The following is a 227,229-nucleotide window of genomic DNA, read 5'->3' on the forward strand; positions in this document are numbered from 1 at the left end:
GCGCGGTTCCAGGTTCTCATTAATTCAGCGACAATGGCAAACGTATCGGTAGGGATCGCCCCCGCCTGAGCCACGCGCGCGATGGTGGTATCGGTCGCGATTTTGGACCAGTTCCCCGAGGCATCCACAACACAGTAAACCTTATACCCCTCCTGGACAGCGCTAACCGCAGGGAACGCCATGCAGACGCTGGTAAGCGTGCCGGCAATAATCAGGGTCTTTCTGCCCGTCTTTTCCACTTCCTTCACAAACGCCGGATTATCCCAGGTATTAATCTGCCCGGTGCGTGGAACATACACGGCATGGGGTGCATATTTGTGAATTTCCGGGATGAGCGGGCCATTGGGACCGTCAGGAACAGAGGCCGTGGTGATCACCGGGATATTTAAAAGCGTGGCAACTTTGGCTATCGCTGTCACATAATTACGAAGGTCTGGTACAGACACATCACGTACCGTGTTGAATAAGCCACTCTGATGGTCGATGAGTAAAATTACAGCGTCATCAGTATCAATCATACCGTTTGTAGCAGCCATATTTCTTTCCTCATGATTTCTTTTACATTGCCGTCAACTCTCCCGGCTCCGCGATTTTACATGCACATGGTCAGGGTATAATGCATTGATAAATCCTAATGAATAGTAGTCCGATCCGGTCTGAATACCGCATCATTTCAGGACAATTTCTGGCACGGTACGCTGAGCCATCGACGCTGACGGAAAGCCCTCGTGAGGAGAAGAGATCTTTACAATGCCGTTACGCGGCCATTCGTATTCGCTCGGCTGAAGGCAAGCGTTACTCACTACTGGGATCGCCCTTATCCTCCCGCATGGATTCGATAAACTCCCGTTGCTCCTCTGTGAGTTCAAGCTCATTCAGCAAGCGATCTAACTCTTCTTCAGGTGATTCCTTTTGGTTCTTTCTCTTCCCGGTAGCCATACTCACCCTTGAGTTATTAGGATTAATCTCAGGGTATCCAGGGTACAGGAAATGTGCAACTTAGCGTGTTATGCCATGGGTGATTCGTCGTTTAGCAGAAGAAGATTAAAAGCATAGCAAATCACCCTTTACGCATAAAAATTCAGTGTTAGCATGGAGGTGCTTAATTTTTTCCGGAGATAGCTATGCTGGACATAACTCATTTTGGGCTTTTCGCCCTGTCTGTATTTCTCCTTTCCGTTACACCTGGGCCTGATATAGCCTACGTGGTAGGTCAAAGCGTGGTTAATGGAAGACGAGCGGGAATTATCTCTGCCGCTGGAGTAGCATTAGGTAGTTGCACACATGCAATTGCAAGCGCTGTGGGATTAACCGCGTTGATAACAGCATCTCCGATGATGTTCACCATCATTAAGTCTCTCGGTGCGGCTTATCTGATGTATCTCGGTAGTAAGATGATTTGGGGAACGCTGACAAAGCAAACCACTAATCACAACGAAGCTGAAAGCGTTAAGGCAAAAGCGACTCTGACGAGTCTACTTACTAAAGGTTTCATAACTACCTTAACCAACCCGAAGGTACTGTTATTCTTCATCTCCTTTTTCCCTCAATTCGTTGCGCCTGGAAGCGAGCACCAGACAGCTTCTTTTCTACTCCTGGGTATGACCTACGCATTGATCGCTTTTATGACTGATTTAACGTTCGCCGTACTTGCAGGTAGTGCAGCTGGAACCGTTTCGCAAAACAGAAGGTTGCAGAAAATACTGGATAGAATTGTTGGTGTAACATTCATTGGATTAGGGCTCAGGTTGGCGTTTACACGCCGTTAAGAATATGGGGCGTTCAGCCCCTTATTCTTTGGGATAAGAAAATTCAGCAGTGACTAAATGTGACCCTGATTTATCAGATTGGACGTCATACGCGAAGTTATACCGCTCTCCAGGTGTAAACTTAAATCCGAACACAGGAAGACACCCGCCCTTTTGAACATACACGGGCTTATCATCAAAAATCTTGTGAAGAGAGTCGCTATTATCACTGTTGATTTGGATAGCAGTGATCCGTTCCTGTGGCTCCAGTGGTGACACCACACAAACTTGATTATCTTTGATAAATGCCGTTGTAGATTCACGATCTACCATTCGATCACCAGGCCCAGGGCATCCCGTCAAGAGGAATACAACACCCAGCAACATTTTGTTCTTCATGTTTAACACCCTTTCCCTGTTACGATTTTTTGGTAAAGCGAAGGGACATCCTGCAACTTATCTACGCCTCTGTACATCCCCATGCGCCCAGGCCTTTGATAATAAGACCACTTACTAATCCCATAAACCAGCAGTAACCAGTAATCAGCTAAAATAGAGGCTTGCTGCTCAAGAGAGTAATCAGTGAGCTTTTCTTTATCCAGCCTGTAGGTATATTCAGCAGCCCAGCTAAACGCACCCCGCATTCTCACCCATTGCCCGTGTTGGTGTTGCCAGACATGCCCCAATTCATGGATGAAAACATATTTATCTTCAACAAAAACCGAGTTTGCGGAAAAGTCTTCCCTGTACATCTGTTTTCTGTACCACAACTCCCCGTTGGGAGTCATCGCGTAGTTCTGTTTCTGGAGGCCGAACGGTAAATAGCTGTCGCAATGAATCCAGACACGGCTATACACTATCGAATCACCGAACACTCTGCGAGCCATTGCAATCTCGCCTAAGGTCATCCGGCGCAATGTTCCTTCCTCTGCATATGCGCTCATAAACTATCCTCCTTGTATGATTTATCTACATCGTAAAAACATAAGTCGAAATAGTCTATACGCGAACATTAGCCATTTATTAAACACAGTGACGGTGCAAACACTACTCCCCGTTGGTGATACAGCAACAAGCGGAGCCGTTAGGCGACAACATCAGACCGTCAGAGGGATCATACTTTACGTGTACCCTTGCGGGAGCGTGGCTGAAACGTTGATAAAGCCTACATGTCGTTTGTAGTTATGGTTATTACGTGGCTCATATGGCCGCACATCGGTCTTAAATGCGTCTGAGCAGTCTGTCGATGACATAACAATACCAGTGTGGCTTTTTCTTCACGTTTTGCTATCGCGGAGTGAGGATGCAACTGACACCAACGCTGAGTTATCTTGTTTTCTCACCATGTAACTTAGCGTGACAGTTACCAAGGGCGGATCACGATGGCATAACTCATAGGCGGCTAAAACAGATAATTATTTAAGCTGCTGATAGAGAATGATTTTAAGGCGTTCGTACGAGGGGAGAGATCTGGAGCGGGCGAAGGGAATCGAACCCTCGTATAGAGCTTGGGAAGCTCTCGTTCTACCATTGAACTACGCCCGCTTTGAGGTGCGTAAGGCATTATAGACCTTACGCCTCTTCATACAAGCCTTTCCCCCACTAAGTGGCGATTAAATAATCACTTAGCACTTCGGCTTACTGCCCTGCGCCGGAAGATAACGCTGCGGATCGATGGCCGTGGCCTTATAGCGGATCTGGAAGTGCAGCTTCACCGTATCCGTCCCGGTACTGCCCATGGTCGCAATCTTCTGCCCCGCCTTCACGTTCTGCCCATTATTGACCAGCATCGTGTCGTTATGCGCATACGCCGTAATGTAGTCCTCACCATGCTTAATCATGATCAGGTTACCGTATCCACGAAGCTGGTTACCGACATAGACCACCTTCCCGGCCCCTGAAGCGTAAACCGGTGTGCCGCGTGCGGCAGCGATATCAATACCTTTATTGCCACCTTCCGAGAGCGAGTACGGCGCAACCACTTTTCCGCTTGCAGGCCAGATCCAGCAGCGCTGACCGACCGGCGGCCAGGATGATTTAGGCACCTGATAGGATGGCGTGACTTTGGCTGTTTTACGCGTTGAGGACTTTTTCCCTGAGGAGGAACCGCCGTTAACCTTGAGCTTCTGCCCTACCTCAATAGTATACGGTGGAGAGATTTTATTCAGGCGCGCCAGCTCCTTCACGCTGGTTCCCGTGGCGCGTGAGATGCGGTAGAGCGTGTCCCCGCGCTTAACGGTATAGACTGCACCGGAATAACTGCCCATATCCGAAGATTTACTCCCCGAGCATCCTGCTACAAGTAGCGTCAGCGTCAGGCAGAAAACGGCAATGATCGGGTTTCTCGTCAGGCTTCCTGCAAACAAAACAGCTCCTCGGTCAGCGTGAATGGCGCACTATGATAGCAGCCCAAACTGATGCGGGTCATGCCCTTTTCCGCTCTGTGGGCCAAACCGTTCGCATAAGAATGCAGTATAATAATTCCGCTGATGGTGCTGAACCATTAAGCATTTTGGCACTGGAGCATCAATGAGTATTCAAGAACACGTTATTTTGGTAAATGACCAGGGAAAGGTGATTGGCACTCAGGAGAAGTACGCCGCGCACACGTCACACACCCCGCTACACCTGGCCTTCTCTTCATGGCTGTTTAACGCTAATGGAGAATGTCTGATCACCCGGCGCGCATTAAGTAAAAAAGCCTGGCCCGGCGTATGGACCAACTCCGTTTGCGGCCATCCACAGGCCGACGAAGCGACAGAGCAGGCGATTATCCGCCGCTGCCGCTTTGAAGTCGGCGCCGAAATCACAGACATCACCCCCATTGCCCCGGAGTTCCGCTACCGTGAAGCCGACCCGTCAGGGATCGTTGAAAACGAAATCTGCCCGGTCTATGCCGCCCGCGTAACGAATACCCTCGCAATCAATGACGATGAAGTGATGGAGTATCAGTGGGTGGAGCTGGACGCGCTATTCCGCGCGCTGGACGCCACACCGTGGGCATTTAGCCCGTGGATGGTGCAGGAAGCGAACACCGCGCGTGAAAAACTCAGCGCCTTCGCGGCGCAATAAAAAAGCCCCGGCGATAAACGCACGGGGCTTTTTTTACGTCTTAACGGCTTATTTCACCGGACGCATCGCCGGGAACAGGATCACGTCGCGGATGGTGTGGCTGTTGGTGAACAGCATCACCATACGGTCGATACCAATACCCAGGCCAGCCGTCGGCGGCAGACCGTGCTCCAGCGCGGTCACGTAGTCTTCGTCGAAGAACATCGCTTCGTCGTCGCCTGCCGCTTTCGCGTTAACCTGATCCTGGAAGCGCTGCGCCTGATCTTCTGCATCGTTCAGCTCGCTAAAGCCGTTACCGATTTCGCGGCCACCGATGAAGAATTCGAAGCGGTCAGTGATTTCCGGGTTCTCGTCATTACGACGCGCCAGGGGAGACACCTCCGCCGGGTATTCAGTGATGAAGGTCGGCTGAATCAGGTGCGCTTCGGCCACTTCTTCGAAGATCTCGGTCACGATACGGCCCAGACCCCAGCTCTTCTCAACCTTGATACCGATGCTTTCAGCGATCGCTTTCGCAGAGTCGAAGTTATCCAGATCCGCCATGTTGGTTTCCGGACGGTATTTCTTGATCGCTTCGCGCATGGTCAGTTTTTCGAACGGCTTGCCGAAGTCGAACACCTCTTCACCGTAAGGCACCTGGGTGGTGCCCAGAATGTCCTGCGCCAGGGTGCGGAACAGGGATTCGGTCAGCTCGATCAGATCTTTGTAATCCGCATACGCCATATAGAGTTCCATCATGGTGAACTCTGGGTTATGACGTACGGAGATACCTTCGTTACGGAAGTTACGGTTGATCTCAAACACACGGTCGAAACCGCCGACCACCAGACGCTTCAGATACAGTTCCGGCGCGATACGCAGGTACATGTCCAGGTCCAGGGCGTTGTGATGGGTGATGAACGGACGGGCAGAGGCACCGCCTGGGATCACCTGCATCATCGGGGTTTCTACTTCCATAAAGTCGCGGTTAACCATGAACTGGCGAATACCGGCCATGATCTGGGAGCGAATTTTGAAGGTCTTACGGGATTCATCGTTAGAGATGAGATCCAGGTAACGCTGACGATAGCGCGCTTCCTGATCCTGCAAACCGTGGAACTTGTCCGGCAGCGGGCGCAGGGCTTTGGTCAGCAGACGCAGTTCGGTGCAGTGGATAGACAGTTCACCGGTCTTGGTTTTGAACAGTTTACCTTTAGCGCCCAGGATATCGCCGAGGTCCCACTTTTTGAACTGCTCGTTGTAGATGCCTTCCGGCAGGTCGTCACGAGAGACGTACAGCTGAATGCGGCCGCCAACGTCCTGTAAGGTCACGAAGGACGCTTTACCCATGATACGACGGGTCATCATGCGGCCCGCCACGGACACTTCAACGTTCAGCGCTTCCAGCTCTTCGTTCTCTTTACCGTCGAAGTCTGCGTGCAGTTGGTCTGAGGTGTGGTCACGACGAAAATCGTTCGGGAACGGCACGCCCTGCTCGCGCAGCGCTGCCAGCTTCTCGCGGCGGGTTTTCAGTTCGTTGTTAAGATCGACTACCGCGTCAGCGCCCTGTGCTTGTTGTTCAGACATGTTGGTTCCTCATAACCCTGCTTTCAAACTTGCTTCGATAAATTGGTCCAGGCTGCCGTCCAGCACCGCCTGCGTGTTGCGGGTTTCAACCCCGGTACGCAGGTCTTTGATGCGGGAGTCATCAAGGACGTAAGAACGGATCTGGCTGCCCCAGCCGATATCGGACTTGTTGTCTTCCATCGCCTGCTTCTCAGCATTTTTCTTCTGCATCTCCAGCTCATAAAGCTTCGCTTTCATCTGCTTCATGGCCTGGTCTTTGTTCTTATGCTGGGAACGGTCGTTCTGGCACTGTGTTACCAGCCCGGTTGGAATGTGGGTAATACGCACCGCAGATTCCGTACGGTTAACGTGCTGACCACCCGCGCCGGATGCGCGGTAAACGTCGATACGCAGGTCCGCCGGGTTGATGTCGATATCGATATCTTCATCGACTTCCGGGTAGACAAACGCGGAGCTGAAGGAGGTGTGACGACGGCCGCCGGAATCGAACGGGCTCTTACGCACCAGGCGGTGAACGCCGGTCTCGGTACGCAGCCAGCCGTAAGCGTAATCGCCAATAATCTTGATGGTGACGGATTTGATACCCGCCACTTCACCTTCGGACTCTTCGATAATCTCGGTTTTGAAACCGCGCGCTTCCGCCCAGCGCAGGTACATGCGCATCAGCATGCTCGCCCAGTCCTGCGCTTCGGTACCGCCAGAACCTGCCTGAATATCGAGATAGCAGTCAGCGCTATCGTATTCGCCGGAGAACATGCGACGGAATTCCAGCTGCGCCAGCTTCTCTTCCAGCACGTCGAGCTCTGCCACGGCTTCGTTAAAGGTTTCTTCGTCGTCGGCTTCGACAGCCAGCTCCAGCAGCCCAGAAACATCTTCCAGACCCTGCGCCATTTGATCCAGCGTATCTACGATGGCTTCGAGGGAGGAACGCTCTTTACCCAGCGCCTGAGCGCGCTCAGGTTCGTTCCAGACGTCCGGCTGTTCCAGCTCGGCGTTTACTTCTTCGAGACGCTCTTTCTTGGCATCGTAGTCAAAGATACCCCCTAAGAACGTCAGAGCGCTCCGTGAGGTCCTGAATGCGGTTTTTTACCGGATTAATTTCAAACATGGTCTGTTTTCTTTTATGAGCTTGTCAAAATGCGGTGATAAGAGCGGGATTGTACCGAATCCACGCCCTTTTTTATAGAGATTACTGACGCTAAATTGGCCAGATATTGTCGATGATGATCTGAAGGGAGCGGTTACCGCGGAACTCGTTAATATCCAGCTTATAGGCCAGCTCAACCTCGCGCACGCCGTTGTCCGGCCAGATGGAGGTATCAACGTTAAAGGCGATGCCGTCGAGCAGCGGTCCGCCGCCGACCGGTTCCACCATCACTTTGAGATGGCGTTCGCCCACGATGCGCTGTTGCAGCAAACGAAAACGTCCGTCGAAAAGCGGCTCCGGGAACATCTGCCCCCACGGGCCGGCATCGCGCAGCATCTGCGCCACCTCCATGGTCATTTCAGCCGGTGAAAGCTCACCGTCAGAAACCACTTCACCCTGCAACAGAGCCGGATCGATCCACTCGGTGACCAGTTCGCCAAACAGACGCTGGAATTCGTCGAACTTCGCCTCTTCCAGCGACAGGCCTGCCGCCATCGCGTGACCGCCGAACTTAATCATCAGGTTCGGATGCAGCGTATCCAGACGCTCCAGCGCATCGCGCATATGCAGACCCTGAATGGAACGACCGGAGCCTTTCAGCGTGCCGTCCCCGGCGGGGGCGAACGCGATCACCGGGCGGTGGAAACGCTCTTTAATGCGCGACGCCAGAATGCCCACCACGCCCTGGTGCCATTCGGGGTGATACATCGCCAGCCCGCCCGGCAGGGTATCGCCGCTGCGCTCCAGCTTTTCGCACAGGGTCAGCGCTTCGGCCTGCATGCCCTGCTCAATCTCTTTACGGGTCTGGTTGAGTGCGTCCAGCTCACTGGCCAGCACGCGCGCTTCGCCGATGTTGTCGCACAGCAGCAGCGCAACGCCAACCGACATATCATCCAGCCGCCCCGCCGCGTTCAGGCGCGGGCCGAGGGCAAAGCCTAAATCGCTTGCCGCAAGCTTCAGCGGATCGCGGTTGGCAATTTCCAGCAGCGCCTTAATCCCCGGACGGCATTTACCTGCCCGAATGCGGCTTAAGCCCTGCCAGGTGAGAATACGGTTATTGGTATCGAGTGGCACCACGTCCGCCACGGTTCCCAGCGCCACCAGATCGAGATACTCCGCGAGGTTCGGCACGGCAATTCCGCGCGATTCGAACCAGCCCTTATCTCGCAGCAACGTGCGTAACGCCAGCATCAGATAAAACGCCACCCCTACTCCGGCCAGCGATTTCGACGGGAAATCGCAGTCGCGCAGGTTCGGGTTAATGATGGCTTCGGCGGCAGGCAGAGTTTCTCCTGGCAGGTGGTGATCGGTGACCAGTACCGGGATCCCCAGCGCATGGGCATGATCGACCCCCGCATGAGAAGAAATCCCGTTATCCACGGTCATGATCATCTGTGCGCCACGGGCGTGGGCCTGATCGACCACTTCCGGGCTGAGGCCGTAGCCGTCTTCAAACCGGTTCGGCACCAGGTAAGTCACGTTATCGCAGCCCAGCGCACGCAGGCTGAGCACGCTCAGCGCGGTACTGGTTGCGCCGTCGGCATCGAAATCGCCCACCACGACAATCCGCGTGCCTTCCCGGAACGCGTCGTAGAGCATTTCAGTCGCTTTTTCGATGCCACTCAGCGCTTGCCAGGGCAGCATGCCTTTGACGCTGCGCTCAAGATCGCTTGCCGTACGCACGCCACGGCTGGCGTACAGCCGCTTTAACAGCAGCGGAAGCGTGTCTGGTAAATCCGCGGTTTCACCTGCATCGCGGCGGCGCAGTTTTATCGGGGCTTTCACGCGAATTATTTACCACCCATCTGTTTCTGGTGCTCGTCGAGGAACGCCTTCATCTCTTTTGGCCCCTGGTAGCCCGGCACCACGTAGCCGTTACTCAGCACAATGGCTGGCGTACCGCTCACGCCAAACTGTACGCCCAGCGCGTAGTGGTTAGCGATGTCGATATCGCAGGACGCGGGCTTCACGCCTTTGCCGTTCATCGCGTCATCAAAGGCCTTGTTGCGGTCTTTCGCACACCAGATCGCTTTCATATCCTGCTCAGGCTGGCTCTGCACGCCGGCGCGTGGGAAAGCCAGGTAACGCACGGTAATGCCCAGCGCGTTGTAGTCTTTCATCTCTTCATGCAGCTTGTGGCAGTAGCCGCAGGTGATGTCGGTGTAGACGGTAATAACGTGCTTTTCCTGCGCCGCTTTGTAGACAATCATCTCTTTTTCGAGCGCGTTCAGGTTTTTCATCAGCAGCTGGTTAGTGACGTTCACCGGCTGCGCGCCGCTCACGTCGTACATAGGCCCCTGAATGATGTGCTTGCCGTCTTCGGTCACGTACAGCACGCCGCTGTTGGTCAGCACCGTTTTCATGCCAGCCACCGGCGCTGGCTGGATCTCGCTGCTGGCGACGCCGAGTTTCGTCAGAGACTGTTTAATGGCGGCATCGTCCGCATGGGCAAAACCGGAAACCGAAGCTGCCAGCAGTGTGAGCAGCGCTAAAGACTTTTTCATATTTGTTCCTGTAACAATTCGTCGGCACTCACGCGCGAGGGTGGTGCTGTTGGTGTAGCTGCCGCAGGCGTTCCGTCGCGACATGGGTGTATATTTGCGTCGTTGAAAGATCGCTGTGTCCAAGCAACATCTGCACCACGCGTAAATCAGCGCCGTGGTTTAACAGATGCGTCGCGAAGGCGTGACGCAAAACGTGCGGCGACAGCTTCTCACTGTCAATACCCGCCAGTGTGGCGTAATGTTTTATGCGATGCCAGAACGTTTGTCGCGTCATCTGCTGCGCGCGCTGGCTCGGGAACAATACATCTATGGAGACGCCGTTCAGCAGCCACGGACGCCCGTGTTCCAGATACGTCTCCAGCCAGTAGACCGCCTCTTCACCCAGCGGCACCAGCCGTTCTTTGTTCCCTTTACCGATAACGCGCACCACGCCCTGACGCAGGCTGATATCGCTCATCGTCAGGCCCACCAGCTCGGAAACGCGCAAGCCCGTGGCATACAATAGTTCAAGCATGGCTTTATCGCGTAACTCCAGCGGAAGGTCAACTGCGGGCGACTGTAATAATCTCTCAACTTGTGCTTCGCTGAGATCTTTTGGCAGCCGCTGAGGCAGTTTAGGCGATGCCAGCAGTGCGCTGGGGTCATCCGCGCGGATCTTCTCGCGGTACAGGTGCTGGAACAGGCGGCGCATGGCGCTCAGCAGACGTGCAGAGCTGGTGGCTTTGTACCCCCCTTCCATCCGCTCAGCCAGTAACCCTTGCAGGTCATCGCTTTGCGCGCTTTCAAGCGTCAGCCCACGATGTGCCAGCCACTCGACCAGCAGCGTGAGATCCCGACGATAGGCGCTGAGCGTATTTTCAGCGAGGTTTTTCTCCAGCCACAGCGCGTCGAGAAACTGTTCGATGAGTGCGAGATCCTTTTCCACATCAGCCCCTTTGGTTCTGCAATCTGGCCATTATGCCTGAATGCCATCGGTTTCTGGTACACTACGCGTAAAGTCATAGCAAGAATTGAGATAGTTACGCGATGAATATTGGTCTGTTCTATGGTTCCAGCACCTGCTACACCGAAATGGCGGCGGAGAAAATTCGTGACATCATTGGCCCGGAACTGGTGACGCTGCATAACCTGAAAGATGACGCGGTTGCCTTGATGGAGCAGTACGATGTGCTCATTCTGGGTATCCCTACCTGGGACTTTGGTGAGATTCAGGAAGACTGGGAAGCCATCTGGGATCAGCTCGATTCAGTCAATTTTGAAGGCAAAATCATTGCGATGTACGGCATGGGCGACCAGTTGGGCTACGGGGAGTGGTTCCTTGACGCACTCGGCATGCTGCACGACAAACTGGCGCCAAAGGGCGCGACCTTTATCGGCTACTGGCCTACGGAAGGCTATGAGTTCACCAGTCAAAAACCGATTATTGCCGACGGTCAGCTGTTTGTCGGGCTCGCGCTGGATGAAACCAACCAGTACGATCTTAGCGACGAGCGCCTCCAGAGCTGGTGCGAGCAGATTCTGGGTGAGATGGCCGAGCAATTCAGCTGATTTACTCCTGCGTCGGCTGTTGCACGATCAACCGGCGCAGATCTCGCCACTCCGAAGGATCCATACTGTCTGCGGCCAGCCACAGGTGCTGGCGACGGTTATCCTCGACCCGACGCAGCCGTAGCATCATCCCGGTGTTAAGCATCCACGGCGTCCCCATCATCTCCCACTCTTTTCCCTGCCAGCGCAGGCGAGAATCCATCAGCAGCTTAATTTCACCCTGACGGGCGTTGATTCGACGCTGGCTGCGCACGCTGTCAAACACCACAAACGACAGCAATAGCAACCACAGAGGGGTATAGCTAAGCGGCCACGGCACCAATAACACCAGTGCCGCCACCAGCCCGTGGAGCAGTAAGGACATCCACTGTGAGCGCCACGAGACGCGAAGATCAGATTGCCACAGGACCACGTTCCTGATTCCGTGTTTGAATTAATTGCACCATCCGTTGCAACTCGGTGTCGGCGGGCTTGCCGTGATTCATCAGCCAGTTGAATAAATCCGGATCGTCAGACTCAAGCAGACGGACAAACAGGCGCTTATCGTCATCGCTTAAGCTGTCGTACTCATACTCGAAGAAAGGCATGATGGAGATATCAAGTTCACGCATGCCGCGACGGCACGCCCAGTGAATACGGGCCTTGTTGTTAATATCCATGTTCTGTTTCCTGCATTACGTTTGGCACAGTCGGTATCCCGTTTGGTATTCATTATTGCTCTCCGGGAACACCTGCTAGTGTAACGTGTTTTTGACCGTTTCTTTACTGGAATATTGCGAACCTCGAGCAGGCTCCCTGAATAATCCTTATAAAGACAGCGGATTACTCTATTTTGCGTAGCGCCACGCATAACCGCGTAATGGCACGAATGGCCTGCTGAAAGCGCTTGCATTGAATACAGTCTCTTTTACCATTAGGTATTATCAAAGCGTTAAGCAATTCAGGACATCACTATGGCATTTACACCATTTTCTCCTCGCCAGCCCGCCGCCTCTGCGCGTCTGCCGCTGACGCTGATTACTCTTGATGACTGGGCACTGGCGACACTGACTGGTGCGGACAGTGAAAAATACCTGCAAGGCCAGGTCACGGCGGACGTGGCGCAGTTGACTGAGCACCAGCATCTGCTGGCCGCGCATTGCGATCCAAAAGGCAAAATGTGGAGCAACCTGCGTCTGTTCCGCCGTCAGGACGGATTCGCCTTTATTGAGCGCCGCAGCCTGCGTGACGCCCAGCTTAAAGAGCTGAAAAAATACGCGGTCTTTTCTAAAGTCACCATCGCCCCGGACGATGAACACGTTCTGCTGGGGGTCGCGGGTTTCCAGGCGCGTGCAGCGCTGAAAAACCTGTTTGCCGAGCTGCCGGATGCTGAAAAACAGCTGGTCAGCGAGGGAGCGACCTCCATTCTGTGGTTCGAACACCCGGCGGAGCGCTTCCTGCTGGTAACCGACGAAGCAACGGCGGAACGCGTCACTGACGCCCTGCGCGGTGAAGCACAGCTCAACAACAGCCAGCAGTGGCTGGCGCTGAACATCGAAGCGGGCCTGCCGGTGATTGACGCGGCAAACAGCGCGCAGTTTATCCCGCAGGCGACAAACATCCAGGCGCTGGGTGGTATCAGCTTTAAGAAGGGCTGCTACACCGGTCAGGAAATGGTGGCGCGTGCGAAATTCCGCGGCGCGAACAAACGCGCCCTGTGGACACTGGCTGGTCACGCCAGCCGTGTGCCGGAAGCGGGTGAAGATCTTGAGATGAAGATGGGCGAAAACTGGCGCCGTACCGGCACCGTGTTAGCCGCCGTCCAGCTCGATGATGGCCGCCTGCTGGTGCAGGTTGTCATGAATAATGATATGGAGCCCGACAGCGTGTTCCGCGTGCGGGATGATGCAAACACGCTCAGCATTGAGCCGCTACCGTATTCTCTGGAAGATTGATGCTGTATCGCCCGGTGGCGCTGCGCTTACCGGGCCTACGGTGTTGATATTCTCCCTCTCCCTGTGGGAGAGGGTCGGGGTGAGGGCATCAGACCGCACCTTACAAAAAAACTACACCTGCCCTACATACAGATAAATTGCCAGGAAGTGACACACGCTGCCGCCCAGCACAAACCCGTGCCAGATCGCATGGTTATAAGGGATACGCTTGCAGACGTAGAAAATCACGCCCAGCGAGTAGACCACCCCGCCCACCGCCAGAAGCGTCACGCCCCCCACCGCCAGCTTAATGGCTAACTGATACACCACAATCAGCGACAGCCAGCCCATTGTCAGATAGGTAACCAGCGACAACACTTTAAAGCGGTGCGCAATGGTCAGCTTAAACAGGATCCCCAGCAGCGCCAGGCTCCAGATCACAATCATCAGGCCACGCGACAGCGGTGAGTTGAGCCCCACCAGCAAAAACGGCGTGTAGGTACCTGCAATAAGAAGATAGATAGCGCAGTGGTCAAATTTCTTAAGCCATATCTTCGCCCGTTGATGCGGGATCGCGTGATACAGCGTTGAGGCCAGGAAAAGCAGGATCATACTCCCGCCATACAGACTGTAGCTGGTAATGGCCATCGCGCTGGCGTTGGTATCCACTGCCTGTACCAGCAATAACACTAAGCCGACAATCCCAAAAACCAGGCCAATGCCGTGGCTTATACTGTTGGCTACTTCCTCAGCCAGCGAATATCCCTGTGCGATTAATGGTCTGCTCACCATACTTAACTCCGGGAAAACAAAAGATGATTATTCATCGCCAGTCTATGCTAACTGAGAATGATTCCAGTGAACACCTGTTAGCTAAAATAAATCAACATTCAATATTTATCCTTATAAATCAGTACAATGCAAAAGAAATCCACCGCACAGATGTAAATGATTTCATTAACATCTGAGTAATCAAGGAGATAAATCCGTCTCCCGCCCTTCGTCATCATGGTATGCTTCAGGAATAGTGTCCGACAGCGAGTTTAGCCATTGTGAGTATGTTCAGCCATTCCGCCATTGCCAGCCTCAACAATCTGGAAATGATGGTCTACAACTATGTCATTAAGAACCGCGATAAAGTGATGTACATGACCATCCGCGAGCTGGCGGATGCGGCTGGGGTCTCTACTACCACTATCCTGCGCTTCTGCCGCAAGCTCAACTGCGATGGTTACTCGGAATTTCGGGTGCGCTTTAAACTCTATCTGGAGCAGAACGAGCCGCAGCAGGCGAATTTTGGTGCCAGTGAAATCATCAGCTTCTTTAAAAGCGTAAATAACGAAGAGTTTGATGCGCTATTAGATAACGCGGTCGATATTATTTTATCATCTGAACGAATTATTTTTGTCGGTGCGGGCACCTCCGGATCGCTGGCAAAATATGGCGCACGTTTCTTTTCAAATATCGGGAAATTCAGTAACCATATCGACGATCCTTATTTCCCGGTCACTAACGACATGGCTAAAAATGCGCTGGCCATTGTACTCTCCGTCTCCGGCGAAACCGAGGAGATCCTGCGCTTCGCCAGCCAGTTCAGCCTGCACCACTGCAAGGTGCTCTCAGTCACCAGCCACGAACATTCACGTCTCGCAAAGCTGGCGGACTTTAACCTCTCCTGGCACGTACCGCAAACGCGCATTGGCGGCGTTTACGATATCACCACGCAAATTCCCGTCATCTATATTCTGGAATCATTAGGCCGGAAACTGGCGAAGAAATTAACAGAATAAAACATCCTGTTTTTTTGATGTGACAAATTACAATTTCCGCAAAATGTTATATCGTGACATTTAATTCCGCTTTGCTAGACTCGAAATCAATAAGTCCTGAATTGAGAATAGCAAAGATGAAAAAACTCACCTTACCGAAAGATTTTTTATGGGGCGGCGCGGTAGCGGCGCACCAGGTTGAAGGCGGCTGGAACAAAGGCGGCAAAGGGCCAAGCATCTGCGACGTGCTCACCGGCGGCGCACACGGCGTTCCGCGAGAAATCACACAGGAAGTGATTGAAGGCAAATATTACCCCAACCACGAAGCCGTCGACTTCTACGGCCATTACAAAGAAGACATCAGGCTGTTTGCCGAGATGGGCTTCAAATGTTTCCGTACCTCCATCGCCTGGACGCGCATCTTCCCGAAAGGCGACGAAACTCAGCCAAACGAAGAGGGGCTGAAGTTTTACGACGACATGTTCGATGAACTGCTGAAGTACAACATCGAGCCGGTGATCACCCTTTCCCACTTTGAAATGCCGCTGCACCTCGTTCAGGAATATGGCGGATGGACCAACCGTAAAGTGGTCGATTTCTTTGTGCGCTTCTCGGAAGTGGTATTTGAGCGCTACAAAAATAAGGTCAAATACTGGATGACCTTCAACGAAATCAACAACCAGCGCAACTGGCGTGCGCCGCTGTTCGGCTACTGCTGCTCTGGCGTGGTCTATACCGAGCACGACAACCCGGAAGAGACCATGTACCAGGTGCTGCACCACCAGTTCGTGGCCAGCGCGCTGGCGGTGAAAGCCGCACGCCGCATTAACCCGGAAATGAAAGTCGGCTGCATGCTGGCGATGGTGGCGCTCTATCCATACTCCTGCAAGCCAGAAGATGTCATGTTCGCTCAGGAATCCATGCGCGAGCGCTACGTCTTTACCGACGTACAGCTGCGCGGCTATTACCCGTCTTACGTGCTGAACGAGTGGGAGCGCCGTGGCTTCTCCATCAAAATGGAAGCGGGCGACGAGCAGATCCTGCGTGAAGGCACCTGCGATTACTTAGGTTTCAGCTACTACATGACCAACGCGGTCAAAGCGGAAGGCGGTAGCGGTGACGCCATTTCCGGCTTCGAGGGCAGCGTGCCGAACCCACACGTCAAGGCGTCCGACTGGGGCTGGCAGATTGATCCGGTAGGCCTGCGCTATTCGCTGTGTGAACTGTACGAACGTTATCAGAAGCCGCTGTTTATCGTGGAAAATGGTTTCGGCGCCTACGACACCGTGGAAGAGGACGGCAGCATCAACGATGACTATCGCATCGACTACCTGCGCGCCCACGTGGAAGAGATGATGAAGGCGGTGACCTGGGATGGCGTGGATCTGATGGGCTACACGCCGTGGGGCTGCATCGACTGCGTCTCCTTCACCACCGGCCAGTACAGTAAGCGCTACGGCTTTATCTACGTCAACAAGCACGACGACGGTACCGGCGACATGTCCCGCTCCCGTAAGAAGAGCTTTGAGTGGTATAAAACCGTCATTGCCAGCAACGGCGAAACGCTGTAATGGCTCGCCCTCTCTGCAAGCGGAGAGGGCAAACCGCTTATCTTCCAGACACTTCTTTACAGCTTTTGCGTTGCCAAAATATGTTCGCCCGATAATATAGGCGTCCTGAATATTTGAGGCGAACATGATCAAGCGACAACGCAACGCTATCCTGCTTGTAGCCCTGGCCTGCCTGGTGGTGCTGATATGCACCGCCCAGCGGATGGCCGGGATGCACGCGCTTGTCATGAACGTCACCGCCACGAGCCAGTCTGTCCAGCAGGGGCAGGAGAGTACCGACGCACCGGTAACCCCGTGTGAGCTTAGCGCCAAGTCGCTGATGTCGGTCCCGCCTGTTTTATTTGAAGGCGCCCTGATTGCCGTCACCCTGCTGCTGGCGTTGCTGGCAGCCAGTCCACCGCGCCGCGAACGGCAGTGGCCTCCCCGCGTTATCTCCCCGCCCCGGTTAAGGGTGCATCTGCGATTATGCGTCTTCCGTGAATGAGCCTTCGCCTGTTACTTCAGGTTAATTCATCATTTACGGAGAAAATTTATGTTTACTGTATTCAGGCGACTGCTGGTCTGCCTGCTTTGGCTATGGCTGCCCCTCAGCCAGGCTGCCGACAGCGGCTGGCTGCGCGCCGCCGATAATCAGCACGCCAGCGTCAGGCTGCGTGCGCAACCCGAAAGCACTGGCGAAACCCGCCTGCTGCTGGACGTCGCCCTGCAAAAAGGCTGGAAAACCTACTGGCGCTCGCCGGGCGAAGGCGGCGTCGCCCCCGCGATTAAATGGCATCAGCCCGTCGAGGCGATCTGGCGCTGGCCTGTGCCGCAGCGTTTCGACGTCGCGGGCATCACCACGCAGGGCTACCACGGCGATGTCAGCTTTCCCATCACTCTGCGGGGCGACGTCCCGAAGATCCTAAGCGGCGTACTGACGCTCTCCACCTGTAGCAACGTCTGTATTCTTACCGACTACCCGTTTTCGCTGAACATGACCGCATCCGCAGGCGCCGGTTTTGATTACGATTTCAGTCGGGCCATGGGCACCCTTCCGCTCAGCGGCGGGTTGAACTCAACGCTTAACGCCACCTATGCCCCCGGCAAGCTGACCGTAACGGCGCAGCGTGACGCAGGCTGGCAGGCGCCGTCCCTGTTTATCGACGGTATGGATGATGTTGATTTCGGCAAACCGGCCCTCACCGTGCGCGGTGACTCGCTGGTCGCCACCGTGCCCGTGACGGACAGCTGGGGCGAGGCCTCGCCCAACCTCAGCGGCAAAACCCTGTCGCTGGTTCTGGCCGATAGCGGGCAGGCACAGGAGTCCAGCCTGAGCATTCAGCCGGGGAACGCCGCGCCGACGCTCTCGTTAGGCTGGGTGCTGCTGATGGCGCTGGCGGGCGGTCTGATCCTTAACGTCATGCCCTGCGTACTGCCCGTGCTGGCCATGAAGCTAGGCACGCTGATGCAAACCGAACGGCAGGCGCGGAGTCAGGTACGCCGACAGTTTCTTGCGTCGGTAGCCGGGATCGTGATCTCGTTCCTCGCGCTGGCGCTGATGATGACGGTTTTACGCTTAGGCAATCAGGCGCTCGGCTGGGGGATCCAGTTCCAGAATCCGTGGTTTATTGGCGCGATGGCGCTGGTGATGGTGCTTTTCAGCGCCAGCCTGCTGGGGTTGTTTGAAATCCGTCTCCCTTCCGGCGCCAGCACCTTCCTCGCCACGCGCGGCGGCAACGGGCTTGCGGGTCATTTCTGGCAAGGCGCGTTTGCCACGCTGCTGGCGACGCCCTGCACCGCGCCGTTCCTGGGTACGGCGGTCTCGGTCGCGCTGGCGGCGCCGCTTCCCCTGCTGTGGGGGATCTTCCTGGCGATGGGTATCGGCATGAGCCTGCCGTGGCTGCTGGTGGCGGCCTGGCCGGGGCTGGCCCAGCGGTTGCCGCGTCCGGGACGCTGGATGAACGTCGTACGCGTAGTGCTGGGGATGATGATGCTCGGCTCATCGCTGTGGCTGCTGAGCCTGCTGACGGTGCACATTGGCAGCCTGCCCGTCATCACGCTGGGCGTGTTCCTGATCCTTACGCTGCTGCTGGTCACCGCCTGGCGCTACCGCTGGCAAACGGCACTGCGCGCCGGGGTATTAGCTGTAGTGGTGGCCGGGGCGGTCGCGTTTGTATCCGGTTCCGGCGGCGAGGGTTCCCGCCGCGATCGTATTCACTGGCAGCCGCTCAGCGAGCAGGCCATTGCCCGCGCGCTGGAGGAGAACAAACGGGTGTTCGTCGACGTGACCGCCGACTGGTGCGTGACCTGTAAAGCCAATAAATACAACGTGCTGCTGCGCGACGACGTGCAGGATGCGCTCTCCGCCCCGGACGTTGTCGCCCTGCGCGGCGACTGGAGCCGCCCCTCAGATACCATCAGCCAGTTCTTAACCACGCGCGGCAGCGCCGCCGTGCCGTTTAACCAGATCTACGGACCGGGATTACCGCAGGGCCACGTGCTGCCTGCGTTGTTAAGCCGCGAAGCGGTGCTGAGCACCCTGTCCGATGCAAAAGGAAAATAACATGAGAGCCTTCGTTGCCTTACTTCTGCTGTCGTTATCAACGTTCGGTTTCGCCGCACCTTCTGATGACGCTTCCAGCGACCAGCTGGCAAAACTGCTGTTTAACGACCCCAACAGCCCGCGAACCGGCGCGACATCGCCGAAGCTGACCATCGTCTCCTTCACTGACTACAACTGCCCGTATTGCAAGCAGTTCGACCCAATGCTTGAGAAAATCGTGCAGGAAAATCCCGACGTGCAGCTCATCGTCAAACTGCTGCCGTTCAAGGGACAAAGCTCGGTAAATGCCGCGAAAGCGGCACTCTCAACGTGGCAGCAGGCGCCGGATAAATTCTGGGCGCTCCACCAGCGGCTGATGATGAAAAAGGGCTATCACGATGACGCCAGCATCGCCGCCGCGAAGGTAAAGACCGGAACGGACAGCATTAAAAAGGATGATAAAACCATGGACAGCCTAAAGATGAACCTCATCCTGGCGCAGGTGCTGAATATTCAGGGTACCCCGGCGACCATTATCGGCGACCAGATGGTGGCGGGCGCAATTCCGTATGACGACCTGGAGGGGCTGGTCAAAGAACAGCTGGCAAACGCCCGTGGCAAGTAAGCTTCCGCGCCTGCTGCGCGAGCTGGGCGTATGGCTGCTGATTGGCGTAGCCGTGAGCCTGGCGGTGGACTATTTCCGCCAGCCCGCGCTGCCGCAGAATTTCTCCGCGACGGCACTGCACACCCTCGACGGCCAGCCCGTCGATCTTATCGCCATGAGTAAGGAGCGACCGCTGCTGGTCTACGTCTGGGCGACATGGTGCGGCGTCTGCCGCTACACCACGCCGTCGGTGGCGGCGCTTGCCGCGGACGGGGGTAACGTGATGTCGGTTGCGCTGCGCTCGGGCGATAACGCGACGCTCGAAACCTGGATGAGGAAGAAGAAGGCGACGATGCCCACGGTCAACGACGCCAGCGGAGAACTGGCGCGTGAGTGGGACGTTAAGGTTACGCCAACGCTGGTGGTGATCTCTCACGGTGAGGTGAAGTCGATCACCACCGGCTGGACCAGCGGCTGGGGAATGCGCCTGCGGCTGTGGCTGGCGTCGTAGCGTTACTTCCCGCCAGCCAGCTCCAGGAAGCTACCGGTGACATAGGAGGCTTTGTCGCTCAGCAGCCAGACAATGGCCTGGGCGACCTCCTCCGGCTGACCGCCACGCTGCATCGGTAACATCGACTTCACCCGATCCACACGCCCCGGCTCGCCGCCGGAGGCGTGAATATCGGTATAAATCAGGCCTGGCCGCACGCCGTTAACGCGAATGCCCTGCGCCGCCACCTCCAGCGCGAGGCCGGTGGTCAGGGAATCCACCGCCCCTTTTGAGGCGGCATAATCCACATATTCCCCCGGCGCGCCCAGCCGTGATGCCGCCGAGGAGACATTCACAATCGCGCCGCCCTTGCCGCCGTGTTTATGCGACATGCGCTTAACCGCTTCACGGCAGCAGAGAAAATAGCCGGTGACGTTGGTAGCCAGCACGCGGTTAATACGTTCAGCGGAGAGGTTTTCGATGGTGGATTGTTCAAACAAAATCCCGGCGTTGTTCACCAGCGCGGCGAGCGGCTCACCTTCGCGATCGATGCTGTCGAACATCGCCATCACCTGCGCTTCATCGCTGATGTCCGCGCGTACGGCAAAGGCTTTACCGCCCGCGTCCACGATCTGATTAATGACGTCCGTCGCGGCTTTGATGTTGTGATGAAAATTCACCGCAACTGTGTAGCCTTCGCTTGCCAGCTGTAGCGCGGTGGCTTTACCAATACCCCGGCTGGCGCCGGTGACCAGTGCAATTGCCATTCTTTTCTCCCAATAAAAAAGCCGGGTAGCGGCTTCGCCTTACCCGGCCTACGTTACTACAGGAACAACGTTACTGGTATTCGCTCATCGGCACGCAGGAGCAGAACAGGTTACGGTCGCCGTAAACATCATCAAGACGTTTCACGGTTGGCCAGTATTTGTTTGCCACACCTGCCGGGAAGACAGCCAGCTCGCGGGTATAACCGTGGTTCCACTCTGCCACCAGTTCGTTCTGTGTATGCGGCGCGTTCACCAGCGGATTATCTTCCAGCGTCCACTCCCCGCCTTTCACGCGGTCGATTTCGCTGCGGATCGCCAGCATGGCGTCGATAAAGCGATCCAGCTCCACCTTGCTTTCAGATTCGGTCGGCTCAACCATCAGCGTACCCGCTACCGGGAACGACATGGTTGGCGCGTGGAAGCCGTAGTCGATCAGGCGCTTGGCAATATCCAGCTCGCTGATGCCCGTCTCTTCTTTCAGAGGACGAATATCGAGGATGCATTCGTGCGCCACGCGACCGTCGCGGCCGGTATAGAGCACCGGATAGGCGTCCTTCAGACGCGTTGCGATGTAGTTGGCGTTGAGGATCGCCACCTGGCTGGCCTGCTTCAGCCCTTCCGCGCCCATCATGCGGATGTACATCCAGCTGATTGGCAGGATAGAGGCGCTGCCGAACGGTGCCGCGGAGACCGCGCCCTGACGGGTCAGCATGCCTTCAATCTGCACCACGCTGTGGCCCGGCACAAACGGTGCCAGGTGCGCTTTCACGCCGATAGGACCCATCCCCGGGCCGCCACCGCCGTGCGGAATGCAGAACGTTTTATGCAGGTTCAGGTGCGACACATCCGCGCCAATAAAGCCCGGAGAGGTGATGCCCACCTGGGCGTTCATGTTTGCGCCGTCGAGGTAAACCTGGCCGCCGAACTGATGCACCACATCACACACTTCACGGATAGTTTCTTCGTACACGCCGTGGGTGGATGGGTAGGTCACCATGATGCAGGAGAGTTTGTCGCCCGCCTGCTCGGCTTTGGCGCGCAGGTCGGCCAGATCGATGTTGCCGTTTTTGTCGCACGCCACAACCACCACTTCCATTCCTGCCATCTGGGCAGAAGCCGGGTTGGTACCGTGGGCAGAGCTTGGGATCAGGCAGATATCACGGTGGCCTTCATTGCGGCTTTCGTGATAGTGACGGATCGCCAGCAGACCAGCGTATTCACCCTGCGCACCGGAGTTCGGCTGCATGCAGATCGCGTCGTACCCGGTCAGCTTCACCAGCCAGTCGGAGAGCTGGTTGATCATCATGTGATACCCTTCCGCCTGCTCAGCCGGGCAGAACGGGTGTAGCTCAGAGAATTCAGGCCAGGTAATTGGGATCATCTCAGCCGCGGCGTTCAGCTTCATGGTGCAGGAGCCCAGCGGGATCATCGCCTGGTTCAGCGCCAGATCTTTACGTTCCAGAGAGTGCATGTAACGCATCATCTCGGTTTCGCTGTGATAGCGGTTGAACACCGGGTGAGTCAGGATCGCGTCGTCGCGCAGCATGCTTTCCTGAATGGAGCGGCTGTCGAGCGCAACCTCTTTGTCGAGCGTATCAACGTCCAGACCGTGTGCGTCACCCAGCAATACGTTGAACAGGGTCAGGATATCGTCACGGGTGGTGCTTTCGTCCAGCGTAATGCCGACCGCATTGTGAATGTCGCTGCGCAGGTTGATTTGCGCTGCCTCGGCGCGCGCCAGCACGGCCGCTTTGTCTGCCACCTCGACGCACAGGGTATCGAAATAGTGTTCATGACGCAGTCTGAGACCTTTCTGTTGCAGACCGCAGGCCAGGATATCGGCCAGACGGTGGATGCGGCTGGCAATACGTTTCAGGCCAGCCGGACCGTGGAACACCGCGTACAGGCTGGCAATGTTAGCCAGCAGCACCTGCGAGGTACAGATGTTGGAGTTCGCTTTCTCGCGGCGGATATGCTGCTCGCGGGTCTGCATCGCCATGCGCAGCGCGGTGTTACCGGCGGCATCTTTCGATACGCCGATAATACGGCCTGGCATGGAACGTTTAAATTCATCTTTCGCGCCAAAGAACGCCGCGTGCGGGCCGCCGTAGCCCATCGGCACGCCGAAACGCTGAGCTGAGCCGAAGACAATATCCGCGCCCTGTTTGCCTGGCGCCGTCAGCAGCACCAGCGCCATAAAATCAGCGGCGACGCTAACAATAACCTTACGGGATTTCAGCTCGGCGATCAGTGCGCCGTAGTCCTGCACTTCCCCGGTGGTGCCCACCTGCTGCAACAGCACGCCGAAGACGTCCTGGTGATCCAGCACTTTTTCAGCGTCGTCGACAATCACCTCAAAGCCGAAGGTTTCCGCACGGGTGCGCACCACGTCCAGCGTCTGGGGATGCACGTCCGCCGCCACGAAGAAGCGGTTGGCGTTTTTCAGCTTGCTCACGCGCTTCGCCATCGCCATCGCTTCGGCGGCGGCGGTCGCTTCATCCAGCAGCGAGGCAGAGGCGATATCCATACCGGTCAGATCCAGCGTCACCTGCTGGAAGTTCAGCAGCGCTTCCAGACGGCCCTGGGAGACTTCTGGCTGATACGGGGTGTAAGCGGTGTACCAGCCCGGATTTTCCAGCATATTACGCAGGATCACCGGCGGTAACTGCACGTTGGTGTAGCCCATGCCAATGTAAGACTTATAGCGCTTGTTAAGGCCGGCGATGGCCTTCAGCTCCGCCAGCGCGGCGAACTCCGTCGTGGACTCGCCTACCTGCGGCGGCGTAGCAAGCTGGATGTCTTTTGGCACGATCTGGCCGATCAGTGCGTTTAATGAATCCGCGCCAACTGTCTTCAGCATCTCCTGCTGTTGCTGAGCATCCGGCCCAATGTGACGTTCAATGAAAGCGCCACGGTTTTCAAGCTGGCTTAAAGTCTGTGTCATGAGCGATGGTTCCTGAAACGTGCAGTGAATCGTAGTTATCTGTAACGCTGTTGCCCGGTGGCGCTAACGCTTACCGGGCCTACGTTAACCTGTAGGCCGGATAAGCGCAGCGCCATCCGGCACAACGTTATTCGTCTTCCAGTAGTGCTTCGTACGCGGTCGCATCCAGCAGCGCGGCAACCTGCGCTTCGTCGCTGGCTTTGATCTTGAAGATCCAGCCGCCTTCATACGGTTCGCTGTTGACCAGCTCCGGGGAGTCGCTCAGCGCGTCGTTCACGGCAACAATTTCACCGCTCACCGGGGCGTAGATGTCAGAGGCCGCTTTAACGGATTCCGCTACCGCACAGTCGTCGCCTGCGCTCACGGTTGCGCCCACTTCCGGCAGATCAACAAACACCATGTCGCCCAGCAGCTCCTGCGCGTGCTCGGTGATCCCAACGGTGTAAGTGCCGTCCGCCTCTTTGCGCAGCCACTCGTGTTCTTTGCTGTATTTCAGTTCTGCTGGCACATTGCTCATTGAAGTTCTCCTGATAAAAATAGTTAGGCGACCGGCTTACCGGCGCGAACAAAAATCGGTTTGGTCACGTTGACCGGCATTTCGCGGTTGCGGATCTGCACCACCGCCGTTTCGCCAATCCCCGCCGGCACGCGTGCCAGGGCAATACTGTAGCCGAGCGTCGGGGAGAACGTTCCGCTGGTGATCACGCCTTCGCGATGATTGCCATCGGCATCGGTGAAGCGTACAGGCAGCTCGCCGCGCAGAACGCCTTTTTCTTTCATCACCAGGCCTACCAGCTGTTCAGTGCCCTTCTCGCGCTGCATCTCCAGCGCTTCACGACCAATAAAATCACGGTCAGCCGGTTCCCACGCAATGGTCCAGCCCATGTTGGCCGCCAGCGGAGAGACGCCTTCGTCCATCTCCTGACCGTAGAGGTTCATCCCCGCTTCCAGACGCAGCGTATCGCGCGCGCCCAGCCCCGCAGGCTTCACGCCCGCCTCCACCAGCGCACGCCAGAAATTAGCGGCCTTCTCGTTTGGCATGGCAATTTCGTAGCCCGCTTCACCGGTGTAGCCGGTGGTGGCGATAAACAGATCCCCCGCCTGCACGCCGAAGAATGGCTTCATGCCTTCGGTGGCTTTGCGCTGCTCGTCGCTGAACAGAGACGCGGCTTTCGCCTGGGCGTTTGGCCCCTGCACCGCAATCAGCGACAGATCGTCACGAACGGTGATGTCTATGGCGTAAGGTTCAGCGTGTTGGGAAATCCAGGAGAGGTCTTTTTCGCGGGTGGCGGAGTTTACAACGAGGCGGAAGAAATCTTCGGTGAAGTAGTAGACGATGAGGTCGTCAATCACGCCGCCAGAGGCATTGAGCATGCCGGTATAGAGCGCTTTGCCCGGCGTCTTCAGTTTGGCGACGTCATTTGCCAGCAGATAACGCAAAAACTCCCGGGTGCGGCTACCGCGCAGGTCGACAATCGTCATATGAGACACGTCGAACATACCGGCATCGGTGCGCACCGCGTGGTGCTCATCAATCTGCGAGCCGTAGTGCAGCGGCATCATCCAGCCGTGGAAGTCCACCATGCGGGCGCCGCACAACACGTGCTGTTCGTACAAAGGAGTCTGTTGAGCCATCTTTTCCTCGTTGAAAAATTCACCGTGAAACCCGGTGTCGGCCTCGCGATCGGGGGCCGACGCAAACGTTCTCTTTTACCTGAACTTACCACCGAAACCGGCGGTTAACCATAAGGTAAAACGGGTCATCACATTAGCTTATGACCAAAAATCGCTGAAAAGCCTACAGAGTTATTCACTGGGAAAATGCGATTAAACCCGCATAAAATTAACAATGATCTAACAGAATTTAGCAGATGGTGATATTTCATGCGGAAAAACGGGCCGAATTTCCGTAACATAAAAATAGTTAGATTAGATTTTCTAATGCGAAAAATGACGTGAAATTAGATTATTTCAAACGAGGAAATTTCCCCGGCGCAGAGGCCGGGAAAATAAAGTGTGACGGGGATCGAGATTAACGTAACCAGTCGGGAAGATCGTTGAGGCCCATTGCCTGACGAAGAAGCTGCGGTTTTACGCCGGGAAGGGTGTCGGCCAGCTTGAGGCCAATATCGCGCAGCAGTTTTTTCGCCGGATTCGCTCCGGCAAACAGCTCGCGGAAGCCCTGCATACCCGCCAGCATCATCGCCGCACTGTGTTTGCGGCTGCGCTCGTAGCGACGCAGATACAGATGCTGACCAATATCTTTACCTTCCCGATGCAGGCGACGCAGCTCTTCAACCAGCTCAGCCGCGTCCATAAAGCCGAGGTTCACCCCCTGCCCGGCCAGCGGATGAATGGTATGCGCCGCATCCCCCACCAGCGCCAGACGGTGCGCGGCAAACTGACGCGCGTAGCGACCGGTTAACGGAAACGTCTGGCGTTCGCTTTCAAGCATGCACAGGCCCAGACGGTTATCAAACGCCACGCATAGCGCCTGACTGAAGGCATCCGGCGTCGCCTCCTGCATCTGCTGCGCTTTCTCCGGCTCTAAAGACCAGACGATGGAGCAGAGATGCGGATCGGCAAGCGGCAGGAAGGCCAGAATGCCGTCATTATGGAAAATCTGGCGCGCCACGCCGCCGTGCGGCTCTTCGGTGCGGATTGTGGCCACCAACGCGTGATGGCGGTAATCCCAGAAGGTCAGCGGAATATCCGCTTTGTTACGCAGCCAGGAATTGGCGCCGTCGGCACCCACCACCAGACGCGCGGTCAGCATGTCGCCACTTTCAAGAGTGATAAACGCGTCGTTTTCGCCCCACGCCACCTGCTGAAGTTTCGCCGGTGCGATCAGCGTGACGTCGCTGCACTGCTGCGCTTTCTGCCACAGCGCGTGGTGGATCACCGCGTTTTCAACGATGTGTCCAAGGTGGCTGTAGCCCATGCTTTCATCGTCAAACGCGATACGGCCGAAGCTGTCTTTATCCCACACTTCCATGCCATGGTAACAGCTGGCACGCAGCGCCACGATTTCAGACCAGACGCCAAGGTGCGTCAGTAGCTTTTCGCTGGCGGCATTGATCGCCGAGACGCGCAGCTCCGGCGGTGCATCCTGCGCCACAGGCTGCGGCGCTTTTTGCTCAAGCACGGCCACGCGCAGGCCGCTGCCCTGTAAACCACAGGCCAGCGCCAGTCCTACCATTCCGCCGCCCACAATGGCGACATCAACATTTTGCACGGTCAATACTCCTTAACGCGCGACCCAACCCAGGGTCCGCTGCGCCAGCACGTCACGTGCCGGAATGAACAGTTCCATCGCCATCAGCCCAAGGTTGCGACCCGCAACCAGCGGTGCCCAGCGATTGGCAAACAGGTGGACTAAACCGTCGGTGACGCCAATGGTCGCCGCTTTGTCCGCCTGGCGTCGTTTCTGGTAATGGCTCAGCACCGAGTATGCGCCACAATCCTGTTGTTCGCTCCACGTCCGGGCCAGGAGCTCTGCCAGGCTTATCACGTCACGGAGGCCAAGGTTGAAGCCTTGCCCGGCGATGGGGTGCAGCGTCTGCGCGGCGTTGCCGACCAGGGCGACGCGATGGGAGACAGTCTGCGATGCGGTCGTCAGCGCGAGCGGATAGGCCACGCGTTTTCCGGCATGGGTGATGCGCCCAAGCCGCCAGCCGAAGGCTTTTTGCAGCTCGGAACAAAAACGTTCGTCGGACCAGGAGAGAACCTCATCGGCCCGATCCTGCGCATGGCACCATACCAGCGAGCAGCGCCCGTTCGACATCGGCAGCATGGCCAGCGGGCCGTGTTCCGTGAAGCGCTCAAATGCCCTGCCGTTATGCGCGCCAGCCGTAGAGACGTTAGCGATGACCGCCGCCTGCCCATAGGGTTCAGAGCGCCATTCGACGCCGCACTGCGTGGCGATCGCGGAGCGTGAACCATCTGCCGCCACCAGCAGTTGCCCCTCCAGCGTGGTGCCGTTGTCCAGCGTCACGCTGACGGCCTCGTCACGGCGGGTAAAGCTGGCGACGCGCGCCGGACAGTGCAGCGTGACGCCAGGCGCGTCCTGTAACAGACGGAACAGCCGCAGCCCTACATCATGCAGCTCGACAACCTGCCCCAGCGCCTCGATCCGGTAATCGCGGGCATCCAGCGTCACAAACCCGGCATGCCCGCGATCGCTGACGTGAACGGTGCCGATCGCCGTTGCGCAATCCGCTATCGCCTGCCAGATCCCAATACGCGCAAGCTGCTGACAGGTCCCCTGCGCCAGCGCGATAGCGCGGGCGTCGAAACCGGGATGATCGGCAGCCTGCGGCGCGACCGCCTCAACGAGATGCACCGGAAGCTGGCCCTGGGTTAACTGCGAAATAGCCAGCGCCAGAGTAGCGCCGGTCATGCCTCCGCCAACAATGATTACGCTCATCCGCGTGCCGCCGCCATCAGCGCCTCGATGTCGTCGGCTTTTTTCACCACGGTCGCGGTCAGGTTTTCGTTACCGGTTTCCGTGATGACGATGTCATCTTCAATACGAATGCCGATCCCGCGGTACTGTTCCGGCACGTCGGCATCCGGCGCGATGTACAGCCCCGGCTCAACGGTCAGCACCATGCCAGGCTCCAGCACGCGCGAACGTTCCGGACCGTATGCCCCGACGTCATGCACATCCAGCCCCAGCCAGTGGCTCAGGCCGTGCATAAAGTACGGACGATGGGCGTTTTCGGTTATAAGGGTGTCCACATCGCCTTTCAGAATGCCGAGCTTCACCAGCCCGGTAATCATGATGCGTACCACCTCGCCCGTAACCTCCTGAATGGAGGTGCCAGGGCGGAACAGCGTCAGCGCGGTCTCCAGAGACTCAAGCACGATGTCATAGATTTCACGCTGCGCGGTGGTGAATTTACCGTTCACCGGGAAGGTACGGGTGATGTCGCCCGCGTAACCCTGATATTCACAGCCAGCGTCAATCAGCACCAGATCGCCGTCGCGCAGTTCACTTTCGTTTTCGGTGTAGTGCAGAATGCAGCCATTTTCCCCGCCGCCTACGATGGTGTTATAGGACGGGAAGCGCGCGCCGTGACGGTTAAATTCATGGTGAATTTCCCCTTCAAGCTGGTACTCAAACATACCGGGACGGCACTTTTCCATGGCGCGGGTATGCGCCAGGGCGCTGATTTCGCCCGCGCGGCGCATCACGTTCAGCTCTTCTTCAGACTTGAACAGGCGCATCTCATGCACCATCGGTCGCCAGTCCGTCAGGGTGGCGGGTGCAGACAAATTCTGACGTGAGCCTTTACGCAGCTTATCCAGCGCGGTGAAAACAATGTCATCCGCATACGCGTATTCGCCCTGGGCGTGATAGAGCACGTCCAGACCGTTCAGCAGTTGGTAGAGCTGCTGGTTGATTTCGCTGTAGGCCAGCGCGCGGTCCACGCCCAGTTTTTCTGGCGCCGCCTCCTGCCCTAAGCGGCGACCAAACCAGATTTCCGCGGTCAGATCGCGCACGCGGTTAAAAATCACGCTGTGGTTGTGGGTGTCATTGCTTTTAATCAGCACCAGTACCGCTTCCGGCTCGTTAAACCCGGTGAAGTACCAGAAATCACTGCTCTGGCGATAGGGGTATTCGCTGTCGGCGCTGCGCGTCACTTCCGGCGCGGCGAAAATCAGGGCAGCGCTTCCCGGCTGCATTTTTGCCAGCAGCGCCTGACGACGGCGAGAATACTCTTGACTGGAGATAACCATGACACCCTCCTGTGCGTTATTTTTCTTAGTGTAATGTTGGCTTGCGAACTTCCGGCGCGGTCGGCTGCGAGCGCGTAAAATTGTCGTGGCACAGCAGAGACGCCACGCGCACGTACTCGATAATCTCTTCGAGAGACATCTCCAGCTCTTCCTGGTCTTCGTCTTCATCGTAGCCGAGCTGGGCGATGTTGCGCAGATCGTCGATCGCTTCACCCGCTTCGCCGGTCACTTTATCCAGTTTAGGCTGGGTTACGCCCAGGCCAAGAAGATAGTGGTTTACCCAACCCGCGAGCGCATCAGCGCGATCGAAGACGCTGACATCGTCGCCTTCAGGCAGATAAAGCTGAAAAAGAAAGCCATCGTCTTCCAGGGAATCGCTGGTTGCGGCGTGCATTTTACGCAGCGCTTCCGCCAGTTCGTGGCCAAACGCCAGCCCTTCGTTGGTGAGGTCGTGGATCAGCGGCTGCCATGAGCTGTCGCTGTTTCCGCCGCACAGTATGCCGCTGATCAGACCGTGCATTTCGGCAGGGGTCAGACCGACTCCCTGCTGGTTCAGTAACTGGTTTAAATCCTTGTAACCAGGCATTTCGTTCTGTATAGACATACGCATTCGTCATCAAAGGGAGGATATTCATGATATGCTACCACTTTGGACCCTGGTGATACCAGAAAAGGGCTTGTATCTTCACATCAGGGTAGCTATAGTGTCGCCCCTTCGCAGCCCCCGGGGCAGTATGCGAAGGCAGCGCAGTCAATCAGCAGGAAGGTGGCATGTCTGCACAACCCGTCGATCTCCAGATTTTTGGCCGTTCACTGCGAGTGAATTGTCCGCCTGAACAAAGGGATGCCTTGAATCAGGCTGCGGACGATTTGAATCAGCGGTTGCAAGATCTAAAAGAACGCACTAGAGTCACAAATACTGAGCAGCTGGTTTTCATCGCCGCGTTGAACATCAGCTATGAACTGACTCAGGAAAAAGCGAAGACCCGCGATTACGCGGCAAGCATGGAGCAGCGCATTAAAATGCTCCAGCAGACCATAGAACAGGCATTGCTTGATCAAGGTCGCAGTCCCGAAAGACCGGGACCAAAGTTTGAATAACACTTCTCAGTTGACTATGGTAGAGTAACTGTGAAGACAAAATTTCTCTGAGATGTTCGCAAGCGGGCCAGTCCCCTGAGCCGATATTTCATACCACAAGAATGTGGCGCTCCATGGTTGGTGAGCATGCTCGGTTCGTCCGAGAAGCCTTAAGACTATGACGACACATTCACCTTGAACCAAGGGTTCAAGGGTTACAGCCTGCGGCGGCATCTCGGAGATTCCCTCTCTTTTCTTCTACCGACTACCATGACTCAACTCCCTGAAGTTTCTGCTTCACGCCAGGACATCCGTCAGCTTATTCGCCAGCGTCGTCGCGCCCTAAGCGCCGAGCAACAGGCACAGTTTGCTCAGCAGGCCGCCGCCCGCATGATGGCCTATCCCCCTGTGGTGATGGCAAACACCGTCGCCCTGTTTCTCTCGTTTGATGGTGAGCTGGATACCCAACCGCTTATCGACCAGCTCTGGCGCGCCGGGAAAAAAGTTTACCTGCCGGTTCTGCATCCCTTTAGCCCGGGCAATCTGCTGTTTCTGCACTACCATCCGCACAGCGAGCTGGTGGTGAATCGTCTGAAAATCACCGAACCCAAACTCGACGTGCGCGACGTGCTCCCGCTTTCCGGGCTGGATGTGCTGATTACGCCGCTGGTGGCGTTTGACGAGCAGGGCCAGCGATTAGGCATGGGCGGGGGGTTCTACGACAGGACGCTGCAAAACTGGCAGCAGTACGGGTTGCAGCCGGTGGGCTATGCGCATGATTGTCAGGGCGTGGAGGCATTACCTGTAGAGAAATGGGATGTGCCGTTACCAGCGGTGGTGACGCCCAGTAAAACCTGGACCTGGTAGAACAAAGCCGGGTGGCGGCTGCGCCTTACCCGGCCTACATAAATCCTCGAACATTACAGGTCGGGTAAGCGTAAGCGCCACCCGACACACAGACCGCACGACCATTATAGGTCGGGTAAGCGTAAGCGCCACCCGACACACAAACCGCACGACAACTGTAGGTCGGGTAAGGCGCAGCCGCCACCCGACGCCACAGACCGCATCATCAGTACAACAGGCGCGCGCGAATCGTCCCCGGAATGGCCTTCATGCTCTGCAATGCTTTCTCGGCGATGTCTTCATCCGCTTCGATATCAATCACCACATAACCCATCTGCGAGTTAGTTTGCAGATACTGCGCGGCAATGTTAACACCCTGCTCAGCAAAGATCTGGTTGATGGCGGTCAGCACGCCAGGACGGTTTTCGTGGATATGCAGGAGACGACGCCCACCGTGCAGCGGCAGAGACACCTCCGGGAAGTTCACCGCAGAGAGCGTTGAACCGTTGTCGGAATATTTGCTCAGTTTACCCGCCACTTCCAGGCCGATATTCTCCTGCGCTTCCTGAGTAGAACCGCCGATGTGCGGTGTCAGGATCACGTTGTCGAACTCGCACAACGGAGAAGTGAACGGATCGCTGTTGGTGGCCGGTTCCGTCGGGAATACGTCAATCGCCGCACCCGCCAGATGCTTACGCTTCAGCGCATCGCACAGCGCAGGAATGTCAACCACAGTGCCGCGCGCGGCGTTGATCAGCAGAGCGCCCGGCTTCATCAGCGCCAGCTCTTCCGCCCCCATCATGTTTTTGGTGGACGCATTTTCCGGCACGTGCAGGCTGACCACGTCGCTCATGTTCAGCAGGTCTGAAAGATGCTGCACCTGCGTCGCGTTACCCAGCGGCAGCTTGCTTTCGATATCGTAGAAAAACACGTGCATGCCGAGGGATTCCGCCAGAATACCGAGCTGCGTACCGATGTGGCCGTAACCGATAATCCCGAGCTTTTTACCACGCGCTTCGTAGGAGCCCGCAGCCAGCTTATTCCACACGCCGCGGTGCGCTTTGGCGTTAGCTTCCGGAATGCCGCGAAGGAGCAGCAGCAGCTCGCCAATCACCAGCTCCGCCACGGAACGGGTGTTAGAGAACGGCGCGTTAAAGACCGGGATACCACGTTTTGCGGCGGCATTCAGATCAACCTGATTGGTGCCGATGCAGAAACAGCCAATCGCCACCAGCTTTTCCGCCGCAGCAATAACGTCTTCAGTCAGTTGGGTACGGGATCGCAGGCCAATGAAATGGGCATCACGGATGGACGCTTTCAGCTCTTCAGTGTCCAGCGCGCCTTTGTGAAATTCGATGTTGGTGTAGCCTGCTGCGCGAAGGCTATCGAGCGCTTTCTGGTGCACGCCTTCAACCAGCAGGAATTTAATCTTGTCTTTCTCCAGTGATACCTTTGCCATTTACCCGACCCTGTTTTTATCTGAACTGATGTTGTGCTGGATATAAATCCCGTGCAGCCAACATATCAAAAAAAACTATTGCAGCAATATGAACGTTTGCGTCGGCACTCTGAAGAAAAGTCATACAGAGCAAAATGGCAGAGGAAAATGCTGCGGAAAATTACGAACGTGGCAGGATCGGCAAAAGAGGCGGAAAAACGTGACACAAGTCACCGAATTTAGCTTTTCAAAAATTTTTTAGCGGGGGGAGCGCTCCCCCCGTCAGATCATTTTACGATGGTTTTTACACCGTCAGCCGTGCCGATCAGCGCCACGTCCGCGCCACGGTTGGCAAATAACCCTACGGTAACGACGCCTGGAATGCCGTTGATCGCATTTTCCAGCGCAATGGCATCGAGGATCTCAAGGCCGTGAACGTCGAGGATCACGTTGCCGTTGTCGGTCACCACACCCTGACGGTATTCCGGACGACCGCCCAGCTTCACCAGTTGACGAGCCACGGCGCTGCGCGCCATCGGGATCACTTCGACCGGCAGCGGGAAATTCCCCAGAATGTCGACCTGCTTGGAGGCGTCCGCGATGCAGATGAACTTATCCGCAACGGAGGCAATGATCTTCTCGCGCGTCAGCGCCGCGCCGCCGCCTTTGATCATCTGCATATGGCCGTTGATTTCATCCGCGCCATCAACGTAAATGCCCAGACGGTCCACTTCGTTGAGGTCGAAAACGGTGATGCCGAGGCTTTTCAGCTTTTCCGTGGAAGCATCGGAGCTGGAAACCGCGCCCTCGATCTGCCCCTTCATCGTGCCCAGCGCATCGATAAAGTGCGCCGCCGTCGACCCCGTACCAACACCGACAATGGTACCCGGCTGTACGTACTGGAGAGCGGCCCATCCTACTGCTTTTTTCAGTTCATCCTGCGTCATGATCGTTTTGCCTGTGGTGTGAAAACTCAGGGCGCATTATAGAACACGTCGAATGGATTTCGTCTGCCACGAAGGGAAAATTGTGTCATAGTGCAGATTAAGCAAAATTAAGGAGTCAGCCAGAGCAATGAAACGTCCGGACTACAGAACACTACAGGCACTTGATGCAGTTATTCGTGAACGCGGTTTTGAGCGCGCGGCGCAAAAGCTGTGCATCACCCAGTCCGCCGTATCACAGCGTATCAAACAGCTTGAAAACATGTTCGGGCAGCCGCTGCTGGTGCGTACCGTACCGCCGCGTCCGACGGAGCAAGGACAAAAGCTCCTCGCCCTGCTGCGGCAGGTTGAACTGCTGGAAGATGAGTGGCTGGGCGATGAACAGACCGGCTCCACGCCGCTGCTGCTGTCGCTGGCGGTGAACGCCGACAGTCTGGCAACCTGGCTGCTGCCGGCCCTTGCGCCGGTGCTGGCCGACTCCCCTATCCGCCTGAATCTCCAGGTTGAAGACGAGACCCGCACTCAGGAACGCCTGCGCCGTGGCGAAGTGGTTGGTGCGGTCAGTATTCAGCCTCAGGCGTTGCCAAGCTGTCTGGTGGATCAGCTGGGCGCGCTGGATTACCTGTTTGTCGGTTCAAAAGCTTTTGCCGAGCGCTACTTCCCGAACGGTGTGACCCGCGCCGCGCTGCTGAAAGCGCCTGCCGTCGCTTTCGACCATCTGGACGATATGCATCAGGCTTTCCTGCAACAAAACTTCGATCTGCCGCCGGGCAGCGTACCGTGTCATATCGTTAACTCGTCCGAAGCCTTCGTACAGCTCGCGCGTCAGGGAACCACCTGCTGCATGATCCCGCATTTGCAGATTGAGAAAGAGTTGAAAAGCGGTGAGCTGATTGATTTAACCCCGGGGCTGTATCAGCGCCGGATGCTGTACTGGCACCGTTTTGCGCCGGAAAGCCGCATGATGCGCAACGTCACTGACGCGCTGCTGGCGTTTGGGCATAAGGTGTTAAGACAGGATTGAAAAACTAGCCGGGTGGCGGCTTCGCCTTACCCGGCCTACGGGTTACTGAGCGGGCTTTTCAGTCGGCTCCAGCTGGAACACCACATCAACCTGATCGTCGAACTGAATGGTTGGCTGCTCGTAGGTTTCCTGAGCAGAAACCGGCGCGGCGTCCGCCTTCATCATCCGAACCATCGGGCTTGGCTGGTAGTTTGAAACGTGGTAGCGCACGCTGTAAACCGGACCGAGCTTGGTCTTGAAGCCGGATGCCAGCTGCTGCGCCTGATGAATGGCATCATCAATCGCCGCTTTACGCGCTTCGTCTTTATATTTCTCCGGTTGCGCAACGCCCAGCGAGACGGAACGAATTTCGTTCAGCCCAGCCTTCAGCGCACCATCCAGCAATCCGTTGAGCTTATCAAGCTGGCGTACAGTCACTTCCACAGTACGCACGGCGCGATAGCCTTTCAGGATGCTTTTGCCGTTCTGGTAGTCGTAATCCGGTTGGGTACGCAGGTTCGCAGAGCTGATGTCTTTTTTCGCGACACCGTTCTGTTCCAGGAAAGAGAGGTATTGCGCAACACGATCGTCTGCCTGTTTCTTGGCGGAAGCAGCATCTTTCGCCGCCACGTTCACTTCAATTGCCAGGGTTGCAACATCCGGTACCGCATCCACGCTTGCCGTGCCTGAAGTGACAATGTGCGGACCGTTTGGCAGTTCATTCGCCTGCACCGACACCGCACCTAAACTTACTAATGCCGCCAGGGCCATCACCTTAAACTTCACTGTCATTCCTCCATGTTGCGAAGAGTGCCCTGTTAACAGGGCTCATGCCAGCAAGCTTAGCGGGTCTTGTTCAGATGTCCATAAGACAACGCTTAGTTGAACAGTCCCTGTACGTGATGAATCCCCTCTTTCGCCAGCTGGAAGGCAATAAACCACATCACCAGCCCCACCAGCGTGTTAATGATGCGCTGCGCTCTGGCAGTCCGCAGCCGTGGTGCCAGCCATGCCGCCAGGATCGCAAGACCGAAGAACCAGAGGAAGGAGGCGCTGACCGTACCGAGCGCAAACCAGCGTTTGGGCTCAACGTCCAGCTGTCCGCCCAGGCTACCCAGCACCACAAAGGTATCAAGGTAGACGTGCGGGTTAAGCCACGTCACGGCGAGCATGGTGACGATAATCTTCCAGCGCCCCTGCTTCATCACTTCGGCGCTCGCCAGCTCAAGATTGCTGCTCATGGCCGTTTTCAGGGCGCCAAACCCGTACCACAGCAGAAACGCTACGCCGCCCCAGGTAACCAGCGCCAGCAGCCACGGCGACTGCATCAGCAAGGCGCTGCCGCCAAAAATCCCGGCGCAAATCAGTAGCAAATCGCTCACCGCGCACAGCAGGGCAATCATCAGATGATACTGGCGGCGAATGCCCTGGTTCATCACAAACGCATTTTGTGGACCAAGGGGAAGGATCATGGCCGCGCCTAACGCAAGCCCCTGAAAATAATAAGATAACATGACGTAATTCTCGCAGAGTTGTCCTGAAGGCAGACTATACTGCGGGAACGACATTAGAGGAAATTGATAATATTAATTGGGGATTAGCCGGGCTAATATAAGAAAAGCCCGGTGTCGCTGACGCTTACCGGGCCTACGTTAAAGCAAATTATTCGGCTGCTTTCTCGCGTTTGAGATTTACGTCCATCTGCGGATAAGGGAAGCTGATACCGTTGGCATCGAAATCACGCTTGATACGCTCCAGCACGTCCCAGTAAACGTTTTGCAGATCGCCGCTTTTACTCCAGATGCGCACCACAAAATTAATGGATGACGCACCCAGCTCGTTCAGGCGAACGGTCATTTCGCGATCTTTAAGAATGCGGTCATCTGATTCGATGATATCGGTAATCAGCTTTTTCACCAGCTCAGTATCTGAATCATAGCCAACCCCGATAATGAGTTCATTACGGCGAACCGGCTCACGAGAGAAGTTAGTAATGTTGCCATCAATCACTTTCTTGTTTGGCACAATGACGATTTTGCCGTCTGCCGAACGCAGCGTGGTAGAAAAAATCTGCACGTTCAGCACGGTGCCCGCAGTGCCACCGAGATCAACATACTCTCCGGCACGGAAAGGACGGAACGTCACTAACAGTACGCCAGCTGCAAGGTTAGCCAGCGAGCCCTGAAGAGCGAGACCTACGGCCAGACCAGCGGCACCAAGTACAGCAATGACCGAAGCGGTCTGTACACCGACCCGCCCCATTGCCGCAATGAGGGTAAACGCAATAATCCCGTAACGCACCAGCGCAGATAGGAAATCAGCAACGGTTGCATCGATATGACGGGATAGCATTACGCGATTAACGCCCCGGGAAACCGTGCGGGCAACGATCATCCCCACAATAATAATGGCGATTGCCGCCGCAATATTCACAGCGTAACTAATCAGGAGCGCCTGGTTGCGCACCAGCCAGGAGCCAGCGTTATTGATGCTATCTACAACACCGAGATCTTCCATTTATCTTTCCTTATGCTCATAAAAACCACAAAATCTATCCCACACGGAGACAGGCAGGTCAGTAAAGGGTAAACAAAAAGCCATGATATTGCCAAACAGATCACAAAAACAGAGGCATCAGGCTATTGAAAAGGCATAAAAAAAGGCCCGCATATGCGGACCTTCTTGACGCTATGAACAGCTCAAATTACAGAACGTCAACCGCGTTCAGTTCTTTGAATGCCTGCTCCAGACGAGTAATCATAGAAGTCTGGGCAGCGCGCAGCCATACGCGTGGATCGTAGTATTTCTTGTTCGGCTGGTCTTCGCCTTTCGGGTTGCCCAGCTGACCTTGCAGGTAAGCTTCGTTGGTTTTGTAGTATTGCAGGATACCGTCCCAGGTTGCCCATTGGGTGTCGGTATCGATGTTCATTTTCACTACGCCATAGCTTACGGAGTCTTTGATTTCCTGAGCAGAAGAACCGGAACCGCCGTGGAAGACGAAGTTCAGGCTGTTGTGCGGCAGGTTGTGTTTCTTAGACACGTATTCCTGAGAATCACGCAGGATGGTCGGAGTCAGAACCACGTTACCTGGTTTGTATACGCCGTGTACGTTACCGAAGGACGCTGCGATGGTGAAGCGTGGGCTGATTTTGCTCAGCTCGGTGTAAGCGTAATCAACGTCTTCTGGCTGAGTGTACAGAGCAGAAGCGTCCATGTGGCTGTTGTCCACACCGTCTTCTTCACCGCCGGTGCAACCCAGTTCGATTTCCAGGGTCATGCCCATTTTGGACATACGCGCCAGGTACTTAGAGCAGATCTCGATGTTTTCTTCCAGAGACTCTTCGGACAGGTCGATCATGTGAGAAGAGAACAGTGGCTTACCGGTTGCTGCGAAGTGTTTTTCACCTGCGTCCAGCAGACCGTCGATCCATGGCAGCAGTTTTTTCGCGCAGTGGTCAGTGTGCAGGATAACCGGAACACCGTAGTGCTCAGCCATCTGGTGAACGTGATGTGCGCCAGAGATAGCACCCAGGATAGCAGCGCCCTGAGGAACGTCAGTTTTCACGCCTTTACCTGCGATGAACGCAGCGCCGCCGTTAGAGAACTGAACGATAACCGGTGCTTTAACTTTTGCAGCGGTTTCCAGTACGGCGTTGATGGAGTCGGTACCTACGCAGTTAACTGCTGGCAGTGCGAAGTTGTTTTCTTTAGCTACCTGGAACACTTTCTGTACGTCATCACCAGTGATAACGCCAGGTTTTACGAAATCAAAAATTTTAGACATGTTGCTTAGTCCTGTATCTTCGGCCGTTAGAAAAGGTGCGAGCTCTGATAAGCGCGCTGAAAATTGGGCAGGTTTCCCTGCCCCTGAATGGCTTACTTCTTAGCGCGCTCTTCGAGCATTGCTACTGCTGGCAGGACTTTACCTTCCACGAATTCGAGGAATGCGCCGCCACCAGTGGAGATGTAGGAGATCTTGTCAGCGATACCGAACAGATCGATAGCTGCCAGGGTGTCACCACCGCCTGCGATAGAGAACGCTTCGCTGTCTGCGATAGCGTTAGCCACGATCTCAGTCCCTTTGCGGAAGTTCGGGAATTCGAACACGCCGACAGGACCGTTCCACAGGATAGTTTTTGCGTTTTTCAGGATTTCAGCCAGTTTCTGTGCAGAAACGTCGCCCAGGTCCAGAATCTGCTCTTCATCTTTGATGTCGTTAACAGACTTCAGGGTTGCAGTAGCAGTTTCGGAGAACTCGGTAGCTACACGAACGTCAGTTGGAACCGGAATATCACAGGTGCTCAGCAGACGTTTGGCTTCGTCAACCAGATCCGCTTCGTACAGGGATTTACCCACGTTGTGGCCTTGCGCAGCAACGAAGGTATTCGCGATACCACCACCAACGATCAGCTGGTCAGCGATTTTGGACAGGGAATCCAGTACGGTCAGTTTGGTAGAAACTTTAGAACCACCAACGATAGCGACCATTGGACGAGCAGGTTCTTTCAGAGCTTTACCCAGCGCTTCCAGTTCGTCAGCCAGCAGCGGACCTGCACAGGCGACGTCTGCGAATTTACCGATACCGTGGGTAGATGCCTGCGCACGGTGAGCCGTACCGAATGCATCCATCACGAATACGTCGCACAGCGCAGCGTATTTTTTGGACAGGGTCTCGTCGTCTTTCTTTTCGCCTTTGTTGAAGCGAACGTTTTCCAGAACAACCAGCTCACCTTCGGCAACTTCCACGCCGTCCAGGTAATCTTTCACCAGGCGAACCGGGCTGGACAGTTTGTCTTTCAGGTAATTAACAACCGGCAGCAGAGAGAACTCTTCGTTGTACTCGCCTTCAGTTGGACGGCCCAGGTGGGAGGTGACCATCACTTTAGCGCCCTGCTTCAGAGCCAGTTCAATGGTTGGCAGAGATGCACGGATACGCGCGTCGCTGGTCACTTTGCCATCTTTAACCGGTACGTTCAGATCGGCACGGATGAAAACGCGTTTACCTGCCAGATCCAGATCGGTCATCTTAATTACAGACATGGTGAATCCTCTCGTTGATTCTTAAAGTTTTGCAAGCGCAAGGTGCGCTCTACCTGAAACCTTTTGCGGCCATGGCTAACGTGGTGTCGAGCATTCGGTTAGCAAAGCCCCATTCGTTATCACACCAGACCAGCGTCTTGATAAGGTGCGCACCACTGACTCGCGTCTGCGTGCCATCCACGATGGCGCTGTGCGGGTCGTGGTTAAAATCTACTGAGACCAACGGTAATTCCGTATAGTCAACTATACCATGAAATGCACCCTGTGCCGCTTTTTGCAGCAACAGGTTGACTTCACAGGCTTTTACCGGTTTTTTCACCGTCACGCTGAGGTCGATTGCGGTCACGTTAATCGTCGGAACGCGCACGGCAATCGCTTCGAAACGGTCGTTAAACTGCGGGAAAATTCGGGTGATCCCTGCCGCCAGTTTCGTATCCACCGGGATGATTGACTGGCTCGCTGCGCGAGTGCGTCGTAAATCCGGATGGTAGGCGTCGATAACCTGCTGATCGTGCATGGCGGAGTGAATCGTGGTCACGGTGCCAGATTCAATGCCATACGCATCGTCTAACAGTTTGATGACCGGAATAATGCAGTTGGTGGTACAGGAGGCGTTGGAAACAATGCGGTGTTCGGCCTGCAGCTCATGCTGGTTAACGCCAAACACGACGGTCACGTCGAGGTCGTTACTGCCGGGGTGAGAAAACAGGACTTTTTTTGCGCCTGCGGCCAGATGTGCTTCGCCATGTTCACGGTTACCGTACACGCCGGTACAGTCCAGCACCACATCCACACCCAGTTCGCGCCAGGGCAGCCCTTCAATACTGTTCTCATGCAGCACGCGGATGGCATCGTCGCCGACGAACAGCTGTTCCCTTTCCTGGCGAACGTCCCAGGCAAAGCGACCGTGGCTGGTATCATATTTCAACAAATGCGCCATGCCCGCAGCATCCGCCAGTTCATTGATTGCCACCACGGTGATTTCCGCACGACGCCCGGATTCATATAAAGCACGAACCACGTTGCGTCCGATGCGACCGAAGCCATTAATCGCTACGCGTACGGTCATAGATCTCCTGCAAAGCTATCCCTGAGTTTGAGGTGGCTGAAAGAGTAATCCAGCGACGCCCGAAGGGGAATCCTTGCTGTCACAAACTGCGATTGATTGGTCAATTGTCGAACATTTAATCGACTGAAACGCTTCAGCAAGAATAAGCGAATCGGGGAATAAAAGGAATCTCTGTCCAGATGAATAAGCGAGCTATATGACTTGCATCACATTTTCGGTGGAATAATTTACAGAGCAGTTACATGTCTGAGGAATCGTGCATACAAAAAAGCCGGGTGGCGCTAACGCTTACCCGGCCTACATTTTATGCCATTTGTAGGCCCGGTAAGCGTTAGCGCCACCGGGCAAAACGGCAATTACAGCAGTTCTTTCGCCTTAGCGACAACGTTCTCAACGGTGAAGCCGAACTCTTCAAACAGCTGTTCAGCCGGCGCAGACTCACCAAACGTGGTCATACCGACGATAGCGCCGTTCAGGCCCACGTATTTGAACCAGTAGTCAGCGATACCCGCTTCCACTGCCACGCGAGCGGAGACCGCTTTAGGCAGTACGGATTCGCGGTACGCGGCATCCTGCTTGTCGAACGCATCGGTAGACGGCATGGAGACTACGCGCGCTTTCACGCTTTCAGCAGTCAGTTTTTCCCATGCGGCAACGGCCAGTTCAACTTCAGAACCGGTAGCGATGAAGATCAGCTCAGGCTGGCCTGCGCAATCTTTCAGCACGTAACCACCGCGCGCGATGTTTGCCAGCTGCTCTGGGGTACGCTCCTGCTGCGCCAGGTTCTGACGGGAGAGGATCAGTGCGGTCGGGCCATCCTGACGCTCAACGCCGTATTTCCACGCCACCGCAGATTCAACCTGGTCACATGGACGCCATGTGCTCATGTTCGGGGTCACGCGCAGAGAAGCCACCTGCTCTACTGGCTGGTGGGTAGGACCGTCTTCGCCCAGACCGATAGAGTCGTGGGTGTAGACCATCACCTGACGCTGTTTCATCAGCGCAGCCATACGCACGGCGTTACGTGCATATTCCACAAACATCAGGAAGGTAGAGGTGTACGGCAGGAAGCCACCGTGCAGAGCGATACCGTTGGCAATCGCGGTCATCCCGAATTCACGTACACCGTAATGGATGTAGTTACCGGCAGTATCTTCGTTGATTGGCTTAGATCCGGACCACAGGGTCAGGTTTGATGGCGCCAGGTCAGCGGAGCCGCCGAGGAATTCTGGAAGCAGAGGGCCAAACGCTTCGATCGCATTCTGAGATGCTTTACGGCTGGCGATCTTGGCTGGGTTCGCCTGCAACTTCGCGATGAACTCGTTCGCTTTCGCGTCGAAGTCAGACGGCATGTCGCCTTTCATACGACGGGTGAATTCAGCCGCTTCCTGAGGGAAGGCTTTCGCGTATGCCGCGAACTTCTCGTTCCAGGCCGCTTCTTTCGCCTGGCCCACTTCTTTCGCATCCCACTGAGCGTAGATTTCAGACGGGATTTCGAAGGCAGGGTGTTTCCAGCCAAGCGCTTCACGGGTCAGTGCAATTTCCGCGTCGCCCAGCGGTGCGCCGTGGGAGTCGTGAGTGCCCGCTTTGTTCGGAGAACCGAAGCCGATGATGGTTTTGCACATCAGCAGGGACGGTTTGTCGGTCACGGCGCGCGCTTCTTCTACGGCACGTTTAATCGAGTCAGCATCGTGGCCATCAACGCCGCGCACAACGTGCCAGCCGTAGGCTTCGAAACGTGCGGCGGTGTCGTCAGTGAACCAGCCTTCAACATGACCGTCGATGGAGATGCCGTTGTCGTCGTAGAACGCAACCAGTTTACCCAGCTTCAGGGTGCCTGCCAGAGAGCACACTTCGTGAGAAATGCCCTCCATCATGCAGCCGTCGCCCAGGAAGGCGTAGGTGAAGTGGTCAACGATGTCGTGGCCAGGACGGTTAAACTGCGCCGCCAGGGTCTTCTCTGCAATCGCCATCCCTACGGCGTTAGCGATGCCCTGACCCAGCGGACCGGTAGTGGTTTCAACGCCAGCGGTGTAGCCCACTTCCGGGTGACCTGGAGTTTTGGAGTGCAGCTGACGGAAGTTTTTCAGCTCTTCAATTGGCAGATCGTAGCCAGTGAGGTGCAGCAGGCTGTAGATCAGCATAGAGCCGTGGCCGTTAGACAGCACGAAACGGTCGCGGTCTGCCCATGCCGGGTTCTGCGGGTTGTGGTTAAGGAAATCACGCCACAGGACTTCGGCGATGTCAGCCATGCCCATAGGGGCGCCCGGGTGGCCGGATTTGGCTTTCTGTACTGCGTCCATGCTCAGCGCACGAATAGCATTAGCAAGCTCTTTACGTGAGGACATTTTAACTCCAGATCGGACTGTTAAAGGCCATGCCCTTGACGACAGCGCGTTTTGGGCTACGCCGGAAAAAAGTGCCAACAATGTAACCCAAGCCGCAGGGCATGTACATGGACCATTCTTTTGCAGCTTAAGAAATCTCTGGATCATGCTCGCATGTTGCGCAATCTGCTCGCCCGCCTCTGTCGATATTCCTTATACTTAGCCCGACACCGGCTTCGTTGACGGTGCATTTTTCGGAATTAATTCAGATTAACGAGTACGGAAGCAACATCATGAAAATGCGTGCAATCGGGCTGGCTGTGGGAACAACGCTCCTGCTAAGCGGCTGTCAGAATATGGATTCTAACGGCCTGATGACCTCAGGCGCAGAAGCTTTTCAGGCCTACTCATTGAGCGATGCGCAGGTGAAAGCGTTGAGCGACGAGGCCTGTAAGGATATGGATGGAAAAGCTACGCTTGCCCCGGCAAACAGCACCTACACGCAGCGTCTGAACAAGATTGCTTCCGCGCTGGGCGACAACATTAACGGTCAGCCGGTGAACTACAAGGTGTATATGGCGAAAGACGTCAACGCCTTTGCGATGGCGAACGGCTGTATTCGCGTTTACAGCGGCCTGATGGACATGATGACCGACAACGAAGTGGAAGCGGTGATCGGCCATGAAATGGGTCACGTTGCACTGGGTCACGTGAAGAAAGGGATGCAGATTGCGCTGGGCACCAATGCCGTGCGTGCAGCGGCGGCCTCTGCGGGCGGCATCGTCGGCAGCCTGTCCCAGTCGCAGCTGGGCGACGTGGGCGAAAAACTGGTGAACTCGCAGTTCTCCCAGCGTCAGGAGTCGGAAGCGGATGACTACTCTTACGATCTGTTGCGCAAACGCGGCATCAATCCATCGGGTTTAGCTACCAGCTTCGAAAAACTGGCGAAACTGGAGGAGGGCCGTCAAAGCTCCATGTTTGACGATCACCCGGCTTCGGAAGAGCGTGCACAGCATATTCGCGACCGTATGGCGGCAGACGGAATTAAATAATTTCAGAAGGAGGCAGTTTTGCCTCCTTTTTATTTCGCATGAATTGTTAACTTAAAAGCACGTATCGATAACCCCCCTGAAAGCCCCGCCAAATCTACCCTGCCACTCTGAAATGTCTGGTCACATAATTATTGCAAAGGTTACTTTTTCCGGTAATTATCTCTTCCGCAGTTATTCAAATTAATATATCCAGACAGAGACGTTCCCTCCGTGAAAAAAGAATTATCATTAATTGCTTTAAGTTTATTTGCCGCATTACCTGCCGCCGCAAGCCAGCAATCCGACAGCAAGGGTTTTATTGACGACAGCCATCTGGATCTGTTTTTACGCAATGCGTATATCAGCCGCGACTACCATCAGGGCCAGCAGGACAAAGCCGAATGGGGTCAGGGGATCATCGCCACGTTTGCATCCGGCTATACCGAAGGGCTGGTGGGCTTCGGCGTGGACGGTATCGCGCAGTATGGCGTGCGTCTGGACGGTGGCCGCGGCAAGAGCGGCGCGGGCGGCATCGACTTCTTTAAGCAGGAAGACGACGGCCGGGCAAAATCCGATCTGGCAAAGTTTGGCGCAACCGCCAAAATGCGCATCTCCAATACCGTACTGAGCTACGGGAACCAGCGTCCTGAACTGCCAATCATTACATCCGACAGCTCCCGCCTGCTGTTTGAAAGCTACACCGGCACCCTGCTGACCTCGAAAGAGATCGACGGTCTGGAAGTCAACGCCGGTTACTTCACCGACGAGCAGCGTAAAAGCGATGACCGCCACGACAGCGGACTGAAGAGCCTCTCCTTCGGCGGTGCGAGCTATCAGTTTAACGACCAGTTCAGCGGCGCGCTGTACGCCTCTCATAACGAAGAGGTGATGAACAAGCAGTACCTGGGCATGAACTTCAAACAGCCGTTCAGTACCGGGCAGCAGCTGGTGCTCGACTTCAACGGCTATAACTCCCGTCTCGACCAGCATTACGCGGACAGCCTCAACACGGGCCGCAGCAACACCATCTGGAGCCTGGCAGCGAGCTATATCTGGGACATTCACACGTTCAAAGTGGCGTACCAGCAGAGCAGCGGCAGTACCGGCTACAACTACGGCGGCTATCGCGACAAAGGCGGCGTGGGTGACGGCGGTAACACCATCTGGCTGGCGAACTCCTACTGGTCTGATTTCAACGGCGAAGATGAACGTTCCTGGCAGGCATCCTACGGTCTGGACTTTGGCGGCCTTGGTTTACCGGGCCTGAGCTGGACCACCGCCTACGTGCGCGGCGATAACATCAAAACCTCTGAAACCAGCAATGGCAAAGAGCACGAGTGGTTTAACCAGATCCAGTACCAGGTGCAGGATGGCCCGGCGAAAGATCTGAAGCTGAAGCTGCGCTACTCCGTACTGCGCGTCTCCAGCAACGCCAGCGAGTACAACGTGGGCGGGGACGAGATCCGCGCTTACGTGGAATACCCGTTTAACGTGTTCTGATTTACCCCCTCACCCTAACCCTCTCCCAAAGGGAGAGGGAACGCTGTCACCCTCTCCCTTTGGGAGAGGGCTGGGGTGAGGGCTTCAGACCGCACTGCACTGCTAGTAAAGCGTCTTCTGCGGCGGCCCCGCAAACTTAAGGGCGCCAATCTGCCCCATCCGCACTTCCACTACCGACGGCCCCGGCATCGCCAGCGCCTCCGTCATCACCGCATCAAAATCCTCTGCCCGCTCAACGCTCCACGCCTGAAGGCCAATCGCCTGCGCCAGCAGGGTAAAGTCCGGCGTATGCAGCGCGTTATAATACTGACGCCCGCCGAAATACTTATCCTGAATACCGCGCATCACCCCGTAGCCGCCGTCGTTCATGACCAGCAGCGTCACGTTAGCTTTCTCCTGCGCCAGCGTCGCCAGCTCGCCTAAATTCAGACTCAGGCCGCCGTCGCCCACCAGCCCCACCACCTTGCGCTGCGGGTTGGCAATCGCGGTGCCGATGGCCATCGGCAGCCCCATACCAATCGCCCCGGCGAGGGAGTGAATGTTCATCATCGGACCGTTAGCCCTGAACAGGCGGCTACCCCACAGGCTGCCGGACACGGTGATATCGCGCACCAGCAGGCCGTCTGTCGGCAGGGCTTTTGCTATGGCGTCGTTAAGCTTCGCATAGGCGCCGCACTGCTCGCGCAGCCCCTGCTCAGCTTGCCCGACCGCCTGCTGCACCTGCATATCCCACTGGGGACTGCCCCACTCGCGGCCCTGTACTTTTTCAGCCAGCGCGCCAAGCACCGCTGAACAATCGGCTATCAACGTGCTATCCATCAGGTAGTTACGGCTTGCCGCCGCCGGGTCGATATCGATCTGCACCCGCGGGGAAGGCAGCTCAAGCGTCCAGGATCGGGTTTCGTTGCTGCGCAGGCGAGAACCGGCCACCAGCGTAAAATCACACTGCGCAATCAGGGCCTCAACCGACGGCGAGTTGTGGAACGCGCGAAGGCTGGCGCGGTGGCTGTCCGGCAGCACGCCGCGCGCGTGGGTGCTGGAAATCACGGTGATGCCCGCATCCGCCAGCGTTTTCACCGCCTCAGCGCTGCCCAGCGCCCCGCCCCCCAGCCACAGCAGCGGCTGTTTCGCCTGCTTGAGCTGCGCCCACAGCGCGTCAACCATTCCGGTATCCACGGCTGGAACCGATGCCGGTTTAACCGGTTTAGTCACCAGCGACAGCGGAATTTTGGCGCCCTGAATATCAATCGGTATTTCCACCGAGACCGGTCCGCATGGCGCGGTCTGCGCGTCCTGGATAGCTTTATGCAGAATCGCTATCGCCTGATTCGCATTGCTGATGCGGTACGCCCGTTTTGAGCTGGCCTTCAGGAAGGTCAGCTGGTCACGGGTTTCATGGATAAACCCGGTGTCGGCGTCCAGCCAGGCTTTCTCAACCTGCCCGGTTAAATGCAGCAGCGGCGTGCAGGCATTCATGGCTTCCACCAGCGCGCCTACCGCATTACCCGCCCCCGCGCCGGTGCTGGTCAGCGCCACGCCGAGGCCGGAAAAGCGCCCGTGGGCATCGGCCATGGTGACGGAACCGGCTTCACCGCGGGCGGGCACAAAGCGGATATTGCCCCGCTGCCCAACCGCATCCGCGATCGGCAGGTTGTGAATGGAGATGACGCCGTAGATGGCCTCAACCTGATACTGCTCCAGCGTTCTGGCGATGGCGTCGCCGACGGTTATCATTTCGCTCATTGCTCACCCTTTCTCAGTCGCACCAGTGGTTGACGCTGTTACCCGTCGCCAGATAAATGCTCTTTTGTTGCATCCAGGCTTTCAGCCCCTGTATACCCTTCTCGCGGCCCAGACCGCTCTCTTTAAAGCCCCCGAACGGGGTCGAAATCGCAAAGACTTTGTAGGTGTTGATCCACACCGTGCCTGCCTCCAGCTGCTCGCTGAGACGCAGGGCGCGCCCGGTATCGCGCGTCCAGATCCCCGCCGCCAGGCCGTAAACCGAGTCGTTCGCCTCGCGGATAAGCGTGGCTTCATCGCCAAACGGCATCGCCACCAGCACCGGGCCGAAGATCTCTTCCTGACAGGCGCGGGCGCTGTTGCTCAGCCCTTCGATAATCGTGGGCAGGAAAAAGCTGCCGTTTGCCAGAGCGGGATCGGCGGGTATCTCACCGCCGCACAGCACGCGGCCCCCTTCGCGCTTCGCCAGTTCGACGTACTCGATCACGCTCTGGCGATGTTTTTCGCCGATCAGCGGTCCGACATGCACGCCGTCGGTAAACGGGTGTCCGACGCGCAGCCCGCGAGTTAATTCCAGCAGCCTCGCCATCAGCGGGGCGTAAATGCTCTCGTGGATAAACAGCCGCGACCCGGCGATACACGCCTGCCCCGCCGAGCTGAAAATGCCATAGCAGATCCCGCGCGCGGCCTGTTCGATATCAGCATCCTCCAGCACGATGGTCGGCGATTTGCCGCCCAGCTCCAGCGAGGCCGGGATCAGTTTTTCCGCCGCCACGTGCGCCAGATGGCGGCCCGTGGTGGTTCCACCGGTAAAGGAGATTTTGCGCACGCGAGGATGGCGCGCCAGCGCATCGCCAATCACCGAGCCTTTGCCCGGCAGCACGCTCAGCAGCCCGGCAGGCAGCCCGGCCTGTTCAAAAATCCGTGCCAGCTCCAGCGCCATCAGCGGCGTGGCTTCGGCCGGCTTGAGGATCACCGCGTTTCCGGCGGCAATCGCCGGTGCGACCTTCTGCATTTCGCTGGCAATCGGCGAGTTCCACGGCGTGATGGCCGCCACCACGCCAAGGGGCTCATAGCGGCTCAGCGTCAGCAGATCCGGCTGGCGCGGCGTGGGCAGTTCCCCTTCCAGCAGCTCGCAGGCGGCGGCAAAGTAGCGCGCCGTTCCCGCCGCGCTCATCACCAGCCCGCGCGCTTCCGCCAGCGGCTTGCCGTTATCACGGCTCTGCATCTGCGCCAGCGCGTCGACGCGGGATTCAATGAGATCGGCAACCTTATGCAGGATCTTCGCGCGCATATGCGGCAGGCTGTTACGCCAGGCGGGATCGCACCAGGCGCGCTCTCCGGCGTCTACCGCCTCCTCCAGGTCATCCAGACTGGCGGCATTCAGCGTCGCGTTGATCGACCCGTCTGCCGGGAAGTGGCTCTGCATCGGGTTGCCGCCGCCGTGTCGCCACTGGCCGCCGATAAAAATCTTCAGATCGTCCATCGTCACTCCTCAGCTCAGGGCCAGCTCGCGGCAGGCGCGCACCGCGCTCAGTGCCGCCAGGGTGGAGGTTTTAGGATTCGATGCCAGCGGCAGTCCGCTCAGCTCCAGATGAAACTCGCCGAATAATCCTTCGACGTGCAGCGTGTGGGTGTTGCGTTTCGTTGCCGGGTCAACCATCAGCTGCACGCGGGTGTCGTCCATCCCGACGCCGCCGAGCGCCACGGTCGCCGCCACGTTGGCGTTCGCCGGGAACAGGCGCGCCGCCTCGCGGGCGCTGCCTTCAAAAAAAACCTTTGCCTCTGACACCGCATTCAGATCGATAAGCTGCTCAGCATAGCTGCCGCGCCAGCTGGCCGGGCTTTTGCGCGACTGATAGGTAACGCGCTCAAGGCCGCCCTCTTTCGCCGCCGCCAGCCCGTCGATACCGGCCACCGCACCGGAAAGCAGGGTCATTTTTCCGCCCGCAGCGAGCAGACGCTGCTCCAGCGCGCTGTCCGCCAGCGCGCCGGTGGAAATGACGGCCAGATGCCAGCCGCGACGCAGGATCTCTTCCCCGTACTGGGCCACCGCCTGCTGGCTGGCGCATTCCAGCACCAGATCCGGCGTTTGTGCGCACGCCATCGGCGACGTCAGCGCCTCAACCGCATCGCCAAACTGGTCGTGAATGGCGGCATGGTGAGACGCGCGCGCCACGATCCAGCCGATAGCCACGCCGGCGGGCAGGCGCTCAATCACCGCCTGTGCCATGGCGCCAAAACCAATCAACATTACCTTTTTCATGATGTGTCCTTACAGATGGCGGCAGAAGCCGCCGGAAACGTCCAGCGCCGCGCCGGTGGTAAACGAGGCCAGCGGCGAAGCGAGGAACAGCAGCGCCTGCGCGGGCTCCTGCGGCTTGCCGAGGCGCGCCATTGGAATGCCGCGCTTGCGCGCGATATCCGCCGTCCACTCCGGCCAGCTCTGGCTTTTGTCCGCCCGGTTTTCAAAGCGGCGCTGCCACTGGCCGGATTCCACCATGCCGAGCAGAATGGAATTGACGCGAATACCTTTGCCCACCAGCTCTTTCGACAGCGTCAGCGTCATGTTCAGCAGCGCGGCACGAGCGGCAGAGGTGGCGATCATGTGCTCCTCCGGCTGTAGCGCCAGCAGGGAGTTCACACAGGTAACAGAGGCAATGTCGGACTGCTCCAGCAGAGGCTGAAACGCCTGCACCGGGTTAATCACCCCGAACAGTTTGAGTTCGGCTTCGTGCAGCCACGCCTCGCGCGGGGTATCATGGAAGTGCGCCACGTAGCCCTGCCCGGCGTTGTTGATCAGCATATCCGCCGCGCCAAAGCGCGCCTGCACCGCATCCGCAAAGGCCTGAACTTCGTCGGCGTTCAGCACGTCGCAGCGGTAAGCAAAAATCTCCCCGTGAGGAAATTCGTTTTGCAGCGTCGCATGGGCGCTGGCGAGCCGGTCCGGGTCACGGCCGCAGAAGGCGACTTTCGCCCCTTCACCCAGCAGCAGGCGCAGCGTTTCAAAGCCAATGCCGGAAGAACCGCCGGTAACGACCGCTACGCGCCCGTCAATTTGTGCATTCATCGCGCACCTCTTCGTTAATGCGTAAAAGCTGTTGGTTGAAAAACGCGTCGTTATCGAGATAGCTGGCGTGCCCGGCCTGCGGAATGGCGATAAACGGCATGCCGTAGCGCAGCGCCAGACCCTGAACCAGTTCCGGCTGGGTGATGGCATCCTGCTCGCCGCACCAGACTTCAAACGTGCCTGAGTAGCGTTTAAGCCAGCCGTGAATGTCGTCATGTGCCAGCATCCACGCGGCAGCGAGGTAGCCTTCCGGGCGCAGCGCCCGCATGCCCGCCGCGACGGTGGCGATATCTTCCGCGCGCGCGCCGGGGCGCAGCAGCTTCGCGGCGCGGGTCTGGGCGAGGATGTCGCCCCCCAGCGCCATCTGCTGCTCGCGGTTGCGCCATACCTGCTCCCGCTGCTCCGGCGCGGCATTGCCGTACCCCTGCGCGGCGTCGGCCAGCACCAGATGAATGACGCGATCCGGGAACTTTGCCGCAAAGGCGCTGGCCACCAGCGCCCCCAGGGAATGGCCGACCAGCACTGCCTGCCAGACACCGGCGCGATCCAGCATCGCCGCCAGCGCGTCGGCGTAATCCCCCGCGTTCGCCCGCGCTACGGCCAGCATCGGGCTTTCGCCGTAACCGGGCATGTCCCACGCCAGCACGCGAAAACCGTTCAGCGCCATTTGCTTGTGCCAGGAGGCGGCGCCGGAGCTGATCCCGTGCAGCAGCATCAGCGGAATACCGCTTCCCTGTTCACGAAAACCCGTCATCATGCCCCCTTAGTTCCGCTTCACTTTGGAAAGCGGATGGTCGGACGGATAGGTCGGGATTTCCGGCTTGTTGGTCCCCAGCATGACGCACATCAGCGCTTCTTCTTCGCCGTGGTTAAACAGGCCGCGATAGATGCCCGGCGGAACGGAGATCAGGTCACGCTCACGCAGCACGGTTTCTGTGTAGTTGTCGCCGTCCTGGATCATCAGCGTGATCTGCCCCTTGAGCATGAAGAACACCTCTTCCACGTCGTCGTGCAGGTGCAGCGGTCCTTCGCACTTCGACGGCAGCACCATGGTGGAGAAGGTAAAATGGTCCGCCTGCACGGTGTTGGTGTCGTTCGCCACGCCGGTTGCGCCAGTGCCGATGTAGCGCATCTGCGCCCGGCGGTATTTCGGGTCAAAATCGGCCTGGAACTTCAGCGCGTTCCAGTCGTATTTACGTCCTTCGAAGCGCGCGATGCGCGACTCGACCCACTCTTCCATCGTCAGATGGTCAGGTTTGATGCCCGTTTTGTTGGTTACGGTTGAATCAGTCATGACACTCTCCTCAGTAACGTCTCAGCAGCGGCAGTAACAGGACGCAGCCCACCGCCGCCATCACCGCCAGAAAAATCAGCCCGGAATCCATGCTGTGGGTGAAGGCGATAAGCGCACCCATCACCGCCGGCGACAGCGCGCCCGCAAAGTTTCCCAGCCCGTTGAAGATACCGCCCGCCGTGGCGCTCACCCGGGGATGGGTGGCCTTCGCCAGCAGGGCGAAAATGTTGGGCGCGCCGGTGCCCCACATAAAGGTGCTGAAGCTCATCGCCGCGATGACGGCCAGCGGGGTATCAAGGTGCATCACCGCCGCCAGCCCGACGGCCGCCCCCGCCATGGAGATAAAGCATGCCGCCGCGCGCTTATCGACCCTGTCCGAGAGCCACGCGCCAATCACTTCCCCTGCCAGCATGGCGATGAACGGCATCGACGACAGCCAGCCCGCGTGCTCCAGATGAATGCCTTTGCCTTTGATCAGGTAGCCCGGCAGCCAGCCGTTGATGCCCCACAGATAGGTCAGGAAAGCGATGTTAAAGATGCAGATGATCCAGAAGTGCGGGCTGACGAACAGCTCACGCCGCGCCGCGCGCCGCTCGTCCCGGGACGCCTGCGAGGTGCCGGGTTTTGCCTCCAGGCGGATCCCGCGCAGACCAATGCGCACAAAGATAAGCACCGGCACGGTAAGCATGGCCATCACAAAGAAAGTGCTCTGCCAGCCAAAGGTGTTCAGCAGCCAGAGGGAAAGCGGGAAACCAATCGCCGCGCCCACCGGGGTCCCCAGCAGCCACAGCATGGTGGCGCGCGCCTGCAAATGCTGGGGGAAGTTGTGACGTACGATGGCGAAGGCCAGCGGGAACAGCGGTCCTTCCGCCACGCCCAGCAGAATACGCAGGACGATCATCAGCGTGTAGTTATGGGTAAAGCCCATCGCCACCATCAGCACGCACCACACCGCCATCATCCCGGTGAGCAGGCGCAGCGGCGCGATTTTGTCGCCTAAACCGCTTAAAAACACCGATGAGAAGCCATAGCTCAGCAGGAAAGCGCTCATCAAAATGCCGAGACGCGTGGTGTCGAAATCAATGCCCATCGCCTGCTGGAAATGGGTATCCGAAAAGAGCGCCGCGATGCTGATTTTGTCGAAAAACGCCAGCAGCACGCAGGCCAGCAGCGACAGCGGGATGGCCCAGCGCACCGCTTTTTCGGGCGTGCGGGTCCCCTCACCGCTCGCCTCAACCGGTGCGGTGTTAGTCTCTAGTGTGGTCATCTCTCCCCCTACGGGTGCGGGTTAGCTATCGCAGTGACATCAGTGAAAAGGTCGGGTCGGCGAGCGGCACGTCGGACAGATCCCGCCCCGCCGCCATCCAGCGCTTCGCCAGCTTGACGGTACGCGCATCGTCGAACGCCACCAGCTGCGTCAGCCTCCCGTTGTCGTCCAGCGAGAAGTACAGCGCCTCTTCACGCACGACCGTTCTGCTGCCCGGCTGCGGAATGCCGAGGATCTGGATGTTGTGCTGGTATTGATCCGACCATAGCCACGGCGCGTCGTCATAGCCCGGCGCATCGGGGTTGAGCATCGCTTTCGCCGTCGCCACCGCCTGGTTCTGGGCGAAGGCCCAGGACTGGATGCACAGCCCGTAGTGATGGTGCTGGGCGACATCTCCTGCGGCAAAGATGAACGGATCCGACGTGCGTCCCTGGGCATCCACCACGATCCCGCGCCCGGTTTTCAGCCCCGCATCGCGCGCCAGCTCCAGATTGAGATCGACGCCGATCCCGACCACCACCGCATCAAAGGTTTCACGCTGGCCGTCGCAGTGGATAACCGGCAGGCCGTTATCGTCCTCCAGCTCCAGCGCACCGCAGCCGGTACGGATCTCCACCCCCTGCTCGCGGTGGATGGCCTCCAGGCGCTGCGACACCTCGCCGCTCACCGAGCGCATGCAGAGCGCGGGCTGCTGCTCGAACAGGGTGACCGCCACGCCGCTTTTCCGCGCCGAGGCAGCAATCTCCAGTCCGATCCAGCCGCCGCCGACAATCGCCAGGGTTTGGCTTTCCGCCAGCCGACTTTTCAGGCGCTGCGCGTCCTGCCAGTGGCGCAGGGTGTAGACCTGCGGATGGCTGGCCCACGCCTGCGAAGGCAGGCGCGCCCGACCACCGGTAGCGATTAAAAGGATGTTGTAACTAAGATGCTCGCCGTTGCTAAGAACGACTTTTTTCTCATCGCGATCGACAGATTCAGCGCGCAGCGGCCGGTACCAGGCCAGGTTCAGCGCCTGCTGCACCTCGTCGCTAAACAGCCTTGGGAGCGCCGCGTCCGGCTCCAGCAAAGACGCTTTTGACAGCGGCGGGCGCTCGTAGAAATCCCACTCTTCTTCCGCTACCACGCAAATCTCGCCGTCGAAACCCTCATCGCGCAGGGTTTTCGCCGCCCAGCCGCCCGCCTGGCCGCCGCCGATAATGACAATGCGCGACGTCATACCGCCTCCGGCTTTTTCTGCTGACGGCGCGTGTCGTGGTCAATCCCGCCTTCCACCGCCCACTCGGTAAAGGAGACCAGCGAATGCTCCAGCTCACGCGGCTGCCAGTTTTCCGTCAGATAATCATCGTTGGTGTAATACTCAAACGCCCCGCCGGTCGGGCTGTTGACGTACCAGAAGTACGCCGACGACACCGGATGACGGCCCGGCCCGATAAAGGTGCTCCAGTCATGTTTATTCATCGCGATACCGCCGCCGATCACCTCGTGGATGTCGCGCACGGTGAAGGCCACGTGGTTGAGGCCGCGCTTGCGGTTCGGCAGTTGCAGCAGGAACAGGTTGTGATGGCCGCCGCGCACGCCGCAGCGCAGGAACACGGCGCGGTTGATATAGCGGTCCGAGACCTGGAAGCCGAGCACCTCGCGGTAGAATTTCTCCACTGCCGCCAGCTCTTCCACGAAGAACACCACATGCCCCACGTTGATCGGCTGGGCGCGATCGTAAACCGGGCTGGGGGTGTCGATACGGCGGGCATCGCCCCACTGGTTAATCGGCTCGACGTTCAGCTCCACGTCAGTTTGCTGGGTCACCTGCACGCGCAGCGTCATGCCGTTCGGGTCCAGGCACTCCAGCGCGTCGCCCACTTCACGAAAACCTGGCTGTTGCGCCAGCTTCGGGCGCAGCGCGTCCAGATCAGACTGGCTGGCAACCGCCCAGGTCATGCGGCGCAGGGTGTTACCCGCTTCAAACGCGGGCGGCAGGTCGGGGCTGTCGATCGGGTTAAGCTCCACGCGCGCGCCGCTCAGGGTGGTGAAACGCTGGCCGCTGGCATCGCCCGTCAGGCCAAAATCACGCATAAATTTGGCGCAGTGCGTCAGGTCTTCCACACCAAATTCCAGCTTTTCAATTCCGGTTACACTCATCGTTCGTTGCCTCATCTGGCCCAGATTGGGCGTAAAACATGCCCGACGCAGTCAAGCGCCTGACGTTAACTCACTGATTTAACTGGCCTGTGACAAATACCCTAAGAAGCCAGAAATTTTATCCGCCGCGAGGCGAACCTCGTTTTGCAGGCGCTCGCGGTCGCTCTGCGGGATCTCCTCCGACGGCACCAAAATGCTGACCACCGCCGCCACGCGGCCACTTCGGTCATACACCGGGTAGACGATGGAAGAGATGCCGTGGCGGAAGAAGGATTCGCCGATGACATACCCGCGGGCTTTGTCCTGCTGCACCATCTGCCACAGGGCTTCGCGGTCGTGATGCTGCCCCGGCGTGTTGCCCGGCAGACGCTCATGCGGGAACAGCTGTTCGAAATCAGCGCGGGAAATATCGGTCAACAGCATGCGGCCCAGCGAGGTGCAGTGCACCGGCAGACGGGTACCAATACTGACCTGGTTGATGCGCGACCCGGCGGCGCTGACGCGGGCGATGTAGATAATGTCGCGCCCGTCGCGGATCGCCAGATGGCTGCTGCACTGGCTCACGTCGCGCAGTTGCTCGATCACCGGCTGGCCGACCTGCGCCACGTCCAGCGAGGCGATGTACTCAAAGCCCAGGCGCAGCACGTTCATGCCCAGCGAGAAGGTATTGGTGCGCGCGTTGCGCTCCAGAAAGCCCATGAACTCCAGCGTCTGTACCACGCGGTAGGCGGTGGCCTTCGGCATATCCACCAGCCGGTGCAGCTCGGCAAAGGTCAGTTCGCGATGCTGCTCGCCAAAGGCCAACAGCAGCTGTAAACCGCGCTCCAGCCCCGGCACCAGATACTTCACTTCCCGATCGTTTGCCATCATCGCCCTACCTTAATTAAAGACAAAACCGCCGTTGACCGGGATCAGCTGTCCGGTGATAAACCGTGACAGATCGCTTAACAGCCAGACCACGCTGCCGGTGACATCTTCCGGCTGCTGCGCCCCCGTTAACGCGCGTCCGTTTTCGTAAAGCTGATGCCGCTCGGCCGGCACATATTCGGTTGCCTCGACGCGGGTTAATCCCGGGGCGATGGCGTTGATTCGAATTCGCTTTTCGCCAAGCTCGCGCGCCATTGAGCGGGTCATGGCAATCACCGCGCCCTTGCTGGCGACGTAGGCCATCAGGCGCGGCGCGCCCCACAGCGCGGTGTCGGACGCTACGTTCACAATGCCTGCCCCTTCGCGCAGCAGCGGCACGGCGGCGCGCGTCACCAGCCAGGTGCCTTTGACGTTCACGCTCATCACACGGTCCCACAGGTCAGGATCGTAATCGAGCATGTTTTTGCCGCCCACGCCGGTCGCCATCGCCGCGTTGTTCACCAGGCCGTCAATCTGCCCCTGCTCGCCAATGGCGCTGAACACCTGGTCGATAGAGTGCTGATCGGCCAGATCGATAACGTGCGATTCGATCGCATAGCCCTGCTCGCGCAGCCGGTGGGCACTCTCGGCCAGCTCGCCTTTGAGGATGTCGCACATCACCACCGCCGCGCCCTGCTCCGCGCAGGCCTGGGCAAAGTGGTAGCCCAGCCCGCGCGCGGCGCCGGTCACCACGATGCGCTTGCCGCTCAGCAGCCCATTCATCAGGCGGCTCCCTGCTGTGCTTCACGCATCGCCAGCTGCTCTTTGGCGGCCTTTTGCATCATGCGACGCAGGCGGGAAAGGCCGACGTCGTGCTGGTACAGGTACTCATGGTCGCGCGCGTTTGGCGCCAGGCTCTCCAGCACCACGCGGTCCTGCTCCAGCACTTCCCAGTGCAGTTTTTCCAGACGGTTGCGGTACATGAAGCGCCACATATCGCGCTGCCAGCCCTGCACGCGGCGGATGCGCCAGAAGAAGACGCGGCAGTTGTCGTTATCTTCCGGCACCACCATGCCGACGATAAAGAAGTGACCGCCCGGTCCGAAGCGCTTCTTGTACGGAATGGAGAGGCGCATCCAGCAGGTGCCGCTGTTGCCGAGCTCAACCCAGTCGAAATTGACGCCGCTCTGCCCTTTTTTCTCGAAAATAAAGCCGGTTTTGGTCGGCTGGAGCACCATGTCGGCCTTGCGATCCCCTTCCGCCATCGAGTGCGAGGACGAATGCAGATAGGTGCCGTGCATCGGGTCCATCACGTTTTCCAGCGCGTACTGGTAATTGCATTTCCACGCGGCGGTGCAGAGGAAGTTGCTGAAGTTCTCCGTGTCGGCGAGTTCATCCGGGAAGGTCAGTTCGTCCGGCTGCTGGTCAGCGGTGACGCCAAACCACAGGAAGATAGCGCCGTGCGCCTCCTGCACGTTATAGCTGCGCACGCACTGCTGGCCGACCAGCGGACATTTATCCACGGCGGGCACGTCTTTCACTTCGCCGTTGCCCGCCACCTCTACGCCGTGATACCAGCAGGCAATGCGGTCCCCGAGGTTCCAGCCCATCGACAGGCGCGCGCCGCGGTGCGGGCAGCGGTCCTCCAGCGCCTGCACCTGGCCATCTTTATTGCGCCAGACCACAATCTGCTCGCCCAGGCGGGTGATGCCCACCGGCGCAGACTGCACTTCCCAGCTCGCCAGCACCGGATACCAGAGGCCGCGAAGGCCTTTATCCAGATAATGTTGTACGGTCGTCGTCATCGCGTTGCCCTCAGTAGCCGTTAACCTGTAAGAATGCCTGGAAGCTGGCGTCGCTCCACGGCTCGCCCTGCTGGTCGTGCATACGCACCGCGTTCAGCCCGCTTACCAGCTCCGGCAAAGTTTCAACGCCCTGCTCGAAGAGATCTTCCAGCGTCGCAATCAGCTTCACTTCCCAGCTTTCCGGCTCGCGGCTGCGGGTCTGCCAGATCAGGTTGGTGTAATCACCCGGCTTATGAATGGCGCCATTACCGCCCTCTGCCGGCGGGGTAAACTGGCGGCTTTCCGGCAGCGCCGGGTTGTAGTTCAGCGTGTCGCTCATGCCACGGTCTCCTCAACGAAGGTAATCTGAATCTGGTTTTCAAAAACCCGAACCGGGTAACGATTGAGGTTGCGACCACCGGGGCCGTGCAGACACTGGCCGGTTTTGACGTCGAACACCGCCTCGTGCAGCGGGCATTCCACCTTGCCGTCTTCCACGAAGCCCTGACTCAGCAGGGCATAGGCGTGCGGGCATACGTCCTCCAGCGCGTAATATTCACCGTCGATCAGGTAAACGCCGATCTCTTTACCGTCGACGTTGCCGCTAAAAGGGAAATCTTCCTGTACTTGCTCTGCGTCACATACGCCTATCCAGCTCATCACGATCCTCCAGGCTTTTGTTTCATATATGAAACTCTGTTTCTTATTTAATACGGTCAATATAAAAGCGATGAATGTTTCGTCAAGCGACAATGTGACGAATTTGTTAATCGATCGGCAATTAATTAACTAAGTGTGCAAGGGATCACGAAAAAATGCAGCGATATGAAATTTTCATTATTGCAGCGTGAGAAATACGTTTTTTTAATGGTCTCTTATTTTCAATAAAAGATATTGACTTCTTTTCTTTTTACTCTCTAAAAATAAATGAACGTCACCTCTTTCGCGTTTCACCTGTGAAACGAATTTTTAATTTATCTTTAATAAACAAAGAGTTTCACAGGTGAATCATTTTAGCCCCGTGACAATCACATTGATGAAAAATATAAGTTACAAAAAACGTAAGGCGGACATGATGACGGCAAGATGGCAAGGCACGATTGCGCTTTTATTACTCATTATTATTTCCTACGTCGATCGGGTAAATATCTCGGTAATGATTTTAAACCCGGAATTTGCCGAACATTTTCAGTTAAATGAAAACAGAATGTTACAGGGCCTGCTCATGACCTGCTTTCTTCTGGGTTATGGATTTTCCGCTTTATTATTAACGCCGGTTATTGAAAGCAAACTTCATTATCGGCAGGGATTATTAAGCAGCATTGCGATTTGGGCCGCGGTCTGCGCGGCTTCACCTTTGCTCGGCTCGCTGACGGGAATGCTCTTCGCCCGCGTGATTCTGGGGATCGCGGAGGGACCGCTTTTTTCACTGAAAACGCGCTTTATCAGCGATAACTTTAGCGCGCAAGAGATCGGCAAACCCAACGCCGTGACCGCGCTGGGCGTCTCGCTCGGGCTGGCCGTGGGCTTTCCGCTGGTGACCTGGCTGATGTCGCATCTGGGCTGGGCCGGGTCGTTTTATGCGCTGGCGGCAATCAACCTTCTCCTCGGCGGCGGCTTAATCTGGCGTTTTCTGCCCGCGCCGCGCAAGCTCCCGACCGCGAAAAAACCGGGGTTTGTCCACACCTTCACGCTGGCCTGGCAGACGCCGCTGCTGGGCTGGATCATGGTGGTTGAAATCGCCACCCTGAGCTATCTCTGGGGGAGCAGCGCCTGGTTACCCGCGTGGCTGCGTGACGAGCACCACTTCTCGCTGCATGCCACGGGCTGGCTTGCGGCGATCCCCTTCCTGCTCAGTCTGGGGTCAAAGTTTCTGGGTGGCGTGCTGCTCGATAAAATGCGTCCGGAACAGGCACCGGTACTGTTTGTGGTGGGCGGTACGTTGACGGCACTCTCCGTGATCGCACTGATGCTCAGCCATCAGCCCGCATGGCTGGCGCTCTTTATGCTGTCTGCCAACGTGTTCTGGGGGCTTCAGGGAGCGGCTATTCCGGCGGTGATTCAGCATCACGCCGCGCGGGAATCGGTGGGCAGCGCTTACGGCATTATCAATGGGATCGGCAATATCTGCGCGGCGTTTATTCCGCTGCTGATGGGGATGGTGATGAGATCGGTGGGGTCGGTCAGTTCAGGCTTTTCGGTGCTGGTCGTCTCGCAGGTTGTCACCCTGCTTGCCGGGGGAATGTTGCTGCTGCGCATGCGGCGCGCAGCAGCAATCAGCGCGTAAGGCTTATTCGCCTTTTTTCGCCGCCTGGATGTAGAGCATTTCCAGCGCCAGGGTCGCCGCGGCCAGCGCGGTGATCTCGGACTGGTCATAGGCCGGAGCCACTTCCACCACGTCCATCCCGACGATGTTCAGATCCTTCAGGCCGCGCACCAGCTTGATGGCGCGGTCTGATGTCAGGCCGCCGATCACCGGCGTACCGGTACCCGGTGCGAATGCCGGATCCAGGCAGTCAATATCGAAGGTCAGATAGACAGGCATGTCGCCGACGATCTGCTTAACCTGAGCCAGAATATCGTCCACGCCGCGATCGTTCACCTGGCCCGCGTCGAGTACGGTGAAGCCGTTGTCTTTGTCGAACTCGGTGCGGATGCCGATCTGCACGGAGTGGTTCGGATCGATCAGGCCTTCTTTCGGCGCGGTATAGAACATGGTGCCGTGGTCGAATTCACAGCCGTTCGCGTAGGTGTCGGTGTGCGCATCGAAGTGCATCAGCGCCATTTTGCCGAAGTGCTTCGCGTGGGCGCGCAGCAGCGGCAGGGTCACGAAGTGGTCACCGCCGAAGGAGAGCATGCGTTTACCGGCCGCCAGCAGCTTCTCGGCGTGCGCCTGCAATTTTTCGCTCATTTCACGCGCGTCACCGAAGGCGTACACCAGATCGCCGCAGTCCACCACGTTCAGGCGCTCGCGCATGTCGAAGTTCCACGGGAAGCGGTTGTGCTCCCAGGCCAGGTTGGTGGAAACCTGACGGATCGCCGCCGGGCCATGACGTCCACCCGCGCGACCGGACGTTGCCATGTCGAACGGTACGCCGGTGATCACCCAGTCCGCATCGCTGTCGTACGGCTGGAAGTTCATCGGAAGGCGTAAAAAACCAAACGCGTTAGATACCAGAGAGTTATCGTACTGATGACCTAAAGTGCTCATGTCCTGACCTCTTATAAAGTCGATACATTAAAAACAGATGAAAAAAAATCCCCTCCGCGTCGTTAAACCCGACGAGGAAGGGATTGATTCGTAAATCGCATATTGGGGCGAATTATCGCCGTTAATTCATACGGGTTCAAGTGAGTATAGCATTCTGCCGGATGGCGGCTTCGCCTTCTCCGGCGTACATTCGTAGGCCCGGTAAGCGCAGCGCCACCGGGCATCGGCGGCACAGCGGCCTGATGCCCTCACCCCGCCCCTCTCCCACAGGGAGAGGGAGGTTTTCTTACTCGTCTTCCAGATACGTATACCCGTACAGACCCGCTTCAAACTCTTCCAGGAACTGCTGCTGCAAGGCATCGTCCAGACCGGTGTTTTTAACCTGATCGCGGAACTGGGTGAGCAGTTTTTTCGGATCCAGCTGAACGTATTCGAGCATGTCCGCCACGGTGTCCCCTTCGTCGGACAGCTCAACCTCCACGCTGCCGTCAGGGAAGACAAACACGTCAACCGCTTCGGTATCACCGAACAGGTTGTGCATGTTGCCGAGGATCTCCTGATACGCCCCCACCATAAAGAAGCCCAGCATTGGCGGGTTCTCCGGATCGTACTCCGGCATTGGCATCGTCGTTGCGATACCGTCGCCGTCGACGTAGTGGTCAATTGCGCCGTCGGAGTCACAGGTGATGTCCAGCAGCACGGCGCGGCGTTCCGGGGCGTGGTTCAGCCCTTCCAGCGGCAGAACCGGGAACAGCTGGTCGATACCCCAGGCATCCGGCATCGACTGGAACAGGGAGAAGTTGACGTACATTTTGTCCGCCATACGCTCCTGCAACTCGTCGATAATCGGACGGTGCGCGCGGTTGCTCGGGTCGAGCTGTTTCTGCACTTCGTGGCACATATTCAGATAGAGCTGCTCGGCCCACGCGCGCTCTTGCAGGCTGAAGGTGCCTGACGAGTAGCCGACGTGAATATCGTGCAGGTCCATCTGGCTGTCGTGCAGCCATTCGCGCAGGGAACGACGCGTGCCCGGCTCGTGCATCTCCTGCCAGGTTTCCCACATGCTTTGCAGGGAACGTGGGGCATCGTCTGCCGGAGGCGTGGCTTCGGTGATTTCGCTACGCTCAACGCCGATGATGTTAGAGACCAGCACCGTATGGTGCGCGGTGACCGCGCGGCCGGATTCGGTGATCACCGTCGGGTGCGGCAGGCCGTGCTCTTCGCAGGCATCGCCAATCGCCCAGATGATGTTGTTGGCATATTCGTTCAGGCCATAGTTTACCGAGCAGTCAGACTGCGAGCGGGTCCCTTCGTAGTCCACGCCCAGGCCGCCACCCACGTCAAAGCACTGAATGTTTACGCCGAGCTTATGCAGCTCAACGTAGAAACGCGCGGATTCACGCACACCAGTGGCGATGTCGCGAATATTGGCCATCTGCGAGCCGAGGTGGAAGTGCAGCAGCTGAATGCTGTCCAGACGACCGCGCTCGCGCAGAATTTCCACCAGCTGAAGCACCTGGTTCGCCGCGAGGCCAAACTTGGATTTTTCACCGCCGGAAGACTGCCATTTACCGGAACCCTGCGACGCCAGTCGCGCACGCACGCCAAGGCGTGGGATCACGTTCAGACGCTCGGCCTCTTCCAGCACGATCGCGATTTCGGTCATCTTCTCGATCACCAGATAGACCTTGTGGCCCATCTTCTCGCCAATCAGCGCCAGACGAATGTATTCGCGGTCTTTATAGCCGTTACAGACGATCACCGACCGGGTCATGCCCGCGTGCGCCAGAACCGCCATCAGCTCCGCTTTAGAGCCTGCTTCCAGGCCCAGCGGCTCGCCGGAGTGGATCAGGGACTCAATCACGCGACGGTGCTGATTGACCTTGATCGGGTAAACGAGGAAATAGTCGCCGTTATAACCATACGATTCCCGCGCGCGTTTGAACGCGGCGTTAATAGAACGCAGGCGATGTTGCAGGATCTGCGGGAAGCAGAACAGTGCAGGCAAGCGCTGACCCTGCGCTTCACGGGTTTTCACCAGTTTAGCGAGATCCACGCGCGCTTCCGGGACGTCCGGATCCGGGCAGACACTGATGTGGCCCAGCTCGTTAACGTCGTAGTAGTTATTGCCCCACCAGGCAATATTGTAAGTGCGCAGCATCTTGCTGGCTTCCTGGGAGCTCATCGCAACCTCCTGCATAGAACGTAGTACACCCTGTTCGCCTGCTGACGAAGGCGAAAGCGAAGACATGTCGTCAGACATAGCGAACCTCAACTCTTTGTATTAAGTGTAAAACAGTTGACTACTATCGCAGCGTTATACGGCGATAACAACCCATTAACGGCTCCATTTCCCAGCAGAGTATGCTGAAATCCAGACCGTGCGACCGGTTTCTTATTCATATCATTGTAAAACACGTATCCGAACTCTGTATGACAAGGTTCGGCGAAACCACGAGAAAACTCCTGTATTAACAAGAGCGCCCTTGTTCAGTTTTCACAAAGCGTGACCGGCTCTGGAATCCTGAGAAGCACCGAGATGGGTATAACATCGGCAGGTGTTTAGACCAGAAGTGCGGGTGGGAATCAAATGCGCGCCAGAACGGCTGCGCTGAATGAGCGGAAAACGATGGTTCATTATCTCGTATCACCTCCACGGCCGTCTCTGCTGAAACGGACCACAAGCCAAAGCTAAAAGTTCACTGCTTAACCCGGCTGGAAGTGGCGACACGATGTGTTCATCGAGCGCTTATTTTATATGAGCCGCGCGCCGCGTTTTATACCGAGAAGGTCGCTAAAAAGCAAAACAAAAATGCGCAGGTTGCCAGCGTCGTCAGGAAAAATTTCCAGCCGTGTTTTCAACGCAGTGAGAGGTGAGTCAAAAAAAACTGGAAATCGGGTGAAGAAGTGACCTAAAATAGACGTCCAGATGTTAATCCATCCATACCGATTAACACTCAGACTGCCAGTGTCAAAATCCTGTAGGCCTTGGTAGAATTATCTCCTATGGCTATTCCACACAGCAGCTTGAGCTAACCAAATTCCTCTTAGGTGAAATAAAACATGGCAAAACACCTGTTTACGTCCGAGTCCGTATCAGAAGGACATCCTGATAAAATTGCTGACCAAATCTCCGATGCGGTGCTGGATGCGATCCTCGCGCAGGATCCAAAGGCGCGCGTAGCGTGTGAAACCTATGTCAAAACCGGCATGGTTCTGGTTGGCGGTGAGATCACCACCAGCGCATGGGTTGATATCGAAGAGATCACCCGTAACACGGTGCGTGAGATCGGCTATGTACATTCTGATATGGGCTTTGATGCCAACTCCTGCGCCGTACTGAGCGCGATTGGCAAACAGTCTCCGGACATCAACCAGGGCGTTGACCGTGCCGATCCGCTGGAACAGGGCGCGGGTGACCAGGGCCTGATGTTCGGCTACGCAACCAACGAAACCGACGTGCTGATGCCAGCGCCGGTAACCTACGCCCATCGTCTGGTGCAGCGTCAGGCTGAAGTGCGTAAAAACGGCACCCTGCCGTGGCTGCGTCCGGATGCGAAAAGCCAGGTGACCTTCCAGTATGACGACGGGAAAATCGTCGGTATCGATGCAGTGGTTCTTTCCACGCAGCATGCTGAAGAGATTGACCAGAAATCCCTGCAAGAAGCGGTGATGGAAGAGATCATCAAGCCGGTTCTGCCAACTGAATGGCTGAGCTCTGCGACCAAATTCTTCATCAACCCAACCGGACGCTTTGTTATCGGCGGCCCAATGGGTGACTGCGGTCTGACCGGTCGTAAAATCATCGTAGATACCTACGGCGGCATGGCACGTCACGGCGGCGGCGCATTCTCCGGTAAAGATCCGTCTAAAGTTGACCGTTCTGCGGCGTACGCTGCACGTTATGTGGCGAAAAACATCGTTGCTGCCGGTCTGGCTGACCGCTGTGAGATCCAGGTTTCCTACGCCATCGGCGTGGCTGAGCCAACCTCCATCATGGTGGAAACCTTCGGTACAGAGAAAGTGCCATCCGAGCAGCTGACGCTGCTGGTGCGCGAGTTCTTCGACCTGCGTCCTTACGGCCTGATCCAGATGCTGGATCTGCTGCACCCAATCTATAAAGAAACCGCTGCGTACGGTCACTTTGGTCGCGAACATTTCCCATGGGAAAAAACCGACAAAGCCGCCTTGCTGCGTGACGCTGCCGGTCTGAAATAATCGACCGACCGTAGCGTTAAACAGGCCAGCCTTTGCGCTGGCCTTTTTTTATGTCGGGTGGCGGCTGCGCCTTACCCGACCTACGGGTAGTGAGTTTTTGTAGGCCGGGTAAGGCGCAGCCGCCACCCGGCAATGTTTGGAACCGTTTACACCTCACTCTCTATACCCCGCTTTCAGAATATTCTCTTTGCATGATCGCATTTCTTCTGCTGTTACATTCCCTTTCAGTTAAGTCTGAAATTTGTGCAAACGCGATGCACATCAATTAATTTACCTCTATATTTTCAAAGCTTTAATTATTTTTACGGTTACAAGCCAGTGTAACCGATTACACCGTTGTGATTTGACTCACATATTTTTATGAGCCGCTCACCTACTCTTAATATCGTAAAAACTGATAACCCAACTGGAGGGCATAATGCCTGACAATAATAAACAGGGGCGTACGTCCAATAAGGCAATGACGTTCTTCGTCTGCTTCCTCGCCGCTCTGGCAGGATTACTCTTTGGCCTGGATATTGGCGTAATTGCCGGTGCATTACCTTTCATCACCGATGAGTTCCAGATTAGCGCACACACTCAGGAATGGGTGGTTAGCTCCATGATGTTCGGTGCCGCCGTCGGCGCGGTCGGCAGCGGCTGGCTCTCCTTTAAGCTCGGGCGTAAAAAGAGCCTGATGATCGGCGCGATCCTGTTCGTTGCCGGCTCACTGTTCTCTGCCGCTGCGCCTAACGTTGAAGTGCTGATCATCTCCCGCGTGCTGCTCGGTCTGGCAGTGGGCGTGGCGTCTTATACTGCCCCGCTGTACCTGTCTGAAATCGCTCCGGAAAAAATCCGCGGCAGCATGATTTCCATGTATCAGCTGATGATCACCATCGGTATTCTGGGGGCTTATCTCTCGGATACCGCATTCAGCTACAGCGGCGCATGGCGCTGGATGCTGGGCGTAATCATCATTCCTGCCATCCTGCTGCTGATTGGCGTCTTCTTCCTGCCGGACAGTCCACGCTGGTTCGCCGCCAAACGCCGCTTCCATGATGCCGAACGCGTGCTCTTACGCCTGCGTGATACCAGCGCCGAAGCCAAAAACGAGCTGGAAGAGATCCGCGAAAGCCTGAAGGTCAAACAGTCCGGCTGGGCGCTGTTTAAAGAGAACAGCAACTTCCGTCGCGCGGTGTTCCTCGGCGTGCTGTTACAGATCATGCAACAGTTCACCGGGATGAACGTCATCATGTATTACGCGCCGAAAATCTTCGAACTGGCGGGCTACACCAACACCACCGAGCAGATGTGGGGCACCGTGATCGTCGGCCTGACCAACGTGCTGGCGACCTTTATCGCTATCGGTCTGGTGGACCGCTGGGGACGTAAGCCAACACTGACGCTAGGCTTCCTGGTGATGGCCGTCGGGATGGGCGTGCTGGGTACCATGATGCACATGGGCATTCATTCCCCAACGGCACAGTACTTCGCCGTGGCGATGCTGCTGATGTTTATCATTGGGTTTGCGATGAGCGCCGGTCCGCTGATTTGGGTGCTGTGCTCTGAGATCCAGCCGCTGAAAGGGCGTGATTTTGGTATCACCTGTTCTACCGCGACCAACTGGATTGCCAACATGATCGTCGGCGCAACGTTCCTGACCATGCTCAATACCCTGGGTAACGCCAATACCTTCTGGGTCTACGCCGGTCTGAACCTGTTCTTTATCGTTCTCACTATCTGGCTGGTTCCTGAAACCAAACATGTTTCACTGGAACACATTGAACGTAACCTGATGAAAGGTCGTCCTCTGCGCGAAATCGGCGCACACGACTGATCCTCCTGCGGGAGGCGCCTCTTGCGCCTCCCCGCTTCCCGCTTTATGCTCTGCCCCTATGAAAGCTCCCCGTCTCCCCATCGCCATTCAGCAAGCCGTCATGCGCAGCCTGCGGGAAAAACTCGCCCAGGCCAACCTGAAGCTCGGCCGCAATTATCCTGAACCGAAGCTGGTCTATCAGCAGCGTGGCACCGCGGCAGGCACCGCCTGGCTGGAATCGTATGAGATCCGCCTGAATCCGGTGCTGATGATGGAAAACCAGCAGGCGTTTATCGACGAAGTGGTGCCGCACGAGCTGGCGCACCTGCTGGTGTGGAAACACTTTGGCCGCGTCGCGCCGCACGGCAAAGAGTGGAAATGGATGATGGAGGCGGTGCTCGGGGTTCCGGCCCGCCGCACCCATCAGTTCGAGCTGGAATCGGTACGCCGCAATACCTTCCCCTACCGCTGCCAGTGTCAGCAGCACCAGCTTACCGTCCGCCGCCATAACCGCGTGGTGCGCGGCGAGGCGACCTATCGCTGCGTTAAATGCGGCGAACCGCTGGTTGCGGAATAATCACTCGAACTTTCAGGAACTTTCCTGATCTGACTGATTGCATACGGGAACAACATTCGTTACGTTGCGGGCTCGTTTTGACACGGAGTGTAAGATGTCCCGTAATGTTTCTCTCGCGGTCGCTTTTCTGGCGACAGCGCTCTCCGGCCATGCTCTGGCCGACGGTATTCACAGTTTCTCTCAGGCAAAAACCGCGGGCGTAAAGATTAACGCCGACGTACCGGGTGATTTCTACTGCGGCTGTAAAATTAACTGGCAGGGTAAGAAAGGGGTCGTGGATCTTGGATCCTGCGGCTATAAGGTGCGCAAGAACGAGAATCGCGCCAGCCGAATCGAATGGGAACACGTTGTTCCGGCCTGGCAGTTTGGCCACCAGCGCCAGTGCTGGCAGGACGGTGGACGTAAAAATTGCGCAAAAGATCCGGTCTACCGCCAGATGGAAAGCGATATGCACAACCTGCAACCCGCCGTGGGTGAGGTCAATGGCGACCGCGGAAACTTCATGTACAGCCAGTGGAACGGTGGCGAAGGCCAGTACGGTCAGTGCGCCATGAAGGTCGATTTCAAAGAGAAAGTCGCCGAACCGCCTGCCCGCGCGCGCGGCAGCATCGCCCGCACTTATTTCTATATGCGCGACCGCTACGATCTCAATCTTTCCCGCCAGCAAACGCAGCTCTTCAATGCCTGGGACAAGCTCTACCCGGTGACGGACTGGGAATGCCAGCGCGACGAACGTATCGCCAAAGTCCAGGGGAATCACAACCCTTACGTCCAGCGGGCTTGCCAGGCGCAAAAGAGCTAACCTACACTACGGCAATTCGCTTATATCGCATGACACATGGAATTTCTGACTATGCGCATCCCTCGCATCTATCACCCTGAACTGATTACCCCAGGCGGCGAAATCGCCCTGTCTGATGATGCCGCAAACCATGTAGGTCGCGTGCTGCGCATGGGGGCAGGCCAGGCGATTCAGCTCTTTGACGGCTCTAATCAGGTTTTCGACGCTGAAATTACGCGCGCCGATAAAAAAAGCGTGCACGTGAAGGTGCTGCGTGGCGACGTGGACGACCGGGAATCCCCGCTGCACATTCACCTGGGCCAGGTGATGTCGCGTGGGGAAAAGATGGAGTTCACCATTCAGAAATCCATTGAACTGGGTGTAAGCCTCATTACGCCACTTTTTTCTGAGCGCTGCGGCGTTAAACTGGATGCGGAACGTCTGAACAAAAAGATCCAGCAGTGGCAAAAAATTGCCATTGCGGCCTGCGAACAGAGCGGCCGCAACCGTATCCCTGAGATCCGCCCGGCGATGGATCTGGAGGACTGGTGTGCAGAAGAGGAAAGCGGGCTTAAGCTCAATCTTCATCCACGCGCCAGCGCCAGCATCAATACGCTGCCGCTGCCCGTTGAGCGTGTACGCCTGCTGATTGGCCCGGAAGGCGGCCTGTCGGCTGACGAAATTGCCATGACGGCGCGTTACCAGTTTACTGATATTCTGTTGGGACCTCGCGTTCTGCGCACTGAGACAACGGCACTCACCGCCATTACCGCGCTACAGGTGCGATTTGGCGATCTGGGTTGAAGCAAAGCCTGACCCATAACCGGAGAAGAAGATGATTAAGCTCGGCATCGTGATGGACCCCATCGCAAACATTAACATCAAGAAAGACTCCAGCTTCGCTATGCTGCTGGAAGCGCAGCGTCGCGGCTATGAACTCCACTATATGGAGATGAACGATCTTTACCTGATCAACGGTGAAGCCCGCGCACGCACCCGCATCGTTAACGTCGAGCAGAACTACGAAAAATGGTACGAATTCGGCACCGAACAGGATATTGCCCTGGCCGACCTTAACGTGATCCTGATGCGTAAAGATCCGCCGTTCGACACCGAATACATTTACGCTACCTATATCCTTGAGCGTGCCGAAGAGAAAGGCACGCTGATCGTCAACAAGCCGCAGAGCCTGCGCGACTGCAACGAGAAGCTCTATACCGCATGGTTCTCTGACCTGACGCCGGAAACGCTCGTCACCCGCAGCAAAACGCAGCTGAAAGAATTCTGGCAGAAGCACGGCGACATCATCATGAAACCGCTGGACGGCATGGGTGGCGCGTCGATCTTCCGCGTGAAAGAGGGCGATCCGAACATTGGCGTGATTGCCGAAACGCTGACCGAGCTGGGAACCCGCTACTGCATGGCGCAGAACTATCTTCCGGCCATTAAAGACGGCGACAAGCGTGTGCTGGTCGTAGACGGCGAGCCGGTGCCTTACTGCCTGGCGCGTATCCCGCAGGGAGGGGAAACCCGTGGCAACCTGGCGGCTGGCGGCCGTGGCGAACCGCGTCCGTTAAGCGAAAGCGACTGGGAAATTGCCCGCCGCGTCGGCCCTACGCTGAAAGCCAAAGGCCTGATCTTCGTCGGCCTCGATATCATCGGCGATCGTCTGACCGAAGTGAACGTCACCAGCCCGACCTGCATTCGTGAAATTGAAGCGGAATTCCCGATCTCGATCACCGGAATGCTGATGGACGCTATCGAAAAACGTTTACAGAAATAACCTGTGACAGCGCCTGTGTTTATCCCCATACTGGGCGCTGTCGCTTTTTAAACCAGGAAACAGTACCTCTGACAATGAATTTACAGCATCACTTTCTTATTGCCATGCCTGCTCTCCAGGATCCGATTTTCCGCCGCTCCGTGGTCTATATTTGCGAATACAACGAAGACGGCGCGATGGGGATTATCATCAATAAGCCGCTGGAAAACCTCCAGGTGGAAGGCATTCTGGACAAGTTGAAAATCCCTGCTGAAGCGCGGCTGCCGGAAATCCGTCTCGATAAACCGGTGATGCTCGGCGGCCCGCTTGCAGAAGATCGTGGTTTTATCCTGCATACCCCGCCGGTTTTCTCGTCCAGCATTCGTATCTCCGATAACACCGTCGTCACCACCTCTCGCGACGTGCTTGAAACGCTGGGCACTGCCAGTCAGCCTTCTGAGGTGCTGGTTGCGCTCGGCTACGCCTCCTGGGAAAAAGGGCAGCTGGAACAAGAAATTCTGGACAACGCCTGGCTGACAGCCCCTGCGGATATGAATATCCTGTTTAAAACCCCTATCGCCGATCGCTGGCGTGACGCGGCAAAACTGATTGGCATTGATATTCTGACCATGCCTGGCGTTGCGGGGCATGCGTAATGAGCGGCACCCTTCTCGCCTTCGACTTCGGCACCAAAAGCATCGGCGTCGCTGTGGGTCAACGGATCACCGGCACCGCTCGCCCGCTCACGGCGCTGAAAGCTAACGACGGCACGCCGGACTGGAACCTTATTGAGCGCTTGCTCAAAGAGTGGCAGCCGGACGACGTGATTGTCGGCCTGCCGCTGAACATGGACGGCACCGAGCAACCGCTTACCGCCCGCGCGCGCAAGTTCGCGAACAAAATCCATGGCCGCTTTGGCGTCTCCGTTAAGCTGCACGATGAACGTTTGAGCACCGTCGAGGCACGCGCTGGCCTGTTCGAACACGGTGGCTTCCGGGCGCTGAACAAAGGCAGCGTGGATTCAGCTTCAGCCGTCATTATCCTCGAAAGCTATTTCGAACAGGGTTACTGAGCGCCGGGGCTACAGCCGCCCCTGCGCCCGTCGCTCCGCCAGACTCTGCTCAAAGTTCTGCATTCCCGCCTGCTGCCCCGTTTGAATAATGCCCGGCAGTTGCCAGGTTTTGCCTTCGCGGATCAGGTTTGCCGCCGCCGAGGTATTCACCAGTAGCTCATACAGCGCCACGCGCCCGCCCTGGACATCCTGACGTAGCTTCTGCGCCAGGACCGCACGCAGGCTTCCCGCCAGCTGATTACGCACCGGATCTTTCTCCTGCGCCGGAAAGGTGTCGACCAGGCGCTCGATCGCCTGTGCCGCGCCGCACGTGTGCAGCGTGGCTAACACCAGATGGCCGGTTTCCGCCGCCGTCAGCGCCAGGCGTATCGTCTCGCTGTCGCGCAGCTCACCAAGCAGAATCACATCCGGATCTTCACGCAGCGCGCTGCGCAGCGCCTCGGCAAAGGACGGGCTGTGCTGGCCTATCTCCCGCTGCTGGATCAGGCAACGTTCGCTCTGGTACATAAACTCCACCGGATCTTCCAGGGTCAGAATATGCCCGTCCGTCTGGTGATTGAGGAAATCGACCATAGCGGCCAGGGTGGTCGATTTCCCGCTGCCGGTGGCGCCGGTGACCAGAATCAGGCCATTGTCATTGGACAGCAGCTCCGGGATCGCTCGCGGCACACCTAACGCAGAGAGCTGCGGGCACGTCAGCGGCAACAGCCGCAGCGCAATCGAAACGCCGAGCATATGCTTAAACGCACTGCCGCGCAGCCGCTGACGGCCTGCGAGGGTAACGGCAAAATCCACTTGCCCGTTTGCCCACCATGCGCCCTGCTGTTCGTCGTTGAGCCACGCTTTTAATAACGCCTCCACATCCGGGGGCGGAAACGGCGCAGGTTCAAGACGGCCTGACCTGCGCCAGCGCGGTGGCGAATCACTGCACAGGTGTAGATCGGAGACGTTATGCTTTACACTAAGGGCCACAATTTCTTCCACATCCATAGACTACTCCTCGGAAAATGAACGACATTGCGCATAACCTGGCACAGGTCCGGGACAAAATCTCAGCCGCGGCAACGCGTTGCGGCCGTGCTCCAGAAGAAATTACGTTGCTTGCAGTCAGCAAAACCAAGCCTGCGAGCGCCATCGCAGAAGCGATAGCCGCCGGTCATCGTGCCTTTGGTGAAAACTATGTGCAGGAAGGCGTGGATAAAATTCGCGCTTTCCGGGAACGGGGAAATACAGACCTGCAATGGCACTTTATCGGTCCGCTACAGTCGAACAAAAGCCGTCTGGTAGCAGAGCACTTTGACTGGTGCCACACCATCGATCGTCTGCGCATCGCTACCCGTCTGAGCGACCAGCGCCCTATGGAGATGCCAGCGCTTAACGTGCTGATTCAAATCAACATCAGTGATGAAAACAGCAAGTCCGGCATTACGCTGGGCGAACTGGATGCGCTGGCGGCGGACGTGGCGGCGCTGCCGCGCTTAACCCTGCGCGGGCTGATGGCTATCCCGGCGCCAGAGTCAAGTTATGAAAGGCAGTTTGCCGTGGCACAGCAAATGGCTGTAGCATTTGAGGCGCTTAAGGCGCGCTATGACACGGTAGACACGCTTTCTCTGGGCATGTCGGACGATATGGAAGCCGCCATCGCGGCAGGCAGCACCATGGTGCGCATCGGCACGGCAATTTTCGGTGCGCGCGATTACCCCCAATAATAAGGAAACCTGAGGAACGCCATGAAGACGTTGACTTTCCTGCTTTCAACGGTCATTGAACTGTATACGATGGCGCTGCTGTTGCGCGTCTGGATGCAGTGGGCCCGTTGTGATTTTTACAATCCATTCTCACAATTTATCGTGAAAATCACGCAGCCCGTTGTGGGGCCGCTTCGCCGCGTCATTCCGGCAATGGGGCCAATTGACAGTTCATCTCTGCTGATGGCGTTTATTCTGAGCGTTATCAAAGCGATCGTGCTGTTTATGGTCATCACTTTCCAGCCGATTATCTGGATTTCAGCCGTTCTGATCCTGGTTAAAACCGTCGGCTCGCTGATCTTCTGGGTCCTGCTGGTGATGGCGATCATGAGCTGGGTAAGCCGGGGCCGTAGCCCGGTGGAGTACGCGTTGATTCAGCTGACTGAACCGTTGCTGCGTCCGATTCGTAGCCTGCTGCCTGCAATGGGCGGAATCGACTTCTCCCCGATGCTTCTCGTTCTGCTGCTGTACGTGCTGAATATGGGTATCGCGGAACTGTTACAGGCGACGGGTAATATGCTACTGCCGGGGCTGTGGATGGCGTTATGAGTGCAGTTAGCCCCTGCGCCGACGGGCTGGTTTTGCGGCTGTACATTCAGCCGAAAGCCAGCCGCGACAGTATTGTTGGGCTGCATGGCGACGAGCTAAAAGTCGCCATCACTGCCCCGCCGGTTGACGGCCAGGCGAATGCGCATCTGACCAAATATCTGGCTAAACAGTTTCGCGTCGCTAAAAGCCAGGTCATCATTGAGAAAGGTGAACTTGGCCGGCATAAACAGGTAAAAATCCTTAACCCGCAATCTATCCCGACGGAAGTCGCGGCTCTGAAAGAACAGGACTAAACCATGCAGAAAGTTGTTCTCGCCACCGGTAACGCCGGTAAAGTGCGCGAGCTGGCCTCGCTATTAAATGATTTTGGGCTGGACGTGGTGGCCCAGACCGAGCTGGGCGTGGACTCCGCCGAAGAGACCGGCCTGACGTTTATCGAAAACGCCATTCTGAAAGCGCGCCATGCGGCGCAGATCACCGGGCTGCCCGCGATAGCCGATGACTCCGGTCTGGCCGTGGATTTTCTGGGCGGTGCGCCGGGGATTTACTCCGCCCGCTATTCCGGGGTGGACGCCACCGACCAGCAGAATCTGGAAAAGCTGCTTGTGGCCCTGAAAAACGTCCCTGACGAACAGCGTACCGCGCAGTTCCACTGCGTGCTGGTCTACATGCGTCACGCGGAAGATCCCACGCCGATTGTCTGTCACGGCAGCTGGCCGGGCGTGATCACCCGTGAAGCGGCGGGCAACGGCGGCTTTGGTTACGACCCGATTTTCTTTGTCCCGACCGAGGGAAAAACCGCTGCGGAACTCACCCGCGAAGAGAAAAGCGCGATCTCCCACCGTGGACGCGCCCTGAAACTGTTACTGGAAGCACTGCGTAATGGCTAATTTGCCGCCTCTGAGTCTTTATATTCACATCCCATGGTGCGTGCAGAAATGCCCGTACTGCGATTTCAACTCGCACGCGCTGAAGGGCGAAGTGCCGCACGATGATTACGTCGCGCATCTGCTGGCCGATCTGGATGCCGATGTACCGTACGCGCAGGGACGTGAAGTGAAGACCATTTTTATTGGTGGCGGTACACCGAGCCTGCTGTCAGGCCCGGCGATGCAGACGCTGCTGGATGGCGTGCGCGCACGCCTGAACCTGGCAGTGGATGCTGAAATTACGATGGAAGCCAACCCCGGTACCGTTGAGGCCGACCGTTTTGTCGAGTATCAGCGTGCGGGCGTGAACCGTATCTCTATCGGCGTGCAGAGCTTTAGCGAGCCAAAGCTGAAGCGTCTGGGGCGTATCCACGGCCCGGAAGAGGCAAAGCGCGCGGCAAACCTGGCAACGGGGCTTGGGCTGCGCAGCTTTAACCTCGACCTGATGCATGGCCTGCCGGATCAGTCGCTCGAAGAAGCGCTGGACGATTTGCGTCAGGCGATCGAACTGAACCCGCCGCACCTGTCGTGGTATCAGCTCACCATCGAGCCAAACACCCTGTTTGGCTCGCGCCCGCCGGTGCTGCCGGATGACGACGCGCTGTGGGATATCTTCGAGCAGGGCCACCAGCTTTTGACCGCGGCGGGGTATCAGCAATACGAAACGTCGGCGTATGCGAAGCCGGGCTATCAGTGTCAGCACAATCTGAACTACTGGCGTTTTGGTGATTATCTGGGAATTGGCTGCGGCGCACATGGCAAAGTGACCTTCCCGGACGGACGCATTCTGCGTACCGCCAAAACGCGTCACCCGCGCGGGTATATGGAAGGCCGCTACCTGGAGCGTCAGCACGACGTCGAGGCGGCGGATAAACCGTTTGAGTTCTTTATGAACCGCTTCCGTCTGCTGGAAGCCGCACCGCGCGCGGAGTTTGCGCTCTACACCGGGCTGCCGGAGTCGGTGATTCGTCCGCAGATTGACGAGGCGCTGGCGCAGGGGTATCTGACCGAGTGTGATGAGTCCTGGCAGATCACCGAGCACGGCAAGCTGTTCTTAAACTCCCTTCTTGAGCTGTTCCTCGCTGAAAATCCTGAAGGCTGATTCAGGATTTTACATCCCGTTCTGCTGGCTGAGGGAAAGGCTGGCAGAGTGTGGGGATGGAAAAATCAAAACAACTCTGCAAACAAATGACACCCGAAGAATTACGCTTCTGGTATTTGCTCAGAGGTCGTCGTTTCTTCGGGTATAAGTTTCGTCGTCAGATGCCGGTTGGGCCGTATATCGTGGATTTTGCCTGCTTTAAGGCGAAGCTGATTATTGAGCTGGACGGTGGGCAGCATCAGGATGAGGAGAACTATGATTCACGTCGTACCGCGTTTTTGAATACGAACGGATGGGAAGTCGTACGGTTCTGGAATAATGAATTCAGGACTAATGAGGAGCAGGTGCTGATGGCTATTTTGCAACGATTGCAATGCCTGATGCCCTCACCCTAACCCTCTCCCACAGGGAGAGGGAACTGGTTACTCCCTCTCCCTGTGGGAGAGGGCCGGGGTGAGGGGTCCTTCGCGCAGAGGCGTTACTTCAACGTCCCCACCAGCGCCTTCCGGCTGTCTTCCAGCGACACCACGCGTTTACACACGTCTTTGCCGAACTGCTGGAAATCGGCTTCCTGATTCTTCCACTCGTTCTGAATCGAGGTTTGCAGTCCGCCCAGGCTACCCAGTACACCCTGCAACGGATTACCGCCACCCTTCAGCACCGCTTTGGCGCCCATCTCGTTGATGCTGTCCTGGAGAATGCCGCCCATCGCCTGGTTCACCAGCTGCTGACCGTCGGCACGCACCTGATCGATCGCCTTATAGTGGAACGTCAGGCCATCAGAGCGCGTCTCGATAATACGGTTCATCTGCTCTTTCAGCTGTTTATCCAGCTTCGTCAGGCGGGTGCGCATATTGCTGCTCTCCCCCACCTCTTTGGTGATGATTTTATCCAGCGCCACGCGGCTTTTCTCGACGCGGGTCAGCGCGCCATCGTTGATCCAGGGCAGCGCGGTACGCAACTCGGCCTGGTAGTCCATCGCCTGCTCGCGCTGAGCGGCCGTCAGGTTTTGCGGTTTGCCGTTAAAGGTCACGTTGCCATCCGGCGTAATCACCAGATTGCCATTCTCGCCCTTAACCTGCACGGTTTGCGGACTCAGCACCACGTCATCACGCGGGGTGACGCTACATTTATACTCCGCATGGGCGGTGGATCCGATTGCCAGTAATGCAACAGCCAGCAACGTTTTGCGCATCTTTAACACTCCCTCAGACAAAATGGGCCAGCTAATGCTGGCCCCGTTCTTGCTTTATTAGTCCCACCAAACGTCGAAAAGTTCGCTAACGCGGACATCTTCCAGTTTGTGGTCTTCAAGCCATTTGCGTATCAGCGCCTGATGCTCTTCGGTGCATTTCCCCACTTCCTGGGTGCAAATCAGACCTTCCCACGCCAGATAGCCGCTACCGTCGAAGGCCAGCTTGTTTGGCTCGATCACCTCGTTGATGAATGCATCAACGTCCTGATCGATCTGCTCAACGCTGGTGCCTTCCGGGAAACGTCAGGCAACGGAGAAACCCACTTCCTGGAATTCTTCGATGTGCATCTTTTTACGCAGACGACGGCTACGATTCTTTGCCATTATTTCACCCTCTCGAACATTAAGTCCCATACACCGTGACCAAGACGATGGCCACGCTGTTCAAATTTTGTCACCGGACGTGAATCCGGACGCGGTACGTAGTCGTTGCTTTCAGACTGATTTTTATACCCGTCCAGGGACGACATCACTTCCAGCATATGTTCCGCATAAGGTTCCCAGTCGGTCGCCATGTGGAAGACGCCGCCCAGCTTAAGCTTGCTTTTCACCAGCTCGGCAAACGGTGCCTGAACGATACGGCGTTTATTATGACGCGCTTTGTGCCATGGGTCAGGGAAAAAGAGCTGAACCATGTTCAAAGAATTGTCAGGAATCATTTTGTGCAGCACTTCCACCGCGTCGTGACACATGACGCGCAGGTTCTCAACGCCCTCTTCGTGGGCCGTTGCCAGGCACGCGCCGACGCCCGGCGAGTGTACTTCGATACCGAGGAAGTTCTGCTCCGGGCGCGCTTTTGCCATGGTCACCAGCGAGGTGCCCATGCCAAAACCAATCTCCAGCGTCACTGGCGCGTCGCGGCCAAACAGGTCGGTGAAGTCGAGCGGTTGCTCGCTGAACTCAACGCCCATCACCGGCCAGTAGTTGTCCAGCGCGTGTTGCTGCCCTTTTGTCAGGCGCCCCTGACGGCGGACAAAGCTGCGAATACGGCGCAGCGGGCGACCGTTTTCATCAAATTCCGGTGAAATGACGTCGTTTTTCATAAAAGAGTTGTCTGCTTGTGAGAATGTTCGGGAAACGGGCATTATCCAAAGTTAAGGCTTCTATGCAAGCATGGGAAAGATCCGGTTTACAGCAGATTGACGCTGTGCTGCAATCTGCGTCCCTGATTAAGCGAATCGATGACCATGCAAGCCTCTCAATTTTCAGCCCAGGTGCTGGACTGGTACGACAAATACGGGCGTAAAACCCTGCCCTGGCAAATTGAAAAAACGCCTTACAAAGTATGGCTCTCCGAGGTGATGTTGCAACAAACGCAGGTCGCGACGGTCATTCCTTACTTCGAGCGTTTTATGGCGCGCTTCCCGACAATCACCGATCTGGCCAACGCGCCGCTGGACGAGGTACTGCACCTGTGGACAGGCCTCGGCTATTACGCCCGCGCGCGCAACCTGCACAAAGCCGCACAGCAGGTCGCCACCCGCCACAACAGTAAATTCCCGGAAACCTTTGACGAGGTGGCGGATTTGCCCGGCGTCGGGCGTTCAACCGCAGGCGCAATCCTCTCCCTCTCTTTAGGCAAACATTTCCCTATTCTCGACGGCAACGTCAAGCGCGTGCTCGCACGCTGCTACGCCGTAGATGGCTGGCCGGGCAAGAAAGAGGTTGAGAAACGCCTGTGGGAGATCAGTGAAGCGGTCACTCCGGCGAAAGGAGTGGAGCGTTTTAACCAGGCGATGATGGATCTGGGCGCGATGGTCTGCACCCGTTCAAAACCGAAGTGCGAACTCTGCCCGGTAAACAACCTCTGCGTGGCGTATGCGAACCACACCTGGGCGCAGTATCCGGGGAAAAAACCGAAGCAGACGCTGCCTGAACGCACCGGGTACATGCTGCTGATGCAGCATGGCGACGAGGTGTTTCTCGCTCAGCGCCCGCCGAGTGGCCTGTGGGGTGGTCTATACTGCTTCCCACAGTTTGAGGATGAAGCCTCGCTTCGGGCATGGCTTGAACAGCGCGGCATTGCGGCCGATACCCTGACGCAACTCAACGCGTTCCGTCATACCTTCAGCCATTTCCATCTGGATATTGTGCCGATGTGGCTTCCCGTGTCCTCATTCACGTCGTGCATGGATGAAGGCAACGCTCTCTGGTATAACTTAGCGCAACCGCCATCAGTCGGGCTGGCAGCTCCCGTGGAGCGCCTGTTACAGCAATTACGTGTCGGTGCAATGGTTTAGCATCGGCAAGACAAAGAGGAATGAGTATGGCCAGAACCATTTTTTGTACTTTCCTACAGCGCGACGCTGAAGGCCAGGATTTCCAGCTCTACCCGGGCGACCTGGGTAAGCGCATTTACAACGAGATCTCCAAAGAAGCCTGGGGACAGTGGCAGAAGAAGCAGACCATGCTGATCAACGAGAAAAAGCTCAGCATGATGAACCCGGAACACCGCAAACTGCTGGAGCAGGAGATGGTGAACTTCCTGTTCGAGGGTAAAGACGTCCATATCGAAGGCTATACGCCACCGGAAAAATAATACTCTGCGGCTGCTGCCCGGCGGCGCTGCGCTTGCACGGGCCTACGGTTTCGTAGGCTGGGTAAGCGCAGCGCCACCCGGCAACAGCAACCCCAAAGCAAACACAACACGCACTCCCGGAATGATGAAAAAACTTTTAGCGCTAGCCCTTGTTGCGCCGTTGCTTGTGTCTTGTTCTTCCAAAAAAGGCGATGAATACAACGAAGCCTGGGTCAAGGACACCAACGGTTTTGACATTTTGATGGGGCAGTTTGCCCACAACATCGAGAACATATGGGGATTTAACGAAGTTCTTATTGCCGGACCGAAGGACTACGTTAAGTACACCGACGCCTATCAGACCCGTAGCCACATCAACTTCGATGACGGTACGATTACGGTTGAAACCATCGCAGGGACTGAACCTGCGGCGCATTTACGTCAGGCCATCATCAAAACCCTGCTGATGGGCGACGATCCGGGGTCTATAGACCTCTACTCTGATGCCGATGACATCACCATCTCCAAAGAGCCGTTTCTGTATGGCCAGGTCGTTGACCAGACCGGTCAGCCGATCCGCTGGGAAGGCCGCGCCACGAAATTTGCCGACTACCTGCTGCAAACGCGCCTGAAAAGCCGCACCAACGGCCTGAAAGTGATCTACAGCGTCACGATCAACCTAGTGCCGAACCACCTCGACAAGCGTGCGCATAAGTATCTGGGCATGGTGCGTCAGGCGTCGCGTAAGTATGGCGTGGATGAGTCGCTGATCCTGGCGATTATGCAGACCGAGTCCTCGTTCAACCCCTACGCGGTAAGCCGTTCCGACGCGCTGGGGCTGATGCAGGTTGTACAGCACAGCGCCGGTAAAGACGTGTTCCGCGCACAGGGGAAATCCGGCACGCCGAGCCGCAGCTACCTGTTCGATCCGCAAAGCAACATTGATACCGGTACGGCCTACCTGGCGATGCTGAACAATGTCTACCTGGGCGGGATTGATAACCCAACCTCACGCCGCTATGCGGTGATCACCGCCTATAACGGTGGCGCGGGCAGCGTGCTGCGCGTCTTCTCAAATGACAAAGTGCAGGCCGCGAACATCATCAACAGCATGGCGCCGGGGGATGTCTACTCAACCCTCACCACCCGCCACCCGTCTGCGGAATCACGCCGCTATCTGTATAAGGTGAATACGGCGCAGAAGAACTACCGTCGCCGCTAGAAAACTACCCCTCACCCTGCCCTCTCCCAGAGGGAGAGGGTATTCAGGTTCCCTCTCCCTCTGGGAGAGGGTTAGGGTGAGGGGACATCAGACCGCACCCATCTCATCCCACCCATACGAAAATGCTATTTGCATCACAATCCAGACTGCAAATTAATGTGGATTGCATTTTTTTGCGGGAGGTAACAAAACATATCGTTGCCAACTGATAGAATTGCATCAAATAACAACCCTGAATGTTCCCAAAACAACATATCTCCCGCTCACTTGTGAGGAAAGTAACATGAACCTTAAGCTGCAGCTTAAAATCTTGTCGTTTCTGCAGTTCTGCCTGTGGGGTAGCTGGCTGACTACACTCGGCTCCTATATGTTTGTGACGCTCAAGTTCGATGGTGCGTCGATCGGTGCCGTTTACAGCTCGCTGGGTATTGCGGCTGTCTTCATGCCAACGCTGCTCGGTATCGTGGCGGATAAATGGCTAAGCGCGAAATGGCTATATATGCTTTGCCACCTGGTGGGTGCGGGGACGCTGTTTATGGCGGCCGAAGTGACCACGCCGGGGGCGATGTTCATGGTGATTCTGCTTAACTCGCTGGCCTATATGCCAACGCTTGGCCTGATCAACACCATCTCCTACTATCGCCTGAAATCTGCCGGTCTGGATATCGTCACCGACTTCCCGCCAATCCGTATCTGGGGCACCATCGGCTTTATCATGGCGATGTGGGGCGTGAGCTTCGCGGGCTTCGAGCTGAGCCATATGCAGCTCTACATCGGCGCGGCGCTCTCCGTACTGCTGGCGCTGTTCACCCTGACACTGCCCACCATTCCGGTATCTAATCAGCAGAAAAACCAGAGCTGGAGCACCATGCTTGGCCTGGACGCCTTCGCACTGTTTAAAAACAAGCGCATGGCGATCTTCTTTATCTTCTCCATGCTGCTGGGCGCGGAACTGCAAATCACCAACATGTTCGGTAATACCTTCCTGCACAGCTTCGATAACGATCCGCTGTTTGCCGGGAGCTTTATCGTCGAACACGCGTCGGTGATGATGTCCATCTCGCAGATCTCCGAGACGCTGTTCATCCTGACCATCCCGTTCTTCCTGAGCCGCTACGGTATCAAGAACGTCATGCTGATCAGTATCGCCGCCTGGATGTTGCGCTTCGGTCTGTTCGCCTATGGCGACCCAAGCGCGTTCGGCACCGTGCTGCTGGTTCTGTCGATGATTGTTTACGGCTGTGCCTTCGACTTCTTCAACATCTCCGGCTCGGTGTTTGTGGAAAAAGAGGTGAAACCTGAAATCCGCGCCAGTGCGCAGGGCATGTTCCTGATGATGACCAACGGCTTCGGCTGTATTCTGGGTGGCGTGGTGAGCGGCAAAGTGGTTGAGATGTATACCACTAACGGCATCACCAACTGGCAACCAGTGTGGCTGATCTTCGCCGGGTACTCGCTGGTGCTGTTCTTCGCGTTCATCGCGCTGTTCAAGTACAAGCACGTGCGCGAGCCGCACGGTGCGCAGCCGATCGCGCATTGATTGTTGTGCCCGGTGGCGCTGCGCTTACCGGGCCTACAAAACCAGACCGTAGGCCGGGTAAGCGTCAGCGCCACCCGGCTATTTTATTCCAGAAAGCACCCACCCCACCGACAGCAAATCCGCGCTGCCGCCCGGGCTCAGATTGCGTTCAATCAATGCCTTATCCATCTTCAGCAACGCCTCGCAGTCCCAGCCGTTAGCCAGTAATTCCCGCGCGTAGCCCTGAACGTAGCGCAGCCCCTCAATGCCGCCGCGCGAAACGAGATTGCTGTCCTGATTTACCGCCATCAGGCGCAACAGCAGGCCGTGAAGCGACTGACCGTTCCACGCATCCAAAGCCTTACGCACCGTGGCAAAGCCGCTTTCTGCCTCGCCACGCGCGCCGGTTAAACCGTACAGCTGAAACTGCCGCTCCCCCGCCGTTGCCTGCCCGCTGCGCCCGGCCAGCTCCCTCGCCACCAGCCCACGACAGATGTTACTTACCTCACAACAGAGGCTATCCGCAGAGATATTTTTCACACGCCCGGCGGCGAAGCAGAGCAAACCGAGGGCAAAAATCCCGCCCTTGTGGGTATTTACCCCGCCCGTGGCGGCGTACATTGCCTGCTCGCAGGCCATTCCCATTGGGCGAAGAATCCGCAACTGCCGATCGGCAGGTTTGGCCGCATGTGCTTCACCCAGTTCCGCAAACCGGGCAAACCACGGCGTAATCGCCATAATGCTGCGGACAAACAAGGCATGGTCCATATCGCGATGGGAGCCGTTATTGAGCCTGTCCACCAGCCCCGGTTTTGGCGTCAGCTCCAGCTCCTGCCACAGCGCCTCTGCGGCAAGCGCAGGGAGATCAACCGGGCGCGGTTCAGTCGCGAGCAAACCAGTCATCGATCATCTTCTCCACGCGGGAAACCACCTGCTCAGCGGGGTGATTGCGTGAACGGGAACAGGCATGAGCGGGCTCGTCACAGATCAGGCAGCGTCTGAGATTCGCCCCCAGCGACTGACGCCCGACGTGGCCGTGCTGAGGGCAGATCACATCCAGATCCCACAGCCTGCCGAGTGGGTGCGTCTGCTCCAGTTCTGCACAGTGCGCCTTAATTTCCGCCGCCGGATGCGCGATGCACCACAAGGCTTCAGGTCCGGTGGGTAGCCACAGCACCTTACGGTCCAGCACCTGCCAGCGGTTTTCCCACAGCAGCTGGTCGCACATTTGCAGCGCCACGCCCATGGTGTTGCGATAGCGAAGGCTGTCTTTGATTTCCCCAGGCGTAACCAGCGTGAGGGAGATCACCGGTTGTTGATAGTGCGCAAGCATGTCAGCCTGGCGCGCTGCGCGGCGTTCTTTCGCCGCCAGCAGTTCGTCCAGGCTGACACCCGACCGCACGGGTGTCGCAATAGTCACACTTCCTCCTTTACCTGTCGAACGGTGTCGATCACGCTGCCGTCGCGGTAACGGATCACCCCGACGATTTTGTCGGTGAACTCAATCGGTTTCGGTACGCCTGTCAACGAAATCGCTCGCTCATACAGCGCGTTGATATCTACAACCTTCAGCCCTGCTTCCATAAGTCGTTCGCGGATCTCCGGGCGCGCCGGGTTGACCGCAATACCGTGGTCGGTGACCAGCACGTCAATGCTCTCCCCCGGCGTGAGGCGGGTGGTAACGCGCTTCACGACGGTCGGGATGCGGCTTCGCAGCAGCGGCGCGACCACAATGGTCAGGTTGGCTGCCGCCGCCACGTCGCAGTGTCCGCCGGATGCGCCACGCATCACGCCATCGGAGCCGGTGATGACATTGACGTTAAAGTCGACGTCGATTTCCAGGGCGCTGAGGATCACCACGTCGAGCTGGTCGCAGCTTGCCGCCTTGCTGCCGGGGTTGGCGTAGACGTTGGTGGAGATCTCCACGTGGTTCGGGTTGCGCGCCAGCGAGGCCGCTGCCTGGCCGTCAAAGCACTGGGTGTCGAGCAGCTTTTCGATGAGCCCCTTCTCGTGCAGATCCACCAGGCTGCCGGTGATGCCGCCAAGGGCGAAGCGCGCCTTCACGCCGCCGCGCTCCATCTTCTCTTCCATAAAACGGGTGCAGGCGGTGGCCGCTGCACCGGAGCCGGTCTGCATCGAGAAGCCTGGTTTGAAATAGCCAGAGTGTTCAATCACGTCCGCCGCATAGCGGGCGATCATCAGCTCGCGCGGGTTGCTGGTGACGCGCGCCGCGCCGACGCTGATTTTCGCCGGGTCGCCCACGCTCTCCACCTGCACGATGTAGTCCACCTGATCCTGCACCAGGCTGGCGGGCATATTGGGGAATGGCACCAGCGCTTCGGTCAGCAGCACCACCTTACGGGCAAAGTGCGCATCCACCATGGCGTAGCCCAGCGAACCGCAGCACGATTTTCCGTGCGTGCCGTTGGCGTTGCCAAACTCATCGCTGCACGGCACGCCAAGAAATGCCACGTCGATGCTCAGTTCGCCGTCCTGGAGCAGCTTCACGCGCCCGCCGTGGGAGTGAATTTGTACCGGCTCGTCCATTAGCCCGTGGGAGATGGCATCCGCCAGCCTGCCGCGCATGCCGGAGGTGTAAATCCGGGTGATGACGCCACTCTCGATATGCTCGATCAGCGCGTCATTGCAGGTCATCAGCGAGCTGGAAGCCAGGGTCAGATTTTTGAAGCCCATCCGCGCCAGCAGCGCCACGACGGTGTTGATCACCCGGTCGCCTTCGCGAAAGGCATGGTGGAAGGAGATGGTCATCCCGTCCTGCAAGCCGCTGCGCTTAACCGCCTCTTCAATAGAGGCGCAGAGCTTGCGGCTGTGCTTCGCCTCGCTGTCCGCCAGCCACGGCGTCGCGCTGTGGGCGGTATCAAAGGGTTTCAGATCCCGCAGATGGGGGAAATTTACATGGAGAAGTTCTGTCTGATTCATTATGTCATCCTTACCGACGCACGCCAGAGGCCGCCGCGCGCTCCAGCACCACCTGCGCGTGGTTAATAATCGGTGCATCCACCATTTTGCCGTTGAGCGACACCACGCCCAGGCCGTTACGCTCGCCCTCTTCTGCCGCCTCAATCACCCTTTTGGCGTGATCCACCTCTTCCTGAGTCGGGGCGTAGGCGTTGTGCAGCAGGTCTATCTGGCGCGGGTTAATCAGCGATTTGCCGTTGAAGCCCATCTTGCGGATCAGGTCGACCTCGCGCAGGAACCCGGCTTCGTCGTTAACGTCGGACCACACCACGTCGAAGGCGTCGATACCGGCGGCGCGTGCGGCGTGCAGCACGGCGCAGCGGGCGTAGAACAGCTCGGTGCCATCGCCGCGCTCGGTCTGCATGTCCATCACGTAGTCAAAGGCGGCCAGCGCGATGCCGATCAGGCGCGGGGAGCTGCGGGCAATCGCCACGGCGTTGATGACGCCAATGGCCGATTCAATCGCCGCCATCACGCGGGTGGAACCCACTTCGCGCCCGCACGCTTGCTCAATGCGCTCGAGGTGGCCTTCCAGCTCGTAGATGTCATCCGGGGTGTCGGTTTTCGGCAGGCGAATCACGTCCACGCCCGCGCGCACGGCGGCCTCCAGATCCAGCAGGCCAAATGGCGTGTTCAGCGGGTTAATGCGCACCACGGTTTCGATATCCTGATACATCGGGTGCTGCAACGCGTGGAACACCAGCATGCGCGCGGTGTCTTTCTCGCGCAGGGCCACGGCGTCCTCAAGGTCAAACATGATGGAGTCGGGGCGGTAGATAAAGGCGGTAGAGAGCATGGCGGCATTGGCGCCTGGCAGGAACAGCATACTGCGGCGGAGTTTACTCATTTCAGCGCCCCCCAGTTGATGGCCTGTTCATCGGCGGCACGCAGAAGCGCGCTTTGCAGGCGAGCGCGGATCACACAGTCCAGCGCCCCTTTGTCTTCAATAATGATTAATCCCTGGTGCACGTTCATGGCGCGCAATGTGTCGTTGACCACCTGGCGTATCTGCTCGCCAAACTGCTTAATCACTTCACTGTGGATGACAATCTCCAGCTCACCGTGAGCGGGGGCGATTTTCACCATCAGGTCGCTGGACTCCTGCGTTCCGGCCAGCGCCTCCCTTACAATATTCATGATAAATTCCTGATAGTTATGCGACTTCCGCACTCGCACGATAATGTGCTTCGAGGTGCGCGAAGGTGGAGTCCGGGACAATCTCCCGGATCCGGGAAAACTGCTGTGTCTTGAGTAAACGGCGCACTTCCGAGGCCGAAATGGCGTTGCCGGTGGCCTTGATGCGCGGCATCTCCACCACCTCAATATGCGAGGCCAGAAGGTCGTGCAGCGTCTGGTTGTACTGGCGGGTGATGTCGCAGAACGGCTCCGAGCCGATGAAGCGGTGCGTGATGCCCAGCGCCGGGGCGATATAGTCCCGGAAGATCAGCACGTCGATCTCGCTCCACGCCTGCTGCACTTTGCCGGTCTCCTTCAGGAAGTAGGCCGGGAAGGTGGCGCGGGAGATGATGTACTGCGAGCCTTCATGCACCACCACGTTCGGCAGATGCGCCACGCCCGCACGCACCATCTCAATGCGCGCGCTGAACGGGAAGAACGAGGCGTCTTCACGCACCACAAACAGATGCAGGGCATCGCACTGCGTCGCCGCCTGCTCCACCAGATGACGATGGCCGAGGGTGAAGGGATTGGCGTTCATCACGATCGCGCCCGTTTTTTCCCCACACCGGCGCTTCGCGCGCAGGGATCGGCAGTAGCGCGCGATCCCCTGCGGAGTGTTCTCCATTAGCACCGCGTTGTTCCCGCTCTGGGCAATCGGCCAGAAACCGCTGCGGCCAAAGCGCTCCTTATTGCACGGACGGGTGCAGAGGAAGAGGTGAAAATGGCCGCGCTCCAGCGCCGCGTTTTCCACCTCTGCCAGCAGACGCGCGCTGAGGTTTTCCCCACGAAGCTGCTCGTTGACCGCCACGCATTTGATGACGTTGGCAGCCAGCCCGGCGCAACCCACCAGCTGCGCGCCGGACCAGGCTTCGACAAACAGCGTGATGTCGTTGTCCAGGCCAAGGCCGCTGTCTGCCAGCAGGTAGCGGATCTGGCTTAAGCGTTCCGGGTGTTTCGCCACAACGGTGTGTCGAAAATCAATGGGTTGCGATTGCATGCTGCCGCCTTACTCAGTGCGCTGCCGCGAGCCCAACGGCTGGCGCTTCCACGATCACGTTGCTCAGATGACCGATATGCTCGATCTCCACCTCAATGCGATCCCCCTCCTTCATAAACAGCGGCGGGTTGCGCTTTTTACCCACGCCACCAGGCGAGCCGGTGATGATCACGTCGCCCGGGCTGAGACGGGTGAAGGTGCTGATGTACTCGATCAGCTCCGCCACCTTGTGGATCATGCTGCTGGTGTTGTCTTCCTGCACCATGCGGCCGTTCAGCCAGGTGCGGATCGCCAGGCTGTGCGGGTCCGGGATCTCATCCGCCGTCGCCATCCACGGGCCGAACGCCCCGGTCTGGCGCCAGTTTTTCCCGGCGGTGAACCAGGTGTGCTGCCAGTCGCGGGCGGAGCCGTCCATGTAACAGCTGTAGCCCGCCACGTGGCGCAGGGCGTCGTCGCGGCTGATGTTCTCCCCGCCTTTGCCGATGATCACCGCCAGCTCGCCTTCGTAGTCGAACTCGCTGGAGTGGCGCGGCTTCAGCACCGGCTCGTTGTGGCCGGTCTGTGAATCCGGGAAGCGGACAAACAGCGTCGGGGCCGGGTTGTGCTGGTCAAACTCCTTGCGCTTGTCGGCATAGTTCATGCCCACGCAGAGGATTTTTTCCGGCTGGACAATCACCGGTAAGAAGGTGATGGCGTTCAGCGGTACATCCACCGCGTCGTTCAGAAAACGGGTGGCCTGCGCCAGCCCGTTCCCCTGCAACAGCGCTTTAAGGTCGCCATAGCGGTCGCCCAGGCGGCGGCCCAAATCAATCACGCCTTCGGCCTGTACGATGCCGTAGCTGCGTTTTCCCTGGTATAAAAAGCTTGCGAGTTTCATTGTTCTTTCCTGAAAACTTAAACGAGGAAGTTGCCCAGAATCAGCAGTGAGACAGAGACGTTAATCGCGCCGCCGATACGGGTAGCAATCTGGGCGAATGGCATCAGGCTCATGCGGTTGCCTGCGGTCAGGATCGCCACGTCACCGGTGCCACCCTGCCCGCTCTGACAGCAGGAGACGATGGCGACATCAATCGGGTGCATACCAATCTTTTTGCCAACGAAGAATCCGGTCGCCACCAGCGCGGAAACGGTGCTGACAATCACCAGCAGGTTGCTGACGGTGAACGCCGCCACCAGTTCATGCCATGGGGTAATCGCCACGCCGACAGCGAAGAGGATTGGGTAGGTCACGGAGGTCTGGAAGAATTTGTACACCACCTGGGAACCCTCCAGCAGACGCGGAGAGGCGCCGTTGCAGAGCTTCACCAGCACCGCCATAAACAACATGCCCACCGGCGCTGGCAGACCAATCAGCTTGTGACCGAGCATGCCCAGCATGTAGAGCAGCACCGCCAGCAGCGCGCCCGAGGCGATGGTCGTCACGTCCGCTTTGCCGGAGAACGCAGGTTGGGAAACAGTGGCATCAGCGTTGGCGCGATTCGGCATCAGCTGGCCTTCACCGGTCAGGTGCGGGTAGCGTTTCCCGAGCTGGTTGAGGCAACCGGAGATAATGATCGCCGTCAGGCCGCCGAGCATCACCATCGGCAGCACGCGGCCGAGCGCCACGCCCTGATCCATATGCAGCAGGGTGGCATAGCCGATAGAGAGCGGGATCGCCCCTTCCCCGACGCCGCCCGCCATGATCGGCAGAATGATAAAGAAGAAGATCTGGAACGGCTCGAGGCCCAGCGCCAGCCCAACACCCATGCCGACAATCATGCCGACGATTTCACCGCACAGCATCGGGAAGAAGATGCGCAGGAAGCCCTGGATCAGCACGGTGCGGTTCATGCTCATGATGCTGCCGACGATAATGCAGCAGATATAGAGGTAGAGAATGTTGGTGGATTTGTAGAACTTCGTGGTGGACTCAACCACCACGTCCGGCAGCAGGCCATAGTAAACCAGCGCGGAAGGGATAAAGGTGGCGCAAATTGCCGCCGCACCGAGCTTGCCGACAATCGGCAGGCGTTTGCCGAACTCACCGCAGGCAAAGCCGAAGAAGGCCAGCGTGGCCACCATGACCACAATGTCGCTCGGCAGTTTTCCGCCCAGGCAATCAATCGCAATCAGCGCGCCCGCCAGAACGAACAGCGGCAGAGGAATAATGCCGATTTTCCAGGTATCCATAATATGCCACCAGCGCTCTTTGAGCGATGGCCGCTGAATATCAATCGGGTCGTGGGTAACAGAGAATGAATCGTCAGTTGTGCTCATAATAAGCCCCTTAGTTATTTTGTGCGTTCAGCTTAGAGTCACAAAGGCTTACTTTATGTGAGGGATGGCATATTAAAAGCGAAGTTTTAATGGACGCTATGGTTTTAATGGTTTCTTTTATTTAATGTGATTTACGCCTTATTTATTGCCGTGGTTTTTATGGTTTCTTTTCTTAACTGAACAAAGAAATAACATTTATTCATTTAACCTTAAGAGGATGAGACTTTCGGAAAAATCTTTTACAGGCTGCGCTGTGCAAGGGATCACAAGTTTTCGGCAAAGCGGGCATCCTGGCCTTAAAAGATGATATATTCAGCCGACCTGTTGATATCTCGCGTGATAGTTATGAAAGTATCGTTTCAGATCAAGCTGTTTATTTCGCTGGTCGCCTTTTTCTCAGTGCTGTTCGCATTACTGGGCGGATATTATTATGTCGATGTCGGTAGGCAGCTTTATCAGGAAATGAGCGCGCGCGCAAAAATACAGGCCGAAGAAATTGCGCTTATTCCTACCCTGCGAAAAGAAGTCGAACAAAAGGATATCCTGGGTATCCATGACTTTATGCAGAAAATAGCCGCCCGCAGCGACGCCAGTTTTATTGTGATTGGTGACAATAAGGGGCTGCATCTTTTCCACTCCGTGTTTGCCGACCGGGTAGGCAAAACGCTGGTTGGCGGAGATAACGACGAGGTATTACACGGTAAAAGCACCATCACCATCCGCAAGGGCGGGTTAGGCATTTCGCTGCGCAGCAAAGCGCCCATTTTTAATGATGCCGGGCAGGTGGTGGGAATTGTTTCGGTAGGCTATCTCACGAGCTATCTGGACACCATCACCGTCAGCAAGGTGGTTAATATCCTGATTGCCGCCGTGCTGCTGCTTATCGCCCTGTTTATTTTCTCCTGGTTCTTCACCCGCAGCATCAAGAAGCAGATATTCTCTCTGGAGCCGCGCGAAATCGGCCTGCTGGTGCGCCAGCAAAAGGCGATGATGGAATCCATTTATGAAGGGGTGATTGCCATCGACGACGATCTTCGCATTGAGGTGATTAACCAGGCGGCGCGTAAATTATTAGGCTTACGTCAGCCCGCCCGCGAACTGCGGGGTCAACTCATCAGCCAGGTGATCGCGCCCGTCCCGTTCTTCAACGCGCAAACCATGCTTGCGAAAGACACCCACGATGAGATCTGTCGCTTTAACGATCTCACAGTTATTGCCAGCCGGGTGCGGATCATGCTGGAAGATGCGTTGCAGGGCTGGGTGATCACCTTTCGCGATCGCAACGAGATCGACTCGCTCAGCGCCCAGCTCAGCCAGGTGAAGCGCTACGTTGATAACCTGCGCATCATGCGCCATGAACAGCTGAACCGCATGACTACGCTGTCCGGCCTGCTGCATATGGGCCGTTATGACGAAGCGATTCGCTACATACAGGCGCAGTCGGAACACGCTCAGGAGCTGCTGGACTTTATCTCGTCCCGCTTTAGCTCTCCGACGCTGTGTGGTTTGCTGCTTGGAAAGGCCGCCCGCGCGCGTGAAAAAGGCGTTGAGCTGAGTTTCGACCCGGCCTGCCGGGTGGATAAACCGTTCCTGCCGCTGCTCGAATCGGAACTTATCTCGATCATCGGGAACTTGCTGGATAACGCCATTGAAGCGACCCAGCGTGCACCGCTCCCGCATGCCCCGGTGGACGTGCTGATAAAGCTGAACGAGCAGGAACTGATTATTGAAGTCGCCGACCAGGGCGTCGGCATCACACCGGAGATCCGCGACCGGATCTTTGAGCGCGGCATCACCACCAAAACGCGCGGCGATCATGGTATTGGCCTGTATCTGATTGAAAGCTATGTCACACAGGCTGGCGGTGCAATTGAAGTTGCCGATAACACCCCACGCGGTGCCATTTTCTCACTGTTTATTCCCGCCACGGGAACGGCCCGGCACCCCGTACAGGAACTGGAAGATACCGACTATGCAACATGAACTTATCGACGTACTGATTGTTGAAGACGAGAACGAACTGGCGCAACTGCACGCGGAGCTTATCGGTAAACATCCGCGCCTGAGGCTGGTGGGGATTGCCGCGTCGCTGGCCGACGCGCAGGTACAACTGGAGAGCAAACAGCCGAAGCTGATGCTGCTGGATAACTACCTGCCGGACGGCAAAGGCATCACCCTTATCAGCAACCCGATGCTCACCCGCGCCAACTGCTCGGTGATTTTCATCACCGCCGCCAGCGATATGGACACCTGTAGCCAGGCAATTCGTAACGGCGCGTTCGACTACATCCTCAAGCCGGTTTCCTGGAAGCGCCTGAGCCAGTCGCTGGAACGTTTTGTGCAGTTTGCCGAACAGCAGCGCGTCTGGAAGATCGTCGACCAGCAGAACGTCGATTCACTCTATCAATTGCAGGCGAAAAACTATCGCCTGGACAACGGCAGCAAAGGGATAGAGGAGAACACGCTGGCGCGGGTGCAAATGCTGTTTAACAACAAGGCGGCGCACTGTTTTACGGTGGATGAGGTGGTGAGCGAGACGGGCCTGAGTAAAACCACCACCCGGCGCTATCTGGAACACTGCGTGGAGGTGGGTTTTCTGACGGTGGAGATGCTGTACGGGAAGATTGGGCATCCGAGAAGGATGTACCGCCGCGCAGAAGCCTGACGCAGTATTGTAGGCCCGGTAAGCTTGCGCCGCCGGGCACTCGCCGGGTGGCGCTAACGCTTACCCGGCCTACGTTCAGACATTCAATACGTATCCATACAGCCGCTTAATCCCGTCCGCATCTTTCTCGCTGTAAACGCCCTGCAACTCTGGCGAGAAACCCGGCAGCATATTAATGCCCTCTTCCAGCGCCAGGAAATAGCGCTGTACTGCTCCACCCCAGACTTCCCCGGGCACCACACACAGCACGCCCGGCGGGTATGGCAGCGCACCTTCGGCGGCAATGCGTCCTTCGGCGTCACGAATACGCACCAGTTCGACGTTCCCGCGAATGTACTCCTGGTTGGCATCCTGCGGGTTCATCACCACGGCAGGCAGACTCTCCTGACGGAACATCGCCTTCTGTAAATCCTTCACGTTAAAGCTGACGTAGAGATCGTGCATCTCCTGGCACAGCTGACGGATCGTGTAGTCGCGGTAACGCACCGGGTATTTCTGACAGATGGTCGGAAGCACATCCGCGAGCGGTGTGTCGTCTTCAATATGCTGTTCAAACTGCCCCAGCATTGCCACCAGCTGCATTAGCTTCTCCGCGCTCTCGGCTGGCGTCAGCAGGAACAGGATGGAGTTGAGATCGCACTTCTCCGGCACAATGCCGTTCTCGCGCAGGTAGTGGGCGAGAATGGTCGCAGGAATGCCGAAATCGGTATAGTGACCTGTTTCAGCATCAATGCCCGGCGTGGTCAGCAGCAGCTTGCACGGATCGACGAAATACTGCTCGCGGGCGTAGCCTTCAAAACCGTGCCATTTTGCACCCGGTTCAAAACTAAAGAAGCGACGCTCGCTGGCGATAGCCTGTGTGGGGTGATCCTGCCATGGCCGCCCCGCCACCACCGGCGGGATAAACGGTTTGATCATATTGCAGTTGGCGATGATGGCCTTGCGTGCTTCAATGCCCAGCTCGACGCACTCCGCCCACAGCCTGCGTCCGCTCTCGCCCTCGTGGATCTTGGCGTTCACGTCCAGCGCAGCAAACAGCGGGTAAAACGGGCTGGTGGAGGCATGCAGCATGAACGCATTGTTCAACCGCTTGTGCGGGCAGAAGCGCGACTGACCGCGAATATGGTTATCCTTTTTATGGATCTGCGACGTTTGCGAGAACCCAGCCTGCTGCTTGTGGACCGACTGGGTCACGAAAATTCCCGGATCGTTCTCGTTCAGTTCCAGCAGAAGCGGAGACGTTTCCGCCATCATCGGGATAAATTGCTCGTAGCCGACCCAGGCGGAGTCAAAGAGGATGTAGTCGCAAAGGTGACCGATCTTGTCGATCACCTGACGGGCGTTGTAGATCGTGCCATCGTAGGTGCCGAGCTGAATGATCGCCAGACGGAACGGGCGCGCCTCGGCGGCTTTCTGCGGCGCGACGTCACGGATCAGTTCCCGCAGCCAGGCCTCATCAAAGCAGTGCTCATCAATCCCGCCGATAAAACCAAACGGATTACGGGCTGCCTCAAGATAGACAGGCGTTGCCCCGGCCTGGATCAGCGCCCCATGATGGTTGGACTTATGGTTGTTGCGGTCGAACAGTACCAGGTCGCCACGGGTCAGCAGCGCGTTGGTCACCACCTTGTTGGCCGCCGACGTGCCGTTCAGCACGAAGTAGGTTTTGTCCGCGTTGAATACTTTCGCCGCGAACTTTTGCGCGTGCTTGGCGGAGCCTTCGTGGATCAGCAGATCGCCCAGCTTAACGTCGGCGTTGCACATGTCGGCGCGAAAAACGTTCTCACCGAAGAAATCATAGAACTGCCGCCCCGCCGGGTGTTTTTTGAAAAAGGCACCGTGCTGGTGACCCGGACAGGCAAAGGTGCTGTTTCCCATCGCCACATACTGGCTCAGGGTGTCAAAAAAGGGTGGCAGCAGGTTCTCTTCATACCGGCAGGCGGCAGATTCCAGTTCCAGCAATTCCTGTGCTTTACCCGAGATGATCGCCGTGACACCCTCTGGCACCTCTCCTGGCTCTGTTGAGAACAAAAATACCGGTAGCTGAAAGCCCGTACGCTTCAGCAATGCGAGAATGCCGCTGTAGCTTTCAACAACCGTAATGACAACTGCCGCCACATCGGTGAAATCGGTGTTATCCAGCATAACTTTTTCGCGATGCGTAGAAACTTTGGATACCAGCTCACGGCTGACGGCAATTTTCATGGTTTTCATAGGCGCAAATACCCTCACCGAACGGTGAGACAGGAAGGAGAAAATTCGCGCAATCATGTCACCTTTTATTTTCAGGTGCAAGAAGGAATCAGTATGCGTTACGCCTCCCAAAGCTAAGCGTAATCTGGGACGAACGTGCCATAATCATGCAATGCCAGTGCTTAAATAACAGGAGTTAAACGTGGTAATTGGACCCTTTATCAATGCGGGAGCCGTATTGCTGGGCGGTGTACTTGGGGCAGTATTAAGTCAGCGCCTGCCGGAGCGTATTCGCGTCTCCATGCCTTCTATTTTTGGCCTGGCGTCGTTAGGGATTGGTATCCTTTTAGTGGTGAAATGCGCCAACCTGCCGGTGATGGTACTGGCGACGCTGCTCGGCGCGCTCATCGGCGAGTTTTGCTATCTGGAAAAAGGTATTAATCACGCGGTAGGCAAAGCCAAAAATCTGATTGCCCGACCGGGCAAGGCAAAGCACGGCACGCACGAGTCGTTTATTCAGAACTACGTTGCGATCATTATTCTGTTCTGCGCCAGCGGCACGGGGATATTCGGTTCGATGCAGGAAGGGATGACCGGCGATCCCAGCATATTGATTGCGAAAGCGTTTCTGGATTTCTTTACTGCCACCATTTTTGCCACCACCCTCGGCATCGCCGTCGCCGCGATTTGTGTGCCGATGTTGCTTATTCAGCTGGCGCTGGCCACCTGCGCCACGCTGATCCTGCCGCTGACAACGCCAGCGATGATGGCAGACTTTACCGCCGTCGGCGGCCTGTTGCTGCTGGCGACAGGGCTGCGCATCTGTGGCATTAAGATGTTTGCAGTGGTGAACATGCTCCCTGCCCTGCTGCTCGCGATGCCGCTTTCCGCGCTCTGGACGCGCTTTTTCGCTTAAGTTTGCGACGAAATGGTGAGAGAGTGTGCAGTCTGCACCGAAAGCAACAAATTTCGTTGACGCCGGAGGGAGGATCGGGTTTAATGCGCCCCGTTGCCCGGATAGCTCAGTCGGTAGAGCAGGGGATTGAAAATCCCCGTGTCCTTGGTTCGATTCCGAGTCCGGGCACCACTTATTTATAACCCTCGCTTCGGCGGGGGTTTTTGCTTTCTGAGTCAGCAACTCGTTGTTTGAACAGTAGTTACCGCCCTTATCTCTCCTCCGGCCCCGCTTCCCGGTGGTACAACTGGCGTTGTTTACCGCCTTTACCGCCACACAGAAGCAGAAAAACCTGACCTTCACCGATCTATTTGAGCATTACAAATGCACATATCAATTGGACAGAGCCCGACAGAGCGGCATCACGTATCCGTGATTACCCCCCATCGGCTAACTGTTTTATTAGATTCATCGGTGGTAAATCCATCCGGGACATCCTGAAAAGTGACCTTTCGGCGTTCCGTACACTGCTGGAACAGGCCCTGGCTAACCGCAGTAAAGTAGGCCGAGGAACGAAGCTGTAAAAAGCGACTTCTACTTCAGACACCGTAACCACATTGCTACTATATTGTGTGTGCGTTGGCACGCATGGCTGTCATGGGGGCATTTATCAGTCTAAGCAGAGGCCGATAAAGCAATTGAGAGGAACTACAATGGATGCAGCATTACTTAACATGATGCGTTCAGATGGAAGAAATAAAGCCTGGGCGGAAACTATGGTGAATATGGAAGCCAGGAAACTGGTAAATACAGCCAACACTCTGTCGGCTTTTCATCTCAGCGATAGTTTGACTCGAATGAAGTTTGTTCAGGAAATTCGGGACCTCATAGAACATCAGTTTACGTTAGCTCGTCGGGCTAAATCAGATGAAGAATGCATGGAATGCGTTAAAATTCTCAGAGAAGAAAACAGTAACCTGCTGGAACAAGCGCGTTTATTAAGAACGAAGGCAGCGAAGCTTTACGCTAAAGTCGAGTTTATCCGAGAGAATAACATAATTGTTGGGTATGTGATCTCGGCTGTTAGTGTTGTCCTGGCCGGTGCTGAAATAGCCGCAGGATTTACCCTCATAGGCACTATGACCCCTCTCGGGGTTCTTGCTGGTGCGATTCTGGTTACTGACGGGACAAACAGCATCAGTAAAGAAGTGGCTCGCTACGCAACTAACAACACTACCAGTGAAGGGCTGGTCGCGAATGCCGCGATGTCTACAGCTGAGTTTATGGGCTTTAGTCGTGAGAATGGGTTAGGTGTCTACAAATCAATTTCACTGGCCGCTAATGCGTACACCATTTTTTGCTTGTTACGGCGACCTGGTACCTGGCGACTGTTTCGTTATCTCCCTGCTGACTATTACCGAAAGGTGAGCACACTGAGCCGCCCGCAGCTTACAATGAAAATAGCGGGTTATGGCGTGAAAGCTAAGATTATTTTTGATCTGTTGTCCGTCAGCGACCCGTCCCAAAATTAGTCAGCATTTTACGATAACGCCAGGATTTGTAGCCAAGTTTTGCTGGCGTTATATACCAGATGAAAGGTAGTACAATCAATAATGTGAGCGCAAGTGTCAGGCTTGTATCCTTGGATGCAAGTAAAAGAGTTAAAGCCAGTATGATGAAGGCAATAATAGTTATCCACTTCATAGCCTTAAAACGATTGGCCAGATCATGAGTTACGCTATCAAACGAACCACCGTAATTTTCAATATTGTTTTTTAACTTTTGAAGATCTCGTTTGCTAAAACCTGATTTTAAAAGTGCCTCTTCGCTGGTCATTCTGTTATCCGTCCCATAACTCACTGAAACCTGTGACGAAGTTTAACTTAATTTGGCGGATAAATCGCTACCTGACGATATTCGTCAAATTTATATATATCAACGAGTTGAAGATATCTTAGAGTATACGCTCGAAAACTGACATTATTGCCCACTGCGGAACTTCGCTGGTAGCAACTCTAATGACTCCTTCGGGGCCGTTTCCAACATCTCCCGCCCTGCCCGGTAGAAGCAACATGCAGATCACCACAGGAGGCTGAATCATGCACGATGAAATCATTAATCAGGCCCGCGAAATCCTCCCTCAGCGGCGTCAGCCATACCGACACATTGGCATCACAGCAGGACACCGCGTACTATCTGGCCCTACAGTGAAGCGCAATGCTGCTATTATCTATTCCCCTATCCACGACACCCTGACCACTGCGTCAGCAGCGCATGCAGTTTAGCCGGCTCCAGAGGCTTGCGCAGCACCAGGTACCCTTCCTGCTCCGCCTCCAGCAGAACCGGAGAATTAAATTCGCCGCTGACTATCGCGCCGCTCATATCCGGCAGACGTTCAAAAAGCGCTTTCAGGATGTCGAAGCCGCTTTCGCCCGATCGCAGGCGCTGGTCGCACAGCACGGCGAACGGCGTAAAGCCGTCGTCGATTATGGCAAACGCTTCTTCAGCCGAGGCCGCACAGCGTACGTCGATTCCCCAGACGCTCATCAGGCTCTCCCAGGCAGACGTCACCAGCGGGTCGTCATCAACGACCAGGCAGGAACCGTGCAGAGGCGCATAGCGTACCGGCGTGGCGGTATTGTCAGCGGCGGGCGGGGTGTCCAGCACGCTATCTTCGCCAGCATATTGGATAAAGCGCATCCAGAAGCGTGAGCCTTTACCTTCAATGGATTGCATTCCGTATTTCACCTTCATCAGCTTGGCACAACGGGCAACGACGGCCAGTCCCAGCCCGTGCCCGGCGCTGTCGATCTTCCATGCCAGCTCGGGGCGGTAGTAAGGTGAGAAGATTTTGCCCTTCTCTTCATCGGCAATACCGACTCCCGTGTCCCACACCTCCACCATACACTCGTCACCGCGCGGTCGGATGGCGACCAGCACCCCGCCCTGGAGCGTGTAGCGAAGGGCGTTTTGAATCAGGTTAATCAGGGACTGTCGCACCAGCAGCGGATCGCCCATCACGTCGATACGGCGTTTAGGCCGCCGGATGCACAGCCTAAGCGCGCGGCTGTTGGCCTCTTCACGAAACAGCGTGATGACCGAGTCGAGCAGAGCACCGATATCCACTTTGGTCGGGGCAGAGAGGACATTCCCGGATTCTATTTTGCTCAGATCGAGCAGAGAATTGAGCATTAAATGCACCGAGCGAACGCTCTGCTGAAGGTCAAGGAGTTGCGGCGTCAGGCTGTCGTCCCGGTTTCGGTGGAGGATGGCTTCGATCAGAAAGCCCATTGCGTGTACGGGCTGGCGCAGATCGTGACTGGCGGTGGTCAGAAACTGATTTTTATCCAGCAATGCCTGCTCCGCGTCCTCTTTGGCCTGACGAAACTGTTCCGCAAGGCGTGAGCTTTTTTCCTCAAGCAGCGCTTGCTGAATAAAGAACGCATGGGAAGTTAACGCATGGCGGTAAATCGCGAAGCCGTAAAGCAGATTTAGCATGAGCACGATGAACATCAACTCATCCAGCCGCCAGATAATACCGAGGTTCAGCACCCCCCAGGAGGCGAAGAAAAAACGCGTAAAGGTACTGATGACAGGCGTCAGATGCGTCGCATTGGCGGCGACGATGGCGGCAATGCTGATATTAAGTAACAGGAAAAAGTCAAAATTCTGCGTCTGTGGCGTAATTAAATAGAGAGATGAAATTCCCAGCCCGTGAATAAAGGCAATATTATTAATACGCGGAAGCCAGCGTCGCAGAACGTCCCTTTCACCGTTTTCTTTCGCTTCACGCTGATAGCGTCGGTGCAATATTCGTATCGCCACGGCACATAGCAGATAAATAATTATCCAGATAATCGTCGGGCCGAGTTCATCCCCAAGCATATAAATCCAGATGGCGAAAGGAATACCAACAAAGGGTACCGCACTAAAGCTGAATACCAGCCGCAGAAAGGTGTTGTTTAGCAAACGGATCTGCGCCGGAGCAGAGATACCATCATTTTGTAAGCTCTGAAAAAACCTCATTCCGACGGTTCCTGCTTGCCATGCAGAAGCGTGATGGCTTCGACCCGGCTGTTAACGCCTATCTTTTTCAATATATTGCTGATGTGTTCTTTGACCGTGGGCTCAGAAATTGAAAGCTGGGCGGCGATGCGTTTATTTGGCAGGCCGCGCATAATCATATTTAACACGTCTATTTGTCGCGGCGTTAAGTTAAATTTACTTAACTTCTCATTATTCGTCTTAACGGAAATTTCGTTTCCCTCAGGAAACCAGGTCTGATTATCAGTGAGTGCGAAAACGGCCCGCGAGAACATCTCAGGTGGCTCGCTTTTCAATACAAAACCGTGTCCCCCGGCGGCATTAACTTTGCGCCAGATATCATTATTGTCATCCCCGCTGACCACCAGGAGTCGTACCTGTGGGTAAAGTTGCTTTACTTCTTTGAGTAATTTCAGGGCCGTTCCGGAAGAGAGCCAAAAATCGATTACCAGCAAACGTGGCGGGCCATGATCCCTAATTTGGCGGTAGCAATCATCCTCATTCGTCACCACACACGCCTGCTTAAACTGGCAATGTGTAATCAGAAAATTGGCGATGCCGCTTGCTACCAATGGATGGTCATCAACGACTAACGCATAATTCTGTCCCAAAGGAGCCTCCTTTTACCTTCGCATATCTTAGAGTACAGATGGATTATTATCTACCCACCCTACTTTAGGAGGGTTTTTTCGATTAGGAAAGAGAAATATATTATTCGCTGATTTGGGTAAAAGAAAACATAAATACAATCAGTGAAATTAACTGGTTGGATATCAAGGATAATTTATGAAAAAACCACTAATCGTTTTAACCGTTACGTTGATGCTAGCCGGTTGTTCCACGTTGAAAACCGATCAGGCTATTCCACTCCTACAGGCGGAGACCGCTAAAATGCTGGGACTGGGCTCATCGGATGAAATAACCGTATCCAATGTTAATGGCGCCCAGCCGGACGCACTGGGAGGACAAAAACTCTCTTATCGCGCCACGACAGAAAAAGGGCGTATTTTCGATTGTTCATCGATGATGATGCCGGGAATTTTAGGATCTGCACCGACGCTGAGCGCGCCAACCTGTACACCAGTTGTCACACATAAATAATTAGCACCGTATTAAAAGGCGTACTGAAATAACGCCTTTTACGTTATCTGACGTATCTGAGTTTTCATATAAAAACGATGTTCCTGACATCATGCTAATGAGTACGGAGATAGCCCGTGAATAACTCTACATCACATTCTTTAGCGGTTAAGACACCGCTTTCCAGACTTTACCTCGCTCTATTTTCCGCGCCGCTGTTACTTTTTTTACCTGCCGATGTCGCGCGTGCAGCCGATGCCTTTTTTGATGGCGAGTCGCGTATTACCGAAACGCTGGGTTACACCGGAGATGTTTATGTTGGACGTAACCAACGCGGAAACCTGCTGATCGATAATGGCAAAATCACCGCCTATAACATCAATATCGGTCGGCTGTTCGACGGCCAAATTTATGAAAGCGTGGTCACGGTCCGTGGGCCAGACGCTGAGCTTAACGCGGTGAACGATCGGTACGTCCTGCGCGGCGACCTGAATCTTGGCCTCGGCACCCTGCGAGTCGAAGAGGGCGCGCTTGCGAGCGCGAAGGAGATCGTTGTCGGCACCACCCGCGGCTACGACAGCCACCTAATCGCCACGGGTGCCGGTTCTCGTGTGACCAGTAATTTTCTTAGCGTAGGCACCGATCTGGGCGCACGCTCTACGCTTGCGATTGGAGACGGCGCTGCGCTCAATACCGCTTACGATGCACGCATCGGCAACGGTACCGGACCGGGTGAAACCGACACGCTGAGCCCGAAAGCCACCGTCATGGGGAGCGGGTCACAGTGGAACGTTGGCCGTACGTTGACGCTTTATGGCGACCTGGACGTGCTGAACGGCGGGGTGGTTAACGTTGGCGGCGTGCAGGTGGCGGGCGTCTCCGGCGCAGGGAAAACCGCCGAACTGGTTATTGCGGGCAAGGACTCGCGCTTTACCAGCGGCAGCAGCGTGAACGTGGGCGATTATGGCAATGGCGTGCTGTCTGTGATTGACGGAGGTTCATTTTCCGCGGGCAGCAATGCGCTAATCGTGGGGACATCGGGTTCCGGCTCGAACCGGGGTGCGCTCATTATCGGCAGCCGCGGCAATATGGACACCGGCACGGGTTTAACTGAGCCAACGCTTGGCACGGCGGGCGGCGCAGGTACCCTCGATGCGAAGACGGCAATCAGCCTGCGTGGCGGACTGTTCGGCAGCTATGTCTACTTCAACCATACCGACGGAAATTACCTCTTCAGCAACACGATGAGCGGTGAAGGTGATGTGATCAATACCTCCGGGCAGACGACGCTGAACGGCGATCTTTCCGCACTCAAGGCGAACGTAACCGCGCGGGGCGGTAAAGTCATCATTGCCAGCAATATTAATACCCAGCCAGAAGACGATATCTTTGACGTCCAGACCCTTAGCGCGGAGAACGGCGGTACGCTGATCCTCAACGCGACGGCGGGTTCAGACGTCAGCAACGGGGTGGGTTACAGCAGTGCCGCGTCAATCAAGTCCGGCGGCACGCTGGGCGGCAACGGGACGCTGGGCCAGACCGAGATCCTGTCCGGCGGACATATCTCGCCCGGCGACGGCAATATCGGTACGTTGACGCTGAAACGCTATCTGAACTTTATCGGCGAATCCTTCTATGACGTGGATATCGCAGGAGATGGCCCCAGCGACCAGCTACTGGTATCGGGCAAAACCACCATCAGCAATCAGGCTAAGGTACAGGTCACCGCGCTGGATCCGCAAACCAGCTATAAAACGGGCCAAAGCTACCGCATTTTGACCTCCGACGGGGGAATCGACGGTGAGTTCGCCGGAGCGATCTCCAAATCCGCCTTCCTCGACGTGGCGCTTAAGCAAAGCACCAACGCCGTCGATCTGACCATCGCGCAGAAAGAGACCGGTGGCGAGAATCCTGGAGGAGAAAACCCCGGAGGCGAAAACCCTGGCGGTGAGAATCCTGGCGGTGAAAACCCAGGAGGAGAAAATCCTGGCGGTGAGAATCCTGGTGGTGAAAACCCCGGAGGTGAAAACCCGGGCAGCGGCAAGCCGGGCATTTTCCAGACCGTGGCCCAAAGCAGCAACCAGTGGAATACCGCTGGCGCGCTCTCCACGCTGACGCAAAGCGGCCCGTCGCTGGCGCTGTATAACTCGCTGCTTCTGCTAAGCGCACCGGAAGCGCGCGAGGCGTTCAACCAGCTTTCTGGTGAAGTTTATCCGTCAATGCAGTCCAACCTGATCGCTGGCAGCACGCAGGTGTTTAACGTGTTAAACCAGCGGATGCAGCGCGCGTTTGATAACGACAGCCTGCCGATACCACCGTTAGCCATGTCGCTGGTGCAGCAGCCGGAGCCGCAAAACAATGGCGTCTGGGGCCAGACCTTCAGCTCCTGGAGCCGAAACAGCGGCGACGGTAACGTGGGCAAGCTGGACGGCAACACCACCGGCTTCCTGCTGGGGGCAGATCGCAAACTGGCGGACCATAACGTGCGTGTCGGCGGCTACTTCGGCTACAGCCGGGGTGATTATGACGTCGACAGCCGTCGCTCCTCAACGGATACCGACAACTATCACCTTGGTCTGTATGCGGCGGGTCAACAGGATGCGTTCTCCCTTCGCGGCGCGCTGGGTTACACCTGGCACAAGATCGAAGGCGAGCGCAATGTTGATTTCAGCGGCTTCTCGGATCGGCTGAAGTCAGATTACGACGCGAACTCCCTGCTGGCGTTCACCGAAGCGGGCTACCGTTTCGGCCAGCCAGACAGGAATATTGAGCCGTTCGTCAATTTATCGTACATCCGGCTGCATACCGACAGCTTCAGGGAAGACGGCGGTGCCGCTGCGCTGAGCGTCCGTAACGAAACGATGAACACCTTCTATACGACACTCGGGTTGCGCGGTGTGACCGAGTTGCCGAAGCACGTTAACCTCTACGGTTCGTTGGGCTGGCAGCACGCCTATGGCGATAAGAATACCTCTTCGCGCATGGCGTTTGCGGGCAGCGACGCGTTCATTACTCAGGGACAGGCCGTGGATGAGGATGTGATTGTCGGTGATATCGGCGTGAGCGTACAGCTGTCGCGTGCTGCGACGCTGGATGTGGGTTACCAGGGACAATATGGTGCGGATACCCGCGTCAACTCTGTTAACGCCAATCTGCGCTGGTCGTTCTGAATTATTTCCATTAAAAGAACCCGCCCTCGTGGCGGGTTTCTGCTTTTGGCTTCTGACGAAGCTAGGGATCGTTCCCAACCACGTCCAGCAGTTTGTTTTTAAAGATAAACAAACACGCCTCGTTGAAGTTACCTGCTCCTAACCGCTCCGACAGCACCGTTCGCTTGCGATAGAGGCTTTTAACCGACATATTCAGCTTATCTGCAATCTCTTCCATTGACCTCCCTGCCTTCAGCAACCTGATCATTATCGCTTCGTGTCGACTCAGCCGTAAGTTAAGCAGCCATTTGGTTGTCAGACGCCTGCCTTTCATATCAAGCACCAGATTGAATAACGACGCCATATCCGGAGCCGTAAGCGACGTGTTCATAAACAGCTTCATACTGAGAAGATCCTCCTCTCGAGGACGCATATCCAGCATAACGCAGCAGATCGTTTTTCTCGTTCTGGCCGGATGGCGTATCAGGTAATCATATAAACGGAGCGGCGTACGGCTATCAATCAGTACAGTATATTCATTTGCGTCGGTATCAAATATGTTTCTGTCTATCGAACTGAGGCAAATTATATCCGGGAAAAATAGCCGCATCCCCCTGACAAGGAAACAATCCTGAGTCACTAACACTATTGAAGTCGCCACTAACCATCCCTTTTAGATTAAAGCAAGCCCGCCTCTTAAGAAACAAGAACGCTTTCGTTTATAGCGTTTTACATTAACGGCAAATGTTTTCTGGCTTTGATCATCCCTCAATATGACATTGGTGAGCTAGACTTTTTGTAGACTATCACTCAATGCCTGGCGTTAATTATAAATAAAAAAGAATTTCAGAAAAGTCACTTCTCTGAACATTAAGAATTTTTGTCATGAAACTTCCCAAACATGCACCAGAAAGTACTTTAATTAACTCAGCAGAACTTCATTTCTAATATAAAAAAACAGGAAGCAGCAAAAGAAAAAACATTTAACATCAATCAGTTAAAAAGAACAATCCTGCACTGAATTATCTAAAAAACTTACTTCTTCCAGAATTATCTCAAAACCTCCCAGCCGCTTTTCAACTTATTTATCCCCCAACATATCGGGTGTACATTAAGCCCAATCAGACCACTGAGATGAGGGCTCATAATTACCTTTAAGTAAGTACCCCATAACGTAGCATCATTCAGATTTAATGTTCTCCTTTATGCCCTTTAACACAGAGTTAAAAGGCGGCCGTGTTATGCAATGGATTCACGATAAACAAATGGCAAATAGATATGGAAAGATCGCTTAGCTTCACTACGTTATTCTTTTATCGCACCACAATATTATTGCTCCTGCTTTTACTCTTTCCTGTTCTGGTTCAGGCTGATGAATCCGTTTATGAGCATCAGATACAACAGGCACGTAACGGTAATTACGCTCTGTTTCTTGATTACCTACAGCGCTATGAGCAACAGCATGCTTTAACACCCGGACAGGTTGCGGACTGGTTACAGGTAGCCTCCTGGGCAGGACGCGATGATGAGGTTATCCGGGTCTGGCAGCGTTATGGTATTTATATGCCGCTGCCCGCTCGCGCCATCGCTGCCGTCGCCCAATCCAGAAGAAACCAAAAAGCCTGGCCATCCGCCTTATCGCTGTGGAAAGAGGCGCTCAGCCTTGCGCCAGATAACGACGATTACCGCATCGGCTATGTTAAGACCCTGGCCGATGCCCGCGGAGATCGCCTCGCGCTTTCGGAAGCCCGGCAGCTGGTTAAGGACGATCCTTCTCCCGCGCACCTTGAGACGCTCTCCTATGTCTGGATGCGCCAGGGAAAAAACGGGGACCGGCTGCTGGCGGACATGCGCGCACTGAACGCCGCTCCCGGGAATAATGCCCTTCTTCGCGAGACGATCGATGCGTTAACGGAAAACCGGGTAAGCACGCCTGCACTCTGGCTGTCGCAAAGCGCGGCGATGTCTCCCGCGGAGCGCCGCCGCCTTGAGCGTAACGCCGCGGCTGAAAGGGTACGCCTGGCGGATGTGCCTGGCAGAACGGAGAAAGAGCGCCTGCGGCTGGCACAAAACGCGTTAGATCGCTATCACACCCTGCTTTCCCGCTGGCAAAACGAACCGCAGGCGGCTGAAGACGTCGTCCTTGCCCGTATCGATCGGCTTGGCGCCCTGTATGCGCAGGGTAATTACCGGCACGTCATTAGCGAATATGAGGCGCTGACGGCCGCACAGCATCCGGTACCGGACTGGGCCATCGGCTGGGTGATCTCGGCATATTTGCAGGAGAAAAACACCGTCGCCGCCTTCTCGCTTGTGCAACGCTATCCACACTACGCCTCCGATCCGCAGGATGAGGAGCATGCGCTTTTCTACGCCTGGCTGGATACGGGGCAGTATCAGACCGCCCGCCGCTACGTTGAGCGCGAGACCCGCAGCGTTCCCTGGACCCGCTACGATTTCGGATCCCCGACCGCTCAGCCGAACGATCGGTGGCTCACCGGACAGTCTCTCAAACTTAACTATTTGCTGGCGACCAACGCCCTGCCGGAGGCCGAAAAGCTGTCGTATCGTCTGGCATCAACGGCGCCGGGAAATCAGGGGTTACAGATTGATTATGCCGCCCTGCTTCAGGCCAGAGGCCTGCCGCGCGCGGCCGAGCAAAAGCTTAAACGAGCAGAGGCGCTTGAACCCGCGAATCTGGAGCTTGAAAAACAGCAGGCTTACGTCGCAATGGACCTTCAGGAGTGGCGCCAGATGGATTTACTGGCTGATGACGTAATTGCTCGCGCCCCCGCCGATCGCAGCGCCCGTCGCCTGGACAGACTCAGAGCGGTCCACCATATGTCTGAGCTGCGTCTGAACGCGGGTAAAGGATTGCACTCAGATAACCCCGTCAGCGGTAGCCACGACATGAACTGGGACGCCACGCTCTATGGCCCGCCCGTGGCGGATAACTGGCGGCTGTTTGCCGGCGCCCGCTATGCCCAGGGGAATTTCGACGAAGGTAAAGGCATCAGCCGCCACCTGCTGGGCGGCGTTGAGTGGCGCCCCCGTGACCTCACGCTCGAAGCCGAGCTCTCCAGCAACCGCTATCACGGTACAAACAGGCCGGGCGCACGGCTCTCAACAACCTACAGCCTGAGTGATAACTGGCAGGTCAGCGGTAACCTCGAACGCTTGTCACGCGCCACACCCTTACGGGCATTACGCAATGGGATCAGCGCCAACCGGGGTGAAGGTGGGGTGCGCTGGTATCAAAACGAGCGACGTGAATACCAGTTCAACGCCGCCGTCAGCCGCTTCTCAGACCACAACCGCCGTCAGGAATACACCCTCTCCGGGAAAGAGCGTCTCTGGCAGACCCCGACCCTGACGCTGGATCTCGAACCGGGGATCGCCGCCAGTAAAAACAGCCTGCGGAATACGCTCTATTACAACCCGGCACGGGATCTGTCCGTGACGGCTGCCCTGTCCGTTGACCATGAGATGTACCGCCACTACGACACCCTCTGGAGCCAGCAGTTCGTGGCAGGAGGGGGTAGCTACTGGCAGAAAAATCAGTCCGCGGGTGCCGTTACCCTGCTGGGTTACGGGCAACGCATCCAGTGGAACAACGTTGTCGATACTGGCGTGATGCTGAACTGGGATAAGCGCCCTTACGACGGCAAACGCGAGAGCAATCTCTCCGTCACGTTAGATGCGACTTTACGCTTTTAAGGATGAATATGCTGAACACACGTTTTTCTGTAAGCCTGATCGTCATCGGCTGGCTCTGCCTCAGCGCGAGCCTCTGCGCGCAGCCGCTCTCCTTTATGGCCCCTGAAAAGAGGCCGCAGCTGGAGGCCAGCAAACCCTGGCCGGAGAATCAGTTTCTGGTCCTGGCCTACCACGACGTTGAAGATGATGCCGCCGATCAGCGCTACCTCTCCGTTCGCACCAGCGCGTTAAACGAGCAGATAAGCTGGCTTTTGCACAACGGCTATCACGCCATCAGCGTGCAGGACATTCTGGATGCGCATGAAGGGAAAAAAGCGCTGCCGCCGAAAGCCGTTTTGCTCAGCTTTGACGACGGCTACAGCAGCTTTTACACCCGGGTCTGGCCTCTGCTTCAGGCCTGGAACGTTCCTGCGCTGTGGGCGCCGGTGGGCAGTTGGGTGGATACGCCGGCAAATCAAAAAGTTAACTTCGGCGGTCTGATGACGCCCCGCGATCGCTTTGCCACCTGGGATATGGTTCGCGAGCTCAGCCAGTCCCCGCTGATTGAGATTGGCTCGCATACCTGGGCCTCGCATTACGGCATTCCGGCCAACCCGCAGGGAAGCCGTGAACCCGCCATCGCCAACCGTTTTTTCGATAACGCGACGGGGCATTACGAAACCGATGAACACTTCAACCAGCGGATCGCCGCAGACGTACGGAAAGTCACCGATAAAATCACCCAGGTGACGGGAAAAGCGCCGCGTGCCTGGGTGTGGCCCTATGGGGCTGCCAACGGTACGTCGCTCGCTATCGCCCAAAAACAGGGCTATCAGTTGGCCTTTACCCTGGAGGACGGGCTGGGAAACGTGCGCGACCTCGGCAACATCCCGCGCCTGCTGATCGCCGGAAATCCGTCGATAAAAACCTTTGCCAACACGGTTAGCCGCGTTCAGGAGTTTGACCCGGTGCGCGTCATGCATGTCGATCTCGATTACGTCTACGATCCCGATCCGGCCCAGCAGACGAAAAACATCAACAAACTCGTCCAGCGGGTCTACGACATGAAAATCAGCCATGTGTTTCTCCAGGCGTTTTCGGATCCGCGGGGCGACGGCAGGATCGATGCGCTCTATTTCCCCAACCGTCGGCTCCCGGTCCGGGCCGATCTCTTTAATTTTGTCGCCTGGCAGCTACAAACCCGCGCGGGAGTGAAAGTCTTCGCGTGGATGCCGGTTCTCTCTTTCGATCTCAGTCCAGCCTTGCCGCGCGTGCAGCGCCGGGATCGTCAAACGGGAGAGTTGACCGTGGCCGCCGAGCCCTATATCAGGCTCTCCCCCTGGAGTCCGCAGGTTCGCCAGCAGGTGACGGAGATCTATGAAGATCTGGCCCGCTATGCCAGCTTCAATGGCATCTTATTTCATGACGACGCGGTGCTGACGGACGTTGACGATGCAGGACAGGACACGACCCGACAGAAGAGTCAGCGACTTATCGGCTTTACACGCACCCTGAGCCAGGCGGTGAAAAACATCCGTGGCCCGCAGATCAAAACCGCGCGGAACATGTTCGCGTTGCCCATTCTCGAGCCGGAAAGCGAGGCATGGTTTGCGCAAAATCTCGATGATTTTCTGGCGGCCTACGACTGGACGGTGCCGATGGCAATGCCGCTGATGGAGTCCGTCCCGGCAGAAGAGAGCAATGCCTGGCTGACGCGTTTAGTCAAAGCCGTCGCCGCACGCCCCGGCGCGCTGAATAAAACGATTTTTGAGCTACAGGCCAGGGACTGGGCACAGAAACCGCAGCGTGCCGTAGCCGATGAACGTCTGATGGAGTGGATGCGGGTGCTCCAGCTGAACGGCATCAAAAATTACGGTTATTACCCCGACGACTTCCTCAACAACCAACCTGATATTTCAAGTATCAGACCTGAATTTTCTTCGTACTGGTATCCTGACAATGACTGATCGCATTATCGCCTTCTCTATTTTGTGTCTGGTATTCGGGTTGCCGTTAGGCGTAGCCGCGCTGTTTACCGGCGAACTGATTCTGGACTTTGTCTTTTTCTGGCCGCTTTTTATGTCCGTGCTCTGGGTAACCGGCGGCCTCTATTTCTGGTTTCAGCTTGAACGGCACTGGTCGTGGGATAACGCAACACCCGCCCCCGCCTTAGCCGGTGAGCCGTTAATCTCGATTCTTATTCCCTGCTTCAATGAGGAACGCAACGCACGGGAGACCATTAGCGCCGCGCTGGGTCAGCGGTACTGGAATGTGGAAGTTATCGCCATCAATGACGGTTCTTCTGATAACACGGCGGAGGTACTGCAACAGCTGGCGCGAGAGCAACCGCGCCTGCGGGTGATTAATCTCGCGGAGAACCAGGGGAAAGCCGTGGCGCTCAAGGCCGGCGCTGCGGCGGCCCGGGGCGATTTGCTGGTCTGCATTGACGGCGACGCCCTGCTCGACCGCGACACCGCGGCGTATCTGGTGGCACCGCTGATTCAGTATCCCCACGTTGGGGCCGTCACCGGGAATCCGCGTATTCGCACGCGCTCAACGCTGATTGGCCGCATTCAGGTGGGCGAGTTTTCTTCCATTATTGGCCTTATCAAGCGAACGCAGCGGATCTATGGCCGGGTCTTTACCGTCTCCGGCGTCATCGCCGCCTTTCGCCGACAGGCGCTGGCGGATGTCGGGTACTGGAGCCCGGACATGATCACAGAGGATATCGACATAAGCTGGAAGCTTCAGCTTCGCCACTGGGATATCTTTTTCGAGCCGCGGGCACTGTGCTGGATCCTGATGCCGGAGACGCTAAAGGGGCTGTGGAAACAGCGTCTGCGCTGGGCGCAGGGGGGGGCAGAGGTGTTTCTGGTTAACCTGCGCAAGATGGCCCGCTGGGAGCATCATCGCATGTGGCCCCTGTTTCTTGAGTACGCGCTATCAACGCTGTGGGCGTTTGCCTATGGGGCAACCGTGGTGTTGTTCATTCTCAGCCATATTATCCCTCTTCCCGCGAACCTGGCCGTTGCGAGCCTGTTTCCCCCGGCGTTTACCGGGCTGCTGCTGGGTGTGATGTGCCTGCTGCAATTCCTCGTCAGTTTGTATATCGAGCGGCGCTACGAGCGGAAAGTGGCAGGCTCGCTGTTCTGGGTAATCTGGTTCCCGATGGTGTACTGGATGATTGGCCTGTTTACCACCCTCGTGGCATTTCCGAAAGTCATGCTTAAACGTAAACGCGCCCGCGCGCGCTGGATCAGTCCGGACCGGGGTAAAGGGAGCATTCAATGAACGAGAATACGTTAATTTTGACTGAACAGCGGCTGGCACCGCGTCTTTTCGATGCCGCATTAACGCTGATAGCCTGGGGAGGATTCCTGTTTTTCCTTTACGCCAGGCTGTGGATGCAGTTAACCGAGGAGGGCGATCACCGCTGGAGCGTGATTATCGCCTCTTTTAATACGGTGCTGGTCTATCTGCTGATTGCGGCGTTCAACGGCTGGCTGCTGATCCTGTGGTATCAGTACAATCGCCGCCGCGCGCATGTGAGGCGGCGTCATCCGGAAATGTTGCGCCATGACGAGCTTGCCCAAAGTTTTAACGTCACGCCGCAAATTATGTCCGAGATGAGCCAGTACAACCTGCTGACGGTTTACCATGACCAGATTGGCCGGATCATTGATTTGAAGATCAGCGAGCAGCAGGAAGAGGAAGAGCAGTAATGAAACGCCCCCGCAACATGCCCTGCGGGGGCGTTTTTATAACAGGGAGACGTTATTTATCTTTCACCACAATCAGCGGTTCAATATCGCTCTCTTTCTTCACCACCAGCGAGTCATCCCCGCGCAGACAGGTTCCGCCATAGTTCCCGCCCACGGTAAAGGTGCAGACCTGAATGTATCTGCCGTCAACTTTCGGCAGGCACCATAGCTGCTGGTAGATATTTTTGCGGTCAACAAACTTGCCGCTGGACTGGTCCAGCAGTTCGTCCTGGGCGCCGATCAGATCGATATTGCTCCCGCAGCGTCCGGCGATCGGTTTAACGGCATAACCGGTCCGTTTGAGCAGATCGTTGACCTCAAAATCGGTATCCAGCAGGTAACGGTGGTTCGGGAACAGCTGCCACAGCACCGGCAGGATCGCCTTGTTACCTGGGATCACCGTCCACAGCGGTTCAAAGACCAGCACTTCCGGGCGCAGCAGGACGTCAATCAGGCGCACTTCACCTTGCGGATGACCGGTGCGGATAGGCACGGCGGCGTACTCGGTTTCGCTCACCTCGCGGATCTGCTCAATCGCCGTTTCCCACGCCCAGGTTTTCCATACGCAGTTGACGTGACGGCCTTCATCATCAATCAGTTGCCCGGCGGCATCCCAGCTCAGCGCCCCCAGTCCATGCAGGATTTTGGTTTCAAACCCGGCCTGGATCAGCGAGCGCTGAATAAAGAGCGCGTGGTAATCCTCTTCGGTATCGTTGTCCTGCATGATATGGACGAACGGCCGCGCGTGGCTGTGCTTCCATGCGCCGGTCAGCTCCTCCAGCAAGCCTTCCGCCGGATTGTGGCCGGTGCCGCGATAGCCGTTTTTCACCCACTCTTCAAGAATGAGCCCGCCCTCGGTATGGCAGGAGGCGGAATCCGCGTTGTACTCGTAAACCTTGATGCCGCGATCATCCATGCAGAAATCCATACGACCGGTGATCATATGGTGACGACGCCACTGCCATGAAAGACGCAGACGCGGCCAGAGAATTTTCGGGATGTCGAAAAGCGCGAGTAAGCTGTCGTCTTTCAGCACCTTGTCGGTGGCATGAAGGTACATCAGGTGCAGTTCGTTGGTGGCTTTGATCAGCTCCTGCTCGGCGCTTTCGGTAATGGTGAAGTACTGGCAGGGATCGTTGTTGATAACGTGGCCGTTGGCGCGAACGTACGCCTGTTGCAGGGCGTCGTTTTCATTGAGCCATTTTCCGTCGAACTGACGGTTGTTCTTCAATCGCGCGCCGCTGATTTTCAGCAGTTCACCGTCGATCTCCGGCTGAGGAATACTGTGTTCCGTCTCCTCCGTCTGGATCATCCAGCCGAGGATCTCGGTATCGTTGAACGTGTCATGAAGCGTATAGCAACCGTCCTCCACGCTCAGACGAAGCTCGCGCGTCCACTGCTGCCCCATCGGCAGCGGGGAGTGAATAACGTTCTGCTCGGCAATGCGCACTCTGTCATCCAGCAGCTGGGTAATGACGGCGACGTGGCCGGTCTCATGAAACTCACCGCCCTTTTGCCAGATGAGCAGCGCACCGGCCTGCGGCGCGCGTTTTGAGCCATTAGCAAAGGCCTGTAGCGGCAAAATATTGTCATTTACCACCTGGCGCAAAAAACGCAGGGAGAAGATCTCCCACGCCATCCCGACGTCGGTAAAAACAAACCCGTGATTGAGAAACAGGAAACGGCGCGCAAACTCAACGCACTGCCATTTATGGCCCATGTATTCGTTGCCGATATAGCTGCGGAATGCCGCGTCTTCCGGGTAGTGACGCGGATCGAGACTGCCGTAATTTGAAGAGTAAATCGCCACGCCACCCGGCGCATAACCTAATAACGTCCCGAAGGGTGCGTCACTGCTTAACGTTCCTTTACGCATGTGTCCAACCTAAAACAGGCAGGCGGCAATTTTTTTGTGGGGTTGTCGTCGTCTGCACGTTGTAATTAACTGACAGAGGTGGCGTTATCATACACCCGCCCTGCCCATTACGCTCGCATCGTTAAACGGTTCCTGCATCTCCTGCTACACTGCCTCAACACAACACCAAAAAGGCAGGCCAACATGTCAGATAACACCTATCAGCCACCGAAAGTGTGGGAATGGAAACAGAATAACGGCGGCGCGTTCGCCAATATCAACCGTCCCGTCTCGGGCGCGACGCATGAGAAAGAGCTACCTGTGGGCGCGCACCCGCTCCAGCTGTACTCTCTCGGTACGCCGAATGGACAGAAAGTTACCATCATGCTGGAAGAGCTGCTGGCGCTGGGCGTGACGGGCGCGGAATACGACGCATGGTTGATCCGCATTGGTGAGGGCGATCAGTTCTCCAGCGGTTTTGTCGACGTGAACCCGAACTCGAAGATCCCGGCCCTGCGTGACCACTCCACCACCCCGCCGACGCGCGTCTTTGAATCCGGCAATATCCTGCTCTACCTGGCCGAGAAATTTGGTCACTTCCTGCCAAAAGATCCGGCAGGACGAACGGAAACCCTGAACTGGCTGTTCTGGTTACAGGGCGCGGCCCCGTTCCTCGGCGGCGGTTTTGGCCACTTCTATAACTACGCACCGGTGAAGATTGAGTACGCTATCGATCGCTTCACTATGGAAGCTAAACGCCTGTTCGACGTGCTGGACAAACAGCTGGCGCGTGGTCGTTACGTAGCGGGTGAGGAATATACCATTGCGGATATGGCAGTCTGGCCATGGTTTGGCTGCGTGGCGCTGGGCAGCGTGTATAACGCCGCCGAGTTCCTGGATGCCGGGAAGTACACCAACGTGCAGCGCTGGGCAAAAGATGTGGCGAATCGTCCGGCCGTTAAACGCGGGCGCATTGTTAACCGTACCAACGGCGAGCTGAACGAGCAGTTACATGAGCGTCATTCAGCAAGCGACTTCGATACCCAGACGGAAGATAAACGTCAGGGTTGATCCATGACCGGGCGGTTCGCCGCCCTTCTTCCGCGATGAGAAAAATGCGTCAGCACGCGTGCGCAAGGAGCCTCGTATGTCAGACCAGACGCTAAAAGCGACCCGACAGCAGAGTCTTATCACCTTGCTGAGTAAAAGCGACTGGCTGACTACCGATGTGCTGGCTGAAAAGCTCTCCGTCAGCAAAGAGACCATCCGCCGGGATCTGAAGTCGTTGCAGCAGCAGGGGAAGCTTCTGCGCCAGCACGGGCGCGCGCGTCTGATTCATCCGGACAGCCGCGACAGCGGTGAACCCTTTGGCGCACGCCTGAAAAGCCATTATGCCGACAAAGCCGATATTGCCCGCCACGCGCTGGGCTGGATCAGCGAAGGGATGACCATCGCCCTCGACGCCAGCTCAACCTGCTTTCATCTGGCGCGCCAGTTGCCGGACATCGACCTCACCGTATTTACCAACAGTCTGCCTATCTGCCACGAGATGGCAAAGCGCGAGCGGATCACGCTTATCTGCTCCGGCGGAACGCTTGAGCGTAAGTATCGCTGCTATGTTAACCCGGCGCTGGTGACGCAGCTAAAAGGGCTGGAGATCGATCTGTTCATCTTCTCGTGTGAAGGGGTCGATGAGCATGGCGTCCTTTGGGATCCGTCCGAGCACAACGCGGGCTTTAAGGCGCTGCTGTTAAACCGCGCCAGCCAGTCGCTGCTGCTGATCGACAAAAGTAAATTTATGCGGGCAAGTGAAGTGAAAATTGGTCAGCTGTCGCAGGTGACACAGATTATTCAGAGCGATAAACGTCAGGCCGCCAGAGACGGCCTGACACGAGAGGTTACGCGGTGAGACGGAATTTCTGCACTGAGCGCTGGAGTTCTTCGGTCTGCCGTTCAAGTGCGGCGGCGGCGGCGGAAACCTGCTCCACCAGCGAGGCGTTCTGCTGGGTCACGCCGTCCATCTGCGTGATGGCAACGCCGACCTGAGAAATACCTTTGCTCTGCTCCTCTGACGCGGCGGCGATCTGCTTCATAATGACGGTCACTTCCGTCACGTCGCGCAGGATCGCTTCCATCGTGGTGCCGGTATCGTTCACCAGCTGCGCCCCCTGCTCCACGCGGGCAACGGAATCTGCAATCAGCCCTTCGATCTCTTTTGCCGCATTCGCGCTGCGGCTGGCCAGATTACGCACCTCACCCGCCACGACCGCAAAGCCCCGCCCCTGCTCCCCGGCCCGGGCCGCTTCCACCGCGGCGTTCAGCGCCAGAATATTGGTCTGGAAGGCGATGCTGTTGATGACGGTAGTGATTTCAGCGATTTTTTTCGAGCTGTCCGAAATGCCGCTCATGGTTGTGACCACATCTTCCACCAGCGAGCCGCCGCGGCTGGCCGTACTGGAGGCGACATCCGCAAGCTGGCTGGCCTGGCGCGCACTTTCGGCGTTCAGCTTCACCGTTGCGGTTAGCTGCTCCATGCTGGCCGCGGTCTCTTCCAGCGCGGCGGCCTGCTCTTCGGTACGCGAAGAGAGATCGTTATTCCCGCTGGAGATCTCCGTTGCCCCGCGCCAGATATTCTCGCTGCCGGAACGAATCGTGCTGACCGCTTCCCGCAGGCTGTCCTGCATGGCGCTCAGCAGCGGCACCAGTTGCCCCACGCAGTTGCGGCCAAAGGATTCAATCGGCTGGCTGAGATCGCCCTGCGCAATCTGGCGGAACTGCTGACGGATACGATCCAGCGGTTTTACCAGTATCGCCACCAGGTAGCGGTCGGTGAACAGCAGGATCAACAGACCCACGATCGTGGCGGTGATAATCACCGTCCGGGTCATGCTGGTGAGGCCGTCGACCACCACGCGCGTGCTGTCGAGCGCCTTCGCCGCGGTGTTGTTAAAGTTCTCAGCCGCTGACCCGAATGCACGGCTTAGCGGCGGCGTGACGTTGTTGGCATGCTGACGATAGCCTTCGAGCGTCGCCTGCTTCGCCTGCGCCATCTGCGGCGTCACGCCACGATCGAGCAGCGCCTGCCAGGTGGAAATCACCTGCGCAGACACCTTTTCATCCATCGGGCCCGGAGAGATAGCTTTCATCTCTGCCAGCTTTTTACTCATGTTATCCAGCGCCTGCTGTGCAGGAGCCAGGTCCGGCGTGCCGCCCGCCGCTTTAACTTCCATCGCCCGGCTCAGGCGGGTGACGAAACGGAAATACTGATCGTTGCCTTGGCTCAGCACCGTCATTTGCCGGACCAGCTGGCGGTCAACGTCATTACCATCAGAAACACGAGACAGAGACCAGGTGCTGTAAAGCCCCACGCCTGCCCACATGACACAAAAGATCCCCAGTATCGTCAGCATGACGAAACGGATGGTGAAATTACGAAGCATCTTCATTGAGTATTCCTTGCCGTGAGGGTGAATTCGCCCAGAGGCGAGTACTACCCTCTTTATCGGCAGCTACCGCAGAAAATATACTTTTTTGTTATCGAGTCGGCATAGAATGAAAACGTTGTTTCGAAAATTCACCGACAAGAAAGGAGACATCATGTCCTGGCACCCTTACACCGGCCGATACGAAAACATGCAGTACCGATACTGCGGCAAAAGCGGCCTGCGCTTACCGGCACTGTCGCTAGGCCTGTGGCACAGCTTCGGTCACGTTCAGCCGCTCGATTCCCAGCGCGCGCTGCTGCGTAAGGCCTTCGATCTCGGTATTACCCACTTTGACCTTGCCAACAACTACGGCCCCCCACCAGGCAGCGCTGAAGAGAATTTTGGCCGTCTGCTGCGGGAGGATTTTGCCGGGTATCGTGACGAGCTGATCATCTCCACCAAAGCGGGCTACGACATGTGGCCAGGGCCGTATGGTTCGGGCGGTTCACGTAAATACCTGCTCGCCAGCCTCGACCAGAGCCTGAAACGCATGGGTGTGGAGTATGTGGATATTTTCTATTCTCACCGCGTAGACGAAAACACGCCGATGGAAGAGACCGCCTCCGCGCTGGCGCACGCGGTGCAGAGCGGAAAAGCGCTGTACGTCGGCATTTCGTCCTACTCCACGGAACGCACGGCGGTAATGGCCGAATTGCTGCGCGAGTGGAAGATCCCGCTTTTGATCCACCAGCCGTCTTACAACCTGCTTAACCGCTGGGTCGACAAGACCGGCCTGCTGGACGCGCTGGAGAAAAACGGAACGGGCTGTATCGCCTTTACCCCGCTGGCACAGGGCCTGCTCACCGGAAAATACCTGAACGGTATTCCGGACGGTTCACGTATGCAACGCGAAGGGAAAAAAGTGCGCGGCCTGACGGAGAAAATGCTGACGGAAGCCAACCTGAGCAGCCTTCGTTTGCTGAACGAGATGGCGCACGCGCGCGGGCAGACGATGGCGCAGATGGCGCTAAGCTGGCTGTTGAAAGATGAGCGTGTAACGTCGGTGCTGATTGGCGCGAGCCGCCCGGAGCAGCTGGAAGAGAACGTTCAGGCGCTGAATAACCTGCGCTTTAGCGAAGATGAACTGACGCGGATTGACCAGCACGTTGCGGATGGTGAGCTGAATTTGTGGCAGGCGTCGTCGGATAAATAAATAGTGCGGTCCGATGCTTTCGCCCCTCACCCTAACCCTCTCCCCAGAGGGGAGAGGGAACTTGAACACCCTCTCCCCTCTGGGGAGAGGGCAGGGTGAGGGGCATGGTGAATTTATTTCTTACTGATCTTATCCAGATACCCCATCACAAACGCCGACAGCACAAACGTCAGGTGGATAATCACATACCACATCAGCTTATTATCCGGGACGTTTTTCGCGTCCATAAAGACGCGTAACAGGTGTATAGACGAAATCGCCACAATCGATGCCGCGACTTTATTCTTCAGCGATGAGGCATCCATTTTCCCCAGCCAGTTGAGCTTTTCTTTGTGCTCGGCGATATCAAGCTGAGAGACGAAATTCTCATAACCGGAGAACATCACCATCACCAGTAATCCCCCCACCAGCGTCATATCCACCAGCGACAGCAGAACCAGAATCAAATCGGCTTCTGCCACGGAGAAAATGTTTGGCAGGACGTGAAATATCTCCTGGAAGAACTTGATCGTCAGGGCGACCAACGCCAGGGAGAGACCAAAATAGACGGGTGCGAGCAGCCAGCGAGAGGCATACATTGCGTTTTCAAAGAAGCGTTCCATAAAATCCTGTCTGCAAACGAAACCAGCGCTCAGTATATCTCAACTATACCTCGTTGGGATCCACATCCGGACGCGCATACTCCGGCCAGACCAGCGCGACCAGTTCCGGGTAGGCTTCCAGGCTAAACTCGCGAAAACACTGGCGCAGATTTAATACGTCTAAATCGGAGTACGACACCTTCTCGCCATTCAGACAGCGCTTTTTGATATTGTCGTAATATTTATAAACCGCCGAATTAAGGTCGCTACAACGGCGCTGCGCGTCGAACAGGCCGGGCGTATCATTAATTTCAGCCATTTTCATTCGCTTAATTGTCGCATGGAGAAAATCGATATATTCGTGATTTACCCGCCAGTACCAGACCGGCGTCACGGCGTTCATCAATACGGAGAAATGATCTTCCCCCTCCTCTTTCGACATCAATTCAGGCTGCGGCGGTTCACTGACGTCTTTTGACGCTTTCGTTTTATTTAACTCTTGCATCAATAAAAGCACGCCAGCGGTCAGTAATAGTAACGTTATGACCGTAAAGAAAATGCTGTTCATGGGTAGGCTCCATTTTTTTTGATTTTAAAATTGCCTCATGTTATTGTCAACGAATCTCACCCTTTTTCCATCCCCACCTTTTTTGAAATTAAAGGAAATTAAAATGCTGCCCGACAATCTTGTCCCGGCAAAGTACCACATTACGCCTGTGGAACAGCCTTCGACGGAAGCAGATAAAGAGGCGAATTTCACTCAAGGAAAAAGAAAACTCTCCGACTATGAAGCCGACATATTAATTGGTGTTTCACGCACCGGCAAATCCCGTAATATGGTGCTGGAAGAGCACGATCGCCATTTAAAAGAGCGTTTATTTCGCGCCATCAAGATTGAAGCCTTAGTTCATCTACTAAATGATTTACAGGCCGAAGGGGAAATAGATGCCCAGACGCTAAGTCAAATAATGACCGAGAAAACGCAGCAAATAAATGAGGCCGGCAATGAAATTTGGCTTAATTTAATTACGCGTGAAAAAAACAATCCCATTTTTTATAACCTGGGGGAAGATTAACGTGAATGATGACAGCGGTAATAACGTTTATTTGACTTTAGATGATAAGAAAAGCGATGAATTTATCTTAAAGCAGAATCTCGACGCCCTGAAAAAGATAAAAAATGACGAGATGACGCGAATTACGCAGGATTTGGTTTCGATTCCGGCCACGCTGGTGCGCCTGAAATGGCAGAATCGTCGGGAGATTTACGCCTTGCAGGCCAAGGAGGAGATTTACGGCGCGGTGATGAACGCCATTATTGAACAGCGCCCTGAGCTTAAAGAGAAGATCCTCGGGCGACTGGAGGCGAACTATCAGTACCTGCTGGCACGCGAGACAGCCACCCTGCGCCTGACCCGTAAACTCTCGGAAGGTCATTACCGAACTTCAAACGTGACCTGTGTAGCGCTTGATGAAGAGGCGCCGACGGCGCCTTCAGTGTGAGTCAACAATGATTGTTGCGGAATGCAGGCCGGGTAAGGCGACGCCGCCCCCCGGCAGGGAAGGCTGCAAAAGCTTTCGTTTTACTTCGCGGCCGCTTTCTCTTCGCCGACCAGACCAATCTTCAGGTATCCCGCCTGATGCAGCGTGTCCATTACCTTCATCATGGTTTCATAATCGACGGTTTTATCCGCGCGGAAGAAGACGGTGGTGTCTTTCTTGCCGCCGGTAAGCTGGTCCAGCGCCGGAATAACCGAGGCATCCGTTACCGGATCGTTGCCCAGGAACATGGACTTATCGGCCTTCACGGACAGGTAAATAGGCTTTTCCGGACGCGGCTGCGGCTGGCTGGAGGACGCAGGCAGATTCACCTTCACGTCCACCGTCGCCAGCGGTGCGGCAACCATAAAGATAATCAGCAGAACCAGCATGACGTCGATAAACGGCGTCACGTTGATCTCATGCATTTCACCGTTATCGTCCAGATTTTCATTAAGACGCATTGCCATACAATCAACCTACGCGCAGTTTGGACGCCGCATGTACCGGTTTAACGGCGCTGGCGTTCAGGTCCAGATCGCGGCTTTGCAGCAGCAGAACCTGCGCGGCAACGTCACCCAGTGTGGCTTTGTAACTGCCAATCATGCGCGCGAAGATGTTATAGATAACAACCGCCGGGATAGCGGCAACCAGACCGATAGCCGTGGCCAGCAGCGCTTCTGCGATACCCGGCGCGACGACCGCAAGGTTAGTGGTCTGCGTCTGGGCGATACCGATAAAGCTGTTCATGATGCCCCAGACGGTACCGAACAGGCCGACGAACGGGGAGATGGCGCCGATAGTCGCCAGGTAGCCGTTACCGCGGCCCATATGACGACCCACGGCCGCAACGCGACGCTCCAGACGGAAGCCGGTACGCTCTTTAATGCCTTCGTTATCTTCACTGCCTGCGGAGAGTTCCAGCTCGTTCTGCGCTTCGTTCACTAACAGGGTAGTCAGGCTTTTCGCATGGAAGGATGAGGTGATATCAGAAGCCTGATCCAGAGAGCGGGCTTCCGCCAGCTGCTTCTGCTCACGCTTGAGGCGGCGTTTTTGTGAAAGAAGTTCGGCGCTCTTGCTGAAGAAGATAGCCCAGGTGATCACGGACGCCAGAATCAGGCCGATCATCACAATCTTAACTACGATGTCAGCATGTTGATACATGCCCCAAACGGAGAGATCCGTCTGCATCAAATTATTACCCACTCTGTATCTCCAGGACGCAAATCACAAAATCTGAACGTAATAATATCAAAACGTCGTCGAATTGATAGTAGTTCTCATTAGTATTTACATAGTGCCGTAATTTTCGCTCACTTTCCTTGCGCTTACGCAGTAAAAATTTCTTATGCGAATTTTTGATAATATTTTCTGCTTATTCGATAAGCATCCGGATGCACATTCTGACAATCGTGGTAGTCTGGACGTCCAGACGTATAAAAATAGGGTTAGCGAACATGACTAAAAAGCAGCTTGAGACCACGCTGGTGCAGGCAGGACGCAGTAAAAAATACACGCAGGGCTCGGTCAACAGCGTGATCCAGCGCGCCTCCTCGCTGGTGTTTGATACCGTTGAAGATAAAAAAATCGCTACGCGTAATCGCGCGAAGGGCGGGCTGTTTTACGGTCGTCGTGGCACGTTAACCCATTTCTCGTTGCAGGAAGCCATGTGCGAACTGGAGGGCGGCGCGGGCTGCGCGCTGTTCCCGTGCGGCGCGGCGGCGGTCGCCAATACCATTCTGGCGTTTGTGGAACAGGGTGACCACGTCCTGATGACCAATACCGCCTACGAGCCAAGCCAGGACTTCTGCACCAAAATACTCAGCAAGCTCGGCGTCACCACCAGCTGGTTCGATCCGCTGATTGGGGCCGGTATTGCCGCGCTTATTCAGCCCAACACGCGCGTTGTGTTCCTGGAATCTCCCGGCTCCATCACCATGGAAGTGCATGACGTCCCGGCCATCGTGAAGGCGGTGCGCAGCATAGCGCCGGAAGCGATCATCATGATCGACAACACCTGGGCGGCAGGTGTGCTGTTTAAAGCCCTGGAATTTGACATCGATATCTCCATTCAGGCGGCGACCAAATACCTGATTGGCCATTCCGACGGCATGATCGGTACGGCGGTGTCTAACGCCCGCTGCTGGGATCAATTGCGTGAAAACGCCTACCTGATGGGCCAGATGGTGGATGCCGATACCGCCTACATGACCAGCCGGGGCATCCGTACGCTCGGCGTGCGTTTGCGTCAGCATCACGAAAGCAGCCTGCAAATTGCACAGTGGCTGGCGCTGCATCCGCAGGTGGAGCGCGTTAACCATCCGGCGCTGCCGGGCAGCAAGGGCCACGAATACTGGCAACGTGACTTTACGGGCAGCAGCGGGTTGTTCTCATTTGTTCTTAAAAAGCGCCTGAATGACGCCGAACTGGCAAGCTATCTGGATAACTTTACCCTCTTCAGCATGGCCTATTCATGGGGTGGGTTTGAATCGCTGATCCTGCCCAACCAGCCGGAGCAGATTGCGGCCCTGCGCCCGGGCGGCGAGGTGGACTTCGAGGGGACCTTAATCCGCCTGCATATTGGGCTGGAAAATGTGGACGATTTAATTGCGGATTTATCGGCAGGATTTGAGCGCATCGTGTAAAGTGCTGGCTGAAATGTACTCCCCGGACGCTATTCTGAACACCGCAAGCAGAAAAGTCTGTATGAGATGCGCCTGCGATCAACCCCGACAGGCAAAATTGGGAGTACAATAGCGTTATATCTGCTGTTCCACAGGAAAGTCCATGGCTGTTATTCAAAATATCATCACGGCGCTCTGGCAACACGATTTTGCCGCGCTGGCGGACCCGCATGTCGTCGGGATTGTCTATTTCGTGATGTTCGCGACGCTGTTTCTGGAAAATGGATTACTGCCAGCCTCATTTTTACCCGGTGACAGCCTGCTCTTGCTCGCAGGGGCGTTAATCGGCAAGGGCGTGATGGACTTCGCACCGACAATGGTGATCCTCACCTCTGCGGCCAGTCTCGGCTGTTGGCTGAGCTACCTGCAAGGGCGCTGGCTTGGAAACACTCGCGTGGTGAAAGGCTGGCTGGCGCAGCTGCCGCATAAATATCACCAGCGCGCGACCTGCATGTTTGACCGTCACGGCCTGCTGGCGTTACTTGCCGGGCGTTTTCTGGCGTTTGTTCGTACCCTGTTGCCTACCATGGCGGGTATTTCAGGCCTCTCTAACCGCCGCTTCCAGTTCTTCAACTGGCTGAGCGCCCTGCTCTGGGTAGGCGTGGTCACCACGCTCGGCTACGCGCTGAATATGATCCCCTTTGTTAAGCGCCATGAAGACCAGGTGATGACCTTCCTGATGATCCTGCCGATTTTCCTGCTGGTTGCAGGGCTGGTGGGTACCATTGCGGTGGTGATTAAGAAAAAGTATTGCAGCGCATAAATAAAAGCCGGGTGGCGCTACCGCTTACCCGGCCTCCGTTTCCCCTCAGGCTCCCTGCATGGTTCTTATACGTGACGCATCTTCCCCCGGCGTGACGCCGAAGTAGCGCTTAAACTCCCGACTAAACTGCGACGCGCTTTCATACCCGACCCGCATCGCCGCGGCGCTGGCCTTCATGCCATCGTGGATCATCAGCATCCGCGCCTTATGCAGACGGTAGGTTTTGAGGTACTGCAACGGTGACGTGCTGGTGACAGATTTAAAGTTATGGTGAAACGCCGAGACGCTCATATTGGCTTCCGCCGCCAGCTGGTCAACGCTGAGGTTTTCCGTGTACTGGCTCTCGATGCGCTTCAGCACGCGGCTAATCAGGCTGAAGTGCGTTTGCCGGCTTACCAGCGCCAGCAGCGCCCCGCCGCCCGGTCCCAGCAGCACATGGTAAAGAATTTCGCGGATAATCTGTTTTCCGAGAATACGCGCATCCAGCGGCCTTTCCATCACGTCTAACAGGCGTTCAATCGCGCAGAGAATTTCCTCCGACAGGGTCGCGGAGTTGATACCGCTTGCCGCCATTGACGGCCGGAAAAGTTCGTCCTCCCCAATCTCCATCAGCAGCTCCTGCAACTGGAGGATGTCGACGTTGACGCGGATCCCGGCCAGCGGTACCTCCTCTGTCGCGAAAGTTTCACATTCGAAGGGTAAAGGTACTGTCAGAAGCAGATATTCATTGGTGTCGTAACGGAACACGCGCTCATTGATATAGCCAATCTTATGGCCAGAAAAGAGAAACACGATGCCGGGCTGATACATCACCGGGGTGCGCGTCCCGGGCTGGGTACCGTACAGCAATCGGATATCCGGCAGCAGCTCAGCCGAATCATTTCCGTTATCTATCATTCTTTTAATCTGCGACGTTAGCTGGCGGCAGATGGCATCACGGTTCATTTTCAGTTACTCCGGGTACGGTTTCCGACGCTGACAGTGTGCGCATTTTCTTACCGTTTCTCCAGCGCGCTGTAGAAATGGGCAAGACATCGGCAGGAATGTGCATTGAGAGGATAGCGCCTGCCCGCCACAATGAGCAGCATCAGGTTGCCTTCTGCGCCACCACGATTTTTTACCCACTACAGGGAACAAGCCATGAACAACTTTAATCTTCATACCCCAACCCGCATTCTGTTTGGTAAAGACGCCATCGCCGACCTGCGCGCGCAAATCCCCGCTGACGCCCGCGTCCTGATTACCTACGGCGGCGGCAGCGTGAAAAAAACCGGCGTACTGGATCAGGTGTACAGCGCTCTGGAAGGTCTGGACGTGCGCGAGTTCGGCGGTATCGAGCCTAACCCGTCTTATGAAACGCTGATGAACGCGGTAAAAATCGCCCGTGAGGAGCAAATCACCTTCCTGCTGGCGGTGGGCGGCGGCTCCGTGCTGGACGGCACCAAATTCATCGCGGCGGCGGCCCATTACGCTGACGGCATCGACCCGTGGCATATTCTGGAAACGGGCGGCAGCGACATCAGCAGTGCGATCCCGATGGGCTCCGTGCTGACGCTGCCGGCCACCGGATCAGAGTCCAACAAAGGCGCGGTCATCTCCCGTAAAACCACCGGTGACAAGCAGGCCTTTATGAACGAACACGTTCAGCCCGTGTTCGCGATCCTCGATCCGGTTTACACCTATACCCTGCCTGCACGTCAGGTGGCGAACGGCGTGGTCGACGCCTTTGTTCACACCGTTGAGCAGTACGTTACTTACCCGGTAAACGCCAAAATTCAGGATCGTTTCGCGGAAGGCATTCTGCTGACGCTGATTGAAGAAGGTCCAAAAGCGCTGAAAGAGCCTGAAAATTACGACGTGCGTGCCAACGTGATGTGGGCTGCCACCCAGGCGCTGAACGGCCTGATCGGCGCAGGCGTGCCGCAGGACTGGGCTACCCATATGCTCGGCCACGAGCTGACGGCGATGCACGGCCTGGATCACGCCCAGACGCTGGCGGTGGTTCTGCCTGCGCTGTGGAACGAAAAACGTGACGCTAAACGCGCCAAACTGCTCCAGTATGCCGAACGCGTGTGGAACATCACCGACGGTTCCGACGATGCGCGTATCGATGCCGCGATTGAAGCCACCCGTCACTTCTTTGAAAGCCTGGGCGTGCCAACGCGTCTCTCTGGCTATGGCCTGGACGGCAGTTCCATCCCTGCCCTGCTGGCGAAACTGGAAGCACACGGTATGACGCAGATCGGCGAGCATGGCGACATCACCCTGGACGTCAGCCGTCGTATTTACGAAGCGGCACGCTAAGCGTTTTTAGGATCCTGACTTTCGTTTTTTGACATTTCGTCCAGACTTAATGCACATCACATCGTCGGAGGTTCCCTCCGGCGATGAGCACCTGAAGGAGGAAAAATGGCAAACCAAACCGTAATCAAGCTACAGGACGGCAACGTGATGCCCCAGCTGGGGCTAGGTGTATGGAAAGCCGGTAACGACGAGGTCGTCTCCGCCATTCATAAAGCCCTGGAAGTCGGCTATCGGTCCATCGATACCGCCGCCGCCTATAAAAACGAGGACGGCGTGGGGAAAGCGCTTGCCAGCGCCGGCGTTCCCCGGGATGAGCTTTTCATCACCACCAAGCTGTGGAACGAGGATCAAAAGCGTCCCCGCGAAGCGTTGCAGGAGAGTCTGGAGAAACTCCAGCTCGATTTCGTCGATCTTTATCTCATGCACTGGCCGGTACCGGCTATCGACCATTACGTTGATGCCTGGAAGGGGATGATTGAACTGCAAAAAGAGGGGCTGATAAAAAGCATCGGCGTCTGTAATTTCCAGGTTCATCATCTGCAACGCCTGATTGATGAAACGGGCGTCGCGCCGGTAATTAACCAGATTGAGCTGCACCCGCTGATGCAGCAGCGCCAGCTTCATTCATGGAACGCCACGCACAAGATCCAGACCGAATCCTGGAGCCCGCTGGCTCAGGGCGGCGAAGGGGTGTTTGACCAGAAAATCATCCGTGAACTGGCGGATAAGTACGGTAAAACCCCGGCGCAGATCGTCATTCGCTGGCATCTGGATAGCGGTCTGGTGGTGATCCCGAAATCGGTCACGCCATCGCGTATCGCCGAGAACTTCGACGTCTGGGATTTCCGCCTGGATAAAGACGAGCTGGGTGAAATTGCGAAGCTGGATCAGGGCAAACGGCTTGGGCCGGACCCGGATCAGTTTGGCGGGTGATCCCCTCACCCTGCCCTCTCCCCGGAGGGGAGAGGGTTAGACCTGTAGGCCCGGTAAGCGCAGCGCCACCGGGCATTGTTACAGGTTTAACCGGTCTTACGTTTTACGTTCTTCTTCGTTCCCGCAACACCGTTCGAACGCTGATGCGCAATAGGCGTGTGCTTGGTCAGCGCCGGGCGCGTGTTGCGGTTCTGGCGGCGCGCTTCGCGCATCTCTTCCAGCGTTGGCGCTGGCACCAGGCAATCACGACGCGAGCCGATCAGGTGCTTTTTCCCCATCTCTTCCAGCGCCTGACGGATCAGCGGCCAGTTTTTCGGATCGTGATAGCGCAGCAGCGCTTTATGCAGACGGCGCTGTTTATCCCCTTTCGGCACCACCACGTCTTCGCTCTTATAACCAATCTTACTCAGCGGGTTTTTGCCGGTGTAATACATGGTCGTCGAGTTGGCGAGCGGCGACGGGTAGAAGTTCTGCACCTGATCCAGACGGAATCGACGCTGCTTCAGCCACAGCGCCAGGTTCACCATGTCTTCATCACGGGTGCCGGGGTGTGCGGAGATGAAGTATGGGATCAGATACTGCTCTTTCCCCGCCTGTTTTGAATAGGTATCAAACAGCTGTTTAAAGCGGTCATAGCTGCCCATGCCTGGCTTCATCATTTTGGACAGCGGGCCTTCTTCGGTGTGCTCCGGGGCGATCTTCAGATAACCGCCAACGTGGTGCGTCGCCAGCTCTTTGATGTAGCGCGGATCTTCCACCGCAATGTCGTAACGCACGCCGGAGGCGATCAGGATCTTCTTGATGCCTTTCAGGTCACGGGCGCGACGGTAAAGATTGATAGTCGGCTCGTGGTTGGTGTCCATATGCTCGCAAATGCTCGGATAGACGCAGGAGAGACGACGGCAGGTCTGCTCGGCGCGCGGCGATTTACAGCGCAGCATGTACATGTTGGCCGTTGGACCTCCCAGATCGGAGATCACGCCGGTAAAGCCCGGCACCGTGTCGCGAATCGCTTCGATCTCGTTAACAATCGACTCTTCGGAACGGCTCTGAATAATACGGCCTTCGTGTTCGGTGATCGAACAGAAGGAGCACCCGCCGAAGCAGCCGCGCATGATGTTGATTGAGAAACGGATCATCTCGTACGCCGGAATACGGCTGTTGCCATATGACGGATGCGGCACACGCTTGTACGGCAGAGCAAAGACGCTGTCCATCTCTTCGGTAGAGAGCGGGATCGCTGGCGGGTTAACCCAGATATAGCGCTCGCCGTGCTTTTGCATCAGCGCTCGCGCGCAGCCGGGGTTGGTTTCATGGTGTAAGATGCGCGATGCGTGGGCGTAGAGTACTTTATCGCTTTTTACTTTTTCGTAAGACGGCAGCAGCACATAGGTTTTTTCCCACGGCTTCGGACGCGGCGGCTGCACCACCACGGCCTTTGCTTCCGCTTTCTTCGGCTCAACCGGTTTGTTATCCGCGCACGGCAGATCGTCACCGTACGGATGTGGGATAGGGTCGATTTTGCCCGGCATATCGATAATGCGGGAATCCACCCCGCTCCAGCTCGGCAGCGCCTCTTTCACCATGATCGCGGTGTTGCGCACGTCGCGGATCTCGCTGACCGGTTCACCCTGCGCCAGGCGATGCGCCACTTCCACCAGCGGACGCTCGCCGTTGCCAAAGATCAGCATGTCGGCTTTCGAATCCACCAGCACCGAACGGCGCACGGTATCAGACCAGTAGTCGTAGTGTGCGGTGCGGCGCAGGCTCGCCTCGATGCCGCCCAGGATCACCGGCACGTCTTTCCATGCTTCTTTGCATCGCTGGGTGTAGACGAGGGTCGCGCGATCGGGACGTTTACCCGCCACGTTGTCAGCCGTGTAAGCGTCGTCATGGCGCAGCTTACGGTCGGCGGTATAGCGGTTGATCATCGAGTCCATGTTGCCCGCGGTCACGCCGAAGAACAGGTTAGGCTTGCCCAGACGCATAAAGTCGTCTTTGCTGTTCCAGTCAGGCTGGGAGATGATCCCCACGCGGAAGCCCTGGGCTTCAAGCATACGGCCACAGATCGCCATGCCAAAGCTCGGGTGATCGACATACGCATCGCCCGTTACCAGAATGATATCGCAGCTGTCCCAGCCCAGTTGATCCATCTCTTCCCGGGACATCGGCAGGAACGGCGCCGGTCCAAAGCAGGCTGCCCAGTACTGGGGCCAGGAGAAGAGGTCGCGATCCGGCTGGATCAGGGAAATAGCGCTCATAATGCTTCCGAAGAAAAAATAGACAAAAGGAGCGGGATTATACGCTGGTTTACCGGGGGAAATGAAGGGGTATTGTGCGGGCTGTTGCCCTCACCCCAACCCTCTCCCACAGGGAGAGGGAGAAAGCGTTTTATGGTGCCGGATTCACCAGCATCTGCCCTACCGATCCCCTGTCCATCATCTCCAGCGTCTGGCTGTGGAACAGGAACGGGAAGTGCGGCCAGGAAGGCTGACCGTAGTAGACGAGCAGTTCGACCTGGCCATCCACCCAGACGGTATCTTTCCAGCCCCTGTCTTCCGGGAACGGCATCGCCCCGTTGACGTTGCGGATCAGGAATGACACCCCTTCAATATGGAACGACTGCGGCATCTCCGAGCGGACGGTCCAGCGCTCCCATGTTCCCTGTTGGGCGGTGATATCAATGCGGTTTACGTCCCACAGCGCACCGTTGATGCCCGGATCGTCGCCAAGGCTGATATCGCGACTGCGTACTGCCGGGCCGGTCACAATCTCCTGCGGCAGCAGGCGCATCGGCAGACTGTCGGTCACCAGCGGCAACAGGCCGGTCGGGCGCAGCGTGAGCACCAGCGTGGAGACCAGAACGCTCGACGGTTCAAAGAAGCCGCGAATACGGTCAACAATGCTTGCCGCTTCGCCGCAGGTCACGGACACTTCATCCCCGTTGGTCATATCCACGAGGATCTCACGACGTTCGCCCGGTGCGAGCGCCAGCTGTTTTACCGACACCGGCGCAGGTAATAACCCCTGATCGCCTGAAATCACGTGCAGCGCGCGGCCGTCGCTCATCTGCAACTGATAGCGACGCGAGTTAGAAGCATTCAGCAGACGCAGGCGCACCCAGCCACGAGACACTTCAACATACGGGCTTTGCGCGCCGTTAACCAGCAGCGTATCGCCCACAAAACCACCGCTGCCCGGCTCGCTGTACTCCGGCGTGCCGAAGTTATCCAGCCGCTTGTCCTGAATAATGATCGGGAAATCATCAACGCCGTAGTGATTCGGGATCGGCAGCGTTTTGCTGACCTCATCTTCAATCAGCCACATTCCGGCCAGGCCGTTGTAGACCTGCTGGGCGGTGCGGTTCGGGGTGTTGGCGTGATACCACAATGTCGCCGCGCTCTGACGAATCGGGAGGACGGGCGCCCAGTCGGCATTCGGCGACATCATGCGTGCCGCGCCGCCAATCAGCGGCCCCGGCACCTGCAAACCACTGACGGTCATCGCGACATTTTCCGTCGTACGGTTACTGTAGATGAGCTTAACGTCATCGCCATTCCACACGCGAATGGTCGGCCCGAGGTAGCGTCCGTTAATGCCCCATACCTGCGCGCGCGTTCCCTGGGTAAAGGACCAGTGGCTACGCTGAAGCGTGAGGAATAGCGGCTGCCCGCGACGGGATTCAATCAACGGCGGAATAGGCAGCGGCTGTTGCTGCCCGGCGGCGCTGGCTGTCCGCGGCATCGCACCCGCACAAAGGGCGATACCCGAAGCCTGAATAAACTGACGCCGACTGAGTGACATATAAGCTCCATCTGAAACGACTAACAACGCGGGAATTCGTTTTCCCTTACACGACACCGGGTCAAATCTTACCGGCGGCTTCTCGCTCTGCAACTTCTTTATCGAGCTGCGCAATATGCTGAGCCATCAGCTCGCGGCAGTGCGTGGCCAGCTCGCGCACCTGGTCTTTACCGTATTTTGAGGTATCTACCGGCGGCAGCATTTCGACAATGACCAGTCCGTTATTCAGACGGTTAAGATTAATCTTATTCGATGTATTGGAAACACACACGGGAATAATTGGAACGCCTGCCGCAATTGCAGCATGAAACGCGCCGGTCTTAAACGGCAGCAGGCCGCGACCACGGCTGCGCGTCCCTTCCGGGAACATCCAGATGGAAATCCGGCGCTTTTTAAACTGATCCACCACTTCCGCAATGGTGCCATGCGCTTTGGCGCGGTTGTTACGGTCAATCAGTAAGTTACCGGTGAGCCAGTACAGCTGACCGAAAAACGGGATCCACAGCAGGCTTTTTTTACCCACGGTTACGGTCGGCGGAAGAACAATATTTGAGGCCGTCACCATATCGTAGTTGTTCTGATGGTTAGCGATATAGATGGCGTTACCGAAATTCTCCGCCCCTTCAGGCAGACGCTTTTCAACCTTCAGGCCAAACAGCGGCGCAAGACGACCAAACATGTGGCCAAACGTCGCGACATGCTTTGGGTTACGCGGGCTGAACAGGCAATAAATCGATCCGAAAATACAGACCAGAATGCAATAAATAACGGTAAGAATGAGACGAACAATGTATAGCATAGCGACCTCTGAAGCCCTGACAGCTGACAATTATACTTCACCTGTGGCCAGGTAAGGACTTTATTACGAGCGCGTATTGTTAATCGCAACGCACGAATTAACAACGTTTTTACGGGAAATTTTATGGTAATTCCCCCTCCGGAAAGAGGGGGGATGAAACAGGTTACTCTTCGCTGTCGTCCGCTTTGCTGCGCGCCGGCGAGTCGATCTCCACGCGGTCAATTCGCTGGAGGCCGCGCATCAGTGAGCCGCGACGTCCACGCTCACCCACCACCTTCTGCAACTCTTCCGGACGCAGTTTGATTTTACGCTTGCCGACATGAATGGTCAGGGTGCTCTGCGGCGGCAGCAGGAAGAGATGCGCGAGGCCATCGACGCCTTTTGCCGCTTCCGCTGACGGGATACTGATGATCTTGTTGCCCTTCCCTTTCGACAGCTCCGGCAGATCGCTGACCGGGAACATCAGCATGCGTCCGGCAGCGGTGATCGCCAGCAGCATGTCGCTTTCGTTCTCGATGATCAGCGGCGGCATGACGTGTGCGTTATCCGGCAGGCTAATCAGCGCCTTACCAGCACGGTTACGCGACACCAGATCGTTGAAGGTACAGATAAAGCCGTAGCCCGCATCAGACGCCATCAGCAGTTTTTGATCGTCGGCCTCCATCAGCATATGGTCCACCGTGGCGCCCGGCGGCAGCGTCAGCTTGCCAGTTAGCGGTTCGCCCTGGCCGCGCGCAGACGGCAGCGTGATCGGGTCGATGGCGTAGCTGCGGCCCGTGGAGTCGATGAACGCCACCGGCTGGTTACTCTTGCCCTTCACCGCCGCCTTGAAGCTGTCACCGGATTTGTAGCTCAGACCCGGCGCGTCGATATCGTGGCCTTTGGCGCTACGTACCCAGCCGCTCTGGGAAAGCACGATGGTCACCGGCTCGGAAGGCAGCATGTCGTGCTCGTTCATCGCCTTCGCCTCTTCGCGCTCGTGCAGCGGAGAACGACGGTCGTCGCCAAAGGCGTCGGCATCGGCCTGCAACTCTTTCTTCAGCAGGGTGTTCATCTTGCGCTCGGATGCCAGAATCGCCTGAAGCTGATCGCGCTCTTTTTCCAGCTCGTTCTGCTCGCCGCGGATCTTCATCTCTTCCAGTCTGGCGAGATGGCGCAATTTCAGTTCGAGGATCGCTTCGGCCTGGGTTTCGCTGATGCCAAAGCGCGACATCAGGGCAGGCTTAGGTTCGTCCTCGGTACGAATGATCTCGATCACTTCGTCAATGTTGAGGAACGCCACCAGCAAACCTTCGAGAATATGCAGGCGCTTAAGCACTTTCTCCAGGCGATGGTTCAGACGGCGGCGCACCGTATCGCGGCGGAAGGCCAGCCATTCGGTGAGGATCTCCAGCAGGTTTTTCACCGCCGGACGACCGTCCAGACCAATCATATTCAGGTTGATGCGGTAGCTTTTTTCCAGATCGGTAGTGGCGAACAGGTGGTTCATCACCTGCTCCATGTCCACGCGGTTAGAGCGCGGCACGATCACCAGACGGGTCGGGTTTTCGTGGTCCGATTCGTCGCGCAGGTCGTCCACCATCGGCAGCTTTTTATTGCGCATCTGGGAGGCGATCTGCTCCAGCACCTTCGCACCGGACACCTGGTGCGGCAGCGCGGTGATCACCACGGCGCCATCCTCTTTATTCCACACCGCGCGCATGCGCACGGAGCCGCGGCCGTTCTGGTAGATTTTGCGGATTTCCGCACGCGAGGTGATGATCTCGGCTTCGGTCGGATAGTCCGGCCCCTGCACAATATCCAGCAGATCGTCCAGCGAGGTTTTCGGCTGCTCAATCAGGGTGATGGCGGCTTTTGCCACTTCACGCAGGTTGTGCGGCGGAATGTCCGTCGCCATGCCCACGGCGATACCGGTCGTGCCGTTCAGCAGGATGTTCGGCAGACGCGCAGGCAGCATCTTCGGCTCCTGCATCGTACCGTCGAAGTTTGGCACCCAGTCGACCGTCCCCTGCCCCAGCTCGCCCAACAGCACTTCGGCATATTTAGACAGGCGGGATTCGGTATAACGCATTGCCGCGAAGGATTTCGGATCGTCCGGCGCCCCCCAGTTCCCCTGGCCATCCACCAGCGGATAGCGATAAGAGAACGGCTGGGCCATCAGCACCATCGCTTCATAGCAGGCGCTGTCGCCGTGCGGATGGTATTTACCCAGCACGTCGCCGACGGTACGGGCGGATTTCTTAAACTTGGCGGTAGCATTCAGTCCCAGTTCGGACATCGCATAGACGATGCGGCGCTGAACGGGCTTCAGGCCATCCCCGATAAACGGCAACGCCCTGTCCATGATGACGTACATGGAGTAGTTCAGGTAGGCGTTTTCCGTGAATTCATGTAGCGCGAGGCGCTCTGCCATATCGCTCATTACGTGTGATTCCTCAACTCAGAAACCGATGGGTTTCAGGCAATATTGCCGCAGATACTACCTCATCTGGCGAGTTGAGTCACAAAGAAAAAGGGCCGCATAAGCGGCCCTTTCCGGGTTATTTGTTCAGCTTGATAACCTGCTTCACGTCGATTTCAAACTCGTTCCAGTCTTTATCGATTTTACCCTGGAGTTCGACTTTATCCTGCGGGCTGACGGTCACGCCGTTCCAGCGCTTGTGGTCGATCTCCACCACCACCGTGCCGCTCTCATCGCGGAAGGTGTAACGGTCATCGGACAGGCGCTCGGTAATGTTCCCGCGCAGCTTCACCCAGGCATCGTCCTTCAGGTCTTTCACTTTAGCCGCGGTGGTGAGGTTGGCGTTGTTATCGACAAAGCCACCCTGCTGGGTTTGCGTCTGGTTCTGTGTCGCAGATGGGCCAGAGAAGCCACCCTGTGCAGCAAAGACAGGGGCCGTGGTCATCATCATGATGGCAGCAATTGCAGCGAATTTTTTCATCTTTATCTCTCCCTTTAATGTCGTTTCACAATCCATTAAACAGGGTAAACCTTAACAACTTCTTAAGGGGAAAATTTATTTATTTTTACTGTACAGCAGGCGCTTGCAGAAGGTTTACTGACGGCATCAAGGAGGAAATATGCGCATTTTACTGGTAGAAGACGACAAGCTCATCGGCGACGGCATCAAAGCGGGCTTAAGCAAAATGGGCTTTAACGTGGACTGGTTTACCGACGGTAAAACCGGGCAGGCGGCCCTGTACACCGCGCCGTATGATGCCGTGGTGCTGGACCTGACGCTGCCAGAAATCGACGGGCTTGAGATCCTGCGCGCCTGGCGCGAAAGCGGTAAGAGCGAACCGGTGCTGATCCTGACCGCGCGGGATGCGCTGAATCAGCGCGTCGAAGGGTTACGCCTGGGGGCGGATGATTACCTGTGTAAGCCGTTCGCGCTGATTGAAGTGGCGGCCCGCCTTGAAGCGCTGGTGCGCCGCAGTCACGGGCAGGCGCGCAGCGAGCTGCGTCACGGCAAGGTCACGCTCGATCCGGCAAGCCTTGTCGCCACGCTGGAGGGCGAAACGCTGGTGCTCAAACCCAAAGAGTTCGCCCTGCTGGAGCTGCTGATGCGCAACGCGGGCCGCGTGCTGCCGCGCAAGACCATCGAGGAGAAACTCTACAACTGGGATGATGACGTCTCCAGCAACGCCGTCGAAGTCCACGTTCATCATTTACGCCGCAAGCTCGGCAGCGAATTTATCCGCACCGTGCACGGCATCGGTTATACCCTGGGTGACGCATGAAACTGACCCAACGCCTGAGCCTGAAGCTGCGCCTGACGCTCCTCTTTTTGCTGCTGTCCCTGGCGGCCTGGTTTGCCGCAAGCGTGGTGGCCTGGCACCAGACGACCGACAAGCTCGATAAGCTGTTCGATACCCAGCAGATGCTGTTTGCCAAACGGCTGCTGACGATGGACGTGGACGAACTTCGCGCCCCGGAACGCATGCGCGAGGTACCGAAAAAAGCCAAACACGGCCATCTGGACGACGATGCGCTGGCCTTCGCAATCTTCACCGCCGACGGCAGCATGGTGCTTAACGACGGCGAAAACGGGCGCGACATACCTTACCTCTACCGCCGGGACGGGTTTGATGACGGTCGGTTGCAGGATGACAACGACCAATGGCGTTTCCTGTGGCTGACTTCTCCGGACGGGAAATACCGCGTGGTGGTTGGCCAGGAGTGGGAGTACCGACAGGATATGGCGCTGGACGTGGTCAGCTCGCAGCTGACGCCGTGGCTGGTGGCGCTGCCCGTCATGCTTTTGTTGCTGATTGTTCTGCTGAGCCGGGAACTGAAACCGCTGAAAAATCTGGCGCGGACCCTGCGCTCGCGCTCGCCGGATGCGACCGATACGCTGCCCACCCACGGCGTGCCGACGGAGGTTCGCCCGCTGCTTGATGCGCTTAACCATCTTTTCGCCCGTACGCAGGAGATGATGGCCCGCGAGCGCCGCTTCACCTCGGATGCCGCCCATGAGTTGCGCAGCCCGCTGGCCGCGCTGAAGGTGCAAACCGACGTGGCGCAGCTTTCCCTGGACGATCCCGGGGCGCAGTCTAAAGCGCTGGGGCAGCTGCATGCGGGCATCGACCGCGCCTCCCGGCTGGTGGACCAGCTTCTCACCCTGTCGCGCCTGGATTCACTGGATAATCTTGATGACGTCGAACCCGTGATGATGGCCGATTTGCTGCAATCCGCGGTGCTGGATATCTGGCATCCGGCGCAGCAGGCGGGCATTGATATTCGGCTCAACGTCAACGCGCCCGAGGTGATGCGTCACGGACAGCCGCTACTGCTGAGCCTTCTGGCGCGTAACCTGCTGGACAACGCCGTTCGTTACAGCCCGCGCGGCAGCGTGGTGGACGTGACGCTGCATACCCAAAGCTTTACCGTGCGCGACAACGGCCCGGGCATTTCATCCGATGCGCTGGCGCGTCTCGGCGAGCGCTTTTATCGTCCACCGGGCCAGGACGCCACCGGCAGCGGTCTGGGGTTGTCTATCGTCAAGCGTATCGCGGCGTTACATGGGATGCGCGTCTCGCTGGGCAATGCGCCGGAAGGGGGCTTTGAGGTGACCGTCAGCTGGCAGCCATTATTGCGCTGAGCGCAAAAGACTTTGCACATTCTGCTTATTTTTCCGCTCCGTCCTCGCGCGTAGAATACCCGGCATACTCTCAGCATCGAGGACAAATAATGAGCAACATTCTGATTATCAACGGCGCGAAAGAATTTGCGCACTCTAAAGGCCAGCTCAATGACACCCTGACCGAGGTCGCGGATGGTTTCCTGCGCGACGCCGGACATGATGTTAAGGTCGTGCGCGCGGACAGCGATTACGACGTGAAGGCCGAAGTGCAGAACTTCCTGTGGGCCGACGTGGTTATCTGGCAGATGCCGGGCTGGTGGATGGGCGCACCGTGGACCGTGAAAAAATACATGGACGATGTGTTTACCGAAGGTCACGGTTCGCTGTATGCCAGCGACGGCCGCACCCGCTCAGACGCGTCTAAAAAATACGGTTCCGGCGGCCTGATTCAGGGCAAGAAATACATGCTCTCCCTGACCTGGAATGCCCCGCTAGAAGCGTTCACTGAGCAAGATCAGTTCTTCGAAGGCGTGGGCGTAGACGGCGCGTATCTGCCGTTCCACAAGGCGAATCAGTTCCTGGGTATGGAGCCGCTGCCGACCTTTATCGTCAACGACGTAATTAAAATGCCGGACGTCCCGCGCTATATCGCAGAATATCGCAAGCATCTCGCGGAAATTTTTGCTTAACTGGTAGCCTGGAATTAGAAGGAGTTAATTATGCTTACCGTTATTGCTGAAATCCGTACGCGTCCTGGCCAACATCACCGCCAGGCGGTACTGGATGAGTTCGCGAAGATCATCCCGACCGTACTGAAAGAAGAAGGCTGCCACGGCTACGCGCCGATGGTGGACGCCGCCACCAGCGCAAGCTTCCAGGCGACCGCGCCAGACTCAATCATCATGGTTGAGCAGTGGGAAACCGTCGCGCACCTTGAAGCGCATTTGCAGACCGCGCATATGAAAGCGTGGAGCGACGCGGTGAAAGGGGACGTTCTGGATACCCATATCCGAATTCTGGAGCAAGGGGTTTAAGTTCCGTGAAATTTGCCGGGTGGCACTGCGTTTACCCGGCCTTCAACTTCCCTCCCAGGCCCGGTAAGCGTTAACGCCGCCGGGCTTTTTTTATCACCTTAACATTCAACTGCTATGCTTATTCTGACTTCATGTTTAACAGGAGGATGGAATGGGACTTTTTAACTTCGTAAAAGAAGCAGGCGAAAAGCTGTGGGATAACCTGACCGATCATAAAGGTCAGGGCGACAAAATCACCGAGCACCTGAAAAAGCTGAATATTCCTGGCGCGGATAACGTCCAGGTCACCGTTACCGACGGCAAGGCCAGCGTGACGGGCGACGGGCTGACGCAGGAGCAGAAAGAAAAAATCCAGGTCGCCGTCGGCAACATCGCGGGCGTCAGCGAAGTGGAGAACAATATCACCGCGACAGATGCCAAAGATGAAGCCACCTACTATACGGTGAAATCCGGCGATACCCTGAGCGCAATCTCTAAAACCGTGTACGGCGATGCCAACCAGTACAATAAGATTTTTGAGGCTAACCGCCCAATGCTCTCCAGCCCGGATAAGATCTATCCCGGTCAGACGCTGCGTATTCCGAAAGCGTGATCGATAAGTCGGGGGTTACCCCCCGACTGTTTTTACCAGTACAGTTTCCAGCTCTGCGTAAAACGCACCAGTGCCTCAACGTAGAAGTAATCGCCCCAGCTCGCGCACTCATCCACGCCTTTATTGCTCGCCAGGTGATACACCGAGTGCTTAAGCAGCCCGTTGCCCTTCTCTTCTTTGCCCATCAGATAGTGCTTTGTTAGCGAGGACATAATCCCTTTCGCCCATTCGAGGTAACGTTCGCGATCCGGATCTGTGACCGGCAGATGTTTCACCAGCTCCAGCAGTCCACACACCGCAATTGCCGCCGAGGAAGAATCACGCAGTGCGTCGGTGCCCACCAGCGCCAGATCCCAGTGGCAGACGTAGTCTTCCGGCAGGCGATTGAGGAAGTAGTTCGCCAGCCGTTTTGACAGGGCGATCATCGTTTCGTCGCCGGTATAGATATAGCTCAGCAGGAAACCGTAAATGCCCCAAGCCTGCCCGCGCGACCAGCAGGAGTCGTCGGCGTAGCCCTGCTGGGTGTTGCCGTAGCGCGGTGCGCCGGTTGCCACATCCATATAGTAGGTGTGGAAGGTGGAGGCATCGTCACGAATGAGGTATGTCGCGGCCTGCATGACGTGCGCTTTTGCGGCGTCGGCAAAGCGCGGATCGCCCGTCTGCTCCGTTGCCCAGTAGAGCAGCGGCAGGTTCATGTTGCAGTCGATGATCATCCGCCCGGCCTGCTCCGGATCGGAGAGATCGCCCCACGCCTGGATGATTTTCGCCTTCTCGTGGAAGCGTTCCAGCAGGGCTTCCGCCGCCAGCAGCGAGAAGCCGCGCGCCTCGCGGCTTCCGGTCAGCCGCCACGCGGCTACGCAGGAGAGCGTGTAGAGGAAGCCTAAATCGTGGGTGTTGGTGTCGTTGCGCCCGGCGATGCGCAGGCCAAACGAGCGCACGTGTTTTTCCGCCATCGCGCGGAATTTTTCCTCGCCGCTCATCTCCCATGCCAGCCACAGCTGCCCGGTCCAGAAGCTGGTGGTCCACTCCACGTTGTCAGTCAGCGGATAAAAACCGTTCTGGCAGGTTTCCGCCGGGAATTTGTCGCCGAACTCCGTTAAATGACGGCTAATCAGGTCAAGAACGTGTCTGCGCGCCGAATTCAGTTCATCGCTGAATGCGCGGGAGTCAACGGGCGCAGCGATAACAGGCAGACGTTCTTCTTTGATACGACTTAACATATTTCGGTTCCTTCTTTGACGGCGTAATTTATCGTGTTGACGTTTCTGCTACGTTCAGCGCACGAGCCCCGCGCCATTTGCTCTGACAGGCGGATAACGTAAAAGCAGAAATAAGGGTAAAGGTCAGCGCCGTTGCGCCCATGATGATATAGGTGTGCTCAAAGCCAATACGGTCATACATAAAGCCGGCAGGGGAAGAGACCACCACGTTGCCAACGTAGAGCATCGCCTGATAGCCGAGTAAATACATGGTGGCATTGACGCGCTTGTCGAAATGCTCGGCGATATATTTAAATACCGACACCAGCAGGAGACAAATTTCCAGACCGTACAGCGGCTTAAGCACTGAAATTAACAGGTGTGAATCACACATGCCGGAAATAATCAGACGCGCCCCAACCACCAGCCCGACAATTAACAGCCCGCGTTTGGCGCCAATAAAGTTCACAAACAGCGGGACCACCATATACATGACAAATTCCATGCCCGACTGTACGGTCCCGAGATAGCCGAATACGGCGTTGCCCTCATGAATATCATCGAAGAAGGTGACGAAATAGCGCGAGAATTGCTGCTCGGCGATAAACATCATCCATGCCACGCCCGCCACGTACAGGCAGAAGGCCCAGAATTTGCGGTTACGCAGCAGGGCGTAAACGTCAGACGGGGCTATTTTCTCTTTCGTCAGCACCTCGCCTGCGTGAGCGGAGTTAGTGTTCACTTTCAGGCTCAGCAGGACAATCAGCATCACCACCGACGCCACGCTGCCGAGAATAAAGTTATACGCCGGTGAGAGGTTGAACAGCAGGCCGGAGAAAGATGACGCCACCGCCCAGCCGAGCGATCCCCACATACGGATCTGCCCGAACTCCATGCCATTCAAACGGCTAAAGCGGTCGGAATAGGATTCACACGCCGCCACGCCCGCGTACCAGGCAAAGCTTAAATAGAGCGCGCCGATAATAATCCCCAGCAGGGTATTAGACATTAACAGCGGCTGGTAAACATAAATAAAGAATGGCGCCATCAGGACCGACATGATCACCACAAAATAGAGCAGATATTTGCTCATGCCGATCTTATCGAGAATATAGCCGTAGATCGGCTTGAGAATAACGGAGAATATCCCGTTCACCGCAAAGACGGTTCCAATCACCGATCCGCTCAGGTTGGCTTTCTGACCGAGCCAGATCGCCAGCAGACCAATACTGGCAGACCAGGTAAAGAAATAGAGAAAGATAAAGCTGCTGATTTTGTAATATTCAGTTCTGTTGGTTGTCGAAGTGCTTTTCATATCATCCTCGCCGGGGTGTAGGGCCAGATTTTTATAATGTGAACGCCAGCTTACGTTCGCTTCCGGGTTCGCTAATCACGACCTGGTTATGGGTTATATTCAGCTGCGGCGTCGCCGCAGCGGGCTGTTTTCCGCCAGCCAGAACGGCGCAACAGAGCCAGCTTTCCCCTTGCGGGAGGTCAGCTTTTAACAGCGGAATGGAGGCGCACTCCGCAAACATAATGCTGCTGTTCGGCGGCGTGACGATGCTGTCTGGCTGGCGCTGAATGATCGGCGAAAGATCGACAATGACGCTGCTGCCGTTTTCAGCCAACAGATAACAACCGCGTTCGCGCACCTGATGGGCGGTTTTCATCACCGCAAAGCCGCCCTCGACGGTTTGCAGAGTGCGCGCGCTGTTGATACGGTGCAGGCGCAGGTGCCACTCCCCGAACGGGATCTGCCAGGTCGCAATCTGCACGTCGCGCCACGGCGACCAGCGCGAGAAAATGTAATTTTCATCCACCCGAACCTCGTCGCACTCGCGACGACCGCGGAAATAGTCATCTCCGTCCGCCAGCAGCAGCATGGAATCGCAGGCGGCATGCTTCAGGCCAAAACGCCCGCGCTCAAGGGTGAATCCGAAGCGGCTGGAGTAGGCAAATTTGGTGTATTTCGCTTCGGTGTTGACGTAGTTGTTCAGCTCCAGCTGACCGGCGGTGAGCATGACGACGTGCTGAGAATCTTTCGAATGCATCAGGATCTGCTGCGCATGCGGAATCACATGTTTTTCAGCAAGCGCGGGCAGCGGTTGTTCTTCCGCCTGCCAGAACGGGTGTGCTTCCGGCAGCGCCAGGATCAGATAGGTTTTCAGCGCCCAGTACGGTGAACCGGGGGAGTTGTAATCCTCGCACATCGCCAGGTTCGGATACGCAAACCCCAGGGTAAGAATACCGTCGCGATCGACAATCGACTGCTGCTGCCACCAGCGCAGATGCCGCAGCACAATGCCCTTCACGATGCCCGGGGTGAAGACGTCCAGTTGAGAAAAGGCCACCGCGCTCCAGAAGGCAACCATGGCAAAGCGGTAGGTCAGGCTGCGGCCAAACGGCACCGAGGCGCCATCGGCGGCGGACCAGTAGATAAAGTCTTCCGCGAACAGACGCGAGCGCTCGCGCAGCACCTTCGCCCTCGCCTCGTCGTCACTCAGCGTGGCGTAAATCAGGCCGTAGAAATGGAAAGCCATGGAGATGTAGTAATCTTTCGGGCGGCCGGGACCGTCGGAATACCAGCCGTCGCCGAGGTAGTAGGCGTCCATCAGCGCAAAGCGGTGGTCAATGGCGGCCCGATCGTACGGCAGGCCGGCGCGCTTAAAGCCGAGCTGGACCATAATGGCAAAATAGTTCCAGTTGCTGTCCGGCATCTGCGCGTCGGTGATTTGGTTGAGCCACGCGTGCAGGTTCATCACCTCGCGCCCGGTAAAGTGCGCGGTGAGTTTATCCCCCAGCAGAGCGAGCCCCAGACCGTAGGCCGCCATCTCCACCAGACGCTGATCGTACGGGCCGGTTTCACCCCAGTAGCCGCTGCTTTGCGGGTCGGTACCAAGCTTAATGGCAGTAAGGTACTTCTCGCTGAACGGCGTGCTTTCGCCAGATGCCATCAGCGGAAACAGCCCCCACAGCGCGCGGGAAAGTCCCTCCATCTGCGCAATATCCGCTGTGTAATGGGCGCAGGTGTCGCCCAGCGGGAATCGTGAACGGTTCGCCGGAAATTGCGTGTCCAGCGCCTGTAAAAGTGCATTCAACGACGCCACTACCTCCTGGCGTGAAGACAACGGATTTGATTTTTCTTTGTTTGCCGCCCACATCGGTTCGCCCTCGTAATCAACTGCGGCAAAGCATAGTGAATCCGCAAGGGGCAGAAATGTTAGCCATGTCACAGGCATGAACGATGAATAAACCTCCAGTTGAGAAAATTTAAAAAGGTGGTTTATAAAGACGATCAGATGGGAAAAAGTTGAGTTTTATTGCACTATGCGCGACACGCCGACATCCGACCTTCTGGAACTGATCGCCCTGAATGATACCGTGGCCTCGTTCAGCCGCCTGTTTGCCAATACGGTGCGCTACCATCACTGGCATCAGTGTCTGGAGATCCTCTATGTGGAAGAGGGCTTTGGCGTGGCGATTGTCGATAATCGTCACTACACCATGCGCCCCGGACGACTGTTTTTCTTCCCGCCTTTTACGCTGCACAAGGTCATGGTGGACGAACAGGCGGAGGCAATTTACCGCCGCACCATTATTCATCTCGACCAGCACGCGGTGCTGAAGATCCTGCGGGATTTTCCCCAGACCCGGCAGCGCCTGGAGCGGCTGTCACGCCGTGGCGGCGAAGCGTGGGTCGCCGATTTAGCCCACTGTCACCACCATATCGACCATCTGTTTAGCTGCTATAAACCGCCGATGAACGGCGAGAGCATCGCCAGCCTGCTGATCGGCCTGTTCGCGATGCTCCCCGACGATCGCGACGGTGAGCCGGGCAACAGCCAGGGGATCGCCAGCCAGGTAATGTTCTGGCTCGACGAGCATTATCAGGAGAAATTTCGTCTGGATGCGCTGGCCGAAGAGCTGGGTAAATCACGCAGTTACGTATCGCGAAGATTCCATGCGGAAACGGGCGAAAAAATTCACGACTACCTGAACACGCTAAGATTGCGTAAGGCGTGCGAGTGTTTACTCCACACGGATTCGAGCGTGCGTGACATTGCCGCACAGGCGGGATTTTCCGACGTGACGTGGTTTATCAGCGCTTTTAAAAAGGGGATTGGCGAGACGCCGTTGCAGTACAGGAAGAACCATCGTGCGGTTTGACGCCCTCACCCCCGCCCTCTCCCACGGGGAGAGGGGGAAGATCAACCGCTCTTCTTCCCCGGCTTTAATCCGCGGTGTAACTCGTTGATGCGCTTCATCGACTTGATGGTGCGCTGCGGCTCAGTGGAGGCGACGGACAGAATAATCATCTCCAGGCACAGCAGCACCGTGCCGTGCAGCGGGATTTTGCCCTTCTCGCCACCGCGCGGGACGTGGATCACTACGCTTGCCTCTTTGCTAAAGCGCGAGTCCGTGGCGTTGGTCAGCAAAATGGTGGGAATACCCAGGCGCTTCGCTTCGCGCAGCGTGGTCTGCCCCTCCCGGTGCGCGGATTTTTGCGCCATCATTACCAGCACGTCACCGCGCTGTAGGGCAATCAGCTGTTCGGCGAGGCCAATACCGGTGCGGTTGAGCGGGATCGCAGGCAGGCCTATACGGCTAAACAGTCGCGAGGTGTACTCAGCCAGAATGCCGGATGCGCCAATGCCAAAAATAGCGACCTGTCTCGCCTGCGCCAGCAGCGACACGGCCTGCGCCATCGCGTAGCGGTTGCCCGGTTCGGACAACACCGCGCAGGTGTGCTGATGGCCTTCCAGCACAAAATCGATGCTCGCGTCGACGTCGCTGGTAAGCGTGTTTACCGTGGTGGACATCTTCTCGCTGGAGGTGACCACCGGGCCAAACCACTGCTCCAGGGTCTGCTTGAGATCCCGCAGCCCACCAAACCCAAGCGCCTGAATGGCACGCACCACGGTGGCGTCCGAGGTGTGTAGCACAGCGGCAATCTCCATTGCCGTCTGCTCCATAACCGCTTCACGATTTTCATTGATATAGCTCGCCACCTGCAGCAGACGCGGCGTCAGCTGGTGCGCCCGCGAGCGGAGGCGGTCGCCGTAGACATCAATTTTTCGGATCATCGTGCGGCCTCCGGCAGCGGACGGCCCGCTATCTGCGACTGCACCTGCGCGGCCATCAGCCCCAGCGAGGCAAATGAATTTGAGATCGCTTCCTCGCGGGAGATGAGCACGTAATGCCCGGTTCGGCAGGCGTTGAGAAACTGACACCAGCCCGGCATCACCGCATCCATCGCCGCCAGCTCGTCCTGCGGTTTTCCGCCGGTGTCCCCGCGCCAGGTGGCAAAGACAAAATCAGCATCCAGCTCCGGCAGGCGCTCGGCGCTGACGTCGATGCGCCCGCCCTCCGGGATGCTCTCAATCAGCGGCGGGAACCTGAACCCTGCGTCGCGCAGCACGCGCCCAAGCGAGTGGTAGCTGTGCATGGCGTTGATTTTGCCCTGATTGGCCTGAATCACCGAGACGGTCAGTTTGCTCGTATCGATGGTCGCCTTTAGCGCCTCGATCTGCTCCTGATAGCGACGCTCCAGAATCTTCAGCCGCGCCTCTGTCCCGGTAAGCTGCGCCAGCTTGCGGTAGATCTCCGGCGCACCGCCGTCGAGGTGATCGATACTCACCGTCGGGGCAATTTTTTCCAGCTGTTCGACCGGCGTGTTGCGGGTCGGCTCGGTGATGATAAGATCCGGCTTCGCCGCAGCGATGACTTCAATATCGATATCCGCGGTGCCGATGAATGTGATGTCGGAATTATCAAAATCGATGCCCGTCAGCATACCGCTGGAACGCAGAAAATGGCTGCCGTCCGGTCGGGTGCGGCCATGGCTGGCAACCGGCGGTACGCCAAGCTCGATCAGCGGAATGGTGATATCCAGGTCGTGCAGGGACACAATCCGCTTCGGGTTAACCGGCACCACCACGTTGCGGTTCAGGTCGTCAGTAAACGTCTGCGTTGGCTCTGCGGCTCCTACAGCAAAACCCACCAGCACCAGCATTGCAAAAAATACGCGCATTTTTATCCCCTAAAATCGATCCCGACGCTGCCAGAGCAGCAGCAGGAAAAACGGTCCGCCAATCAGTGAAATGACAATTCCCGCCGGCAGCTGCAACGGGAGAAATGCCAGCCGCCCGACGTTATCCGCCAGCAGCACCAGCAGCGCGCCCAGTACGGCACTTCCCGTCAGCAGTGCCGTTTGCCCTCCGCGCAGCAGCAGGCGCGCCATGTGCGGGGCAATCAGCCCGACAAAGCCGATACTCCCCACGCAGGAGACGCAGGCCGCGGTGAGCACCACGGGGGCAAACACGCGCAGCAGAGCGAGGCGTGAAGTCCGCACGCCCAGCCCCGTCGCAGTGTGGTTGCCGAGCAAGGCTACGTCTGCGGCGCGTGCGGTAAAGAGCAGCAGCGCAAACGCCGGCACTGTCCAGGCAGCAGCGATGCTGACCAGCGTCCAGCTTGCCGCATGCAGGCTCCCCGCCAGCCACAGCATCGCCGTCTGGACGTCGCGCACGTCGGCGGTCGTCATAAAGACCCCCATCGCGGCGGCAAACGCCCATGACACGCCGATGCCGATCAGGATGAATCGCGGGCGCGAGATATCACGCGCCAGCGCCACTACCAGCAGCGCGGTCAGCAGCCCACCGGCCATGCCGATAAGTGGACGCCAGTACGGCCCCAATCCCGGAAACTGAAAAATCAGCAGCAGCACCGCCGCGCTACAGCCCTCTTTCACGCCGATAAGACCGGGGTCAGCAAGGCCGTTGCGGGTAATGGACTGCATGGCCGCCCCCGCCATGCCGAGCATCGCGCCGCACAGCACCGCCATCAGCAGGCGCGGCAGGCGGATATCCATCACAATGTAATGCGCATCCGCCGTCAGACGTTCAGGATAAAACAGCGCACGTCCGATGGCGGAAGCAGGAATGGGCAGCGAACCGTGCGTCAGGCCAAAACTTAGCAGCAGGAGAGCGGCAAGCGATAATACGGCCAGATACAGCAGCGCCCTCGGGCGAACCAGCGCCGAGAAGGAGAAAAATCGTACTGCCCTCAATCCAGCCCGGTTCATTTGAACATCCTTGACGCCATAAGGATAAAGACCGGCGCGCCGACTAGCGCAGTCATCACGCCGGTTGCCAGCTCATACGGCGTAAACAGCGTACGGGCGGCGATATCCGCCATCAGCAGAACCAGCGCCCCGCAGAGGGCTGAAAGCGGCACCATCACGCGCAGGTCCACCGATACCAGACGGCGAATCAGCTGCGGCACCACGAGTCCGATAAACCCGATCGGTCCGGCAACTGAAACCGCCGCGCCGCACAGCAGGGCGATGGCCAGCAGCGCGAGCAGGCGCGTTTTCAGCAGCGACACGCCAAGCCCCTGCGCCATTCTCTCGCCCAGCGCCAGCATGTTCAGCGACGGCGACAGCCAGAACGCCAGCGCAAAACCCACGGCAGCGGCCCCCGCGGCGCTAGCGATCGTCTCGCCGATGACTCCCGCCACATCCCCCGCAAGCCAGGTCCGCATGGCCAGCAGCGTCTGTTCATCCAGAATCAACACCGTGGCGGTTATCGATGAGGCAAATGCCGACATCGCCACGCCGCACAGCGTGACCTTCATCGGCGTGAGACCGGTACGCCCGGATGAGGAGAACGTTAGCACCAGCAAAAAGAGTGCGGCGGCGCCAGTTGCGGCTATCAGAGGGCGGCCAAACGGCAGCGACAGCCCGAGGGCACTCGTCAGGACCACCGCCAGCGCCGCCCCTGCATTCAGCCCCAGGATATGCGGCTCGCCGAGCGGATTGCGGATCACTGATTGCAGCAGCACGCCCGCGACGCCGAGCGCCGCGCCCGTCACCAGGGCGGCGCATAGCCGCATCAAGCGCAGCCTGACGATCACGCTATGCTCAAAATTGCGCGGGTCGAAGTGGAAAAATGCGTCTACTACCGTCCGGGGGACGATAACGCGCGCCCCGATGCTCAGGTGCGCAATCGCGCCTGCCAGAAGCAGCAGCGTAAAGAGAATAAAGGCCACAGATGTGCGCATCATGGTTTGTCGTCAGCCTGACGGAACGGCATAAAGAACGGCTTGCCGGTCAGCGGGTTAACCGACATATGCACGTCGACGTCAAACACCGCTTTGATCAGCTCCGGCGTGCAGGCGTCGCCCTCATGCAGTACCCCCTCAACCTTTCCCTGACGTAAAAAGACCAGCGAATCACCGTAATTCACGGCGAAGTTGAGATCGTGCAGAACCACCACCACGGTGCGCCCGTGCCGGCGCGTCAGCGTGTGCAGCAGTTCGAGGATCTCCACCTGGTAGCGAAGGTCGAGGTACGTCGTGGGTTCATCCAGCAGGATATAGGGCGTTTGCTGCGCCAGCACCATAGCGATCCAGCAGCGCTGGCGCTGGCCGCCGGACAGGCTTTCAACCAGATGATGGGCAAACTCTGCCGTTCCGGTCAGGCGTAACGCCTCTTCCACGGCCCGCTCGTCTTCCTCGCTCCACTGGCGCATCACGTTCTGCCAGGGGAAACGTCCGCGCGAGACCAGCTCAAATACGGTTAACCCTTCTGGAAGCAGCGGAGACTGCGGCAGGATCCCGAGCTGGCGGGCTACCGCTTTGGTTGGCTGCGAGTGGATGGCTTTGCCGTCCAGCACCGCGCTGCCGCCGAGCGGCTGAAGCAGCCGTGCGAGGGTACTTAACAGCGTCGATTTTCCGCAGCCGTTTGCGCCCACCAGAACAGTCATTTTCTGCTGGGGGATCGCAAGGGAGATATCATCAACGATGATTTTTTTCTGGTAACCCGCGGAGAGGTTCTCAAGAACCAGTCCCGGCTTTTTGATGTAGTGAGCCACGTGAACGCCAACGTAAGAAAAAAAACCAACAAATAAAAATAAAACTCATTCTCTTTTGTGAGTTTGCCGCCGCTCAATGTAGTAGTCAAGCGAAGATACACCCTGTAAAACCCAGGGATAATTGAGCATCACCGCACAAATTAAAATTCATTTTTATTGATTATTTTCAATACCTTAAACAAGAAATCGAAGCGTGTTAGCCAGAGAGAAACCTCTGTAGCGAAATTTTTATTTATTCCATTTACTACTACATGCCCTCATGCTTGAATGATTCTCAATTACAAGTCCGATGCCGTAGAGGCTAACGGACAGAGCGTAAGGGCAATGACTCACACATTCTTCCGCGAGCATTTCATCGCAGGATATTTTGGGAAAACAGATGTAATGGCTAAGTTCACACCTTCATTCGCCGGGGTAAAAGGGCGCGCGCTCTTTTCACTCCTGTTCATGGCGCCTCTGGTGCACGCAGCAGCAAAAGACGGTGAGACGCTTACCGTCACTGCCGATCCTTACGCTTCCACCGACGCCACCAGCGGCTATCAGCCCCTGAACACCTCCACCGCCACGCTGACCAACATGCCGATGCTGGACATCCCGCAGGTGGTCAATACCGTCAGCGATAAAGTGCTGGAAGACCAAAACGCGACCACGCTAGACGAGGCGCTGTATAACGTCAGCAACGTGGTGCAGACCAACACCCTGGGCGGCACGCAGGATGCCTTCGTGCGCCGTGGCTTCGGCGCAAACCGCGATGGCTCGATCATGACCAACGGCCTGCGCACCGTGCTGCCGCGCAGCTTCAATGCCGCAACCGAGCGCGTGGAGGTGCTAAAAGGCCCGGCCTCGACCCTTTACGGTATTCTCGACCCCGGCGGCCTGATTAACGTGGTGACCAAACGCCCGGAGAAAACCTTCGGCGGCTCGATTTCTGCCACATCAACCAGCTTTGGCGGCGGTAGCGGACAGTTTGACGTCACCGGTCCAATTGAAGGTACGCGTCTGGCCTATCGCCTGACGGGGGAGTATCAGGACGAGGATTACTGGCGTAATTTCGGCACCGAACGCAGCACCTTTATCGCCCCGTCTTTGACCTGGTTCGGCGATGATGCCACCGTGACCGTGCTCTATTCGCATCGCGACTATAAAACGCCGTTCGATCGCGGAACGATCTTCGATCTCAACACCAAAAAGGCCGTCGACGTCGATCGCAAAACCCGCTTTGATGAGCCATTTAACGTGACCGACGGTCAGTCCGACCTCGCTCAGCTTAACGCGGAGTATCGGCTCAACAGCCAGTGGACCGCGAAGTTCGACTACAGCTACAGCCAGGATAAGTACAGCGATAACCAGGCTCGCGTGATGGCCTACGATTCAAAAACCGGCAACCTGACCCGCCGCGTGGATGCGACCCAGGGTTCGACCCAGCGTATGCACACAACGCGGGCAGATTTGCAGGGGAACGTGGACATCGCGGGCTTTTACAATGAGATCCTGACCGGCGTGTCGTATGAGAATTACGATCTGCTGCGCACGGACATGATCCGTTGTAAGAACGTTAAGGATTTCAATATTTACAACCCGAGCTACGGCAGCCTCGGCAAGTGCACCACCGTCTCGGCAGCCGACAGCGATCAAACCATCAAGCAGGAGAGCTACTCCGCCTACGCGCAGGACGCGCTGTACCTGACCGATAAATGGATCGCCGTTGCCGGACTGCGCTACCAGTATTACACCCAGTACGCGGGCAAAGGCCGTCCGTTTAACGTCAACACGGACAGCCGCGACGACCAGTGGACGCCGAAGCTGGGCCTGGTATACAAGCTCACGCCGGCAGTCTCCCTGTTTGCCAACTATTCCCAGACGTTTATGCCGCAGTCGTCCATTGCGAGCTACATCGGCGACCTGCCGCCGGAAACGTCGAACGCGTATGAAATAGGCGCTAAATTCGACCTGTTCGACGGCATTACCGCCAACATCGCGCTGTTTGATATCCACAAGCGCAACGTGCTGTACACCGAGAGCGTCGGTGATGAAACCGTCGCCAAAACCGCGGGCCGCGTGCGCTCGCAGGGTGTCGAAGTGGATCTCGCCGGATCGCTGACCGAGAACACCAACATTATCGCCAGCTACGGCTATACCGATGCGAAGGTGCTGGAAGACCCGGACTACGCGGGCAAACCGCTGCCGAACGTACCGCGCCATACCGGCTCCCTGTTCCTGACGTACGATATTCACAATGCGTTTGCCGGGAATACGCTGACAATTGGCGGCGGCGGGCACGGCGTAAGCCGCCGCTCAGCGACTAACGGTGCGGATTATTATCTGCCGGGCTATTTCGTGGCGGATGCATTTGCGGCGTACAAAATGAAGCTGCAATATCCGGTGACGCTACAGGTGAACGTGAAGAATCTGTTCGATAAGACCTACTACACGTCGTCGATTGCGACCAACAACCTGGGCAACCAGATTGGCGACCCGCGTGAAGTGCAGTTTACGGTGAAGATGGAGTTTTGACGTAAAAAAGCCCGGTGGCGCTAACGCTTACCGGGCCTACGATCCTAACCCCCTCCCTGTGGGAGAGGGTTAGGGTGAGGGGACATCAGGCCTCTATATCCGCCATATCGCCTTTCTCCTGGAGCCAGTTACGTCGGTCTTCAGAACGTTTCTTGGCCAGCAGCATATCCATCACGGCGTTGGTTTGCTGTTCGTCTTCATCGCTGATGGTCAGCTGCACCAGACGGCGGGTGTTCGGATCCAGGGTGGTTTCACGCAACTGCATCGGGTTCATCTCGCCCAGCCCTTTAAAGCGCTGAACGTTCGGTTTGCCCTTCTTGCGTTTGAGCTGCTCCAGCACGCCCGCTTTCTCTTCTTCCGTCAGCGCATAGTAGACTTCTTTGCCAAGGTCGATACGGTACAGCGGCGGCAGCGCCACGTGGACGTGACCGTTTTTCACCAGCGTGCGGAAGTGCTTCACGAACAGCGCACAGAGCAGCGTGGCGATGTGCAGACCATCGGAGTCCGCATCCGCGAGGATACAGATCTTGCCGTAGCGCAGCTGGCTCAGATCGTCGCTGTCCGGATCGATGCCGATCGCCACGGAGATGTCGTGTACTTCCTGCGAGGCCAGCACTTCATCAGACGAGACCTCCCAGGTGTTGAGGATCTTACCCTTGAGCGGCATGATCGCCTGATATTCACGATCGCGCGCCTGCTTGGCCGATCCGCCTGCCGAGTCCCCTTCCACCAGGAACAGCTCGGTGCGGTTGAGATCCTGGGCGGTACAGTCCGCCAGCTTGCCCGGCAGCGCGGGGCCGCTGGTCAGCTTTTTACGCACCACTTTCTTCGCCGCGCGCAGGCGACGCTGGGCGCTGGAGATCGCCATTTCAGCCAGCATTTCTGCGGCCTGAACGTTCTGGTTCAGCCACAGGGTAAACGCATCTTTCACCACGCCGGAGACGAACGCCGCACACTGGCGTGACGACAGGCGCTCTTTAGTCTGACCGGCAAACTGCGGATCCTGCATCTTCACGGAGAGCACGTAGGCGCAGCGGTCCCAGATATCTTCTGCGGAAAGCTTCACGCCGCGCGGCAGAATGTTGCGGTATTCGCAGAACTCGCGCATCGCATCCAGCAGCCCCTGACGCAGGCCGTTGACGTGCGTCCCGCCGAGCAGCGTTGGGATCAGGTTGACGTAGCTTTCCGTCAGCAGCTCACCGCCTTCCGGCAGCCACAGCAGCGCCCAGTCCACCGCTTCGGTGTCACCTTCGAAATTCCCGACGAACGGTTTTTCCGGCAGGGTCGGCAGGCCGTTAACCGCTTCGCACAGGTAGTCGTTCAGACCCTTTTCGTAGCGCCAGCTCTGTTCGGTGTTGTTTACGTGATCTTTAAAGGTGATTTCCACGCCCGGGCACAGCACCGCTTTGGCTTTCAGCAGGTGCGTCAGGCGAGAAACGGAAAAGCGTGGGCTGTCGAAGAAGCTTTCATCAGGCCAGAAATGGACGCTGGTGCCGGTGTTGCGTTTACCGCACGTCCCGACGACCTGCAAATCCTGCACTTTTTCGCCGCTTTCAAACGCGATGTTATACACCTGGCCATCGCGACGAACGTTCACTTCCACGCGCTTTGACAGGGCGTTAACCACGGAGATCCCCACGCCGTGCAAGCCGCCGGAGAACTGGTAGTTTTTGTTGGAGAACTTACCGCCCGCGTGCAGACGACAGAGGATCAGCTCAACGGCGGGAACACCCTCTTCCGGGTGGATATCTACCGGCATGCCGCGGCCGTCGTCGATAACTTCCAGCGACTGATCGGCGTGCAGGATAACGTCCACGCGTCTGGCATGGCCTGCCAGCGCTTCGTCCACACTGTTATCAATTACTTCCTGGCCCAGGTGGTTTGGGCGCGTCGTATCGGTGTACATCCCCGGGCGGCGGCGAACCGGCTCAAGCCCGGTGAGTACCTCAATGGCATCAGCGTTATAGGTTTGCGTCATGATTTAAGCTAGCAATTCGCATTGATTGTCAGTGGCTGTGCAGTCCAAGAAAATCGACAATCTGGGTGAAATGATCTTCAAAGCCCGTGAAAGCATGGTTACCGCCCTCTTCTACAGTCTGGCGGCAGGATGCGTAATACGCCACTGCCTGGCGGTAATCCAGCACTTCATCTCCCGTCTGTTGCAGCAGCCAGATAAGATCGGGCGCTTCAAGCGGGTCGACCTGCATAACTTTGAGATCGTAAATATGGCGTGACTCTAGCACATATTGTTGGCCGGTGTAGGGGTTCTCGTTTTCGCCAAGAAAGTCCCTTAACAGCTCAAATGGCCGGACCGCCGGGTTGACGACGACAGCGGGTAACATAAAGCACTGCGACAGCCAGGTGGCGTAGTAGCCGCCGAGCGACGACCCGACAACGCCAAACGATTCGCCGCCGTGTTCAAGCACGATCGATTCCAGCATCTCTGCCGCATCCGCCGGATAAGGGGGCAACTGCGGAATAATCATCTCCACGTGGGAATGATTCGCGCTCAGCCACTGGCGAAGCTGCGTCGCTTTCGCCGATCGTGGTGAGCTGTTAAACCCATGCAGATAGAGAAGCGTCGACATCAATAGCCTTCCGAAGCGGTATCCGGGCGGAATTGAGCCCCGGTCAGACGGCAAACTTCGGTGGTCAGCGAGCCATCGGCATGCAGCTCCAGCCAGCGCCAGCCCGGTGCGATGGTATCCAGCGTAAAGTTGGCGCAGTGCGGCTTAAACTGCACGCAGGTAGAGGGCGTCGCGAGCAGGCGGCGACCATTCCAGTCGAGATCCTGCTCCTGGTGAATGTGCCCGCACAGCAAATTTTTCACGCGCGGAAATTTCGCCAGTACGCCGTCCAGCGCCGCAGAGTTGCGTAAGCTGTGCTGATCGAGCCAGCTACAGCCCGCCGGCAGCGGGTGATGATGCAGCAACAGCAGCGTATTGCGATTCGGTTCGGCGGCCAGTTTTGTCTCCAGCCAGTCAAGCTGATAGTCGCTCAACTCACCGTGCGGAACGCCAAACACCTGACTGTCGAGGAGCAGAATTTGCCACTGGTCCCCCGCAAAGACACATTTTGCCGGTGAAATCCCCGCATCCTGAAGCGAACTGTACATAGCGGGTTGAAAATCGTGATTGCCCGGTAGCCAGACGCAAGGCACGCTAAAGCTCGCAATCCCTTCAGCAAAATGCTGATAGGCTGCGGAGGATTGATCCTGCGCCAGATCGCCCGTCGCGACGATCAGATCGCATGGCCGCTTTTCAGCATGGATCGCGTCAAGAACCGCCTGATAACTCTCCCAGGTGTTCACGCCCAGAAGCGTCTCATGCTTTTCGGCAAAAAGGTGGGTGTCGGTGATTTGTAATATCCTGACTGGCGCCCCACCAGCAACAGTCAGGTTCAACAGGCTTTCCAAATGGTGTCCTTAGGTAGGTTTATGACGCTAACAAACCGGAATCGCCATTGCTCCATGTGCTAAACAATATCTTAGCCAGTCGGCTAAAAACTGGTTAATTTGATGCTTTTCGTCGCGTTGATGCAACTTTTTATTCGGGTAATCATACCGCGCTTTAAAGCGAAAGATCTGCTGGCTTGAACACACTTCAGCGACCATCGCGTCATGATAAAGACGTACCGTCATCGACGGCAGGCTCCAGTAGCTGATGCTCGGCGCCGTTTGCTCAATCTCCACCAGCGTAGTGTAGCGCGTTGATTCTGTTATCGTTAACCGATACTGCGCGTTGCTCACCTGATAGCTCACCGTTTCGCCGGGCGCGTCGTTTCGCGGCAGCAGGCGGCGCAGCTGGGCGAAATTGGTTTCGCACAGGCGCATCATTTCTGGGAAGTCAGGTGTATAACGCTTCATTTTTTCCACTCGTGTCGTAATGTCTGATAATGCAGCTGTAGCCATTGCAGGGCGATGACAGACGCTGCGTTGTCGATTTTCCCCTCTTCTACCCACTGGTAAGCCTGCTCCCGACTCACCACATGAACCCGAATATCTTCGTTTTCATCTGCCAGACCGTGGATCCCTTCCGCTGTCTTGGCGTCCACTTCGCCCACCATAATAGATGAACGTTCCGTTGTCCCACCCGGGCTTGCCAGGTAGCTCAACACCGGTTTCGTCCGGCCGATCGCCAGGCCCGCCTCTTCCAGCGCCTCACGGCGAGCGACGTCTTCGACCGACTCACCTTCTTCGATCATCCCGGCCACCATCTCCAGCAACCACGGCGTATCGCTGGTATCATAAGCCGCAATACGCACCTGTTCGACCAGCACCACTTCATCACGCACTGGGTCATAGGGTAGCAACACAGCCGCATGCCCGCGCTCAAAAATTTCGCGTTTGATTTCACCGCTCATCTCACCGTTAAACAGACGATGCCTGAAACGGTAAAGTTCCATTGAAAAAAAACCGCTATAAAGCGTTTCTCGTGCAATAATTTCTACATCGTTTTTGGCGAAGGTGACAGGCACGTTTTCTGGTTTTTGCATCGGTCGAGTCCTGGTAGCAATGGTGATGAAATTGTGAATTTCAAGGCTGTTTGGCTGCCGTTTGTATGGCTATATGGTAGATTGGAGCAAATTACCGCCAGATGGCACGTTACGCCAACCTTTTGGTGTGGATGATTCTGTTAGAATCGGCAATTATTTTTAATTAGATCAGCGCTAATACTGCTTCACAACAAGGAATGCAAATGAAGAAATTGCTCCCCATCCTTATCGGCCTGAGCCTGACGGGCTTCAGTGCAATGAGCCAGGCAGAAAACCTGTTACAGGTCTACCAGCAGGCACGTCTGGGCAACCCTGATTTACGTAAATCAGCGGCCGATCGTGATGCTGCGTTTGAAAAGATTAACGAAGCACGTAGTCCACTGCTGCCGCAGTTAGGCTTAGGTGCAGATTATACCTACACTAACGGTTTTCGCGATAACAATGGCATCGATTCGAATGCCACCAGCGCCTCTTTACAGCTTACACAAACCCTGTTCGACATGTCCAAATGGCGGGAACTGAGCTTGCAGGAAAAGAGCGCCGGCATTCAGGATGTTACCTATCAGACCGATCAGCAGACGCTGATCCTGAATACCGCGACCGCCTATTTCCAGGTTCTGAGCGCGATTGACGCCCTCTCCTACACCGAAGCGCAGAAACAGGCGGTTTACCGTCAGTTAGATCAAACCACCCAGCGTTTTAACGTGGGCCTGGTCGCCATTACTGACGTGCAGAACGCCCGTTCACAGTACGATACCGTACTGGCTAACGAAGTGACCGCACGTAACAACCTCGACAACGCCCTGGAAGCACTGCGTCAGGTCACCGGTAACTACTATCCTGAGCTGGCCTCTCTGAACGTGGACAGTTTCAAAACGGACAAACCGCAGGCGGTTAACGCTCTGCTGAAAGAAGCGGAAAACCGCAACCTGACCTTGTTGCAGGCACGCCTGAGCCAGGATCTGGCGCGCGAACAGATCCGTCTTGCACAGGATGGTCACCTGCCAACTCTGAGCCTGAGCGCCTCTACCGGCGTATCGGACACCAGCTACAGCGGGTCTAAAACGACCTCTCAGGCCTATGACGACAGCAACGTTGGCCAGAACAAAGTGGGTCTCAGCTTCTCTCTGCCGCTGTACCAGGGCGGGATGGTTAACTCTCAGGTTAAACAGGCGCAGTACAACTTTGTGGGCGCCAGCGAGCAGCTGGAAAGCGCACACCGCAACGTGGTGCAGACCGTGCGTTCTTCCTACAACAACGTAAATGCCTCTATCAGCAGCATCAACGCCTATAAACAGGCCGTCGTCTCTGCCCAGAGCTCACTGGATGCGAACGAAGCGGGTTACTCCGTAGGTACGCGTACCATCGTGGACGTGTTAGACGCAACGACCACGCTGTATAACGCGAAACAGCAGCTCTCCAGCGCACGTTATCAGTATTTGATTAACCAGCTGAACATCAAGCAGGCGCTGGGTACGCTGAACGAGCAGGATCTGCAAATGCTGAACAGCACGCTAGGCAAACCGGTCCCTACGTCGCCTGACAGCGTCGCGCCGGAAAATCCACAGCAGGATGCCGCCGTTGATAATTTCACCCCTAACAGCAGCGCCCCGCTTGCGCAGCCAGCGGCAGCGCGTAGCACCGCACCTGCCAGCAGCGGTACGAATCCGTTCCGTCATTAAGCCTTGCCCGATGGCGCTGAGCTTATCGGGCCTACTTAATCGTAGGCCGGGTAAGCACAGCGCCACCCGGCGCAAAATCACACCTGAACGTAAGCCAACGTAAAGATCCCCCGCATTTCGCCCCTCTTCGCTTCATTTTCAACCACTCATCCTCTATCCTGAGCGTTATTACCACTGGGTCCTGGAAGACAAATATGAAACGGACAAAAACGATGAATCACGCGTCGTTCCGCAAAAGCTGGAACGCACGCCACCTGACACCTGTCGCGCTGGCGGTCACCGCCGTCTTTATGCTGGCAGGCTGTGAGCAAAACGACGAAACGGTTTCGCTGTATCAAAACGCCGACGACTGCGCGAGCGCAACCGGTAAAGCCGCTGAGTGTACGACGGCCTATAACAACGCCCTCAAAGAAGCGGAACGTACCGCGCCGAAATATGCCTCTCGCGAAGACTGTGTAGCCGAATTCGGTGAAGGCCAGTGCCAGCAGGCACCTGCTCAGGCGGGTATGGCACCGGAAAACCAGGCGCAGGCACAGTCCGGCGGCAGCTTCTGGATGCCGCTGATGGCGGGTTATATGATGGGCCGTTTGATGAGCGGCGGTGCGGGCTACCAGCAGCAGCCGCTGTTTAGCTCCAAAAACCCGAACAGCCCGGCCTACGGTAAATACACCGATGCCACCGGCAAGGGTTACGGTGCTGCAACGCCAGGCCGTACGATGACCGTACCGAAAACCGCAATGGCGCCGAAACCAGCCACCACCAGCACCATTACCCGTGGCGGCTTTGGTGAGTCTGTTGCCAAACAAACCACCATGCAGCGTAGTGCGACCGGCTCCTCAACTCGCTCAATGGGCGGCTGATCATGGAACGAGTCAGTATTGTTGAGCGCCCGGACTGGCGCGAAAAAGCCACCGAATACGGTTTCAACTTTCACACCATGTACGGCGAGCCGTACTGGTGTGAAGATGCTTACTATAAGCTCACGCTCGCTCAGGTCGAAAAGCTTGAAGAGGTAACCGCAGAGCTGCACCAGATGTGCCTGAAGGTAGTAGAAAAAGTCATCGACAGCGATGAGCTGATGACCAAATTCCGCATTCCGAAGCACACCTGGAGTTTTGTTCGTCAGTCCTGGAAAACGAACCAGCCTTCGCTCTACTCTCGCCTCGATCTGGCATGGGATGGCGTGGGTGAACCGAAGCTTTTAGAAAACAACGCGGATACGCCAACCTCCCTGTACGAAGCCGCGTTCTTCCAGTGGATCTGGCTGGAAGATCAGGCGAATGCCGGAAACTTGCCCGAAGGCAGCGACCAGTTCAACAGCCTTCAGGAAAAGCTGATTGAGCGTTTCGTCGAACTGCGTGAACAGCACGGTTTCAACCTGTTGCACCTCGCCTGCTGCCGCGATACCGAAGAAGATCGCGGTACGGTTCAGTATTTGCAGGACTGCGCAGCCGAAGCGGAAGTGGCGACGGAATTCCTCTATATCGAAGATATCGGTTTAGGTGAAAAAGGTCAGTTTACGGACATGCAGGATCAGGTCATCAGCAACCTGTTCAAGCTCTATCCGTGGGAATACATGCTGCGGGAAATGTTCTCTACCAAACTGGAAGACGCCGGCGTGCGCTGGCTGGAACCGGCCTGGAAGAGCATTATCTCCAATAAAGCCCTGCTGCCGATGCTGTGGGAGATGTTCCCGAATCACCCGAACCTGCTGCCTGCTTACTTTGCTGAAGATGATTTCCCACCGATGGAGAAATACGTCGTTAAGCCAATTTTCTCCCGTGAAGGGGCAAACGTCTCGATTATCGAAAACGGTAAAACGCTGGAAGCGGTTGAAGGGCCGTACGGTGAAGAAGGGATGATCGTCCAGGCGTTTTATCAACTGCCGAAGTTTGGCGACAGCTATACGTTGATCGGCAGCTGGCTTATTAACGATCAGCCTGCCGGGATTGGCATTCGCGAAGATCGCGCGCTGATTACGCAGGATCTGTCGCGTTTCTACCCGCATATTTTCGTCGAGTAAGACTTGCCCGGTGGCGCTACGCTTACCGGGCCTACGCTCGATATGTAGGTCGGGTAAGGCGAAGCCGCCACCCGACATGTTTTTACCCCACCTGCACCGACAGCATACTCAAGCTCCCCATCTCAATACCGTCGACCGGGATTGTAATAACCTCCTGACCATCCCACGCGCCTAATACATACAGCAATGGCAAGAAGTGTTCCGGCGTCGGGTTAGAGAGCGAACCGCCGTCATGATCCAGATAGTTCACCAAAGGGTGTCGTTCGGCCGGCCCTTGCCAGGTCAGGTTGTCTTTTACATAGTTATTAAAGGCTGTTGCCCAGGGGTACGGCGTATTTTCACCGTGCCAGCGTACCGTACGCAGATTGTGTACCACGTTGCCACTGGCAATCAGCATGATGCCCTCATCACGAAGCGAAGCCAGCTTACGCCCCATCTCCATGTGCCAGGCAGCCGGTTTGGTGCTGTCGATACTCAGTTGCACCATCGGGATATCGGCATCCGGATACATTTTGATCAACACCCCCCATGAGCCGTGGTCAAAGCCCCAGGCTTCTTTGTCCAGCGCAACCGGAACAGGGGCGAGCAGATCAACGAGCCGCTGCGCCAGCTCGGGGGAGCCCGGAGCAGGATAATGCGTGTCATACAGCGCCTGCGGAAAGCCGCCAAAATCATGAATCGTTTTTGGCGCTTCCATAGCCGTCACACCGGTACCCCGGGTAAACCAGTGCGCAGAGACCACCACAATTGCCTTCGGACGCGGTAACGTCTCACCCAGCTGACGCCAGGCACGGGTATAGACGTTATCATCCAGGACGTTCATTGGGCTGCCATGGCCTAAAAACAGTGCTGGCATACGAGAAGAAGACATGGTGATATCCTTAGAGAAGGTGTCAATGTGATGGGCCTACATTACGCGCATTCAGGTGAAGATGAACGCAGATAACCGTGAAGATCATCATCAGGAAATTTGAATGTCAGATATCGCTTAAGGAGAATGCATGTCAGTACCGTTGATTTTGACCTTACTCGCGGGCGCCGCAACCTTTATCGGTGCGTTCCTCGGGGTACTCGGGCAAAAACCCTCTAATCGCCTTCTGGCCTTCTCGCTGGGTTTCGCCGCCGGGATCATGCTGCTTATCTCGCTGATGGAGATGCTGCCCGCCGCGCTTCACACCGAAGGTATGTCGCCTGTTCTGGGCTATGGCATGTTTATCATTGGACTGCTGGGTTATTTTGCGCTCGACCGTATTCTTCCTCACGCGCACCCGCAGGATTTAATGCAAAAAAGCGTTACCCCCATCCCGGGCAATATCAAACGCACGGCCATTCTGCTGACGCTGGGTATCAGCCTGCATAACTTTCCGGAAGGTATCGCCACCTATGTCACGGCCAGCAGCAACCTGGAAATGGGTTTTGGTGTGGCGCTGGCCGTGGCTTTGCACAATATTCCTGAAGGACTTGCCGTTGCCGGGCCCGTTTATGCCGCCACGGGCTCAAAACGTACGGCTGTCTTTTGGGCGGGTATCTCCGGGATGGCTGAAATTCTCGGCGGCGTGCTGGCGTGGCTGATCCTCGGTAGCCTCGTCTCCCCGATTGTGATGGCTGCGATTATGGCTGCCGTGGCCGGGATTATGGTCGCGCTCTCTGTCGATGAGCTGATGCCGCTGGCGAAAGAGATCGATCCCAACAATAACCCCAGCTACGGCGTACTGTGTGGAATGTCAGTGATGGGGATGAGTCTGGTACTGCTGCAAACGGCCGGTATTGGCTAAGAATTTATGCCTCCGTTTTATACGGAGGCTATATATTATTCAAAAAAACAATCCTATATATTTCACCTATAATAACCTGAAAAATATAGACCTGTTAAAATCCCGAAAAACCACGCCTCTTAAGATAGCCTGCAAATATTAATTAAAACCATCTAAAAATATATTTAAGTCATGTTAATCGCGTCTCCCCACCCCAATTCGTATACTTCGCGAGTATTCTGAAATTAATATTCACATTATGAATCACTCTGAAAAAGGATATTTTCATGTATATGGGTAAAAAACTACTGTTAGCGACGGCTATGGCAGTCATTGTATCGGGTGCTGCTTTTGCAGATGATCAAGGCTCAGGAAAAATCAAATTCAAAGGTATTGTTATTGACGCACCGTGCAGTATCGCACCAGACAGCGTTGATAAAGAAGTCGATCTGGGTGAAGTGACCACGGCTGTTATCAACGCCAACAAAAAATCTACCCCGGTACCGGTCGATATCAATCTGGAAAACTGCCAGCTTGACGATCCGGCAGACGAGACCGACACGCCAATTACCAAAGTGGATGTGACCTTTACCAGCGCAGCGACAGACGCGGCGGATACCAGCCTGATGAGCAACACCTATGCAAGCGGTGCGCAGAACGTGGGGGTGCGTCTGCTGGATAACGCGGAGTCTGCTATCACGCTGGGAGAGGCCAACGAGGTTGAGTTGCTGGCGGGTTCAACCACCCAGACGCTGCATTTCAAAGCGGTTATGGAAGTCCCTACAGGTAAAACTGCGACGGCAGGCCAGGTTGAAGCCACGGCTAACTACGTCCTGATGTACAAATAATTCTGTTACGTCACGGCACCAGCCGACTGGTAATTCATGCCGGTCGGCACTCTCTATTTACTCGAGTAACAGGATGATGACATACAAATTACAATGGATAATCATCATTGCGTCCCTGTTAATGACGAAAGTTGCCTCTGCCACCGAGTTTAATATAAACGCCATCGATAAAGATCAGCGCGGCAGCGTCGATTTATCACTGTTTAAAGATCAAATATCGGTTACGCCGGGAAGCTATTTCGTTACGGTTGCCGTCAATGATATTCCGCTGGAAAATGGCTGGCAGCTTCGCTGGCGAGAAATAAATAACGCCGTTCAGGTCTGTATTCCCCCCGAGCTGACCGATACCTTTGCGTTGCAGGATGACATTCGTCACGCTTTGCCGGAGAAAGAGGGATGCGTTGATTTCGCCGCCAGACCCGACATCAAATTTACTTTTGAGCAAGGCAGCCAGACCCTGAAAGTGACCATCCCCCAGGCGTGGCTGCAATACCGTGCGGTTGACTGGATGCCGCCATCCACCTGGGACAACGGCGTGCCGGGCGTACTGCTGGATTACAATCTTTTTGCCAGCCATTATCAGCCCAATAGCGGCAGCAACAATGACAACGCCAATACCTATGGCACCGCCGGTGCGAACATGGGCGCGTGGCGGCTACGCAGCGATTACCAGTACACGCAAAGTCATACTGACGCAGGCTCGGAGCATAATGGACGTTTTTCACGCGTGTATATGTTCCGACCTCTGCCCTCGATCGGTGCGAAACTGACGTTGGGTGAAACGGATTTCCAGTCCGCAATTTTTGACGCCTTTACCTACACCGGCGCATCGCTAATCAGCGATGAACGTATGCTGCCATGGTCGCTGCGCGGCTATGCCCCGCAGATTACCGGGATAGCGCAAACCAACGCCACGGTAACCGTAAGCCTTGCCGATCGCGTGATTTACCAGAGTAAAGTGCCGCCAGGTCCTTTTGTTATTCAGGATCTTAACCAGTCGGTTCAGGGCACGCTGGACGTCAAAGTCACGGAAGAGGATGGACGCGTCAGCACCTTCCAGGTCTCGGCCGAATCCGTACCATTTTTAACGCGCAAGGGTCAGGTGCGCTACAAGCTCGCGGCGGGTAAAGCGCGCCAGGGCGCCTCCCATGACGTTGAAGATAACGCCTTCATGAGCGGCGAATTTTCCTGGGGCATGCTGTCGCACACCTCCCTGTATGGCGGTACGCTGGCCGATGGCGACCGCTATCGTTCCGTCGCTGCCGGGATCGGCCAGAATATGGCCTGGCTGGGGGCGCTCTCTTTTGACGTCACGCAGGCCACCAGCCAGCTGCCACACCAGCGCAGCCAGACGGGTTACAGCTATCGCATTAACTACAGCAAGCGTTTCGATACCACCGGCAGTCAGCTTACGCTCGCCAGCTACCGCTACTCAGATCCACAGTTTTTGAGCTACGCCCGCTACCTTAATTATGACGACGGTGACCGCCAGTCGGAAAAACAAACCCTGAGCGTGACGGCAAGCCAGTACATTTCGGCGTTATCCCTGAACCTGTACGTCAATATGCTGCGTCAGACATGGTGGAATGATTCACCCTCCACGACCGGCAGTATCACGGCGGGCTACAACTTTGATATGGGCCGCTGGAAGAACCTTGGCGTAACCCTGTCCTGGAGTAAAACGCATTACGATGAGAAAGACGAAAGTGACGATACTCAGTTCTATCTCTCGCTCAGCGTACCGCTCGATCCCGATCATCGACTTAACTATGACCTGCGTAACCGCGATACGCTGAGCCATAACGTGTCGTGGTATGACACGTCGGATCGCAATAACACCTGGGGCGTTTCCGCGGGCGCGGAGAGCGGGAAGCCAGACTCCGGGGCGCAGTTCAGCGGGAATTATCAGCATTATTCTGCGTACGGCGATCTTAATCTCTCCGGCAGCTATAAAGCTGAAGAATATAACTCCCTCAGCGCAAGCTGGAGCGGTTCCTTCACCTCAACGGTGAAAGGCGCCGCGCTGCACCGGCGCAGCTACGGTAATGAACCCCGCGTAATGGTCAGCACCGACGGGGTAGGCAATATCCCGCTGAATATGTCGCGAGATGAAACCAACCGTTTTGGCATCGGCGTTTTACCGTCATTTTCCAGCTATTCCCCCTCCAGCGTGCAGGTCAATATGAACAACCTTCCGGATGGCGTGGACGTGGACAGCCGCGTCGTGACCTCAACCTGGACTGAGGGGGCCATTGGTTTTCGTCAGATTGCCACGCGTGCAGGTCGGGACGTGGCAGGTGTTCTGCGGATGTCATCAGGAACGCCACCGCTCGGGGCGATTGTTCGCCTGGAAGCAAACGATTTGCAGGTTGGGATGGTGGCCGATGAAGGCCACGTCTGGCTGGGCGCCGTTGAGCCAGAACAGCAGTTTCGCGTGACATGGGGCGACAACCAACAGTGTCGCTTCTCGTTACCTTCTCACTTAGAAAACAGTATGCAGTTGATACTGCCGTGTCAGTAAGAAATCATCATGAAATTAACGCCGATTAAAAGCCTGTGCCTGATGCTAATCAGCACAGCATTTACCACCCATGCGGCCATTAACCTGGACCGCACGCGCATTGTTTTTCCAGAAAGCGACAAGGCCAGCAGCCTGAAAGTGGACAACCAGAGCAAGGCTTTACCTTATCTGGCGCTCTCCTGGATTGAAGACGAAAAGGGGCAAAAAGAAGATACGCACTTTATGGCGCTTCCCCCCATTCAACGTATCGAAGCGGGCACCTCGTCGCAGGTAAGAATTGTTAAACAAGCCGCCACCCGCCAGTTGCCAAAAGACAGGGAATCGCTGTTTTATTTCAACCTGCGTGAAGTACCGCCAAAAAGCATCAGCGCCAGCGAGGAGCGCAGCGTGATGCAGGTTGCCATGCAAAGCCGAATTAAGCTGTTCTGGCGTCCGGAAGCGATTAGCAAAAAATCCGGCGAACTGGCTGAAATGCGAATGGAAATTACCGCCAACGCGAAAGGGCTCACGGTCCACAACCCTACGCCGTATTACATCACGCTGGCGTGGCTGAGCAAAAATGCCAAAACCATGCTGCCGGGTTTCGACAGTCTGATGATTGCGCCTTTCGCCACGGCAACCGCCTCTACCGGTAATTACCACGGTAGTTATTACAGCATCGGCTATATCGACGATTACGGCGCCCTAAAAAAAGTCGACGTGCAGTGCACCGGAATGGCGCAATGTAAACTTACCGAACGGAAAATCGATAAAGATGCAAAAGCTCGCTAGTTTGCTGTTTACACTGCTGCTTTCAGCGCTGCCTTTGAAAGACGCGCTGGCGCTTAACTGCTATCTGGGTGGATCTGGCGGCCCCGTCGAGGAGACAAAAACGATCACCCCTTTTGCGATCCCCAGCAACGCTCAGGTTGGCCAAAAAATATGGGAGTCTGACGACATTAGAATTCCGGTGACGTGTGACAACAACGTCACGAGCAGTTTTGAGCCGGAAGATGTCTTTGCATGGGTGAACCCTTATCCTGCCGCAACCGATCCCTATTATGAACTGGGCGTAACCTATGAAGGCATAGATTACGATGCTACAGGCCAGCCCAACGGCGTGGATACCCGCCAGTGCCTGGACAACAATAACATCACCATTTACACCTCGGATCAAATCCGCCAGATGGGTTGGGAGGATCGCATCTGCTCCGGCAATCCGGATGATATCCATATTTCACGCACGTTCGTCACCCGATTACGACTTTTCGTGAGAATTAAGACTATGCCGCCACATGGTTATGTCAGTTCGCTCAGCGATTACATCGTTGTGCAGTTTGACGGTAAGGGTGGCGTTAATCAGATGGCCGACGCGAAGAACCTCAAGTATCACATCAACGGACTGCAAAACATTACGGTGCTTGATTGTGGAGCGACGTTTAGCATTTTCCCTGAAAATCAGGAGATCGACTTCGGCGCCTTCAGCGCGCGCGACATTGTGAATCAGCAGACGCGTATGCGCACGTTTTCAATACGAACCACCAAAGTGCAGGATGCCCAGTGCTCGGACGGATTTAAGATGGACTCGTCGTTTTACACAACCGAAACGCTTAGCGCAGACGACACCGCGGTACTGATAGGGAATGGGTTAAAGCTGCGTATTCTTAACGGAACGGAGCCTCACACCTTCAACCAGTATAAGGAGTACGCCGATTTTACAGGCGATACTATGAATGTTGAGCAAAACTACACGGCTGAACTTTCACGGGAAGAAGGGAAAGCGATTCAGTCCGGGCCGTTCGAAACCGTAGTATTGTTCAAAATTAACTACCACTAGAAACAAAAAAGCCGGGTTTCCCCGGCTTTTTCACATCAGCATGTTCAGCTGGCTTTGCGCTCGTGCGCCCGGCGGTACTCAACCAGATCTTCAATCGTCACCACTGGCATATTGTGCAGTCGCGCAAAGGTGATGCACTCCGGCGCGCGCGCCATGGTGCCATCATCGTTGGTCAGTTCGCACAGCACGCCTGCGGGTTTGAAGCCAGCCAGCGTCACCAGATCGATGGTCGCTTCGGTATGACCACCACGGGTCAGCACGCCGCCCGGCTGCGCGCGCAGCGGGAAGACGTGACCAGGGCGGTGCAGATCGGATGGTTTCGCACCATCAGCAATCGCTGCACGCACGGTAGTCAGGCGGTCAGCCGCCGACACACCGGTGGTTACGCCATGCGCTGCTTCAATGGTCACGGTGAAGCCGGTACCAAAGGCGCTGGTGTTGTTTTCAACCATCATCGGCAGATCAAGCTGCTTGCGACGGTCTTCGGTGATGCACAGGCATACGATGCCGCTACCGTGACGGATGGTCAGCGCCATCTGCTCAACGGTCATGTTCTCGGCGGCAAAAATCATGTCGCCTTCGTTTTCACGGTTTTCATCGTCAAGCACCATCACACCGCGGCCTTCGCGCAGTGCATCCAGTGCATGTTCAACACGTTGAGTTGAAGTGCCAAAAGAGGAAAGTAGCGTCTGATTCATGGTAAAAAAACCTCATTAACTTTATGGTTACCAGAATCAGGGCAGTCTTAGGAGCGCCGTACTAGCGGCAAAAAAATAACGTGAGCGGGCCATGCCCGACTGGATCGTTACTCTCTCCCATCCGGACTCTAACCGTCGGCCCCGGAATTACACCGGATCTGCTGACCTTTGAGAATTCACCCAAAGCGCTCGCGGGCTTTCAGCGTTAAGCTGATTTACCGCCGGTGGGGAATTTCGCCCCGCCCTGAGAATAAGCGAGATAACTATAACGCTATTGATTACCCTGGGCAATGCATAAGCTTCAAACAATTTTGTTTAACCCACGGCATGACGCGCTACAATAGGCACTAACACCTTTTCATCAAGGGAAACGACAATGATTGACCCAAAGAAAATTGAGCAGATCGCGCGTCAGGTTCATGAGTCCATGCCGAAAGGTATTCGTGAGTTTGGTGATGACGTTGAGAAGAAAATCCGCCAGACGTTGCAGGCACAGTTGGTTCGCCTTGATTTAGTCAGCCGCGAAGAGTTTGATGTGCAGACTCAGGTGCTGCTGCGCACCCGCGAGAAGCTGGCGCTGCTGGAACAGCGTCTGAGCGAGCTGGAGAGCCGCAATGCGCCGGAAGAAGTGAAGCCAGCGCCAGCTATTCCACCGGTGGATGACCAGGCATAAGTGCGGCCTGATGCCCTCACCCCAGCCCTCTCCCACAGGGAGAGGGTGAAAAACGAACGGGCCAACTGGCCCGTTTTTTACTGACTGTCTTTCTGGATCTTCTTAATGATGTTGGTGGTTGAACACCCGTCCTCAAAGTTGAGCACCATCACTTCACCGCCATTTGCCCAGACCTCTTCGCTACCTGCGATTTGCTCTGGTTTGTAATCACCGCCCTTCACCAGCAGGTCAGGCAGAATTCCGGCAATCAGGCGCTGCGGGGTGTCTTCTTCAAATGAGACCACCCAGTCCACCGCTTCCAGCGCGCCGAGCACGATCATGCGCTGCTCCAGCGGGTTCACCGGACGCGTTTCACCCTTCAGACGTTTGGTTGAGGCATCGCTGTTGACCGCCACAATCAGGCGATCGCCCAGCTTACGCGCATTCGCCAGATACGAGACATGACCCGCATGCAGGATGTCGAACACGCCGTTAGTCATCACTACTTTTTCACCGCGTTTGCGCGCGGCAGCAACGGCCACTTTCAGCTCCTCTTCGGTCATGACGCCAAAGCCGGTATCCGCGCGCCCACGCACCGCGTTTTCCAGCTCGATTGGCGAAACGGTGGAGGTCCCGAGTTTACCAACGACCACGCCCGCCGCGGCGTTCGCGAAGTAGCACGCTTCTTCCAGGGAGTTACCCGCCGCCAGCGTCGCCGCCAGCACGCCAATCACCGTATCACCGGCACCGGTCACGTCGTACACTTCCTGCGCCTGGGTTGGCATATGCAGCGGCGCCTTGCCCGGTTGCAGCAGCGTCATGCCCTGCTCGGAACGGGTCACCAGCAGCGCAGACAGCTCGAAATCAGCGATGATTTTCATGCCGCGCTCAACCAGCTCTTCTTCAGTTTTGCACTTGCCCGCCACCGCTTCGAATTCAGAGAGGTTTGGCGTCAGCAGGGTTGCGCCGCGATAGCGCTCAAAATCGGTGCCTTTCGGATCGATCAGCACCGGTACGCTGGCTTTACGCGCCAGCTGGATCATGGTCTGCACGCTCGCCAGCGCGCCTTTGGCATAATCAGACAGCACCAGCGCGCCGATATTGCCCAGCGCCTGGCTAATACGCTCGTGCAGCGGCTCAGGATCAACGCCTTCGAATCCTTCTTCGAAATCGAGGCGGATCAGCTGCTGGTTACGCGACAGGACGCGCAGCTTGGTGATGGTTGGGTGGGTCGGAACAGAAACGAAGTCGCACTTCACGTTCACGTCCGCCAGCGACTGACTCAGGGCGCGCGCCGCATCGTCAATGCCGGTCAGGCCCACCAGACGCGAATGCGCGCCCAGCGAGGCTATGTTCATCGCCACGTTTGCCGCGCCGCCTGGACGCTCTTCAATGGTGTCGACCTTAACTACCGGCACCGGCGCTTCCGGAGAGATACGGCTGGTCGGCCCATACCAGTAGCGATCCAGCATCACATCACCGACAACCATAACTCCAGCACGTTCAAACTCTGGCAGTGTTACTTTCATTCCTGACTCCAGAAAGATTCACAATTTGCGCGCGATAATATCACACTTGTTTTGTTACGCACGGTTCCACCAGCCACTTCTGCCAGCTTGTGGTCACCTGCGCGCGTTCATCGGCGAAACAGTCCAGCGCCACATGGCCCGGCTGTTCCTGTAAGGCCAGATGGTGCAACTCATCACGCAGCGTGGTGTAGGCGCGGGTTAATGCCTGCGCCTCCTGCTCATCCATAATGTCGTTCTGCGCCAGCAGTTCCAGTATGCGCACGTTATCCGACCAGCGGGTCAGCTTCGGCTTATCGTGCGCGTGCAGCAGCACCAGGTACTGAGTGATAAACTCGATATCGGTAATGCCGCCTTCATCGGCTTTAATATCAAAGCGATCGCGATGTTTGTTGCCAAGGTGCGCGCGCATCTTCTCCCGCATTTCCCGCACTTCGGTTTGCAGCGTACTGCCCTCGCGCGGGGTCGTCATGACCGCCTTGCGGATCGCATCGAACTGCGTTTTGAGCTGCGGATCGCCGTATACCACGCGGGCGCGCACCAGCGCCTGATGCTCCCACGTCCAGGCTTCGTTCTTCTGATAGTCGGCGAAAGCCTCCGTCGAGGTGACCAGCATGCCTGCCGCGCCGGACGGGCGCAGACGCGCATCCACTTCATACAGAATGCCGGATGAGGTGCGGGTGCTGAACAGGTGCATAATGCGCTGGGCCAGACGCAGGTAGAACTGCCGCCCGTCAATCTCACGTTCGCCGTCGGTCATGACGTCTGCCGGACAGTCGTGGAGGAAAATCAGATCCAGATCGGAGCTGTAGCCCAGCTCCCAGCCGCCCAGCTTGCCGTAACCCACCACCGCAAAACCGCGGCCTTCGCGCTCTGCAAGGTGTTTCGGCTGCCCGTAGCGGGCCACCATCTGCACCCACGCCTGATGGACAACCGCGTCGATGATCGCTTCAGCCAGCCAGGTTAAGTGATCGCTCACTTTCATTACCGGCAGGGTACCGGCGATATCTGCCGCCGCCACGCGCAGCATCTGCGCCTGCTTAAACTGACGCAGCGCCTCAAGCTGTTGCTCTTCGTCCTCTTCCGGTACGCGCAGCAGATACTGACGCAGCTCGTCGCGGTAGGCATCCGTCGCCGTAGGCTGATACAGCGTATTCGGGTCGAGCAGTTCGTCCAGCAGCAGCGGATAACGCGCCAGCTTGTTCGCCACCATCGGCGAGGCGGCGCAGAGGGAAATCAGGTGCTTCAGCGCGCCGGGAAACTCGCTTAACAGTTCAAGGTAAGTGGTACGCGTGACGATCCCGCTCAGCAGCGGCATCATGCGCGACAGCGGCACCGGCGCATCCTCGCGGGAGCAGACATCGCTCAGCAGATGCGGCATCAGATGATCCAGCACCTGACGACCGCGTGGGCCAATGGCGCGTTTGTTCAGTTCGAAGCGGAAATCGGCAATCAGCGCCACCACGCGATGGCGGGCATCGTCGCTTAAGTGCGCCAGCACCGGCGTGGTGTCATCTTCCTGGAGCGCGTCCTGCCACAGCTCGCGCCAGTGCTCGGAGAGCGCATCGTCCTGCGATTCGCTTTCGTCGTCGCCGATCAGATCGTTAAAGATGCGGCGCACGCCCGCCATATGCGCTTCCAGCCGTTGCGCCAGCGCCGCCCAGTCATCCACCCGCATCCCCCAGGCCAAACGCGCCCGGTTCAGCTCGTCGCCCGGTAACGTCTGGGTCTGTTCGTCGTTGATACTTTGCAGCAAATTTTCCAGACGACGCAGGAAGAGATAAGAGTCACGCAGCGTTTGCGCATCGCCTTCCGGCAGCAGATGCAGCTGCTCGATAGCGCTCAGGGTCGGCAGCAGCGAGCGGGATTGCAGAGAAGGTTCACGCCCACCGCGTATCAGCTGGAAGACCTGGACGATAAATTCGATCTCACGAATACCGCCCGCGCCGAGCTTGATGTTGTCCTTCAGGCCACGGCGACGCACCTCGCGGGCAATCATCCCTTTCATATTTCGCAGGGACTGGATCACGCTGAAGTCGATGTAGCGGCGGAACACAAACGGGCGCAGCATGGCGCGCAGCTCGTTGGCCCAGGCATCGTCGCTGTCACCCATGATCCGCGCTTTGACCATCGCGTAACGCTCCCAGTCGCGACCCTGCTCCTGGTAATAATCTTCCAGCGCGGCAAAGCTCAGCACCAGCGGACCGCTGTCGCCAAACGGACGCAAACGCATGTCCACGCGGTAGACAAAACCATCCTGCGTGGGCTGATCCAGTGCCTTAATCAGCCGCTGCCCCAGGCGAGTAAAGAACTGGGCGTTGTCCAGCTCGCGACGACCGCCGCGCGTGGAGCCGTTCTCCGGCCAGGCAAAAATCAGATCGATGTCTGAGGAGAAATTGAGCTCGCAGCCGCCCAGCTTGCCCATCCCCAGAATCAACAGCGGTTGCGGAACCCCGTCTTCGCTGCACGGCGTGCCCCACTCTTTACAGCAGGCGGCGTAGAGCCAGTCCCGCGCGGCGACAATCAACGTCTGCGCCAGCTCGCTCAACTGCTGCAAGGTACTCTCTTCGCTCACCAGCTCCAGCGCCTGCGCCCAGGCAATGCGTACCATCACCCGGCGGCGGAACTGACGCAGTACGCGCATCAGCGTGGCTTCGTCTGCCACCTCTGCCAGCGCGGTTTGCAGCCAGCCAGCATAATGCCGCCACTCGTCAGCCTGCGGCGGCGCGCTTTCCAGCTCTGCCAGCCAGTCCGGGTTGGCGCTGACGCTCTCCTGCACAAAATCACTGAACGTGAGCACGCTTTTCGCCTGCTCGCTTAACGATGACGCGGGTAACGACTCAGGCAGGCGTTCGCAAACGGTCTGCCAGTGCTGCTGTAACTGCGAAGAAAGCGGCATATCAGGGGTTCCTTGCCAGAATTAACGTTTTCCGCTGTGCAGCCAGTACGGATCCTGCGAAATGGCCTCGTTGCGGAAATGCTCGATCTCGATCTGCTGACGGGTCTCGATGGCATGCTTCAGCCCCTGCCAGTTCTCCAGCCAGGCCTGCGCCTTCACGCCCTCATACGCACCTGACAGCAGCAACATGCTGTCGATGTTACGCGCCAGGCGGGGAAGCTGATCGCCATACTGGTCGCCCAGCGGATGCGCAAAGGTGGTTCTCAGCTCGGCCGCGTGACGGGAGAGGTGGATATCCGCAAAACGTTTGAAGTTTTCCGCGATTTTGGTCTGCCCTTTCGCATCGAGGAACGTGCGCCAGCCGCGCGTCACCAGAAATTCGGTCAGCGCCAGTTTCGCGCTGGCATTTTGCGGGCTGTAGATCGCCGTTTGTGCCGACACGTCGGAAAGCATCAGCGTTTCGGTTTGAGTGAGCAAATCACGTAAGTGAGTGCTGGCTTTACGCGGTACAATTCCGCCAAAGAGCGTCAGGGTATGACGCACCAGCCCCATAGCGGCCAGCACCTGTTTTTTGGCATTTTTCACGTTACGCGCCCACAGCTCCTCGTGGTACTGCCACTGCGAGAGCGCCAGCTCCAGCGCTGCTTCCATGCCCTGCTCAACGGAGGCTTTCGGCACAACGCGCAGAATCGGGGTTTCTCGCAGCACGCGCGGCGCATTCCCGGCGGCCAGGTGATAGCCGCGCGCCGCTTTACTCAGGCTGCCCTGACGCAGGCCAGGCTGGTTCACCAGCTTGTGCGCCAGCTTCAGCACGTCGCTCGCCTCGCCTTCCAGCAGTTCGAGTTCCAATTCGCAGATCGGCTCCTGCTCTTCACCCGCCTTAATTTCACCCCGATCGAACGCGATCTCAATGCGGCTCTTGCCTTCCGTCACCAGCCATTTTTCGCGCCAGAAATCGGTGCTGAACAGCGGTTGCGCCTCTGCCGACAGCGTTGCGGGCAGCGTCCCTTCCGGCCACACTTCCGCCGGAAAACGATCCAGCTCAAGTTCTGGCTTACTGATGTCGATATTGTATTCCGGACGCTGGTGCAAACCGCCCACCACGCGACCGGCGATTTTCATCGTCATCTCGTAGCGCCCGTTCGCACCCCGGATGCGCAGGCCCATATCGTGGTTGCGCAGCCAGTTGTCCGGCGTTTCGTAATAGATGTTGAGCAGCTGTACGGGTTCATGGTGCTCGCCGGACAGCGTATTCAGATGCTGGCCGAGCGCGTCAGCGCTGTCTTTTTCGACGATAAACTTTAATTCGATCTCTTGTGCCATAGCCTTGTACTTTTGCGTGCGTCACAGACGCGTCGATGAAGGCGAACTTCCTCGCCATTTGTTTGTCAGTACATAGTATTTTGCGCCAAATTGCCACGCAATGAGCAATTTGACGGGCGTAAAAGTTTAAAGCGGTGGAAATCATGACACAGATGATTCCGATTGATGATGAATCCTTTGCGTAGCGACACTGATACCACTACTATCGTTCCACTTTTTATGAAAATAACGACTGATATGCTTAAATTACGCCTGATTGGACTTACTTTACTCGCTTTTAGCGCCGCAACCGCGGTCCACGCTGAAGAGAAACGTTACGTTTCTGATGAACTGAATACCTGGGTACGCAGCGGCCCTGGAGACAATTATCGCCTCGTGGGTACGGTAAATGCCGGCGAGGAAGTGACTCTGCTGCAAACCAATGCAGACACCAATTACGGTCAGGTTCGTGACAGCTCTGGCCGCACCTCATGGATCCCGCTGAAAGAGCTGAGCACGGTGCCAAGCCTGCGCACCCGCGTGCCGGATCTGGAAAATCAGGTGAAAACCCTGACCGATAAGCTGAACAACATTGACGGCACCTGGAACCAGCGCACCGCAGAGATGCAGCAGAAAGTGGCGCAAAGCGACAGCGTGATCGCCGGTCTGAAAGACGAAAATCAGAAGCTGAAAAATGAGCTGATCGTCGCGCAGAAGAAAGTGAACGCCGCGAATCTACAGCTGGATGACAAACAACGCACCATCATCATGCAGTGGTTTATGTATGGCGGCGGAGTGCTGGGCGTCGGTCTGGTGCTGGGTCTGGTGCTTCCTCACCTTATCCCAAGCCGTAAACGTAAAGACCGCTGGATGAACTAACTCGTCTTCTCTGCCACACTTACGTATCATCTTGCGAAAAGAGAAAACGGGAGTGTTGGCGTGAAGAGTTATCTGGTCGGTGGTGCGGTACGTGATGCGTTATTAGGTCTGCCGGTCAAAGATAAAGACTGGGTCGTGGTCGGTGCCACGCCCGAAGCGATGATTGACGCGGGCTACCAGCAGGTAGGCCGCGATTTTCCTGTGTTCCTCCATCCGAAAAGCCGGGAAGAGTACGCCCTGGCGCGTACCGAACGGAAATCCGGTTCCGGTTATACCGGCTTCACCTGCTATGCCGCGCCGGATGTGACGCTGGAGCAGGACTTACTGCGCCGCGATCTCACCATTAATGCCCTGGCGCAGGACGAAAACGGCCATATTATCGACGTCTACGGCGGCCAGAACGATCTGCGCGACCGTCTTTTACGCCATATTTCCCCCGCCTTTTCTGAAGATCCGTTACGCGTACTGCGCGTGGCGCGTTTTGCCGCCCGTTATGCCCATCTCAGCTTCCGCATCGCCGACGAGACGATGGCGCTGATGACGGCCATGACCGACGCGGGCGAGCTGGAACACCTGACGCCAGAACGCGTCTGGAAAGAGACCGAAAACGGCCTGACTACCCGTAATCCGCAGGTCTTTTTCCAGGTTCTGCGCGACTGCGGGGCGCTGAAAGTGCTGTTCCCGGAAATAGACGCGCTGTTTGGCGTGCCCGCCCCGGCGAAATGGCACCCGGAAATTGATACCGGCATTCACACCCTGATGACGCTGAGCATGGCCGCCATGCTCAGCCCGGAGGTGGACGTGCGCTTTTCCACCCTCTGCCATGACCTCGGCAAAGGGTTAACGCCAAAGGAGTTGTGGCCACGCCACCACGGGCACGGTCCGGCTGGCGTGAAGCTGGTTGAAGGGCTTTGCCAGCGCCTGCGCGTGCCGAATGACATTCGCGATCTGGCAAAACTGGTGGCCGAGTTTCACGACCTGATCCACACCTTCCCGATCCTGAAACCCGCCACCATCGTCAGGCTGTTTGATAACATCGACGCCTGGCGCAAACCGCAGCGCGTGGAGCAAATTGCGCTGACCAGCGAAGCCGACGTGCGCGGCCGCACCGGGTTTGAAGCGTCCGATTATCCGCAGGGTCGTTTGCTGCGTGAGGCGTGGGACGTGGCGAAAGCGGTGCCAACGAAAGAGGTGGTGGAGGCAGGGTTTAAAGGCCCGGCGATCCGCGAAGAGCTGACGAAACGGCGGATTGATGCAGTTGCAGCGTGGAAGGAAAAACGTTGCCCTCAGCCGAAAGACTGAGGGCGGTCGGTCATCAGAAGAAGACCACGTACACGGCAGCCGCGACGATAAAGCGGTAGATCGCGAACGGAATAAACGAAATACGCTTAATCAGTTGCAGGAAGGTTTTGATGGCGATCAACGCCACAATAAAGGCGGTGATAAAGCCCACGGCGAACATCGGAATGTCGCCCACGGTCAGGAAGCCGATGCTTTTGTAGAGATCCAGCGCGGTGGCACCCATCATCATCGGCACCGCCAGCAGGAACGAGAACTCAGACGCCGCGTAACGGCTCACGCCCATCAGCATCCCGCCGGAAATGGTTGCCCCTGAACGGGAGAAGCCCGGCCACAGCGCCAGACACTGGAAGCAGCCAATCATAAACGCCTGGCGATACGTCATATCGTCCAGACCTTCCGCACGCGGGGTTTTTGGCTTCAGCACTTCGGCGGCAATCAGCAGGAAGCCGCCGACAACCAGCGCGTACATCACGTTAATCGGGTTGAAGAGCGATTTAATGGTGTCGTGGAACACCAGCCCCAGCACCACCGCCGGGATCATCCCGAGCAGAATATGAATCAGCGTCAGGCGCCCTTTGCCCTCTCCTTCACGCTGCGGCAAACGCCCGAAGTGGATACCGATCAGACCAAACAGACGTCGCCAGAACATCACGACCACCGCCAGGATAGAGCCCAGCTGAATAACCACCTCAAACGTCTTTGCGGTATCGCCTTCAAAGCCCAGGAGATGGCCAACGATAATCATATGGCCCGTACTGGACACCGGCAAAAACTCCGTCAATCCTTCGACCACACCCAGTATTGCCGCCACCAGCAGCGAGTGCATATCGCTCATCTATAAACCCCTAAAAAGATATAAAAAAACGGTGTCCCACGCGGACAACCGTGAAAGATACAGCTTTAAGACCGATATAACCTAAAATGGTTTAGCTATTATGACGTTAAATCTTTCCTTTCAGATTTGTGCCACGCTCGATGATCACGCCTACATTGGCGGCGCGCGCCACCGCTCCCGGCTTGCTTAGCTTAATGCGCACCCATGGGGAGTTAAATCTGCTCAGCAGCAGGTCTGCTACCTCTTCCGCCACGCGTTCTACCAGCGCAAAACGTTGCCCTTCCACATGGGCGATGACCGTTTCACTGATGTCGGCGTAGCTCAGACAGTCATTCACATCATCGCTTTTTGCTGACTTGCGGTTGTCCCAGCCCATTTCGATATCGAACACCAGTTTCTGCTCGATGGTCTGTTCCCAGTCGTAAACACCAATTGTGGTGATTACCGAAAGTTGCTCTATAAATACAATATCCATCACGACCTGCCTGCTTTTTGGCTAAACCGGATACCACTTCCGGCGAATTATGCGTATTATCCACAGATGCTGAGAATACAGATACATTTTCAAAACGGAACAGCGTTATGAGTGCAATCGCGCCTGGAATGATTATCCTCGCCTACCTTTGCGGCTCAATCTCCAGCGCCATTCTGGTCTGCCGCATCGCCGGGTTGCCTGACCCGCGTGAAAGTGGTTCCGGGAATCCGGGGGCGACCAATGTACTACGAATTGGCGGCAAGGGAGCAGCCGTAGCGGTTTTGATTTTTGATGTTCTGAAAGGAATGCTTCCCGTCTGGGGCGCGTATGCGCTCGGCGTCACACCCTTCTGGCTGGGGCTGATTGCCATCGCCGCCTGCGTCGGCCACATCTGGCCCGTTTTCTTTGGTTTTAAAGGCGGTAAAGGCGTTGCCACCGCGTTTGGCGCGATTGCGCCGATCGGCTGGGATCTCACCGGCGTGATGGCGGGCACCTGGCTGCTGACCATTCTGCTGAGCGGTTATTCGTCGCTGGGCGCCATCGTCAGCGCACTGATCGCCCCGTTTTATGTCTGGTGGTTTAAACCGCAGTTTACCTTCCCGGTGTCGATGCTCTCGTGTCTGATCCTGTTGCGCCACCACGACAACATTCAGCGCCTGTGGCGGCGTAAGGAAACGAAGATCTGGACGAAGCTCAGGCGTAAAAAGAAAGACGCTCAGTAAACCGTTCGTTATGCCTTATAACCAAATGTGATTTTTGTCACCTTCTGCCTGTGGTAACTGTTAGAGACACAACACAACCACACAAAAAGAAAATGGCAGAAATCACAGATTCAACTCCCCTTCCAACGGCAGGAAATACCCCGGATGGCGACATCAAGTGGGTGCGTAGCGCATCGGACGTTTCACGTCTCGTTAATGACGGCTCTCAGGGCCGGGCCAATGCCCGCATCGTGGTCGGTATCGCGCTCGGGGGAATTTTCCTCGATGCCTACGATCTCGGCGCGCTGGCATTCGGCATCAAAGACATCACCCGCGAATTTAACCTGACGCCTGCCGGTACCGGCATGGTGGCCTCGGCGATTACCTTTGGCGCGATTGTCGGGGCGCTGCTCGGCGGCTATCTTACGGATAAAATCGGGCGCTACCGCGTCTTTATGGCCGACATGGTGTTCTTTGTCGTTGCCGCTATCGCCTGTGCGCTGGCCCCGAACGAATATGTGCTTGCGGGCGCGCGCTTTGTGATGGGTCTTGGCGTTGGGATCGACCTTCCCGTCGCGATGGCGTTTCTCAGCGAGTTCGCCAGGCTGAAAGGCCCGGGGAATAAAGCCTCCAGCGTCGCAATGTGGTGCCCCACCTGGTACGCGGCCATCAGCATCTCTTATCTTCTGGTGCTCTTCTTTTACGCCGTGCTGCCGGAAAGCCACAGCGACTGGCTCTGGCGTCTGATCCTTGGCTTTGGCGCGGTGCCCGCGCTGGTGATTATCGCCATCCGCAGCCGCTATATGAGCGAATCCCCGGTCTGGGCGGCGAATCAGGGCAATCTGAAGGAGGCGGCGTCCATCCTGCGGCAGTCTTACAATATTAATGCCCACGTACCGCAGGATGCGCTCGACCAGCCCGCGCCTGTCGTGAACAAGGCAAAATGGTCGAACTACCTGAACCTGTTCCGCGGTATCTATCTGCGGCGTACCACGCTCGCCACGCTGCTGTCAGTGGTCTCCTCGTTCGCCTATAACGCCGTAGCCTTTGGCCTGCCGGTGATCATCTCCAGCTTCTTTGTGCAGTCGATGCTGACCACCATTCTGATCTCGCTGGCGCTTAACCTGCTGTTCGCGTTTGTCGGCGGGCTGCTGGCGGTGCGCTATGTTCCGCGCTTCGGCGCATGGCGGATGTCTCTGGCGGGTTATGCGTGCCAGCTTGCGGCACTGCTCGGCCTGGCGCTGATTGGCCGCCCTGACGGGGCTACGGAAGGCGTGGTCGCCGTCGCGATGCTGGCGCTGTTCCTGTTTGGTCAGGGTTTTGGTCCAGGTGCGCATACCATGACGTTTGCCTCCCTGAGCTACCCGACCTCGCTGCGCGGCGTGGGCGTGGGGCTTAACCAGACGCTGATGCGCAGCAGTTCAACGCTGTCACTGTTTCTGTTCCCGCTGCTGGTCGCCTCGCTGGATACCGCCGTGTTCTGGGTGATTGCGCTGGCGCCGTTTATCGGTCTGGCGTCGCTGCTGGCGATCCGCTGGGAGCCGTCGGGGTATGATGTGGATGCAGAGGATTATCGCTAGCCTTTCTTGCCGGGTGGCGCTGCGCTTACCCGGCCTACATTACTGAAACCGGCTCACATGAGCCGTTTTTTTATCCATAAGCGACTCATATGACAGCCTTCATTTCCGCCAGGGCATACTGAAACGTACCCCGATAGTGTGGAAATGGAAGCACCATGTTAGCAACTCAGGTCACTGATAATTCATACAAAGGCTGGCAGGCCTCGCTTGCCCTCCAGTTTTGTCATACCCCTGAGAAAACCCTCCTCCATTCCGCGCGTCACAGCGGGCCGCTCACCGTTCAGCGTCCGTTTTATCCCGAAGGGGAAACCTGCCACCTTTACCTGCTGCACCCGCCAGGCGGAATTGTGGGCGGAGATACGCTGGATATTTCCGTGCGGCTCGACGCCAAAAGCCATGCCCTCATCACCATGCCCGGCGCCAGTAAGTTCTATCGCAGCAACGGCCCGCTGGCCTGCCTCAGTCAGCATTTTTACCTCGACGAAGAGGCCACGCTGGAGTGGCTGCCGCAGGACACCATTATTTTCCCCGGCGCTAACGCCGCGCTGCGTTCCGTCTTTCACCTGCACGCCACCAGCACGCTGCTGGCGTGGGAACTGTACTGTCTGGGCCGTCCGGTGATAAACGAAACCTTCAGCCACGGCACGCTGGAGAACCGCCTTGAGGTGTGGGTGGATGGCGAGCCGCGTCTGATTGAGCGACTGCATCTCAGCGGTGGCGATCTGACGCCCGTCGCGGACCATCCGTGGGTCGGCACGCTGCTGTTCTATCCGGCCCGGGAAGCACTTCTCGACGCGGTGCGTGCGCTTCTCGCCCCGCTGGAAAACGTTGGCGGGGCGACGCTCACCGACGATCTGCTGTCGGTGCGTTTTCTCTCCCACGACAACCTGATTTGTCAGCGGGTGATGCGCGATATATGGCAGTCGCTTCGCCCGCTTTTAACTTCCAAAACCGCCTGTTCGCCGCGCATCTGGCAAACATAAGAGAAACGCTATGGAACTGACTCCCAGAGAAAAAGACAAGCTGTTGCTGTTCACCGCCGCGCTGGTTGCCGAACGCCGCCTCGCGCGCGGGGTAAAGCTCAATTACCCGGAATCGGTCGCGCTGATCAGCGCCTTTATTATGGAAGGCGCGCGCGATGGCGAAACCGTCGCCTCGCTGATGGAAGCCGGCCGCCACGTCCTGACGCGCGATCAGGTGATGGAAGGCGTGCCGGAGATGATCCCGGATATCCAGGTGGAAGCCACCTTTCCGGACGGATCCAAGCTCGTCACCGTCCACAATCCAATCGTCTAAGGAGCGCGTGATGATCCCAGGCGAATACCGGATCCAGTCCGGAAACATTGCTCTCAACGTCGGGCGCGAAACCCGAAGTGTGATCGTGGAAAACCACGGCGACAGGCCGATCCAGGTCGGATCGCACTACCACTTTTACGAGGTCAACCCGGCGCTGAAGTTCGATCGCGAAGCCACCCGAGGTTACCGGCTGAACATCCCGGCCGGCACTGCCGTGCGCTTCGAGCCCGGCCAGAAGCGGGAAGTGACGCTGGTGCAGGTGACGGGCGCACAGCGCATTTTCGGCTTTCGCGGCGAGGTCATGGGCGAGGTGAAACATGGCTGAGATTTCACGCCAGGCGTATGCCGATATGTTCGGCCCCACTACCGGGGATAAAGTGCGGCTGGCCGACAGCGAGCTGTGGATCGAAGTGGAAGACGATCTCACGATCTACGGCGAAGAGGTTAAATTCGGCGGCGGAAAAGTGATCCGCGACGGCATGGGACAGGGGCAGATGACCGCCGACGACTGCGTGGATCTGGTGCTCACCAACGCGCTGATCGTCGATCACTGGGGGATCGTGAAAGCGGATATCGGCGTAAAAGATGGGCGGATCTTCGCCGTCGGCAAAGCCGGAAACCCGGACATTCAGCCCGGCGTGACGATCCCGATTGGCGCGGCAACGGAGGTGATCGCCGCCGAAGGGAAGATCGTCACCGCAGGCGGGATCGACACCCACATCCACTGGATCTGTCCGCAGCAGGCGGAAGAGGCGCTGGTGTCTGGCGTCACCACCATGATCGGCGGCGGCACCGGGCCTGCGGCAGGCACAAACGCCACCACCTGCACGCCGGGGCCGTGGTATATCGCCCGCATGTTGCAGGCAGCCGATACGCTACCGGTGAATATTGGCCTGCTGGGTAAAGGGAACGGCTCCAACCCGGACGCGCTGCGCGAGCAGATCGCGGCAGGTGCCATCGGGCTTAAGATCCACGAAGACTGGGGCGCGACGCCTGCGACCATCAACTGCTCGCTGGAGGTCGCTGAAGAGATGGATATTCAGGTGGCGCTGCACAGCGACACGCTGAACGAGTCCGGTTTTGTCGAAGACACGCTGGCCGCCATCGCCGGGCGCACCATCCACACCTTCCACACCGAAGGGGCGGGCGGCGGCCATGCGCCGGATATCATCACCGCCTGCGCGCACCCGAATATTCTGCCCTCCTCCACCAACCCGACGCTGCCCTACACGGTCAACACCATCGACGAGCACCTGGACATGCTGATGGTTTGCCATCACCTCGACCCGGATATCGCCGAGGACGTGGCGTTTGCCGAATCCCGCATTCGCCGGGAGACCATCGCCGCCGAAGACGTGCTGCACGATATCGGCGCGTTCTCGCTCACCTCGTCAGATTCACAGGCAATGGGCCGCGTGGGGGAAGTGATTATCCGCACCTGGCAGGTGGCGCACCGCATGAAGGTGCAGCGCGGCGCACTGCCGGAAGAGACCGGCGATAACGATAACTTCCGCGTGAAGCGCTATGTCGCCAAATACACCATCAACCCGGCGCTGACCCACGGCATCGCCCATGAGGTCGGTTCTATTGAGGCGGGCAAGCTGGCGGATCTGGTGGTCTGGTCCCCCGCCTTCTTTGGCGTCAAACCCGCCACCATCGTCAAAGGCGGGATGATCGCCTGCGCGCCGATGGGCGACATCAACGCCTCGATCCCCACGCCGCAGCCGGTACATTACCGCCCGATGTTTGGTGCCCTTGGTGCCGCACGCCACGCCACGCGGCTGACGTTTGTCTCTCAGGCTGCTGATGCCAGCGGCATTCCGCAACGGCTCGGACTGCAAAGCGCCACCGCGGTGGTGAGAGGCTGCCGGTCGGTGAAAAAGGCCGACATGATCCACAACGATTTACAGCCGAATATCACCGTTGACGCGCAAACCTATGAGGTACGCGTCGACGGCGAATTGATCACCAGCGAACCGGCAGAGGTTTTGCCGATGGCGCAACGCTATTTTCTGTTTTGAGGAGACATGATGATCTATTTAACCCAACGCCTGGACCATGCGCATCCGATTACCGCCAGCGTCACGCTACCGATTGATGTGCGGGTAAAAAGCCGCGCCCGCGTGGCGCTGAACGACGGCCGCGAAGCCGGGCTAATGCTGCCGCGCGGCCTGCTGCTGCGCGGGGGCGACCTGCTGACTACCGACGATGGCAGCGAGGTGATCGAAGTGATCGCCGCCCCGGAGTCGGTTTCCGTGGTGCGCTGCGCCGACCCGTTCCTGCTCGCCCGCGCCTGTTATCACCTGGGCAATCGTCACGTACCGCTGCAAATAATGCCTGGCGAACTGCGCTACCACCACGACCACGTCCTCGACGATATGCTGCGTCAGTTCGGGCTGGAGGTGACCTTCGCCAGCCTGCCATTTGAACCAGAAGCGGGCGCTTACACCAGCGATGCCCACAGCCATAGCCACTCTCACGCTCATTCACATTAAGGACTCATCATGCGCAAGTACTTACCGCTGTTACTGCTGGCTTTTTCCGTTCCCGCGCTCGCCCATCCCGGCCACGGGACCGACAGCTTCCAGGCCGGATTTCTCCATCCGCTGACCGGGCTGGATCACCTGCTGATGCTGACGGGGGCTGGCGTGCTCTCCGCCCTGAGCGGCCGCAAGCTGCTGTTGCCGTTAGCGACGCTCGGCATGATGCTTGCTGGTGCCGTTGCGGGCAGCCTGTTCGGCGGCTTTAGCGGCATGGAGATGCTGATTATCGCCTCGCTGGCGGTCTGCGGCGTGATGATGTTTAAGACTGAAAATCGCCTGCTGCTGGCGGTGCCGGCCCTGGCGATGTTCCACGGCTGGGCGCACGGCGTGGAGATGTCCGGCCACAGCTTCTGGCTCTTCACCAGCGGGTTTATGTTAGCCAGCGCCACGGTGCTGTGTGCCAGCTTCGCGGCAGGGCTGCTGCTGCGCCGTCACGACGGCCTGCGTAAAACCTTCGGCGGCGGGCTGATCGTCTCCGCCCTGCTGGCGCTGATGAGCTGATGGAGCACGCCCGCCAGCGGCTGCGCCTGATGCAGCTCTCCAGCAGTAGCCTGCCGGTCGGATCGTTTACCTGGTCGCAGGGGCTGGAGTGGGCCGTTGAGGCCGGGTGGGTCACGGACGCTGAGGCCTTCAGGCGCTGGCAGATCCAGCAGATGGAGCAGAGCTTTTTCTGCGTCGACCTGCCGCTGTTTATCCGCCTGTATTGTGCCTGCGAGAAGCAGGACGTCGCGACAGCAAAACGCTGGACGGCATACCTGCTCGCCTGTCGGGAAACGCGCGAGCTGCGCGATGAAGAACGCAACCGTGGGGCGGCCTTTACGCGCCTGATTAAAAGCTGGGAACCCGCCTGCCCGCCAGAATGGCTGCCGCTGTTGATGCGAAGCCAGCTCGGCGGCATGGCGTGGCTCGGCGTGCGCTGGGGCATTAGCGCGCACGAGCTGGCGCTGAGCCTGGGCTACAGCTGGATAGAGAGCGCGGTGATGGCGGGCGTCAAGCTGGTGCCGTTTGGGCAGCAGGCAGCACAACAGCTGATTATCGACCTGAGCGACCATTTTGCCGCCGGGTTTGAACAGGCATTTTTACGTGGCGACGACGCGCTGGGGGCCGCTACGCCGCTGTCGGCCATCGCCTCCGCGCGCCATGAAACCCAATATTCACGACTATTCCGTTCCTGAGGAGTCAACATGGCTGATTACAAACATCCCCTGCGCGTGGGCGTGGGCGGCCCGGTAGGGTCGGGCAAAACCGCCCTGCTGGAAGCGCTCTGCAAGGCGATGCGCGACACCTATCATCTTGCGGTGGTGACCAACGATATCTACACCAAAGAGGATCAGCGCATCCTGACCGAGGCGGGTGCGCTGGAGCCAGAGCGCATCGTGGGCGTGGAAACGGGCGGCTGCCCGCATACCGCCATCCGCGAAGACGCCTCAATGAACCTGGCGGCGATGGAAGCGTTGAGCGAGAAGTTCTGCAATCTGGATCTGATCTTCGTGGAAAGCGGCGGGGATAACCTGAGCGCGACCTTCAGCCCGGAGCTGGCGGACCTCACCATCTACGTCATCGACGTGGCCGAAGGGGAAAAAATCCCGCGCAAGGGCGGGCCGGGGATCACCAAATCCGATTTTCTGGTGATCAACAAAACCGACCTCGCGCCGTACGTGGGGGCGTCGCTGGAGGTAATGGAGCGCGACACTAATCGCATGCGCGGCGAGCGCCCGTGGACGTTTACCAACCTGAAAGCGGGTGACGGGCTGGCGACGATTATTGCGTTTCTGGAAGAGAAAGGGATGCTGCGGATCTGAAAAAAGGCCTGGCATAACGCCAGGCCGTGATTGTTATTTGCTGCTGTTATTGGAGGAACCTTGTTGGCGCCATGCGCCCCACTGGCCGCCGGTTCCCGGCGTTTCTTGCCCCGGGTTGACATACCACTGGTTGAGCCAAACTTTACCGTTGTAAGACACTTTGGTGCATCGGGTTGGATAGGCAATTTTGGCGTTATAGGCCGGTGCCACAGGATTTACCGGTGTGTCATCTTTTGCCGGGGTGTCATCCTTAGCCGGTACCGTCGGTTTACTGACGGTGATGGTCATGCTGTCCGTCGCGGTTCGCCCATCCGCGCCGGTCGTCGTCAGTGTAAAGGTCGCTTCACCCTCGCTGTTGGCAGGAATGACGGCATAGGCATGCGCGCTGTCCACGCTCTTCACCAGCGTGCCGTTCAGTGTCGCCTCCAGCGAGAAGGTTTCTGCCCCTTTCGTCACACGCCAGTTATACGATTTGGCATTCAGGCTCTTACTGCCGTCCAGCGCGTAGGTGATCACCCCCGTGGTCGGAGAAACCAGAGCGTAATCTGCGCCTGCCACAGCCGTTGGAGCCGGCGCGACAGGCGTGCTACCGTCTTTGAGCGCCATAATACGGGCCACCGCACGCTCCATGTCAGGTTGAGTACCCACTTTTGCCGAATCTCCGTTGGCCAGTGGCGTTCCGGTCTCCGCCAGAATCTGACGCATCTGCCGCGGTGTCACGGTAATACCGTTGGCTTTGGCGATGCCTGACAGGCTGGCTACCACACCCGCAATAATCGGGTTTGAGGAAGAAGTTCCGGCAAACGTCGCGGTATAAGAATCGTTAACGCCGCCATTTTTATAGAGATCGCCATAACCTGTGCTCACTACGTCCCAGCAGCCCCATGCAGAGCTGGTGACGCGCGAACCATAGGTGCTGAACGACGCTTTTTTACCGTCCTTTGCACAAAACGCACCCGCCAGGATAGCCCCGGAGTCCCGCACGTTCACGTCAAACTCACCCTGGAAGCCAGGGCTATCCAGGTTGACGTTCCCGTTACCTGCCGCCTCAATAACGTGAACGCCTTTATCCGTCAGCGCCTTAATCACATCGTAATAGGCGGGCTCGGACTCCATTGCCACCCAGCAATCCTTCTGACAACCCGCTGGATAACCGCCCGCTACGTGTACCCCGATCTGCACCACATCGCCAGCTTTTAGCAACGGAATTAAATTATAGAGGTTATTATGCGCTGAGGCCGCGTACCCCAGTCGGCTTTCCCAGCTTATCCCTCGAATACCGGTGCCAATATCTTTCGCTGTCATAATCCCGACGGAAGCAGTGTCATGATCTTGCTTTTCAACATAGGTTGTCTTTCCAGAGCTGAGACTCATTGGCGGTAAGTTGAGGTGGTGGGTATTCCAGGGATAAATCTCCGTTGAAATAATCGTCACCCCTTCACCCGCACTGCCTGCATAGTGATCAACGCTTTCGCGGTTTACGCCCCCCATATAATAACCGGCGCGCTTAACATCAGGAGCTTTGAGATAATCCTGCTTATTGCGAAAATCCGGAACGGCAGCAGACGTTAAATTATTATTTACCGAAGATTTAACCTGCGGCGTAAGGGCGTTTTCATCCAGCGACACCGGTTCGGCCTCCGGATAAACAAACTCAACGTTCTGATTCTGCTCCAGCTCAGTAATAATATGGTTAATGTAGGTTTTATCCTGACGTTTATCTTGCGGTAACGCGATACGCAGATAACGGTCAAAGCCATAGCGTTTATTGAGTTCCGTTAACTCGGATGACTGATTTGAACTCCGCAAATTAGTCGGCCGAAACATATTTGTGGTGATAAGGGAAGGATCATTCAGGGTAATTTTATTGTTTGTCGCTTTTAGCAAACCTGTAGTGGGTTTTAGCTTGAGTACAATTGCTGTGTAGGTCGCATTGTCATGTGCAAACTCATTTTGCACCTGATTTTCTGCCGTAGCGGAAAATGAAATTGCTGCACAAATAAAAAGGGACAAGGTACTTTTTTTCATGGTAATCACGGTTCCTTTGTGAATCGACATTTCTCCTTTTTCAGTATCTGTGATACATGCACCGTGATGAATAAGAACTTCCTAATCTGGGGGAACGATCTTTCTATAATTGAATAAGAAAAATCCATATCTCATTTCTTTATATTTCGCAACACGAGGATACACCTGGATACAAAAGCCGTAAAGATTAAGCATAATGAAATAATCAATATCCGCCGCCGTTAAAAATACTCTCATTGTTACTGCTATTTTACCGCAGCCTGGATTTTAATAACGATATATCTTGCGAGGGATTCCAACCCCGCCATTATCATGTAAGGGTTAATACGACGCATCATTATGGACATTAAAATCGTTATCGCTGAAGAATCCTCGTTGATTCGCCGCGGCTTATCCTCAATGATGCAAGCGCTCTCGTTACCCGCCTCAGGCATGAATAAGAGATGTGTTTTGACCGGTGAAGCAGCCTCTTCCGCAGAACTTCTGTCGCTTCTTGGCCAGCATAACCCCGATATCGTTATCCTCAGCTATTCACTGACAACCAGCTTTAATCGCTCTCCTCTCACGGGTATGGACGGTCTGAAGCTGTTGAGATGGCTCCATCAGACTTATCCTACGCTCAGCATTATCCTGCTCTCGCCCTATGCAAACGCCATGTTGATTCGTCAGGCGCTAAAGGAAGGCATCAGATCGTATTTGTCGCGGGATATCAACGAGAAAACCTTAAGCCAGGCGATTGCTACAGTTCTTAAAGGTGAGATCTATATCGAAAGCCAGCTGGTAAATATGCTTTTTCGTCATGAGATGACAGATATAGAGAAACTCTCGCCGCGGGAAATCGATGTGCTGCGTCTGATATGTAACGGATTAAATTTGAAGGAGATTGCACAACATATGCACCTGAGCATCAAAACAGTCAGTGCGCATAAGATCCGGGCGATGGAAAAGCTGGATGTGCAAAACGACTGCCAGCTTTACTCTCTGATCATCAAGAACCAGATGTTCGACATCAGAATATAAAACTCCCCCGCCGCGACGACGGGAGAGCCGTTCACGCCTCAGGCAGTTCCGCCAGCGGCCAGCGCGGACGCACGGACACGCTCAGGTCAGCCGTTGCGCCGGCGTTCAGACGCACCATCCCGGCGTAGGCGATCATCGCCCCGTTATCGGTACAGAACTCCGGACGCGCATAGAACACTTCCCCGCGACGCTTTTGCATCATCTCAGCAAGCTTCGCGCGCAGCGTGCGGTTAGCGCTGACGCCACCGGCCATCACCAGGCGCTTAAAGCCGGTCTGATCCAGCGCGCGCTTGCACTTGATCATCAGCGTATCCACCACCGCGTCTTCGAACGCACGGGCGATGTCGGCACGCGTCTGCTCACTGTCGTCATTATTGCGGATGGTGTTCGCCGCGAAGGTTTTCAGGCCAGAGAAACTGAAGTCCAGCCCCGGACGGTCGGTCATCGGCCGCGGGAAGACAAAGCGCCCTTCCGTTCCCTGCGACGCCATTTTCGACAGCATCGGGCCGCCCGGGTAATCCAGCCCCAGCAGCTTGGCGGTTTTGTCGAAGGCTTCACCGGCAGCATCGTCGATCGACTCGCCCAGCAGCGCGTACTTGCCAATGCCCGTTACGCTAATCAGCTGGGTATGCCCACCGGAAACCAGCAGCGCCACAAACGGGAACTCTGGCGGATTGTCTTCCAGCATCGGCGCCAGAAGATGCCCTTCCATATGGTGAACCGGAATGGCCGGAACATCCCACGCGAAGGCCAGCGAACGCCCTACCGTTGCGCCGACCAGCAGCGCGCCGACCAGGCCCGGCCCTGCGGTATAGGCCACGGCATCAATATCTTTTGCACTCAACCCGGCCTCTTTAAGCGCCGCCTGAATCAGGGGAACCGTTTTACGCACGTGGTCACGAGAGGCCAGTTCAGGCACGACGCCGCCGTAGTCAGCGTGCAATTTCACCTGACTATACAGCTGGTTGGCCAGAAGCCCTTTTTCGTCGTCGTAAATCGCGATGCCGGTTTCATCGCAGGATGTTTCAATACCCAGTACACGCATGACTTGTTTTACCTCGTTTCAATACCGCGCAGTGTAGAGCCTGGGCGGATTGTTGTAAAACTTTGTTCGCCCCAGGAAGAAGCCTCGTGTATACTCCTCACCCTTATTAAAGTCCCTTTCAAAATCGCATCGGTGCTTTACAAAGCAGCAGCATTTGCAGTAAAATTCCGCACCATTTTGAAATAAGCTGGCGTTGATGCCAGCGGCAAACCGAATTTATTAAAGGTGAGAGTTACATGCCGGTAATTAAAGTACGTGAAAACGAGCCGTTCGACGTAGCACTGCGTCGCTTCAAACGTTCATGCGAGAAAGCAGGTGTTCTGGCTGAAGTTCGTCGTCGTGAGTTTTATGAAAAACCAACGACCGAACGTAAGCGCGCTAAAGCTTCCGCTGTGAAACGTCACGCGAAGAAACTGGCTCGCGAAAACGCACGCCGTACTCGTCTGTACTAATCTGTTGAGGGCCACAGCCCTCAATTGACAGACAGAGTTGTAGTCGTAAGGCCGTGCTTCCGGAAGGAATGCGCGGCTTGTTTTCGTTTATAAGTCGCTTAAATTTTTGGGGCATATGGCCGGAAGAATCCCACGCGTTTTCATCAATGACCTGCTTGCCAGAACCGACATCGTCGATCTCATCGACGCGCGGGTGAAGCTAAAAAAGCAGGGCAAGAACTACCATGCGTGCTGTCCGTTCCATAACGAAAAAACCCCCTCTTTCACCGTAAACGGTGAAAAACAGTTCTACCATTGCTTCGGCTGTGGCGCACACGGTAATGCCGTCGATTTTTTGATGAACTACGACAAGCTCGAGTTCGTTGAAACCGTCGAAGAGCTGGCGGCGATGCATAACCTTGAAGTGCCGTATGAAGCAGGCAGTGGGCCAAGTCAGATCGAGCGCCATCAGCGGCAAACGCTGTACCAACTGATGGATGGCCTGAATTCGTTTTACCAACAGTCTCTTAAGCACTCTGCGGCTGAGCCTGCGCGTCAGTATCTGAACAAGCGCGGACTGAGTGACGATGTGATTGCGCGTTTCGCTATTGGTTACGCCCCGCCCGGCTGGGACAACGTGTTAAAGCGTTTTGGCGGCAATAGCGAAGATCGTAAATCCCTCATCGACGCAGGCATGCTGGTCACCAACGACCAGGGACGAAGCTACGACCGCTTCCGTGAACGGGTGATGTTCCCGATCCGCGACAAGCGTGGCCGGGTGATAGGTTTTGGTGGTCGCGTGCTGGGTGATGCCCTGCCGAAATACCTTAACTCCCCGGAAACCGATATTTTCCATAAGGGCCGCCAGCTTTACGGTCTTTATGAGGCACAGCAGGATAATGCGGAACCTCCGCGTCTTCTGGTCGTCGAAGGCTATATGGATGTTGTTGCGCTGGCGCAGTACGACATTAACTATGCCGTTGCGTCGCTGGGAACGTCCACCACGGCGGACCATATCCAGCTGCTGTTCCGCGTCACCAACAACGTGATTTGCTGTTACGACGGTGACCGCGCAGGACGCGACGCCGCCTGGCGAGCGCTGGAAACCGCGTTGCCGTATATGACCGACGGGCGTCAGCTACGCTTTATGTTCCTGCCCGACGGTGAAGACCCGGATACGCTGGTGCGTAAAGAGGGCAAAGCGGCGTTTGAAGCGCGGATGGAGCAGGCTCAGCCGCTCTCCACGTTTCTGTTTAACAGCCTGATGCCGCAGGTTGATTTGAGTACCCCTGACGGGCGCGCGCAGCTCAGCACGCTGGCGCTGCCGTTAATCAGCCAGGTGCCCGGCGAAACGCTGCGCATCTATCTGCGTCAGGAGTTAGGCAACAAGCTCGGCATTCTGGATGACAGCCAGCTTGAACGTTTAATGCCGAAACAGGCTGAAAACGGCACGGTACGCCCCGCGCCTCAGCTAAAACGCACAACCATGCGTATACTGATAGGGTTGCTGGTGCAAAACCCCGAACTTGCTCCGCAAGTGCCGTCGCTGGCGGGTTTGAACCACGAAAAATTGCCCGGGCTTGGCTTATTTTCAGAATTGGTCAACACTTGTTTGTCTCAGCCAGGTCTGACCACCGGACAACTTTTAGAGCATTATCGCGGCACAAAAGAGGCCGCTACCCTTGAAAAACTGTCGATGTGGGACGATATAGCAGATAAGGATATCGCAGAAAAAACGTTCACCGACTCGCTCAACCATATGTTTGATTCGATGCTTGAGTTGCGCCAGGAAGAGTTGATAGCTCGCGAGCGCACCCATGGCCTGAGCAGCGAAGAACGCCGGGAGCTCTGGATGATTAACCAGGAACTGGCGAAGAAATAAAAAATTTAACGGCTTAAGTGCCGAATATCGATCGGGAAGCCCCCGGCAGCCGCACTGAGAGGCAGCGGCAAAAATATAAGTACGCCCTCGCTTTAAAGGTTGGCAGCCCATCGCCGACACCAATCAAACGAATTAAGTGTGGATACCGTCTTATGGAGCAAAACCCGCAGTCACAGCTGAAACTTCTTGTCCAACGCGGTAAGGAGCAAGGCTATCTGACCTATGCCGAGGTCAATGACCATCTGCCGGAAGATATCGTCGATTCAGATCAGATCGAAGATATCATCCAAATGATCAATGACATGGGCATTCAGGTGATGGAAGAAGCACCGGATGCCGATGATCTGTTGCTGGCTGAAACCTCCAACAACACTGACGAAGATGCGGAAGAAGCTGCTGCACAGGTCCTGTCCAGCGTGGAATCTGAAATCGGGCGTACCACTGACCCGGTCCGCATGTACATGCGCGAAATGGGTACCGTTGAACTGTTGACCCGCGAAGGCGAAATTGACATCGCAAAACGCATCGAAGACGGGATCAACCAGGTTCAGTGCTCTGTTGCCGAATACCCGGAAGCGATTACCTATCTGCTGGAGCAGTACGATCGCGTCGAAGCGGAAGAAGCGCGTCTGTCCGATCTGATCACTGGCTTTGTCGACCCGAACGCTGAAGAAGATATGGCGCCAACCGCCACTCACGTCGGTTCTGAGCTGTCTCAGGAAGAGATGGATGACGACGAAGACGAAGATGAAGAAGAGGACGACAGCAGCGACGATGACAACAGCATCGACCCTGAACTGGCGCGTGAGAAGTTTGCCGAGCTGCGTACCCAGTACGAAGTGACGCGTGACACCATCAAAGCGAAAGGCCGCAGCCATGCCGCCGCTCAGGAAGAGATCCTGAAGCTGTCTGAAGTGTTCAAACAGTTCCGCCTGGTGCCAAAACAGTTCGACTACCTGGTGAACAGCATGCGCGTGATGATGGATCGCGTACGTACCCAGGAACGTATCATCATGAAGCTGTGCGTTGAACAGTGCAAAATGCCGAAGAAGAACTTCATTACCCTCTTCACCGGGAATGAAACCAGCGAAACCTGGTTCAACGCCGCTATCGCGATGAACAAGCCGTGGTCTGAAAAGCTGCACGACGTGAAAGAAGACGTACAGCGCGGCCTGCAAAAACTGCATCAGATTGAAGAAGAGACCGGCCTGACCATCGAGCAGGTGAAAGACATCAACCGTCGTATGTCCATCGGTGAAGCGAAAGCCCGCCGTGCTAAGAAAGAGATGGTTGAAGCGAACTTACGTCTGGTTATCTCTATCGCCAAGAAATACACCAACCGTGGCCTGCAATTCCTGGATCTGATTCAGGAAGGCAACATCGGTCTGATGAAAGCGGTAGATAAGTTTGAATACCGTCGTGGTTACAAGTTCTCCACCTATGCTACCTGGTGGATCCGTCAGGCGATCACCCGCTCTATCGCAGACCAGGCGCGCACCATCCGTATTCCGGTGCATATGATTGAGACCATCAACAAACTCAACCGTATCTCTCGCCAGATGTTGCAGGAGATGGGCCGCGAGCCGACGCCGGAAGAGCTGGCTGAACGCATGCTGATGCCGGAAGACAAGATTCGTAAAGTGCTGAAAATCGCTAAAGAGCCAATCTCCATGGAAACGCCAATCGGTGATGATGAAGATTCGCATCTGGGTGATTTCATCGAGGATACCACCCTCGAGCTGCCGCTGGACTCTGCCACCACCGAGAGCCTGCGTGCCGCTACGCACGACGTGCTGGCTGGCCTGACCGCCCGTGAAGCCAAAGTGCTGCGTATGCGTTTCGGTATCGACATGAACACCGACCACACGCTGGAAGAAGTGGGTAAACAGTTTGACGTTACCCGCGAACGTATCCGTCAGATCGAAGCGAAGGCGCTGCGTAAGCTGCGCCATCCGAGCCGCTCTGAAGTGCTGCGTAGCTTCCTGGACGATTAATCGGTCCTGAAATGAAAAAGCTCCCAATCGGGAGCTTTTTTTTGTTTATTCCCTCTCCCTGTGGGAGAGGGTCAGGATGAGGGCATCAAGCCGCAGAGGAGCTAAAGCCCCCTCACCACCAGCGCCTCATCCAGTTCCCGATACGCCTCCACCAGCTTGTCCAGCGTCGCCCTGTTCAGCCCGCTCGGGTTCGGCAGCACCCACACCTGCGTTACGCCAATGGTAATGTTCTGCTTACCCCAGCTGGCGCCGCGCTGGCTGAACGCCTGCTCGTAGGCCTGCTTGCCGAGGATCGCCAGCGCCGCGGGCTGATAGTCTTCAATTTTCGCGATCAGCTCACGTCCGCCAGCGCGCAGCTCATGCAGATTCACTTCGCTTGCCTGTACCGTGGGTCGCTCGACCAGCATGGTGATGCCACAGCGCGTATCCAGCAGCTGCTGCTCTTCTTCCGGCTTAAGCTGTTTGTCGGTAAAACCGGCCTGGTGGATCACCTTCCAGAAGCGATTTCCCGGATGAGCAAAGTGAAAACCGGTGTGCGCCGATGACTTACCCGGATTGATACCGCAGAACACCACCCGCAGGCCAGGGGCCAGAATATCGTTGATCATCTCTACTCCTGTCTATGCATCTTAAGGTAAGTATAAAGGATTGATTATGCGTTGTTTATAAAAACAGCAGGCAGGTGTGAATGGCTGGATTGCTGAGGGGAGTTACTTTATAATTCACCGCCACGGCCCCTTAGCTCAGTGGTTAGAGCAGGCGACTCATAATCGCTTGGTCGCTGGTTCAAGTCCAGCAGGGGCCACCAAATACAGCAAGGGCTGGCGGGGAGTTACCCACCAGCCTCTTTTTTCCAGGGATATGCCGGGGATATTCCAAAAAATTAACCATAGTGTTTTATAGTTAATTTATTACCGTTCATACACTCCTGGATCTAATCAGCTTCATGCAGTAACCACTATTGCAAGGGGTATGAATGAAACGGATCTTCATCACTGCTTCGGTTCTGCTTGCCCCCCTCAATAATGCTTATGCTGGCTGTTCTGCTGCCAGCTTTGCGGCGTGTTCTTCCCTGGCAACATCAACCGGGTCACGTCCACGTCCCAGCCACTGGCCGGGCGGGGCAATCACCCTGTTCGAACCCGGTGGACAACCACAATGTACTTCTGCCCCCATGAACGGTTACGGGTACGCCGTGAAAACTTACACGCAGCTCATCGGGTCATTGACCCGACCGCAAGGGATTTTTAAATAAATATTTATCTATCGACTAAATTTCCCCTTGTCCCAGCTCTCGCCACGGGCCGTTAAGTCAATTGACGGCGCGGCCGCTATTCCCTCAGCATCATAAAAAAATGCGGACGTTGTAAAGCTGTACACAGTGCCGTGAACAGTAAATGAGATATTGTTGCCTATGCCTTCAACTTTTGCGCGGGCGGTATTCGCTGTAAGCGTGGGCGCGATATGTTGTTTTTCGAGAGCCACCAGCGGATCACCGTCAATCTTACTCGCTAAAAAATAACGATACACTTCCCCGGTGGTCATGTTCGAGCCGTCATACTCAGTAATGTATAACCAGGTCCGGGGCGTGAGCTGGCGAACTTGATATAGCCGATCACTAACAGTTAAACGCTGTATATGTTGGAAATAACAGTACCCCGCGACCGCCAGGGCCATAAGAATAGTGGCGATCCAGTGCAGCGTCCTAAAAGTGATGCTGTTTAACATAGTCGATGCCTTGCTTTATCCAAAATTGGTCAATCGGATCATCACCAAACGGCGGGGTCCCCGTGAAATTACCCCATTCGGGTCTTGATGTGCCGGCTTTCCACTGCGCCGCGCCGGCAGCAATAAGCAAAATCTTTGCAGGGATGCACGCTGCATAACCCACAGCGCCGTAATGGAAATTCCCGAAGTCAGCATAAGCCCGTTTATGTTGTTTGTAATCCCACGGCCCGCCGTTTCTTACTCGCTCATAAAACCACGTATACGTAAGCGGGGCGGCCATATTCTGGACTTCGTGACGCGCCCGCGCGAGCCTTATGTGTTCGCGCAATATCTCCAGCCCGCGGGGTGGATAAATCGGTATACATGCCATCGTTCTTCCTTTCTGCCAGGCAAAAAGGGCAACATAAGAGCAATAACGGTAATGCGTACTGCTGAAGATCAATTTATTAATTTTATTTGCAACATCAATAAGTAACGAAATTAAATAACACGAACCTATAACACAATTTGTATCACCTGCGATCCGTATTTAGTCATTAATGAGGGTTTACCCTCAATGGAAATGGAGTTTTAAAAATGGCTATTCCTGTTTATCTATGGCTTAAGGATGATGGCGGCAACCCGATTAAGGGATCTGTGGATGTTCAAAATAGAGAAGGTAGTATAGAGATCCTCTCTTTTAGTCACGGCTTGTTAGTTCCGACCGATAACAACACCGGCAAGATCACCGGCACGCGCTTACATGCGCCGCTCGTAATTGAAAAAGAGTTTGATAGCTCCAGCCCGTATCTCTACAAAGCGGTAGCCACCGGCCAAACGCTGAAAAGCGCAGAGATCAAGTGGTATAAAATCAACGATGCAGGCCAGGAGGTTGAATATTTCAATATGCTGCTTGAAAACGTCCGGGTAGTCAGCATTAACCCCGTCATGCATAACTGTAAAGAGCCAGCGTTACAGATACACAATCATAATGAGGGAATACAGCTCCGCTATGAGCGGATCACCTGGAAGTATTGCGATGGGAACATCCAATACTCGGATGCGTGGAACGAGCGGGTTACAGCGTAAAAAAAGGGCGGTTAATCCGCCTGTATTGTTTTTAGTGCCAATTCTTTCGCCCCCTCGGTTTGCCAGCACGTAGCCTCCCCTCGATGGCAACACCCCGCGCGATCACCTGGTGCCAGCTCTCTGCACTTCTTATACATTTGGGGTATTTTAATCATGCTTAATGCTGTTAAGCATTCTCTGGCAGTTATTGCGGCGTACCGCTGCCGCTGCACGCCTCCAGAACCCCAAATTTTCGAGTTTCTCGGTTCACGCATTCAAAAGTGAACTCTAAGGTAACATTTAACCCCGTGCTCCCCGTTCCAGAAGGAAGATTCAATAACTCTCACTCTTTCACAAACCCTAAAAACTAAAGAAATCCCCCATCGCGCCGATCATCATCCGTGTGTATTATTTCCTGTAGCTTTTACAACAACTAACCTTAACTCAAATACTTAAGCGCCAGAGCGAAAGGCATCATGAGCACACCGATCAAACGGCTAGAAATCATTAAAAATGCCATTGAGCTGGAAGATGACGACATCATCCGGAGCCAGCTGAAACGTCTCAAAGAGGAAGCCTTTGACGATGATCTCCTGTCCATCGTCGCGGCGCTTGAGCAGAAAAACTACACCGCAGCCCTTCGCGCTATCACCGCCTGGCTGCAAAGCCAGCGCGCCGTTACCCCATGGCGTGACCCACAGCTGGCGGCCAGCAAGCTGGAGCTGAAAGCCCTGGAAGAGCGTCTGCGCGATCTGATTGATCGCCGTAACGCCCGGGTACAGCAGCTAGATGAGTTCAACGATCTCTATTTCTCCCGCCTCGGGCCGTTGATGCAGCAGATCCTCGCCCTGCGTAAAACGCTGGCGGAGCTTAACCTGCGTCGTCAGCAGGCGGAGACGCGTCGTCGGGAAGAGGATTACCGCCGCTGCCAGGACTATATGGCGCAGGCCGTAGAGGTTCTGACAACGCTCACCCGGCGCTGGCGAGATCTGCCTGCGGATTCCGTTCAGGCGGCAGAGGCGCGCAAACATCTTCAGCAGCAAAGCAATCTGATTGCCAACCTGCTGGCCGAAGCAATGGAGCTGGAGACCGGTTTAACGCGTGAAGAAGAGCCGGCACGTCAGGCGCGCGATGAGGCCAACGAAGAGTACAAGAAGTATCGCGAACAGCATCATGATGCCGAAGTTCGCCTGCGTAAAGGCAAGGATCTCTCTGAAGAGGATCGGAACGAGCTGAAGCGGCTCTGGCGTCAGGCAAGCAAGCTATGCCACCCGGATCTGGTTGCCGATGATTTAAAAGAGGAAGCCAACAGGATGATGGTGCAACTCAACCAGGCCAAACAGCGCGGCGACGTGAAGGCCATTCGCTCGCTGGTCGCCCGTCTGCAACAAGGATTCGAACCGATGATGGCAAGCGACAGGCTGAACGACCTGGAACGTATTCGTAAAAAGATGGCGCAGGTGCGTGAGCAAATCGACACCCTGGTGAACGAGCTGGCAGAGCTGGAGAAAGAAGAGTCCTGGCTGCTCGTCTCGTCGCTCAGCAATATGGAAGCCTACTTTGCCCAGCAGGAGAAAGCGCTGAAAGAGGTATGCGCCTCGCTCGAACATCAGGTGAGCGAAGCGCAGCTGGATCCCGCTGCCTGATTATTTGGCGTGCCAGTACGCGCTGGCACGCACCAGCTGCGGGTCAATTGCGTCGCTTTCAAACTGACGGCTCAGGCGTTTCACCACCTTCCCCTCCCCGGTCAGCCAGATAAAGTAATCCTCTTCCGGCACGGCCAGCGCGGCAAGATGGTCGGCCACCGCCTGCTCGTTGTGGCCGATAACCCAGGTGATGTTGAACCCGCTCAGGTGCGCCAGATAGTCCTGATACGCCGCATCGCCCACGGTGACAATGGCGTGGATCGCCGGGCGAACAGGCAGTTTTGCGATGCCTTCTAAACGGCGGCGCAGCGCGGGCATCCCCGACTCGTCGCACACGTACAGCTGCCAGGCGTAATCTTCCGGCACCACCAGCGAACCGCGCGGCCCGCCGATGGTCAGCTTGTCGCCCACCTTAGCCTCCACCGCCCAGTTGCTGGCAATGCCGCCATCATGAACGAAGAAATCGAGCGCCAGCTCATGTTTTTCGTCATCGTACAGCGGGGTATAGTCACGTGCCTGCGGACGCGCGCCGTCGCCCCAGTCGATGCCTTCATCGGTCACCACAGGCGGCACGAAAGTGGTGCCCGGTGCCGGGAAAAAGACTTTGGTATGGTCGTCAAAGCCGCGAGAGCTAAAGCCCTCCAGCGCCTCGCCGCCTAGCACAATGCGCTGAAATCCTGCGCTGACTCGCTCAGTGCGCAGCACGTTCAGCTCACGAAAACGCAGGTCATTGCGGACACGTTGAGGGTAACGGGTAGATGCCATGTTGATGCCCTTCTCAGGTGAATACGATATATCGGAATGAATTCTTAATGATAATGATTGCTATTAACTAAGAAATCAAGATTTTTTAGATTGCATCTGAATATATCTTAGATATAGTTTAGATATATCAAATTAAGGAAAAAACATGCGACACGAACACGACGGCGGCGGACGCCGGCCACGATTTTTTGGCCATGGCGATTTGCGGCTGGTGATCCTGGATATCCTGACCCGCAACGCGAGCCATGGTTACGAACTGATCAAAGAGATCGAAAACCTGACGCAGGGACATTACACGCCTAGCCCTGGCGTGATCTACCCGACGCTGGATTACTTGCAGGATCAGGCGCTTATCACCATTACCGAAGAAGAGAACGGCCGGAAGCGGATTGCGATTAACGCCGCCGGAGAACAGTGGCTGGATGACAACCGGGAACAGCTGGAGCAGATCCAGACGCGTATCAAGGCGCGCTCCGTCGGTTTCCAGCTGCGCAAAAACCCGCAGATGAAGCGGGCGCTGGATAACTTTAAAGCGGTTCTGGACCTGAAGGTTAATCAGGGAGAGCTCAGCGACGCGCAGTTGAAACAGATTATCGGCGTGATTGACCGCGCGGCGCTGGAGATCTCCCAGCTGGATTAAGCCAGCACGCCGTCGCTCACGCGGAACACGCGGACCAGCTCTTTCAGGTGCATGGCCTGTTCGTTAAGGGATGCCGCCGCCGCAACGGACTCCTCCACCAGCGCGGAGTTCTGCTGGGTGGTGGCGTCTATCAGGCCAATCGCGCTGTTGATCTGCGAGATGCCTTCCGTCTGTTCGTGGCTGGCCTGGCGAATCTCACGCAGGATTACGTCCATCTCCTCTACGTTGCCGACCATGCCGTTGATAAGCCCGCTGGCCTTCTCCACAAGGTTCATGCCGTCCTGCGTCTGGCTTGTGGAGCTTTCAATCAGCTGGCGGATCTCACTCGCAGATGTTGCACTTTTCTGCGCGAGCTGGCGTACCTCGCCCGCCACCACCGCAAAGCCACGACCATGCTCACCCGCGCGCGCCGCTTCGACCGCCGCGTTCAGCGCCAGAATATTAGTCTGGAAGGCAATGGCGTCGATCAGGTCGATAATGTCGGACATCCTGTTCGATGTTTCGTTAATCAGGCGCATCTTGCTGGTGACCTGCTTCATCATCTCGCCGTTGTTTTTGACCACAGCAGCCGCATCGGCAGACAGGTTCGTCGCTTCTCCGGTGTGGGACGCGGTGTTCTTCACCGTAGCGGTGATCTGCTCCATCGACGCGGCCGTTTGTTCAACGGAACTGGCCTGCTCCTCCGTGCGGGCAGCCAGATCCTGGTTGCCCGCGACAATCTGCGCGGCGGCGCTGGAGATGTTTTCCGATCCGGTTTGCACCTGCTGCACAATCTCCAGCAGGCGCGTTTTCATCTCCATCAGTGCGGTGAGTAGCAGTCCGGTTTCATCTTTACCGTGCGAGGTAATGCTGCCGGTGAGATCGCCATCGGCAATGGCCTCCGCAAAATTCACCGCGTCGTTCAGCGGTCGGGTAATGGATCGCACAATGAACCAGCCAGTCAGGCTGGCTGCCGCGACGCTGAAAAGCGTAATCAGGACCAGCAGGAGACGATTGGTGCGGAAATCGCCTTCCACCTGCTCGCCCGCACTCTGCATTTCATGGTCCTGGATCGCAATCAGCGCCTGCACTTTCGCTTTATAGGACTGTTGCAGATTCAGGGTGTTGGTCATCATTTCGTTTATCGCGCCCGCACGGTCGTTATTCTGCACGGCCTGCAAAATGCGGTAGCGCGAGTCAAGATATTGCTGGCGTACGCCGTGGATATCGGCCAGCACCTGTTGGGATTTTTTATCCTTGAGAGCGTTGTCCAGCTCGCTCAGGATTGCGGAGATGCGCTCGCTGATCGCCTTCAGACGCTGCTCTGATTGCGCCGTGTACGTTCCCTGTTCGTCCAGCAGCATGAGCTGCTGCGTGCTTATAAATTCCTGGAAGTTGTCGATTAACTGGTTCGCTTTTACCGTCGTTGGATAGTCGCTGGTAAGGATGGTTTGCATTCCATTGTTTGCCCGATTCAGGCTCATCAGAGACAAGCTTGCGCTGACGACCATCAGGACAATAAATAATCCAAACGCCAGAAATAATTTCGTGCCGATCTTTACGTCATGTATGAACATATTTACCCCATCGATGTGATTATTTCTCAGACGATCGCTGTTATCGACAGGAAACACGCTAACTTTATGACTTTGATCGTTTTTTTATTTTTCACTCTCAATAAATCTGGATCGTAACAATTAAAAACCGGGCGCTTTTTTTAGTTACTTAATATTTCATTAACAACATAACTTATTCTGAAAAACAAAAAAGCCGTTTACCCAGTAGGAATAAACGGCTTTATCGAAGCATGCATTTCTTAATGCAGCACGGTAACCGCATCTTCAAGGCGTCCGGCCCGGTGCTTAACCATCGCGGAAATCTGCGCGCTCTCTTCGACCAGGTCAGCATTTTTCTGCGTAATGCTGTCCAGCTCTGCCACAGCACGGGTCAGCTCTGTCAGACCTGTCGCCTGCTCTGAGGTGGCGTGACTGATCTGCGCGATAAGCTGCGTGACGTTTTTCACCTGCTCGACAATATCATCCATAGTACGTCCCGCGGCGTGGACCTGCTCGGCGCCCGACTGCACTTTGCTGGCGCTGGCGTCGATCAGCTTGCGAATATCGTTAGCCGCGTTCGCGCTGCGGCTGGCAAGATGACGCACTTCGCCCGCCACCACCGCAAAACCTTTCCCCTGCTCGCCCGCGCGTGCCGCCTCAACCGCAGCGTTCAGCGCCAGAATATTGGTCTGGAAGGCGATGTCATTGATAAGCGAGGTAATAGAGCCAATGCGCTGGGTACTGTCGGCAATGTCATCCATGGTTTTCACCACGGTCTGCATCACGGTGCCCCCCTGCGTGGCCGCGCTGCTGGCGGCCATCGATAGCTTGTCGACTTCGGCTGCGGTCTCAGAGTTACTCTGCACCGACGCCGCCATCTGGTTCATTGTTGCCACGGTCTGCTGCACGTTAGCCACGGTCTGGCGCGTGCGGTCGTTGAGATCTTCATTGCCCTGCGCCAGCCTGTCGCTGCCGTCGCGCACGCTCACCACCTGGCTGGAGACGTCGTTGATCAGCCAGCGGCACATCAGCCCCAGCTGTCCGACGGCCCGCAGCGTTAGCCCCAGTTCATCGCTGCGGTTAAGATGCTGCACGCTGTTACGCTCTCCGGTAGCGACCCTGAGCGCCTGCCGTGCGACGTTTTCCACCGGGCGGACAATCTGTTGCTCAAACACCAGGGTGCCAAGCAGCATCACCACGGCTGCCGCCACCAACGAAGCCCAGCCCGCGGCACTGGCAACCAGCGTTGCGGCCATCACCGCGAAAAGTACCGCCATTACGCTACGCACGCGCCAGCGCAGCGGCATCGCCGGTAGTTTGCCGAGCCAGCCTTTGCGCACCACCAGCCCTTTATGAATGCGTTTTTTGCAGCGTCCTTCGTTGAGCGCCTTATAAAGCGGCTCCACTGCGGCGACCTCGTCCTCGGTGGCGCGGGTACGAATGGACATATAGCCCGTCATCTGGCCGTTACGCACCATCGGTACCGCATTGGCACGTACCCAATAGTGATCGCCATTTTTACGTCGGTTTTTGACAATCCCGCTCCAGGGTTCTCCCTTTTGCAGCGTGTACCACATGTCGGCAAAAGCCGCTTTCGGCATATCCGGATGACGCACAATGTTGTGCGGTTGCCCGAGCAGCTCCTGAAGCGTAAAGCCGCTCACTTGCACAAAGGTGTCGTTAGTGTGGGTCATGTAGCTGTGGAGGTCGGTGGTCGACATAAGCGTGGTGTCATCGTCCAGCGGATATTCATTCTGGGTGACATAGTCAGGAGAGGACATAGTGAGCATCCCTTGCAGGTTATTTGAATGTTAATTTTGTGGCTTATGTTTTTTCGGCGATAAAAAATTTATCTTTAGTTGTTAAATATGATTGAGATCGCAAATCTCGGTTAAACCGCACTTTTCGTACGTTTTTCTAATTAATTGATTTAAAATACTTTCGTCATGAAACTACCTACAAAGCATGATACCCCGGTGCACACTTAAGGCGCATTCCCTGCCCTGGAGCAGTGCAATTGACGACACCCCATCCCCGGCTCGTTATCCCTTATCCCGTGCGGCGCGCGATGGCATGATTAAATATTGTGCAACTTTGATTTCACCTGGCGTTTATCCCGATTTTTGTTAAGGCATCTGAGGTGGCGTAATCCCTGCAATACTTAACTCAGTATCATGTGATACGCGATCCCCGGGAGCATATTTTGAACAGGTTACCTTCCAGCGCCTCGGCTCTTGCCTGTACCGCGCACGCACTGAATCTCATTGAGAAGCGAACGCTTGATCATGAGGAGATGAAACAACTTAACCGTGAGGTCATTGATTACTTTAAGGAGCATGTGAATCCAGGTTTTCTGGAGTATCGCAAATCTGTTACCGCCGGCGGGGATTACGGAGCCGTAGAGTGGCAAGCGGGCAGTCTGAATACGCTTGTCGACACCCAGGGACAGGAGTTTATCGATTGCCTGGGTGGTTTTGGTATTTTCAACGTGGGGCACCGTAATCCAGTTGTGGTTTCCGCCGTACAGAATCAACTTGCGAAACAACCTCTCCATAGCCAGGAACTGCTCGATCCGCTTCGCGCCATGCTCGCGAAAACGCTGGCAGCCTTAACGCCCGGTAAGCTGAAATACAGCTTCTTCAGCAACAGCGGCACCGAATCGGTCGAAGCGGCGATTAAACTCGCCAAAGCGTACCAGTCGCCGCGCGGGAAATTTACCTTTATCGCCACCAGCGGCGCGTTCCACGGGAAATCCCTGGGCGCTCTGTCGGCGACCGCTAAATCTACCTTCCGCAAGCCGTTTATGCCGCTGCTGCCGGGCTTCCGCCACGTGCCGTTTGGCGACATCAACGCCATGCGCATCGTGCTGAGTGAATGCCGTAAAACCGGCGACGACGTGGCGGCGGTGATCCTGGAGCCGATTCAGGGTGAAGGCGGCGTGATCCTCCCGCCGCAGGGCTATCTGCCCGCCGTGCGTCAGCTGTGCGATGAGTTTGGCGCGCTGCTGATCTTCGACGAAGTGCAGACCGGGATGGGGCGCACCGGCAAGATGTTCGCCTGCGAGCACGAGAACGTTCAGCCGGACATTCTGTGCCTGGCGAAAGCGCTCGGTGGCGGCGTGATGCCGATTGGCGCAACGGTCGCCACTGAGGAGGTCTTCTCGGTGCTGTTCGATAACCCGTTCTTACATACCACCACCTTTGGCGGTAACCCGCTGGCCTGTGCGGCGGCGCTGGCCACCATCAACGTGCTGCTGGAGCAAAACCTGCCCGCGCAAGCGGAGCAGAAAGGCGACATGCTGCTGGACGGCTTCCGTCAGTTGGGCCGGGAATATCCGGATCTGGTACAGGATGCGCGCGGGAAAGGGATGCTGATGGCGATTGAGTTCGTTGATAACGAAACCGGTTATAGCTTCGCAAGCGAGATGTTCCGCCAGCGGGTACTGGTGGCGGGAACGCTTAACAACTCGAAAACCATCCGCATTGAGCCACCGTTGACGCTTACCATTGAGCAGTGTGAGCAGGTGCTGAAGGCGGCGCGTAAAGCGCTGGCGGCGCTGCGGGTAAGCGTGGAAGAGGCGTAAAAAACGCCGGGTGGCGCTACGCTTACCCGGCCTGCAAAATACTGCATACGTAGGCCCGGTAAGCGTAGCGCCACCGGGCTGCTTTTTATCGGTGGAACTCCGCCACCGTCATGGTGAAGCGAAGTACGGTATCGCCTTCATTGGCATAGCCGTGCGCGGCTTCCGTTTTCGCCACCGCCGACGCGCCAGCATTAACCTGTACCACCGTCTCGTCCACCGTCAGGGTTAACATGCCTTCGTTCACGTGCAGCAGCTCAAAGGTTCCCGCGGGATGTCCCGGAGAGGTGAAAGTCTCTCCCGGATGCATCTCCCACTGCCACAGCTCAATCATGTCCGGGCCTGCGGTGCCTGCCAGCAATCTGGCATAACCGCCCTGTGCGCCCTGCCACAGAACCGGGATCGCCTCTTCCTGAATAATGTGTACCTGCGGCTCGCTGGAGACGTTAACGATGTCTGCCACCGAGACGCCAAGCGCGGCGGCCAGTTTGCACAGAATGGCAATGCTGGGGTTGGCAGCCCCTTTTTCGATCTCCACCAGCATGCCTTTGCTGACGCTGGCGCGGCGGGAAAGCTCGTCCAGCGACAGCTTTTTCTCTTTCCGCCAGCTGCGGATACGGTTCGCCACGGCCAGGCTTACCTGGGCAACATCGGCGCCCGCATCGGTCATTATATTGACTTTATCAGTCATTGTTCACTACCATGGTATAAAACAGTCAATACAGGATTATTTATGTCTCTTCTAACACCGTCAATAGATTCGCGACTTGTCGGGATCGCGCCCGGCTTTCGGGCACTGAGCATTCTGGTTGAAGCTGCCCCGATTACCCAACCGGAGGTTGCGCCCGCTGCGCTGGCGCAGGCCTGCCAGCAGATGCTCAATGATGATGTGCCCTGGGCAGAAAATCATCTCGCCGCCTGGGATGAGGTGTTTAAAGCCTTTGGTGCAAAACCCAAACGTACACCCTGCTCGGCCTCGGCCCTGCGCAAGCGCGTGATGAGAGACGGTTCGCTGCCGCCGCTCGACCCGGTGGTGGATATCTATAATGCCATCAGTATCCGCTACGCTATTCCGGTAGGGGGAGAAAATCTGGCGGCTTACTCGGGAGCGCCGCGCCTGACGCTGGCCGACGGCAGCGAGCCGTTTGATACCTTTAAAGAAGGTGAGCCGGTTGTAGAAAATCCGGAGCCAGGCGAAGTTATCTGGCGTGACGATCTCGGCGTCACCTGCCGCCGCTGGAACTGGCGACAGGGGGTACGCACGCTTCTGGACAGCCAGGCGCAATCCATGTGGTTTATTCTCGAAAGCCTGCCGTCGATGCCGCTGGCGACATTACAGGAAGCTGGCGATGAGCTGGTGAGCAATCTGCAAAAGCTGATGCCGGGCGCGACGGCGCGTATTCAGTTGCTGGAGCTGGCGTGAACAACGCCGGGTGGCGCTTCGCTTACCCGGCCTACAAATACTGCATATGTAGGCCCGGTAAGCGCAGCGCCACCGGGCAAACATCGCACCATCCCCCGTAGGCCCGGTAAGCGCAGCGCCACCGGGCAAACATCGCACCATCCCCGTAGGCCCGGTAAGCGCAGCGCCACCGGGCAAAGCCGCTACTCCGGCAACAACCCCACAAAACAGCGTTTTTTGCGCGGCTCTGACATCAGCTCTTCAAGCTTATCCACGCACGCCAGATAGTGTGGCGTTTGCTTATGCGCCAGCACCGCCGCTTCGTCCTTATAGGCTTCGTAGATAAAGAAGCGGGTTTTCACCCGCGGGTCCTGCAAGACATCAAAGCGCAGGTTTCCCGGCTCCTTGATGGCCCCCTCGTGGTTGGCGCGAAATACCTCCAGAAACTCGTCCACCCGCTCGGGTTTAATATTAATCTCCACCAGCGTCACGTTCATTTTGCTTCTCCCTGTTTCTCTTCCTGCCAGAACTGGAACGCCTCCCGGGCGCTCATGTTCTCGTGAACGACTTTCTTCACCGCCTTCAGCATGGCGAGTGGCGCGCTGGACTGGAAGATATTCCGCCCCATGTCCACGCCGGATGCGCCCTGGTCAATCGCCCGCCAGCACATCTCCAGCGCCTCGTGCTCCGGCAGCTTTTTGCCCCCGGCGATAACAATCGGCACCGGGCAGCTGGCGGTCACTTTTTCAAAGCCCTCGTCCACGTAGTAGGTTTTGACGAACTGCGCTCCCATTTCGGCGGCGATGCGGCTGGCAAGCGAGAAATAGCGCGCGTCACGCGCCATCTCTTTCCCGACGCCCGTCACCGCCAGCGTCGGCATGCCGTAGCGCGCCCCCGCATCCACCAGCTTGATGATGTTGTTGATCGACTGATGCTCAAACGGGCTTCCGATATACACCTGCGCCGCCACCGCGCAGACGTTCAGGCGCAGCGCGTCCTCCATCGCCACCGCCACGCACTCGTTGGACAGCTCGCCCAGAATCGAGTTACCGCCGGAGGCGCGCAGCACCACCGGTTTGTTCGTGGCGGCAGGCACCTGGCTCCTGAGGATGCCGCGGGTGCACATCAGCACGTCGGTTTCACCAAACAGCGGCGCGATGGAGAGATCGATACGCTCAAGGCCGGTGGTCGGCCCCTGAAAGTAGCCGTGGTCAAAGGCTAGCATCACCGTGCGGTTGCTCTGTGGGTTGAAGATGCGCGCAAGCCTCGACTGCATTCCCCAGTCCAGCGAGCCGCAGCCCTTCAGGGTGTACGGCACATTCTGCTGCGGCGTGCCGATGCCAAAATCCTTGCCGTCTTTGATGTCATCTAAATCAGCCATTTGCTCCCCCGTCAGAAATCGTATTTGTTGATGTTCTCTTTGGTGAACACCACCCGCTCCGGCAGCAGCACGATGCCGTTGCCCTTCGCCTCATACTGGTAGCCCTGCACGCTGTTCGGCTCGACCTTCAGCGTCCCGATATCTTTCACGTCGACGCTGTCGCCAGGGTTAAGATCGCCTTTTTTCAGTAAACGATCGGCGACATTGACCGCAATTTTGCCCTGTTGCACCACATCCCACAGGCCGAAGGCTTTCACCGTGCCGCGCTCAACGTACGGGCGCATCACGTTCGGCGTGCTGAAGCCGACAATCGCTACCCCTTCCCGTTTCAGGTTTTCCGCCGCCTGTGCCGCGGCTGGCAGGGCGTTGGCGTCCGGGGCGATAATCGCGTCCAGATCCGGGTAGGCTTTTAAGATCCCCTCGGCGGTTTGCAGGGATTTGGTGGCGTCGTTATAGCCAAACTGGGTGGTGACGACCTGCCACTGAGGATGATCTTTCTCGATTTTGGCCTTTGCCTCTTTCACCCACTGGTTCTGGTCGGTAACGGTCGGGCTGGAGTAGAAGAACGCCACTTTCGCGTTCGGTTTGGTGACCTGTTTGCCCGCCATCTCCACCAGCAGGCCGCCGAGCTGCTCCGGCGTTCCCTGGTTGATGTAGATGCTGCGGCACTCCGGTTTGGTGTCGGAATCCCAGGTCAGGACCTTGACTCCGCGCTGCATCGCGCGCTTCAGTGCCGGGCAGAGGCCGTCCGGCGACACGGCGGAGACGATAATGGCGTTATAGCCCTGGTTGACGAAGTTATTGATCAGCTGCACCTGGCCGGAGACGCTCGGCTCGGTCGGGCCGTCGTAGGTCACGTCCACGCCGAGATCTTTCCCCGCCTCTTTCGCGCCGTTGCCGCCGCTGGTGAAGAATCCCACGCCTACCAGTTTCGGGATAAAGGCGATGCGGTCTGCCGCCTGCGCCGACGCAACGCTGAGAGCCATCGCCAGCACGATCAGTTTTGTTTTCATCTTACGCTCCGGATAGTTTTCTAAAGAGAGATCGCACCCATTCACGGTGCAGACTCAGCGAACGTCCCATCACCACCACAACCAGCAGCGCCCCTGACAGCGCGCTCGACACCTGGTTGGGGATGCCGACCATCTGTAAACCCTGTTGCAGATACCCCACCAGCAGCGCCGCCAGTGCCGTACCCACAACCGAACCTGAACCGCCATAAATATTCGCCCCGCCGAGAACCGCGGCGGTAAGCGCGGGCATCAGCAGATCGCGCCCTAAATCCGAACGCGCCGAGCCGAAATAGGAGACCATCACCAGCGCGGCAATCGCCGAGGCCACGCCCACCAGGCCGTACAGCGCGTAGGGCATCCCGCTCACCGACAGCGCCGCATAGCGCGCCGCGCGCGGGTTTTGCCCTATCAGAAACAGGTGGCGTCCGAAGCGTCCGCGGTGGGTAATCAGCCAGAAGAACAGCGTGATAAAGGCGAACAGCACCAGCGGGATCGGCAGCCCTAAAACGGTGAGGTTAGCGAACGCGGTAAAGCTGTCCGGGAAGCCGCCGATCCCCTCGTACCCCGTCGCCCCCGCCATGCCGGAGAGCAGCAGCGCCCCGCCGCCGTACAGGTACAGCGTACCGAGAGTGATCACCAGCGGGCTGATCCCGGTGTAGTGAATAAGCAATGCGTTAACCAGCCCGCACAGCAGGCCGAGCAGCAGCGTCAGAGGGATGGCAACCGCCATCGGCCACCCTGCCTGCATCATCACCCCCAGCGCGATGGCGCACAGGCCGATGGTTGAGCCGAGGGAAATATCGATCCCGCCGCTGATAATCACAAGCGTAAGCGGCAGCGCCACGATGCCAATGCAGATAAAGTCGCTGGTGCTGAACAGCAGCATGTTGATATCAAGCATGCGCGGGTTGATGGCGCCGAAGAGCAGGATCTCCAGCACCAGTAAAATCAGCAGCGCGCTTTCCCAGTTAAGCCTCATTTACGCCACCTCTTTTTTGCGTTTCGGAAACGGGGTAACGTGCTTTCCCCCTTTGTTACCCGGCTGGAAACGGCTGTATTTCAGCGCCCGCTGATGCCGTGAGAGCGCCTGACGCAGCCGCCCGTCGAGCACCAGCACACCCAGCAGCACCAGCCCGGCGATAAAGTCGTTCCACCACGCCGGGAGCCTGAACAGCACCAGCACGGTATCGATTTGGGTGAGGAAGAACGCGCCGAGGAAGGCGCCAACCAGCGTGCCGGTGCCGCCCAGCAGCGAGATGCCACCGAGCACGCAGGCGGCGATGGCCTTCATCTCCAGCCCGCTGCCGGTCTGGTTCGGCACGAAGCCAATCTGTGAGGCAAACACAATCCCGGCGCAGGCCGCCAGCATGCCGTTGAGGGTAAAGGCGATCATGCGGTTGCGGTTCACCGCCACGCCCAGCTGGCGCGCGGCGGCGAGGTTATCCCCCACGGCGTAAAAATCACGTCCAAAGGCGGTGCGCGACAGCGTCCACGCGCCGATGGCCGCGATAATCAACACCAGTATGCCGAGCGGCGAAATGCCGACGGCGGCGGGCTCAGAGAGAGATTTCAGCCCCGGCGGCAGCCCTTCTATCCACTTCCCGCCGGTCCACAGCAGCATCGCCCCACGATACAGCCCCAGCGTGCCGAGGGTGGCGACAATCGCCGGAATGCGCAGGCCCACCACCAGAAAACCGTTGAACGCCCCCGCCAGCGCGCCGAGCGACAGCGCGAAGAGAATGGAAACGGGCAGGCTGTAGCCGCCGTTCAGCGCCACGCCGACGGCAATAGCGGAAAGCCCGACGGTGGAGCCGACGGAGACGTCAATATTGCGGGTCAGCATCACCAGCGCCGCGCCGATAGCCAGCAGGATCAAGATCTGCGAGCTGGCGAAGATCATCCCCAGCGTCTGTAAGCTCAGGTAGGACGGGTTCAGCGCCACCAGCACGGCGAACAGCGCCAGAATGGAGAGAAACGCGCTCAGCTCGCGGTTTTTCAGTAAGATCTTCATGATTGCCCTCCAAACGCCAGCGCCATCATCCGGTCGAGGCTGACGGCGTGGCGCGGCAGCTCGCCGCTGAGCACGCCCTGATGCATTACCAGCACCCGATCCGCGAGGCCGGGAAACTCATCGAGATCGCTTGAGATCATCAGCACCGCCACGTTCTGCGCCGCCACGCTTTTCAGCAGCTGATAAATATCAGCGCGCGCCGATACGTCCACGCCGCGCGTCGGTTCATCGACGATCAGCAGCAGCGGGTTGGCCTCAAGACAGCGCGCCAGCAGCACCTTCTGCTGATTACCACCGGAGAGCGTGCGCACGGTTTGATCCGCATGGTTGAGCTTGATCCCCAGCGCCCGGTGATAGCGTTCCACTACCGCAGACTCCCGCTTTCGCTGCTGCCAGAGCGACGGCTCGTTCAGCGCCACGGTGTTCCAGCGGATCGGCGCGTCGAGAAACAGGCCGGACACCTGCCTGTCTTCCGGCAGATAGACCAGCCCTTTTTGCAGGCGTGAACTGACCGGATCGGCGGTGATCTCCTGGCTCTCCAGCCACACCCGCCCGCCGCGAACCGGACGCAGGCCGTAGAGCGTTTCGGCAAACTCGGTGCGCCCGGACCCCACCAGCCCGGCCAGACCGACAATCTCCCCGGCGTAAATCTCAAGGCTGAGATCGATAAAGCCCTCCCCGGTGAGCGCTTCCACGCGCAGCACGGGAAAATCCTGCGCCTGGGTGCGGCGGTTGCCCGGCAGCGCCAGCCACAGCTTTTGCGTATCGCTCAGGGATGTCTCCCGGCTTACCGGCGTCATGGCGGCGATCAGGGCGTTATCGTCAAAATGCGCAGTTTCGCCGCTGAGCACCACCGCGCCGTCGCGCATCACTGAGACGTGACTCGAAAGCATGCGAATCTCCGGCAGCTTATGCGAGATAAAAACAATCCCGACGCCAAGATCCTGCAAGGCGCGGATCTGGCGAAACAGCCGTTCGGTTTCACCGGGCGTCAGCGAGGCCGTGGGTTCATCAAGGATCAGAATTCTGGCGTTGCGCATCAGCCCGCGCAGGATCTCCACCATCTGCTGGTCCGCCACCTCGAGGGTGCTGGCGGTAGCGTCGAGGTTAAGCTGGCATTGCAGCTGCCGGAGTTTTTCCGCCAGGCGTTTTTCCCGATCGCGCTCTCGCGGCAGACGAAACAGGATGTTTTCCCGCACCGTCAGGTTGGGAAATAGCAGCGGCTCCTGCGGCACCAGATAAATGCCTAACCTGTGCGCCTGCGCCGGGGTAAGCCGTGCAAAAGACTCACCCGCCACCGAAAGTTCACCGCTATCCGGGGTTTCTACCCCGGCGATGATCTTCATCAGCGTCGATTTTCCCGCGCCGTTACCGCCCATCAGCGCATGCACCTGCCCCGCAAGCAGCGTGAAATCAATGCCTTTTAAGACCGGTACGCCTGAAAACTGCTTGCTGATATCACGCGCGTCGAGAAGTGGTGTCATCATCGCTCCGCTATTGAACAAATGATTTTTATATTTAATAATGTTCAAAAGCGTAGACGGTGAACTATATTTACAACCGTGCAGGGATCACAGTTTTATCGATTGAGATTCAGATAAAGCGGAAACGATCGAAAAGATCCGTTTTGTCGCGTGGCTCACATTTTCACGTCGCACCATCACGAACATATGATCTAAATTTTTATAAGAGTTCAATTATGAGCGATAAACGCACTGCGGAAGAAGGACGGTTTGCCGGGCTGGCACTGGCGGAAGAGGAGCTGGTGGCGCGCGTGGCCTGGTGCTACTACCACGACGGGCTGACCCAGAACGACATCGGCGAACGGCTCGGGCTGCCGCGTCTGAAGATCTCCCGCCTGCTGGAGAAAGGCCGTCAGTCCGGGGTGATCCGCGTGCAGATCAACTCCCGCTACGAGGGCTGCCTGGCGCTGGAAACCGAGCTGCAACAACGATTTGGCCTGAAGCTGGTGCGCGTGATGCCCGCCCTGAATACGCCGCCGATGAACGTGCGGCTGGGCATTGGCGCGGCACAGTCGCTGATGGGCGTACTGCAACCCGGCCAGCTGTTAGCGGTGGGCTTCGGTGAAACCACCATGAGCAGTCTGCAACACTTAAGCGGCTTTATCAGCTCGCAGCAGATCCGCCTGGTGACGCTCTCCGGCGGCGTCGGGCCGTATATGACCGGTATCGGCCAGCTGGATGCAGCCTGTAGCGTCAGCATGATCCCCGCCCCGCTTCGCGTGTCATCCGCTGAAGTCGCCGGGATCTTAAAGCGCGAAACCAGCGTGCGGGACGTGATCCTCGCCGCCACCGCGGCTGACGTGGCGGTGGTCGGGATTGGCTCGGTAAACCAGCGCCGTGACGCGACGATACTGCGCTCCGGCTATATCAGCGAAGGTGAACAGCTGATGTACGCCCGTAAAGGCGCGGTGGGCGATATCCTTGGCTATTTCCTCAATGCCGAAGGGGAATGCGTTGAGGAGCTGGAGATCCACAAAGAATTACTGGGCGTCACGCTCGATGAACTGGCGCAGCTGCCCACCATCGTAGGCGTGGCCGGAGGGGAAGAGAAAGCCGATGCGATTTATGCCGCACTGAAAGGTCGCCGTATTAATGGCCTGGTGACGGAAGAGACGACAGCCCGCGCGGTGCTGGCTCTGGCCGGATAAGAGCAGCCCTGCGCCTGACACGAGGCAAGCTCATGAGTTACCTTTTAGCGTTAGATGCAGGGACAGGCAGCGTTCGCGCCGTGATTTTTGATTTACAGGGCAACCAGATTGCCGTTGGCCAGGCCGAGTGGAAGCACCTGAGCGTGGAGAACGTGCCGGGCTCGATGGAGTTCGACCTCGACACCAACTGGCGGCTGGCCTGCCGGTGTATTCATCAGGCGCTGGAGCGCGCACGCCTGAGCGCGGCGGATATTCAGTCCGTCGCCTGCTGCTCGATGCGCGAAGGGATTGTGCTGTACGACCGCAACGGCGAGGCTATCTGGGCCTGCGCCAACGTCGACGCCCGCGCCAGCCGCGAGGTGGCTGAACTCAAAGAGATCCACGACTACCGGTTTGAATCCGAAGTGTATGATGTTTCCGGCCAGACGCTTGCCCTCAGCGCCATGCCGCGCCTGCTGTGGCTGGCGCACCATCGTCCGGATATTTATCGTAAAGCCGCCACCATCACCATGATCAGCGACTGGCTGGCGGCGAAGCTCTCCGGTGAGCTGGCGGTCGATCCGTCCAATGCGGGCACCACCGGCATGCTGGATCTCTTCTCCCGCGACTGGCGTCCGGCGCTGCTCGACATGGCCGGGCTGCGCGCCGATATTCTCTCTCCGGTGAAAGAGACCGGCACCGTGCTGGGGGCGATTACCAGACAGGCCGCGCAGCAGAGCGGCCTGCGCGAAGGCACACCGGTGGTGATGGGCGGCGGCGACGTGCAGCTGGGCTGTCTGGGGCTGGGCGTGGTCCGCGCCGGACAAACGGCGGTTCTCGGCGGCACCTTCTGGCAGCAGGTGGTGAATCTGCCGCAGGTGCGCACCGACCCTGAGATGAACATCCGCGTAAACCCGCACGTCATCCCCGGCATGGCGCAGGCGGAGTCGATCAGCTTCTTTACCGGGCTAACCATGCGCTGGTTCCGCGACGCCTTCTGCGCCGAAGAGAAGCTGATTGCCGAACGAATGGGAATGGACACCTACTCCCTGCTCGAAGAGATGGCGAGCCGCGTCCCGGCGGGCTCCCACGGCGTAATGCCGATCTTCTCCGACGCGATGCATTTTAAGCAGTGGTATCACGCAGCGCCGTCGTTTATTAACCTCTCCATCGACCCGGAAAAGTGCAACAAAGCGACGCTGTTCCGCGCGCTGGAAGAGAACGCGGCCATCGTCTCGGCCTGCAACCTGGCGCAGATTTCGCGCTTCTCCGGCGTGACGTTTGAGAGCCTGGTGTTTGCGGGTGGCGGGGCCAAAGGCGCCCTGTGGAGCCAGATTTTAAGCGACGTTACCGGGCTGCCGGTGCGCGTGCCGGAAGTCAAAGAGGCAACGGCGCTGGGTTGCGCGATTGCGGCAGGTGCTGGCGCGGGGTTGTTTGCGGATATGGCTTCGACGGGCGAGCGGCTGGTGAAGTGGAGCCGCGAGTTCACGCCGAACCCGCAGCACCGCGAGCTGTACGACGGCATGATGCAGAAATGGCAGGCGGTGTATGCCGACCAGCTTGGGCTGGTGGACAGCGGGCTGACGACGTCGATGTGGCAGGCACCGGGGCTGGTGCGGGCATCCCCCTCACCCCGGCCCTCTCCCTAAGGGAGAGGGAGATTAAGTCCCCTCTCCCTGTGGGAGAGGGTTAGGGTGAGGGCATCAGGCCACACCAATATTTGAATCCCATCACATTCACTGCATTCCCCTTTTCCCTTTTACTCCCCGCTGGCTAAATTAGTAACTCATCCGACCACATAACAATAATTTTACACTGGAAGAGACTATGAGCCGCTACCCGTCGTTATTCGCCCCTCTCGATCTGGGGTTCACCACCCTCAAAAACCGCGTGCTGATGGGCTCGATGCACACCGGGCTGGAGGAGCGTCCGGACGGGGCTGAACGTCTGGCAGCCTTCTATGCCGAGCGCGCGCGCCACGGGGTGGCGCTGATTGTCACCGGCGGCATAGCCCCTGCCCCTTCCGGCGTGACGATGGAGGGCGGCGCAGTGTTGAACGATGCGTCACAGCTGCCGCATCACCGCATTGTGACCGACGCGGTCCACCGCGAGGGCGGCAAAATCGCCCTGCAAATTCTGCATACCGGACGCTACAGCTATCAGCCGAACCTGGTTGCCCCCTCGGCTATTCAGGCGCCGATTAACCGCTTTACTCCCCATGCCCTCAGCCACGACGAGATCCTGGCCCTGATAGACGATTTTGCCCGCTGCGCCGCGCTGGCGCGGGAAGCGGGCTACGACGGGGTGGAGGTGATGGGCTCGGAAGGCTACCTGATCAACGAATTCCTCGCCGCACGCACCAACCAGCGCGACGACGAATGGGGTGGCGACTATGCCCGCCGGATGCGTTTTGCCGTGGAGGTGGTGCGCGCGGTGCGTGAACGTGCGGGTACGGATTTTATTATCATCTTCCGCCTGTCGATGCTCGACCTGGTAGAGGGCGGCGGCACCTTCGACGAAACCGTGCAGCTGGCGCAGGCGATTGAAGCCGCTGGCGCCACCATCATCAACACCGGGATTGGCTGGCACGAAGCGCGCATTCCGACCATCGCTACGCCGGTGCCGCGCGCGGCGTTCAGCTGGGTAACGCGCAAGCTGAAAGGCAAAGTCTCCGTTCCACTGGTCACCACCAACCGCATTAACGATCCGCAGGTGGCGGAGGATGTGATCTCACGCGGCGATGCCGATATGGTATCGATGGCGCGCCCGTTCCTCGCGGATGCCGAACTGCTCTCCAAAGCGCAAAGCGGCCGTGCGGACGAGATTAATACCTGCATCGGCTGTAACCAGGCGTGTCTGGATCAGATCTTCGTCGGCAAGGTCACCTCCTGCCTCGTTAACCCCCGCGCCTGCCATGAAACCAAAATGCCGATCGTTCCTGCGGTCAACAAGAAGCGTCTGGCCGTGGTGGGTGCAGGGCCGGCGGGCCTGGCGTTTGCAGTCAATGCCGCCTCGCGCGGGCACAGCGTGACGCTGTTTGATGCGCTGGCGGAAATCGGCGGGCAGTTTACTATCGCCAGACAGATCCCCGGCAAAGAGGAGTTCTACGAAACGCTGCGCTATTACCGCCGGATGATCGAGGTGACGGGCGTCGATCTGCGGCTTAAACAGTTTGTCAGCGCGGCGGATCTGATCGGTTTCGACGAGGTGATCCTCGCGAGTGGGATCGCCCCGCGCACACCTGCGATCGAAGGCATCCATCATCCGAAGGTATTGAGCTATCTGGATGTATTAAGGGACAAAGCGCCGGTTGGCGAGAAGGTGGCGATCATCGGCTGCGGCGGGATCGGTTTTGATACCGCGATGTATTTAAGCCAGCCGGGCGAAGCCACCAGCCAGAACATCGCTGAGTTCTGCGTGGAATGGGGCATTGATACCAGTCTCAGTCAGTCCGGCGGTTTACGCCCGGAAGGTCCGCAGCTGCCGAAAAGCCCGCGTCAGATTGTGATGCTCCAGCGTAAAGCCAGCAAGCCGGGTGAAGGGCTGGGGAAAACCACGGGCTGGATCCACCGCGCCACCCTGCTCGCGCGCGGGGTGAAGATGATCCCCGGGGTGAGCTACCAGAAGATCGACGACGACGGGCTGCACGTGCTGATCGGCGGCGAACCGCAACTGCTGCGCGTGGATCATGTGATTTTGTGCGCCGGGCAGGAGCCGAAGCGGGATCTGGCGGATCCGCTGCGTGAGGCGGGGAAAACGGTGCATTTGATCGGCGGGTGCGATGTGGCGATGGAGCTGGATGCGCGGCGGGCAATTGCGCAGGGGACGAAGTTAGCTCTGGCGATCTAGGGCATTGCCGGGCGGCGCTTCGCTTGCCCGGCCTACGGGTTCGAGGCCATTGTAGGCCCGGTAAACGAAGCGCCACCGGGCATCAGGCCGCACATACCCAATCTTACCGACGACGCCCCAGCTTCACCGATTTCAGCACCACGAATTTGTTATTGGTGGCAATGGTGACGCAGTTGCCGAAAATCTTCTTCAGCTTGTGGAAGTAGTCCAGATGGCGGTTCGCCACGATATACAGCTCGCCGTTGATTTTCAGGCAGCGGCGCGCGTGGTGGAACATCTCCCACGCGACGTTATCCGTCAGGGCGTGCTTCTGGTGGAATGGCGGGTTACAGAATACCGCGTTGAAGCGGAAAGGCTCTACGCCCGACAGCGCGTTATTGATCATAAACTCGCAGCGATCCAGTGCCTCCGGCAGGTTGGTTTCCACGTTCAGACGGCTGGAGGCCACCGCCATTGGCGATTCGTCGCTGAACACCACGCTGGCCTCCGGGTTCTTCGCCAGCAGCGTCAGGCCAATCACGCCGTTACCGCAGCCGAGATCAACGATTTCCCCTTCCAGGTTTTCCGGCAGATGTTCCATAAAGAAGCGTGCGCCGATATCCAGACCGGTACGGGAGAAAACGTTCGCGTGGTTGTGGATGGTCCAGTCGGTGCCTTCCAGCTTCCAGCTCAGCGTCTCCGGCGCGTCGGCCAGCGCCGGTGCGCTGAAGGTACAGTTGATCAGGCGCGCTTTTTTCCAGGCAAGCGTCGTGGTGGTCGGGCCGAGCACTTTCTCGAACAATTCCAGCGTCGAGGTGTGAATATCGCGCGCTTTGGCACCCGCGATAATACGCGTATCCGGCGTCACGACCTTACGCAGCGCGCGAAGCTGCTGCTCCAGCAGCGCCATGGTTTTGGGCACTTTAATCAGCACCACGCCCGGCGCCTGCGGGTAGTCCGCGGTGCTGTCGAGGAACTTCACGCTGGATTCGTCGATATCGTTGTGACGCAGGTTTTCACGCGTCGCCAGCTCGCTTAAGTAAGAATCGCCGATACTGTAAGGCGCATGTTCCGCCAGCGCGCAGGCCAGCGCGCCAAACGCGTCATTCAGGATCAGAACCGGGCCGCTGATTTCAGTCCCATCCAACTGTTGCAGCAGATATTCATCCGCCGCTTCCCACGCCTGAAGCGGGTTAACGTCGTCCGTTTCCGGGAAACGTTTAAGGTTGAGTGAACGGAAACCGTTGTCTAAGTGGCTCATCGGCCCTCCTGAATGGTAAAATTTGGCGTATCCCTGAAAAGGGTGCGTGAGTATACCCGTTTTCACACTATTTTGGGGTTTTGATGAACCAGCTGACTTATCTCCAGGGCTATCCGGAGCATTTACTTTCCCAGGTTCGTGACCTGATTGCCGCGGGAAAGCTCGGTGCGGTGCTGGAGAAACGCTACCCGGGCACGCATGATTTCGCGACTGACAAAGCCCTCTGGCAGTATACGCAGGATCTGAAAAACCAGTATCTTAAGAGCGCTCCGCCGATCAACAAGGTGATGTACGACAATAAGATCCACGTGCTGAAAAACGCGCTCGGCCTGCATACCGCCATCTCCCGCGTACAGGGCGGCAAGCTGAAGGCCAAAGCGGAGATCCGCGTCGCGACCGTCTTTCGCAATGCGCCGGAAGCCTTTCTGCGGATGATCGTGGTGCACGAGCTGGCGCACCTGAAAGAGAAAGAGCACGACAAAGCGTTCTACTCACTGTGCTGCCATATGGAGCCGCAGTACCACCAGCTGGAGTTTGATACCCGTTTGTGGCTGACGCATTTATCGTTAAAGAGTAATGCGCAGTAGCGCACGCGAAATGTCATGATGACGTGCTACAGTGGCTTTAGGTTCCCTGCTACGGAGTACGTAAACGTTTATGATACGTTTCGCAGTCATCGGTACGAACTGGATCACGCGCCAGTTCGTCGACGCCGCCCACGAAACCGGCAAATATAAGCTCACCGCAGTCTATTCCCGCAGCCTTGAGCAGGCGCAGAGTTTTGCGAATGACTACCTGGTTGAACATCTGTTCACCTCGCTCGATGAGATGGCGCTAAGCGACGCCATTGACGCGGTCTATATCGCCAGCCCGAATTCTCTGCACTTCCCGCAAACGAAGCTGTTCCTCAGCCACAAAAAGCATGTGATCTGCGAGAAGCCGCTCGCCTCGAATATTGAGGAAGTGGAAGCCGCCATTGCGCTTGCCCGCGAAAACCAGGTGGTGCTGTTTGAAGCGTTCAAAACCGCCAGCCTGCCGAACTTCCTGCTGTTGCAGCAATCGCTGCCGAAAATTGGCAAAGTGCGTAAAGCCTTTATCAACTACTGCCAGTATTCCTCGCGCTACCAGCGCTACCTGGACGGCGAAAACCCGAACACCTTTAACCCGGCATTCTCGAATGGCTCGATTATGGATATCGGTTTTTACTGCCTGGCCTCTGCGGTCGCCCTGTGGGGTGAACCGCACGGCGTAACCGCCACCGCCAGCCTGCTGGAAAGCGGCGTGGATGCACACGGCGTTGTGGTGCTGGACTACGGTGATTTTAGCGTGACGTTGCAGCACTCGAAGGTCAGTGACTCCGTACTGCCAAGCGAAATTCAGGGCGAAGACGGCTCGCTGGTGATCGAAAAAATCTCCGAATGCCAGAAGCTAAGCATCGTTCCCCGCGGCGGCAAAGCGCAGGAGCTGACGCAGCCTCAGCATATTAACACTATGCTCTATGAGGCAGAGGTCTTCGCCCGTCTGGTAGAAGACAACGAAGTGAACCACCCGGGGCTGGCGATCAGCCGCACCACGGCGAAACTGCAAACGGAGATCCGCCGACAGACTGGCGTGATCTTCCCCGCAGACGGCGTGAATGTGGAAGCCGTCGCGTAAAACTGTGTAATGAAATCGTGCAGACCATTGACGAAACCGATGGTCTGACATAATTTGTTACCTGCAAAGGGGAGTAACTTCTTCGCCGGTGGATCGTCATTACGATGCGTGCAAAACCGCATCCGGTCGCCGGGCAACCTTCGTGGTTGTAAGTGAGACCTTGCCGGAAGGCGAGGTCTATGCATAAAAAGCTAACGGCTATCGTCTTCTGACCATGGCCGTTTTTGTTTTTTATGTGTAAGGAAAATAGTATGCATTCTGTCGGCACTCCAATGCTGTGGGGCGGATTCGCGGTTGTCGTGCTCATCATGCTGGCAATCGACCTCTTTTTGCAGGGTCGTCGCGGCGAGCACGGCATGAGCGTCAAGCAAGCCGCCGTCTGGTCGCTGGTATGGGTTACCCTCTCACTCCTCTTCTGCGCCGCCTTCTGGTGGTATCTGGCCTCAACCGAAGGCCGCGCGGTGGCCGATTCTCAGGCACTCGCCTTCCTCACCGGCTATCTGATTGAAAAAGCGCTGGCGGTTGATAACGTCTTCGTCTGGCTGATGCTGTTCAGCTACTTCGCCGTGCCTGCGGCTCTGCAACGCCGCGTGCTGGTGTACGGCGTGCTGGGCGCTATTGTCCTGCGTACCATCATGATCTTCGCCGGTAGCTGGCTAATTACCCAGTTCGAATGGCTGCTGTATGTATTTGGCGCGTTCCTGCTGTTCACCGGGGTAAAAATGGCGCTGGCGAAAGAAGACGATACCGGGATCGGTGATAAGCCGCTGGTGAAGTGGATCCGGGGTCATCTGCGCATGACGGACAAGATCGAGAGCGAGCATTTCTTCGTGCGTAAGAACGGCCTGCTGTTCGCCACCCCGCTGCTGCTGGTGCTGATTCTGGTCGAACTGAGCGACGTGATTTTCGCGGTGGACAGTATCCCGGCTATCTTTGCGGTCACTACCGACCCGTTCATCGTGCTGACTTCTAACCTGTTCGCCATCCTCGGCCTGCGTGCGATGTACTTCCTGCTGGCGGGTGCGGCAGAGCGCTTCTCAATGCTGAAGTACGGTCTGTCGGTGATTCTGGTGTTTATCGGTATCAAGATGCTGATCGTCGATTTCTACCATATTCCGATCGCCATTTCGCTCGGCGTGGTGTTTGGCATTCTGCTGGTGACGCTGATTATCAATACCTGGGTTAACCGCCAGCACGATAAGAAGCAGCAGGCTTAGTGCAACGTTCGGTGCGGGCTGATGCCCTCACCCCAACCCTCTCCCACAGGGAGAGGGGGAAATGCAATGTAGGCCGGGTAAGCGCAGCGCCACCCGGCACTTTCGTTAATCAATAGTTAAAAAACATGACGCAACACGTAAAATCCAGCATTTTACGCTTCCGCCTTTCGCTGCTTTCCCTGATACTCAACCAGGCAAACAAATACTTACATCCGGACACAAATGTGACTTAGAGCACATCCAGGATGGAACGCAATTTCACTCAGGAATAACGTATGAGCACACAATCACGCGGTCTGTTCGCGCGCCTGGCGCAGGGCAGTCTTGTAAAACAAATTCTGGTCGGGTTGGTACTGGGTATTCTGCTGGCGATGGTGTCAAAACCTGCCGCGGAGGCCACGGGGCTGCTCGGCACCCTTTTCGTTGGCGCACTGAAGGCCGTCGCCCCGGTACTGGTGCTGATGCTGGTGATGGCGTCGATTGCCAACCACCAGCACGGACAAAAAACCAACATTCGCCCTATTCTGTTCCTGTATCTGCTGGGAACCTTCTCTGCTGCCTTAACGGCCGTGGTGTTTAGCTTCCTGTTCCCGTCCACGCTGCACCTGACCAGCGCGGCCGGTGATATCACCCCGCCGTCCGGGATTGTGGAAGTGCTTCGCGGTCTGCTGATGAGCATGGTCTCTAACCCCGTCACCGCGCTGACGAACGCGAACTACATCGGCATCCTGGTCTGGGCGATCGGTCTGGGCTTCGCGCTGCGTCATGGTAACGAGACCACGAAAAACCTGGTGAACGATATGTCCAACGCTGTCACCTTTATGGTGAAGCTGGTGATTCGCTTTGCGCCAATCGGTATTTTCGGCCTGGTCTCCTCCACGCTGGCAACCACCGGTTTCGATGCACTGTGGGGCTACGCGCAGCTGCTGGTCGTCCTGGTCGGCTGTATGCTGCTGGTGGCGCTGGTGATCAACCCGCTGCTGGTGTTCTGGCAGATCCGCCGCAACCCGTATCCGCTGGTGCTGACCTGCCTGCGTGAAAGCGGCGTGTATGCCTTCTTCACCCGCAGCTCGGCGGCAAACATTCCGGTCAACATGGCGCTGGCGGAGAAGCTGAATCTGGATCGCGATACCTATTCGGTGTCGATTCCTCTGGGTGCAACCGTGAACATGGCAGGTGCGGCGATCACCATCACCGTGCTGACGCTGGCGGCGGTGCATACGCTGGGCATTCCGGTGGATCTGCCAACCGCGCTGCTGCTGAGCGTCGTTGCATCACTGTGTGCCTGTGGCGCATCCGGCGTGGCGGGCGGCTCGCTGCTGCTGATCCCGCTGGCCTGTAACATGTTCGGTATTCCGAACGAGATTGCCATGCAGGTTGTCGCGGTCGGCTTCATTATCGGCGTATTGCAGGATTCCTGCGAAACCGCGCTGAACTCCTCTACCGACGTGCTGTTTACCGCAGCGGCCTGTCAGGCAGAAGACGCACGTTTAGCGAAGAACGCGCTGCGCAGTTAAAAAGAAAAGCCCGGTGGCGGCTACGCCTTACCGGGCCTACAGGGTTCAGTAGGTCGGGTAAGCGCTAGCGCCACCCGACAAAGCACTTATAGCGTCACACCACTCTTAAAGATCGCCAGCTCGCGGAAGTCGTTCTTCTCGTTGCAGGTCTGCCTGCCGCTGGCAAATTCCACAATCGTGTCCACGAATTCGCTCAGCAGCTGCGGCATCGCTTTGCCGTGGATCAGCTGGCCGGCATCAAAGTCGATCCAGTGTTTTTTCTTCGCCGCCAGCTCGCTGTTAGTGGCGATTTTCACCGTTGGCACAAATCCGCCGTACGGCGTGCCGCGCCCGGTACTGAACAGCACCATGTGACAGCCCGCTCCCGCCAGCGCACTGGTGGCGACCGCATCGTTGCCCGGTGCGCTCAGCAGGTTCAGACCGTGCGTTTTCAGCCGTTCACCGTAGCGCAGCACGTCCACTACCTGGCTGGCGCCCGCTTTCTGGGTGCAGCCCAGGGATTTCTCTTCCAGCGTGGTGATCCCGCCCGCCTTGTTACCCGGCGACGGGTTCTCATAAATCGGCTGGTTATGGGCGATGAAGTACTGTTTGAAATCGTTGACCATGGTGACGGTCTTCTCAAAGGTCTCTTCGTCGCGGCAGTGGCTCATCAGAATGCGCTCTGCGCCGAACATCTCCGGCACTTCGGTCAGCACTGTCGTGCCACCGTTGGCAATCACGTAATCTGAGAAGCGGCCCAGCATCGGGTTAGCGGTAATGCCGGAAAGCCCGTCAGATCCGCCGCACTCCAGGCCAAACTTCAGTTCACTCAGCTTGCCCGGCTCGCGCTTGTCGTGACGCATCACCTCATACAGCTGGTGCAGCTGTTCAACGCCCGCTTCCACTTCGTCGTCCTGGTGCTGACACACCATAAAGTGCACGCGCTCAGGATCGAACTCGCCCAGCGTGTCGCGGAAGGCGTCGACCTGATTGTTTTCACAGCCGAGGCCAATCACCAGCACCGCCCCCGCGTTCGGGTGACGCACCATATTTTGCAGCATGGTGCGGGTATTGATGTGGTCGTCGCCCAGCTGGGAACAACCGTAGGTATGGCTGAACAGATGCACGCCGTCGGTGCCTTCAGCATTGTTGGTCTCTTTCAGGAAACGCGTCTGAATTTGACGCGCGATCCCGTTCACGCAGCCGACGGTCGGGAGGATCCACAGTTCATTGCGGATCCCCACCTCCCCGCTGGCGCGGCGGTAGATCTGCACCTCACGATCGGCCGCCTGTCCTTCTTCTGCCTGGAAGTCAGGTTGATAGCTGTACTCGTCCAGATCGCTGAGATTGGTGCGGGTATTGTGGGAATGAATGTATTCACCCGGCGCAATATCCGCCAGCGCATGACCGATGGGCAAACCGTACTTCACCACGTTCTCCCCTTTCGCGATGGGGATCAGGGCAAACTTATGTCCACGTCCAATGGCCTGGCGTAACGTCACCGACTGGTTGTCGAAGGTCACTTCCGTCCCTTCGGCTAAATCGGCCAGCGCGACGGCAACGTTATCCAGCGAATGGATTTTGATGTATTGCATATCAACCTCAAACGGCCTTAGTTCAGTTCAATGGCGAAGTAGTCACGCGCATTGTTAAAGCAGATGTTTCTCACCATTTCGCCCAGCAGCTGGATATCCGCTGGCGCTTCGCCCGCGTGCACCCAGCGACCAATCATCTGGCACAGAATGCGGCGGAAATATTCATGGCGGGTATAGGAGAGGAAACTGCGGCTGTCGGTCAGCATGCCAACGAAGCGGCTCAGCAGGCCGAGCTGCGCCAGCTGCGTCATCTGACGCTCCATGCCGTCTTTCTGATCGTTAAACCACCAGCCGGAACCGAACTGCATCTTGCCCGGCATCCCTTCGCCCTGGAAGTTGCCGATCATAGTGCCCAGCACTTCGTTATCGCGCGGGTTCAGGCAGTACAGAATGGTTTTTGGCAGCAGGTTTTGCTCGTTCTGTTTGCTCAGCAGTTTTGACAGCTCTTCCGCCATCGGACGGTCGTTGATGGAGTCAAAGCCTACGTCCGCGCCCAGCAGTTTGAACTGACGCTGGTTGTTATTACGCAGCGCGCCGATGTGATACTGCTGAACCCAGCCGCGACGGGCATATTCCGCACCGAGGAACACCAGCACCGCGGTTTTAAACTGCGCCACTTCGTGCTCGCTCAGGGCTTCGCCGGAGAGACGACGCGCCAGAATACTGTCCAGCTCAGCTTCACTGGATTCCGCGAACAGCACTACGTCCAGCGCGTGGTCAGACACTTTACAGCCGTGTGCGGCAAAGTGATCCAGACGTTTGGTCAGCGCGGTTTGCAGATCGCCAAAGCGACGAATGTCGGTATCCGAAACTTCCGCCAACTTCGCCATGTAGTCGTTAAAGGTCGGCAGCTCGATGTTGAAGGCTTTATCCGGGCGCCAGCTTGGCAGCACTTTGATGTCAAACGTGCTGTCCTTCGCGACAACCGCGTGATGTTCCAGAGAGTCGACCGGATCGTCGGTGGTGCCCACCATCTTCACGTTCATCTGCTGCATGATGCCGCGCGCCGAGAAGCTATCCTGCGCCAGCAGTTCATTGCACTGATCCCAGATTTCATCCGCCGTGGCGGGAGAGAGCAGCTTGCCGGTGATACCAAACGGACGACGCAGTTCGAGGTGCGTCCAGTGGTATAACGGGTTACCGATGGTGTGAGGAACGGTAGCGGCCCAGGCGTCAAACTTCTCGCGATCGGTAGCGTCGCCGGTACACAGGCGCTCGGCCACGCCGTTGGTGCGCATTGCGCGCCACTTATAGTGGTCACCCTTCAGCCAGATATCATACAGGTTTTTGAAACGGTAATTTTCGGCAACCTGCTGCGGCGGTAAATGGCAGTGGTAGTCGAAAATCGGCTGGTCTTTTGCGTAGTCGTGGTACAGGCGGCGAGCAAATTCGGTATCTAGCAGAAAATCGTCGGTCATAAACGGTGTCATTATCGTCTTCCTCATTACGGGAGCGTCAGAAAGCTTATGTTCAGATGCTGCAAAGTTATCACACCAATTTCCAGAGTCCGACGTTTTTTTCGTGAGTTAGATCAATAAACGTCGACAAATAAATTACCCTCAAAGGGGTAAACCCTCTCGCAGACCGCGCCAGTTCTGGCTTTGCGCGCACCGCATAATGTCCCTACAAAGATTCACACTTTTGTGATGTCACTCACCTTTTAAAGTTGTATGACAAGTTATCTTTTCGCCGTCGCAAACTATAAGCCGACGGAATGCATTACCGGTGTTTGAGTCATCGGATTTAACGGTACGGAAGCCGACTTAGCACGATTACTTATGGCAAGGTTCGGGCCGTTCCGGGACAGGTTCCCGGTTACGCCCCTCCCGTTACAGAACAACTCCCGGCAACGGTTGAGTTGTTGCCGTGTCCCGACACGGAAATAACATAACGATGAGGTTTTACATGCGTAAAATTAAAGGGTTACGTTGGTACATGATCGCACTGGTGACGCTCGGCACCGTGCTGGGCTACCTGACACGTAACACCGTGGCAGCAGCGGCGCCAACGTTGATGGAAGAGTTACATATCTCCACGCAGCAATACTCTTACATCATTGCGGCTTACTCTGCCGCTTACACCGTAATGCAGCCTGTTGCAGGTTATGTTCTTGATATTCTGGGTACAAAAATTGGTTATGCCTTCTTCGCTGTAGCCTGGGCCGTCTTCTGTGGAGCGACCGCGCTGGCCGGCAGCTGGGGCGGACTGGCGCTGGCGCGTGGTGCGGTAGGTGCTGCCGAAGCAGCGATGATCCCCGCGGGACTGAAAGCCAGCTCTGAATGGTTCCCGGCAAAAGAGCGTTCAATCGCTGTCGGTTACTTCAACGTGGGCTCCTCCATCGGGGCGATGATTGCTCCGCCACTGGTGGTGTGGGCGATTGTGATGCACAGCTGGCAGATGGCGTTCATCATCTCCGGTGTGCTGAGCTTTGCCTGGGCCATGGCGTGGCTGATCTTCTATAAACACCCGCGCGATCAGAAAAAGCTGTCTGACGAAGAACGTGACTACATTATTAATGGTCAGGAATCTCAGCATCAGACCGACAACGGCAAAAAGATGTCCGTCTGGCAGATCCTGGGCACCCGTCAGTTCTGGGGTATCGCCCTGCCACGCTTCCTGGCAGAACCGGCCTGGGGTACGTTTAACGCCTGGATCCCGCTGTTCATGTTTAAAGTTTACGGCTTTAACCTGAAAGAGATCGCGATGTTCGCCTGGATGCCAATGCTGTTTGCAGACCTGGGCTGTATCGTCGGCGGCTACCTGCCACCGCTGTTCCAGCGCTGGTTTGGCGTGAACCTGATTGTGTCCCGTAAGATGGTGGTCACCATGGGCGCCTTGCTGATGATCGGCCCGGGCATGATCGGCCTGTTCACCAGCCCTTACGTGGCTATCGCCCTGCTGTGTATCGGGGGCTTTGCTCACCAGTCTCTTTCCGGTGCGCTTATTACGCTCTCGTCCGACGTGTTTGGTCGTAACGAAGTCGCTACCGCCAACGGCCTGACCGGGATGGCCGCCTGGACCGCAAGTACCCTGTTTGCGCTGGTGGTCGGCGCGCTGGCAGATACCATTGGCTTTAGCCCGCTGTTCGCGGTACTGGCTATCTTCGACCTGATGGGTGCGGTGGTTATCTGGACGGTGCTGAAGAGCAAATCCGCCGATGAACTGGCGAAAGAGTCCCTTGGGGGACCGGCGACGCAGAGTTAGCGTTGTTGTGCCGGGTGGCGGCTACGCCTTACCCGGCCTACAAAACCCATAGGCCCGCGCAAGCGAAGCGCCACCCGGCTAAATCTTCTCAAAAGCCGCCTCCGGGCGGCTTTTTTCATGGCGAAATCTGGAGAGTGGCACGCAAAAGTGGTATAACAAATCATTCGCCGTACCCTGCCTGGAGCGCATATGGAAATCACCGAATCACGTCGTTTATATCAACAACTTGCCGCCGAGCTGAAAGATCGCATCGAGCAAGGGGTCTATCTTGTCGGTGATAAACTTCCCGCTGAGCGTTTCATTGCGGATGAAAAAAGCGTCAGCCGTACGGTGGTCCGCGAAGCCATCATCATGCTGGAAGTGGAAGGGTATGTTGAGGTACGCAAAGGTTCCGGCATTCATGTGATTTCCAGCCAGGCGAAACACTCCCCCACCCCGGACGAAAGTCTGGAGTTTGCCAGCTACGGTCCGTTTGAGCTTCTCCAGGCTCGCCAGCTGATTGAAAGCAATATTGCGGAATTTGCTGCGACGCAGGTGACCAAGCAGGACATCATGAAGCTGATGGAAATCCAGGATCACGCGCGTAAAGAAAAATGTTTCCGCGATTCCGAATGGGACCTGCAATTCCACGTCCAGGTCGCCCTTGCGACTCAGAACACGGCGCTTGCGGCAATCGTTGAAAAAATGTGGACTCAGCGCGTTCACAACCCGTACTGGAAGAAATTGCACGATCACATTGATTCCCGCACGGTAGACAACTGGTGTGACGACCACGACCAGATTCTTAAGGCTCTGATTCGTAAAGATCCGCATGCGGCGAAACTGGCAATGTGGCAGCACCTGGAGAACACCAAACAGATGCTGTTTAATGAAACAAGTG

At 56.8% G+C, this 227,229-nt stretch carries 212 protein-coding genes, 3 tRNA genes, 1 other RNA gene, 2 pseudogenes and 1 riboswitch (2 of these 219 only partly in view); of the genes and pseudogenes, 102 read left to right on the plus strand and 116 right to left on the minus strand.

The features are described 5' to 3' along the window. Nucleotides 1-536 carry the 5' portion of an isochorismatase family protein gene (locus ACOTYH_RS11000; protein ID WP_150390929.1) on the minus strand. It extends 133 nt beyond the left edge of the window, so 536 of the gene's 669 nt are visible here — the first part of the coding sequence; the start codon lies at nt 534-536; the stop codon falls past the left edge of the window. Nucleotides 537-795: 259 nt separating this feature from the next. Further along, a complete protein-coding gene (locus ACOTYH_RS11005) occupies nt 796-939 on the minus strand; it encodes a hypothetical protein (protein WP_032654893.1) in 144 nt (47 codons plus the stop codon). Between the two features lie 185 nt (nt 940-1,124). Here ACOTYH_RS11005 and ACOTYH_RS11010 point away from each other — a divergent pair, with 185 nt between their 5' ends. Further along, complete coding sequence (locus tag ACOTYH_RS11010) at nt 1,125-1,769, plus strand: LysE family translocator (RefSeq protein WP_033487624.1); 645 nt, start codon at nt 1,125-1,127, stop codon at nt 1,767-1,769. A 21-nt stretch (nt 1,770-1,790) separates the two neighbouring features. Here ACOTYH_RS11010 and ACOTYH_RS11015 read toward each other — a convergent pair whose 3' ends face one another. The 4 genes from ACOTYH_RS11015 to actS form a co-directional block, all read right to left on the minus strand. Further along, entirely contained in the window at nt 1,791-2,147 is a 357-nt protein-coding gene (locus ACOTYH_RS11015) for a putative T6SS immunity periplasmic lipoprotein (RefSeq protein ID WP_033487625.1), read from the minus strand. Nucleotides 2,148-2,149: 2 nt separating this feature from the next. Continuing rightward, nucleotides 2,150-2,692, minus strand: coding sequence for a type IV secretion protein Rhs (locus tag ACOTYH_RS11020; RefSeq protein ID WP_033487626.1), 543 nt, complete (start codon nt 2,690-2,692; stop codon nt 2,150-2,152). Nucleotides 2,693-3,219: 527 nt separating this feature from the next. Next, a tRNA-Gly gene (locus tag ACOTYH_RS11025) sits at nt 3,220-3,293 on the minus strand. Between the two features lie 80 nt (nt 3,294-3,373). Continuing rightward, nucleotides 3,374-4,114 (minus strand): amidase activator ActS, encoded by a 741-nt coding sequence (gene actS, locus ACOTYH_RS11030; RefSeq protein ID WP_421637737.1) that lies wholly within the window; start codon nt 4,112-4,114, stop codon nt 3,374-3,376. A 163-nt stretch (nt 4,115-4,277) separates the two neighbouring features. On the opposite strand from actS, the gene idi reads away from it, so the two are divergent. After that, entirely contained in the window at nt 4,278-4,820 is a 543-nt protein-coding gene (gene idi / locus ACOTYH_RS11035) for an isopentenyl-diphosphate Delta-isomerase (protein ID WP_003863454.1), read from the plus strand. A gap of 48 nt (nt 4,821-4,868) precedes the next feature. On the opposite strand, the gene lysS is transcribed toward idi, so the two are convergent. The 5 genes from lysS to xerD form a co-directional block, all read right to left on the minus strand. After that, the gene (lysS, locus tag ACOTYH_RS11040) at nt 4,869-6,386 is read right to left on the minus strand and encodes a lysine--tRNA ligase (RefSeq protein ID WP_003863452.1); all 1,518 of its coding nucleotides are present in this window, start codon (nt 6,384-6,386) and stop codon (nt 4,869-4,871) included. 9 nt (nt 6,387-6,395) lie between these two features. Beyond that, a protein-coding gene (prfB, locus tag ACOTYH_RS11045; protein ID WP_096147815.1) for a peptide chain release factor 2 occupies nt 6,396-7,494 on the minus strand; the annotation gives its coding sequence in 2 pieces (ribosomal slippage) (nt 6,396-7,418 and nt 7,420-7,494; 1,098 coding nt in all). A 90-nt stretch (nt 7,495-7,584) separates the two neighbouring features. Continuing rightward, nucleotides 7,585-9,318, minus strand: a complete 1,734-nt coding sequence (gene recJ, locus ACOTYH_RS11050; RefSeq protein WP_017382886.1) for a single-stranded-DNA-specific exonuclease RecJ — start codon at nt 9,316-9,318, stop codon at nt 7,585-7,587. Nucleotides 9,319-9,323: 5 nt separating this feature from the next. Continuing rightward, nucleotides 9,324-10,037, minus strand: a complete 714-nt coding sequence (gene dsbC / locus ACOTYH_RS11055; protein ID WP_421637738.1) for a bifunctional protein-disulfide isomerase/oxidoreductase DsbC — start codon at nt 10,035-10,037, stop codon at nt 9,324-9,326. 28 nt (nt 10,038-10,065) lie between these two features. Continuing rightward, a complete protein-coding gene (xerD, locus tag ACOTYH_RS11060) occupies nt 10,066-10,962 on the minus strand; it encodes a site-specific tyrosine recombinase XerD (protein WP_003863442.1) in 897 nt (298 codons plus the stop codon). Nucleotides 10,963-11,063: 101 nt separating this feature from the next. Between xerD and fldB the strand changes: the two genes are divergently transcribed. Next, complete coding sequence (fldB, locus tag ACOTYH_RS11065; protein WP_015571793.1) at nt 11,064-11,585, plus strand: flavodoxin FldB; 522 nt, start codon at nt 11,064-11,066, stop codon at nt 11,583-11,585. A gap of 1 nt (nt 11,586) precedes the next feature. Here the strand turns inward: fldB and ACOTYH_RS11070 are convergent, their stop codons facing one another. Together ACOTYH_RS11070 and sdhE are read right to left on the minus strand one after the other, a co-directional pair. Next, on the minus strand, nt 11,587-11,997 hold the full coding sequence (locus tag ACOTYH_RS11070) for a protein YgfX (RefSeq protein ID WP_047738334.1): 411 nt from the start codon (nt 11,995-11,997) through the stop codon (nt 11,587-11,589). Continuing rightward, nucleotides 11,978-12,244, minus strand: coding sequence for an FAD assembly factor SdhE (gene sdhE, locus ACOTYH_RS11075; protein WP_003863437.1), 267 nt, complete (start codon nt 12,242-12,244; stop codon nt 11,978-11,980). Before sdhE ends, ACOTYH_RS11070 begins: the two co-directional genes overlap by 20 nt. Nucleotides 12,245-12,538: 294 nt before the next feature. Between sdhE and ygfZ the strand changes: the two genes are divergently transcribed. Next, the gene (ygfZ, locus tag ACOTYH_RS11080; RefSeq protein WP_022649306.1) at nt 12,539-13,519 is read left to right on the plus strand and encodes a tRNA-modifying protein YgfZ; all 981 of its coding nucleotides are present in this window, start codon (nt 12,539-12,541) and stop codon (nt 13,517-13,519) included. Nucleotides 13,520-13,630: 111 nt separating this feature from the next. Here the strand turns inward: ygfZ and trhA are convergent, their stop codons facing one another. After that, on the minus strand, nt 13,631-14,290 hold the full coding sequence (trhA, locus tag ACOTYH_RS11085) for a PAQR family membrane homeostasis protein TrhA (RefSeq protein WP_003863433.1): 660 nt from the start codon (nt 14,288-14,290) through the stop codon (nt 13,631-13,633). A gap of 266 nt (nt 14,291-14,556) precedes the next feature. Between trhA and ACOTYH_RS11090 the strand changes: the two genes are divergently transcribed. From ACOTYH_RS11090 to ACOTYH_RS11115, 6 genes are all read left to right on the plus strand, one after another. Beyond that, the gene (locus ACOTYH_RS11090; RefSeq protein WP_015571796.1) at nt 14,557-15,288 is read left to right on the plus strand and encodes a MurR/RpiR family transcriptional regulator; all 732 of its coding nucleotides are present in this window, start codon (nt 14,557-14,559) and stop codon (nt 15,286-15,288) included. A 116-nt stretch (nt 15,289-15,404) separates the two neighbouring features. Beyond that, nucleotides 15,405-16,838: a 6-phospho-beta-glucosidase gene (locus tag ACOTYH_RS11095; RefSeq protein WP_154123108.1), complete on the plus strand. Its 1,434-nt coding sequence runs from the start codon at nt 15,405-15,407 to the stop codon at nt 16,836-16,838. Nucleotides 16,839-16,962: 124 nt separating this feature from the next. Beyond that, nucleotides 16,963-17,322, plus strand: a complete 360-nt coding sequence (locus ACOTYH_RS11100) for a hypothetical protein (protein WP_003863427.1) — start codon at nt 16,963-16,965, stop codon at nt 17,320-17,322. A gap of 48 nt (nt 17,323-17,370) precedes the next feature. Continuing rightward, complete coding sequence (locus tag ACOTYH_RS11105; protein WP_421637739.1) at nt 17,371-19,380, plus strand: protein-disulfide reductase DsbD family protein; 2,010 nt, start codon at nt 17,371-17,373, stop codon at nt 19,378-19,380. Between the two features lies 1 nt (nt 19,381). Then, nucleotides 19,382-19,984 (plus strand): DsbA family protein, encoded by a 603-nt coding sequence (locus ACOTYH_RS11110; protein ID WP_032669266.1) that lies wholly within the window; start codon nt 19,382-19,384, stop codon nt 19,982-19,984. Beyond that, nucleotides 19,974-20,474 (plus strand): protein disulfide oxidoreductase, encoded by a 501-nt coding sequence (locus ACOTYH_RS11115; protein WP_017382895.1) that lies wholly within the window; start codon nt 19,974-19,976, stop codon nt 20,472-20,474. Before ACOTYH_RS11110 ends, ACOTYH_RS11115 begins: the two co-directional genes overlap by 11 nt. 2 nt (nt 20,475-20,476) lie before the next feature. Here ACOTYH_RS11115 and ACOTYH_RS11120 read toward each other — a convergent pair whose 3' ends face one another. The 8 genes from ACOTYH_RS11120 to ACOTYH_RS11155 all read right to left on the minus strand — a co-directional run bounded on the left by ACOTYH_RS11120 (nt 20,477) and on the right by ACOTYH_RS11155 (nt 30,510). Further along, entirely contained in the window at nt 20,477-21,220 is a 744-nt protein-coding gene (locus ACOTYH_RS11120; RefSeq protein WP_015571798.1) for an SDR family oxidoreductase, read from the minus strand. 70 nt (nt 21,221-21,290) lie between these two features. Next, nucleotides 21,291-24,164 (minus strand): aminomethyl-transferring glycine dehydrogenase, encoded by a 2,874-nt coding sequence (gene gcvP, locus ACOTYH_RS11125; protein WP_421637740.1) that lies wholly within the window; start codon nt 24,162-24,164, stop codon nt 21,291-21,293. A 127-nt stretch (nt 24,165-24,291) separates the two neighbouring features. Next, the gene (gene gcvH, locus ACOTYH_RS11130) at nt 24,292-24,681 is read right to left on the minus strand and encodes a glycine cleavage system protein GcvH (protein ID WP_006811885.1); all 390 of its coding nucleotides are present in this window, start codon (nt 24,679-24,681) and stop codon (nt 24,292-24,294) included. 23 nt (nt 24,682-24,704) lie between these two features. Beyond that, nucleotides 24,705-25,799, minus strand: a complete 1,095-nt coding sequence (gene gcvT, locus ACOTYH_RS11135; protein ID WP_058689567.1) for a glycine cleavage system aminomethyltransferase GcvT — start codon at nt 25,797-25,799, stop codon at nt 24,705-24,707. 397 nt (nt 25,800-26,196) lie between these two features. Further along, nucleotides 26,197-27,399, minus strand: coding sequence for an FAD-dependent 2-octaprenylphenol hydroxylase (gene ubiI, locus ACOTYH_RS11140; protein ID WP_033487631.1), 1,203 nt, complete (start codon nt 27,397-27,399; stop codon nt 26,197-26,199). Between the two features lie 12 nt (nt 27,400-27,411). Beyond that, complete coding sequence (ubiH, locus tag ACOTYH_RS11145) at nt 27,412-28,590, minus strand: 2-octaprenyl-6-methoxyphenyl hydroxylase (protein ID WP_048973643.1); 1,179 nt, start codon at nt 28,588-28,590, stop codon at nt 27,412-27,414. Beyond that, the gene (gene pepP / locus ACOTYH_RS11150; RefSeq protein ID WP_086626100.1) at nt 28,587-29,900 is read right to left on the minus strand and encodes a Xaa-Pro aminopeptidase; all 1,314 of its coding nucleotides are present in this window, start codon (nt 29,898-29,900) and stop codon (nt 28,587-28,589) included. Before pepP ends, ubiH begins: the two co-directional genes overlap by 4 nt. Nucleotides 29,901-29,931: 31 nt before the next feature. After that, nucleotides 29,932-30,510: a YecA family protein gene (locus ACOTYH_RS11155; protein ID WP_003860099.1), complete on the minus strand. Its 579-nt coding sequence runs from the start codon at nt 30,508-30,510 to the stop codon at nt 29,932-29,934. Between the two features lie 167 nt (nt 30,511-30,677). Between ACOTYH_RS11155 and zapA the strand changes: the two genes are divergently transcribed. The 3 genes from zapA (at nt 30,678) to ACOTYH_RS11170 (ending at nt 31,853) form a co-directional block, all read left to right on the plus strand. Beyond that, nucleotides 30,678-31,007 carry a cell division protein ZapA gene (gene zapA / locus ACOTYH_RS11160; protein ID WP_003860096.1) on the plus strand — a complete coding sequence of 110 codons (330 nt, stop codon included), beginning with the start codon at nt 30,678-30,680 and terminating at the stop codon, nt 31,005-31,007. Nucleotides 31,008-31,048: 41 nt separating this feature from the next. Beyond that, a non-coding RNA gene (ssrS, locus tag ACOTYH_RS11165) (6S RNA) lies at nt 31,049-31,232 on the plus strand. Nucleotides 31,233-31,256: 24 nt separating this feature from the next. After that, nucleotides 31,257-31,853, plus strand: coding sequence for a 5-formyltetrahydrofolate cyclo-ligase (locus ACOTYH_RS11170; RefSeq protein WP_017692706.1), 597 nt, complete (start codon nt 31,257-31,259; stop codon nt 31,851-31,853). Between the two features lie 205 nt (nt 31,854-32,058). Here the strand turns inward: ACOTYH_RS11170 and serA are convergent, their stop codons facing one another. Beyond that, nucleotides 32,059-33,291 (minus strand): phosphoglycerate dehydrogenase, encoded by a 1,233-nt coding sequence (serA, locus tag ACOTYH_RS11175; protein ID WP_015571805.1) that lies wholly within the window; start codon nt 33,289-33,291, stop codon nt 32,059-32,061. Nucleotides 33,292-33,557: 266 nt separating this feature from the next. Then, nucleotides 33,558-34,217, minus strand: coding sequence for a ribose-5-phosphate isomerase RpiA (rpiA, locus tag ACOTYH_RS11180; protein ID WP_003860091.1), 660 nt, complete (start codon nt 34,215-34,217; stop codon nt 33,558-33,560). A gap of 127 nt (nt 34,218-34,344) precedes the next feature. Between rpiA and argP the strand changes: the two genes are divergently transcribed. Beyond that, on the plus strand, nt 34,345-35,238 hold the full coding sequence (gene argP / locus ACOTYH_RS11185) for a DNA-binding transcriptional regulator ArgP (protein ID WP_003860089.1): 894 nt from the start codon (nt 34,345-34,347) through the stop codon (nt 35,236-35,238). 42 nt (nt 35,239-35,280) lie between these two features. Here the strand turns inward: argP and ACOTYH_RS11190 are convergent, their stop codons facing one another. The 7 genes from ACOTYH_RS11190 to tkt form a co-directional block, all read right to left on the minus strand. After that, nucleotides 35,281-36,003: an oxidative stress defense protein gene (locus ACOTYH_RS11190; RefSeq protein WP_017382904.1), complete on the minus strand. Its 723-nt coding sequence runs from the start codon at nt 36,001-36,003 to the stop codon at nt 35,281-35,283. A 92-nt stretch (nt 36,004-36,095) separates the two neighbouring features. Next, nucleotides 36,096-36,731: an arginine exporter ArgO gene (gene argO / locus ACOTYH_RS11195; RefSeq protein WP_032682211.1), complete on the minus strand. Its 636-nt coding sequence runs from the start codon at nt 36,729-36,731 to the stop codon at nt 36,096-36,098. 148 nt (nt 36,732-36,879) lie between these two features. Further along, on the minus strand, nt 36,880-37,734 hold the full coding sequence (gene mscS, locus ACOTYH_RS11200; RefSeq protein ID WP_015571808.1) for a small-conductance mechanosensitive channel MscS: 855 nt from the start codon (nt 37,732-37,734) through the stop codon (nt 36,880-36,882). 187 nt (nt 37,735-37,921) lie between these two features. Beyond that, entirely contained in the window at nt 37,922-39,001 is a 1,080-nt protein-coding gene (gene fbaA, locus ACOTYH_RS11205; RefSeq protein ID WP_017692704.1) for a class II fructose-bisphosphate aldolase, read from the minus strand. A 92-nt stretch (nt 39,002-39,093) separates the two neighbouring features. Further along, nucleotides 39,094-40,257 (minus strand): phosphoglycerate kinase, encoded by a 1,164-nt coding sequence (pgk, locus tag ACOTYH_RS11210; protein ID WP_015571809.1) that lies wholly within the window; start codon nt 40,255-40,257, stop codon nt 39,094-39,096. 49 nt (nt 40,258-40,306) lie between these two features. Continuing rightward, nucleotides 40,307-41,326, minus strand: coding sequence for an erythrose-4-phosphate dehydrogenase (gene epd / locus ACOTYH_RS11215; RefSeq protein ID WP_128771916.1), 1,020 nt, complete (start codon nt 41,324-41,326; stop codon nt 40,307-40,309). Nucleotides 41,327-41,682: 356 nt separating this feature from the next. Further along, on the minus strand, nt 41,683-43,674 hold the full coding sequence (tkt, locus tag ACOTYH_RS11220) for a transketolase (protein ID WP_421637741.1): 1,992 nt from the start codon (nt 43,672-43,674) through the stop codon (nt 41,683-41,685). 272 nt (nt 43,675-43,946) lie between these two features. Between tkt and ACOTYH_RS11225 the strand changes: the two genes are divergently transcribed. Next, nucleotides 43,947-44,705, plus strand: a complete 759-nt coding sequence (locus ACOTYH_RS11225) for a M48 family metallopeptidase (RefSeq protein ID WP_421637742.1) — start codon at nt 43,947-43,949, stop codon at nt 44,703-44,705. Nucleotides 44,706-44,915: 210 nt separating this feature from the next. Continuing rightward, a complete protein-coding gene (locus tag ACOTYH_RS11230) occupies nt 44,916-46,184 on the plus strand; it encodes an OprD family outer membrane porin (protein ID WP_017382910.1) in 1,269 nt (422 codons plus the stop codon). Between the two features lie 102 nt (nt 46,185-46,286). Here ACOTYH_RS11230 and ACOTYH_RS11235 read toward each other — a convergent pair whose 3' ends face one another. The 14 genes from ACOTYH_RS11235 to ACOTYH_RS11300 all read right to left on the minus strand — a co-directional run bounded on the left by ACOTYH_RS11235 (nt 46,287) and on the right by ACOTYH_RS11300 (nt 58,981). Then, nucleotides 46,287-47,927, minus strand: coding sequence for a thiamine pyrophosphate-binding protein (locus tag ACOTYH_RS11235; RefSeq protein WP_126340069.1), 1,641 nt, complete (start codon nt 47,925-47,927; stop codon nt 46,287-46,289). Nucleotides 47,928-47,940: 13 nt separating this feature from the next. Next, on the minus strand, nt 47,941-49,410 hold the full coding sequence (locus tag ACOTYH_RS11240; protein WP_421637743.1) for an aldehyde dehydrogenase: 1,470 nt from the start codon (nt 49,408-49,410) through the stop codon (nt 47,941-47,943). Nucleotides 49,411-49,419: 9 nt separating this feature from the next. Then, the gene (locus ACOTYH_RS11245; protein WP_017692699.1) at nt 49,420-50,190 is read right to left on the minus strand and encodes an aspartate dehydrogenase; all 771 of its coding nucleotides are present in this window, start codon (nt 50,188-50,190) and stop codon (nt 49,420-49,422) included. A gap of 9 nt (nt 50,191-50,199) precedes the next feature. Beyond that, the gene (locus ACOTYH_RS11250; RefSeq protein ID WP_015571822.1) at nt 50,200-50,994 is read right to left on the minus strand and encodes an SDR family oxidoreductase; all 795 of its coding nucleotides are present in this window, start codon (nt 50,992-50,994) and stop codon (nt 50,200-50,202) included. Next, nucleotides 50,978-51,748 carry an alpha/beta fold hydrolase gene (locus ACOTYH_RS11255; protein ID WP_032619068.1) on the minus strand — a complete coding sequence of 257 codons (771 nt, stop codon included), beginning with the start codon at nt 51,746-51,748 and terminating at the stop codon, nt 50,978-50,980. The genes ACOTYH_RS11250 and ACOTYH_RS11255 overlap by 17 nt, the downstream gene beginning before the upstream one ends. A gap of 9 nt (nt 51,749-51,757) precedes the next feature. Then, nucleotides 51,758-52,288 (minus strand): cupin domain-containing protein, encoded by a 531-nt coding sequence (locus tag ACOTYH_RS11260; RefSeq protein ID WP_017382915.1) that lies wholly within the window; start codon nt 52,286-52,288, stop codon nt 51,758-51,760. Between the two features lie 10 nt (nt 52,289-52,298). Beyond that, nucleotides 52,299-53,555: an MFS transporter gene (locus ACOTYH_RS11265; RefSeq protein WP_015571825.1), complete on the minus strand. Its 1,257-nt coding sequence runs from the start codon at nt 53,553-53,555 to the stop codon at nt 52,299-52,301. A gap of 25 nt (nt 53,556-53,580) precedes the next feature. Then, nucleotides 53,581-54,768, minus strand: coding sequence for an NAD(P)/FAD-dependent oxidoreductase (locus tag ACOTYH_RS11270; RefSeq protein ID WP_032669255.1), 1,188 nt, complete (start codon nt 54,766-54,768; stop codon nt 53,581-53,583). Beyond that, nucleotides 54,765-55,691, minus strand: coding sequence for a VOC family protein (locus ACOTYH_RS11275; protein ID WP_015571827.1), 927 nt, complete (start codon nt 55,689-55,691; stop codon nt 54,765-54,767). Before ACOTYH_RS11275 ends, ACOTYH_RS11270 begins: the two co-directional genes overlap by 4 nt. Before the next feature lie 78 nt (nt 55,692-55,769). Continuing rightward, a complete protein-coding gene (locus ACOTYH_RS11280) occupies nt 55,770-56,558 on the minus strand; it encodes an IclR family transcriptional regulator (protein WP_154123149.1) in 789 nt (262 codons plus the stop codon). 12 nt (nt 56,559-56,570) lie between these two features. Further along, nucleotides 56,571-57,320 carry an SDR family oxidoreductase gene (locus ACOTYH_RS11285; RefSeq protein ID WP_017382918.1) on the minus strand — a complete coding sequence of 250 codons (750 nt, stop codon included), beginning with the start codon at nt 57,318-57,320 and terminating at the stop codon, nt 56,571-56,573. Beyond that, complete coding sequence (locus ACOTYH_RS11290) at nt 57,320-58,342, minus strand: aromatic ring-hydroxylating oxygenase subunit alpha (protein WP_017692695.1); 1,023 nt, start codon at nt 58,340-58,342, stop codon at nt 57,320-57,322. The genes ACOTYH_RS11285 and ACOTYH_RS11290 overlap by 1 nt, the downstream gene beginning before the upstream one ends. Before the next feature lie 10 nt (nt 58,343-58,352). Then, a complete protein-coding gene (locus ACOTYH_RS11295) occupies nt 58,353-58,661 on the minus strand; it encodes a recombinase-like helix-turn-helix domain-containing protein (RefSeq protein WP_017382919.1) in 309 nt (102 codons plus the stop codon). After that, nucleotides 58,658-58,981: a Rieske (2Fe-2S) protein gene (locus ACOTYH_RS11300; RefSeq protein ID WP_003860044.1), complete on the minus strand. Its 324-nt coding sequence runs from the start codon at nt 58,979-58,981 to the stop codon at nt 58,658-58,660. The genes ACOTYH_RS11295 and ACOTYH_RS11300 overlap by 4 nt, the downstream gene beginning before the upstream one ends. 415 nt (nt 58,982-59,396) lie before the next feature. Between ACOTYH_RS11300 and ACOTYH_RS11305 the strand changes: the two genes are divergently transcribed. Beyond that, nucleotides 59,397-60,608 (plus strand): MFS transporter, encoded by a 1,212-nt coding sequence (locus ACOTYH_RS11305; RefSeq protein WP_421637766.1) that lies wholly within the window; start codon nt 59,397-59,399, stop codon nt 60,606-60,608. Between the two features lie 3 nt (nt 60,609-60,611). On the opposite strand, the gene speB is transcribed toward ACOTYH_RS11305, so the two are convergent. The 4 genes from speB to ACOTYH_RS11325 all read right to left on the minus strand — a co-directional run bounded on the left by speB (nt 60,612) and on the right by ACOTYH_RS11325 (nt 64,170). Further along, nucleotides 60,612-61,532, minus strand: coding sequence for an agmatinase (gene speB, locus ACOTYH_RS11310; protein WP_421637744.1), 921 nt, complete (start codon nt 61,530-61,532; stop codon nt 60,612-60,614). Between the two features lie 286 nt (nt 61,533-61,818). Beyond that, nucleotides 61,819-63,795, minus strand: coding sequence for a biosynthetic arginine decarboxylase (speA, locus tag ACOTYH_RS11315; protein WP_017382922.1), 1,977 nt, complete (start codon nt 63,793-63,795; stop codon nt 61,819-61,821). A gap of 8 nt (nt 63,796-63,803) precedes the next feature. Then, nucleotides 63,804-63,935 carry an acid stress response protein YqgB gene (yqgB, locus tag ACOTYH_RS11320; protein ID WP_057979949.1) on the minus strand — a complete coding sequence of 44 codons (132 nt, stop codon included), beginning with the start codon at nt 63,933-63,935 and terminating at the stop codon, nt 63,804-63,806. A 94-nt stretch (nt 63,936-64,029) separates the two neighbouring features. Beyond that, nucleotides 64,030-64,170 (minus strand): hypothetical protein, encoded by a 141-nt coding sequence (locus ACOTYH_RS11325; protein ID WP_418235904.1) that lies wholly within the window; start codon nt 64,168-64,170, stop codon nt 64,030-64,032. 425 nt (nt 64,171-64,595) lie between these two features. On the opposite strand from ACOTYH_RS11325, the gene metK reads away from it, so the two are divergent. The 8 genes from metK to ruvX all read left to right on the plus strand — a co-directional run bounded on the left by metK (nt 64,596) and on the right by ruvX (nt 71,737). Beyond that, nucleotides 64,596-65,750: a methionine adenosyltransferase gene (gene metK / locus ACOTYH_RS11330; RefSeq protein WP_023304401.1), complete on the plus strand. Its 1,155-nt coding sequence runs from the start codon at nt 64,596-64,598 to the stop codon at nt 65,748-65,750. Between the two features lie 418 nt (nt 65,751-66,168). Then, on the plus strand, nt 66,169-67,566 hold the full coding sequence (gene galP, locus ACOTYH_RS11335; RefSeq protein WP_015571832.1) for a galactose/proton symporter: 1,398 nt from the start codon (nt 66,169-66,171) through the stop codon (nt 67,564-67,566). Between the two features lie 58 nt (nt 67,567-67,624). Next, nucleotides 67,625-68,122 (plus strand): SprT family zinc-dependent metalloprotease, encoded by a 498-nt coding sequence (locus ACOTYH_RS11340; protein WP_015571833.1) that lies wholly within the window; start codon nt 67,625-67,627, stop codon nt 68,120-68,122. Between the two features lie 94 nt (nt 68,123-68,216). Continuing rightward, complete coding sequence (gene endA / locus ACOTYH_RS11345) at nt 68,217-68,924, plus strand: deoxyribonuclease I (protein ID WP_003860034.1); 708 nt, start codon at nt 68,217-68,219, stop codon at nt 68,922-68,924. 51 nt (nt 68,925-68,975) lie between these two features. Next, nucleotides 68,976-69,707, plus strand: a complete 732-nt coding sequence (gene rsmE / locus ACOTYH_RS11350) for a 16S rRNA (uracil(1498)-N(3))-methyltransferase (protein WP_017382923.1) — start codon at nt 68,976-68,978, stop codon at nt 69,705-69,707. 31 nt (nt 69,708-69,738) lie between these two features. Further along, a complete protein-coding gene (gene gshB, locus ACOTYH_RS11355; protein ID WP_015571835.1) occupies nt 69,739-70,686 on the plus strand; it encodes a glutathione synthase in 948 nt (315 codons plus the stop codon). 74 nt (nt 70,687-70,760) lie between these two features. Then, entirely contained in the window at nt 70,761-71,321 is a 561-nt protein-coding gene (locus tag ACOTYH_RS11360) for a YqgE/AlgH family protein (RefSeq protein ID WP_006811924.1), read from the plus strand. Beyond that, the gene (ruvX, locus tag ACOTYH_RS11365) at nt 71,321-71,737 is read left to right on the plus strand and encodes a Holliday junction resolvase RuvX (protein WP_006811925.1); all 417 of its coding nucleotides are present in this window, start codon (nt 71,321-71,323) and stop codon (nt 71,735-71,737) included. The genes ACOTYH_RS11360 and ruvX overlap by 1 nt, the downstream gene beginning before the upstream one ends. Before the next feature lie 9 nt (nt 71,738-71,746). Here ruvX and ACOTYH_RS11370 read toward each other — a convergent pair whose 3' ends face one another. Beyond that, complete coding sequence (locus ACOTYH_RS11370) at nt 71,747-72,727, minus strand: type IV pilus twitching motility protein PilT (protein ID WP_252000080.1); 981 nt, start codon at nt 72,725-72,727, stop codon at nt 71,747-71,749. A 17-nt stretch (nt 72,728-72,744) separates the two neighbouring features. Here ACOTYH_RS11370 and ACOTYH_RS11375 point away from each other — a divergent pair, with 17 nt between their 5' ends. Genes ACOTYH_RS11375 through ACOTYH_RS11400 form a run of 6 tightly spaced genes read left to right on the plus strand, consistent with a single transcriptional unit; the run spans nt 72,745 to nt 76,460 of the window. Then, the gene (locus tag ACOTYH_RS11375) at nt 72,745-73,446 is read left to right on the plus strand and encodes a YggS family pyridoxal phosphate-dependent enzyme (RefSeq protein ID WP_047050755.1); all 702 of its coding nucleotides are present in this window, start codon (nt 72,745-72,747) and stop codon (nt 73,444-73,446) included. A gap of 21 nt (nt 73,447-73,467) precedes the next feature. Beyond that, nucleotides 73,468-74,034, plus strand: coding sequence for a YggT family protein (locus ACOTYH_RS11380; protein ID WP_015571838.1), 567 nt, complete (start codon nt 73,468-73,470; stop codon nt 74,032-74,034). Then, on the plus strand, nt 74,031-74,327 hold the full coding sequence (yggU, locus tag ACOTYH_RS11385; protein WP_023304404.1) for a DUF167 family protein YggU: 297 nt from the start codon (nt 74,031-74,033) through the stop codon (nt 74,325-74,327). Before ACOTYH_RS11380 ends, yggU begins: the two co-directional genes overlap by 4 nt. Before the next feature lie 3 nt (nt 74,328-74,330). Continuing rightward, nucleotides 74,331-74,924 carry an XTP/dITP diphosphatase gene (locus ACOTYH_RS11390; RefSeq protein ID WP_032654987.1) on the plus strand — a complete coding sequence of 198 codons (594 nt, stop codon included), beginning with the start codon at nt 74,331-74,333 and terminating at the stop codon, nt 74,922-74,924. After that, nucleotides 74,917-76,065 carry a radical SAM family heme chaperone HemW gene (gene hemW, locus ACOTYH_RS11395; protein WP_032654990.1) on the plus strand — a complete coding sequence of 383 codons (1,149 nt, stop codon included), beginning with the start codon at nt 74,917-74,919 and terminating at the stop codon, nt 76,063-76,065. Before ACOTYH_RS11390 ends, hemW begins: the two co-directional genes overlap by 8 nt. A 56-nt stretch (nt 76,066-76,121) precedes the next feature. Next, nucleotides 76,122-76,460 (plus strand): endonuclease domain-containing protein, encoded by a 339-nt coding sequence (locus ACOTYH_RS11400; protein WP_032671985.1) that lies wholly within the window; start codon nt 76,122-76,124, stop codon nt 76,458-76,460. 83 nt (nt 76,461-76,543) lie between these two features. Here ACOTYH_RS11400 and ACOTYH_RS11405 read toward each other — a convergent pair whose 3' ends face one another. The 3 genes and pseudogenes from ACOTYH_RS11405 to trmB form a co-directional block, all read right to left on the minus strand. Next, a complete protein-coding gene (locus ACOTYH_RS11405; protein WP_003862419.1) occupies nt 76,544-77,260 on the minus strand; it encodes a DUF2884 domain-containing protein in 717 nt (238 codons plus the stop codon). 57 nt (nt 77,261-77,317) lie between these two features. Beyond that, nucleotides 77,318-77,644, minus strand: a pseudogene (locus ACOTYH_RS11410) (YggL family protein). Further along, nucleotides 77,644-78,363 carry a tRNA (guanosine(46)-N7)-methyltransferase TrmB gene (gene trmB / locus ACOTYH_RS11415; RefSeq protein WP_015571843.1) on the minus strand — a complete coding sequence of 240 codons (720 nt, stop codon included), beginning with the start codon at nt 78,361-78,363 and terminating at the stop codon, nt 77,644-77,646. The pseudogene ACOTYH_RS11410 and the gene trmB overlap by 1 nt, the downstream one beginning before the upstream one ends. Nucleotides 78,364-78,507: 144 nt before the next feature. Here trmB and mutY point away from each other — a divergent pair, with 144 nt between their 5' ends. From mutY to ACOTYH_RS11435, 4 genes are all read left to right on the plus strand, one after another. Next, on the plus strand, nt 78,508-79,560 hold the full coding sequence (gene mutY, locus ACOTYH_RS11420; protein ID WP_421637745.1) for an A/G-specific adenine glycosylase: 1,053 nt from the start codon (nt 78,508-78,510) through the stop codon (nt 79,558-79,560). 26 nt (nt 79,561-79,586) lie between these two features. Further along, the gene (locus ACOTYH_RS11425) at nt 79,587-79,859 is read left to right on the plus strand and encodes an oxidative damage protection protein (protein ID WP_003862425.1); all 273 of its coding nucleotides are present in this window, start codon (nt 79,587-79,589) and stop codon (nt 79,857-79,859) included. A 124-nt stretch (nt 79,860-79,983) separates the two neighbouring features. Next, nucleotides 79,984-81,060: a membrane-bound lytic murein transglycosylase MltC gene (gene mltC, locus ACOTYH_RS11430; protein WP_017382930.1), complete on the plus strand. Its 1,077-nt coding sequence runs from the start codon at nt 79,984-79,986 to the stop codon at nt 81,058-81,060. Nucleotides 81,061-81,343: 283 nt separating this feature from the next. Continuing rightward, nucleotides 81,344-82,600: a nucleoside permease gene (locus ACOTYH_RS11435; protein WP_015571846.1), complete on the plus strand. Its 1,257-nt coding sequence runs from the start codon at nt 81,344-81,346 to the stop codon at nt 82,598-82,600. Between the two features lie 78 nt (nt 82,601-82,678). Here the strand turns inward: ACOTYH_RS11435 and citG are convergent, their stop codons facing one another. The 8 genes from citG to ACOTYH_RS11475 are packed head-to-tail and all read right to left on the minus strand — an operon-like array spanning nt 82,679 to nt 89,990. After that, nucleotides 82,679-83,482, minus strand: a complete 804-nt coding sequence (citG, locus tag ACOTYH_RS11440) for a triphosphoribosyl-dephospho-CoA synthase CitG (RefSeq protein WP_032654999.1) — start codon at nt 83,480-83,482, stop codon at nt 82,679-82,681. Then, nucleotides 83,460-83,999 carry a citrate lyase holo-[acyl-carrier protein] synthase gene (gene citX, locus ACOTYH_RS11445; protein WP_421637746.1) on the minus strand — a complete coding sequence of 180 codons (540 nt, stop codon included), beginning with the start codon at nt 83,997-83,999 and terminating at the stop codon, nt 83,460-83,462. Before citX ends, citG begins: the two co-directional genes overlap by 23 nt. Continuing rightward, nucleotides 83,996-85,519 (minus strand): citrate lyase subunit alpha, encoded by a 1,524-nt coding sequence (citF, locus tag ACOTYH_RS11450; protein ID WP_023295416.1) that lies wholly within the window; start codon nt 85,517-85,519, stop codon nt 83,996-83,998. Before citF ends, citX begins: the two co-directional genes overlap by 4 nt. A gap of 10 nt (nt 85,520-85,529) precedes the next feature. After that, on the minus strand, nt 85,530-86,405 hold the full coding sequence (citE, locus tag ACOTYH_RS11455) for a citrate (pro-3S)-lyase subunit beta (RefSeq protein WP_032655004.1): 876 nt from the start codon (nt 86,403-86,405) through the stop codon (nt 85,530-85,532). Next, a complete protein-coding gene (citD, locus tag ACOTYH_RS11460; RefSeq protein WP_017382935.1) occupies nt 86,402-86,695 on the minus strand; it encodes a citrate lyase acyl carrier protein in 294 nt (97 codons plus the stop codon). Before citD ends, citE begins: the two co-directional genes overlap by 4 nt. Before the next feature lie 16 nt (nt 86,696-86,711). Then, nucleotides 86,712-87,734, minus strand: coding sequence for a [citrate (pro-3S)-lyase] ligase (citC, locus tag ACOTYH_RS11465; protein ID WP_015571850.1), 1,023 nt, complete (start codon nt 87,732-87,734; stop codon nt 86,712-86,714). Between the two features lie 13 nt (nt 87,735-87,747). Continuing rightward, on the minus strand, nt 87,748-88,611 hold the full coding sequence (locus ACOTYH_RS11470) for a fumarylacetoacetate hydrolase family protein (RefSeq protein ID WP_015571851.1): 864 nt from the start codon (nt 88,609-88,611) through the stop codon (nt 87,748-87,750). A 17-nt stretch (nt 88,612-88,628) separates the two neighbouring features. Beyond that, the gene (locus ACOTYH_RS11475; protein ID WP_015571852.1) at nt 88,629-89,990 is read right to left on the minus strand and encodes a 2-hydroxycarboxylate transporter family protein; all 1,362 of its coding nucleotides are present in this window, start codon (nt 89,988-89,990) and stop codon (nt 88,629-88,631) included. Nucleotides 89,991-90,335: 345 nt separating this feature from the next. On the opposite strand from ACOTYH_RS11475, the gene ACOTYH_RS11480 reads away from it, so the two are divergent. Together ACOTYH_RS11480 and ACOTYH_RS11485 are read left to right on the plus strand one after the other, a co-directional pair. Next, complete coding sequence (locus ACOTYH_RS11480; protein WP_015571853.1) at nt 90,336-91,973, plus strand: ATP-binding protein; 1,638 nt, start codon at nt 90,336-90,338, stop codon at nt 91,971-91,973. Beyond that, nucleotides 91,963-92,655, plus strand: a complete 693-nt coding sequence (locus ACOTYH_RS11485; RefSeq protein WP_015571854.1) for a response regulator — start codon at nt 91,963-91,965, stop codon at nt 92,653-92,655. The genes ACOTYH_RS11480 and ACOTYH_RS11485 overlap by 11 nt, the downstream gene beginning before the upstream one ends. Nucleotides 92,656-92,730: 75 nt before the next feature. Here ACOTYH_RS11485 and ACOTYH_RS11490 read toward each other — a convergent pair whose 3' ends face one another. After that, the gene (locus ACOTYH_RS11490; RefSeq protein WP_058689666.1) at nt 92,731-94,869 is read right to left on the minus strand and encodes an ornithine decarboxylase; all 2,139 of its coding nucleotides are present in this window, start codon (nt 94,867-94,869) and stop codon (nt 92,731-92,733) included. Between the two features lie 181 nt (nt 94,870-95,050). Between ACOTYH_RS11490 and ACOTYH_RS11495 the strand changes: the two genes are divergently transcribed. The 3 genes from ACOTYH_RS11495 (at nt 95,051) to ACOTYH_RS11505 (ending at nt 97,275) form a co-directional block, all read left to right on the plus strand. After that, nucleotides 95,051-95,764, plus strand: a complete 714-nt coding sequence (locus tag ACOTYH_RS11495; RefSeq protein WP_017692680.1) for a DUF554 domain-containing protein — start codon at nt 95,051-95,053, stop codon at nt 95,762-95,764. A 95-nt stretch (nt 95,765-95,859) separates the two neighbouring features. Next, nucleotides 95,860-95,935, plus strand: a tRNA-Phe gene (locus ACOTYH_RS11500). A gap of 521 nt (nt 95,936-96,456) precedes the next feature. Then, complete coding sequence (locus tag ACOTYH_RS11505) at nt 96,457-97,275, plus strand: DUF4225 domain-containing protein (protein WP_421637747.1); 819 nt, start codon at nt 96,457-96,459, stop codon at nt 97,273-97,275. Here ACOTYH_RS11505 and ACOTYH_RS11510 read toward each other — a convergent pair. The 3 genes from ACOTYH_RS11510 to ACOTYH_RS11520 form a co-directional block, all read right to left on the minus strand. Beyond that, nucleotides 97,253-97,579 carry a hypothetical protein gene (locus ACOTYH_RS11510; RefSeq protein WP_058689580.1) on the minus strand — a complete coding sequence of 109 codons (327 nt, stop codon included), beginning with the start codon at nt 97,577-97,579 and terminating at the stop codon, nt 97,253-97,255. The two genes, ACOTYH_RS11505 and ACOTYH_RS11510, sit on opposite strands and share 23 nt — an antisense overlap. Nucleotides 97,580-97,981: 402 nt before the next feature. Then, nucleotides 97,982-99,769, minus strand: a complete 1,788-nt coding sequence (locus tag ACOTYH_RS11515; protein ID WP_086626176.1) for a hybrid sensor histidine kinase/response regulator — start codon at nt 99,767-99,769, stop codon at nt 97,982-97,984. Next, nucleotides 99,766-100,398 carry a response regulator transcription factor gene (locus ACOTYH_RS11520; RefSeq protein ID WP_017692678.1) on the minus strand — a complete coding sequence of 211 codons (633 nt, stop codon included), beginning with the start codon at nt 100,396-100,398 and terminating at the stop codon, nt 99,766-99,768. The genes ACOTYH_RS11515 and ACOTYH_RS11520 overlap by 4 nt, the downstream gene beginning before the upstream one ends. 175 nt (nt 100,399-100,573) lie before the next feature. Between ACOTYH_RS11520 and ACOTYH_RS11525 the strand changes: the two genes are divergently transcribed. Further along, nucleotides 100,574-100,888: a lipoprotein gene (locus ACOTYH_RS11525; protein ID WP_017382737.1), complete on the plus strand. Its 315-nt coding sequence runs from the start codon at nt 100,574-100,576 to the stop codon at nt 100,886-100,888. Nucleotides 100,889-101,004: 116 nt separating this feature from the next. Next, on the plus strand, nt 101,005-104,037 hold the full coding sequence (locus ACOTYH_RS11530) for an autotransporter outer membrane beta-barrel domain-containing protein (protein ID WP_421637748.1): 3,033 nt from the start codon (nt 101,005-101,007) through the stop codon (nt 104,035-104,037). A gap of 61 nt (nt 104,038-104,098) precedes the next feature. Here the strand turns inward: ACOTYH_RS11530 and ACOTYH_RS11535 are convergent, their stop codons facing one another. Continuing rightward, a complete protein-coding gene (locus tag ACOTYH_RS11535; RefSeq protein WP_045324834.1) occupies nt 104,099-104,626 on the minus strand; it encodes a helix-turn-helix transcriptional regulator in 528 nt (175 codons plus the stop codon). A gap of 668 nt (nt 104,627-105,294) precedes the next feature. Between ACOTYH_RS11535 and pgaA the strand changes: the two genes are divergently transcribed. The 4 genes from pgaA to pgaD are packed head-to-tail and all read left to right on the plus strand — an operon-like array spanning nt 105,295 to nt 111,434. Next, nucleotides 105,295-107,733, plus strand: coding sequence for a poly-beta-1,6 N-acetyl-D-glucosamine export porin PgaA (gene pgaA / locus ACOTYH_RS11540; RefSeq protein ID WP_421637749.1), 2,439 nt, complete (start codon nt 105,295-105,297; stop codon nt 107,731-107,733). An 8-nt stretch (nt 107,734-107,741) separates the two neighbouring features. Next, nucleotides 107,742-109,679 carry a poly-beta-1,6-N-acetyl-D-glucosamine N-deacetylase PgaB gene (gene pgaB / locus ACOTYH_RS11545; RefSeq protein WP_421637750.1) on the plus strand — a complete coding sequence of 646 codons (1,938 nt, stop codon included), beginning with the start codon at nt 107,742-107,744 and terminating at the stop codon, nt 109,677-109,679. Beyond that, on the plus strand, nt 109,672-111,003 hold the full coding sequence (pgaC, locus tag ACOTYH_RS11550; RefSeq protein WP_015571860.1) for a poly-beta-1,6-N-acetyl-D-glucosamine synthase: 1,332 nt from the start codon (nt 109,672-109,674) through the stop codon (nt 111,001-111,003). Before pgaB ends, pgaC begins: the two co-directional genes overlap by 8 nt. Further along, entirely contained in the window at nt 111,000-111,434 is a 435-nt protein-coding gene (gene pgaD / locus ACOTYH_RS11555; protein WP_032655018.1) for a poly-beta-1,6-N-acetyl-D-glucosamine biosynthesis protein PgaD, read from the plus strand. The genes pgaC and pgaD overlap by 4 nt, the downstream gene beginning before the upstream one ends. 52 nt (nt 111,435-111,486) lie before the next feature. On the opposite strand, the gene gss is transcribed toward pgaD, so the two are convergent. Next, nucleotides 111,487-113,349: a bifunctional glutathionylspermidine amidase/synthase gene (gene gss, locus ACOTYH_RS11560; protein WP_421637751.1), complete on the minus strand. Its 1,863-nt coding sequence runs from the start codon at nt 113,347-113,349 to the stop codon at nt 111,487-111,489. 183 nt (nt 113,350-113,532) lie between these two features. Here gss and yghU point away from each other — a divergent pair, with 183 nt between their 5' ends. Further along, nucleotides 113,533-114,399 carry a glutathione-dependent disulfide-bond oxidoreductase gene (yghU, locus tag ACOTYH_RS11565; protein ID WP_003862465.1) on the plus strand — a complete coding sequence of 289 codons (867 nt, stop codon included), beginning with the start codon at nt 113,533-113,535 and terminating at the stop codon, nt 114,397-114,399. 76 nt (nt 114,400-114,475) lie between these two features. Continuing rightward, nucleotides 114,476-115,237, plus strand: coding sequence for an L-fucose operon activator (gene fucR / locus ACOTYH_RS11570; protein ID WP_015571863.1), 762 nt, complete (start codon nt 114,476-114,478; stop codon nt 115,235-115,237). Here fucR and ACOTYH_RS11575 read toward each other — a convergent pair. After that, on the minus strand, nt 115,227-116,774 hold the full coding sequence (locus tag ACOTYH_RS11575; RefSeq protein WP_032671998.1) for a methyl-accepting chemotaxis protein: 1,548 nt from the start codon (nt 116,772-116,774) through the stop codon (nt 115,227-115,229). The genes fucR and ACOTYH_RS11575 overlap by 11 nt on opposite strands. Before the next feature lie 151 nt (nt 116,775-116,925). Here ACOTYH_RS11575 and ACOTYH_RS11580 point away from each other — a divergent pair, with 151 nt between their 5' ends. Continuing rightward, complete coding sequence (locus ACOTYH_RS11580) at nt 116,926-117,966, plus strand: aldo/keto reductase (RefSeq protein ID WP_032649519.1); 1,041 nt, start codon at nt 116,926-116,928, stop codon at nt 117,964-117,966. Between the two features lie 113 nt (nt 117,967-118,079). Here the strand turns inward: ACOTYH_RS11580 and ACOTYH_RS11585 are convergent, their stop codons facing one another. Both ACOTYH_RS11585 and ACOTYH_RS11590 read right to left on the minus strand, forming a co-directional pair. Continuing rightward, nucleotides 118,080-118,568, minus strand: coding sequence for a TIGR00645 family protein (locus ACOTYH_RS11585; RefSeq protein ID WP_006811956.1), 489 nt, complete (start codon nt 118,566-118,568; stop codon nt 118,080-118,082). A 43-nt stretch (nt 118,569-118,611) separates the two neighbouring features. After that, nucleotides 118,612-119,115 (minus strand): ESA_00282 family adhesion-associated protein, encoded by a 504-nt coding sequence (locus ACOTYH_RS11590; protein WP_023295431.1) that lies wholly within the window; start codon nt 119,113-119,115, stop codon nt 118,612-118,614. A gap of 103 nt (nt 119,116-119,218) precedes the next feature. Between ACOTYH_RS11590 and ACOTYH_RS11595 the strand changes: the two genes are divergently transcribed. After that, on the plus strand, nt 119,219-119,623 hold the full coding sequence (locus ACOTYH_RS11595) for a hypothetical protein (RefSeq protein WP_032649523.1): 405 nt from the start codon (nt 119,219-119,221) through the stop codon (nt 119,621-119,623). 1 nt (nt 119,624) lies between these two features. After that, on the plus strand, nt 119,625-120,050 hold the full coding sequence (locus ACOTYH_RS11600) for a hypothetical protein (protein WP_017382748.1): 426 nt from the start codon (nt 119,625-119,627) through the stop codon (nt 120,048-120,050). 80 nt (nt 120,051-120,130) lie between these two features. Here ACOTYH_RS11600 and exbD read toward each other — a convergent pair whose 3' ends face one another. Continuing rightward, complete coding sequence (gene exbD, locus ACOTYH_RS11605; protein ID WP_001251472.1) at nt 120,131-120,556, minus strand: TonB system transport protein ExbD; 426 nt, start codon at nt 120,554-120,556, stop codon at nt 120,131-120,133. Nucleotides 120,557-120,560: 4 nt separating this feature from the next. Continuing rightward, on the minus strand, nt 120,561-121,292 hold the full coding sequence (gene exbB, locus ACOTYH_RS11610; protein WP_003862482.1) for a tol-pal system-associated acyl-CoA thioesterase: 732 nt from the start codon (nt 121,290-121,292) through the stop codon (nt 120,561-120,563). 251 nt (nt 121,293-121,543) lie between these two features. Here exbB and metC point away from each other — a divergent pair, with 251 nt between their 5' ends. Both metC and yghB read left to right on the plus strand, forming a co-directional pair. Continuing rightward, nucleotides 121,544-122,731, plus strand: coding sequence for a cystathionine beta-lyase (metC, locus tag ACOTYH_RS11615; protein WP_015571868.1), 1,188 nt, complete (start codon nt 121,544-121,546; stop codon nt 122,729-122,731). 142 nt (nt 122,732-122,873) lie between these two features. Beyond that, nucleotides 122,874-123,533 (plus strand): DedA family general envelope maintenance protein YghB, encoded by a 660-nt coding sequence (gene yghB, locus ACOTYH_RS11620; RefSeq protein WP_015571869.1) that lies wholly within the window; start codon nt 122,874-122,876, stop codon nt 123,531-123,533. Nucleotides 123,534-123,578: 45 nt separating this feature from the next. On the opposite strand, the gene ACOTYH_RS11625 is transcribed toward yghB, so the two are convergent. After that, on the minus strand, nt 123,579-124,478 hold the full coding sequence (locus ACOTYH_RS11625; protein WP_033487660.1) for an AraC family transcriptional regulator: 900 nt from the start codon (nt 124,476-124,478) through the stop codon (nt 123,579-123,581). A gap of 195 nt (nt 124,479-124,673) precedes the next feature. Here ACOTYH_RS11625 and yqhD point away from each other — a divergent pair, with 195 nt between their 5' ends. Further along, nucleotides 124,674-125,837 carry an alcohol dehydrogenase gene (yqhD, locus tag ACOTYH_RS11630; protein WP_023304422.1) on the plus strand — a complete coding sequence of 388 codons (1,164 nt, stop codon included), beginning with the start codon at nt 124,674-124,676 and terminating at the stop codon, nt 125,835-125,837. Nucleotides 125,838-125,942: 105 nt separating this feature from the next. Beyond that, complete coding sequence (gene dkgA, locus ACOTYH_RS11635) at nt 125,943-126,770, plus strand: 2,5-didehydrogluconate reductase DkgA (RefSeq protein WP_047741518.1); 828 nt, start codon at nt 125,943-125,945, stop codon at nt 126,768-126,770. Between the two features lie 86 nt (nt 126,771-126,856). Here the strand turns inward: dkgA and ACOTYH_RS11640 are convergent, their stop codons facing one another. The 5 genes from ACOTYH_RS11640 to ACOTYH_RS11660 form a co-directional block, all read right to left on the minus strand. Continuing rightward, complete coding sequence (locus tag ACOTYH_RS11640; protein ID WP_252011013.1) at nt 126,857-129,031, minus strand: YgiQ family radical SAM protein; 2,175 nt, start codon at nt 129,029-129,031, stop codon at nt 126,857-126,859. A 130-nt stretch (nt 129,032-129,161) separates the two neighbouring features. Continuing rightward, nucleotides 129,162-130,574, minus strand: coding sequence for a cell division protein FtsP (gene ftsP, locus ACOTYH_RS11645; RefSeq protein ID WP_017384056.1), 1,413 nt, complete (start codon nt 130,572-130,574; stop codon nt 129,162-129,164). Nucleotides 130,575-130,635: 61 nt separating this feature from the next. After that, on the minus strand, nt 130,636-131,373 hold the full coding sequence (plsC, locus tag ACOTYH_RS11650; RefSeq protein ID WP_003862497.1) for a 1-acylglycerol-3-phosphate O-acyltransferase: 738 nt from the start codon (nt 131,371-131,373) through the stop codon (nt 130,636-130,638). 163 nt (nt 131,374-131,536) lie between these two features. Continuing rightward, nucleotides 131,537-133,795 carry a DNA topoisomerase IV subunit A gene (gene parC, locus ACOTYH_RS11655; protein WP_045341636.1) on the minus strand — a complete coding sequence of 753 codons (2,259 nt, stop codon included), beginning with the start codon at nt 133,793-133,795 and terminating at the stop codon, nt 131,537-131,539. A gap of 118 nt (nt 133,796-133,913) precedes the next feature. Then, nucleotides 133,914-134,315, minus strand: coding sequence for a YgiW/YdeI family stress tolerance OB fold protein (locus ACOTYH_RS11660; protein WP_032649546.1), 402 nt, complete (start codon nt 134,313-134,315; stop codon nt 133,914-133,916). Nucleotides 134,316-134,454: 139 nt separating this feature from the next. Between ACOTYH_RS11660 and qseB the strand changes: the two genes are divergently transcribed. From qseB to lysM, 5 genes are all read left to right on the plus strand, one after another. Continuing rightward, the gene (qseB, locus tag ACOTYH_RS11665) at nt 134,455-135,114 is read left to right on the plus strand and encodes a quorum sensing response regulator transcription factor QseB (RefSeq protein WP_023295445.1); all 660 of its coding nucleotides are present in this window, start codon (nt 134,455-134,457) and stop codon (nt 135,112-135,114) included. Beyond that, the gene (gene qseC / locus ACOTYH_RS11670) at nt 135,111-136,475 is read left to right on the plus strand and encodes a quorum sensing histidine kinase QseC (RefSeq protein ID WP_421637752.1); all 1,365 of its coding nucleotides are present in this window, start codon (nt 135,111-135,113) and stop codon (nt 136,473-136,475) included. Before qseB ends, qseC begins: the two co-directional genes overlap by 4 nt. An 89-nt stretch (nt 136,476-136,564) precedes the next feature. Next, entirely contained in the window at nt 136,565-137,146 is a 582-nt protein-coding gene (locus ACOTYH_RS11675) for an NAD(P)H-dependent oxidoreductase (RefSeq protein ID WP_015571876.1), read from the plus strand. A 30-nt stretch (nt 137,147-137,176) separates the two neighbouring features. Continuing rightward, complete coding sequence (locus ACOTYH_RS11680) at nt 137,177-137,491, plus strand: putative quinol monooxygenase (RefSeq protein ID WP_032672004.1); 315 nt, start codon at nt 137,177-137,179, stop codon at nt 137,489-137,491. 151 nt (nt 137,492-137,642) lie between these two features. Then, on the plus strand, nt 137,643-138,083 hold the full coding sequence (lysM, locus tag ACOTYH_RS11685; RefSeq protein WP_315748502.1) for a peptidoglycan-binding protein LysM: 441 nt from the start codon (nt 137,643-137,645) through the stop codon (nt 138,081-138,083). 32 nt (nt 138,084-138,115) lie between these two features. On the opposite strand, the gene ACOTYH_RS11690 is transcribed toward lysM, so the two are convergent. Genes ACOTYH_RS11690 through ACOTYH_RS11700 form a run of 3 tightly spaced genes read right to left on the minus strand, consistent with a single transcriptional unit; the run spans nt 138,116 to nt 142,443 of the window. Continuing rightward, nucleotides 138,116-139,303 (minus strand): glycoside hydrolase family 88 protein, encoded by a 1,188-nt coding sequence (locus ACOTYH_RS11690; RefSeq protein ID WP_033487700.1) that lies wholly within the window; start codon nt 139,301-139,303, stop codon nt 138,116-138,118. Nucleotides 139,304-139,331: 28 nt separating this feature from the next. After that, complete coding sequence (locus ACOTYH_RS11695; protein ID WP_421637753.1) at nt 139,332-140,597, minus strand: oligosaccharide MFS transporter; 1,266 nt, start codon at nt 140,595-140,597, stop codon at nt 139,332-139,334. Between the two features lie 31 nt (nt 140,598-140,628). Beyond that, nucleotides 140,629-142,443 carry a DUF2264 domain-containing protein gene (locus ACOTYH_RS11700; protein WP_047726759.1) on the minus strand — a complete coding sequence of 605 codons (1,815 nt, stop codon included), beginning with the start codon at nt 142,441-142,443 and terminating at the stop codon, nt 140,629-140,631. A gap of 166 nt (nt 142,444-142,609) precedes the next feature. Between ACOTYH_RS11700 and ACOTYH_RS11705 the strand changes: the two genes are divergently transcribed. Continuing rightward, nucleotides 142,610-143,449, plus strand: a complete 840-nt coding sequence (locus tag ACOTYH_RS11705; RefSeq protein ID WP_023295450.1) for an AraC family transcriptional regulator — start codon at nt 142,610-142,612, stop codon at nt 143,447-143,449. Nucleotides 143,450-143,490: 41 nt separating this feature from the next. Here the strand turns inward: ACOTYH_RS11705 and ACOTYH_RS11710 are convergent, their stop codons facing one another. The 5 genes from ACOTYH_RS11710 to ACOTYH_RS11730 are packed head-to-tail and all read right to left on the minus strand — an operon-like array spanning nt 143,491 to nt 148,152. Further along, nucleotides 143,491-144,366, minus strand: coding sequence for a MurR/RpiR family transcriptional regulator (locus ACOTYH_RS11710; RefSeq protein ID WP_015571883.1), 876 nt, complete (start codon nt 144,364-144,366; stop codon nt 143,491-143,493). Continuing rightward, nucleotides 144,363-145,313 carry an iron-siderophore ABC transporter substrate-binding protein gene (locus tag ACOTYH_RS11715; protein WP_421637754.1) on the minus strand — a complete coding sequence of 317 codons (951 nt, stop codon included), beginning with the start codon at nt 145,311-145,313 and terminating at the stop codon, nt 144,363-144,365. Before ACOTYH_RS11715 ends, ACOTYH_RS11710 begins: the two co-directional genes overlap by 4 nt. Before the next feature lie 9 nt (nt 145,314-145,322). After that, nucleotides 145,323-146,363: a FecCD family ABC transporter permease gene (locus tag ACOTYH_RS11720; RefSeq protein WP_017692658.1), complete on the minus strand. Its 1,041-nt coding sequence runs from the start codon at nt 146,361-146,363 to the stop codon at nt 145,323-145,325. Continuing rightward, nucleotides 146,360-147,343 (minus strand): FecCD family ABC transporter permease, encoded by a 984-nt coding sequence (locus ACOTYH_RS11725; protein WP_421637755.1) that lies wholly within the window; start codon nt 147,341-147,343, stop codon nt 146,360-146,362. Before ACOTYH_RS11725 ends, ACOTYH_RS11720 begins: the two co-directional genes overlap by 4 nt. After that, nucleotides 147,340-148,152 carry an ABC transporter ATP-binding protein gene (locus ACOTYH_RS11730; RefSeq protein ID WP_017384046.1) on the minus strand — a complete coding sequence of 271 codons (813 nt, stop codon included), beginning with the start codon at nt 148,150-148,152 and terminating at the stop codon, nt 147,340-147,342. Before ACOTYH_RS11730 ends, ACOTYH_RS11725 begins: the two co-directional genes overlap by 4 nt. 384 nt (nt 148,153-148,536) lie before the next feature. Between ACOTYH_RS11730 and ACOTYH_RS11735 the strand changes: the two genes are divergently transcribed. Next, nucleotides 148,537-150,666: a TonB-dependent siderophore receptor gene (locus tag ACOTYH_RS11735; RefSeq protein WP_015571887.1), complete on the plus strand. Its 2,130-nt coding sequence runs from the start codon at nt 148,537-148,539 to the stop codon at nt 150,664-150,666. Nucleotides 150,667-150,751: 85 nt separating this feature from the next. Here the strand turns inward: ACOTYH_RS11735 and parE are convergent, their stop codons facing one another. From parE to nudF, 5 genes are read right to left on the minus strand one after another with little or no spacing between them, the layout of a single operon-like run. Then, nucleotides 150,752-152,644, minus strand: coding sequence for a DNA topoisomerase IV subunit B (gene parE, locus ACOTYH_RS11740; RefSeq protein ID WP_086626189.1), 1,893 nt, complete (start codon nt 152,642-152,644; stop codon nt 150,752-150,754). Between the two features lie 28 nt (nt 152,645-152,672). Next, a complete protein-coding gene (yqiA, locus tag ACOTYH_RS11745) occupies nt 152,673-153,254 on the minus strand; it encodes an esterase YqiA (protein ID WP_421002245.1) in 582 nt (193 codons plus the stop codon). Then, nucleotides 153,254-154,081, minus strand: a complete 828-nt coding sequence (gene cpdA, locus ACOTYH_RS11750; protein WP_017384043.1) for a 3',5'-cyclic-AMP phosphodiesterase — start codon at nt 154,079-154,081, stop codon at nt 153,254-153,256. Before cpdA ends, yqiA begins: the two co-directional genes overlap by 1 nt. Nucleotides 154,082-154,108: 27 nt before the next feature. After that, complete coding sequence (locus tag ACOTYH_RS11755) at nt 154,109-154,531, minus strand: DUF1249 family protein (protein ID WP_003862516.1); 423 nt, start codon at nt 154,529-154,531, stop codon at nt 154,109-154,111. Further along, the gene (gene nudF / locus ACOTYH_RS11760; RefSeq protein ID WP_017384042.1) at nt 154,528-155,160 is read right to left on the minus strand and encodes an ADP-ribose diphosphatase; all 633 of its coding nucleotides are present in this window, start codon (nt 155,158-155,160) and stop codon (nt 154,528-154,530) included. The genes ACOTYH_RS11755 and nudF overlap by 4 nt, the downstream gene beginning before the upstream one ends. Nucleotides 155,161-155,363: 203 nt before the next feature. Between nudF and tolC the strand changes: the two genes are divergently transcribed. The 3 genes from tolC to ACOTYH_RS11775 all read left to right on the plus strand — a co-directional run bounded on the left by tolC (nt 155,364) and on the right by ACOTYH_RS11775 (nt 158,865). Further along, nucleotides 155,364-156,842, plus strand: coding sequence for an outer membrane channel protein TolC (tolC, locus tag ACOTYH_RS11765; protein ID WP_017384041.1), 1,479 nt, complete (start codon nt 155,364-155,366; stop codon nt 156,840-156,842). A 194-nt stretch (nt 156,843-157,036) separates the two neighbouring features. Further along, nucleotides 157,037-157,702 carry a DUF1190 family protein gene (locus ACOTYH_RS11770; RefSeq protein ID WP_017384040.1) on the plus strand — a complete coding sequence of 222 codons (666 nt, stop codon included), beginning with the start codon at nt 157,037-157,039 and terminating at the stop codon, nt 157,700-157,702. 2 nt (nt 157,703-157,704) lie between these two features. Continuing rightward, entirely contained in the window at nt 157,705-158,865 is a 1,161-nt protein-coding gene (locus ACOTYH_RS11775) for a glutathionylspermidine synthase family protein (protein ID WP_017384039.1), read from the plus strand. A gap of 82 nt (nt 158,866-158,947) precedes the next feature. Here ACOTYH_RS11775 and ygiD read toward each other — a convergent pair whose 3' ends face one another. Further along, nucleotides 158,948-159,736 carry a 4,5-DOPA dioxygenase extradiol gene (gene ygiD, locus ACOTYH_RS11780; protein WP_063138834.1) on the minus strand — a complete coding sequence of 263 codons (789 nt, stop codon included), beginning with the start codon at nt 159,734-159,736 and terminating at the stop codon, nt 158,948-158,950. A 130-nt stretch (nt 159,737-159,866) separates the two neighbouring features. On the opposite strand from ygiD, the gene zupT reads away from it, so the two are divergent. From zupT to ACOTYH_RS11805, 5 genes are all read left to right on the plus strand, one after another. Next, on the plus strand, nt 159,867-160,640 hold the full coding sequence (gene zupT, locus ACOTYH_RS11785; RefSeq protein WP_015571892.1) for a zinc transporter ZupT: 774 nt from the start codon (nt 159,867-159,869) through the stop codon (nt 160,638-160,640). Between the two features lie 266 nt (nt 160,641-160,906). Further along, nucleotides 160,907-161,467, plus strand: coding sequence for a fimbrial protein (locus ACOTYH_RS11790; RefSeq protein ID WP_032672010.1), 561 nt, complete (start codon nt 160,907-160,909; stop codon nt 161,465-161,467). Between the two features lie 76 nt (nt 161,468-161,543). Further along, a complete protein-coding gene (locus ACOTYH_RS11795) occupies nt 161,544-163,988 on the plus strand; it encodes a fimbria/pilus outer membrane usher protein (protein ID WP_421637767.1) in 2,445 nt (814 codons plus the stop codon). A 9-nt stretch (nt 163,989-163,997) separates the two neighbouring features. Then, nucleotides 163,998-164,759, plus strand: a complete 762-nt coding sequence (locus tag ACOTYH_RS11800; RefSeq protein WP_032672012.1) for a fimbrial biogenesis chaperone — start codon at nt 163,998-164,000, stop codon at nt 164,757-164,759. Beyond that, a complete protein-coding gene (locus ACOTYH_RS11805) occupies nt 164,743-165,804 on the plus strand; it encodes a fimbrial protein (RefSeq protein ID WP_047741505.1) in 1,062 nt (353 codons plus the stop codon). The genes ACOTYH_RS11800 and ACOTYH_RS11805 overlap by 17 nt, the downstream gene beginning before the upstream one ends. 44 nt (nt 165,805-165,848) lie before the next feature. On the opposite strand, the gene ribB is transcribed toward ACOTYH_RS11805, so the two are convergent. After that, complete coding sequence (gene ribB / locus ACOTYH_RS11810; protein ID WP_015571897.1) at nt 165,849-166,502, minus strand: 3,4-dihydroxy-2-butanone-4-phosphate synthase; 654 nt, start codon at nt 166,500-166,502, stop codon at nt 165,849-165,851. A gap of 105 nt (nt 166,503-166,607) precedes the next feature. After that, a riboswitch (FMN riboswitch) is annotated at nt 166,608-166,758 on the minus strand. Nucleotides 166,759-166,878: 120 nt separating this feature from the next. Here ribB and ubiK point away from each other — a divergent pair. Next, complete coding sequence (gene ubiK, locus ACOTYH_RS11815) at nt 166,879-167,175, plus strand: ubiquinone biosynthesis accessory factor UbiK (RefSeq protein WP_000566823.1); 297 nt, start codon at nt 166,879-166,881, stop codon at nt 167,173-167,175. 77 nt (nt 167,176-167,252) lie between these two features. Here ubiK and hldE read toward each other — a convergent pair whose 3' ends face one another. Genes hldE through ACOTYH_RS11830 form a run of 3 tightly spaced genes read right to left on the minus strand, consistent with a single transcriptional unit; the run spans nt 167,253 to nt 172,902 of the window. Then, on the minus strand, nt 167,253-168,683 hold the full coding sequence (gene hldE, locus ACOTYH_RS11820; RefSeq protein ID WP_032672014.1) for a bifunctional D-glycero-beta-D-manno-heptose-7-phosphate kinase/D-glycero-beta-D-manno-heptose 1-phosphate adenylyltransferase HldE: 1,431 nt from the start codon (nt 168,681-168,683) through the stop codon (nt 167,253-167,255). 40 nt (nt 168,684-168,723) lie between these two features. After that, on the minus strand, nt 168,724-171,579 hold the full coding sequence (gene glnE, locus ACOTYH_RS11825; protein WP_316378218.1) for a bifunctional [glutamate--ammonia ligase]-adenylyl-L-tyrosine phosphorylase/[glutamate--ammonia-ligase] adenylyltransferase: 2,856 nt from the start codon (nt 171,577-171,579) through the stop codon (nt 168,724-168,726). Nucleotides 171,580-171,600: 21 nt separating this feature from the next. After that, nucleotides 171,601-172,902 (minus strand): inorganic triphosphatase, encoded by a 1,302-nt coding sequence (locus tag ACOTYH_RS11830; RefSeq protein WP_421637756.1) that lies wholly within the window; start codon nt 172,900-172,902, stop codon nt 171,601-171,603. A 237-nt stretch (nt 172,903-173,139) separates the two neighbouring features. On the opposite strand from ACOTYH_RS11830, the gene ACOTYH_RS11835 reads away from it, so the two are divergent. Together ACOTYH_RS11835 and ACOTYH_RS11840 are read left to right on the plus strand one after the other, a co-directional pair. Next, on the plus strand, nt 173,140-173,760 hold the full coding sequence (locus ACOTYH_RS11835; RefSeq protein WP_001303390.1) for a TIGR04211 family SH3 domain-containing protein: 621 nt from the start codon (nt 173,140-173,142) through the stop codon (nt 173,758-173,760). A gap of 60 nt (nt 173,761-173,820) precedes the next feature. Further along, a complete protein-coding gene (locus tag ACOTYH_RS11840; RefSeq protein WP_421637757.1) occupies nt 173,821-175,062 on the plus strand; it encodes a multifunctional CCA addition/repair protein in 1,242 nt (413 codons plus the stop codon). Nucleotides 175,063-175,075: 13 nt separating this feature from the next. On the opposite strand, the gene bacA is transcribed toward ACOTYH_RS11840, so the two are convergent. Beyond that, complete coding sequence (gene bacA / locus ACOTYH_RS11845) at nt 175,076-175,897, minus strand: undecaprenyl-diphosphate phosphatase (protein WP_003862545.1); 822 nt, start codon at nt 175,895-175,897, stop codon at nt 175,076-175,078. A gap of 106 nt (nt 175,898-176,003) precedes the next feature. Beyond that, complete coding sequence (folB, locus tag ACOTYH_RS11850) at nt 176,004-176,372, minus strand: bifunctional dihydroneopterin aldolase/7,8-dihydroneopterin epimerase (protein ID WP_017384032.1); 369 nt, start codon at nt 176,370-176,372, stop codon at nt 176,004-176,006. Between the two features lie 107 nt (nt 176,373-176,479). On the opposite strand from folB, the gene plsY reads away from it, so the two are divergent. From plsY to ureG, 10 genes are all read left to right on the plus strand, one after another. Continuing rightward, nucleotides 176,480-177,094, plus strand: a complete 615-nt coding sequence (plsY, locus tag ACOTYH_RS11855; RefSeq protein WP_017384031.1) for a glycerol-3-phosphate 1-O-acyltransferase PlsY — start codon at nt 176,480-176,482, stop codon at nt 177,092-177,094. Nucleotides 177,095-177,186: 92 nt separating this feature from the next. Then, nucleotides 177,187-178,653, plus strand: coding sequence for an MFS transporter (locus ACOTYH_RS11860; protein WP_040118127.1), 1,467 nt, complete (start codon nt 177,187-177,189; stop codon nt 178,651-178,653). A gap of 155 nt (nt 178,654-178,808) precedes the next feature. After that, nucleotides 178,809-179,636 (plus strand): urease accessory protein UreD, encoded by an 828-nt coding sequence (locus ACOTYH_RS11865; RefSeq protein ID WP_015571905.1) that lies wholly within the window; start codon nt 178,809-178,811, stop codon nt 179,634-179,636. Nucleotides 179,637-179,646: 10 nt separating this feature from the next. After that, on the plus strand, nt 179,647-179,949 hold the full coding sequence (locus ACOTYH_RS11870) for an urease subunit gamma (protein ID WP_003862556.1): 303 nt from the start codon (nt 179,647-179,649) through the stop codon (nt 179,947-179,949). Nucleotides 179,950-179,959: 10 nt separating this feature from the next. Then, complete coding sequence (locus ACOTYH_RS11875; protein WP_015571906.1) at nt 179,960-180,274, plus strand: urease subunit beta; 315 nt, start codon at nt 179,960-179,962, stop codon at nt 180,272-180,274. Beyond that, entirely contained in the window at nt 180,267-181,970 is a 1,704-nt protein-coding gene (gene ureC, locus ACOTYH_RS11880; RefSeq protein ID WP_045338184.1) for an urease subunit alpha, read from the plus strand. Before ACOTYH_RS11875 ends, ureC begins: the two co-directional genes overlap by 8 nt. 9 nt (nt 181,971-181,979) lie before the next feature. After that, on the plus strand, nt 181,980-182,444 hold the full coding sequence (gene ureE / locus ACOTYH_RS11885; protein ID WP_017384028.1) for an urease accessory protein UreE: 465 nt from the start codon (nt 181,980-181,982) through the stop codon (nt 182,442-182,444). Between the two features lie 9 nt (nt 182,445-182,453). After that, nucleotides 182,454-182,993: a HupE/UreJ family protein gene (locus ACOTYH_RS11890; RefSeq protein WP_033487690.1), complete on the plus strand. Its 540-nt coding sequence runs from the start codon at nt 182,454-182,456 to the stop codon at nt 182,991-182,993. Next, the gene (locus ACOTYH_RS11895; protein ID WP_421637758.1) at nt 182,993-183,667 is read left to right on the plus strand and encodes an urease accessory protein UreF; all 675 of its coding nucleotides are present in this window, start codon (nt 182,993-182,995) and stop codon (nt 183,665-183,667) included. Before ACOTYH_RS11890 ends, ACOTYH_RS11895 begins: the two co-directional genes overlap by 1 nt. A gap of 9 nt (nt 183,668-183,676) precedes the next feature. Next, nucleotides 183,677-184,294, plus strand: a complete 618-nt coding sequence (gene ureG / locus ACOTYH_RS11900; protein WP_421637759.1) for an urease accessory protein UreG — start codon at nt 183,677-183,679, stop codon at nt 184,292-184,294. A 33-nt stretch (nt 184,295-184,327) separates the two neighbouring features. Here ureG and ACOTYH_RS11905 read toward each other — a convergent pair whose 3' ends face one another. Further along, a complete protein-coding gene (locus ACOTYH_RS11905) occupies nt 184,328-186,103 on the minus strand; it encodes a serine protease (RefSeq protein WP_421637760.1) in 1,776 nt (591 codons plus the stop codon). Between the two features lie 558 nt (nt 186,104-186,661). Here ACOTYH_RS11905 and ACOTYH_RS11910 point away from each other — a divergent pair. After that, nucleotides 186,662-187,342 carry a LuxR C-terminal-related transcriptional regulator gene (locus ACOTYH_RS11910; protein WP_421637761.1) on the plus strand — a complete coding sequence of 227 codons (681 nt, stop codon included), beginning with the start codon at nt 186,662-186,664 and terminating at the stop codon, nt 187,340-187,342. A gap of 31 nt (nt 187,343-187,373) precedes the next feature. Here ACOTYH_RS11910 and tsaD read toward each other — a convergent pair whose 3' ends face one another. Further along, a complete protein-coding gene (gene tsaD / locus ACOTYH_RS11915) occupies nt 187,374-188,387 on the minus strand; it encodes a tRNA (adenosine(37)-N6)-threonylcarbamoyltransferase complex transferase subunit TsaD (RefSeq protein ID WP_015571911.1) in 1,014 nt (337 codons plus the stop codon). A gap of 236 nt (nt 188,388-188,623) precedes the next feature. Between tsaD and rpsU the strand changes: the two genes are divergently transcribed. From rpsU to rpoD, 3 genes are all read left to right on the plus strand, one after another. Continuing rightward, nucleotides 188,624-188,839, plus strand: coding sequence for a 30S ribosomal protein S21 (gene rpsU / locus ACOTYH_RS11920; RefSeq protein ID WP_001144069.1), 216 nt, complete (start codon nt 188,624-188,626; stop codon nt 188,837-188,839). 115 nt (nt 188,840-188,954) lie between these two features. Further along, the gene (dnaG, locus tag ACOTYH_RS11925) at nt 188,955-190,700 is read left to right on the plus strand and encodes a DNA primase (protein ID WP_003862574.1); all 1,746 of its coding nucleotides are present in this window, start codon (nt 188,955-188,957) and stop codon (nt 190,698-190,700) included. A 152-nt stretch (nt 190,701-190,852) separates the two neighbouring features. Further along, the gene (rpoD, locus tag ACOTYH_RS11930; RefSeq protein WP_058689600.1) at nt 190,853-192,694 is read left to right on the plus strand and encodes an RNA polymerase sigma factor RpoD; all 1,842 of its coding nucleotides are present in this window, start codon (nt 190,853-190,855) and stop codon (nt 192,692-192,694) included. Nucleotides 192,695-192,795: 101 nt separating this feature from the next. Here the strand turns inward: rpoD and mug are convergent, their stop codons facing one another. Then, on the minus strand, nt 192,796-193,302 hold the full coding sequence (gene mug / locus ACOTYH_RS11935) for a G/U mismatch-specific DNA glycosylase (RefSeq protein ID WP_017384024.1): 507 nt from the start codon (nt 193,300-193,302) through the stop codon (nt 192,796-192,798). Nucleotides 193,303-193,426: 124 nt separating this feature from the next. Here mug and ACOTYH_RS11940 point away from each other — a divergent pair. Further along, a tRNA-Ile gene (locus ACOTYH_RS11940) sits at nt 193,427-193,502 on the plus strand. Between the two features lie 455 nt (nt 193,503-193,957). On the opposite strand, the gene ACOTYH_RS11945 is transcribed toward ACOTYH_RS11940, so the two are convergent. Then, entirely contained in the window at nt 193,958-194,422 is a 465-nt protein-coding gene (locus tag ACOTYH_RS11945; protein ID WP_017692646.1) for a hypothetical protein, read from the minus strand. After that, entirely contained in the window at nt 194,400-194,792 is a 393-nt protein-coding gene (locus ACOTYH_RS11950) for a polymorphic toxin type 44 domain-containing protein (RefSeq protein WP_017692645.1), read from the minus strand. The genes ACOTYH_RS11945 and ACOTYH_RS11950 overlap by 23 nt, the downstream gene beginning before the upstream one ends. 206 nt (nt 194,793-194,998) lie before the next feature. On the opposite strand from ACOTYH_RS11950, the gene ACOTYH_RS11955 reads away from it, so the two are divergent. Beyond that, nucleotides 194,999-195,490 (plus strand): Hcp family type VI secretion system effector, encoded by a 492-nt coding sequence (locus ACOTYH_RS11955; protein WP_058689631.1) that lies wholly within the window; start codon nt 194,999-195,001, stop codon nt 195,488-195,490. Between the two features lie 455 nt (nt 195,491-195,945). Beyond that, a complete protein-coding gene (locus ACOTYH_RS11960; protein WP_023295466.1) occupies nt 195,946-197,115 on the plus strand; it encodes a molecular chaperone DnaJ in 1,170 nt (389 codons plus the stop codon). Here the strand turns inward: ACOTYH_RS11960 and ACOTYH_RS11965 are convergent, their stop codons facing one another. Further along, nucleotides 197,116-197,880 carry a siderophore-interacting protein gene (locus ACOTYH_RS11965; RefSeq protein ID WP_047365711.1) on the minus strand — a complete coding sequence of 255 codons (765 nt, stop codon included), beginning with the start codon at nt 197,878-197,880 and terminating at the stop codon, nt 197,116-197,118. A gap of 145 nt (nt 197,881-198,025) precedes the next feature. On the opposite strand from ACOTYH_RS11965, the gene ACOTYH_RS11970 reads away from it, so the two are divergent. Further along, entirely contained in the window at nt 198,026-198,520 is a 495-nt protein-coding gene (locus ACOTYH_RS11970; RefSeq protein WP_015571917.1) for a PadR family transcriptional regulator, read from the plus strand. On the opposite strand, the gene ACOTYH_RS11975 is transcribed toward ACOTYH_RS11970, so the two are convergent. Then, nucleotides 198,517-200,076 carry a methyl-accepting chemotaxis protein gene (locus tag ACOTYH_RS11975; protein WP_017382402.1) on the minus strand — a complete coding sequence of 520 codons (1,560 nt, stop codon included), beginning with the start codon at nt 200,074-200,076 and terminating at the stop codon, nt 198,517-198,519. The two genes, ACOTYH_RS11970 and ACOTYH_RS11975, sit on opposite strands and share 4 nt — an antisense overlap. 239 nt (nt 200,077-200,315) lie before the next feature. Further along, nucleotides 200,316-201,836 (minus strand): methyl-accepting chemotaxis protein, encoded by a 1,521-nt coding sequence (locus ACOTYH_RS11980; RefSeq protein WP_032669131.1) that lies wholly within the window; start codon nt 201,834-201,836, stop codon nt 200,316-200,318. 422 nt (nt 201,837-202,258) lie between these two features. Between ACOTYH_RS11980 and ygjG the strand changes: the two genes are divergently transcribed. Then, complete coding sequence (ygjG, locus tag ACOTYH_RS11985; protein WP_058689632.1) at nt 202,259-203,638, plus strand: putrescine aminotransferase; 1,380 nt, start codon at nt 202,259-202,261, stop codon at nt 203,636-203,638. Between the two features lie 85 nt (nt 203,639-203,723). Here the strand turns inward: ygjG and ACOTYH_RS11990 are convergent, their stop codons facing one another. Next, nucleotides 203,724-204,326, minus strand: a complete 603-nt coding sequence (locus tag ACOTYH_RS11990; protein ID WP_032669129.1) for a helix-turn-helix domain-containing protein — start codon at nt 204,324-204,326, stop codon at nt 203,724-203,726. A gap of 42 nt (nt 204,327-204,368) precedes the next feature. Between ACOTYH_RS11990 and ACOTYH_RS11995 the strand changes: the two genes are divergently transcribed. Further along, a complete protein-coding gene (locus tag ACOTYH_RS11995; protein ID WP_058689633.1) occupies nt 204,369-205,058 on the plus strand; it encodes a B3/4 domain-containing protein in 690 nt (229 codons plus the stop codon). A gap of 182 nt (nt 205,059-205,240) precedes the next feature. Here the strand turns inward: ACOTYH_RS11995 and lsrG are convergent, their stop codons facing one another. The 6 genes from lsrG to lsrA are packed head-to-tail and all read right to left on the minus strand — an operon-like array spanning nt 205,241 to nt 210,926. After that, nucleotides 205,241-205,534: a (4S)-4-hydroxy-5-phosphonooxypentane-2,3-dione isomerase gene (gene lsrG, locus ACOTYH_RS12000; protein WP_023295476.1), complete on the minus strand. Its 294-nt coding sequence runs from the start codon at nt 205,532-205,534 to the stop codon at nt 205,241-205,243. Then, entirely contained in the window at nt 205,531-206,418 is an 888-nt protein-coding gene (gene lsrF / locus ACOTYH_RS12005; RefSeq protein ID WP_017694299.1) for a 3-hydroxy-5-phosphonooxypentane-2,4-dione thiolase, read from the minus strand. The genes lsrG and lsrF overlap by 4 nt, the downstream gene beginning before the upstream one ends. Nucleotides 206,419-206,429: 11 nt before the next feature. Then, on the minus strand, nt 206,430-207,431 hold the full coding sequence (gene lsrB / locus ACOTYH_RS12010; RefSeq protein ID WP_058689634.1) for an autoinducer 2 ABC transporter substrate-binding protein LsrB: 1,002 nt from the start codon (nt 207,429-207,431) through the stop codon (nt 206,430-206,432). 1 nt (nt 207,432) lies between these two features. Then, entirely contained in the window at nt 207,433-208,410 is a 978-nt protein-coding gene (gene lsrD, locus ACOTYH_RS12015) for an autoinducer 2 ABC transporter permease LsrD (protein WP_058689635.1), read from the minus strand. Beyond that, nucleotides 208,411-209,442 (minus strand): autoinducer 2 ABC transporter permease LsrC, encoded by a 1,032-nt coding sequence (lsrC, locus tag ACOTYH_RS12020; RefSeq protein ID WP_058689636.1) that lies wholly within the window; start codon nt 209,440-209,442, stop codon nt 208,411-208,413. Beyond that, nucleotides 209,439-210,926: an autoinducer 2 ABC transporter ATP-binding protein LsrA gene (gene lsrA / locus ACOTYH_RS12025; RefSeq protein WP_058689637.1), complete on the minus strand. Its 1,488-nt coding sequence runs from the start codon at nt 210,924-210,926 to the stop codon at nt 209,439-209,441. The genes lsrC and lsrA overlap by 4 nt, the downstream gene beginning before the upstream one ends. 215 nt (nt 210,927-211,141) lie before the next feature. Here lsrA and lsrR point away from each other — a divergent pair, with 215 nt between their 5' ends. The 3 genes from lsrR (at nt 211,142) to ACOTYH_RS12040 (ending at nt 215,941) form a co-directional block, all read left to right on the plus strand. Next, nucleotides 211,142-212,113, plus strand: a complete 972-nt coding sequence (gene lsrR / locus ACOTYH_RS12030) for a transcriptional regulator LsrR (RefSeq protein WP_015571933.1) — start codon at nt 211,142-211,144, stop codon at nt 212,111-212,113. A gap of 32 nt (nt 212,114-212,145) precedes the next feature. Next, on the plus strand, nt 212,146-213,741 hold the full coding sequence (gene lsrK, locus ACOTYH_RS12035) for an autoinducer-2 kinase (protein WP_033487678.1): 1,596 nt from the start codon (nt 212,146-212,148) through the stop codon (nt 213,739-213,741). A gap of 178 nt (nt 213,742-213,919) precedes the next feature. After that, nucleotides 213,920-215,941 (plus strand): FAD-dependent oxidoreductase, encoded by a 2,022-nt coding sequence (locus tag ACOTYH_RS12040; protein WP_421637762.1) that lies wholly within the window; start codon nt 213,920-213,922, stop codon nt 215,939-215,941. 103 nt (nt 215,942-216,044) lie between these two features. Here the strand turns inward: ACOTYH_RS12040 and rlmG are convergent, their stop codons facing one another. Beyond that, on the minus strand, nt 216,045-217,181 hold the full coding sequence (gene rlmG / locus ACOTYH_RS12045; protein ID WP_032649625.1) for a 23S rRNA (guanine(1835)-N(2))-methyltransferase RlmG: 1,137 nt from the start codon (nt 217,179-217,181) through the stop codon (nt 216,045-216,047). A gap of 83 nt (nt 217,182-217,264) precedes the next feature. On the opposite strand from rlmG, the gene ACOTYH_RS12050 reads away from it, so the two are divergent. The 4 genes from ACOTYH_RS12050 to sstT all read left to right on the plus strand — a co-directional run bounded on the left by ACOTYH_RS12050 (nt 217,265) and on the right by sstT (nt 221,571). Beyond that, on the plus strand, nt 217,265-217,768 hold the full coding sequence (locus ACOTYH_RS12050; RefSeq protein ID WP_003862622.1) for a YgjP-like metallopeptidase domain-containing protein: 504 nt from the start codon (nt 217,265-217,267) through the stop codon (nt 217,766-217,768). 70 nt (nt 217,769-217,838) lie between these two features. Beyond that, a complete protein-coding gene (locus ACOTYH_RS12055; protein ID WP_058671313.1) occupies nt 217,839-218,837 on the plus strand; it encodes a Gfo/Idh/MocA family protein in 999 nt (332 codons plus the stop codon). 251 nt (nt 218,838-219,088) lie between these two features. Next, on the plus strand, nt 219,089-220,054 hold the full coding sequence (locus tag ACOTYH_RS12060) for a TerC family protein (protein WP_421637763.1): 966 nt from the start codon (nt 219,089-219,091) through the stop codon (nt 220,052-220,054). Between the two features lie 275 nt (nt 220,055-220,329). Then, nucleotides 220,330-221,571 (plus strand): serine/threonine transporter SstT, encoded by a 1,242-nt coding sequence (sstT, locus tag ACOTYH_RS12065; protein ID WP_033487676.1) that lies wholly within the window; start codon nt 220,330-220,332, stop codon nt 221,569-221,571. A gap of 86 nt (nt 221,572-221,657) precedes the next feature. Here sstT and ACOTYH_RS12070 read toward each other — a convergent pair whose 3' ends face one another. Next, nucleotides 221,658-223,145 carry a UxaA family hydrolase gene (locus ACOTYH_RS12070; RefSeq protein ID WP_015571940.1) on the minus strand — a complete coding sequence of 496 codons (1,488 nt, stop codon included), beginning with the start codon at nt 223,143-223,145 and terminating at the stop codon, nt 221,658-221,660. A 17-nt stretch (nt 223,146-223,162) separates the two neighbouring features. Further along, nucleotides 223,163-224,575, minus strand: coding sequence for a glucuronate isomerase (uxaC, locus tag ACOTYH_RS12075; RefSeq protein ID WP_017382427.1), 1,413 nt, complete (start codon nt 224,573-224,575; stop codon nt 223,163-223,165). A 475-nt stretch (nt 224,576-225,050) separates the two neighbouring features. Between uxaC and ACOTYH_RS12080 the strand changes: the two genes are divergently transcribed. Both ACOTYH_RS12080 and exuR read left to right on the plus strand, forming a co-directional pair. Further along, nucleotides 225,051-226,349 (plus strand): MFS transporter, encoded by a 1,299-nt coding sequence (locus ACOTYH_RS12080; RefSeq protein WP_015571942.1) that lies wholly within the window; start codon nt 225,051-225,053, stop codon nt 226,347-226,349. A gap of 189 nt (nt 226,350-226,538) precedes the next feature. Continuing rightward, nucleotides 226,539-227,229 (plus strand): annotated as a pseudogene (gene exuR, locus ACOTYH_RS12085) (transcriptional regulator ExuR) (it continues 87 nt past the right edge of the window).

The organism is Enterobacter cloacae complex sp. SHL001 (assembly GCF_049236825.1).
Taxonomy (GTDB): domain Bacteria; phylum Pseudomonadota; class Gammaproteobacteria; order Enterobacterales; family Enterobacteriaceae; genus Enterobacter; species Enterobacter hormaechei_C.

Bases quoted from the DNA above. Each gene is read 5' to 3' on its own strand.
- rpsU (WP_001144069.1), top strand. From the start codon at position 188,624: ATGCCGGTAATTAAAGTACGTGAAAACGAGCCGTTCGACGTAGCACTG.
- ACOTYH_RS11120 (WP_015571798.1), bottom strand. From the start codon at position 21,220: ATGGCAATTGCACTGGTCACCGGCGCCAGCCGGGGTATTGGTAAAGCC.
- ACOTYH_RS11775 (WP_017384039.1), top strand. From the start codon at position 157,705: ATGGAACGAGTCAGTATTGTTGAGCGCCCGGACTGGCGCGAAAAAGCC.
- ACOTYH_RS11990 (WP_032669129.1), bottom strand. From the start codon at position 204,326: ATGACTGATAAAGTCAATATAATGACCGATGCGGGCGCCGATGTTGCC.
- ACOTYH_RS11585 (WP_006811956.1), bottom strand. From the start codon at position 118,568: ATGGAACGCTTCTTTGAAAACGCAATGTATGCCTCTCGCTGGCTGCTC.
- argO (WP_032682211.1), bottom strand. From the start codon at position 36,731: ATGTTATCTTATTATTTTCAGGGGCTTGCGTTAGGCGCGGCCATGATC.
- ACOTYH_RS11590 (WP_023295431.1), bottom strand. From the start codon at position 119,115: ATGAACAGCATTTTCTTTACGGTCATAACGTTACTATTACTGACCGCT.
- mltC (WP_017382930.1), top strand. From the start codon at position 79,984: ATGAAAAAACTTTTAGCGCTAGCCCTTGTTGCGCCGTTGCTTGTGTCT.
- ACOTYH_RS11695 (WP_421637753.1), bottom strand. From the start codon at position 140,597: ATGAAAAGCACTTCGACAACCAACAGAACTGAATATTACAAAATCAGC.
- plsY (WP_017384031.1), top strand. From the start codon at position 176,480: ATGAGTGCAATCGCGCCTGGAATGATTATCCTCGCCTACCTTTGCGGC.
- ACOTYH_RS11270 (WP_032669255.1), bottom strand. From the start codon at position 54,768: ATGACGTCGCGCATTGTCATTATCGGCGGCGGCCAGGCGGGCGGCTGG.
- ureG (WP_421637759.1), top strand. From the start codon at position 183,677: ATGGCTGATTACAAACATCCCCTGCGCGTGGGCGTGGGCGGCCCGGTA.
- ACOTYH_RS11325 (WP_418235904.1), bottom strand. From the start codon at position 64,170: ATGAACCATCGTTTTCCGCTCATTCAGCGCAGCCGTTCTGGCGCGCAT.
- ACOTYH_RS11470 (WP_015571851.1), bottom strand. From the start codon at position 88,611: ATGAAACTCGCAAGCTTTTTATACCAGGGAAAACGCAGCTACGGCATC.
- ribB (WP_015571897.1), bottom strand. From the start codon at position 166,502: ATGAATCAGACGCTACTTTCCTCTTTTGGCACTTCAACTCAACGTGTT.
- dnaG (WP_003862574.1), top strand. From the start codon at position 188,955: ATGGCCGGAAGAATCCCACGCGTTTTCATCAATGACCTGCTTGCCAGA.
- ACOTYH_RS11995 (WP_058689633.1), top strand. From the start codon at position 204,369: ATGTCTCTTCTAACACCGTCAATAGATTCGCGACTTGTCGGGATCGCG.
- speA (WP_017382922.1), bottom strand. From the start codon at position 63,795: ATGTCTGACGACATGTCTTCGCTTTCGCCTTCGTCAGCAGGCGAACAG.
- ACOTYH_RS11875 (WP_015571906.1), top strand. From the start codon at position 179,960: ATGATCCCAGGCGAATACCGGATCCAGTCCGGAAACATTGCTCTCAAC.
- ACOTYH_RS11105 (WP_421637739.1), top strand. From the start codon at position 17,371: ATGTTTACTGTATTCAGGCGACTGCTGGTCTGCCTGCTTTGGCTATGG.
- ACOTYH_RS11225 (WP_421637742.1), top strand. From the start codon at position 43,947: ATGAAAATGCGTGCAATCGGGCTGGCTGTGGGAACAACGCTCCTGCTA.
- hemW (WP_032654990.1), top strand. From the start codon at position 74,917: ATGGCTAATTTGCCGCCTCTGAGTCTTTATATTCACATCCCATGGTGC.
- ACOTYH_RS11895 (WP_421637758.1), top strand. From the start codon at position 182,993: ATGGAGCACGCCCGCCAGCGGCTGCGCCTGATGCAGCTCTCCAGCAGT.
- ACOTYH_RS11795 (WP_421637767.1), top strand. From the start codon at position 161,544: ATGACATACAAATTACAATGGATAATCATCATTGCGTCCCTGTTAATG.
- rpiA (WP_003860091.1), bottom strand. From the start codon at position 34,217: ATGACGCAGGATGAACTGAAAAAAGCAGTAGGATGGGCCGCTCTCCAG.
- ubiK (WP_000566823.1), top strand. From the start codon at position 166,879: ATGATTGACCCAAAGAAAATTGAGCAGATCGCGCGTCAGGTTCATGAG.
- lsrB (WP_058689634.1), bottom strand. From the start codon at position 207,431: ATGAAAACAAAACTGATCGTGCTGGCGATGGCTCTCAGCGTTGCGTCG.
- ACOTYH_RS11475 (WP_015571852.1), bottom strand. From the start codon at position 89,990: ATGAGCACAACTGACGATTCATTCTCTGTTACCCACGACCCGATTGAT.
- ACOTYH_RS11680 (WP_032672004.1), top strand. From the start codon at position 137,177: ATGCTTACCGTTATTGCTGAAATCCGTACGCGTCCTGGCCAACATCAC.
- argP (WP_003860089.1), top strand. From the start codon at position 34,345: ATGAAACGTCCGGACTACAGAACACTACAGGCACTTGATGCAGTTATT.
- ACOTYH_RS11970 (WP_015571917.1), top strand. From the start codon at position 198,026: ATGCGACACGAACACGACGGCGGCGGACGCCGGCCACGATTTTTTGGC.
- yqiA (WP_421002245.1), bottom strand. From the start codon at position 153,254: ATGTCGACGCTTCTCTATCTGCATGGGTTTAACAGCTCACCACGATCG.
- ureC (WP_045338184.1), top strand. From the start codon at position 180,267: ATGGCTGAGATTTCACGCCAGGCGTATGCCGATATGTTCGGCCCCACT.
- ACOTYH_RS11735 (WP_015571887.1), top strand. From the start codon at position 148,537: ATGGCTAAGTTCACACCTTCATTCGCCGGGGTAAAAGGGCGCGCGCTC.
- ygfZ (WP_022649306.1), top strand. From the start codon at position 12,539: ATGGCATTTACACCATTTTCTCCTCGCCAGCCCGCCGCCTCTGCGCGT.
- hldE (WP_032672014.1), bottom strand. From the start codon at position 168,683: ATGAAAGTAACACTGCCAGAGTTTGAACGTGCTGGAGTTATGGTTGTC.
- ACOTYH_RS11505 (WP_421637747.1), top strand. From the start codon at position 96,457: ATGGATGCAGCATTACTTAACATGATGCGTTCAGATGGAAGAAATAAA.
- ACOTYH_RS11965 (WP_047365711.1), bottom strand. From the start codon at position 197,880: ATGGCATCTACCCGTTACCCTCAACGTGTCCGCAATGACCTGCGTTTT.
- galP (WP_015571832.1), top strand. From the start codon at position 66,169: ATGCCTGACAATAATAAACAGGGGCGTACGTCCAATAAGGCAATGACG.
- lsrF (WP_017694299.1), bottom strand. From the start codon at position 206,418: ATGGCTGATTTAGATGACATCAAAGACGGCAAGGATTTTGGCATCGGC.
- ACOTYH_RS11720 (WP_017692658.1), bottom strand. From the start codon at position 146,363: ATGAACCGGGCTGGATTGAGGGCAGTACGATTTTTCTCCTTCTCGGCG.
- ACOTYH_RS11725 (WP_421637755.1), bottom strand. From the start codon at position 147,343: ATGATGCGCACATCTGTGGCCTTTATTCTCTTTACGCTGCTGCTTCTG.
- ACOTYH_RS11710 (WP_015571883.1), bottom strand. From the start codon at position 144,366: ATGATCCGAAAAATTGATGTCTACGGCGACCGCCTCCGCTCGCGGGCG.
- ACOTYH_RS11095 (WP_154123108.1), top strand. From the start codon at position 15,405: ATGAAAAAACTCACCTTACCGAAAGATTTTTTATGGGGCGGCGCGGTA.
- tsaD (WP_015571911.1), bottom strand. From the start codon at position 188,387: ATGCGTGTACTGGGTATTGAAACATCCTGCGATGAAACCGGCATCGCG.
- ACOTYH_RS11265 (WP_015571825.1), bottom strand. From the start codon at position 53,555: ATGACCACACTAGAGACTAACACCGCACCGGTTGAGGCGAGCGGTGAG.
- gcvP (WP_421637740.1), bottom strand. From the start codon at position 24,164: ATGACACAGACTTTAAGCCAGCTTGAAAACCGTGGCGCTTTCATTGAA.
- trhA (WP_003863433.1), bottom strand. From the start codon at position 14,290: ATGGTGAGCAGACCATTAATCGCACAGGGATATTCGCTGGCTGAGGAA.
- ACOTYH_RS11255 (WP_032619068.1), bottom strand. From the start codon at position 51,748: ATGACGGGTTTTCGTGAACAGGGAAGCGGTATTCCGCTGATGCTGCTG.
- ACOTYH_RS11800 (WP_032672012.1), top strand. From the start codon at position 163,998: ATGAAATTAACGCCGATTAAAAGCCTGTGCCTGATGCTAATCAGCACA.
- ACOTYH_RS11370 (WP_252000080.1), bottom strand. From the start codon at position 72,727: ATGGATGTGGAAGAAATTGTGGCCCTTAGTGTAAAGCATAACGTCTCC.
- ACOTYH_RS12050 (WP_003862622.1), top strand. From the start codon at position 217,265: ATGAACCAGCTGACTTATCTCCAGGGCTATCCGGAGCATTTACTTTCC.
- epd (WP_128771916.1), bottom strand. From the start codon at position 41,326: ATGACCGTACGCGTAGCGATTAATGGCTTCGGTCGCATCGGACGCAAC.
- ACOTYH_RS11955 (WP_058689631.1), top strand. From the start codon at position 194,999: ATGGCTATTCCTGTTTATCTATGGCTTAAGGATGATGGCGGCAACCCG.
- ACOTYH_RS11090 (WP_015571796.1), top strand. From the start codon at position 14,557: ATGTTCAGCCATTCCGCCATTGCCAGCCTCAACAATCTGGAAATGATG.
- yghB (WP_015571869.1), top strand. From the start codon at position 122,874: ATGGCTGTTATTCAAAATATCATCACGGCGCTCTGGCAACACGATTTT.
- ACOTYH_RS11975 (WP_017382402.1), bottom strand. From the start codon at position 200,076: ATGTTCATACATGACGTAAAGATCGGCACGAAATTATTTCTGGCGTTT.
- glnE (WP_316378218.1), bottom strand. From the start codon at position 171,579: ATGCCGCTTTCTTCGCAGTTACAGCAGCACTGGCAGACCGTTTGCGAA.
- ACOTYH_RS11260 (WP_017382915.1), bottom strand. From the start codon at position 52,288: ATGACTGATTCAACCGTAACCAACAAAACGGGCATCAAACCTGACCAT.
- ACOTYH_RS11405 (WP_003862419.1), bottom strand. From the start codon at position 77,260: ATGCGCAAAACGTTGCTGGCTGTTGCATTACTGGCAATCGGATCCACC.
- ACOTYH_RS11960 (WP_023295466.1), top strand. From the start codon at position 195,946: ATGAGCACACCGATCAAACGGCTAGAAATCATTAAAAATGCCATTGAG.
- gss (WP_421637751.1), bottom strand. From the start codon at position 113,349: ATGCGTAAAGGAACGTTAAGCAGTGACGCACCCTTCGGGACGTTATTA.
- uxaC (WP_017382427.1), bottom strand. From the start codon at position 224,575: ATGACACCGTTTATGACCGACGATTTTCTGCTAGATACCGAATTTGCT.
- bacA (WP_003862545.1), bottom strand. From the start codon at position 175,897: ATGAGCGATATGCACTCGCTGCTGGTGGCGGCAATACTGGGTGTGGTC.
- ACOTYH_RS11375 (WP_047050755.1), top strand. From the start codon at position 72,745: ATGAACGACATTGCGCATAACCTGGCACAGGTCCGGGACAAAATCTCA.
- ACOTYH_RS11860 (WP_040118127.1), top strand. From the start codon at position 177,187: ATGGCAGAAATCACAGATTCAACTCCCCTTCCAACGGCAGGAAATACC.
- ACOTYH_RS11380 (WP_015571838.1), top strand. From the start codon at position 73,468: ATGAAGACGTTGACTTTCCTGCTTTCAACGGTCATTGAACTGTATACG.
- ACOTYH_RS12070 (WP_015571940.1), bottom strand. From the start codon at position 223,145: ATGCAATACATCAAAATCCATTCGCTGGATAACGTTGCCGTCGCGCTG.
- ygiD (WP_063138834.1), bottom strand. From the start codon at position 159,736: ATGTCTTCTTCTCGTATGCCAGCACTGTTTTTAGGCCATGGCAGCCCA.
- ACOTYH_RS11290 (WP_017692695.1), bottom strand. From the start codon at position 58,342: ATGACGACGACCGTACAACATTATCTGGATAAAGGCCTTCGCGGCCTC.
- lysS (WP_003863452.1), bottom strand. From the start codon at position 6,386: ATGTCTGAACAACAAGCACAGGGCGCTGACGCGGTAGTCGATCTTAAC.
- serA (WP_015571805.1), bottom strand. From the start codon at position 33,291: ATGGCAAAGGTATCACTGGAGAAAGACAAGATTAAATTCCTGCTGGTT.
- fbaA (WP_017692704.1), bottom strand. From the start codon at position 39,001: ATGTCTAAAATTTTTGATTTCGTAAAACCTGGCGTTATCACTGGTGAT.
- ACOTYH_RS11700 (WP_047726759.1), bottom strand. From the start codon at position 142,443: ATGTGGGCGGCAAACAAAGAAAAATCAAATCCGTTGTCTTCACGCCAG.
- ACOTYH_RS11515 (WP_086626176.1), bottom strand. From the start codon at position 99,769: ATGAGGTTTTTTCAGAGCTTACAAAATGATGGTATCTCTGCTCCGGCG.
- ACOTYH_RS12040 (WP_421637762.1), top strand. From the start codon at position 213,920: ATGAGCCGCTACCCGTCGTTATTCGCCCCTCTCGATCTGGGGTTCACC.
- qseB (WP_023295445.1), top strand. From the start codon at position 134,455: ATGCGCATTTTACTGGTAGAAGACGACAAGCTCATCGGCGACGGCATC.
- ACOTYH_RS11705 (WP_023295450.1), top strand. From the start codon at position 142,610: ATGCGCGACACGCCGACATCCGACCTTCTGGAACTGATCGCCCTGAAT.
- citG (WP_032654999.1), bottom strand. From the start codon at position 83,482: ATGACTGGTTTGCTCGCGACTGAACCGCGCCCGGTTGATCTCCCTGCG.
- pgaC (WP_015571860.1), top strand. From the start codon at position 109,672: ATGACTGATCGCATTATCGCCTTCTCTATTTTGTGTCTGGTATTCGGG.
- ACOTYH_RS11110 (WP_032669266.1), top strand. From the start codon at position 19,382: ATGAGAGCCTTCGTTGCCTTACTTCTGCTGTCGTTATCAACGTTCGGT.
- exbD (WP_001251472.1), bottom strand. From the start codon at position 120,556: ATGGCAATGCGTCTTAATGAAAATCTGGACGATAACGGTGAAATGCAT.
- ACOTYH_RS12055 (WP_058671313.1), top strand. From the start codon at position 217,839: ATGATACGTTTCGCAGTCATCGGTACGAACTGGATCACGCGCCAGTTC.
- ACOTYH_RS11245 (WP_017692699.1), bottom strand. From the start codon at position 50,190: ATGAAAAAGGTAATGTTGATTGGTTTTGGCGCCATGGCACAGGCGGTG.
- pgk (WP_015571809.1), bottom strand. From the start codon at position 40,257: ATGTCTGTAATTAAGATGACCGATCTGGATCTGGCAGGTAAACGCGTT.
- idi (WP_003863454.1), top strand. From the start codon at position 4,278: ATGAGTATTCAAGAACACGTTATTTTGGTAAATGACCAGGGAAAGGTG.
- ACOTYH_RS11950 (WP_017692645.1), bottom strand. From the start codon at position 194,792: ATGGCATGTATACCGATTTATCCACCCCGCGGGCTGGAGATATTGCGC.
- ACOTYH_RS11510 (WP_058689580.1), bottom strand. From the start codon at position 97,579: ATGACCAGCGAAGAGGCACTTTTAAAATCAGGTTTTAGCAAACGAGAT.
- fldB (WP_015571793.1), top strand. From the start codon at position 11,064: ATGAATATTGGTCTGTTCTATGGTTCCAGCACCTGCTACACCGAAATG.
- ACOTYH_RS11240 (WP_421637743.1), bottom strand. From the start codon at position 49,410: ATGGACGATCTGAAGATTTTTATCGGCGGCCAGTGGCGACACGGCGGC.
- ACOTYH_RS11300 (WP_003860044.1), bottom strand. From the start codon at position 58,981: ATGAGCTGGATAGGCGTATGTGACGCAGAGCAAGTACAGGAAGATTTC.
- ACOTYH_RS11400 (WP_032671985.1), top strand. From the start codon at position 76,122: ATGGAAAAATCAAAACAACTCTGCAAACAAATGACACCCGAAGAATTA.
- speB (WP_421637744.1), bottom strand. From the start codon at position 61,532: ATGAGCACTTTAGGTCATCAGTACGATAACTCTCTGGTATCTAACGCG.
- pgaA (WP_421637749.1), top strand. From the start codon at position 105,295: ATGGAAAGATCGCTTAGCTTCACTACGTTATTCTTTTATCGCACCACA.
- ACOTYH_RS11865 (WP_015571905.1), top strand. From the start codon at position 178,809: ATGTTAGCAACTCAGGTCACTGATAATTCATACAAAGGCTGGCAGGCC.
- ACOTYH_RS11580 (WP_032649519.1), top strand. From the start codon at position 116,926: ATGTCCTGGCACCCTTACACCGGCCGATACGAAAACATGCAGTACCGA.
- ACOTYH_RS11870 (WP_003862556.1), top strand. From the start codon at position 179,647: ATGGAACTGACTCCCAGAGAAAAAGACAAGCTGTTGCTGTTCACCGCC.
- trmB (WP_015571843.1), bottom strand. From the start codon at position 78,363: ATGAAAAACGACGTCATTTCACCGGAATTTGATGAAAACGGTCGCCCG.
- ACOTYH_RS11835 (WP_001303390.1), top strand. From the start codon at position 173,140: ATGCTTAAATTACGCCTGATTGGACTTACTTTACTCGCTTTTAGCGCC.
- ACOTYH_RS11005 (WP_032654893.1), bottom strand. From the start codon at position 939: ATGGCTACCGGGAAGAGAAAGAACCAAAAGGAATCACCTGAAGAAGAG.
- ACOTYH_RS11525 (WP_017382737.1), top strand. From the start codon at position 100,574: ATGAAAAAACCACTAATCGTTTTAACCGTTACGTTGATGCTAGCCGGT.
- ACOTYH_RS11595 (WP_032649523.1), top strand. From the start codon at position 119,219: ATGCTGCCCGACAATCTTGTCCCGGCAAAGTACCACATTACGCCTGTG.
- yqhD (WP_023304422.1), top strand. From the start codon at position 124,674: ATGAACAACTTTAATCTTCATACCCCAACCCGCATTCTGTTTGGTAAA.
- metK (WP_023304401.1), top strand. From the start codon at position 64,596: ATGGCAAAACACCTGTTTACGTCCGAGTCCGTATCAGAAGGACATCCT.
- ACOTYH_RS11830 (WP_421637756.1), bottom strand. From the start codon at position 172,902: ATGGCACAAGAGATCGAATTAAAGTTTATCGTCGAAAAAGACAGCGCT.
- ACOTYH_RS11250 (WP_015571822.1), bottom strand. From the start codon at position 50,994: ATGAATGCACAAATTGACGGGCGCGTAGCGGTCGTTACCGGCGGTTCT.
- sdhE (WP_003863437.1), bottom strand. From the start codon at position 12,244: ATGGATATTAACAACAAGGCCCGTATTCACTGGGCGTGCCGTCGCGGC.
- mutY (WP_421637745.1), top strand. From the start codon at position 78,508: ATGCAAGCCTCTCAATTTTCAGCCCAGGTGCTGGACTGGTACGACAAA.
- citE (WP_032655004.1), bottom strand. From the start codon at position 86,405: ATGAGTAAACTCCGCCGCAGTATGCTGTTCCTGCCAGGCGCCAATGCC.
- ACOTYH_RS11790 (WP_032672010.1), top strand. From the start codon at position 160,907: ATGTATATGGGTAAAAAACTACTGTTAGCGACGGCTATGGCAGTCATT.
- ACOTYH_RS11305 (WP_421637766.1), top strand. From the start codon at position 59,397: ATGACGGCAAGATGGCAAGGCACGATTGCGCTTTTATTACTCATTATT.
- yghU (WP_003862465.1), top strand. From the start codon at position 113,533: ATGTCAGATAACACCTATCAGCCACCGAAAGTGTGGGAATGGAAACAG.
- ftsP (WP_017384056.1), bottom strand. From the start codon at position 130,574: ATGTCACTCAGTCGGCGTCAGTTTATTCAGGCTTCGGGTATCGCCCTT.
- metC (WP_015571868.1), top strand. From the start codon at position 121,544: ATGACTAAAAAGCAGCTTGAGACCACGCTGGTGCAGGCAGGACGCAGT.
- ACOTYH_RS11010 (WP_033487624.1), top strand. From the start codon at position 1,125: ATGCTGGACATAACTCATTTTGGGCTTTTCGCCCTGTCTGTATTTCTC.
- ACOTYH_RS11945 (WP_017692646.1), bottom strand. From the start codon at position 194,422: ATGTTAAACAGCATCACTTTTAGGACGCTGCACTGGATCGCCACTATT.
- mug (WP_017384024.1), bottom strand. From the start codon at position 193,302: ATGATCAACGATATTCTGGCCCCTGGCCTGCGGGTGGTGTTCTGCGGT.
- ACOTYH_RS11295 (WP_017382919.1), bottom strand. From the start codon at position 58,661: ATGAGCGACACGCTGAACTACAACCCGGCGCTGCCGGAAAGCCGCCAG.
- lysM (WP_315748502.1), top strand. From the start codon at position 137,643: ATGGGACTTTTTAACTTCGTAAAAGAAGCAGGCGAAAAGCTGTGGGAT.
- lsrC (WP_058689636.1), bottom strand. From the start codon at position 209,442: ATGAAGATCTTACTGAAAAACCGCGAGCTGAGCGCGTTTCTCTCCATT.
- ACOTYH_RS11275 (WP_015571827.1), bottom strand. From the start codon at position 55,691: ATGAGTGTAACCGGAATTGAAAAGCTGGAATTTGGTGTGGAAGACCTG.
- ACOTYH_RS11535 (WP_045324834.1), bottom strand. From the start codon at position 104,626: ATGCGGCTATTTTTCCCGGATATAATTTGCCTCAGTTCGATAGACAGA.
- ACOTYH_RS11235 (WP_126340069.1), bottom strand. From the start codon at position 47,927: ATGAGCGAAATGATAACCGTCGGCGACGCCATCGCCAGAACGCTGGAG.
- gshB (WP_015571835.1), top strand. From the start codon at position 69,739: ATGATTAAGCTCGGCATCGTGATGGACCCCATCGCAAACATTAACATC.
- ACOTYH_RS11805 (WP_047741505.1), top strand. From the start codon at position 164,743: ATGCAAAAGCTCGCTAGTTTGCTGTTTACACTGCTGCTTTCAGCGCTG.
- yqgB (WP_057979949.1), bottom strand. From the start codon at position 63,935: ATGAATAAGAAACCGGTCGCACGGTCTGGATTTCAGCATACTCTGCTG.
- ACOTYH_RS11980 (WP_032669131.1), bottom strand. From the start codon at position 201,836: ATGTCCTCTCCTGACTATGTCACCCAGAATGAATATCCGCTGGACGAT.
- lsrA (WP_058689637.1), bottom strand. From the start codon at position 210,926: ATGACACCACTTCTCGACGCGCGTGATATCAGCAAGCAGTTTTCAGGC.
- zupT (WP_015571892.1), top strand. From the start codon at position 159,867: ATGTCAGTACCGTTGATTTTGACCTTACTCGCGGGCGCCGCAACCTTT.
- ACOTYH_RS11285 (WP_017382918.1), bottom strand. From the start codon at position 57,320: ATGAATGGGCTGCTGAGCGGCAAGCGCATCGTGGTGACCGGCGCCGCG.
- gcvT (WP_058689567.1), bottom strand. From the start codon at position 25,799: ATGGCTCAACAGACTCCTTTGTACGAACAGCACGTGTTGTGCGGCGCC.
- ACOTYH_RS12060 (WP_421637763.1), top strand. From the start codon at position 219,089: ATGCATTCTGTCGGCACTCCAATGCTGTGGGGCGGATTCGCGGTTGTC.
- ACOTYH_RS11770 (WP_017384040.1), top strand. From the start codon at position 157,037: ATGAAACGGACAAAAACGATGAATCACGCGTCGTTCCGCAAAAGCTGG.
- ACOTYH_RS11280 (WP_154123149.1), bottom strand. From the start codon at position 56,558: ATGGCAAACGATCGGGAAGTGAAGTATCTGGTGCCGGGGCTGGAGCGC.
- tkt (WP_421637741.1), bottom strand. From the start codon at position 43,674: ATGTCCTCACGTAAAGAGCTTGCTAATGCTATTCGTGCGCTGAGCATG.
- plsC (WP_003862497.1), bottom strand. From the start codon at position 131,373: ATGCTATACATTGTTCGTCTCATTCTTACCGTTATTTATTGCATTCTG.
- ACOTYH_RS11625 (WP_033487660.1), bottom strand. From the start codon at position 124,478: ATGAACCGTGATGCCATCTGCCGCCAGCTAACGTCGCAGATTAAAAGA.
- ACOTYH_RS11020 (WP_033487626.1), bottom strand. From the start codon at position 2,692: ATGAGCGCATATGCAGAGGAAGGAACATTGCGCCGGATGACCTTAGGC.
- ACOTYH_RS11490 (WP_058689666.1), bottom strand. From the start codon at position 94,869: ATGAAAACCATGAAAATTGCCGTCAGCCGTGAGCTGGTATCCAAAGTT.
- citC (WP_015571850.1), bottom strand. From the start codon at position 87,734: ATGCAATCGCAACCCATTGATTTTCGACACACCGTTGTGGCGAAACAC.
- lsrR (WP_015571933.1), top strand. From the start codon at position 211,142: ATGAGCGATAAACGCACTGCGGAAGAAGGACGGTTTGCCGGGCTGGCA.
- sstT (WP_033487676.1), top strand. From the start codon at position 220,330: ATGAGCACACAATCACGCGGTCTGTTCGCGCGCCTGGCGCAGGGCAGT.
- ACOTYH_RS11690 (WP_033487700.1), bottom strand. From the start codon at position 139,303: ATGTTAAGTCGTATCAAAGAAGAACGTCTGCCTGTTATCGCTGCGCCC.
- citD (WP_017382935.1), bottom strand. From the start codon at position 86,695: ATGAATATTGTAAGGGAGGCGCTGGCCGGAACGCAGGAGTCCAGCGAC.
- ACOTYH_RS11675 (WP_015571876.1), top strand. From the start codon at position 136,565: ATGAGCAACATTCTGATTATCAACGGCGCGAAAGAATTTGCGCACTCT.
- ACOTYH_RS11485 (WP_015571854.1), top strand. From the start codon at position 91,963: ATGCAACATGAACTTATCGACGTACTGATTGTTGAAGACGAGAACGAA.
- ACOTYH_RS11435 (WP_015571846.1), top strand. From the start codon at position 81,344: ATGAACCTTAAGCTGCAGCTTAAAATCTTGTCGTTTCTGCAGTTCTGC.
- ureE (WP_017384028.1), top strand. From the start codon at position 181,980: ATGATCTATTTAACCCAACGCCTGGACCATGCGCATCCGATTACCGCC.
- pgaB (WP_421637750.1), top strand. From the start codon at position 107,742: ATGCTGAACACACGTTTTTCTGTAAGCCTGATCGTCATCGGCTGGCTC.
- ACOTYH_RS11755 (WP_003862516.1), bottom strand. From the start codon at position 154,531: ATGAAGCGTTATACACCTGACTTCCCAGAAATGATGCGCCTGTGCGAA.
- ACOTYH_RS11715 (WP_421637754.1), bottom strand. From the start codon at position 145,313: ATGCGCGTATTTTTTGCAATGCTGGTGCTGGTGGGTTTTGCTGTAGGA.
- ACOTYH_RS11360 (WP_006811924.1), top strand. From the start codon at position 70,761: ATGAATTTACAGCATCACTTTCTTATTGCCATGCCTGCTCTCCAGGAT.
- rsmE (WP_017382923.1), top strand. From the start codon at position 68,976: ATGCGCATCCCTCGCATCTATCACCCTGAACTGATTACCCCAGGCGGC.
- yggU (WP_023304404.1), top strand. From the start codon at position 74,031: ATGAGTGCAGTTAGCCCCTGCGCCGACGGGCTGGTTTTGCGGCTGTAC.
- ACOTYH_RS11425 (WP_003862425.1), top strand. From the start codon at position 79,587: ATGGCCAGAACCATTTTTTGTACTTTCCTACAGCGCGACGCTGAAGGC.
- ACOTYH_RS11155 (WP_003860099.1), bottom strand. From the start codon at position 30,510: ATGTCTATACAGAACGAAATGCCTGGTTACAAGGATTTAAACCAGTTA.
- dsbC (WP_421637738.1), bottom strand. From the start codon at position 10,037: ATGAAAAAGTCTTTAGCGCTGCTCACACTGCTGGCAGCTTCGGTTTCC.
- rpoD (WP_058689600.1), top strand. From the start codon at position 190,853: ATGGAGCAAAACCCGCAGTCACAGCTGAAACTTCTTGTCCAACGCGGT.
- ACOTYH_RS12080 (WP_015571942.1), top strand. From the start codon at position 225,051: ATGCGTAAAATTAAAGGGTTACGTTGGTACATGATCGCACTGGTGACG.
- ruvX (WP_006811925.1), top strand. From the start codon at position 71,321: ATGAGCGGCACCCTTCTCGCCTTCGACTTCGGCACCAAAAGCATCGGC.
- lsrK (WP_033487678.1), top strand. From the start codon at position 212,146: ATGAGTTACCTTTTAGCGTTAGATGCAGGGACAGGCAGCGTTCGCGCC.
- ACOTYH_RS11660 (WP_032649546.1), bottom strand. From the start codon at position 134,315: ATGAAAAAATTCGCTGCAATTGCTGCCATCATGATGATGACCACGGCC.
- ACOTYH_RS11910 (WP_421637761.1), top strand. From the start codon at position 186,662: ATGGACATTAAAATCGTTATCGCTGAAGAATCCTCGTTGATTCGCCGC.
- ACOTYH_RS11640 (WP_252011013.1), bottom strand. From the start codon at position 129,031: ATGAGCGCTATTTCCCTGATCCAGCCGGATCGCGACCTCTTCTCCTGG.
- ACOTYH_RS11170 (WP_017692706.1), top strand. From the start codon at position 31,257: ATGACTCAACTCCCTGAAGTTTCTGCTTCACGCCAGGACATCCGTCAG.
- endA (WP_003860034.1), top strand. From the start codon at position 68,217: ATGTCCCGTAATGTTTCTCTCGCGGTCGCTTTTCTGGCGACAGCGCTC.
- mscS (WP_015571808.1), bottom strand. From the start codon at position 37,734: ATGGAAGATCTCGGTGTTGTAGATAGCATCAATAACGCTGGCTCCTGG.
- ubiH (WP_048973643.1), bottom strand. From the start codon at position 28,590: ATGAGCGTAATCATTGTTGGCGGAGGCATGACCGGCGCTACTCTGGCG.
- ACOTYH_RS11340 (WP_015571833.1), top strand. From the start codon at position 67,625: ATGAAAGCTCCCCGTCTCCCCATCGCCATTCAGCAAGCCGTCATGCGC.
- lsrD (WP_058689635.1), bottom strand. From the start codon at position 208,410: ATGAGGCTTAACTGGGAAAGCGCGCTGCTGATTTTACTGGTGCTGGAG.
- ACOTYH_RS11480 (WP_015571853.1), top strand. From the start codon at position 90,336: ATGAAAGTATCGTTTCAGATCAAGCTGTTTATTTCGCTGGTCGCCTTT.
- ACOTYH_RS11100 (WP_003863427.1), top strand. From the start codon at position 16,963: ATGATCAAGCGACAACGCAACGCTATCCTGCTTGTAGCCCTGGCCTGC.
- zapA (WP_003860096.1), top strand. From the start codon at position 30,678: ATGTCTGCACAACCCGTCGATCTCCAGATTTTTGGCCGTTCACTGCGA.
- parC (WP_045341636.1), bottom strand. From the start codon at position 133,795: ATGAGCGATATGGCAGAGCGCCTCGCGCTACATGAATTCACGGAAAAC.
- ACOTYH_RS11890 (WP_033487690.1), top strand. From the start codon at position 182,454: ATGCGCAAGTACTTACCGCTGTTACTGCTGGCTTTTTCCGTTCCCGCG.
- folB (WP_017384032.1), bottom strand. From the start codon at position 176,372: ATGGATATTGTATTTATAGAGCAACTTTCGGTAATCACCACAATTGGT.
- tolC (WP_017384041.1), top strand. From the start codon at position 155,364: ATGAAGAAATTGCTCCCCATCCTTATCGGCCTGAGCCTGACGGGCTTC.
- ACOTYH_RS11015 (WP_033487625.1), bottom strand. From the start codon at position 2,147: ATGAAGAACAAAATGTTGCTGGGTGTTGTATTCCTCTTGACGGGATGC.
- gcvH (WP_006811885.1), bottom strand. From the start codon at position 24,681: ATGAGCAATGTGCCAGCAGAACTGAAATACAGCAAAGAACACGAGTGG.
- fucR (WP_015571863.1), top strand. From the start codon at position 114,476: ATGTCAGACCAGACGCTAAAAGCGACCCGACAGCAGAGTCTTATCACC.
- parE (WP_086626189.1), bottom strand. From the start codon at position 152,644: ATGACGCAAACCTATAACGCTGATGCCATTGAGGTACTCACCGGGCTT.
- citF (WP_023295416.1), bottom strand. From the start codon at position 85,519: ATGAATCAGACAGAACTTCTCCATGTAAATTTCCCCCATCTGCGGGAT.
- nudF (WP_017384042.1), bottom strand. From the start codon at position 155,160: ATGCAAAAACCAGAAAACGTGCCTGTCACCTTCGCCAAAAACGATGTA.
- ACOTYH_RS11390 (WP_032654987.1), top strand. From the start codon at position 74,331: ATGCAGAAAGTTGTTCTCGCCACCGGTAACGCCGGTAAAGTGCGCGAG.
- rlmG (WP_032649625.1), bottom strand. From the start codon at position 217,181: ATGAGCCACTTAGACAACGGTTTCCGTTCACTCAACCTTAAACGTTTC.
- lsrG (WP_023295476.1), bottom strand. From the start codon at position 205,534: ATGAACGTGACGCTGGTGGAGATTAATATTAAACCCGAGCGGGTGGAC.
- dkgA (WP_047741518.1), top strand. From the start codon at position 125,943: ATGGCAAACCAAACCGTAATCAAGCTACAGGACGGCAACGTGATGCCC.
- qseC (WP_421637752.1), top strand. From the start codon at position 135,111: ATGAAACTGACCCAACGCCTGAGCCTGAAGCTGCGCCTGACGCTCCTC.
- ACOTYH_RS11575 (WP_032671998.1), bottom strand. From the start codon at position 116,774: ATGAAGATGCTTCGTAATTTCACCATCCGTTTCGTCATGCTGACGATA.
- pgaD (WP_032655018.1), top strand. From the start codon at position 111,000: ATGAACGAGAATACGTTAATTTTGACTGAACAGCGGCTGGCACCGCGT.